170 protein-coding genes, 1 tRNA gene and 2 riboswitches are annotated in these 198,716 nt (G+C 74.0%); of the genes, 92 read left to right on the top strand and 79 right to left on the bottom strand.

Annotation, left to right across the window (positions count from 1 at the left end; all coding sequences use genetic code 11):
- Window positions 1–78 precede the first annotated feature (78 nt).
- Both ACGF07_RS15615 and ACGF07_RS15610 read right to left on the bottom strand, forming a co-directional pair.
- Window positions 79–1,896 (bottom strand): FtsX-like permease family protein, encoded by a 1,818-nt coding sequence (locus ACGF07_RS15615; protein WP_392898965.1) that lies wholly within the window; start codon window positions 1,894–1,896, stop codon window positions 79–81.
- On the bottom strand, window positions 1,893–2,663 hold the full coding sequence (locus tag ACGF07_RS15610; RefSeq protein ID WP_392898962.1) for an ABC transporter ATP-binding protein: 771 nt from the start codon (window positions 2,661–2,663) through the stop codon (window positions 1,893–1,895). Before ACGF07_RS15610 ends, ACGF07_RS15615 begins: the two co-directional genes overlap by 4 nt.
- Window positions 2,664–2,830: 167 nt before the next feature.
- A riboswitch (M-box (ykoK) riboswitch) is annotated at window positions 2,831–3,006 on the top strand.
- A 371-nt stretch (window positions 3,007–3,377) separates the two neighbouring features.
- On the opposite strand from ACGF07_RS15610, the gene ACGF07_RS15605 reads away from it, so the two are divergent.
- The 3 genes from ACGF07_RS15605 to ACGF07_RS15595 all read left to right on the top strand — a co-directional run bounded on the left by ACGF07_RS15605 (window position 3,378) and on the right by ACGF07_RS15595 (window position 6,746).
- Window positions 3,378–5,042 carry an NRAMP family divalent metal transporter gene (locus ACGF07_RS15605; RefSeq protein WP_392898977.1) on the top strand — a complete coding sequence of 555 codons (1,665 nt, stop codon included), beginning with the start codon at window positions 3,378–3,380 and terminating at the stop codon, window positions 5,040–5,042.
- 210 nt (window positions 5,043–5,252) lie between these two features.
- Window positions 5,253–5,987, top strand: a complete 735-nt coding sequence (locus tag ACGF07_RS15600) for an MgtC/SapB family protein (protein WP_350744981.1) — start codon at window positions 5,253–5,255, stop codon at window positions 5,985–5,987.
- An 81-nt stretch (window positions 5,988–6,068) separates the two neighbouring features.
- Window positions 6,069–6,746, top strand: coding sequence for a YoaK family protein (locus tag ACGF07_RS15595; RefSeq protein ID WP_350744979.1), 678 nt, complete (start codon window positions 6,069–6,071; stop codon window positions 6,744–6,746).
- A 213-nt stretch (window positions 6,747–6,959) separates the two neighbouring features.
- Here the strand turns inward: ACGF07_RS15595 and ACGF07_RS15590 are convergent, their stop codons facing one another.
- Together ACGF07_RS15590 and ACGF07_RS15585 are read right to left on the bottom strand one after the other, a co-directional pair.
- On the bottom strand, window positions 6,960–7,589 hold the full coding sequence (locus ACGF07_RS15590; protein ID WP_392898960.1) for a class I SAM-dependent methyltransferase: 630 nt from the start codon (window positions 7,587–7,589) through the stop codon (window positions 6,960–6,962).
- Between the two features lie 211 nt (window positions 7,590–7,800).
- Window positions 7,801–8,241 carry a hypothetical protein gene (locus ACGF07_RS15585; protein WP_392898957.1) on the bottom strand — a complete coding sequence of 147 codons (441 nt, stop codon included), beginning with the start codon at window positions 8,239–8,241 and terminating at the stop codon, window positions 7,801–7,803.
- Window positions 8,242–8,479: 238 nt separating this feature from the next.
- Between ACGF07_RS15585 and ACGF07_RS15580 the strand changes: the two genes are divergently transcribed.
- Window positions 8,480–8,986 carry a DinB family protein gene (locus ACGF07_RS15580; protein WP_392898954.1) on the top strand — a complete coding sequence of 169 codons (507 nt, stop codon included), beginning with the start codon at window positions 8,480–8,482 and terminating at the stop codon, window positions 8,984–8,986.
- 140 nt (window positions 8,987–9,126) lie between these two features.
- On the opposite strand, the gene ACGF07_RS15575 is transcribed toward ACGF07_RS15580, so the two are convergent.
- The 4 genes from ACGF07_RS15575 to ACGF07_RS15560 form a co-directional block, all read right to left on the bottom strand.
- Entirely contained in the window at window positions 9,127–9,864 is a 738-nt protein-coding gene (locus ACGF07_RS15575) for a VOC family protein (protein ID WP_392898951.1), read from the bottom strand.
- A gap of 166 nt (window positions 9,865–10,030) precedes the next feature.
- Window positions 10,031–10,687, bottom strand: a complete 657-nt coding sequence (locus tag ACGF07_RS15570; RefSeq protein ID WP_392898948.1) for a hypothetical protein — start codon at window positions 10,685–10,687, stop codon at window positions 10,031–10,033.
- 298 nt (window positions 10,688–10,985) lie between these two features.
- Window positions 10,986–11,450 (bottom strand): NUDIX hydrolase, encoded by a 465-nt coding sequence (locus ACGF07_RS15565; protein WP_392898946.1) that lies wholly within the window; start codon window positions 11,448–11,450, stop codon window positions 10,986–10,988.
- Window positions 11,451–11,471: 21 nt separating this feature from the next.
- Window positions 11,472–12,905: an SDR family NAD(P)-dependent oxidoreductase gene (locus tag ACGF07_RS15560; RefSeq protein WP_392898975.1), complete on the bottom strand. Its 1,434-nt coding sequence runs from the start codon at window positions 12,903–12,905 to the stop codon at window positions 11,472–11,474.
- A gap of 468 nt (window positions 12,906–13,373) precedes the next feature.
- On the opposite strand from ACGF07_RS15560, the gene ACGF07_RS15555 reads away from it, so the two are divergent.
- On the top strand, window positions 13,374–14,813 hold the full coding sequence (locus tag ACGF07_RS15555; RefSeq protein ID WP_350744967.1) for a GuaB1 family IMP dehydrogenase-related protein: 1,440 nt from the start codon (window positions 13,374–13,376) through the stop codon (window positions 14,811–14,813).
- A gap of 209 nt (window positions 14,814–15,022) precedes the next feature.
- On the opposite strand, the gene ACGF07_RS15550 is transcribed toward ACGF07_RS15555, so the two are convergent.
- A complete protein-coding gene (locus ACGF07_RS15550) occupies window positions 15,023–16,015 on the bottom strand; it encodes a DUF5995 family protein (protein ID WP_392898943.1) in 993 nt (330 codons plus the stop codon).
- Window positions 16,016–16,195: 180 nt separating this feature from the next.
- On the opposite strand from ACGF07_RS15550, the gene ACGF07_RS15545 reads away from it, so the two are divergent.
- Window positions 16,196–17,038 carry a poly-gamma-glutamate hydrolase family protein gene (locus ACGF07_RS15545; protein WP_392898941.1) on the top strand — a complete coding sequence of 281 codons (843 nt, stop codon included), beginning with the start codon at window positions 16,196–16,198 and terminating at the stop codon, window positions 17,036–17,038.
- Window positions 17,039–17,078: 40 nt separating this feature from the next.
- Here ACGF07_RS15545 and ACGF07_RS15540 read toward each other — a convergent pair whose 3' ends face one another.
- Together ACGF07_RS15540 and ACGF07_RS15535 are read right to left on the bottom strand one after the other, a co-directional pair.
- Window positions 17,079–17,468 carry a DUF3224 domain-containing protein gene (locus tag ACGF07_RS15540; RefSeq protein ID WP_392898938.1) on the bottom strand — a complete coding sequence of 130 codons (390 nt, stop codon included), beginning with the start codon at window positions 17,466–17,468 and terminating at the stop codon, window positions 17,079–17,081.
- A 220-nt stretch (window positions 17,469–17,688) separates the two neighbouring features.
- Window positions 17,689–18,777, bottom strand: a complete 1,089-nt coding sequence (locus tag ACGF07_RS15535) for a PP2C family protein-serine/threonine phosphatase (protein WP_392898936.1) — start codon at window positions 18,775–18,777, stop codon at window positions 17,689–17,691.
- A gap of 319 nt (window positions 18,778–19,096) precedes the next feature.
- Between ACGF07_RS15535 and ACGF07_RS15530 the strand changes: the two genes are divergently transcribed.
- From ACGF07_RS15530 to ACGF07_RS15520, 3 genes are all read left to right on the top strand, one after another.
- Complete coding sequence (locus tag ACGF07_RS15530; RefSeq protein ID WP_392898934.1) at window positions 19,097–20,068, top strand: RluA family pseudouridine synthase; 972 nt, start codon at window positions 19,097–19,099, stop codon at window positions 20,066–20,068.
- 89 nt (window positions 20,069–20,157) lie between these two features.
- On the top strand, window positions 20,158–20,940 hold the full coding sequence (locus ACGF07_RS15525; RefSeq protein ID WP_392898932.1) for an SDR family oxidoreductase: 783 nt from the start codon (window positions 20,158–20,160) through the stop codon (window positions 20,938–20,940).
- On the top strand, window positions 20,937–22,004 hold the full coding sequence (locus ACGF07_RS15520; protein ID WP_392898930.1) for an S-adenosylmethionine:tRNA ribosyltransferase-isomerase: 1,068 nt from the start codon (window positions 20,937–20,939) through the stop codon (window positions 22,002–22,004). Before ACGF07_RS15525 ends, ACGF07_RS15520 begins: the two co-directional genes overlap by 4 nt.
- A 33-nt stretch (window positions 22,005–22,037) precedes the next feature.
- Here ACGF07_RS15520 and ACGF07_RS15515 read toward each other — a convergent pair whose 3' ends face one another.
- From ACGF07_RS15515 to ACGF07_RS15505, 3 genes are all read right to left on the bottom strand, one after another.
- A complete protein-coding gene (locus ACGF07_RS15515; RefSeq protein ID WP_392898928.1) occupies window positions 22,038–22,442 on the bottom strand; it encodes a nuclear transport factor 2 family protein in 405 nt (134 codons plus the stop codon).
- Window positions 22,443–22,696: 254 nt separating this feature from the next.
- Complete coding sequence (locus tag ACGF07_RS15510; protein ID WP_392898925.1) at window positions 22,697–26,377, bottom strand: SpoIIE family protein phosphatase; 3,681 nt, start codon at window positions 26,375–26,377, stop codon at window positions 22,697–22,699.
- Between the two features lie 694 nt (window positions 26,378–27,071).
- On the bottom strand, window positions 27,072–28,601 hold the full coding sequence (locus tag ACGF07_RS15505) for an MFS transporter (protein ID WP_392898922.1): 1,530 nt from the start codon (window positions 28,599–28,601) through the stop codon (window positions 27,072–27,074).
- A gap of 135 nt (window positions 28,602–28,736) precedes the next feature.
- Here ACGF07_RS15505 and ACGF07_RS15500 point away from each other — a divergent pair, with 135 nt between their 5' ends.
- Entirely contained in the window at window positions 28,737–29,276 is a 540-nt protein-coding gene (locus ACGF07_RS15500) for a winged helix-turn-helix transcriptional regulator (RefSeq protein WP_392898920.1), read from the top strand.
- 8 nt (window positions 29,277–29,284) lie between these two features.
- On the opposite strand, the gene ACGF07_RS15495 is transcribed toward ACGF07_RS15500, so the two are convergent.
- The 3 genes from ACGF07_RS15495 to ACGF07_RS15485 form a co-directional block, all read right to left on the bottom strand.
- Complete coding sequence (locus ACGF07_RS15495) at window positions 29,285–30,337, bottom strand: serine hydrolase domain-containing protein (protein WP_392898917.1); 1,053 nt, start codon at window positions 30,335–30,337, stop codon at window positions 29,285–29,287.
- Between the two features lie 141 nt (window positions 30,338–30,478).
- The gene (locus ACGF07_RS15490; protein ID WP_350745144.1) at window positions 30,479–30,895 is read right to left on the bottom strand and encodes an HIT family protein; all 417 of its coding nucleotides are present in this window, start codon (window positions 30,893–30,895) and stop codon (window positions 30,479–30,481) included.
- 199 nt (window positions 30,896–31,094) lie between these two features.
- Window positions 31,095–31,790, bottom strand: coding sequence for an MSMEG_1061 family FMN-dependent PPOX-type flavoprotein (locus tag ACGF07_RS15485; protein ID WP_392898914.1), 696 nt, complete (start codon window positions 31,788–31,790; stop codon window positions 31,095–31,097).
- 153 nt (window positions 31,791–31,943) lie between these two features.
- Between ACGF07_RS15485 and ACGF07_RS15480 the strand changes: the two genes are divergently transcribed.
- Window positions 31,944–32,258 (top strand): antibiotic biosynthesis monooxygenase, encoded by a 315-nt coding sequence (locus ACGF07_RS15480; RefSeq protein WP_350746803.1) that lies wholly within the window; start codon window positions 31,944–31,946, stop codon window positions 32,256–32,258.
- A gap of 262 nt (window positions 32,259–32,520) precedes the next feature.
- Here ACGF07_RS15480 and ACGF07_RS15475 read toward each other — a convergent pair whose 3' ends face one another.
- Window positions 32,521–32,769 carry an SCO4226 family nickel-binding protein gene (locus ACGF07_RS15475; protein ID WP_350746800.1) on the bottom strand — a complete coding sequence of 83 codons (249 nt, stop codon included), beginning with the start codon at window positions 32,767–32,769 and terminating at the stop codon, window positions 32,521–32,523.
- Between the two features lie 288 nt (window positions 32,770–33,057).
- Window positions 33,058–33,185, top strand: a riboswitch (FMN riboswitch).
- A gap of 226 nt (window positions 33,186–33,411) precedes the next feature.
- Between ACGF07_RS15475 and ACGF07_RS15470 the strand changes: the two genes are divergently transcribed.
- The 10 genes from ACGF07_RS15470 (at window position 33,412) to ACGF07_RS15425 (ending at window position 42,615) form a co-directional block, all read left to right on the top strand.
- Window positions 33,412–34,170 (top strand): riboflavin synthase, encoded by a 759-nt coding sequence (locus tag ACGF07_RS15470; RefSeq protein WP_392898910.1) that lies wholly within the window; start codon window positions 33,412–33,414, stop codon window positions 34,168–34,170.
- Window positions 34,167–34,814: a nicotinamide mononucleotide transporter family protein gene (locus tag ACGF07_RS15465; RefSeq protein ID WP_350746794.1), complete on the top strand. Its 648-nt coding sequence runs from the start codon at window positions 34,167–34,169 to the stop codon at window positions 34,812–34,814. The genes ACGF07_RS15470 and ACGF07_RS15465 overlap by 4 nt, the downstream gene beginning before the upstream one ends.
- The gene (locus tag ACGF07_RS15460; protein ID WP_392898907.1) at window positions 34,811–36,097 is read left to right on the top strand and encodes a bifunctional 3,4-dihydroxy-2-butanone-4-phosphate synthase/GTP cyclohydrolase II; all 1,287 of its coding nucleotides are present in this window, start codon (window positions 34,811–34,813) and stop codon (window positions 36,095–36,097) included. Before ACGF07_RS15465 ends, ACGF07_RS15460 begins: the two co-directional genes overlap by 4 nt.
- A gap of 287 nt (window positions 36,098–36,384) precedes the next feature.
- Entirely contained in the window at window positions 36,385–36,858 is a 474-nt protein-coding gene (gene ribH, locus ACGF07_RS15455) for a 6,7-dimethyl-8-ribityllumazine synthase (RefSeq protein ID WP_350746791.1), read from the top strand.
- Window positions 36,859–36,959: 101 nt separating this feature from the next.
- Window positions 36,960–37,232, top strand: a complete 273-nt coding sequence (locus tag ACGF07_RS15450) for a phosphoribosyl-ATP diphosphatase (RefSeq protein ID WP_097238956.1) — start codon at window positions 36,960–36,962, stop codon at window positions 37,230–37,232.
- 96 nt (window positions 37,233–37,328) lie between these two features.
- Window positions 37,329–38,177, top strand: coding sequence for an ATP phosphoribosyltransferase (gene hisG / locus ACGF07_RS15445; protein ID WP_350746789.1), 849 nt, complete (start codon window positions 37,329–37,331; stop codon window positions 38,175–38,177).
- A 195-nt stretch (window positions 38,178–38,372) separates the two neighbouring features.
- On the top strand, window positions 38,373–38,813 hold the full coding sequence (locus ACGF07_RS15440; RefSeq protein ID WP_350746786.1) for a PH domain-containing protein: 441 nt from the start codon (window positions 38,373–38,375) through the stop codon (window positions 38,811–38,813).
- Between the two features lie 238 nt (window positions 38,814–39,051).
- Entirely contained in the window at window positions 39,052–40,395 is a 1,344-nt protein-coding gene (locus tag ACGF07_RS15435) for a hemolysin family protein (RefSeq protein WP_350746784.1), read from the top strand.
- Window positions 40,392–41,450, top strand: a complete 1,059-nt coding sequence (locus ACGF07_RS15430; protein WP_350746781.1) for a hemolysin family protein — start codon at window positions 40,392–40,394, stop codon at window positions 41,448–41,450. Before ACGF07_RS15435 ends, ACGF07_RS15430 begins: the two co-directional genes overlap by 4 nt.
- A gap of 166 nt (window positions 41,451–41,616) precedes the next feature.
- A complete protein-coding gene (locus ACGF07_RS15425; RefSeq protein ID WP_392898902.1) occupies window positions 41,617–42,615 on the top strand; it encodes an NAD-dependent epimerase/dehydratase family protein in 999 nt (332 codons plus the stop codon).
- Window positions 42,616–42,712: 97 nt separating this feature from the next.
- On the opposite strand, the gene ACGF07_RS15420 is transcribed toward ACGF07_RS15425, so the two are convergent.
- Window positions 42,713–44,626: an AAA family ATPase gene (locus ACGF07_RS15420; RefSeq protein ID WP_392898972.1), complete on the bottom strand. Its 1,914-nt coding sequence runs from the start codon at window positions 44,624–44,626 to the stop codon at window positions 42,713–42,715.
- A gap of 399 nt (window positions 44,627–45,025) precedes the next feature.
- A complete protein-coding gene (locus tag ACGF07_RS15415) occupies window positions 45,026–45,682 on the bottom strand; it encodes a uridine kinase (RefSeq protein ID WP_392898900.1) in 657 nt (218 codons plus the stop codon).
- Window positions 45,683–45,894: 212 nt separating this feature from the next.
- On the opposite strand from ACGF07_RS15415, the gene ACGF07_RS15410 reads away from it, so the two are divergent.
- Window positions 45,895–47,058 carry an acyl-CoA dehydrogenase family protein gene (locus ACGF07_RS15410; protein ID WP_392898897.1) on the top strand — a complete coding sequence of 388 codons (1,164 nt, stop codon included), beginning with the start codon at window positions 45,895–45,897 and terminating at the stop codon, window positions 47,056–47,058.
- Window positions 47,059–47,157: 99 nt separating this feature from the next.
- Here ACGF07_RS15410 and ACGF07_RS15405 read toward each other — a convergent pair whose 3' ends face one another.
- Window positions 47,158–47,640 (bottom strand): hypothetical protein, encoded by a 483-nt coding sequence (locus ACGF07_RS15405; protein ID WP_350738315.1) that lies wholly within the window; start codon window positions 47,638–47,640, stop codon window positions 47,158–47,160.
- A 229-nt stretch (window positions 47,641–47,869) separates the two neighbouring features.
- On the opposite strand from ACGF07_RS15405, the gene ACGF07_RS15400 reads away from it, so the two are divergent.
- The 5 genes from ACGF07_RS15400 (at window position 47,870) to fxsA (ending at window position 53,029) form a co-directional block, all read left to right on the top strand.
- Entirely contained in the window at window positions 47,870–48,310 is a 441-nt protein-coding gene (locus tag ACGF07_RS15400; protein WP_045694655.1) for an Lrp/AsnC family transcriptional regulator, read from the top strand.
- Between the two features lie 88 nt (window positions 48,311–48,398).
- The gene (locus tag ACGF07_RS15395) at window positions 48,399–50,009 is read left to right on the top strand and encodes an amidohydrolase (RefSeq protein WP_392898894.1); all 1,611 of its coding nucleotides are present in this window, start codon (window positions 48,399–48,401) and stop codon (window positions 50,007–50,009) included.
- Between the two features lie 76 nt (window positions 50,010–50,085).
- On the top strand, window positions 50,086–50,544 hold the full coding sequence (locus ACGF07_RS15390) for a GNAT family N-acetyltransferase (RefSeq protein ID WP_392898891.1): 459 nt from the start codon (window positions 50,086–50,088) through the stop codon (window positions 50,542–50,544).
- Between the two features lie 201 nt (window positions 50,545–50,745).
- Window positions 50,746–52,395, top strand: coding sequence for an apolipoprotein N-acyltransferase (gene lnt, locus ACGF07_RS15385; RefSeq protein WP_392898888.1), 1,650 nt, complete (start codon window positions 50,746–50,748; stop codon window positions 52,393–52,395).
- Window positions 52,396–52,450: 55 nt separating this feature from the next.
- Window positions 52,451–53,029, top strand: coding sequence for an FxsA family membrane protein (fxsA, locus tag ACGF07_RS15380; protein ID WP_392898886.1), 579 nt, complete (start codon window positions 52,451–52,453; stop codon window positions 53,027–53,029).
- Window positions 53,030–53,273: 244 nt separating this feature from the next.
- Here fxsA and ACGF07_RS15375 read toward each other — a convergent pair whose 3' ends face one another.
- From ACGF07_RS15375 to ACGF07_RS15365, 3 genes are all read right to left on the bottom strand, one after another.
- A complete protein-coding gene (locus tag ACGF07_RS15375) occupies window positions 53,274–53,648 on the bottom strand; it encodes an RNA polymerase-binding protein RbpA (protein WP_153459849.1) in 375 nt (124 codons plus the stop codon).
- Window positions 53,649–53,923: 275 nt separating this feature from the next.
- On the bottom strand, window positions 53,924–55,582 hold the full coding sequence (locus tag ACGF07_RS15370) for a hypothetical protein (protein WP_392898882.1): 1,659 nt from the start codon (window positions 55,580–55,582) through the stop codon (window positions 53,924–53,926).
- 100 nt (window positions 55,583–55,682) lie between these two features.
- Window positions 55,683–55,877: a hypothetical protein gene (locus tag ACGF07_RS15365; RefSeq protein ID WP_189917198.1), complete on the bottom strand. Its 195-nt coding sequence runs from the start codon at window positions 55,875–55,877 to the stop codon at window positions 55,683–55,685.
- A gap of 421 nt (window positions 55,878–56,298) precedes the next feature.
- Between ACGF07_RS15365 and ACGF07_RS15360 the strand changes: the two genes are divergently transcribed.
- The 4 genes from ACGF07_RS15360 (at window position 56,299) to ACGF07_RS15345 (ending at window position 58,961) form a co-directional block, all read left to right on the top strand.
- On the top strand, window positions 56,299–56,691 hold the full coding sequence (locus ACGF07_RS15360) for an ankyrin repeat domain-containing protein (protein WP_392898879.1): 393 nt from the start codon (window positions 56,299–56,301) through the stop codon (window positions 56,689–56,691).
- Between the two features lie 24 nt (window positions 56,692–56,715).
- Window positions 56,716–57,234 carry a GNAT family N-acetyltransferase gene (locus ACGF07_RS15355; RefSeq protein WP_350738299.1) on the top strand — a complete coding sequence of 173 codons (519 nt, stop codon included), beginning with the start codon at window positions 56,716–56,718 and terminating at the stop codon, window positions 57,232–57,234.
- Window positions 57,235–57,282: 48 nt separating this feature from the next.
- A complete protein-coding gene (locus tag ACGF07_RS15350; RefSeq protein WP_392898876.1) occupies window positions 57,283–58,356 on the top strand; it encodes a serine hydrolase domain-containing protein in 1,074 nt (357 codons plus the stop codon).
- A 104-nt stretch (window positions 58,357–58,460) separates the two neighbouring features.
- Window positions 58,461–58,961, top strand: coding sequence for an NUDIX hydrolase (locus tag ACGF07_RS15345; RefSeq protein ID WP_350738293.1), 501 nt, complete (start codon window positions 58,461–58,463; stop codon window positions 58,959–58,961).
- Between the two features lie 19 nt (window positions 58,962–58,980).
- On the opposite strand, the gene ACGF07_RS15340 is transcribed toward ACGF07_RS15345, so the two are convergent.
- From ACGF07_RS15340 to ACGF07_RS15325, 4 genes are all read right to left on the bottom strand, one after another.
- Window positions 58,981–59,631 (bottom strand): vitamin K epoxide reductase family protein, encoded by a 651-nt coding sequence (locus ACGF07_RS15340; protein ID WP_392898873.1) that lies wholly within the window; start codon window positions 59,629–59,631, stop codon window positions 58,981–58,983.
- A gap of 193 nt (window positions 59,632–59,824) precedes the next feature.
- Window positions 59,825–60,640 (bottom strand): DsbA family protein, encoded by an 816-nt coding sequence (locus tag ACGF07_RS15335; protein WP_392898870.1) that lies wholly within the window; start codon window positions 60,638–60,640, stop codon window positions 59,825–59,827.
- A gap of 203 nt (window positions 60,641–60,843) precedes the next feature.
- Complete coding sequence (locus ACGF07_RS15330; RefSeq protein WP_392898867.1) at window positions 60,844–61,521, bottom strand: hypothetical protein; 678 nt, start codon at window positions 61,519–61,521, stop codon at window positions 60,844–60,846.
- Window positions 61,522–61,718: 197 nt separating this feature from the next.
- The gene (locus ACGF07_RS15325; RefSeq protein WP_392898864.1) at window positions 61,719–62,492 is read right to left on the bottom strand and encodes a uracil-DNA glycosylase; all 774 of its coding nucleotides are present in this window, start codon (window positions 62,490–62,492) and stop codon (window positions 61,719–61,721) included.
- Between the two features lie 157 nt (window positions 62,493–62,649).
- Here ACGF07_RS15325 and ACGF07_RS15320 point away from each other — a divergent pair, with 157 nt between their 5' ends.
- Together ACGF07_RS15320 and ACGF07_RS15315 are read left to right on the top strand one after the other, a co-directional pair.
- On the top strand, window positions 62,650–63,657 hold the full coding sequence (locus ACGF07_RS15320; protein ID WP_350738279.1) for a slipin family protein: 1,008 nt from the start codon (window positions 62,650–62,652) through the stop codon (window positions 63,655–63,657).
- A gap of 75 nt (window positions 63,658–63,732) precedes the next feature.
- Window positions 63,733–64,185 carry a CBS domain-containing protein gene (locus tag ACGF07_RS15315; protein ID WP_350738276.1) on the top strand — a complete coding sequence of 151 codons (453 nt, stop codon included), beginning with the start codon at window positions 63,733–63,735 and terminating at the stop codon, window positions 64,183–64,185.
- 110 nt (window positions 64,186–64,295) lie between these two features.
- On the opposite strand, the gene ACGF07_RS15310 is transcribed toward ACGF07_RS15315, so the two are convergent.
- The 5 genes from ACGF07_RS15310 to ACGF07_RS15290 all read right to left on the bottom strand — a co-directional run bounded on the left by ACGF07_RS15310 (window position 64,296) and on the right by ACGF07_RS15290 (window position 72,100).
- Window positions 64,296–67,220, bottom strand: coding sequence for an FAD-binding and (Fe-S)-binding domain-containing protein (locus ACGF07_RS15310; RefSeq protein ID WP_392898860.1), 2,925 nt, complete (start codon window positions 67,218–67,220; stop codon window positions 64,296–64,298).
- A 191-nt stretch (window positions 67,221–67,411) separates the two neighbouring features.
- Window positions 67,412–68,416, bottom strand: coding sequence for a glycosyltransferase family 2 protein (locus tag ACGF07_RS15305; RefSeq protein ID WP_392898859.1), 1,005 nt, complete (start codon window positions 68,414–68,416; stop codon window positions 67,412–67,414).
- A 298-nt stretch (window positions 68,417–68,714) separates the two neighbouring features.
- Window positions 68,715–69,389 (bottom strand): transglycosylase SLT domain-containing protein, encoded by a 675-nt coding sequence (locus ACGF07_RS15300; RefSeq protein WP_392898856.1) that lies wholly within the window; start codon window positions 69,387–69,389, stop codon window positions 68,715–68,717.
- Between the two features lie 828 nt (window positions 69,390–70,217).
- Window positions 70,218–71,657, bottom strand: coding sequence for an amino acid permease (locus ACGF07_RS15295; protein WP_392898853.1), 1,440 nt, complete (start codon window positions 71,655–71,657; stop codon window positions 70,218–70,220).
- A gap of 206 nt (window positions 71,658–71,863) precedes the next feature.
- Window positions 71,864–72,100 (bottom strand): hypothetical protein, encoded by a 237-nt coding sequence (locus ACGF07_RS15290; protein ID WP_392898850.1) that lies wholly within the window; start codon window positions 72,098–72,100, stop codon window positions 71,864–71,866.
- A gap of 116 nt (window positions 72,101–72,216) precedes the next feature.
- Between ACGF07_RS15290 and ACGF07_RS15285 the strand changes: the two genes are divergently transcribed.
- Together ACGF07_RS15285 and ACGF07_RS15280 are read left to right on the top strand one after the other, a co-directional pair.
- The gene (locus tag ACGF07_RS15285) at window positions 72,217–73,266 is read left to right on the top strand and encodes a Ku protein (protein ID WP_392898848.1); all 1,050 of its coding nucleotides are present in this window, start codon (window positions 72,217–72,219) and stop codon (window positions 73,264–73,266) included.
- A 52-nt stretch (window positions 73,267–73,318) separates the two neighbouring features.
- Window positions 73,319–73,603 (top strand): hypothetical protein, encoded by a 285-nt coding sequence (locus ACGF07_RS15280; RefSeq protein ID WP_350738258.1) that lies wholly within the window; start codon window positions 73,319–73,321, stop codon window positions 73,601–73,603.
- A gap of 54 nt (window positions 73,604–73,657) precedes the next feature.
- Here ACGF07_RS15280 and ACGF07_RS15275 read toward each other — a convergent pair whose 3' ends face one another.
- Together ACGF07_RS15275 and ACGF07_RS15270 are read right to left on the bottom strand one after the other, a co-directional pair.
- A complete protein-coding gene (locus tag ACGF07_RS15275; RefSeq protein WP_350738255.1) occupies window positions 73,658–75,046 on the bottom strand; it encodes an NADP-dependent succinic semialdehyde dehydrogenase in 1,389 nt (462 codons plus the stop codon).
- A 116-nt stretch (window positions 75,047–75,162) separates the two neighbouring features.
- Window positions 75,163–75,444, bottom strand: a complete 282-nt coding sequence (locus ACGF07_RS15270) for a DUF6158 family protein (protein ID WP_350738253.1) — start codon at window positions 75,442–75,444, stop codon at window positions 75,163–75,165.
- A gap of 179 nt (window positions 75,445–75,623) precedes the next feature.
- Between ACGF07_RS15270 and ACGF07_RS15265 the strand changes: the two genes are divergently transcribed.
- The 3 genes from ACGF07_RS15265 (at window position 75,624) to ACGF07_RS15255 (ending at window position 78,559) form a co-directional block, all read left to right on the top strand.
- Window positions 75,624–76,217 carry an ArsR/SmtB family transcription factor gene (locus ACGF07_RS15265; protein ID WP_392898846.1) on the top strand — a complete coding sequence of 198 codons (594 nt, stop codon included), beginning with the start codon at window positions 75,624–75,626 and terminating at the stop codon, window positions 76,215–76,217.
- A 321-nt stretch (window positions 76,218–76,538) separates the two neighbouring features.
- Window positions 76,539–77,510, top strand: coding sequence for an MFS transporter (locus tag ACGF07_RS15260; RefSeq protein ID WP_392898844.1), 972 nt, complete (start codon window positions 76,539–76,541; stop codon window positions 77,508–77,510).
- 50 nt (window positions 77,511–77,560) lie between these two features.
- Window positions 77,561–78,559 (top strand): adenosine deaminase, encoded by a 999-nt coding sequence (locus ACGF07_RS15255; protein ID WP_392898842.1) that lies wholly within the window; start codon window positions 77,561–77,563, stop codon window positions 78,557–78,559.
- Between the two features lie 48 nt (window positions 78,560–78,607).
- Here the strand turns inward: ACGF07_RS15255 and ACGF07_RS15250 are convergent, their stop codons facing one another.
- The 5 genes from ACGF07_RS15250 to ACGF07_RS15230 all read right to left on the bottom strand — a co-directional run bounded on the left by ACGF07_RS15250 (window position 78,608) and on the right by ACGF07_RS15230 (window position 82,018).
- A complete protein-coding gene (locus ACGF07_RS15250; RefSeq protein WP_392898839.1) occupies window positions 78,608–79,165 on the bottom strand; it encodes a dihydrofolate reductase family protein in 558 nt (185 codons plus the stop codon).
- 83 nt (window positions 79,166–79,248) lie between these two features.
- Window positions 79,249–79,866: a vitamin K epoxide reductase family protein gene (locus ACGF07_RS15245; RefSeq protein WP_392898836.1), complete on the bottom strand. Its 618-nt coding sequence runs from the start codon at window positions 79,864–79,866 to the stop codon at window positions 79,249–79,251.
- On the bottom strand, window positions 79,863–80,696 hold the full coding sequence (locus ACGF07_RS15240) for a DsbA family protein (RefSeq protein ID WP_392898833.1): 834 nt from the start codon (window positions 80,694–80,696) through the stop codon (window positions 79,863–79,865). The genes ACGF07_RS15245 and ACGF07_RS15240 overlap by 4 nt, the downstream gene beginning before the upstream one ends.
- Before the next feature lie 99 nt (window positions 80,697–80,795).
- Window positions 80,796–81,455 carry a hypothetical protein gene (locus ACGF07_RS15235; protein WP_392898831.1) on the bottom strand — a complete coding sequence of 220 codons (660 nt, stop codon included), beginning with the start codon at window positions 81,453–81,455 and terminating at the stop codon, window positions 80,796–80,798.
- A gap of 98 nt (window positions 81,456–81,553) precedes the next feature.
- Complete coding sequence (locus ACGF07_RS15230; protein ID WP_350738231.1) at window positions 81,554–82,018, bottom strand: SRPBCC family protein; 465 nt, start codon at window positions 82,016–82,018, stop codon at window positions 81,554–81,556.
- 274 nt (window positions 82,019–82,292) lie between these two features.
- Between ACGF07_RS15230 and ACGF07_RS15225 the strand changes: the two genes are divergently transcribed.
- The gene (locus ACGF07_RS15225; protein WP_392898828.1) at window positions 82,293–83,162 is read left to right on the top strand and encodes an Fpg/Nei family DNA glycosylase; all 870 of its coding nucleotides are present in this window, start codon (window positions 82,293–82,295) and stop codon (window positions 83,160–83,162) included.
- An 89-nt stretch (window positions 83,163–83,251) separates the two neighbouring features.
- On the opposite strand, the gene ACGF07_RS15220 is transcribed toward ACGF07_RS15225, so the two are convergent.
- Window positions 83,252–84,112 (bottom strand): SAM-dependent methyltransferase, encoded by an 861-nt coding sequence (locus tag ACGF07_RS15220; RefSeq protein WP_350738226.1) that lies wholly within the window; start codon window positions 84,110–84,112, stop codon window positions 83,252–83,254.
- Between the two features lie 262 nt (window positions 84,113–84,374).
- Here ACGF07_RS15220 and ACGF07_RS15215 point away from each other — a divergent pair, with 262 nt between their 5' ends.
- From ACGF07_RS15215 to ACGF07_RS15195, 5 genes are all read left to right on the top strand, one after another.
- Window positions 84,375–85,274 carry a polysaccharide deacetylase family protein gene (locus ACGF07_RS15215; protein WP_392898826.1) on the top strand — a complete coding sequence of 300 codons (900 nt, stop codon included), beginning with the start codon at window positions 84,375–84,377 and terminating at the stop codon, window positions 85,272–85,274.
- Window positions 85,275–85,427: 153 nt separating this feature from the next.
- Window positions 85,428–85,754 (top strand): hypothetical protein, encoded by a 327-nt coding sequence (locus ACGF07_RS15210; protein WP_392898823.1) that lies wholly within the window; start codon window positions 85,428–85,430, stop codon window positions 85,752–85,754.
- Window positions 85,755–85,897: 143 nt separating this feature from the next.
- Complete coding sequence (locus ACGF07_RS15205; RefSeq protein ID WP_350738219.1) at window positions 85,898–86,974, top strand: methyltransferase domain-containing protein; 1,077 nt, start codon at window positions 85,898–85,900, stop codon at window positions 86,972–86,974.
- A 104-nt stretch (window positions 86,975–87,078) separates the two neighbouring features.
- The gene (locus ACGF07_RS15200) at window positions 87,079–87,951 is read left to right on the top strand and encodes a sulfurtransferase (protein ID WP_392898820.1); all 873 of its coding nucleotides are present in this window, start codon (window positions 87,079–87,081) and stop codon (window positions 87,949–87,951) included.
- A gap of 135 nt (window positions 87,952–88,086) precedes the next feature.
- Window positions 88,087–89,616, top strand: a complete 1,530-nt coding sequence (locus tag ACGF07_RS15195) for a M1 family metallopeptidase (protein ID WP_392898817.1) — start codon at window positions 88,087–88,089, stop codon at window positions 89,614–89,616.
- Between the two features lie 117 nt (window positions 89,617–89,733).
- Here ACGF07_RS15195 and ACGF07_RS15190 read toward each other — a convergent pair whose 3' ends face one another.
- Entirely contained in the window at window positions 89,734–90,528 is a 795-nt protein-coding gene (locus ACGF07_RS15190; RefSeq protein ID WP_392898815.1) for an aminoglycoside N(3)-acetyltransferase, read from the bottom strand.
- Between the two features lie 169 nt (window positions 90,529–90,697).
- Here ACGF07_RS15190 and ACGF07_RS15185 point away from each other — a divergent pair, with 169 nt between their 5' ends.
- Window positions 90,698–92,203, top strand: coding sequence for an MFS transporter (locus tag ACGF07_RS15185; protein ID WP_392898812.1), 1,506 nt, complete (start codon window positions 90,698–90,700; stop codon window positions 92,201–92,203).
- Here the strand turns inward: ACGF07_RS15185 and ACGF07_RS15180 are convergent.
- Genes ACGF07_RS15180 through ACGF07_RS15170 form a run of 3 tightly spaced genes read right to left on the bottom strand, consistent with a single transcriptional unit; the run spans window position 92,192 to window position 95,468 of the window.
- On the bottom strand, window positions 92,192–93,508 hold the full coding sequence (locus ACGF07_RS15180; protein ID WP_392898810.1) for an MFS transporter: 1,317 nt from the start codon (window positions 93,506–93,508) through the stop codon (window positions 92,192–92,194). The genes ACGF07_RS15185 and ACGF07_RS15180 overlap by 12 nt on opposite strands.
- Window positions 93,505–94,476 carry an LLM class flavin-dependent oxidoreductase gene (locus ACGF07_RS15175; RefSeq protein WP_392898807.1) on the bottom strand — a complete coding sequence of 324 codons (972 nt, stop codon included), beginning with the start codon at window positions 94,474–94,476 and terminating at the stop codon, window positions 93,505–93,507. The genes ACGF07_RS15180 and ACGF07_RS15175 overlap by 4 nt, the downstream gene beginning before the upstream one ends.
- The gene (locus tag ACGF07_RS15170) at window positions 94,473–95,468 is read right to left on the bottom strand and encodes an FkbO/Hyg5 family chorismatase (RefSeq protein WP_350743664.1); all 996 of its coding nucleotides are present in this window, start codon (window positions 95,466–95,468) and stop codon (window positions 94,473–94,475) included. Before ACGF07_RS15170 ends, ACGF07_RS15175 begins: the two co-directional genes overlap by 4 nt.
- Window positions 95,469–95,711: 243 nt before the next feature.
- On the opposite strand from ACGF07_RS15170, the gene ACGF07_RS15165 reads away from it, so the two are divergent.
- The 14 genes from ACGF07_RS15165 to ACGF07_RS15100 all read left to right on the top strand — a co-directional run bounded on the left by ACGF07_RS15165 (window position 95,712) and on the right by ACGF07_RS15100 (window position 107,229).
- On the top strand, window positions 95,712–96,161 hold the full coding sequence (locus ACGF07_RS15165) for a MarR family transcriptional regulator (protein ID WP_350743663.1): 450 nt from the start codon (window positions 95,712–95,714) through the stop codon (window positions 96,159–96,161).
- A gap of 231 nt (window positions 96,162–96,392) precedes the next feature.
- Window positions 96,393–97,862, top strand: coding sequence for an AMP-binding protein (locus ACGF07_RS15160; RefSeq protein WP_392898803.1), 1,470 nt, complete (start codon window positions 96,393–96,395; stop codon window positions 97,860–97,862).
- On the top strand, window positions 97,859–98,125 hold the full coding sequence (locus tag ACGF07_RS15155) for a phosphopantetheine-binding protein (protein ID WP_350743661.1): 267 nt from the start codon (window positions 97,859–97,861) through the stop codon (window positions 98,123–98,125). The genes ACGF07_RS15160 and ACGF07_RS15155 overlap by 4 nt, the downstream gene beginning before the upstream one ends.
- A gap of 177 nt (window positions 98,126–98,302) precedes the next feature.
- On the top strand, window positions 98,303–98,677 hold the full coding sequence (locus ACGF07_RS15150) for an ectoine synthase (RefSeq protein ID WP_350743660.1): 375 nt from the start codon (window positions 98,303–98,305) through the stop codon (window positions 98,675–98,677).
- Window positions 98,678–98,869: 192 nt separating this feature from the next.
- Window positions 98,870–99,988, top strand: coding sequence for an acyl-CoA dehydrogenase family protein (locus ACGF07_RS15145; RefSeq protein ID WP_350743659.1), 1,119 nt, complete (start codon window positions 98,870–98,872; stop codon window positions 99,986–99,988).
- Between the two features lie 17 nt (window positions 99,989–100,005).
- On the top strand, window positions 100,006–100,680 hold the full coding sequence (locus tag ACGF07_RS15140) for a transglutaminase-like domain-containing protein (RefSeq protein WP_350743658.1): 675 nt from the start codon (window positions 100,006–100,008) through the stop codon (window positions 100,678–100,680).
- Between the two features lie 12 nt (window positions 100,681–100,692).
- The gene (locus ACGF07_RS15135) at window positions 100,693–101,502 is read left to right on the top strand and encodes a maleate cis-trans isomerase (protein ID WP_392898798.1); all 810 of its coding nucleotides are present in this window, start codon (window positions 100,693–100,695) and stop codon (window positions 101,500–101,502) included.
- Window positions 101,499–101,771 carry a DUF6253 family protein gene (locus ACGF07_RS15130; protein ID WP_350743656.1) on the top strand — a complete coding sequence of 91 codons (273 nt, stop codon included), beginning with the start codon at window positions 101,499–101,501 and terminating at the stop codon, window positions 101,769–101,771. The genes ACGF07_RS15135 and ACGF07_RS15130 overlap by 4 nt, the downstream gene beginning before the upstream one ends.
- Window positions 101,772–102,336: 565 nt before the next feature.
- Window positions 102,337–102,918 (top strand): TetR family transcriptional regulator, encoded by a 582-nt coding sequence (locus ACGF07_RS15125; protein WP_350743655.1) that lies wholly within the window; start codon window positions 102,337–102,339, stop codon window positions 102,916–102,918.
- A 561-nt stretch (window positions 102,919–103,479) separates the two neighbouring features.
- The gene (locus tag ACGF07_RS15120) at window positions 103,480–104,682 is read left to right on the top strand and encodes an IS701 family transposase (protein WP_392898795.1); all 1,203 of its coding nucleotides are present in this window, start codon (window positions 103,480–103,482) and stop codon (window positions 104,680–104,682) included.
- A 297-nt stretch (window positions 104,683–104,979) separates the two neighbouring features.
- Window positions 104,980–105,465: a nucleoside deaminase gene (locus tag ACGF07_RS15115; RefSeq protein ID WP_392898792.1), complete on the top strand. Its 486-nt coding sequence runs from the start codon at window positions 104,980–104,982 to the stop codon at window positions 105,463–105,465.
- Window positions 105,465–106,124: a DsbA family protein gene (locus tag ACGF07_RS15110; RefSeq protein ID WP_392898790.1), complete on the top strand. Its 660-nt coding sequence runs from the start codon at window positions 105,465–105,467 to the stop codon at window positions 106,122–106,124. Before ACGF07_RS15115 ends, ACGF07_RS15110 begins: the two co-directional genes overlap by 1 nt.
- A gap of 325 nt (window positions 106,125–106,449) precedes the next feature.
- Complete coding sequence (locus tag ACGF07_RS15105) at window positions 106,450–106,770, top strand: SMR family transporter (RefSeq protein ID WP_350743651.1); 321 nt, start codon at window positions 106,450–106,452, stop codon at window positions 106,768–106,770.
- A 57-nt stretch (window positions 106,771–106,827) separates the two neighbouring features.
- Window positions 106,828–107,229: a multidrug efflux SMR transporter gene (locus ACGF07_RS15100; protein WP_350743650.1), complete on the top strand. Its 402-nt coding sequence runs from the start codon at window positions 106,828–106,830 to the stop codon at window positions 107,227–107,229.
- A 273-nt stretch (window positions 107,230–107,502) separates the two neighbouring features.
- Here the strand turns inward: ACGF07_RS15100 and ACGF07_RS15095 are convergent, their stop codons facing one another.
- Window positions 107,503–108,315: a class I SAM-dependent methyltransferase gene (locus tag ACGF07_RS15095; RefSeq protein ID WP_392898787.1), complete on the bottom strand. Its 813-nt coding sequence runs from the start codon at window positions 108,313–108,315 to the stop codon at window positions 107,503–107,505.
- A gap of 272 nt (window positions 108,316–108,587) precedes the next feature.
- On the opposite strand from ACGF07_RS15095, the gene ACGF07_RS15090 reads away from it, so the two are divergent.
- Window positions 108,588–109,097, top strand: a complete 510-nt coding sequence (locus ACGF07_RS15090) for a DinB family protein (RefSeq protein WP_392898785.1) — start codon at window positions 108,588–108,590, stop codon at window positions 109,095–109,097.
- 15 nt (window positions 109,098–109,112) lie between these two features.
- Here the strand turns inward: ACGF07_RS15090 and ACGF07_RS15085 are convergent, their stop codons facing one another.
- Both ACGF07_RS15085 and ACGF07_RS15080 read right to left on the bottom strand, forming a co-directional pair.
- The gene (locus ACGF07_RS15085; RefSeq protein ID WP_392898783.1) at window positions 109,113–109,685 is read right to left on the bottom strand and encodes an ATP-binding protein; all 573 of its coding nucleotides are present in this window, start codon (window positions 109,683–109,685) and stop codon (window positions 109,113–109,115) included.
- A gap of 197 nt (window positions 109,686–109,882) precedes the next feature.
- A complete protein-coding gene (locus ACGF07_RS15080; RefSeq protein WP_392898781.1) occupies window positions 109,883–111,571 on the bottom strand; it encodes a CehA/McbA family metallohydrolase in 1,689 nt (562 codons plus the stop codon).
- A 377-nt stretch (window positions 111,572–111,948) separates the two neighbouring features.
- On the opposite strand from ACGF07_RS15080, the gene ACGF07_RS15075 reads away from it, so the two are divergent.
- A complete protein-coding gene (locus ACGF07_RS15075; RefSeq protein ID WP_392898778.1) occupies window positions 111,949–112,755 on the top strand; it encodes a polysaccharide deacetylase family protein in 807 nt (268 codons plus the stop codon).
- Between the two features lie 107 nt (window positions 112,756–112,862).
- Here ACGF07_RS15075 and ACGF07_RS15070 read toward each other — a convergent pair whose 3' ends face one another.
- The 3 genes from ACGF07_RS15070 to ACGF07_RS15060 all read right to left on the bottom strand — a co-directional run bounded on the left by ACGF07_RS15070 (window position 112,863) and on the right by ACGF07_RS15060 (window position 114,276).
- A complete protein-coding gene (locus ACGF07_RS15070; RefSeq protein ID WP_350743644.1) occupies window positions 112,863–113,246 on the bottom strand; it encodes a barstar family protein in 384 nt (127 codons plus the stop codon).
- 46 nt (window positions 113,247–113,292) lie between these two features.
- Window positions 113,293–113,946 carry a 4'-phosphopantetheinyl transferase gene (locus tag ACGF07_RS15065; protein WP_392898776.1) on the bottom strand — a complete coding sequence of 218 codons (654 nt, stop codon included), beginning with the start codon at window positions 113,944–113,946 and terminating at the stop codon, window positions 113,293–113,295.
- Window positions 113,947–114,087: 141 nt separating this feature from the next.
- Window positions 114,088–114,276 (bottom strand): hypothetical protein, encoded by a 189-nt coding sequence (locus ACGF07_RS15060; RefSeq protein ID WP_392898773.1) that lies wholly within the window; start codon window positions 114,274–114,276, stop codon window positions 114,088–114,090.
- A 281-nt stretch (window positions 114,277–114,557) separates the two neighbouring features.
- Here ACGF07_RS15060 and ACGF07_RS15055 point away from each other — a divergent pair, with 281 nt between their 5' ends.
- The 7 genes from ACGF07_RS15055 to ACGF07_RS15025 all read left to right on the top strand — a co-directional run bounded on the left by ACGF07_RS15055 (window position 114,558) and on the right by ACGF07_RS15025 (window position 120,161).
- Window positions 114,558–115,043 carry a cysteine/serine endopeptidase inhibitor gene (locus tag ACGF07_RS15055; protein ID WP_392898771.1) on the top strand — a complete coding sequence of 162 codons (486 nt, stop codon included), beginning with the start codon at window positions 114,558–114,560 and terminating at the stop codon, window positions 115,041–115,043.
- A gap of 178 nt (window positions 115,044–115,221) precedes the next feature.
- Window positions 115,222–115,719: a flavoprotein gene (locus ACGF07_RS15050; protein WP_392898768.1), complete on the top strand. Its 498-nt coding sequence runs from the start codon at window positions 115,222–115,224 to the stop codon at window positions 115,717–115,719.
- A gap of 105 nt (window positions 115,720–115,824) precedes the next feature.
- Window positions 115,825–117,216, top strand: coding sequence for an NAD(P)/FAD-dependent oxidoreductase (locus tag ACGF07_RS15045; RefSeq protein ID WP_392898765.1), 1,392 nt, complete (start codon window positions 115,825–115,827; stop codon window positions 117,214–117,216).
- A gap of 69 nt (window positions 117,217–117,285) precedes the next feature.
- On the top strand, window positions 117,286–118,290 hold the full coding sequence (locus ACGF07_RS15040) for a DUF6528 family protein (RefSeq protein WP_392898762.1): 1,005 nt from the start codon (window positions 117,286–117,288) through the stop codon (window positions 118,288–118,290).
- Window positions 118,291–118,534: 244 nt separating this feature from the next.
- Complete coding sequence (locus ACGF07_RS15035; RefSeq protein ID WP_350748653.1) at window positions 118,535–118,843, top strand: hypothetical protein; 309 nt, start codon at window positions 118,535–118,537, stop codon at window positions 118,841–118,843.
- On the top strand, window positions 118,840–119,391 hold the full coding sequence (locus tag ACGF07_RS15030) for an acyl-CoA thioesterase (protein ID WP_392898759.1): 552 nt from the start codon (window positions 118,840–118,842) through the stop codon (window positions 119,389–119,391). The genes ACGF07_RS15035 and ACGF07_RS15030 overlap by 4 nt, the downstream gene beginning before the upstream one ends.
- 374 nt (window positions 119,392–119,765) lie before the next feature.
- Window positions 119,766–120,161: a DUF2267 domain-containing protein gene (locus ACGF07_RS15025; protein WP_392898757.1), complete on the top strand. Its 396-nt coding sequence runs from the start codon at window positions 119,766–119,768 to the stop codon at window positions 120,159–120,161.
- 114 nt (window positions 120,162–120,275) lie between these two features.
- Here the strand turns inward: ACGF07_RS15025 and manA are convergent, their stop codons facing one another.
- The 7 genes from manA to ACGF07_RS14990 form a co-directional block, all read right to left on the bottom strand.
- On the bottom strand, window positions 120,276–121,445 hold the full coding sequence (manA, locus tag ACGF07_RS15020) for a mannose-6-phosphate isomerase, class I (protein ID WP_392898754.1): 1,170 nt from the start codon (window positions 121,443–121,445) through the stop codon (window positions 120,276–120,278).
- Window positions 121,446–121,554: 109 nt separating this feature from the next.
- On the bottom strand, window positions 121,555–122,487 hold the full coding sequence (locus ACGF07_RS15015; protein ID WP_392898752.1) for an ROK family protein: 933 nt from the start codon (window positions 122,485–122,487) through the stop codon (window positions 121,555–121,557).
- Window positions 122,488–122,598: 111 nt separating this feature from the next.
- On the bottom strand, window positions 122,599–125,646 hold the full coding sequence (locus ACGF07_RS15010; RefSeq protein ID WP_392898749.1) for an alpha-mannosidase: 3,048 nt from the start codon (window positions 125,644–125,646) through the stop codon (window positions 122,599–122,601).
- A 38-nt stretch (window positions 125,647–125,684) separates the two neighbouring features.
- Window positions 125,685–126,941, bottom strand: coding sequence for a glycosyl hydrolase (locus ACGF07_RS15005; protein ID WP_392898747.1), 1,257 nt, complete (start codon window positions 126,939–126,941; stop codon window positions 125,685–125,687).
- 70 nt (window positions 126,942–127,011) lie between these two features.
- Window positions 127,012–127,917: a carbohydrate ABC transporter permease gene (locus tag ACGF07_RS15000; protein ID WP_392898744.1), complete on the bottom strand. Its 906-nt coding sequence runs from the start codon at window positions 127,915–127,917 to the stop codon at window positions 127,012–127,014.
- Window positions 127,918–127,921: 4 nt separating this feature from the next.
- Complete coding sequence (locus ACGF07_RS14995; protein ID WP_392898742.1) at window positions 127,922–128,794, bottom strand: carbohydrate ABC transporter permease; 873 nt, start codon at window positions 128,792–128,794, stop codon at window positions 127,922–127,924.
- A gap of 137 nt (window positions 128,795–128,931) precedes the next feature.
- Entirely contained in the window at window positions 128,932–130,221 is a 1,290-nt protein-coding gene (locus tag ACGF07_RS14990; RefSeq protein ID WP_392898739.1) for an ABC transporter substrate-binding protein, read from the bottom strand.
- A gap of 131 nt (window positions 130,222–130,352) precedes the next feature.
- On the opposite strand from ACGF07_RS14990, the gene ACGF07_RS14985 reads away from it, so the two are divergent.
- The 4 genes from ACGF07_RS14985 (at window position 130,353) to ACGF07_RS14970 (ending at window position 139,169) form a co-directional block, all read left to right on the top strand.
- A complete protein-coding gene (locus ACGF07_RS14985; protein WP_392898736.1) occupies window positions 130,353–131,399 on the top strand; it encodes a LacI family DNA-binding transcriptional regulator in 1,047 nt (348 codons plus the stop codon).
- A gap of 272 nt (window positions 131,400–131,671) precedes the next feature.
- Window positions 131,672–134,116: a discoidin domain-containing protein gene (locus tag ACGF07_RS14980; protein WP_392898734.1), complete on the top strand. Its 2,445-nt coding sequence runs from the start codon at window positions 131,672–131,674 to the stop codon at window positions 134,114–134,116.
- Window positions 134,117–134,166: 50 nt separating this feature from the next.
- Window positions 134,167–138,477: an NEW3 domain-containing protein gene (locus ACGF07_RS14975; protein ID WP_392898732.1), complete on the top strand. Its 4,311-nt coding sequence runs from the start codon at window positions 134,167–134,169 to the stop codon at window positions 138,475–138,477.
- Entirely contained in the window at window positions 138,474–139,169 is a 696-nt protein-coding gene (locus ACGF07_RS14970; RefSeq protein WP_392898729.1) for a hypothetical protein, read from the top strand. Before ACGF07_RS14975 ends, ACGF07_RS14970 begins: the two co-directional genes overlap by 4 nt.
- A gap of 141 nt (window positions 139,170–139,310) precedes the next feature.
- Here the strand turns inward: ACGF07_RS14970 and ACGF07_RS14965 are convergent, their stop codons facing one another.
- Window positions 139,311–140,231, bottom strand: a complete 921-nt coding sequence (locus ACGF07_RS14965) for a S41 family peptidase (RefSeq protein ID WP_392898726.1) — start codon at window positions 140,229–140,231, stop codon at window positions 139,311–139,313.
- Window positions 140,232–140,288: 57 nt separating this feature from the next.
- On the opposite strand from ACGF07_RS14965, the gene ACGF07_RS14960 reads away from it, so the two are divergent.
- Window positions 140,289–140,816, top strand: a complete 528-nt coding sequence (locus ACGF07_RS14960; RefSeq protein ID WP_392898723.1) for an ArsR/SmtB family transcription factor — start codon at window positions 140,289–140,291, stop codon at window positions 140,814–140,816.
- Between the two features lie 108 nt (window positions 140,817–140,924).
- Here the strand turns inward: ACGF07_RS14960 and ACGF07_RS14955 are convergent, their stop codons facing one another.
- The 4 genes from ACGF07_RS14955 to ACGF07_RS14940 all read right to left on the bottom strand — a co-directional run bounded on the left by ACGF07_RS14955 (window position 140,925) and on the right by ACGF07_RS14940 (window position 144,946).
- On the bottom strand, window positions 140,925–141,530 hold the full coding sequence (locus ACGF07_RS14955) for an SGNH/GDSL hydrolase family protein (RefSeq protein ID WP_392898721.1): 606 nt from the start codon (window positions 141,528–141,530) through the stop codon (window positions 140,925–140,927).
- A gap of 189 nt (window positions 141,531–141,719) precedes the next feature.
- Window positions 141,720–142,868, bottom strand: coding sequence for an alpha/beta hydrolase family protein (locus ACGF07_RS14950; protein WP_392898718.1), 1,149 nt, complete (start codon window positions 142,866–142,868; stop codon window positions 141,720–141,722).
- Between the two features lie 183 nt (window positions 142,869–143,051).
- Window positions 143,052–143,573 carry a carboxymuconolactone decarboxylase family protein gene (locus ACGF07_RS14945; protein ID WP_392898716.1) on the bottom strand — a complete coding sequence of 174 codons (522 nt, stop codon included), beginning with the start codon at window positions 143,571–143,573 and terminating at the stop codon, window positions 143,052–143,054.
- Between the two features lie 131 nt (window positions 143,574–143,704).
- Entirely contained in the window at window positions 143,705–144,946 is a 1,242-nt protein-coding gene (locus ACGF07_RS14940; RefSeq protein WP_392898713.1) for a cytochrome P450, read from the bottom strand.
- Window positions 144,947–145,138: 192 nt separating this feature from the next.
- Here ACGF07_RS14940 and ACGF07_RS14935 point away from each other — a divergent pair, with 192 nt between their 5' ends.
- Both ACGF07_RS14935 and ACGF07_RS14930 read left to right on the top strand, forming a co-directional pair.
- Complete coding sequence (locus ACGF07_RS14935) at window positions 145,139–145,780, top strand: hypothetical protein (RefSeq protein ID WP_392898711.1); 642 nt, start codon at window positions 145,139–145,141, stop codon at window positions 145,778–145,780.
- A 119-nt stretch (window positions 145,781–145,899) separates the two neighbouring features.
- On the top strand, window positions 145,900–146,670 hold the full coding sequence (locus ACGF07_RS14930) for a hypothetical protein (protein ID WP_350742779.1): 771 nt from the start codon (window positions 145,900–145,902) through the stop codon (window positions 146,668–146,670).
- Between the two features lie 163 nt (window positions 146,671–146,833).
- Here ACGF07_RS14930 and ACGF07_RS14925 read toward each other — a convergent pair whose 3' ends face one another.
- Complete coding sequence (locus tag ACGF07_RS14925) at window positions 146,834–150,046, bottom strand: M28 family peptidase (RefSeq protein ID WP_392898709.1); 3,213 nt, start codon at window positions 150,044–150,046, stop codon at window positions 146,834–146,836.
- A gap of 328 nt (window positions 150,047–150,374) precedes the next feature.
- Here ACGF07_RS14925 and ACGF07_RS14920 point away from each other — a divergent pair, with 328 nt between their 5' ends.
- The 5 genes from ACGF07_RS14920 (at window position 150,375) to ACGF07_RS14900 (ending at window position 166,283) form a co-directional block, all read left to right on the top strand.
- A complete protein-coding gene (locus tag ACGF07_RS14920; RefSeq protein ID WP_392898707.1) occupies window positions 150,375–151,829 on the top strand; it encodes a helix-turn-helix domain-containing protein in 1,455 nt (484 codons plus the stop codon).
- Window positions 151,830–152,613: 784 nt separating this feature from the next.
- The gene (locus ACGF07_RS14915; RefSeq protein WP_392898705.1) at window positions 152,614–161,859 is read left to right on the top strand and encodes an amino acid adenylation domain-containing protein; all 9,246 of its coding nucleotides are present in this window, start codon (window positions 152,614–152,616) and stop codon (window positions 161,857–161,859) included.
- Entirely contained in the window at window positions 161,846–163,540 is a 1,695-nt protein-coding gene (locus ACGF07_RS14910) for a phytoene desaturase family protein (RefSeq protein ID WP_392898702.1), read from the top strand. The genes ACGF07_RS14915 and ACGF07_RS14910 overlap by 14 nt, the downstream gene beginning before the upstream one ends.
- A 26-nt stretch (window positions 163,541–163,566) precedes the next feature.
- The gene (locus ACGF07_RS14905; RefSeq protein ID WP_392898970.1) at window positions 163,567–165,231 is read left to right on the top strand and encodes a phytoene desaturase family protein; all 1,665 of its coding nucleotides are present in this window, start codon (window positions 163,567–163,569) and stop codon (window positions 165,229–165,231) included.
- Window positions 165,228–166,283 (top strand): zinc-binding dehydrogenase, encoded by a 1,056-nt coding sequence (locus tag ACGF07_RS14900; RefSeq protein WP_392898699.1) that lies wholly within the window; start codon window positions 165,228–165,230, stop codon window positions 166,281–166,283. The genes ACGF07_RS14905 and ACGF07_RS14900 overlap by 4 nt, the downstream gene beginning before the upstream one ends.
- Before the next feature lie 120 nt (window positions 166,284–166,403).
- Here ACGF07_RS14900 and ACGF07_RS14895 read toward each other — a convergent pair whose 3' ends face one another.
- Together ACGF07_RS14895 and ACGF07_RS14890 are read right to left on the bottom strand one after the other, a co-directional pair.
- Window positions 166,404–167,786, bottom strand: a complete 1,383-nt coding sequence (locus ACGF07_RS14895) for a hypothetical protein (RefSeq protein ID WP_392898696.1) — start codon at window positions 167,784–167,786, stop codon at window positions 166,404–166,406.
- 194 nt (window positions 167,787–167,980) lie between these two features.
- Window positions 167,981–169,258 carry a pyridoxal-phosphate dependent enzyme gene (locus ACGF07_RS14890; RefSeq protein WP_392898694.1) on the bottom strand — a complete coding sequence of 426 codons (1,278 nt, stop codon included), beginning with the start codon at window positions 169,256–169,258 and terminating at the stop codon, window positions 167,981–167,983.
- 108 nt (window positions 169,259–169,366) lie between these two features.
- Here ACGF07_RS14890 and ACGF07_RS14885 point away from each other — a divergent pair, with 108 nt between their 5' ends.
- Window positions 169,367–169,666 (top strand): hypothetical protein, encoded by a 300-nt coding sequence (locus tag ACGF07_RS14885; protein ID WP_392898691.1) that lies wholly within the window; start codon window positions 169,367–169,369, stop codon window positions 169,664–169,666.
- A 47-nt stretch (window positions 169,667–169,713) separates the two neighbouring features.
- Here ACGF07_RS14885 and ACGF07_RS14880 read toward each other — a convergent pair whose 3' ends face one another.
- A complete protein-coding gene (locus ACGF07_RS14880) occupies window positions 169,714–172,551 on the bottom strand; it encodes a penicillin acylase family protein (RefSeq protein WP_392898688.1) in 2,838 nt (945 codons plus the stop codon).
- Between the two features lie 280 nt (window positions 172,552–172,831).
- Here ACGF07_RS14880 and ACGF07_RS14875 point away from each other — a divergent pair, with 280 nt between their 5' ends.
- On the top strand, window positions 172,832–173,218 hold the full coding sequence (locus ACGF07_RS14875; RefSeq protein WP_350744060.1) for a RidA family protein: 387 nt from the start codon (window positions 172,832–172,834) through the stop codon (window positions 173,216–173,218).
- A 55-nt stretch (window positions 173,219–173,273) separates the two neighbouring features.
- On the opposite strand, the gene ACGF07_RS14870 is transcribed toward ACGF07_RS14875, so the two are convergent.
- From ACGF07_RS14870 to ACGF07_RS14860, 3 genes are all read right to left on the bottom strand, one after another.
- Window positions 173,274–173,642 carry a DUF4180 domain-containing protein gene (locus ACGF07_RS14870; RefSeq protein WP_350744061.1) on the bottom strand — a complete coding sequence of 123 codons (369 nt, stop codon included), beginning with the start codon at window positions 173,640–173,642 and terminating at the stop codon, window positions 173,274–173,276.
- Between the two features lie 200 nt (window positions 173,643–173,842).
- Entirely contained in the window at window positions 173,843–175,237 is a 1,395-nt protein-coding gene (locus ACGF07_RS14865; RefSeq protein WP_392898684.1) for an MFS transporter, read from the bottom strand.
- Window positions 175,234–176,043, bottom strand: a complete 810-nt coding sequence (locus ACGF07_RS14860) for a glycerophosphodiester phosphodiesterase (RefSeq protein ID WP_392898681.1) — start codon at window positions 176,041–176,043, stop codon at window positions 175,234–175,236. The genes ACGF07_RS14865 and ACGF07_RS14860 overlap by 4 nt, the downstream gene beginning before the upstream one ends.
- A 332-nt stretch (window positions 176,044–176,375) precedes the next feature.
- Here ACGF07_RS14860 and ACGF07_RS14855 point away from each other — a divergent pair.
- Both ACGF07_RS14855 and ACGF07_RS14850 read left to right on the top strand, forming a co-directional pair.
- Window positions 176,376–176,452: transfer RNA gene (locus ACGF07_RS14855), tRNA-Met, on the top strand.
- Window positions 176,453–176,596: 144 nt separating this feature from the next.
- Window positions 176,597–178,096, top strand: a complete 1,500-nt coding sequence (locus tag ACGF07_RS14850; protein WP_392898678.1) for a bifunctional phosphatase PAP2/diacylglycerol kinase family protein — start codon at window positions 176,597–176,599, stop codon at window positions 178,094–178,096.
- Between the two features lie 66 nt (window positions 178,097–178,162).
- Here the strand turns inward: ACGF07_RS14850 and ACGF07_RS14845 are convergent, their stop codons facing one another.
- Both ACGF07_RS14845 and ACGF07_RS14840 read right to left on the bottom strand, forming a co-directional pair.
- Complete coding sequence (locus ACGF07_RS14845) at window positions 178,163–180,631, bottom strand: SpoIIE family protein phosphatase (protein ID WP_392898675.1); 2,469 nt, start codon at window positions 180,629–180,631, stop codon at window positions 178,163–178,165.
- Between the two features lie 41 nt (window positions 180,632–180,672).
- On the bottom strand, window positions 180,673–184,128 hold the full coding sequence (locus tag ACGF07_RS14840; RefSeq protein WP_392898672.1) for a HAMP domain-containing protein: 3,456 nt from the start codon (window positions 184,126–184,128) through the stop codon (window positions 180,673–180,675).
- A gap of 300 nt (window positions 184,129–184,428) precedes the next feature.
- On the opposite strand from ACGF07_RS14840, the gene ACGF07_RS14835 reads away from it, so the two are divergent.
- The 3 genes from ACGF07_RS14835 (at window position 184,429) to ACGF07_RS14825 (ending at window position 186,378) form a co-directional block, all read left to right on the top strand.
- Window positions 184,429–185,301 carry an RNA polymerase sigma factor SigF gene (locus tag ACGF07_RS14835; RefSeq protein ID WP_392898669.1) on the top strand — a complete coding sequence of 291 codons (873 nt, stop codon included), beginning with the start codon at window positions 184,429–184,431 and terminating at the stop codon, window positions 185,299–185,301.
- A gap of 82 nt (window positions 185,302–185,383) precedes the next feature.
- Entirely contained in the window at window positions 185,384–185,779 is a 396-nt protein-coding gene (locus ACGF07_RS14830) for an STAS domain-containing protein (protein WP_392898667.1), read from the top strand.
- 119 nt (window positions 185,780–185,898) lie between these two features.
- Window positions 185,899–186,378 carry an ATP-binding protein gene (locus ACGF07_RS14825; RefSeq protein WP_392898664.1) on the top strand — a complete coding sequence of 160 codons (480 nt, stop codon included), beginning with the start codon at window positions 185,899–185,901 and terminating at the stop codon, window positions 186,376–186,378.
- Between the two features lie 110 nt (window positions 186,379–186,488).
- On the opposite strand, the gene ACGF07_RS14820 is transcribed toward ACGF07_RS14825, so the two are convergent.
- The 4 genes from ACGF07_RS14820 to ACGF07_RS14805 form a co-directional block, all read right to left on the bottom strand.
- Entirely contained in the window at window positions 186,489–189,110 is a 2,622-nt protein-coding gene (locus ACGF07_RS14820; RefSeq protein WP_392898661.1) for a SpoIIE family protein phosphatase, read from the bottom strand.
- Window positions 189,111–189,166: 56 nt separating this feature from the next.
- Window positions 189,167–191,458 (bottom strand): catalase, encoded by a 2,292-nt coding sequence (locus tag ACGF07_RS14815; RefSeq protein ID WP_392898658.1) that lies wholly within the window; start codon window positions 191,456–191,458, stop codon window positions 189,167–189,169.
- A 211-nt stretch (window positions 191,459–191,669) separates the two neighbouring features.
- The gene (locus tag ACGF07_RS14810; RefSeq protein ID WP_350744073.1) at window positions 191,670–191,840 is read right to left on the bottom strand and encodes a hydrophobic protein; all 171 of its coding nucleotides are present in this window, start codon (window positions 191,838–191,840) and stop codon (window positions 191,670–191,672) included.
- A 111-nt stretch (window positions 191,841–191,951) separates the two neighbouring features.
- Complete coding sequence (locus ACGF07_RS14805; RefSeq protein WP_392898655.1) at window positions 191,952–192,920, bottom strand: LLM class F420-dependent oxidoreductase; 969 nt, start codon at window positions 192,918–192,920, stop codon at window positions 191,952–191,954.
- 360 nt (window positions 192,921–193,280) lie between these two features.
- Here ACGF07_RS14805 and ACGF07_RS14800 point away from each other — a divergent pair, with 360 nt between their 5' ends.
- Both ACGF07_RS14800 and ACGF07_RS14795 read left to right on the top strand, forming a co-directional pair.
- The gene (locus tag ACGF07_RS14800; protein WP_392898652.1) at window positions 193,281–194,669 is read left to right on the top strand and encodes a threonine/serine exporter ThrE family protein; all 1,389 of its coding nucleotides are present in this window, start codon (window positions 193,281–193,283) and stop codon (window positions 194,667–194,669) included.
- 102 nt (window positions 194,670–194,771) lie between these two features.
- Complete coding sequence (locus tag ACGF07_RS14795; RefSeq protein WP_392898649.1) at window positions 194,772–195,065, top strand: WhiB family transcriptional regulator; 294 nt, start codon at window positions 194,772–194,774, stop codon at window positions 195,063–195,065.
- A gap of 142 nt (window positions 195,066–195,207) precedes the next feature.
- On the opposite strand, the gene ACGF07_RS14790 is transcribed toward ACGF07_RS14795, so the two are convergent.
- Window positions 195,208–195,501, bottom strand: a complete 294-nt coding sequence (locus ACGF07_RS14790; RefSeq protein WP_392898646.1) for a helix-turn-helix transcriptional regulator — start codon at window positions 195,499–195,501, stop codon at window positions 195,208–195,210.
- Between the two features lie 209 nt (window positions 195,502–195,710).
- Between ACGF07_RS14790 and ACGF07_RS14785 the strand changes: the two genes are divergently transcribed.
- Complete coding sequence (locus ACGF07_RS14785) at window positions 195,711–196,226, top strand: STAS domain-containing protein (protein WP_350750388.1); 516 nt, start codon at window positions 195,711–195,713, stop codon at window positions 196,224–196,226.
- Window positions 196,227–196,257: 31 nt separating this feature from the next.
- On the opposite strand, the gene ACGF07_RS14780 is transcribed toward ACGF07_RS14785, so the two are convergent.
- Together ACGF07_RS14780 and ACGF07_RS14775 are read right to left on the bottom strand one after the other, a co-directional pair.
- The gene (locus ACGF07_RS14780; RefSeq protein ID WP_392898644.1) at window positions 196,258–196,542 is read right to left on the bottom strand and encodes a DUF6479 family protein; all 285 of its coding nucleotides are present in this window, start codon (window positions 196,540–196,542) and stop codon (window positions 196,258–196,260) included.
- Window positions 196,543–196,606: 64 nt separating this feature from the next.
- Window positions 196,607–197,014 carry an SsgA family sporulation/cell division regulator gene (locus ACGF07_RS14775; RefSeq protein WP_350750313.1) on the bottom strand — a complete coding sequence of 136 codons (408 nt, stop codon included), beginning with the start codon at window positions 197,012–197,014 and terminating at the stop codon, window positions 196,607–196,609.
- 455 nt (window positions 197,015–197,469) lie between these two features.
- Here ACGF07_RS14775 and ACGF07_RS14770 point away from each other — a divergent pair, with 455 nt between their 5' ends.
- Both ACGF07_RS14770 and ACGF07_RS14765 read left to right on the top strand, forming a co-directional pair.
- A complete protein-coding gene (locus ACGF07_RS14770; protein WP_350750311.1) occupies window positions 197,470–197,946 on the top strand; it encodes a DNA starvation/stationary phase protection protein in 477 nt (158 codons plus the stop codon).
- A gap of 129 nt (window positions 197,947–198,075) precedes the next feature.
- Complete coding sequence (locus ACGF07_RS14765; RefSeq protein WP_392898640.1) at window positions 198,076–198,489, top strand: hypothetical protein; 414 nt, start codon at window positions 198,076–198,078, stop codon at window positions 198,487–198,489.
- The last annotated feature ends 227 nt before the right edge of the window (window positions 198,490–198,716 follow it).

Raw genomic sequence — 198,716 nt, 5'->3', positions numbered from 1 at the left:
TCGGTCGTCACAACCCGAATGCTGGACACCCTCCCTGCATGCCCGGAGCAGAACCGGCAAACCCAGCCGACTTCGGAACTACTCGTCTAGCCCGGTCAGCTGCTTCTCCAGCTCGGCGCGCAGCAGCGCGGCGGACGGCCCGTCCCGGTGGCTGGTCAGCTGGACGGCGCCGTACGGGGCCTGCGGCCGGTAGTCGCGCCGGTTCCCGGCGTCGGTGCCGGCGCTGTACACGCCGACGGCGACCGCCCCGGCGACCGCGGCCATCACGGCGGCGACGGCCGGTGCGGTGCGCGAGCGGTGCCGCGCGGAGTCCCGCAGGGCGAGCCGGGGACCGAGCGGCAGCCGCCCGGCGGCCCGGCCGACCACCGCGATCAGGGCCGGGGTGCAGGCGAGCAGGCCGAGTTCGGCGGTGATCGAGCCGCCGAGCACGGTCAACGTGCGCTCGTCGTAGGTGCTCACCACGGGCATGCCGTGCTGCACCGCTCCCGCGCCGTACATCGCGAGGGCGCCGCCGCCGAGGACCAGGGCCGTGCCGAGCAGGGTGACCACCCGGCTGGGCGCCCGGACGGTGTCCCGCCCGGTGAGGCCGGCGGTGACGCTGCGGCGGGCGGCCTGCCAGGCGGGCAGTGCGGCCGCGAGCAGTGCGGTGAGCAGGCCGATCCCGGCGATCGCGAGGAGGTCCAGCGGGGGCAGGGCGAAGTGCCCGAAGCGGGCACCGCCGACCTGTTCGACGAGCGGGCGCAGTGCGGCGACCAGAGCGGTGCCGAGGGCCACGCCGAGCACTCCGCCGGCCGCGCCCAGGACCAGGCCGCCGCCGAGGACCACCGCACCGACGTGGCTGCGGCCGCCGCCGGCCGCGCCGAGCAGGGCGAGCTGCCGCCGCGAGCGGCGGGCGCCGACCGCGAAGGCGGGCCCGGCGAGCAGGGCGACCTCCAGCAGCGCCATCCCGGTGACGGTGGCGACCACGACCCTGGTGTCACCGCCCGTGGCCGGGCCGCTGGAGCGGGTGGAGTCGCGGTAGTACGGGACGGCCCGGTTCGGCGGCGGGTCGAGGGCGACGGAGCGCGCGGTGAGGGTGTAGCCGTGGGCGTTGAACCGCTGGACGGCGGTCCAGTCCAGGGCGGCGCCGCTCGGCACGCGGAGCAGCCAGGCGTCGTGCCGGTCCGGGGCGCGTTCGGCGGCGGGCTGTCCGGGCTCCGCGGCGGCCGTCAGCGGGTCGAGCAACTCGCCCGGCCGGGCCACGAGTTCGACCCGGCCGAGGTCGTCCGGGTGCTCCACGACGGCGGTGATGGTGAAGGTGGTCCGCTCCAGCCCCTGGACGGTGGTGGTGCCGCCGAGCCCGAGCCCGGCACGGTCCAGGAAGGCCCGGGTGGCGGCCGCCTCGTGCGGGGCGGCGGGTGTGCGTCCCCCGACCACGTTCAGCCGGCCGCGCCAGACCGGGTCGCCGAGGTCGGCCTCGGTGGTGAGGGTGCGGACCAGGCCCTCGGGCGAGTTCGCGCCGGTCTCCGGCCCGGTGCGGGCGGGCGTGAGCCGGCTGCCGGGTGGCAGCAGCGAGCCGACCAGTTCGGCCGGGTCGGTGCTCGCGGCCCGCTGCTGCTCGGCCGTCGGCGGCTGCCCCGGCTTGGGGTCGAGCGCGAAGGCGCCGTCCTCGGCGATCGGGGCCTGCTCGACGGTCCGGCCCGGGCTGAGTCCGGTGACCAGGGCGTCCGCTCCGCCGACCACCCGCTCGACCCGCTCGGCCGGGGTGAGCTGCCCGCTGCGGTGGACGACGTCGGCACCGGTGACCCCGAGCACGGGCAGCGCGATCATGGCCAGGACCAGCGCACTGCGGCCCTTGGCGCGCAGTGCGTCGCGGCGGGCGATCCGCAATGCGACCTTCCACGCTCCGAGCTTCAACGCGCCACCTCCCCCAGGGGGTTGGGCCGGTGGACGGCTGCCGGGCAGCCGCCGGAGCGGCGACCGGTGCTCTCCGAGGCGATCGCGCCGTCCCGGAGGTGGACCACCCGGTCCGCCCAACCGGCGTGCGAGGCCTCGTGGGTGACCATCATGGCGGCCGCCCCGGCGTCGCAGCGGGCGCGCAGGACGGCGAGCACCGCGTCACCGGTGGCCGAGTCGAGTGCTCCGGTCGGTTCGTCGGCGAGCACCAGTCGGCGTTCGCCGATCAGCGCCCGGGCGATGGCGACCCGTTGCTGCTGGCCGCCGGACATGTCGTCGGGGAAGCGGTCGGCGAGTTCCCCGATGCCCAACTCCTCCAGCGCGGCCAGGGCCTCCCGGCGCGCGGCGCGGCCCGGGACTCCGTCGAGTTCGCGGGGCAGGGCGATGTTCTCGGCGGCGGTGAGCGCCGGGATCAGGTTGTAGTCCTGGAAGACGTACCCGACGGAGCGCCGCCGCAGGTCGGCGAGCCGGCCGCGGCTGAGGCCGCCGAGCGTGACGCCCTCGACCAGCACCTCGCCGCGGGTGGGCAGGTCCAGTCCGCCGGCCAGGGTCAGCAGGGTCGACTTCCCGGAGCCGGACGGACCCATCACGGCGACGAACTCGCCGGCGTGGACGGTCAGGTCGATCCCGCGCAGGGCGTGCACCTCGGCGGCGCCGCGTCCGTGCACCCGGGACACCCCGGTCAGGCGCAGGACGGGCTCGGACCGGGTCGGATCGGTGTGGGACACACTTCCCCCTCGTGAGCTGTTCAGCTGCATATGTCGGTGAACTATATATGCCGGGATGGGGAAGGTGTAGCAGGCGCGGACCGGTCAAGGTTCTACAAAGGTGTCGAGGAGCGGGCGGAAGGCGGCGGGCCCGCTCTCCGGCCGGGCTATGCTGTGTGAGGTTTCACGAGGCACCTCGTTCGGTGAGGCGTCTTCACGGACACAGGCCACTGACCCGACGACGTCGAGAGACGCCCAGGTTCAGGACAGGTCTTCCCGACCTAAGGGTTGACCCCAAGTGGCTTCCGGCCGACCGGCCGGACACGCCGTGGAGTGCCAAAGCTCTGACGAGTTGGGGTGTACCGGTCCGCCGCGACCGGTGTGCTCCTTGCCGTGTCGCGATGCGGCGCACAGTCGGTGCGCCCCCGGCCGGGAGGAGGCGAGATCATGGACTGCAGTAGTCCGGGCCACAGTCGGCCCTACCCCCGCATGCTCTCGAACACCTCCGGCACGCGGTGACGACCTCCCTCGCACATCCCCACCAGGCGCCTCGTCCGCTGCTCGACCACGGGCGGACGCAAGGCGCCTGACGATCCGTCACGCCAGCACGGCCGCCGTCGCCCGGCGCCGCCGTGCGGGGACGGCGGCGTGCGCCCAGCGGGAGGCGCGCTGCCGCGTGTCCCCCGACGCCCCTCGCCGAGGGGCAGGGAGGCAGGCCCTGCCATGACCAATGCGATGCTGGACCCGACGTTCCCCGCGGTTCCCGGCGCTTCCCCCACCACCTCCGCCGCCGGCCAGGCCGTCCTGGACGACGCCCACGTCGGCGACATCAAGGGCGCGCTCGGCACCCTCCGGCTCGACGACACCGCCCCGCGCCACGGGCTCTCCGCCCGGTTCAGGACCCTGCTGGCCGTCATCGGCCCCGGCCTGATCGTGATGGTCGGCGACAACGACGCCGGCGCCTTCTCCACCTACGGCCAGGCCGGGCAGAACTACGGCACCCAGCTGCTGTGGACCCTGCTGCTGCTCGTCCCCGTGCTGTACGTCAACCAGGAGATGGTGCTGCGCCTCGGCGCCGTCACCGGGGTCGGCCACGCCCGGCTGATCCTGGAGCGCTTCGGCCGGTTCTGGGGCGCGTTCAGCGTGATCGACCTCTTCCTGCTGAACGCGCTGACCCTGGTCACCGAGTTCATCGGGGTCACGCTCGCCGCCGGCTACCTGGGCCTGCCCAAGGCGGCCTCGGTGGTCCTGGCCGCCGCGATCATCATCGCCTCGGCCTTCACCGGCTCCTTCCGGCGCTTCGAACGGGTCGCCATCACCCTCTGCGCGGGCTCCCTGCTGCTGGTGCCGGTCTACTTCCTCCTCCACCCGAAGACCTCGCAGATGGCCCACGACTTCGTGACGCCCGCCCTGCCCGGCGGCTCCGGCCAGCTCGCGGCGGTCATGATGGTCGTCATCTCGATCGTCGGCACCACCGTCGCCCCCTGGCAGCTGTTCTTCCAGCAGTCGTACGTCATCGACAAGCGGATCACCCCGCGTTTCATGACCTACGAGAAGGTCGACCTGTGGATCGGGATCGCCGTGGTCATCGTCGGCGCGGCCGCGCTGATCGGCCTCACGGCGGCGGCCTTCGCGGGCACCGACGGCTTCGGACGGTTCTCCGACGCCGCCGCCCTGGCCGAGGGCATCGAGGCCAGGGCCGGCCGACTGGCCGGCGTGCTGTTCGCGATCGCCCTGCTGGACGCCTCCGTCATCGGTGCCTTCGCCGTCTCGCTGTCCACTGCCTACGCGATCGGCGACGTCTTCGGCATCAAGCACTCGCTGCACCGCGGCGTCCGGGGCGCCAAGGGCTTCTACGGCGTCTACGCCGGCCTGGTCGTCGTGGCCGCCGCGATCACCCTGCTGTCCAACGGCTACACCCAGGGCCTGATCACCCAGTTCGTCCAGGTGCTCGCCGGGGTGCTGCTGCCCTCCGCCACCGTGTTCCTGCTGCTGCTCTGCAACGACCGCGCCGTGCTCGGTCCGTGGGTCAACGGACCCAGGACCAACGCCTTCACCGCGGTCGTGGTCGGCGTGCTGGTGACGCTCTCGCTCATCCTGACCGCTGCCGTGGTCCGGCCGGGCATCGGCTCCGGCGCGATCCTGGGGATCGCGGCAGCCTGCGGCGTCGCGGGCGTCCTCGTCGCCGGGTACTCCTTCACCTTCGGCCGCACCGCCACCAAGGAGGACCCGGTCGACCGCACCGGCCGCGAGAACTGGCGGATGCCCCCGCTGGACACCCTCGCCACGCCGGTGATGTCCACGGCCCGCAAGGCCGGCATGGGCGCCCTGCGCGCCTACCTGCTGATCGCGACGGCCATGGTCATCATCAAGGTCGTCGAGACCGCGCTCGACCACTGAGCGGCCGGCCACGGGCGGGACGCCCTGGGGCGGGTGGGGGGTGGTGGGTGGCGGGTGGCGCCCCGCCGCCCCGGGTCCCGGCACCCGTCGTCCGCGGTCCTGGCGGCCGCCGCCCTGCTCGTGTTGCCCGTCCGTGTTGCCCCGCCCGCGTTTCCTGCCTGTGTTTCCCCGTCCGCGTTTCCCGTCCGCGTTCCTGGAGGAGGTGCCGTCGTGCACACCCTGACCACCGTCGAGTTCCTGGTCCGGCTCGCCACCGGCGTGGCCTGCGGCGCACTGATCGGCGTCGAGCGCCAGTGGCGCGCCCGCATGGCCGGCCTGCGCACCAACGCCCTGGTCGCCGCCGGTGCCACCCTGTTCGTGCTCTACAGCGAGGCGGTCGGTGACGCCGGCAGCCCCACCCGGGTCGCCTCCTACGTGGTCTCCGGCATCGGCTTCCTCGGCGGTGGCGTCATCCTGCGCGACGGCGCCGGAGTGCGCGGCCTCAACACCGCCGCCACGCTCTGGTGTTCGGCCGCCGTCGGGGTCCTGGCCGCGTCCGGCGAACTGGAACTCGCCGTCCTCGGCACGATCGCCGTGCTCGCCGTCCACCTGGTGCTGCGCCCGGCCGGCCGGCTGCTCGACCGGGCCCCGCAGTCCGGCAGCGACCCGGACTCCACCGGCCGGGCCGTCGTCCACCTGGAGTGCGACCGCAAGTCCGAGACCCACATCCGGGCCCTGCTGCTCCAGGCCCTGGCCGCGTCCGGCCTCGCCCCGACCGGCCTGCGCGCCCGCCGCACCGAGCAGGGCGACGCCACCAGCCTGCGCGCCACCGTGTCGACCACCGGCCAGGTGACCCCGGCGCTGGAGCAGGTCGTCACCCGGCTGTCGCTGGAGCCCGGCGTGCGGGACCTGCACTGGCACCTGGACGACGACCCGGAGGACCCGGCCGGTCCGGCGCTGGCCTGAGGGGGAGCGGCCGCTAAGGCAGGTACCGGCCTGAGGGGGAGTAGAACGGAGAGGCCGTCACGTGAGCCACTGGGAGGCCCGATGCTGAAACCCGATCCCGAGCACGGCCCGCTGGTGCCGATGCTGCTGGTGCTGACCCTGGTCACCGGAGTGGTGGACGCCGTCAGCTACCTCGAACTCGGGCACGTGTTCGTCGCCAACATGACCGGCAACGTGGTCTTCCTCGGCTTCGCCCTGGCCGGCGCGGCGAACCTCTCCGCCACCGCCTCACTCGCCGCCCTCGCCGCCTTCCTGCTCGGGGCCCTGGCCGGCGGCCACCTCTCCCGGCGCCTGCCCGGGCACCGCGGCCGGCTGCTGACCGCCGCCCTCGCCGTCCAAGTGCTGCTGGTGGCGGTGAGCACCGTGCTGGCGGCCGTCGTCGGCCACGGATCCTCGTCCGCCCGCTACACCTTGATCGGCCTGCTCGCGCTCGCCATGGGCGGTCAGAACGCGGTGGTCCGCTCCCTGAAGGTCCCCGACCTCACCACCACGGTGCTGACCATGACCATCACCGCCCTCGCCGCCGACCTCACCGGGTCCCGCCGACTGGCGTCGGCCGCCTGGATGTTCACCGGAGCCCTGCTCGGCGCCCTCCTCGTGCTCCACGTCGACGTCACCGCCGCGCTCGCCCTGGCGCTCGTCCTGCTCGTCGCCGTCGCCGCCGTCATCCACCGCGCCGGCAGGCCCACCCCGGCACCGGCCTGGACGCAGCGCCGCTGAGGCCGAATGCTCCGGGAATCCGCAGGGGCGCACACCCCTGCGGATTCCACCGAGCAGCACTGACCATCCCCCGCCGCACCCCTCATCCGGGCCGGCGTGATCGACACGACCTCCCTGGAGCCTGTCCGACGATTCCCGTCGGATCAGCGAGTGCCGGCCGAGTCGGTGGTCCGGAGGTGCGCCGACAGGCTGGCGGGTATCGCCGGGCAAGACCTACGAACGGCGGGCCAGCAGGTGGGCGTCGAGGAAGCCTCGTTCGGAGGCCGGATCGTGGAGCAGCCGAGCGAAGGGGACGAGCCCGGCATCGGCCAGCAGCTCGGCGAGGCGGTCCACCGGCCAGCTGTAGGCGGGTGTCACCTTGTGGTCGAACCGGATCGGCTCCGGTCCGTCGGTCCCGAAGAAGGAGACCAGAAGCAGACCCCCTGGCGCCAGGACGCGTACCTGCTCGGCGAGCAGCTCCGGCAGTTCCCCCGGAGGGGTGTGGATCATCGAGTAGTGGGCCAGTACGCCACCGAGCGCGCCGTCCTCGATCGGCAGGGACTCCATCCGCGCCTCCTGGAAGCGCAGCGCCGGATGGGCCCGCCGGGCGTGGTCGACCATGCCGGGGGAAAGGTCGAGGCCGAAGGCGTCCAGACCCAGTTCGTGCAGCATGGCCGTCAGATGTCCGGGCCCGCACCCGACGTCCGCTGCCCGCAGGTTGCCCGTCGCGCGCACCAGCTCGGCGAAGGTGCCGATCATGGCCCGAGCGAACGGCTGGGTCTCCAGGCGATCCGCGAACAGCGAGGCGTACAGCTCGACGACTCCGTCGTAGGCCGCCCTGGTCTCGTCCTGATGATTCGCCACGGCCCAGGACTCTAGTAGTGCTTCGTGAGGCGGTGTCGTAGGGCTGCCATGGGTTGGGTTGTCGGCACCGAGCCGCTCGGCCATGGCTGCATCGACTTGCGTCGGCCCTCCGCCGCCGTTGTTGTCATCCGGCTTCGCACACGATGGGCGAGTACCGGCTCCAAGCTCTGCCGTCGATCACCTGCGCTCTCGCGACAACGGTCGCCCCGCACTATGCGGGGCGAAGAACGGGATCGATCTCAGCCAGGAGTTCGTGCAACTGACGAGCCCCGTGGGCCACACGGTCGTCAGCGTCCTGCGACAGCTCCTCGCACAGGCCGATCGCACTGTCCCGGTCGTGGGAGAAGACACTGAATACGTCGACGACCGCGGTGTGAATCCAATCCCGGTGATTCGGGTCGGCAACTGCCAGCGCGGACGCGACTGTTGCCAGGCCCACCCTGTCCTTTCGCCGAAGCAGTGCCTCCGCGGTCACCCTGGTCACGAAGGTGTCGCCCGGATCGAGCACGAGCTCCAGCAGCGGACCATGGGCCTCCTGCATCTCGGCAAACCCTGCCAGGCCGTGGCCGGCATCCGCGCGGTCACGGTAGTCGTGGCTTCGCCCGAGTTCGCCGAGCGCCACGACAACGGCTTGTCGCACCTCCCTGTCCACTTGCCCGCCCACCCCTCCCACGACTTCCCGGCAAAGTACCACCGGGGTGCCCTACGGATGATCGCCAGAACAGCTCCTGACAAAGCACTACCAGGGCCTGTCCGGCGGATGGTGCCGGGCGGCCCACCGGCAGGGGACCGCTGTGGCGGCCCGCCGGACAGGGAACCGGGTGGAGCGGCTTGCGTTCCGTCGATAAATGCCTCGACATCGGTGGTGGTGATCGGGGACGCTTCGCGGGATGACCAGAATCGACGACACACCGCCCGCGTGGGACGAGCGCACCCAGCTCACCACGTTTCTCGACTATGCACGTGACACCGCCCGCGCCAAGTGCGATGGCGTCTCTGCGGAGAACGCGCGCAAGGCGCTCCTGCCGGGCTCACCGCTGATGACCATGAGCGGAGTGATCAACCACCTCCGCTGGGTCGAGTACTACTGGTTCCAAGTGGTCTTCCTCGGCGAGGAGGACCGGGGCCCCTGGACCGAGGAGGACCCCGACCGCGAGATGCGCATCGCCGTTGACTTCCCGCTCACGCAGTTGCTCGACGAATACGCTGAACAGAGCGCGCGCTACCGTGAACTGGTCGCCGGGAACGGCCTGGACAAGCGGGCCCAGCGAGCCGTCCGCGACGGCCTCCACGTCGACCTGCGCTGGATCCTCCTCCACCTCACCGAGGAGACGGCTCGCCACAACGGCCACCTGGACATCCTGCGCGAGCTGCTCGACGGAACGACCGGAGACTAGGCAGTCTCGTCCCCGAGACCGCCCGGTCCAGATCCTCCTCAGCGTCGGCCCGGGCCATCAGCGCGACGAACACCCACCGGACGGCCCGGGCCCAGGCGTAGCGGTGGTCGAGCAGGCGATCAACCTGGGGTGGAGCGGGGCTAACGGGGGCTGAGCAGGCAGAACTCGTTGCCCTCCGGGTCGGTCAGGATCCGCCAGGAGATGGCGGACTGGTCGATGCCCGGGTCGGAGGCGCCCAGAGCGCGCAGCCTGGCCTCCTCGGCTGCCGGGTCGTCACCGCGGTAGGGGCTGATGTCCAGGTGGACGCGGTTCCACCCGCTCTTGGTGTCGGGGGTGCGGACGAACTCCAGGTAGGGGCCGACGCCGTGGGCGGAACGCATGGTCGCGTGGTCGTCGGCGACCTCGTGCACCGTCCAGTCCATAGCTTCGCCCCAGAACCGGGCCATCGCCCGCGGGTCGGTGCAGTCGACCACCACTGCGGCGATCGGCCCGGTGTCCCGGTAGATCTCCCGGGGCTCCAGGACGCAGAACTCGTTGCCCTCCGGGTCGGCCATGACCGTCCAGGGGACGTCGCCCTGTCCCACGTCGGCGATTGTCGCGCCGAGGTCCTTCAGGCGCGCGACCAGCTCCGCCTGATGGACCGTCGAAGTGGTGGCCAGGTCGAGGTGCACCCGGTTCTTCACCGTCTTGGGTTCTGGGCGGGCGATGAGGTCGATGCAGACGGCCGCGGGGTCGGGGTATGCGAAGCCGACCGGTTCGAGGTTGGTGACGCCGGGGCCCTCGCTGTCGACACCCCAACCGAGTGCCTCCGCCCAGAACCGGCCGAGCGCAGCGTCGTCCTGGGCCTTCATGTTGATCTGCACGAGTCGTGTTGCCATGCCGCAGATCCTAGATCCGGAGTCGGCCGGTTGCCGCGGAGCTCCAGGGCGTCGAGCCACCGCTCCGCGTCATGCCAGCTCCGGCGGCGTGCTGATTGGGCTCGGCAGCAGGTCGAAGGTGCGGTGTGCGGCTCCAGGGCCGGTGGTTGGTCGGCCCGGGGGCCCGTCACTCCTCGCGGCGGTGACCGGCCCGGCCGCTCCACAGCGGCTCCAGCCGGGCCCAGCCGGCGGCCCAGGCGGCGTCCGCCCGGCGGTCGAGGGCGTGCAGGCGCAGCCGCAGGGCCACGACGAGCAGCCCGAGCAGGACGAGGAGGGCGCCGGTGCCGGTGCAGGCTGCCGAGACGGCGAGCGCGGCTCGGTTGACCGGAGGGGTGGTCGCGTTGCCCCGGGGGTCGACCCAGATCGGGACGACGGCGCCGGGGACCGCCGTGCGCGGTGCCTCGACGGTGCCGGTGTGCGCGGTGCCCGGGGGGTAGCTCCAGGCGGCCTCGACGTTCACCAGGGTGTCGTAGCCGCCCGCGAAGCGGCTGCCGGCGGCGGCGCCGTGATCCGGGATGACGGCGACCACGGCGTCCACGCGGTGCAGCCGGATCCGGTCGGCGGCGGCCCGCGGCGCCGACGAGTGGTAGAGCAGCATGGCTCCCGTCACGGAGACGGCGAGCGCCAGCAGCCCCCCGAGGAGCGCGAGCAGCCAGGCGCGGGCACGGGCGCGATCGAGCGGGCGGGCCAGTGGTTCGTGCCGAGCGCCGAAGGCCCGCCGCAGCTGACGGCCGGTTCGCTGCGGGAGCGACGCGGGCCGGGCCGGCCGGGGTGCGCTGGGCACGGTGAGGACTCCTCAGGACGGCGGGCGCGTAAGGGCCTTGCCCACCCAATCTCCACCCCGCGGCCCCCCTCGCACAAGAGTGGTGCGCGTCCGGAGGACCGCCGGCCCTCTCGGTCGGGACGTTCGGCCCTCGGCAGGGGCCGCCCGACCGGGCAGGCTGGAGTCCGACCGCGCCCCCGTCCCTGGGCGTGGTGCCGGCCCGCTCGGACCGTGGGGGGTCCGGGCCGTGCTGGGGAGCGGGGGCGGTCGTGCGGCCGCCCCCGCTCCTCGTTCCGTCGGCGGTGGGTGCGTTCGTACGTCAGCGGCGGACGACGGGGTAGCCGTGCGTCCCGTCGCGCGGGACGTCGTCCAGTCCGGGCAGCCAGCTGCCGAGCACCAGTGCGGACGGGTAGAACATCGGCTCCGGCAGCTCGTCCACCGCGAAGCGCTCCCAACCGGCACAGGCGTGCGGCTCGGTGACCACCGCCTCGGCGACGCTCGGCGGGGCCAGCACGGCGGCGGTCAGCCGGGGCCGGCCGAGCTCGTGGTCCAGGTGGACGGCGAGCACCCGCATCCGCGCCGCGGGCAGCACGATGCCCGTCTCCTCGGCGAGTTCGCGGGCCGCGGTCTGCTCGAAGGACTCGCCGAGGTCGACCTTGCCGCCGGGCAGGCTCCAGGTGGGCGGCTCGCCGGCGGTGGTGCGGCGGCCGATCAGCACCCGGCCGTCCCCGGTGGGCACGATGATCCCGGCACCGAGCAGCGGTGCGGTCGGAACGGTGCTCAACTCGCCATCTCCTTCAGGTGGTCACCAGTTGGCGCGCTCGTAGTCCTTGAGGAAGCAGCCGTACAGGTCCTCACCCGCCTCGCCGCGCACGATCGGGTCGTACACCCGCGCCGCGCCGTCGACCAGGTCGAGCGGGGCGTGGAACCCGGCGTCGGCCAACCGCATCTTGTCCGGGTGCGGCCGCTCGTCGGTGATCCAGCCGGTGTCGACGGCGGTCATCAGGATGCCGTCGGTCTGGAACATCTCCAGCGCGCTGGTGCGGGTCAGCATGTTGAGCGCGGCCTTGGCCATGTTGGTGTGCGGGTGGCCGGCGCCCTTGTAGCCGCGGGAGAAGACGCCCTCCATCGCGGAGACGTTGACCACGTACTTGCGGCGGGACGCGGACGCGGCCATCGCCGGGCGCAGCCGGCTGATCAGGATGAACGGCGCGGTGGAGTTGCAGAGTTGGACCTCCAGCAACTCGACCGGGCCCACCTCCTCGACGGTCTGCACCCAGCTGTTGGTGTCCGCGAGGTCGGGCACCAGACCGCCCGCGTCGATCGCGGTGCCGGCCGCGATCCGGGCCGGGGTGGCGGAGCCGGTGACCAGCGCGAGCGAGGTGACGTCCTCGGCGGCCAGCCGCTGCTCGCTGCCGGTCGCCTGGCGGGGGAGGGCGGGCAGGTCGACGCTGCCGCTGCCGAAGCGGCCGATGGTGGTGGCCTGCGGCAGCTCGCCGGCCGGCAGCGGGGCGGACTCTGCGCTGATCAGCTCGCGGTAGGACTCCGGCGGGCGGCGGACGGTCTGCGCGGCGTTGTTGATCAGGATGTCCAGCGGGCCGTCGGCGGCGACCTCGTCGGCCAGCGCCATCACCTGGGCCGGGTCGCGCAGGTCGATGCCGATGATCTTGAGGCGGTGGATCCACTCGGCGCTGTCCGGCATGGCCTTGAAGCGGCGGATCGCGTCGTTGGGGAAGCGCGTGGTGATGGTGGTGTGGGCGCCGTCGCGCAGCAGCATCAGCGCGATGTATATCCCGATCTTGGCCCGGCCGCCGGTCAGCAGCGCGCGCTTGCCGGTGAGGTCGGTCCGGGCGTCCCGGCGGGACCGGTTCAGGGCCGCGCACCGCTGGCACAGGTTGTGGTAGAAGGCGTCGACCTCCACGTACCGGCCCTTGCAGATGTAGCAGCTGCGCGGCCGCTCCAGGATGCCGGCGATCTCGGTGGTGGTGACGGTGGTCAGGCCGAAGGCGCCGGCCGTCTCGTCGTCGATCCGGGTGGGCGCGCCGGTGGCGGTCCGGGCGGTGACCGCGCGGTCGTTGGCGGTCTTGCGGGCCCGGGTCTCCTGGCGGCGGCGCTGCTTGAGGGTCCGGAATATGCCGCCGACGGCCTTGCGGACGGTGATCGCGTCGGGGTGGTCGACGTGCAGCTCGTCGAGTTCGGCGAGCACCCCCAGGCAGAGCTTCAGCCGCTCCGGGTCCAGGCCGGGGCCGTAGTCGACCTCCTCCTCGGTAGCCGCGCCCTCGCCCCGGCCCGCGGCCGTGCCGTGCCCGGCGCTGTGCCCGGTGCCGTCCTCCGTGCCGTCGGTGGCGCTGCCTCCGACGTGGCGCCCGGTGTCCCGCCCGACGTCCTGCCGCTCCACGTCCTTCTGCTCGATCACGCCCGCTGTCGCTTTCCCGCTCGCCTCGCCGTTCACCGCGTGAATGCTACGGGAGCGGTCCCCGCCCGGGCGAAAAGCCGATGTCGGGGAGGTGGCTTGGAGGATCGTCCATGTCTACGCGCGGAGCATTGATCATGGTTTGTGCACAGCACCAGCGATGTCCCCCGAACTGGCTTTTGGTCGCGCCCTCACGGACAATCGAACGCTGGGTGCAGGGCGCCCGAGTGCGCCCCGGCGGCCTCGCCGCAACCGCACCCGAGGTGTAATTTCTCCCAGCCAGAGAGCCCATTCATGCGTTTCCTGAACGACCTCAAGCCCTCGTACGACCTGACGTACGACGACGTCTTCATGGTCCCCAGCCGTTCCGCCGTGGGCTCCCGGCAGGGTGTCGACCTCTCCTCGAACGACGGCACCGGCACCACCATCCCGCTGGTCGTCGCCAACATGACCGCCATCGCCGGCCGCCGGATGGCCGAGACCGTGGCCCGCCGCGGCGGCCTGGTCGCCATCCCGCAGGACATCCCGACCGAGGTGATCGCCGAGGTCATCTCCTGGGTCAAGCAGCGCCACCTGGTGTTCGACACCCCGATCACCCTCGCCCCCGGCGCCACCGTCGCCGAGGCGCTCTCCCTGCTGCCCAAGCGTGCGCACGGCGCCCTCGTGGTCGTCGAGGACGGCAAGCCGGTCGGCGTGGTCACCGACTCCGACTGCCAGGGCGTCGACCGCTTCACCAGCCTCGCCGACGTGATGTCCCGCGACCTGCTGGTGCTGGACGAGGACGTCGACGCGCGTACCGCCTTCGACCGGCTCGCCGAGGCGCACCGCAAGCTCGCCCCGGTGGTGGACGGCCAGGGCCGCCTGGTCGGCATCCTCACCCGCAAGGCCGCGCTGCGCGCCACCCTGTACACCCCGGCCGTGGACGCGAACGGCAAGCTGCGGATCGCCGCCACCGTCGGCATCAACGGCGACGTCGCCGGCAAGGCCAAGGCCCTGATCGAGGCCGGTGCCGACGTGCTGGTGGTCGACACCGCGCACGGCCACCAGGAGAGCATGATCAGCGCACTGCGCGCGGTGCGCGGCCTGGACCCGCAGATCCCGATCGTGGCCGGCAACGTGGTCTCCGCCGCCGGTGTCCGCGACCTGGTCGAGGCGGGCGCCGACATCCTCAAGGTCGGCGTCGGCCCGGGCGCCATGTGCACCACCCGGATGATGACCGGCGTCGGCCGCCCGCAGTTCTCCGCCGTCCTGGAGTGCGCCGCCGAGGCCCGCCGGCTCGGCAAGCACGTCTGGGCCGACGGCGGGGTGCGCCACCCGCGCGACGTCGCCATGGCGCTGGCCGCCGGTGCCTCCAACGTGATGATCGGCTCCTGGTTCGCCGGCACCTACGAGTCCCCGGGCGACCTGCAGACCGCCGCCGACGGCCGCCAGTACAAGGAGAGCTTCGGCATGGCCTCGGCCCGCGCCGTGAGCAACCGCACCGCCCAGGACTCCACGTACGACCGGGCCCGCAAGGCGCTGTTCGAGGAGGGCATCTCGCACTCCCGGATGTTCCTCGACCCGGCCCGCCCGGGCGTGGAGGACCTGATCGACTCGATCGTGGCCGGCGTGCGCAGCTCCTGCACCTACGCGGGCGCGAGCAGCCTGGAGGAGTTCCACGAGAAGGCGATCGTGGGCATCCAGAGCGCGGCCGGCTACGCCGAGGGCAAGCCGCTGCACTCCAGCTGGGCCTGATCCGGCTCGATCATCCGGCCTGACCAGGCCTGGTCAGGCCCGACTGGGCTGCGCTCGGCCGGGCCTGGTCGTTGCTGGGTCGGCTGCGCGGTGCCTGACCCCGCTGTGTTCGGTAGCGCCAGGCTCCGTGGGGCAGGCGCACGCTCGGTCGGGCCGCGCTTCATCGGGCTCGCCCCGGCCGGATCCGGTCCGGCCGGGCTCCGGGCGGGTCAGGCCCGCGTTCGCCGGGCCCGGTGCGGCTGGGTCCGGCTCGGCTGGGTCGGCCCGTCCGTGTTCGTCCCGCCGGCCGCCCGGCTCCTCGCCTCGGCGAGCCGGGCGGCCGCGATGCGTCGCCCTCCGGTCGGCCCGTCGATCGACCGGATCTCCTGGGCGGAGGCCCCGCGCGGCCCGTACGGGAGCAACAGGGCGCGGCCGAGCAGGCCGACCGAGTCGTCCAGCGCGGTGGCGAAGGCGCGGGCCGCGGCCGGGAGCCGGCGCAGCTCCCAGAGTGCCTGCACCGCCGACCACGCGCCCTCCCGGGCCGCCTCCACCGACCAGGTGCCGAGCAGGTGGGTGAGCGGCTCGGCGCACTCCAGCAGGTCGTGCCCGGGCATCAGCTGCTCCCGGGCGGCCGCCTCCACCCCGGCCAGCACCCGGTTGATCCGGTGGTAGTCCGCCTCGACGCCGGCCGGCGCGCAGCCGCGACGCCGGCAGACCTCGACCACGGCCAGCGGCAGGTCGTGCTGGATGTGGGCGTTCATCCCGGCCAGCGCGAACTGCAGGGGGTGCACGCCCGGGTGGCTCCGCAGGGCGAACAGCGGCCGCCAGCAGGCGGGCGGCTCCTGCCCCGCCGCCTCGGCGGCCACGGCCCGCAGGTACCGCCCGGCGAACACCACGTCCAGCTCGGCCACCGCCGACGGGTCGGCGAAGTAGCCGCCGGCCGCCAGCCGGTCGCGGACCGCCTCGGTGACGGTGAGGTAGAGCCGGTTGAAGACCGCCACCCCGTCCTCCGGGGGCAGGTGGGCCGCGATGGCCCGCAGCCGCCCCAGGACGCCCTCGACCGTGCCCGGTGTACGGACCCGCGCCGGACGCGACGTCGCCGCGTCGGTCGTCGGCGTTCCGACCACCGACGTCGGGCCGGCCACCGAGGTCGGGCCGGCCACTGACGTCCCGGCCGTCGCCGCGCTGGTCGTCGCCGCACGGGTCGTCGCTGTGCCGTCCATGCGCCACTCTCCGGGGCCGATCGTCCATTGATCGCATCATCGTGGCAGCGTGGATGGTGTCCGGTGGGCGCGCACACGCGTCCGTCGAGCCGGCGTCACACGATCAGTCGGACCCGCCAGGCCCGGGTGCGGCATTGACCGTGATTTTGCTGTGACTTTACCCGCTCCCCACCTCCTGCCATGATCGCGACCGTGATCAACCGTCGAACCCTGATAGCCGCGTTCGCCGCGGCCCCGGCCATCAGCACCATCGGCGCCGCACTGGCCGGCACCCCGGCGAACGCCGCCGACCTCTACTCCTCCAACACCGCCCTCTACGCCGATCCGTCCGTGGTCGAGGGCGTGGACTACGGCCGCCGCTACCGCCGCCACCTGGTCGACGACCAGAGCCTGCAGAGCACCTCGCGGCCCGTCCGGACCACCGTCATCGCCCCGCACGGCGGGGGCATCGAGGTCGGCACCTCCGAGCTGTGCCTGGCCATCGCCGGCTACCACCCGGCCGACCTCGCCCCGACCCCGGCGGCCGGGCCGGTCCACGACTTCTGGATGTTCGAGGGGCTGCGCTCCTCCAACAACGGCGCCCTGCACGTCACCTCGACCCACTGCGACGACGGCATGGCCCGCGCGATGTGCGCCGGCAGCCTGAACGTGGTGGCGCTGCACGGCTGCACCGCAAGCCAGGCCGGTCTGGAGACCGGTGCCCAGGCCGTCCTGGTCGGCGGCCTGAACGCCACCCTCCGCAAGTACCTCATGGAGGAGTTCGCCGCGGCCGGCGTCCGGGCCGTGACCGCCTCCGGGGAGGAGGAGATCGCGGGCATCGCGCCGGACAACATCTGCAACCGCAGCATGCTCGGGATGGGTGCCCAACTGGAGATGACCACCGAGCTGCGCACCGCGATGTTCGCCCCGGGCAAGAACACCCGCGCCGACCGCGCGACCAACACCCTGCCGCTGTTCTGGAGCTTCACGAACGCGGTCCGCACCGCGATCCAGCGGCTGGAGGCGACCCAGCCCGTCCAGTGAGGACGTGCCCGCCGGCTGCGCGAACGGGCCGCAGCCGGCGTCAGCCCAGCTCGTACGCCAGCACGTAGGTGTGGGCGCCGGACCCGTCGACGGACAGACTGAAGCTCCCGGTGATCCCGGCCAGCTCGCCCGTCCCGGTGCCCGGCACCACGCGTATCGTCACCCCGGTGGTGTCCCAGGCCGCGTGCTGGAGCACGAACGAACCCTTGCGCCCGTCCAGTTCACCCGTCACGTGCTCCACCGCGACGTACGAGGCCGGTCCACCCGAGGGGCCGGCCACGGACAGCATCCGCACCTCGCTGCGCCCGCTCAGCCCGCCCGTGAAGGTCTTGGCGATGCTGACCCGCCCGAAGGCGGCGCCCTCGTGCTCCTCCGTCTCCCCCGGTTCGAAAGCGGTCAGCTCGAACGACCCGCTCGCCTCGGCACCCACGGCCTGCTCCCCTCGTCGGTCGTCTCCCGACCGGCGGCCGCCGACCGAGCGGTCGAGCGCGCCCCGGACCGGGTGGCCGGTACGCCTTGACCGTGCGTGAAGCCTTGCACACAGCACTGACAACCGGCCCCGCGTCCCCGACGCCCGCTCACCGGCCACCGCTCACCGGCCACCGCTCACCGGCCCCCGGCGCCGGCGCCCGACCGGCCGTCCGGAACCCTCAGTGGTCCCAGCGCAGCGCCAGCAGCGCGGCGTCGTCGGCCAGCCCGGCGTCGCCGACCCAGCCCCGGACGTCCGCCAGCACCGCGTCCAGCAGGTCCGCCGGGTTGCCCCCGTGCAGACCGGGCAGCCGCTGCGCCAACGGGTAGAACCGGCCCTCGGCGTCCCGGGCCTCCGCGACCCCGTCGGTGTGGAGCAGCAGCAGGTCGCCCGGGCTCGGCTCGAAGGCGCTCGCCCGGTAGTCCTCCCCGGTCAGCTCGCGCAGGCCCAGCGGCGGAGCCGGGCGGGGCGGCGCCAGCTCGCTCACCGCGCCGGCCCGGCGCAGCAGCGGGGGAGGGTGCCCGCAGTTCCCCACCCGCACCGGCCCCCGGTCGGGCGCCACGTCCAGCAGCAGGGCGGTGGCGAACCGCCCGTCGCCCGGGCGCGCGGTGAGCGCCGCGTCCAGCCGCTGCGCGAGCAGCGCCGGGTCCGGTTCGGTGCGCGCCGCCTCCCGGAACACCCCCAGCACGTCCGCGGCCGTCTCCACCGCCGGGAGCCCGTGCCCCTGCACGTCCCCCAGCAGCACCCGGACCCCGAAGCGCGTCTCCACCACGGCGTACAGGTCCCCGCCGATCCGGGCCTCGGCCGCCGCCGCGACGTACCGCACCGCCAGGCGCAGCCCGCCGATCCGCTCGGCGGGCGGGCGCAGCAGGGCCCGCTGCGCCGCCTCGGCCACCGTCCGGACCTGGAACAGCTCCCGCTCGCGGGCCGCCACCAGCACCACGCTGGCGGCGCTGGCCAGGGTCGAGGCCAGAACGGTGACCGGCACGCTGATCCGGACGGAGGAGGGCAACTGGGCGTTGGCCGACTCCAGCAGGCAGACCGCCAGCAGCGCCGCCGCGCCGACCAGCAGCGGAACCCTCGCCTTCCGGGTGGTCGCCCCGGCGAGGACCGGCGCCACCGCGAGCAGCGGCGCCAGGGTCGTCCCGGGGCCGAGCGCCAGCGCGGTCACCACGGCGGCGACCAGCAGCACGAGGGCGCCGTACAGCAGGAGCCGGGTCCGCCGAGGCAGGTGCAGGGGTGGCAGCCCGTCCGGGCCGTCGGCGGTCACACGTTCTCCTTCACGGGTCTTCGGGTCCGCAGGTCCGCGGGTCCGCGGGCCGGCGAGGCCGCGGGCGCAGGGGCCCGGGGCCTCCGAACCACTTTCCCCGTCCCGCCCCGAGTCAGCACCTCGGGCAGGGAGCGGCCCCCGCCCGAGCCGGCCGCGGCCCCCGTTCCGGCCCGTCTGCGGCCCCGGCCGTAGCCCGCACTCCAGCCCGCTTGCCGGCCCGCTTGCCGACCCGCCGCCGGCCCGCCTGCGGCCCCGCCGCCGCCCGTCCTCCGACCCACGCCCCGGCCCGGCCGCGGCGCCCACTAGGCTGGGCCGGAAGATGAGACGCAAGAGCCGCCGCCCGACCTCCCCCCTCCCGCAACGCCACGGCGTGGACCCGGTCCACCTGCGGCTTCCGCTGGAGGGCGGCTGGCCGACCGTGCGCGACCACCTCGTCGAGCGGCTGCCCGCCGTGGGCGCGTCCCGGATCGACGCGGCCCTGCGCGGCGGCGAGATCTTCGGCGAGGACGGCCCGATCGCCGCCGACGAACCGTTCCGCCCGGGCGCGCACCTGTGGTTCTACCGGGACCTCCCGGAGGAGGTGCCGGTCCCCTTCGACCTGGTGGTGCTGCACCGCGACGAGCACCTGGTCGTGGTCGACAAACCGCACTTCCTGGCCACCACCCCGCGCGGCCGGCACGTCGCCGAGACGGCGCTGTCCCGGCTGCGGCACGGGCTCGGCCTGCCCGCGCTCAGCCCCGCGCACCGGCTGGACCGGCTCACCGCGGGGCTGGCGATGTTCGTGGTGCGGCCCGAGGACCGCGGGGCCTACCAGACGCTGTTCCGCGACCGCCGGGTGCACAAGGAGTACCAGGCGGTCGCCCCGTACGACCCGGCGTTGAGCCTGCCGCGCACCGTCCGCAGTCACATCGTCAAGGAGCGCGGGGTGATCGCCGCGCGCGAGACCGACGCGCCGCCGAACAGCGAGAGCCGGATCGAGCTGCTGGAACGGCGGGACGGCCTGGGCCGCTACCGGCTGCGGCCGCTCAGCGGGCGCACCCACCAGCTGCGGCTGCACATGAGCGGTCTGGGACTGCCGATCCTCGGGGATCCGGTCTACCCGGTGGTGCTGCCCGAGCCGGCCCCGGACGACTTCCGCCGCCCACTGCAACTGCTCGCCTCCGTCATCGCGTTCACCGACCCGCTGACCGGCCGGGAGCGCCACTTCGAGAGCCGTCGGACCCTCGCCGCCTGGTCCGACCCCCAGGGCTGGGAGAGCGGCGCCGAACGGGCCCCGGCGGACCGGTCGTAGGACCGCCCGTCGTCCTACGGCGAACGGCCGATCCGGTCCCGGTTCCGGCGGCCGATCCGCCGTCGGGGCGGCGGCGGGATGGTTGTCCCATGAACGCAGCAGAGCAGACCGCGAACGCCGTGCGGCGCACCGCGACCGCCGCAGTGGACACCGCCCCCGTCGCCCTGATCACCGGCGCCTCCCGAGGCCTCGGCCTGGCCCTCGCGCACGCCCTCGCCGCCGAGGGCTGGCAGCTGGTCATCACGGCCCGGGGCTCCTCCGAACTCGCCGCCGCCGAGGAGGCGTTGGCCGCCGTCACCAAGGTGGTCGCGCTGCCCGGCTCGGTCGTCGACGACGATCACCGGGCCCGCCTGGCCGAGGCCGCCGAATCGCTCGGCGGGGCGAGCCTCCTGGTCAACAACGCCGGCACGCTCAACGGCGCCGCGGCGCCGGACGCCGAGCCGCTGCCCCGGCTGGCCGACTACCCGCTGCCGGACCTCCTGGAGACCTTCGAGGTCAACGCTCTCGCCCCGATCGCTCTCACCCAGCTCGTCCTGCCCCAACTGCGCGCCCGCGCCGGCGCCGTCCTCAACATCAGCTCCGACGCGGCCGTGGAGGCCTATCCCGGCTGGGGCGGCTACGGTGCCAGCAAGGCCGCGCTCGACCACGCCACCGCCGTACTCGCCCGGGAGGAGCCGGAGTTGAAGGTCTGGGCGGTCGACCCGGGCAGCATGCGCACCCGGATGCTGCAGCAGGCCGGCCCGGGCGAGGACATCTCCGGCGAGCCGCTGCCCGAGGACGTCGCGCCCGTCCTGCTCGGACTGCTGCGCGAGGACGCGCCGTCCGGCCGCCACCGCGTCGAGGACCTCGCGGCCGACCGGGGTGGGCGATGACGGCCCTGACCGACCTCGGCCCGGAGCTCACCGTCCCGCCCGAACTCTCCGCGCGCGAGCCGGCCGAGGCCCGCGGCGGGGCCCGCGACGGGGTGCGGATGCTGGTCGGCCGGAAGGCCTCCGGCACCGTCGAGCACCGCCGCTTCACCGAGCTGCCCGAGGTGCTGCGCCCCGGCGACCTGCTGGTGGTCAACAACTCGGCGACCCTGCCGGCCGCCCTGCCCGGCCGACTCCCCGACGGCACGCCGGTCGCCCTGCACCTCTCCTCCGCCCAGCCGGACCGACGCGGCACCCACCTGGTGGAGTTGCGCAGGGCGGTGCCGGGTCGGGCGGCGGCCTACTACCCGCCGGAGGAGTCCCCGGCCCGTCCCGGTCTGCGGATCGGTCTGCCGGACGGCGCCGCCGCCGAGCTGACCGGATCGTTCACCGCCCGCCTCTGGTACGCCGAACTCTCCCTGCCGGTCCCGCTGTTGCGCTACCTGGAGCGGCACGGCCGGGCGATCCGGTACGGCTACACCGACCGCGACTGGCCGATCGAGGCGTACCAGACGGTCTTCGCGAGCGTCCCGGGCAGCAGCGAGATGCCCAGCGCCGCGCGGCCGTTCAGCCCCGAAGTGGTGGCCCGGCTGGCCGGCCGGGGCGTGCTGGTCGCGCCGGTCACCCTGCACACCGGCGTGGCCTCGCCGGAGGTGCACGAGGCCCCGTACGCCGAGCGCTTCCTCGTCCCGGCGGCCACCGCCCGGCTGGCCCGGCACGTCCGGGACGGCGGCGGCCGGGTGATCGCCGTCGGCACCACCGTGGTCCGTGCCCTCGAGTCGGCCGCAGGGCCGGACGGAACGCTCCAGGAGGCGGACGGCTGGACGGAGTTGGTGATCACCCCGGAGCGCGGGGTGCGCGCCGTGGACGGCCTGCTCACCGGTTGGCACGAGCCGCGGGCCTCGCACCTGCTGATGCTGGCCGCCGTCGCGGGCCGCCCGCTGCTGGCGGACTGCTACCGCGCCGCGGTCCGGAACCGGTACCTCTGGCACGAGTTCGGGGACGTCAACCTGCTGCTGCCGGACTGAGCGGCCCCGGCCGGCCGCGGTCGCGCCGGGCGTTCAGGCCAGCAGGGTCCGTGCCACGTGGTGGGTGTCCAGGTACTCGCGGACGGCGGTGATCAGCCCGTCCTCGACGGTGAACACCCCGAGGCAGTGGTTCTCGTAGGTGGTGCCGTTGGCGGCCTTGCCGACGGTGGTCCACTCGGCCACCGCCTGCGGGCCGTCGGCCAGGACGTTGGTCAGGGTGATGACCGGCAGGCCGTCGGCGGCGAACAGGGTGCCGACCTGGCCGAGGAAGTCGCCGAAGATCTCCTGCTTGCCCCGCCAGGTGCGGGACAGCGCGAGGCTGCCCGGGTAGGTCCAGGTGGCGTCCTCGGCGAACAGGGCGATCGCGGCGTCGCGTTCACCCGCGGCGATCAGGTTGACGTAGTCGGTGACGACGGTGCGGGCGTCGGGCTGCTGCATGATGGGCTCCTTCGGTGCCTCCGGTCGGGGCTCTCCCGCCGTGGCACCAGCAAAGCCCTGCGGCCGCCGGGGCGGCCAACAACCTCCGGCACGGGCCGACAACCTCCGGTTGTCCACCCAGGCCCCGCGCACCGGCGTGCCCCGCGGCGCCGGGCCACCCGGCTGCGGGTTCACCCGGGCCGCAGGTTCACGGGCCTGTGGGTTCGCAAGACTGCGGGTCGGGCGTGCGGGTTCACGGACCTGCGGCCCGGAGGTCAGGCGGTCGGGAAGCCCGGCGGCAGCTCCAGCTCGAACCAGACCACCTTGCCGTCCCGGGTCCGGCGGCTGCCCCAGCGGTGCGCCAGCTCGTTGACCAGGTGGATACCGCGGCCGCCCTCGTCCTCGGCCTGGGCGCGGCGGATCCGGGGCGTCCCGCTCTCCCGGTCGGCGACCTCCACGGTGAGCACGCGGTTGCAGTAGAGCCTCAGTTGGGTGGGCGAGCCGGCGTGCACCAGGGCGTTGGTGATCAGCTCGCTGGTGAGCAACTCGGCCCAGTCGACGAGTGCGGCCAGGCCCCAGGCGGTCAGCGTCTCGCGGGTGAAGCGGCGCGAGTGGGCCACCATCGCGCGGTCGCCGCTGAGCGGCAGGGTCGCGATCCGGTCCGCGCCGGGCGGGCGGACCTGCGCCATGATCAGGGCGATGTCGTCCTCGGGGGTGCGGCCGGTGAGCCTGGTCAGGACGGCGTCGCAGGTCTGCTCCAGGGTGGGACGCCGGTCCGCCACGGTGCGGCGCAGCAGGTCGAGGCCCTCGTCGAGGTCGCGGCCCCGGCGTTCGACCAGCCCGTCGGTGTAGAGCGTCAGGATGGCCTCCTCGGGGAGGGCGAACTCGACGCTCTCGAACGGCACTCCACCCACCCCGAGCGGTGCGCCGGGCGGCAGGTCGAGCAGCTGGGCGTTGCCCTCGGTGTCGGCGACCACGGGGGGCAGGTGGCCGGCGCAGGCGGCGGTGCAGCTGCGGTCGAGCGGGTCGTAGACCACGCACACGCAGGTCGCGAACTGCCCGTCGCCGAGTGCCGTGGTCGCCTCGTCCAGCCGGTACAGCACCCGCGCCGGTTCCAGGTCCAGGGTGACCAGGGTCCTGGCGACGGTGCGCAGTTGCCCCATGGTGGCGGCGGCGCGGATGCCGTGGCCCATCACGTCGCCGACGATCAGCGCGACCCGCCCGGCGGTGAGCGGCACCACGTCGAACCAGTCGCCGCCGACCTCGCTGACCACGCTGCTGGGCAGGTAGCGGTAGGCCAGTTCGAGGCCGATCGTGCGGTGGATCTCCTGCGGGAGCAGACTGCGTTGCAGGGTGAGCGCGGTGTCCCGCTCACGGCGGTAGAGCCGGCCGTTGTCGATCGCCAGCGCGGTGCGGGCGACCAGCTCCTCGGCCAGCGAGCGGTCCGCCGGGCCGAACGGCACCGGGTTGCGGGTGCGGACGAACTCCGCCCCGCCCAGCACCAGTCCGCGCGCCACCAGCGGCACCATCAGGTACGAGTGCACCCCGGCGTCCAGCCCCGGCTGCACCCGGTCGGGCGAGGCGACGATCCGGCGCAGCTCGTCCTCCGTCACGTCGGACACCAGGATGGAGCGCCGGGTGCGCAGGCTCTGCGCGTACACCTCGGCGGACTGCGAGGTCTCGCCGACCTGGTCGGCGGCCGCCGTCATGCTGCCGTCGTCGGCCGTCTCGCCGACCGCCACGGCCCGCATGAGCACCGAGCCGTCCCGCGGCACCGGCCCCGGCTCCTCGCCGCTGAGCACCGCGTCGCGCAGGTCGACGGTGACGAAGTCGGCGAAACGCGGTATCACCACCTCCACCAACTCCCGGGCGGTGCGGTGCAGATCGAGCGTGGTGCCGATCCGGTTGCTGGCCTCGTTCAGCAGGCCCAGCCGCTGCTGGGCGGCCCAGGCCTCGTCCAGCGCCCGCTGCCGGGCCGCGGCCGCGTCGCGCTCCCGGGTGAACAGCAGCGCGTTGTCGATCGACACCGCCGCCCGCACCGCCAGCTCCCCGGCCAGCGCGAGGTCCTCGTCCTGGTACGGGCGCTCCACCAGGGTGCGGTAGAAGCCCGCGACGCCGACCGCACTGCCGCGCGCGATCAGCGGCACGACCATGATGGAGCGCACGTTCTGCTCCCGCACGGCGGCGGTGCGCACCGGGTCGTCGGCGAACCAGGCCATGCCCTCCTCGTCCATCCGCGGCACCAGCACCGGCTTGCGGTGCGTGAGGCTCCACGCGTACGGCGAACCGGGCAGGAAGCGGTGCACCCCGCCGAGCCGGTCGATGGGCGCGAGGGTGGAGCCCTGGACGGAGTGGAAGGCGATCCGGCGCAGCAGCGCCGAACCGTCCGGTGCGGCGCGGGGCTCCCGCTCGCCCCGGACCAGCTCCTCCAACACCTCCACCACCACGGTGTCGGCCAGCCGGGGTGTCGCCACTTCGGCCAACTCCTGCGCGGTCCGGTCGATTTCGAGGGTGGTGCCGATCCGGGTGGAGGCCACGTTGACCAGCGCGAGCCGCTCCTGCGCGGCCTTCGCCTCGCGCAGCGCCTGCTGGCGGGCCAGGACCGTCTGGTGCTGGCGCAGGTACAGCCGGGCGTTGTCGATCGCGACGGCGGCGCGCGAGGCCAGCTCGTCCCCGAGCGTGATGTCGGCCTCGGCGAAGGACTCCCGCTCGCCGCGCCGCGAGTACACCACCATGCCGAGCGTCGTGCCCCGGGCCACCAGCGGGGTGATCCGCACCGAGCGCGGCCGGTCGCCCAGGAACGCCTGGCGGCGGCTCTCGGTGAGGCCCTCGCTCAGCGGAGCCAGCTCCCAGGACGGCACCACGGCCGTGCGCCCGGTGGTCAGCGCCCGGGCGTAGGGGGAGTCGGGCGGCAGCTCGTACACCGTGTCCACCGGCAGGGCCTCGGACGGGTACAGCGGGTCGGCGGTGGCCATCGCCAGCCGGCGCACCAGCTGGGGTGCGTGCGGGTCGAGCGGCTCGACGTTGCGGCCGGCCACCAGCGCCTCCAGGGCGAAGACCCCGCTGATGTCGGCGACCCTGGGCACCATCGCGTCGGCCAGCTCCCGGGCCGTCTGCCGCAGGTCCAGGGTGGTGCCGATCGAGGCGGTCGCGTCGACCAGCAGGGAGAGCCGCTCCTGCGCCCGGGCCGCCCGGGCGTCGGCCCGGTAGCGCTCCGTGATGTCGATGACGGTCGCGCTCACTCCGAGCACCCGCCCGGACCGGTCCACCAGCCGGAAGTAGGAGGCGGACCAGGCGTGGTCGTGGCCGCGGTTCCCCGGGATGCGGCCGTGCGAACGGAAGTCCACCACCGGCTCGCCGTGGGCCAGCACCTGGCGCATCACCGCTTCGGCCTCGGTGCCGTTGATCCCGGGCAACACCTCAGTCAGCCGGTGACCGAGGTGCTCCTCGGGCGACAGCCCGTTGGCCCTGGCCAGCGCCTCGTTCAGCCGGACGAAGCGCAGTTCCGGGTCGAAGACCGCCATCCCGACGGGGGACTGGGTGAAGAACCCGTCCAGCACCGCCAGATCCGCCTGGATCCGGTGCAGGGTGGTCACCTCGGAGGCCACGGCCAGTACCAGGGGCGCCCCGCCGGGCCCGCGGATCGGATGGGTCCGGAACTCCAGGTTCACCAGGTGCCCGTCCCGGTGCCGCACCGGGAACACCCCGGCCCAGCCGCGGCCCGCGAGGATCTGCCGGAACAGCTCCAGCACCTCGGGCCGCTCCTCGTCCGAGGTCAGCAGCTGCGCCGCCTTCCGGCCGACCGCCTCGTCCGCACGGTAACCGAGCAGTGCCTCGGCGTCGCTGCTCCAGTGCAGGATCCGCCCGTCGGCCTCGATCAGCGCCGTGGCGATCGGCACCATCAGCAGGGCGTCCTGCTGCGGCTCCCCCTGACGCTGCCCTTCGTCGTTCACCATGGCCAGAGATCCGCCCGGAGATCGTTCCCACCAGCCCTGCCATCGTCGCACGCGGCCCCCGGGCCCCGCTCCTCGTGGCGGCGGCGGCCGGTGCTGTCGTGCGTACCCCGGCGGGGCGGACGGCGCACGGCCGTCGGGCGCTCAGCGGCGGCTGGGGCCCTCGGAGCCAGGCCGGCGGCAGCGTCGGGCCGGCGCCAGCTCAAGGGGGCCGCGATGCCTGGGGGCCGAACCCGCCGCGCGCACCTGGCCACCTGCGGGCTCGCCGGGCCGCGCTCCTCGTGGCGGCGGCGGCCGGTGCTGTCGCGCGTACCCCGGCGGGGCGGACGGCGCACGGCCGGCGGGCGCTCAGCGGCGGCTGGGGCCCTCGGAGCAAGGCCGGCGGCAGCGTCAGGCCGCCGCCGGCTCAAGGGGGCCGCGATGCCTGGGATTCGGTGGAGGAGCCGCGGGCCCCGGCGAGCCCGCCGTCGACCGGCTCGCCGAACCCGCCGCGTGCACCTGGCCACCTGCGGGCTTGCCGGGCCCCACCGGGACCGCGGGCTCTGCGGAGGGCGCCCGGCCCAGGGGACCGTCGGCGAGTCGGCTCCGGACAGCGCCGACGCGGAAGCCGCCCTGCGGCGAGGGACCAAGGCGGACCCCGCCGTCCGCCCCACCGGACGGCGGGACCCGGCTGTGCCAGGCAGGGTGCCCCCGGAGGTCACCGAAGGTCAGCGGCGTCGCCGGGTGTCACCGCCTGGCTGTGTGGTCCAGGGCCGGGGCGGCGGGCTCCTGCCCGGCGCGGGCGTGCGTCACCTCGCGGGTGCGGGACTCCGCTCGGCGGGCCGCCAGGGCCAGCGCCGCGCCGAGGAGGCAGAGGGCGGCGGCGACCAGGACGGCGCGGTCGGTGCCCGTCGCCAGGGCGCGCGCGGCCGGCTCGGAGCCCGGGCCGGCCGCCCGGGCGGAGCCGGCGACGCCGATCGTGACGGCCACGCCCAGGGCCGAACCGAAGGTAGCGGGCGGTGCTGTTGGCGCCCGAGCCCATGGCCGCGCGACGGGCCGGGACGCTGCTGACCGCCAGGCGGGCGAGGGCGGCGTTGAGGACGCCGCTGCCGATCCCCGCCACCGCCAGGCCCGGCGCCAGCCGGAGCCAGGAGGAGCCGGGAGTGAGCCCGTACAGTCCGGCTTCACCCAGGCCGCAGACCAGCAGGCCGAGGGCGACCAGGGTGGCGGCCGACAGGTGCGTCGCCAGTCGGCGGGCCTGGAGGGCGGAGAGCACCGACAGGCCCGACCACAGCGCCAGGACGCCCGCCGCCGCCGGCCCGGATAGGCCGAGCACGCCCTGCAGCAGGGTGGGCAGGTAGCTCATGAAGCCGACCAGCGAGAGCCCCGTGAACAGGGCCCCGCCCGTCGCGGCGACGAAGCCGGGGCTGCGGAACAGCGCGAGGTCGAGCATCGGCTCGCGGCCCCTCGCCTCGACCGCGGCGAAGGCCGCGAGCAGCAGCACCCCGCCCGCGAGCAGTGCCACCACCACCGGCCGGCCCCAGCCGCCGCGGCCCTCGGCCAGTCCGGCGATCAGCAGGGACGTCCCGGCGGCCAGGGTCAGCACGCCGTACGGGTCGAGCGCGTGCGGCCGGTCGGCCTTCGACTCGGTGAGGTACCCGGCGGCGCAGACGGCCACGGCGGCGGAGACCAGCGCGAGTCCGCCGCCGACGGCGCGCCAGCCGGCCCACTGCTGGACGAGCGCGCCGTAGAGCGGTCCCACCGCGATGCCGAGGCCGACGGCCGCGCCCCAGATCCCGAGGGCGCGGACCCTGGCCGGGCCCGGCGGGTGGGCGTGGCTGATCAGGCCGAGGGCGGGGGCCAGGACGGCGGCGGAGGCGATGCCGAGCAGCACCCTGGCGGCCAGGTAGACGGCGCCGCCGGGGGCGAGCGCGGCCAGGGCTTCGGCGGCGGCGAACAGTGCCGTACCGAGGGTGAAGACCCGCTTGCGACCGTGGTCGTCGGCGGCGCTGCCGGCGGTGAGCAGCAGCGCCGAGACGCCGACCAGCGTGCCGGTGAGGATCCAGGGACGACCGGAAGCCCCCAGGTGAGCGGCCTGCGCGGTGGCGGCGAGCGAGGCGGTGGGGGCGGTGTAGGCGACGGTGACCAGTGCGGTCGCCGTCGCCGTGACGGCCAGGGTGGCCCCGGGCCGGACGGGAGCTGCGGCGGGGGCGGGTGCGACGGAGTCGCGGATCGGTGCGGGGGGCATGGGTGTTCCCTCCGGTGTGCGGACCCGTGGGTAGGGGCGCTTCGGTCTGGTGAATGAACCATTGCTCTCTCCGGCACGCTATCACTGGAAGTCTGTTCATTGAACCCACCGGGGGAGTGGACTAGGCTGGCCCGCATGGCGCTGGGAACGGACTACGAATCGCAGGACTGCGCACTGGCCCGCGCGCTCGAGGTGGTCGGCGAGCGCTGGAGCCTGCTGATCGTGCGCGACGCCTTCTACGGCGTGCAGCGGTTCAACGATTTCCTCCTCCACCTGGGCATCCCCCGCGCCGTCCTCACCGCCCGCCTGAACGCCCTGGTCGCCGCCGGGGTGCTGCGCAAGGAGCCGTACCAGCAGGCGCCGTTGCGCCACGGCTATCTGCTCACCGAGGTGGGCCTCGAACTCTGGGGCCCGCTCTACCAGTTGAGCCGCTGGGGCGGCCGACACGCCACGGAGGGCGGCCCGCACCACCTGTTCGCCCACACGCCCTGCGGCACCGACCTGGACTTCCTCGGCGCGTGCCCGCACTGCGGTGGCGGGCCCGTCCCGCCGGCCGAGGTCACGATGCGACCCAACCCCGTCCGCATCGCCGGCCGCCGCGACGACCCGGTCTCCCTCGCCCTGGCGCGCCCGCACCCGCTGCTCGAACCGATCGCCTCGGCGGCGGCGGCCTGACGCTTCGCTCAACCCGCCGTCGCGAAGTCCTGCTGCAGCCTGCGCAGCAGTGCCGTCCCCGCCGGGTCCACCGACCGGCAGCTGTTGGCCAGGATCGCCACCCCCACCTGCTTGTCCGGATCGAACGCGACGAAGGAAGCGAACCCGCCCGTACCTCCGTTGTGCCACAGCTGGAGGTGGCCGCCCTGCTGGGCGTGCAGCCGGTGCCCCAGCCAGCCGAGGTGTGCCCAGGCGAACGCGTTGACCCGGTGCCGAGTGGCGCGGGTGGTGATGATCGCGGGCGCCAGCGGGCCGTCCGGCTCGCGTTCGGCGGACAGCTGGGCCCGCAGGAGTATCGAGAGATCGGCGGCCGTGGACAGGAGCCCGCCCATGCCCGGTATCGCCGCCAGGTCCCAGTGCGGCACCGGCTCCCCGCTCGCCGAGTGCCCGACCGCCAGGCGCTCGGACTGCTCCGCAGCCGGCCGCAGGCAGGTGTCCACCAGGCCGAGCGGTCCGCAGACCTCGCGCGCCACCAGCTCCCCGTACTCGGCGCCGGCCCGCCGGGCCAGGGCCAGCCCGAGCAGCCCGACACCGAGGTTGGAGTACCGGAAGCCGCGGCCGGGCACGGCTCGCAGGCGCGTCCTGGCGAGCCCCGCCAACACCGCCTCGGCGGTGCAACCCGCATAGGGATCAGGCTTGTTGGGCCTGAGGAGCGCCCGTATCGCCATGCCCCTCGGCAGCCGGGGCAGCCCCGAGGTGTGGGTGGCGAGGTGCCGCAGGGTGATCGGCACGCCGCCCCGTGCCGGGACCACCGCGCCCTCGCCGAGTACGTCCGCGAGCGGCTCGTCGAGTCGCACCGAGTCGTCGAGTATCAGCCGCGCGAGCAGGAGCGAGGTGAACACCTTGGTGACGGAACCGATTTCGAACAGGGTGCGCGGCCCGGGCGCACCTCCGCCCGGGCCGGTCCGCCCGGCGCCGTGGAACTCCACGGCGCCGTCGGCCAGCCCGGCGACCACGGCGCCGACGGTCTGGCCCGCGAGCCGGTCTGCGGTCTGGTGTACGAGGCTGGCGAGATCTTCCATGGCTGTGAGCCTAGGCCCCCTCGACCTGCGAACTCGTCCACCCCGAAGTGGATTTCACGCCCCTTCCGCTGCTTCCGGGGGTGTACGCGGCGCTACTCTCCGCGTCGTACCGCACCCGCAGCGTGATGCCCTCACCGGTGGCTACGCCGCGGCGAGCGCCGCCCGCAGCCGGGCCGCTACCTCCGCCGCCCCGGCCTCGTCCGGGTACTTCCCCCGCGGCCAGAAGAACCCGCGCAGCCCGTCCTTCGGGTTGCGCGGCACCACGTGGACGTGCAGGTGGGGCACCGACTGGCTGATCCGGTTGTTCGCCGCCACGAAGCTGCCCGCCGCGCCCATGCCCCGCTCGACGGCAGCCGCCACCCGCTGCACCCGCAGGAAGAAGGGGCCGACCTCGGCGGGCGGCAGGTCCGCCAAGGTCCGGTGGTGGGCGCGCGGCACCACCAGCACGTGGCCGGGGAAGAGCGGGCGCCGGTCCAGGAAGGCCACCGCCGCCTCGTCGTCGAGCACCAGGTGCGCCGGCTCCTCGCCCGCCACCACCGCACAGAACACGCAGTCCATCCGTCCATTCAAACGAGCGCCGGCGGCCCCGGCACCCCCGCGGCCCCCCGCAGGCCGGACGTCACCCGTCCGGCCGCCGAGCAGCTGCGCCCGCCCCCGGGCCCCCCCGCAGCCGGCCCGCCCGGCCCCGCTCACACCGGTGCGCCCGGCCCCCGCCGCCGGGCGCACCCCCGTCCGCTCCTCGTACCGGGTGCACCCGCTACTCGTACCGGTACAGCAGCGCTTCCCGCTCGGTCTGCTCGATCGCCTCGATGGACAGCGACTCGTCCCGCAGGTGCGAAAGCGTGACCTGCGCCGAACTCGGCTGCGCGTCCGCGGCCAACCAGGCCTCCGGCTTCCACGCCGATCCGCGCATCAGCGCCTTCGGGCAGTGCGCGTACACCTCCTCCACCGCCACCACGATCGCGCTGCGCGGCGGCTTGCCGACCGCCGTCAGCCGGCCCAGCAGCTCCGGATCGGTGGAGACGCAGGCCCGCCCGTTGACCCGCAGCGTGGTGTCCCGGCCGGGCACGACGAAGAGCAACCCGACCCGGCCGGTCTCGAGGATGTTGTGCAGCGTGTCCAAACGCTTGTTGCCGGTGGCGTCCGGGATGGCCAGCGTGTACTCGTCGAGCACCGAGACCAGCCCGGCAGGCCCCCCGCGCGGCGAGACGTCGCAGCGGCCGGCGGCGTCGGAACTGGCGACGAACACCAGCGAGGAGCAGGCGATCAGTTGCTGCGCCACGTCGTGCAGGCGGTCCACCTGCTTGCGGAGCGCGTGCTCGCCCGGCTGCTCGTAGACCTCCCGCAGCTGGGCCGGGTCGGTGAGGGCTCCGGCGCTGAGGGCGGCGAAGAGCTCGCTCGGCCCGCGCGGGGCGGGGGTTGACGGTGCGGCAGCATCCGGTGTGATGGTCATGCCGGGAATCTACGGGAACCCGGGGCGGCCGAGCCGGGCGCTCCCCGCCGCGGCCGCGTCCGCTCGGTCGGGAAAGAGCCGCCGCCCCCTCCCCACCAGCGGTTTTCCGCTGATAATGGGGCCAGGGAGTCCAGCCAGCCGGAGGTGGTGGCCGTGATCGTCAGAATCTGGGCCGGGCAGGTCGTCGCCGATCGCTTCGAGGAGTTCTGCGCCCACCTGACCAGCCAGGTGATCCCGCAGCTGGGGCGTACGGACGGCTGCCTCGGCGGCGAGCTGCTGCACTCGGTGGCCGAGGACGGGCACCGGGTGCTCGTGGTGAGTCGTTGGCGCGACGAGGACGCCCTGCGCGGGTACGCCGGGCCGATGTGGCGGATCCGGCCGATCTGGTCGGAGGGTGAACTGCGCTACCTCGCGCACCCCCCGTCGGTGACCCACTTCACGCCGATCACCGCCCCCGCCCCCCTCTGAACCACCGGCCCGCTCCGGTGCCGCGTGCCGCCGCCCACCCCGGCCGAGCCGCCGGTCGCCGGGCCGCCGAGCCGCCCGGCCGCGGCGGCCGGCACCGGCGAAGGCCCACTGCAAAAGCCGGCATCAACGAAGGCGCCCACCAACCAAGGCCCCCACCAACGAAGGCCCCCACCGGCGAGGCCTCCGAGGAAGGCCCGCGGAAGGCCTCCGAGGGAGGCCCGCGCCGACGAAGGCCCGCGCCGGCCTGCACCGACACCAACCGCTACACCGACAGCGGCACCGGGTGGATCTCGTCCGCCGGGTGCCCGCTGCGGGTGTGGACCCGCTGCACCGCTTCCTTGCTCGGCGCCTCGGACAGGCAGTACACCGTCCCCGACTCCGGGTCGCCCCACGCCTGCTCGAAGTGGACGCCTTCCTCGCCCTCGATCGCCAGGTCGGCCGCGTGGGCCGCCCTGAGCTGCTCCGCCGTGATGCTGCCCATCCCGTGGTGGACGTCCATGAACTTGGCCATCGAGCTCGCCTCCGCACGTTCGGCCCCTCCACCAGCCTCACCCTCGGCCCTCGACGGCGCCACCAGGCGGCCCGCCCCGGTCCCCGCCGGAGGCGCCGGAAGCCGCCGCGCGGCACGACACGAAGCAGCACGGGCGGCACGACGACGCAGCACGGACCGGCGGGGCCGCGAGCAGCGCCCGCCGCCCCGCCGCGCATTCCCCGCCCCGCCGTGAAACAGGCCACAGTGGAAGGCTCTCCCTGGGCCCGCACCGCTCGTGGCAGAATGACGTCAACAGCAGTGACGTTCAGCGCACTCCGGGGTCGGTGAAAATCCGAACCGGCGGTTACAGTCCGCGACCCGTCCGCAGCCAGCGGCCGGTTGACCAGGTGAAATTCCTGGACCGACGGTTAAAGTCCGGATGGGAGGCGTGCGCGGGCGGACGAAGAGCAGTATCCGTGGTCCACCGGAGCCGGTCGAGAGCCGGACGGACCGCGGCCAGGTGAACGGCGGGAGCGGTGGCTCCCGGGTCGGGTGAGCGATCTCCCGGCGGCTCCGGCACCCCGGCGACGGGTCGTGCCTCCGGGTCCGCACACCGTTGCCCGTCCGTGTCATCTCCCCCTGCCGCCCCGGAGTCCGCGCCCCAAGCGCGAGGAGACCCGGGTGTTCACCGGCATCATCGAAGAGCTCGGCGAGGTCGTGTCGATCGAGGAGATCGGCGACTCCTCGCGAATCCGCCTGCGTGGCCCGGTGGTCCGGTCCGGTGCGCGGCACGGCGACTCCATCGCGGTCAACGGCGTCTGTCTGACCGTCGTCGACAGCCCGGAGCAACTGGCCGCCGAGACCGGTGAGTTCAGTGCCGACGTGATGGCCGAGACGCTGCACCGGTCCAGCCTGGGCGAGCTGAAGCCCGGTTCCCGGGTCAACCTGGAGCGCGCCATGGCGCTCGGTGCCCGCCTCGGCGGCCACCTGGTGCAGGGCCATGTCGACGCGACCGGGCGGCTGTTGGCGCGCGAGCCCGGCGAGCGGGACGCGAACGGTGACCTGCGCTGGGAGGTCCTGCGCTTCTCGCTGCCGGAGTCGATCTCCCGCTACCTGGTGGAGAAGGGCTCGATCACGGTCGACGGGGTCAGCCTCACCGTCGTGGAGGCCGCCCGCGACAGCTTCACCGTGAGCCTCATCCCGGCGACCCTCGCGCTGACCACGCTCGGTGCCAAGGCGATCGGCGAGAGCGTCAACCTGGAGGTGGACGTGCTCGCCAAGTACGTGGAGCGCCTGCTCGAGTCGCGCGCGCTGCCCAACCTCCCGGCCCTGCCCGCCCTCCCGGCGCTGCCCGACCAGCCGGGCATGGCCGACCTCCCGGCCACGCCCGGGGTTCCCACCCTGCCCGACCTCGCCGACGTCCCGGGGGAGTCCAAGTGAGCTGGCTCAGCGGAGAAGCGTTCACCGTCCTCGGTGAACACGTGAAGTGGGCCGACATGATCGGCAACCTGCTCGGCTTCGGCGGCCTGGCGCTCGGCTGGCGCCGCTCGGTGTGGAGCTGGCCGGTCCAACTCCTGTCCGGCGCCGTGCTGATCGCCGCCTACCTGGGGGGCCACGTCCCCGGCCTGATCGGCAAGCAGCTGATCGTCATCGCCACCGCCGCCTGGGGCTGGGCCCAGTGGCGGCGCGGCCGCCGGGACGGCGGCACCATCGCCGTACGGTTCGCCAGCTGGCCCGAGCGGGCCGCCCTGGTGGCCGGCACCGCGGCCGGCACCGTCGCCCTGGCGACGCTGTTCACCGCCTACCCCAGCCTGTCCTGGAGCCCCTGGTCGGACGCCTACATCTTCGTCGGCACGCTCGCCGCGATGGTCGCCCAGGCGCGCGGGTGGCTGGAGTTCTGGTTCGCCTGGATCGCCGTCGACGTGGTCGGCGTCCCGTTGGCCTTCAACAGCGGTTACTCCTTCTCCGGCCTCACCTACTCCGTCTACTTCGTCCTGGTGCTGCTCGGCCTGCGCTCCTGGTGGCTGAGCACCCGTGAGTCGCGAGCCACGTCCACCAACGTCCCGCAGGGAGTCACGGCATGACCGAGAACCGCATGACCGAGCACCGGACCCTCGAGAGCGGCGCCGACGACGAGTTGGTCCTCGACCCCGTCGAGCGGGCGATCGCCGACATCGCACTCGGTCGCGCGGTGATCGTCGTCGACGACGAGGACCGCGAGAACGAGGGCGACATCGTCTTCGCCGCCTCCGCCGCCACCCCCGAGCTGATGGCCTTCACCATCCGCTACAGCTCCGGCGTGATCTGCGCGCCGATGACCGGCGACGAGCTGGACCGCCTCAAGCTCCCGCCGATGACCCAGGTCAACGAGGACCGCAAGGGCACCGCCTACACCGTCTCGGTGGACGCCCACGAGGGCGTCGACACCGGCATCTCCGCCGCCGACCGGGCCCGTACGGTACGGCTGCTCTCCTCGCCCGGCACCGAGCCCGGTGACCTCACCCGCCCCGGGCACGTGTTCCCGCTGCGCGCCGTCGAGGGCGGCGTGCTGGTGCGTCCCGGCCACACCGAGGCCGCCGTCGACCTGGCCCGGCTGGCCGGGCTGGCGCCGGCCGGTGCGATCGCCGAGGTGGTCAACGACGACGGCACCATGGCCCGACTGCCCGAGCTGGTCGCCTTCGCCCGCGAGCACGGCCTCGCGATCATTTCCATCGAGGACCTGATCGCGTACCGCCGTCGCACCGAGCTGCACGTCGACCGGGCCGCCGTCACCGCGCTGCCCACCGCCCACGGCGCGTTCACCGCGGTCGGTTACAAGGGGACCATCGACGGCGTCGAGCACCTCGCCCTGGTGGCCGGCGGCCTCGACGCGGACGGGCAGCTGCCGGACGGCGAGGACGTCCTGGTGCGGATCCACTCCGAGTGCCTGACCGGGGACGTCTTCGGCTCGCTGCGCTGCGACTGCGGCCCGCAGCTGGAGGCCTCGCTCCGGCGGGTCGCCGAGGCCGGCCGCGGCGTGGTGCTCTACCTGCGCGGCCACGAGGGCCGGGGGATCGGCCTGGCCCACAAGCTGCGCGCGTACGAGCTCCAGGAGCAGGGCCGCGACACCGTCGACGCCAACCTGGACCTCGGGCTGCCCGCCGACGCCCGCGACTACAGCATCGCGGCGCAGATGCTGGTGGACCTCGGGGTCCGCTCGCTCAGCCTGCTGACCAACAACCCGCAGAAGCAGACCGCGCTCACCGAGCACGGCCTCAAGGTCAAGGGGCGCGAAGCCGTCGAGATCGCGCCGGGTGAGCACAACCTGCGCTACCTGCGCACCAAGCGCGACCGGATGGGCCACGACCTGCCCGGCCTGGGCTCCTGACCCGCGCGGCCCACGCCGCCCACCCCACCGCGACCCACCCCACCGCGACCCCTCAGGCCGCGGTCCACCCCACTGCGGCCCACCCGACTGCGGCCCACCCCACCGTGACCCACCCACCGCGACCCACCCCACCGCGACCCACCCCACCGCGACCCACCCCACCGCGACCCACCCCGCTCCACCCCACCGAGACCCACCCCGCTCCACCCCACCGAGACCCACCCCACCGCGACCCACCCCGCTCCACCCCACCGAGACCCAGCACACCGAGGAATGGAAGTAACGACATGAGCGGCCACGGAGCCCCCGAGCTGACCATCGACGGCGCCGCCGACCTCAAGGTCGCCGTCGTCGCGGCCCAGTGGCACGACAAGGTGATGAACGGCCTCCTCGACGGCGCCCACCGCGCCCTGAAGGAACTGGGCGTCTCCGAGCCGACCGTGCTGCGCGTCCCGGGCACCTTCGAGCTGCCGGTCGCCGCCAAGCGCCTCGCCGAGCGCGGCTACGACGCCGTGGTCGCCCTCGGCGTGGTGATCCGCGGCGGCACCCCGCACTTCGACTACGTCTGCCAGGCGGCCACCGTCGGCCTCACCCAGGTCAGCGTCGACACCGGCGTTCCGGTCGGCTTCGGCGTGCTGACCTGCGACAACGAGGAGCAGGCGGTGGACCGGGCCGGCCTGCCGGGCTCCGCCGAGGACAAGGGCCACGAGGCCGTCACCGCCGCCGTCGCCACCGCCGCGGTGCTGCGCGCCGCGCGCTGACCAGGCCAGGTACGGCCCCGGACCGCGGACGTCCACCCGACCGTCCACGGTCCGGGACCGTTTACCGTCCGTGCGCCCGCACGCCGTATGGTGGGCCCATCATGGCTTCGAAGACATTCGAGGAGCTCTTCGCCGAGCTCCAGCAGAAGGCCGCCACCGGCGACCCCTCGTCCTCCCGCACCGCACAGCTCGTCCAGCAGGGCGTCCATGCGATCGGCAAGAAGGTCGTCGAGGAGGCCGCCGAGGTCTGGATGGCCGCCGAGTTCCAGTCGGACGAGCAGACGGCGGAGGAGATCTCGCAGCTCCTCTACCACCTTCAGGTGATGATGATCGCCCGTGGGCTGACGCTCGACGACGTCTACAAGTACCTCTGACGCCCCCCGCATCCCCCTTCTGCTCCAGAGCACACCTCCGGCGCCGGCAGACGCCGCCCCGGCACCCCCTCCCGACAGGTAAGGAAGCAACCTCCCATGCTGCGCATCGCCGTCCCCAACAAGGGTTCTCTCTCGGGTCCCGCGGCGGAGATGCTGCATGAGGCCGGCTACCGCCAGCGGAAGGACCCCAAGGAGCTCGTGCTCGTCGACCCGAACAACGAGGTCGAGTTCTTCTTCCTGCGCCCCCGCGACATCGCCGTCTACGTCGGCTCCGGTCGCCTCGACGTCGGCATCACCGGCCGTGACCTGCTGCTGGACTCGCACTCCAACGCGGAGGAGGTGCTCGCCCTCGGCTTCGCCGGGTCGACCTTCCGCTTCGCCCGCCCCGAGGGCGTCGACGTCGAGGACGTGAAGGGCCTGGAGGGCCTGCGGATCGCGACCTCCTACACCGGCCTGGTCGAGCAGCACCTGGCCGACCACGGCGTGAAGGCGACGGTCACCAAGCTGGACGGCGCCGTCGAGACCGCGGTGCAGCTGGGTGTCGCCGACGTGATCGCCGACGTGGTGGAGACCGGAACCAGCTTGCGCAACGCGGGCCTGGAGGTCTTCGGCGAGCCGATCCTGGTCTCGGACGCCGTGGTGATCCGCCCCAAGGGCGCGGGCGAGGACCCGCGGGTGGAGCAGTTCCTGCGCCGCCTCCAGGGCGTCCTGGTGGCCCGGCGCTACGTGCTGATGGACTACGACATCCGCGCCGAGAAGGTCGGCGCCGCCGTGGCGCTCACCCCCGGCCTGGAGTCGCCGACGGTCTCCCCGCTGCACACCGAGGGCTGGGTGGCCGTCCGTTCGATGGTGCTCCGCAAGGAGGCCCAGCAGATCATGGACGACCTCTGGGGCATCGGCGCCCGCGCCATCCTGGTCACCAACATCCACGCCTGCCGCCTCTGACCACCTCGCCCGGGACGTCCGCGAGGACGACCCGGGCCACCGGTCCGTCGGTTCGCGGGTAAAGGACGGTTCAATGGGGCGGGACGCCGACCGGCGTCCCGCCCTCCGCCGTAGCCGGCCCGCCCCTTCGTCGTAGCAGCCCGCGCGCCGTCGGCCCCAGCAGCCGCGCCGCCGCCAGAACCACCGGAGATCCACGTGTCCACGCCGTCCGTCGAGTTCCCCGTCACCTGGGCGCCCCGCCGCACCCGCGCGGTCCTGCTGCCGGTCTGCGTCGCGCTGGTGGCGCTGTTCGCCGTGCTGGCCGTCCTGCTCCCGGCGAACTGGCAGCTCAACGACCGGATCATGATGGTCGCCAGCGGTGTGTTCTTCGCCTGTGCGGGCCTGATGCTGGCCCGCCCGCGGGTGCGCGCGGACGCCGAGGGCGTGACGGTGGTCAACTTCGTCCGCAGCCGCCGGCTCGCCTGGGCGGAGATCGTCCGGGTCAACTTCCGCCAGGGCGACCCGTGGGCCACCCTCGACCTTGCCGACGGCACCTCCCTCGCGGCGGTCGGCATCCAGTCCGGGGTCGGCAGGGCGCAGGCCATCGCGGACGCCCGCGCGCTGCGCGACCTGGTCGAGCGGCACGCCCAGGTCTGAGCGGCCGCCCGACCGCCCGGGCGGTGCGTGCCCGAACACGCTTCCTACCGCCGCCCCGCTATGGTCTACGCTGGTAAAAGCGGGGCAAAGACTCCCACCCCGCCTGAGAACGAGACCGACCTGACTCGAGCCGACCCGACTCGAGCCGACCTGAGGAGTGACTCTCCCCCTCGATGGACGATCCGTCCGGTAGTACCTGCGCCGCCTCGCTTCCGACCCCCGGAAGGCAGGCGGCACTGTGATCACCGCCTGGCTGCTGTTGGGCGCAGCCCTCCTCCTGATCCTCGCCAACGGCCTCTTCGTGGCCGCCGAGTTCGCCTTCGTGACCGCCGACCGCGGCGCGGTGGAACGGTCCGCCGAGGCCGGCGACGCCAAGTCCGGCCGGGTCTCCAGGGCCCTGCGGCACCTCTCCTTCGAGCTCTCCGGTGCCCAACTGGGCATCACCGTCACCTCGCTGGTGGTCGGCATGCTCGCCGAGCCGGCCCTTTCGACCCTGCTGCGGCCCGTGATGTCGGGCATCGGCGTGCCCGACTCGGCCGCGCGCGGCGCCGCCGTCGTGGTCGGCATGGTGCTGGCCACCGTCGTCCAGATGGTGATCGGCGAGCTGGTGCCGAAGAACTGGGCGATCTCCCGCCCGCTCCAGGTGGCCCGTGCGGTCGCCGCGCCGCACATGGCGTTCTCCTTCGCCTGCCGCCCGCTGATCCGCTTCCTGAACGGCGCCGCCGACCGGACCGTCCGGGCCTTCGGCGTCGAGCCGCAGGAGGAGCTGGAGCACGCCCGCACCCCGGCCGAACTGGTCTCGCTGGCCCGCCACTCGGCGAAGGCCGGCGCGATAGACGAGGAGTCGGCGACCCTGTTCGTCCGCACCCTGGGCCTCGGCGAGCTGACCGCGCAGTCGGTGATGACCCCGCGCGTGGACGTCTCCGCCCTGCAGCGCGACGCCACCGCCTCCGACGTCATCAACCTGACCCGGGCCACCGGCCTGTCCCGCTTCCCGGTGTACGCCGACAGCCTGGACGAGGTCACCGGCATCGTGACGCTCAAGGACGCGCTGGCCGTCCCGGCCGTCCGACGCGCCCAGGTGCCGGTCGGCGAGCTGGCCTCGGCGCCACTGCTGGTGCCCGAGACCCTGCCCGCCGAGCGGCTGCTCGACCGACTGCGCCGCCTCCAGCCGATGGCCATCGTGGTCGACGAGTACGGCGGCACCGCCGGCGTCGTCACCGTGGAGGACATCGTCGAGGAGATCGTCGGCGAGGTGCAGGACGAGCACGACCCGGCCGACCGCCCGGAGCTGGTCCCGCTGCCGTCCGCCGATGGCCTGCCCGCCTGGGAGGCGGACGGCCGCGCCCGGATCGACCAGCTGGAGGCCATCGGCCTGAGCGCGCCGGACGGTCCGTACGAGACCCTCGCCGGCCTGGTGGCCGACCTGCTCGGCAAGCTCCCCGAGGTGGGCGAGCAGGCCGAGCTGCCCGGCTGGCGGTTCACCGTGACCGGTGTCGACCGGCACCGCACCAGCCAGGTCCGGGTGGAGCGCACCTCCGCGCCCGCGCTGTTCGGCGAGGACGAGGAGGGCCTCCGATGACCGTGCTCCAACTGGCCCTCGCGCTCCTGCTGCTGCTCGGCAACGCGTTCTTCGTCGGTGCGGAGTTCGCCGTGGTGTCGGTGCGCCGCAGCCAGATCGAGCCGCTGGCCGAGGCCGGGCACAAGCGCGCCCGCACCGTGCTGCACGCGCTGTCCAACGTCTCCGCGATGCTGGCCGCGGCCCAGCTCGGCATCACCGTCTGCTCGCTGGGCCTCGGTGCGCTCGCCGAGCCGACGATCGCCGCGCTGCTGGAGGGCCCGTTCCACGCGATCGGCGTCCCGTCCGGCCTGATGCACCCGCTCTCGTACGGGATCTCGCTGGCGCTGGTGGTCTTCCTGCACATGGTGATGGGCGAGATGGTGCCCAAGAACATGGCCATGGCGGGCCCGGAGAAGGCCGCGCTGTGGCTGGGCCCGCCGCTGGACCGGCTGGCCCGCTGGCTCACCCCGGTGATCCGGCTGCTGAACGCCTTCGCCAACGGGGTGCTCAGGCTCTTCCGGGTCGAGCCGAAGGACGAGGTCGAGTCGGTCTTCACCACCGAGCAGCTGATGTACCTGCTGGTCGACTCCCGGGACGCCGGACTGCTCGACGAGGACCGCCAGGAGCGGCTGGAGGACGCCCTGGAGATGGGCCGGCGCCCGGTCACCGACGTGCTGCTGCGGCCCGAGGAACTGGTCACCGTGGACACCAAGGTGACCGCCGCCGAGATCGAGGAACTGGCCCTGCGCACCGGCTTCTCGCGCTTCCCGGTCACCGACGGCGACCCGGCCGGCCACGGCTACCTCGGCTACCTCCACCTGAAGGACATCCTCGACGTGGAGGACTCCTCGGCGCCCGTCCCGGCCCGCCTGTGGCGGCCGATCACGGTGCTGCGCGGCACCCTCCCGCTGGACGACGCCCTCGGCGCGATGCGCCGGGCGGCCTGCCACCTGGCCGCCGTGCTGGACCAGGACGGCCGGACGATCGGCGCGGTCATGCTGGAGGACGTGCTGGAGGAACTGGTCGGCGAGATGCACGACCCCGACCACCGCGCCGCCGGCCGGCCGTCCCCGTAGCGGTCACCGGCGTCCCCGGCAGTCCCCGCCCCGGGCGGCGGCCTCCGCGGTCGCAGCGCCGGGCGGCGGTCCCCGCGGGCTGCCGAGGGCGTGTCCGCTCGTGGCGATTCTGCCCACAGCATGCGGCGCTTCCCAAGCCGGCCACTCTCGGAGCAGGGTGGCCGGCATGAGACTCCTGCTGCTGGGTGGAACGAAGTTCGTCGGGCGCGCCGTCGCCGAGGAGGCCGTGGCCAGGGGCTGGGAGGTGACGGCCCTCAACCGCGGCACCCGGCCGGCGCCCGAGGGCGTGCGGCTGCTGGTGGGCGACCGTACGGCCGAGGACGGCCTCGCGGCGCTCGCGGCGGGGGAGTGGGACGCCGTGGTGGACACCTGGTCCTGGGCGCCGGCGGCGGTGCGCGACAGCGCCCGGGCGCTGAACGGCAGGGTCGGCCACTACGCGTACGTCTCCAGCCGGTCGGTGTACGACGCCCCGCTGCGCGCCGGAGCGGACGAGACGGCGCCGGTCGTCGCCTCCTCCCCGGACCTGACCGGCGAGGTGCCCTACGCCGAGGCCAAGCGCGGCGCCGAACTGGCGCTGGAAGCCGAGTACGGCGGCCGCGCGCTGCTGGTCAGGGCCGGGCTGATCCTCGGCCCGTACGAGGACATCGGCCGGCTGCCCTGGTGGCTGAACCGGATCGCCCGCGGCGGCCCGGTGCTCGCCCCCGGCCCGCGTGACACCGCGGTGCAGTACATCGACGTGCGCGACCTCGCGGTCTGGACCCTGGACGCGGTGGCGGCCGGGCTGGGGGGCCCGTACAACGTGGTCAGCCCGGCCGGCCACACCACCATGGGCGAGCTGCTGACGGCCTGCGTGCGGGCCACCGGTTCGGACGCCGAGCTGCGCTGGACCGACCCGGAGCGGATCCTCGCGGCGGGCATCGAGCCGTGGACCGAGCTGCCGATCTGGCTGGCGCCCGGCGAGCTGCGCGACTTCGTGCACGGCGCCTCGGTCGCCCGGGCGGTGGACGCCGGACTGCGCTGCCGCCCGGTCGCCGAGACGGTCGAGTCCACCTGGGCGTGGCTGCGGTCGATCGGGGGCGTCGCCCCGCAGCGCGCCGACCGGCCGGCCGTCGGGCTCGACCCGGCACGCGAGGCGGATCTGCTCCGGGAGCCGGACCCGCGGTAGCCCTCGGCGACACTCCGGCCCCGGCGACGCCTCAGCTCCCGCGACACTCCAGCCCCAAGAGCGCCCGCCCGGCCGCGACCCGGCCAGGGCCCGCGTCCTAGCCCCGGCCGTCGATCAACTCCCCGTACGCCTGCACCAGGTCCGGCAGCCGCAGCGTCGCCAGGTCCTCCCGGCCCGGTGGCTCGCGCAGCTGCGACAGCCGGAGGTCGCGGTAGGCGCAGGACTTCTCGTACAGGGTGCGGATGAACCGGCCGTTGCCCAGCTCGTCGATCCAGCCCTCGCGCACCACGTGGGTGCAGATGCTGGCCAGTTCCTCGGCCGCGTCCTCGTCCCAGCCGTCGCCGTCCCGGCCGGCCAGTGCCGCGCCGATGGCGGTCAGCTCGTTGGGACGGTAGCTGGGGAAGTCGACCCGGGTGGTGAAGCGGGAGTTGAGGCCGGGGTTGGTGGCGAGCAGCCGGTTCATCCCCTCCGGGTAGCCGGCCAGGATCACCACCAGCCGGTCCCGGTTGTCCTCGGCCCGCTTCAGCAGCACCTGCAGTGCCTCGTCGCCGTACGCGTCGCCCTTGGTGTAGCCCGAGTTGGAGAGGCTGTACGCCTCGTCGATGAACAGCACGCCGTCCAGGGCGGAGTCGATCAGGTCGTTCGCCTTGACGGCCGTCTGGCCGAGGAACTCGCCGACCAGGTCCGCTCTCTGGGCCTCCACCAGGTGGTCGCCGGAGAGCAGGCCGAGGGCGTGGAAGACCCGGCCGAGGATCCGGGCCACGGTGGTCTTTCCGGTGCCGGACGGGCCGGAGAAGACGAAGTGCCGCTTCGGCGGCTGGACCGGCAGGCCCTGCTCGGCCCGCAGCCGGCTCATCCGCAGTTGTGCCGACAGGGCGCGCACCTGGCGCTTGACCGGCTCCAGGCCCACCATCAGCGAGAGTTCGGCCAGGGCCGCGTCCAGCTCCCGGTCGTCGCCCCCCGCCCTGGCGGCGGGGGAGGGCGCGAGCCGGGGCTGCGCCTGGCCGCGGACCGGCGGCGGCGCGGGAGGGGTCGGGCAGCCCGGGGCTCCCGAGCCGGACCGCTCCCCGGCCGCCCGCGGCACGCCGTCCCCGGCCGGCCCGGCCGGGGCGAGGCCGGTGGCCTCGTCCGCCGGGCCCGCGTCCACCAGGCCGCCCCCCGGCTCGGTCGTACCGGGCCCGAACTCCTCGCCGTAGAGCGGTCCTTCCGCGTACCCGAGCTCGTCCTGGAAGCCCGCCTCGCCGCCCGGCCCGGCCGGTTCCGCCCTGCCCGGGCGCCCACCCGCCAGCAGCCCGTCGGCGAGCGCGTCCTCCGCCGAGATCGCCGCCAGCCGGGCGGCGGTGTCCATGAAGGCCGGATCCGCCCGGTGCACCGCCCGGTACAGCGGCAGGGCCGCCGCGCTGCGTCCGGCACCCTCGTACGCCCGGGCCAGCCAGTAGCGCAGTTCCTTGCGCTGCGGCTGCTCGGACCGGCAGCGCGCCAGCGAGGCGGCCAGCGGTGCCTGCGCCTGGGCGCACATGTCGAGCCGCACCCGCGCCATCCCGGCGAACAGCCCGGCCTCGATGCCCAGCAGCGGGTCGTCCAGCAGGCGGTCGGTGTCGCGGATCAACTGCTCCCAGTCCTTGAGCAGATAGGACCGGCAGGCGTACAGGAACTGGGCTGACGGGTCCTCGCTCGGCGCCGGGCACTGCTCCAACGCCCGGTCCAGTTCGGCGAGGTGGCGGCCGTCCAGCCAGTGCGAGGCGTGCGCCAGTGCGAGGTCGCGGGCGTCCTCCAGGACGGGCTGCACCCACCAGCCCAGCCAGTACCAGGAACTGAGCGGGCGCCGGTGCAGCCGCCGCTGCTCGCCGAAGCGCTTCTGGTGGCGGTACATGGCGAGCAGCGCGGCGGAGGTGTCGCTGCGCAGCGCGTGAAGGCCGAGCCAGGCGTCGGCCATGCCCGGGTCGAGCCGCACGGCGGCCCGGAACTCCTCCTCCGCGCGGGCGTAGGCGCCGGCCGCGTAGGCGTCCATGGCGCGCAGCCAGGCGCGGTCGGCGAGCCGGTCCGGGTCGCCCGCCGTGCTGTCGGAACTGTCCACCGTCGTCACTCACGCCCCCCGCGGTGTGGCCCGGGGCTCGGTCGTCGGTTCGCCTGAGCATCGCCGGGCCGTGGTCGGAAGCCCCCGGGGCGCCTATGCGCCTGCCAGGAATCGTACCGGCGCGGAGCTGATCCGGAAGGGTGCCGTACGGGCTCAAATGGGATCGCACGCGCGGTCGTTGGGCAGCGGAATGGCTGAAACGAGCGGGCGGCGCGGGCGCCGGGGCGCAGATGGGGGAGGGGACCGGACGACGCCCCCGGCTCACGGGGGAACAAGCCGGGGACGCCGGGTCCGAGGCGGCCGGAACGCTCGGTCCCGGCGGCTGAGGCAAACCTAAATCCCAGTGATGTCGCAGGTCAAGGACTTGGTTGAAGATTCACCGACGGTGCCCGGCAGGATCCGCCCGGTCACCCCGTCCACGCGTGTGGCGGCGTGGGGCCGGCTCGGGTCGGCGGCGAAGTGCGCCGCCTCCGCCCGGGCCCAGCCCGCCCAGAACCCGGCCAGTTCCGGACCGTCCCGTTCCTCGCCGCGCCGCCGGGCGGCCGCGGCGTCCAGCTCCATCCAGATCAGCCGGGCCAGGAACGGGCGCACCTCCCGGCGCCCCGCACCCACCCCCTCCACCAGCACCACCGGAGCGGTCGGCACCACGGCGGTGGTCGCGAAACGGCGCAGCGTCCAGTCGTACACCCGGTACTCGGCGTCCCGGCTGGCCGCCAGCGGCTCCAGCACCTGCTCGCGCAGTCGCCCGGTCCACGCGAAGAACTCGGTGTGGGTGGCCAGGTCGTCCAGGTGGACCACCGGCGCCCCGCCGAGCGCCGCCGCCAGCCGCCTGGCGAAGGTCGTCTTGCCGGAGCCCGCGTGGCCGTCCACCGCGACCAGCCGCACCGGCCCGCAGGACGGCGGCAGCGCCCGCAGCTCGGCGGCGAGCGTCGTCAGCGGGTCGCCGGTCGCGGGCGGGGAGAAGGCGGGGAGGGTTCCGGAAACAGCCACAACGGCAACCCTACGGTGCCGTAGCCCACCACTGCGGACAGTTGATCAGTGCAGGTCGTGACGGCGGCCCGGGTTTCCGGCATACTCGCCTTCGCCACGCCTGTGAACGGCCGTTCACCGCAACCCGGTGCCGGTCGGGCCGACCTGCCACACCCCGCGCCGGACCAGCCGACAGCTCGGTCCGTCGCCCGATCGAGGAGGCGACCGCCGCCATGACCCCCTCCCCCGTGAAAGCCGTGGAGCGCCAGCTGCCGAGCGAGGAGGCCCGGGAGCTGCTGAGCCTCACCCGCGACCTGGTCCAGCGCGAGCTGCAGCCGCGCGCGGCGGAGGACGAGGGCGCCGGGCGCTTCCCGCGGGAGGTCTTCCGCACCCTCGGCGAGGCCGGCCTGCTGTCCCTCCCGTACGACGAGAAGTACGGCGGTGGCGATCAGCCCTACGAGGTGTACCTCCAGGTGCTGGAGGAGCTCGCGGCGGGCTGGCTGGCCGTCGGCCTCGGCGTCAGCGTGCACACCCTGTCCTGCCACGCCCTGGCCACCTTCGGCACCGAGGAGCAGCGCACGGCCTGGCTGCCCGCCATGCTCTCCGGCGACCAGCTCGGTGCCTACTGCCTCTCCGAGCCGCAGTCCGGCTCGGACGCGGCCGCCCTGCGCACCCGCGCCGACCTGGACGGCGACGAGTACGTCGTCAACGGCACCAAGGCCTGGATCACCCACGGCGGGCGGGCCGACTTCTACAGCACGCTGGTGCGCACCGGCGCCGAGGGCCCGAAGGGCATCAGCTGCCTGCTCGTCCCCGGCACCCAGCCGGGCCTGTCGGCCGCGCCGCCGGAGCACAAGATGGGCATGCGCTCCTCGCCGACCGCCCAGCTGCACTTCGACGGCGCCCGGGTCTCCCGCGACCGGCTGATCGGCGAGGAGGGCCAGGGCTTCCAGATCGCGCTCGCCGCACTGGACTCCGGCCGCCTCGGCATCGCCGCCTGCGCGATCGGCGTCGCCCAGGCCGCCCTCGACCTCGCGGTGGACTACGCCCGCACCCGGCGCCAGTTCGGCCGCCCGATCGCCGACTTCCAGGGCCTGTCGTTCATGCTCGCCGACATGGCCACCCAGATCGAGGCCGGTCGCTCGCTCTACCTGGCCGCCGCGCGGCTGCGGGACGCGGGCCGGCCGTTCTCCAAGGAGGCGGCGATGGCCAAGCTGTTCTGCACGGACACGGCGATGCGGGTGACCACCGACGCCGTCCAGGTGCTCGGCGGCTACGGCTACACCCAGGACTTCCCGGCCGAGCGCTACATGCGCGAGGCCAAGGTGCTGCAGATCGTCGAGGGCACCAACCAGATCCAGCGGCTGGTGATCGGCCGCCACCTCACCAAGGCCTGACGGCCTTCCCCCTACGGCCTGCGGCCGTCACTCCAGGGTGCGGAGTGACGGCCGCAGGCGTTCTTGGCGGAGCGTCGGCTCAACGGCGGCGGGCGGCGGTCAGCGCCGCACCAGCCGCCGGCGCTGCTCCGGGATGACGGGCGTCACCGGGGCGGTCCTCCGCGCGGCCTGGGCCGGGGCCGTCGCGGCCCGCACCGGGCGGTGCACCAGCGCGTGCGAGAACGGCTGGGTGCGCCAGTCGAGACCGCTCGGCAGCTTGAACAGCGCGTCGAAGCCCGTCGGCTGCGCGTCCTCCGGGCTCTCGACCTCCGCCAGATCGTCGGTCGGGGCGCCCGAGCCGGGGCAGATCGCGGGGGCGAAGGGGTTCCAGGCGGTGGGCAGCAGGGCGTGCTGCGGAAGCCGTTCCTCGTCCGCCACGAGGGCGATCGGACGGCGGCACTCGGGGCAGTGGACCCGGAAGATGTCCCAGGTCTCGGCCTCACCGGGGTCGTTGCCCGGCGAGTGGTCGACCGCGAGGTCCTCGCGGCCGGTCATATCGTCGGTCTCGTCGGCGCCCAGCACACGCTGGTCAGTAGCAGGCATGAGGATCCCCCTAGGATCGGGCCCGGCATGGTCGTCCAGGGCCACAACCAGCATTTCCCTGGGACTCGGGCTCATAACCCTGCGGTGTTGCGCACCACGATGCACCGGGTGTGTCCTTGGCCACACCGCTTGCCACATTCACTCGGCAATTGCCTCCGTGTCACCTGCAATCCCGGTCCGTGCCACCGCGTGCGCCCCTCGTGCTCCGGAGCCGGTAGGTTGGCCCACTGTGGAGGATCTCGACCAACGCATCGTCCAGCTGCTCCTCGAGGACGGCCGGATGAGCTACACGGACCTGGGCAAGGCCACCGGCCTGTCCACCTCGGCGGTGCACCAGCGGGTGCGCCGCCTCGAACAGCGCGGGGTGATCCGCGGCTACACCGCGATCATCGACCCCGACGCCGTCGACCTGGCGCTGACCGCGTTCATCTCGGTCAAGCCCTTCGACCCCAGCGCCCCGGACGACACCCCGGAGCGGCTGGCCGGCCTGCCCGAGATCGAGGCCTGCCACAGCGTCGCCGGCGACGAGAACTACATCCTCAAGGTGCGGGTCGGAGCGCCCGGCGACCTGGAGGACCTGCTCGCCCGCATCCGCAGCGCCGCCGGGGTCTCCACCCGCACCACCGTCGTGCTCTCCACCCCCTACGAGGCCCGGCCCCCCAAACTCTGACCGGCGTACCGGTGTCCCGGCGGGGCGGCTCCGCGGAGCGGAAGGCCCGGGCTCCGCAGGGCGGGAGGCACGGTGCAGACTTAGCCGCATGACCGAAAGCACCACCCTCCGGACCGTCCTGCTGCGCGGCGGCGCCGTCTACAGCCCCGCCGACCCGTTCGCCACCGCGATGCTCGTCGAGGGCGAGCACATCGCCTGGGTCGGCAGCGACGGTGCCGCCGAGGCGTACGCGGCCACCGCCGACGAGATCGTCGAGCTGGACGGCGCCCTGGTCACCCCCGCCTTCGTGGACGCCCACGTCCACGCCACCGCCACCGGCCTGGCGCTCACCGGTCTGGACCTCACCGGCAGCCCCTCGCTGGCCGCCGCGCTGGCGGCCGTCACCGCCTTCGTCGAGGCCCGGCCCGACTCCGGCGGGGTGCTCATCGGCCACGGCTGGGACGAGAGCGGGTGGCCCGAGGGCCGCCCGCCCACGCTCGCCGAACTCGACGCCGCCGCCCGCGGCGCCGCGCTCTACCTCTCCCGCACCGACGTGCACTCCGCGCTCGCCACCACCGCGCTGCGCGCCCTCACCGAGGGTCTCGCCGAGCGGCCGGGCTTCGACGCCGACGGTCCGCTCACCAAGGACGCCCACCACGCCGTCCGGCGGACCGCGCTCGCCCGCCTCACCCCCGAGCAGCGCCGCCGCGCCCAGCGCGCCACCCTCGCCCGCGCCGCCGAGCTCGGCATCGGCGCCCTGCACGAGTGCGCCGGACCGGAGATCTCCTCCGAGGACGACCTGACCGCCCTCCTGGCCCTGGCCGCCGACCGCGAGGGCCCCGAAGTGTTCGGCTACTGGGGCGAGTTGGGTGGCGTCGAGACGGCCCGCAGGCTCGGCGCGGTGGGCGCCGGCGGCGACCTCTTCGTGGACGGCGCGCTCGGCTCGCGCACCGCCTGCCTGCACGGCCCGTACGCGGACGCCGGTCACACCGGCACCGCCTACCTGAGCGCCGAGCAGGTCGCCGACCACGTCGCCGCCTGCACCGCGGCCGGGCTGCAGGCCGGCTTCCACGCCATCGGCGACGCCGCCGTGACCGCCGTCGTGGACGGCGTCCGGGCGGCCGGCGAGCGGGTCGGGCTCGACCGCGTCAGGGCCATGCGCCACCGCGTGGAGCACGCCGAAGCCCTCGACGACAAGGCCGTCGCGGCCTTCGCCGAGCTCGGCCTCACCGCCTCCGTCCAGCCCGCCTTCGACGCCGCCTGGGGCGGTCCGGACGGCATGTACGTGCAGCGCCTGGGTGCCGAACGGGCCGCGGCCCTCAACCCGTTCGCCGCCCTGCTGCGGGCCGGCGTCCCGCTGGCCTTCGGCTCGGACGCCCCGGTCACCCCGCTCGATCCCTGGGGCACCGTCCGGGCGGCGGCCTTCCACCAGACCCTGGAACACCGGATCTCCGTCCGTGCCGCCTTCACCGCCCATACCCGCGGCGGCTGGCGCGCGATCGGCCGCGACCAGGACGGGGTGCTGGTGCCCGGAGCGGTCGCCAGCTACGCGATCTGGGCCGCCGAGGAACTCGTCGTCCAGGCCCCCGACGCCCGGGTGGCCGGCTGGTCCACGGACCCGCGCTCCGGCACCCCGGGCCTGCCCGACCTCACCCCGGGCCGCGAACTGCCCACCTGCCTGCGCACGGTGGTCCGCGGCCGCACCGTGCACCAGCGGTGAACCGGGTGCGGCGCCGGGCCCGGAGGCGTCGCCGGACCGGATGGGGCGCGGCGGCGGACCGTCTAGGTTGACCGCCATGACGACCGATCCGCTGGTGCCCGCCGACTTCACCGTCCCCCGCGAACTGCTCGCCCCGGGGTTCCGCCTGGAGCCCCTGGGCGAGCAGCACAACGCCTCCGACCACGCCGCCTGGACGAGCAGCGCCGACCACATCCGCGCCACCCCCGGCTGGGCCGGCCGCGGCTGGCCGCCGGCCGAGGGGATGTCCCTGGAGCAGAACCTCGCCGACCTGCGCCGCCACGCGGCCGACTTCGAGGCCCGCACCGGCTTCACCTACACCGTCCTGGAGCCGGACCGGGACGAGGTGATCGGCTGCGTCTACATCCACCCGGACCGCGAGGACCCGTCCGCGGTCTCGGTCAGCTCCTGGGTCCGCGCCGACCGCGCGGACCTGGACGCCCCGCTGTACCGGGCGGTCTCCGGCTGGCTCGCCGAGCACTGGCCGCTGGGCCGCCTCCGCTACGCCGAACGCTGACCGGCGGGCACCGTCCGCCGGAGCCGTCCGCCGGAGCCGTTCGCCGGAGCCGGTCGGTCCGGCCCAGACCAGGCCAGGCCAGGCCAGGCCAGGCCGGAGCGGGCCCTACCACCCTGACCTCACGCGACCCTGACGTTCCGGGGTACCTTCTTCGGACAGCGTCCGAACAGCAAGCCCCAGGAAGATGGTGCGCCGGTGGCCATGCCCGTCACCCAGGAGCGGTCCGGGACCTCTCCCGAGCCCCGGGACCCGGCCCCCACCCCCGGCGAGGCGGGGCGCGCCGTCCGCGCCCTCGCCAAGGTCCGCGCCGGCCTGCTCCGCACCGGCCTCGCCGCGGCGTCCGGCCTGCTGCTCGCGCTCGCCTTCCCGCCGTACGACCTCTGGCCGCTGTCCCTGTTCGGTGTCGCTGCGCTGTCGCTGCTCACCCGCGGCCGCACCTTCCGCCAGGGCCTGTGGACGGGCTTCGCCTTCGGCCTGCCGTTCTTCCTGATGCTGCTCAGCTGGCTGCGGGTGGTCGGCTGGGACGCCACCGTCGGCCTGTCCGTGGTCGAGGCGCTGTTCCTGGCCCTGCTCGGCGGGGCGCTGGCGCTCACCTCCCGGCTGCCCGGGTGGCCGCTCTGGGCGGCCTGCCTGTGGGTCACCCAGGAGTGGGCCCGGGACCGCCTGCCGCTGGGCGGCTTCCCCTGGGGCAGGCTCGCCTTCGCCAACACCGCCACCCCGTTCACCCCGCTCGCCGCGCTCGGCGGGGCGCCGCTGGTGACCTTCGCCGTCGCCCTCTGCGGTGCCCTGTCCGCCTGGGCCGTGCTGCGCCTGCGCGGGCCGGGCAGGGCGCCGCGGGCGGCCGCGCTGGCGGCCCTCGGCGCGGTCGCGGCGCTGCTGGCCGGTTACGTCGTCCCGGTGCCGACCGCCGCGGACGACACCGTCAAGGTCGCCATCGTCCAGGGCAACGTGCCCAACCCGGGCATGGACTTCCTGGGCCGCCCGATGATGGTCCTCAACAACCACGCCTCGGCCACCGAGCGCCTCGCCGCCGACGTCCGGGCCGGCCGGGTCCCGCGCCCCGACGTGGTGATCTGGCCGGAGAACTCCTCCGACCTGGACCCGTTCTCCGACCCGCTGGCCCGCCAGCGCATCGACGAGGCGGTCGAGGCCGTCGGCGTGCCCACCCTGGTCGGCACCCTGGTGGACGGCCCGGACGCCCAGCACGTCCAGAACGAGGGCATCGTCTGGGACCCGGTGACCGGCCCCGGAGCCTCCTACACCAAGCAGCACCCCGTCCCCTTCGGCGAGTACGTGCCCTTCCGCGCTCAGCTGATGAAGGTCGTCACCCGCCTCCAGCGGGTCGCCCGGGACTTCTACCCCGGCGACCACAACGGCGTCATGCAGCTCGGCCCGGCGCGGATCGGCGACGTCATCTGCTTCGAGGTGGCCTACGACGAGATCGTCCGGGACACCGTGGACAGCGGCGCCCGCGTGCTGGTGGTGCAGACCAACAACGCGACCTACGCCGAGACCGGCCAGCCCGAGCAGCAGCTGGCGATGAGCCGGCTGCGCGCGGTCGAACACGGCCGGGCCGTCCTGATCGCCGCCACCAGCGGGATCAGCGCGGTGATCGCCCCGGACGGCACGGTCGAGCAGCGCACCCGGGAGCTGACCCCGGCCGAGCTGTCCGCGACCGTCCCGCTGCGCGACGGCACCACGGTGGCCGACCGGGTGGGGGCCGCCCCGGAGTGGACGCTGGCGATCGGCGGCCTGCTGGCCTGCGGCGCCGCCGTGCTGATCGGCCGCCGCCGGAGGGCCGCCGCCGGAACACCGGCCGCCGGGGAATCGTTGGACCAGGTGGTGCCGTAGCCGGCCCGGACCTCCCGTGCGGCGCGCAGAGCACCGCTTGGAGTGGATTCGTACCGTGACCCAGCAAGCTACCCCCACCGGTCCGGCCCCGCGCGGAAGGCTCCGCCGGGCGCTGCCGCTGCTGATCACCGCCTGGCTGGTGCTGGAGATCTGGCTGCTGGTCCAGGTGGGCTCGTGGCTGGGCGGCTTCGCCGTCCTGCTGCTGCTCGTCGGCGGCGCGCTGGTCGGCGGCTCGCTGATCAAGCGGGCCGGGCTGAAGGCGCTGTCCGCGGCCGTGGAACAGAGCAGGAACCCGCAGTCCCAGCAGCCGCAGACCGGCACCAGCATGACGGTGCTCGCCGGCCTGCTGCTGATCGTCCCCGGCTTCCTGTCCGACCTGGTCGCCCTGACCCTGCTGTTCCCGCCCACCCGGGCGCTCTGGCGGGCCGTCGGCCGCCGCGTCGCGGACAAGGCCCTGCGCAGCGCCTCCGTCGCCGGCGCCGCCCCGTTCGCGGACGCGATGCGGTTGCAGGAGCAGCTGCGCATCCACCGCCCGGACGGCAAGGTGATCCAGGGCGAGGTGGTCGAGCCGGACGCCGGGCCGAGCGGTCCGAAGGGCCCGGACACCACCTACCGGCCGCCGATCGCCGGCTGACGGCGCCGAGCCGACTGACCGCGCCTGCGGCCCGCACGGGCGGTGGCCGCCCGGACCGCGGGCCCGCCGTCCGTGGCCGCCGGTGCCGAACCACCCGTGCCGGACGACGCCCGGACCACGCACAGACGCCGGGAGCACGGGAAGACGCCGGGACCACGGGAAAACGTCCGGACCACGCGAAAGGGACCCTGGTGACCAGGGTCCCTTTTCGCGTCCTCCCGCTCGGCGGCGGGAGCGAGGTGTGTCAGGCGCTCTTGCGGGTGTCCCGCGGGTGCACCGCGAGGTTCATCCCGCCGGAACGGAGCACGGCCAGCCGTTCGGCCAGCACCTCCTCCAGCTCCTCGCGCGTCCGGCGCTCCATCAGCATGTCCCAATGGGTGCGCGTGGGCTTGACCTTCTTCTCCTCCGGCTCGTCACCGTCGAGAAGGGCCGCCTCCTGGCCGCAGAAGCGGCATTCCCACGTCGGGGGGATCTCCGCCTCGACCGAGAAGGGGACCTCGAAACGGTGTCCGTTCTGACATGCGTACTCGACGGTCTGGCGGGGAGCCAGATCGATACCACGGTCGGTCTCGTAGCTAGTGGCCCCGAGTCGCGTGCCGCGGAGAGCTCGCTCGCTCATGAATCGTGCCTCCCGGGCTTATGGCCCACAGGACTAGTGGTCGCTGTTCTTCGTCGTTCGGTCAACGCTCGGCTTCCGACGAAGATTCCCGTCCCGGGACATGCGTCGTCTGTCGTGCCGCCCCTGTTTGTACCCACCGGCGCCCGATTTGTCACATCTGGCCGGTGATATCACCTCAGGTGTCGCCCATTTCACACGCGGTGATCGGTCGGCCCTTCGTGCCGAGCGTACCGGGGCGGACCGGGACCGGCGTCGCCGCCCCCGGTCCCGGGCGGTCAGGAGATCGGTCGGGAGCGGATCATCGGTTCCGTCTTGCCGAGGTCGACGGGGTGGACCGGGCTGACCGGGCTGGCCGGGTTGACGGCGCCGGCCGGGTGGGCGCCGGCCATGCCGTCGGCCGGGACGGTCGGCGGGCGCTCCGGGCGGGGCGGCGCGGCGGGGGCCGCCTCGGTGCGGCTGTCGCGGTGCGGCAGCAGGGCGATCACCGCGTCCCGCAGCTGCGGCGGGGCCTCGTCGTCCAGCGGGTCGACGGTGGCGGGCACCTGGAGCCGGACGGGCGTGCCGTTGCCGATCCGGGCGTAGCCCCGGCCGATCGGTGCGTGCGCGGCGGGCACGATGTCCAGCGGCGCGCCGAGCGCGGCGCGGCCCTCCTCCAGCCCGGCGGGGCCGAGCAGCACCCTGGCCCGGGTGGTCGTCCGGACGGTCGGGGTGAGCCGGTCCCGGGCGGCGAGGTCGTCGACGACGACCACGGTCACCCGGGCGGCCCGGCCGTGCCGCAGCGGCAGTTCCAGGAGGTCCTGCGGGTCCGGGCGGCCCTCGGCGTGGGCGAGCTCGCTCAGCTCGGTGGGGTGGTCCAGCAGCAGCCACAGCGGGCGGCTGATGTCCTCGGGCGGGGTGGTGCCGCTGTGCCGGGCGGCGTTCAGCGCGGCGAGCCGGCGCTCCGTCTCCTGGACGGCCCACTCCAGCGCGGCGAGCGCGCCGTGCAGGCTGGTCTCCACCGTATGCACGCCGGGCCGGTTCACCAGGCAGGCGTGCTCCCCGGTGCCCGCGCCGTCCACCACCACCAGGTCGGCGTACGGCAGGGCCTGGAGCGCGATCGAGCGCAGCAGGCTGGAGGTGCCGTAGCCGGCGACCCCGAGGGCGAGCAGGTGCGGCTCGGAGGAGCGCGGTCCGGTGCGCCAGACCACCGGCGGCTGCTGGACGACGGCGCCGCCCTGGCTGACCGGGATGGTGCGGGCGGTGCCGTCCTCGTCGGTGAAGCCGAGCACGATCTCGCCCGGCGCGGCGACGAAGCGCTGGGCGACGATGTCGGTGGGCAGCGGGGACATCGCGGCGATCCGCAGCCGGTTGGACTCCTCGTCCCAGTCGAAGCGGTACTCCCTGGCGCGTCCGGCCTTGCCCTGGACGACCTGCTCGATCCGGGCACGGGCGGCCGGTTCGGTGTCGGTGAAGTACGCGGGGTAGCTGAGCTCCAGCTTGGAGAGCCGGCCCTCGGCGTCGAACTCCCAGGCGCTGAACGCGCTCCTGTAGTTGCCCTCGAAGTGGTACAGCGGGTTGGCGTCCTCGGGCCCGCACAGGTACGGCGTGAGCGCCGCGTAGAGGGCGCCCAGCTTGACGTCCGCGACGTCGGGCGCGGGCGGTGCGGCCGCGTCCTTGGGGGCCCGGCCGGCCCAGGCGGCGCTGGCCATCAGGGCGATCAGCGCGAACAGCAGGCCGTGCGGCAGCAGGTAGATGCCGAGCAGCATCGCGGCGGTCAGGAACAGCGTCGGGCCGCGGCGTTCCTTCGGGGTGGCCTGCCAGCGGCCCCGGGCCCAGTCGGCGTGGCGGCGCAGGCCGCGGCCGATCACGGCGAGCGGGGCGAACATGTCCGAGGCGTGGTCCCCGGCGGTGCGGGCGATCTCGCGGCCCTTGCTGAGGTGGCGGTGGAGCGGCATGGCGTGACTCCCCGGGCGGGTGGGACGGGTGGGGTGAGGGGTACGACGGGGCCCGGGGCGGTGGGATCCGCGCCCGGGCCGTACGGGGGAGTGGTGGCGCCTAGAACCGGATGCCGCCGAGCAGGCTGGCCAGGCTGGCGCCGCCGGCGGTGATGCTCGGCGCGATCGAGGAGCCCGCGATGTAGAAGCCGAGGAGGGCGCAGACGATGGCGTGGGAGACCTTCAGTCCGTCCCTGCGGAAGAACAGGAAGGCGATGGTGCCGAACAGGACGATGCCGGAAATCGAGAGGATCACGTTCTGCTCCTCGGGGAGGGGGACGGGGACAGTGTTACGTAAAGTGCACTTATAGTGACAAAAAGTAATAGATGACGGAACGCGGCAAATGGGTGGATCTGTCGCGCGATTCCGCCGGTGGCATCGGACGGGGGTGTGCGAACCGGCCGGGCGGGGCCGGGCGGCGCGCGGATCCGGTGCGGCGAGGCATTCCCGGCGACCGGACGGGAGGCGTCCGGGTCGCGCGGCAAGTTCGCTCGAACGGCTGCGCGGGGCCGCGCGGCCGGATGCCGTAGCGGCCCGGCCGCCGTCCGGAATCCGGACGCCTGCTGGCCCGGCCGGGCGCCCGGCCGCTACGGTGCGGTACGGACCGTTCGACCGCCGGCGCCGACAGCTCCGACAACTCCAACCGCTCCGCCGGCTCCGAGAAAGGCAGCCCGCCATGACCGATGCCCCCGACGCCGAGGTGATCGCGCTCGCCGGGAAGCTCTTCGACGCAGCCCGGGCCGGTGACACCGCCGTGCTGACCGCCGCCGTCGACGCGGGCGTCTCCGCCGACCTCACCAACGGCAGCGGCGACACCCTGGTCATGCTCGCCGCCTACCACGGCCACGCCGGCACCGTCGAGGCGCTGCTCGGGCGCGGGGCCGACCCCGACCGCGCCAACGACAAGGGCCAGACCCCGCTGGCCGGCGCCGTCTTCAAGGGGGAGGCCGACGTCGTCCGCGCCCTGGTGGCCCACGGCGCCGACCCCCGCGCCGGCGTCCCGTCCGCCCTCGACGCCGCCCGGATGTTCGGCCGGGAGGACATGATCGCCCTGTTCGAAGGCTCCTGAGGCGAGGCCGTAGGCTTTTCGCCCATGGAGACCACCGCCACCCGGGACACCACCGGCACCGTCGAGTTCCGCGTCACCGGCTACGCCCACCCCGACGCCCAGGCCCTGTCGGCGGAGGTGCAGCAGGAGTACGTCCGCCGCTACGGCGACCCGGACGAGACCGTGATGCACCCGGAGGACTTCGAGGCGCCGGCCGGGTTGTTCCTGGTCGCCTACCTCGAGGGCCGGCCGGTCGCCTGCGGCGGCTGGCGGGCCAAGCGGCTCGGCCCCGACGGTCTGCGCGACGGCGACGCCGAGCTGAAGCGGATGTTCGTGATACCCGAGGCCCGCGGCCGCGGCCTGGCCCGCGCGGTGCTGCGCCACCTGGAGCGGACCGCCGTCGAGGCCGGACGCACCCGCTTCATCCTGGAGACCGGCACCAAGCAGCCCGAGGCCATCGCCCTGTACGAGTCCGAGGGCTACGCCGCGATCCGGAAGTTCGGCATCTACAAGGACCACCCGGAGAGCGTCTGCCTCGGCAAGGAACTCGCCGCGGCGGTCTGAGTCGCGGCCGCGCCGGGTAGGCTCCCGTCGGCCCGAAGGGGGACGCGGATGAGCCGTCGAGCGCCGGGAGCCGACCGGCTCCCCGCCCTGGCCGCGCCCGGCGGCGCTGTGGACCGGCTGGTCCGGGACGGCGCGCGTGCCGCCGGCGTGGGAGCCGTCTGGGCCCTCGGCGACGCCGGCGGCACGCTCGGCGGAGCGGCCCACGGCGTGCTCGGGCAGGGCCGGTACGCGCACCTGTCCCCCGGGCTCGACACCCTGTACGACCTGGCCAGCCTCACCAAGATCGTGGCCCTCTGGCCCTGCGCGGGCGTGCTGTGGCAGTCCGGCCGGCTGCCGCTGGACGAACCGATCGGCCGCTGGTGGCGGCCCGCCGCCGGGCACCCGGCGGAAGTGGTGACGGCGCGTCAACTCCTCTCCCACACCGCCGGAATGCTTCCGTACACCCGCTTCGAGCAGCTCTACGGGCGGGCGGCGGCGGCGATCCGGGCCGGGGTGGTCGCCGCTCCGCTGCACCGCGCACCGGGCACCGCCGTCGAGTACACCGACCGCGCCGCCGTACTGCTGACCTACCTCGTCGAGGACCTCGGCGGCGCGCCGCTGGACGAACTCGCCACCCGGTGGGCCTGGCGGCCGCTGGGCATGACCGACACCCGCTACGGGCCGCTCCCCGCCGAGGAGGCAGGCCGCACCGCACCCACCGAGTACGACGAGTCGACCGGCGCCCACCTGTGCGGAGTCGTGCACGACCCCTCGGCCCGGCTGCTCGGCGGCGTCTCCGGCAACGCCGGGGCCTTCTCCACCGCCCGCGACCTCGCCCGCTTCCTCACCGCCCTGCTCGCCCCGCCGCCCCGACTGCCCTGGGGCGACCGGTGGATCGCCGAGTCCCTGCGCGAGCAGACCGGCGGCCTCGCCCCGGCCCGCGGCCTGTCCTGGCTGTGCGCCCCCGGCACCGCACCGGCCGAAGGGACCTTCGTCCACTACGGCTTCACCGGCACCGGCCTCTGGATCTCCCGGCGCCTCGGCCGCTGGGCCCTGCTGCTCACCAACAAGGTGCACCACGACCGGACCACCCAGCCGCTCACCGACCTGCGCAACGCCTTCCGGCAGGCCGTCTTCGGCTAGCCGCGCCGTGCACCCGATCGAGTGGATTAGGTGCGAACCACCCCTGGTAGGAAGGCCATTGCGGCGCGGAGGCCGCGACGTGGGCAGCCGGCGGAGGAGGCGCGATGACGGATACCTGGGCCCTCACGGAGGAGGAGTGGCTCGCCGGGATGGTGCGCGCCTACACCGGGTGCAGTGTGCTGCTCACCGACGAGGACGGCAAGGTCCTGCTGCTGAAGGCCAGTTACCGCGACCAGTGGCAGTTCCCCGGTGGCGGGATGGACCCGGGCGAGGCGCCCGCGCAGTGCGCCGCGCGGGAACTGCTGGAGGAGACGGGCCTGGTGGCGGCCGAACTGCGGCTGCTGGTCGTCGAATGGCGCGAGGCGATCCCGGACCAGGGTGAACACGCCCACCCGGCGGTGCACTTCATGTTCGACGGCGGCACGGTCGAGGCGGGGGCGGTCGTCCGCCTCCAGGCCGAGGAGATCGCCGACCACGGGTACTTCACCCCGGCCCGGGCCGCCGCGCTGCTGCACCCGTGCGCGGCGCGCCGGCTCACCGCGGCCCTGGAGGCCCGGCGGACCGGCGCGGCCGCCCTGTTGCACTCGGCCGGGTACCTGGGGTGACCGGAGGGAGGCCAGGGGATCAGAGCAGGGTGCTCCAGTAGTACCAGAACCGGTTCAGCACCAGCAGCGCGATCACAGCCGCCCACAGCACCGGCAGCGCCCAGTGGTAGCGGGCCGCCTCCCGGACGACGACCCGCATCCTCGGCCCGGCCGGGATCACGCCCGTCCGCAGGTTGTGCAGGGTGGTGTACCAGAACAGCGCCACCACCGTCGCCCACACCACGATGCAGTACGGGCACAGCGCGCCGATCTCGTACAGCGCCTGGTCGACCAGCCAGTGCACGAACACGAGGCCCAGCACCGTCCCGCCCTGGAGGCCCAGCCAGAACCAGCGCCGGTAGGCCGCACCGGCCAGCAGCCCCGCCCCGATCGCCGTCAGCGCGCCGAAGGCGACCAGGCCGAGCAGCGGGTTCGGGAAGCCGAACACCGAGGCCTGCTCGGTGCGCATCACCGAACCGCAGCTGATCACCGGGTTGATGTTGCAGCTGGGGACGTAGGAGGGGTTCTCCAGGAGGCGGAGCTTGTCGAAGGTCAGGACGGCCGACGCGGCGAGGCCGATCAACCCGCCGAGGAACAGCAGGATCGCGTAGGCCCGGCTCGCGCCGATCGGCTCCCGGCGGGCGCCGCCGGGAGCGGGGTGGGACAGGCGGACGGTGGTCGCGGCGGTCATGGCAGCACACTCCGGTGGCTGGCTGAGGAGGGGACCGGCCCGGCCGGGAAGTCGGCCGGGCCGGCGGTGCCGTGCGGTGCGGTGCACTCGATGCGCTGCAGTGCGGTGCAGTGCGCTGCCGTGCAACGCGCTGCGTGCGGCGCCGTGCGGTGTGATGCGGTGCGGTGCCCGATGCGGGTGGTGCGGGCCGGTCCTACTGGAGGCCGGCGGCCTGCTTGACCTGGGCGGTGAACTGCTCCGGCGTCGCCGCGGAGTTGCCGGCGAACAGGTTGACCGGCTTGCCGTCCACCTTGACCGTCGGGGTGCCCGTCACCCCGCTGTTGTTGAACGCGTCGGCGACCTTGGCCGCCCACGGCGCGTAGGTGCGGTCGGTGACGGCCTTCACGAAGGCGTCCGTCTTCAGCCCGGGCACCTGGCCGGCCAGGTCCAGCAGGTGGTTGACGTCGCCGAAGCCGTCCTCGCGCTCGTCGGGCTGGTTGGCGTACAGCACGTCGTGGAACGCCTTGAACTTGTCCACGCCCTCGTTCAGTGCGGCGCCGGCCGCGGCCAACGCCGTGCGCGAGCCCTTGCCGCCGAGGTTCTTGTCCAGGAAGGCCGCCAGGTGGTACTCCACCTTGATCTGCCCGTCCTCGGTCAGCTGCTTGACGCTCTGGCCGTTCGCCGCCTCGAAGTGCTTGCAGACCGGGCAGCGGAAGTCCTCGTACACCTCCATGGTGTGCGGGGCGTCGGCCTTGCCGTAGGTGATCACGGTGCCGTCCGGACCGGTGGCGTTCGCCGGGACGACCAGCGGGGCCGAGGACGAGGCCGCGGAGGCCTTGTCGTCCTTGCCCGAAGCCGAGCTGACCGCGAGCGCGACGCCGCCCGCGAGGGCGAGGACGACGACGGCGGAGACGCTCACCACGATCCGCTGACGGCGCTTGGCCGCCAGCTGCTCACGGCGCTGCGCCTCCTGGATCCGTTCGCGGGCGCTGATGCGCTTGGCCTGCTGCTTGCTCGGGGACTGAGCCATGGGGAAGTCAACTCCTGTACGCGGCGCGCGGGTGCGCGCGGAGGCCGCTCGGGTGCGGCGGGGTCGGTGAACGCGGGAGTCGTGCGCACTGCCTGCGGGCGTGCGGGGCCGGACGGCCCGGAACGCAGGTCACCGCGGGGCGGGCCAGCGTGAGGTCGGGCCACCGTGAGGCGGACCACCGGAAGGCCGGTTGCCGGAAGCGGTCAGCAGGCAGGCGCGAAGGACGGCGGACCGCGCCGGGGTGCCGGGCTCAGCACCACGTCCTCGCGGCGCGGCCGCTCACGGTCCGAAGCCGGCAGCGGTACCCGCAGCACCGGACGCGCCGGGGCGGGGAGCAGCAGGAGGACCAGCGCCCGCAGGGGGCGGGTCAGCGACTGGCGCAGCGCGTGCAGCGCCCGGGCCAGGCCCGACAACGCGGCGTCACCCAGCCGCAGCCAGACGGAGGCGGCCAGCGCGATCGCCAGGTGCACCGCCAGGAGCAGCAGTTGGGTGGCGGCGGGTGCCGACTGCCCGGCATGCCCCAGCGGGCCGCCCAGCAGCGAGCCGTCCACCGAACCGCCGCCGCACACCAGCAGGTTGACCCCGCGGGCGGAGACGTGCTCGGACAGCACCGGCCCACAGCCGGTCTGGCCCAGGTTGAAGGTGGTGTTGAGCAGCAGCTCCACCGGCACCATCACACCGGAGATGTGCAGCAACCGCCGCTCCCCGCCGGCCAGTGCGGCAGAGACCAGGAAGACGACGGCGCTCACCGCGGCCACCAGCGACAGCGGCAGCGGGCGACCGGTGATGACCACCTGACCCAGCGCGGCCATCGGCACGGCGAGCGCGGTGAACACCGCGGCCCGCAGGGCCCTGGTCGCATGGGTGGAGGAGGTCGTCACGTTCGGGAGTATGCCATGGCACTCGCTCCCGGCACGAGGGCGCGTGCCGGTCCGGCGTCGGGTGACGTCCCCTCAGCGGCACGCACGAGGTCGACGGCGGCCCACCGGTACCGCCCGGAGCGCCTCCGGACGCCACCGGTACGGCGGCGAGCGGACCGGGTGGACGGGCGGACGGGCGGACGGTCCGCCCCGGCCCGCTACCGGGTGGTGAGCCCTGCCGAGTGGGCGGCGTCACGGAGCAGGTCGCTGAGCATCGCCGTGGTGAGGCGGCCGGTGTTGGTGTTGCGGGGGCTCACGTGGTAGCAGCCGTAGAGCCGCAGGTCGGGGCCGCCGTCGCGGGCGGGCAGGGTGACCCGGGCGGCGTGGCCGAAGACGGGGCGGGGGCGGGGGACCACCCAGCCGGCGTCGGCGATCACCGGGAGCATGGCCTGCCAGGCGAAGCCGCCGAGCGCGACGACGGTCCGCACGGTGGGGCGCATCATCTCCAGCTCGCGGGTGATCCAGGGGCGGCAGGTGTCGCGCTCGGCGGTGCTGGGCTTGTTGTCGGGCGGGGCGCAGCGGACCGGGTCGGTGATCCGCACCCCGTGCAGTTCCAGGCCGTCGCCGTGTCGGACGGACTCGGGGCGGTTGGCCAGTCCGAGCTGGTAGAGAGCGGCGTAGAGGAGGTCGCCGGAGGGGTCGCCGGTGAAGATCCGGCCGGTGCGGTTGGCGCCGTGGGCGGCGGGGGCGAGGCCGACCAGGACGAGCGGGGCGTCGGGCGGGCCGAAGCCGGGGATCGGGCGGGCCCAGTAGTCCCAGTCCTGGTAGGCGCGGCGCTTGGTGAGGGCGGTCGCCTCGCGCCATTCGACCAGGCGGGGGCAGGCCCGGCAGCCGGTGACCACGCGGTCCAGCGCGGCGAGTCCGGGGGCCCGGGCGGCGGCCTCGGCGGGGTGGCGGGGGTGGTCGGGGTCGTCGGCGGGGGACTGCGACATGCATCGATCCTAGGTGTTCCTCCGCGCTGCCCCGGCAGTCGTCCGGCCGGGCCGGGCAGGCGTAGCGTGGAAGCAGTTGCTCCGGATGCCCCGGCCCGGCCCGCCCGGATCGGTGGCCGGAGCCGCCGGTGTGCGCGGAGGCCGCGAGGAGGCCGCGATGATCGTCGATGCGGTGCTGGGGGCTCTCGGGGGGCTGGTCGGGCTGGGGGCGGTGTGGGCGGCCATGAGCATCCGGGTGGTGCAGCAGTTCCAGCAGGGGGTGGTGTTCCGCTTCGGGCGGGTCCGCAAGGAGATCCGCCAGCCGGGGCTGGTCGCGCTGATGCCGATCGCGGACCGGCTGCGCCGGGTGAACGTGCAGATCGTGACGATGCCGATCCCGGCGCAGGAGGGCATCACCCGGGACAACGTGACCGTCCGGGTGGACGCGGTGGTCTACTACCGGGTGCTGGACCCGGTGAAGGCGACGGTCAACGTGCAGGACTACAACTTCGCGATCTCCCAGGTCGCGCAGACGTCCCTGCGCTCGATCATCGGCAAGAGCGAGCTGGACGACCTGCTGGCCAACCGCGAACCGATCAACCAGGGGCTGGAGTTGATGATCGACAGCCCGGCGCTGGGCTGGGGCATCCAGATCGACCGGGTGGAGATCAAGGACGTCGCCCTGCCGGAGTCGATGAAGCGCTCGATCGCGCGCCAGGCGGAGGCGGAGCGTGAGCGGCGGGCCCGGATCATCACCGCGGACGGCGAGTACCAGGCCTCGTCGCGGTTGTCGGAGGCCGCTTCCGTGATGAGCCAGACCCCGGCGGCGCTGCAACTGCGCCTGCTGCAGACCGTGGTGGAGGTTGCGGCGGAGAAGAACTCGACGCTGGTGCTGCCCTTCCCGGTGGAGCTGCTGCGGTTCCTGGACAGCGCGACGGAGTCCCAGCAGCGCGACCTGCTGGCGGCCGCTTCGGCCGCCGCCGCCGCGAAGTCCGTGGAGCAGGCGGTGGAGAGCGGCGACGTCCCGGCGGCCGGGCCGGACCGGGAGTCGGCCAAGCGGGAACTGCCGCCGCTGGAGGAGGTGTTGTCCCGCTCGCCGCTGGACGACCCGGAGCTGGAGGGCGGTCCCGCGGAGGCGGACCGGCAGGCCGGGGCGGCGGACGCGGAGCCGCGGGCGACTCCGTGACGGTGCCCGGTGGCGGGTGGTGCAGGCCCGGACCACGATGGACGGGGGAGAAGGAGCCAGGTCAGGAGGCGGACCATGACCAGAGCCGGCGACATCATGCACCAGGGCGCGGAGTGCATCCGCGAGCACGAGACGCTCGCCGCCGCAGCCCGGATCATGCGGGAGCGGCATGTGGGCGCCCTGCCCATCTGCGGCGAGAACGACAGACTGCTGGGCATCGTGACCGACCGCGACATCGTGCTGCGCTGCGTCGCGGAGGGGCGCGACCCGGCACAGGTGACGGCGGGCGATCTCGCGCTCGGACGGCCGATGACGGTGGAGGCGGACGAGGACTGCGAGCAGGTGCTGCGGGTGATGGAGCAGTACCAGGTCCGCCGGCTGCCGGTGATCAACCACCCGGAGCACAAGCTGGTCGGCATGATCAGCGAGGCGGACATCGCGCGCGGGATGCCCCAGGCGCGGGTCGCCGAGTTCGTGGCGGCGGTGTGCGCGGAGGAGCCGCCCAAGAAGGAGGCACTGCAGGGCTGACCGGGCGCCGGACCGGGAGGAGGCCGCCGCGCACGCGGGGCCGACCTCCCGGTCGCGCGTCGTGGCGCGCGTCGTCGAGGCTCGCGGGGCGCGGCGGCCCGCGCCCGGCGTCAGGCGTCGGCGCGCAGCGCGCGGGCGATCAGCTCCGCCAGGTGCAGGGCCCGTCGGCCGTCGGCGAGTTGGGCGATCTGGGTGCGGCAGCTGAAGCCGTCGGCCAGCACCACCGTTTCCGGTGCGGCGGCCCGGACCTCGGGCAGCAGGACGCGCTCGGCGATCGCCTCGGAGACCTCGAAGTGCCCGTCCTCGAAGCCGAAGTTCCCCGCCAGTCCGCAGCAGCCGGAGTTCAGCACCCGGTTGTGCAGGCCGAGGCGGGCCTCGACCCGGCGGTCCGCGGCGCTGCCGAGTACCGCGTGCTGGTGGCAGTGGGTCTGGGTGACGGCGTCCAGCGGGATGCGGGGCAGTGGCGCGTCCGGGGCGAACTCGTCGACGAACTCGGCGAAGGTGCGGGTGCGGGCGGCGAGCGGGCGGCCGTCCGCGCCGAGCAGCCGGGGGAGGTCCTCGCGCAGGGTGGCGGTGCAGCTGGGGTCGAGGCCCACCACGGGGGTGTCGGCCGGCAGCCCGGAGGCCGCCAGCGTCCGCAGGCTGCGGCGCAACACCCGGCGGGCGGTGCCGAGTTGGCCGGTGGAGTACCAGGTGAGGCCGCAGCACACCGGCCCGGCCGGAAGCCGGACGTCGAAGCCCAGGTGCTCCAGCACCTCGACCGCCGAGCGCAGCACGTTCGGCTGGAGGTGGTCGGAGAAGGTGTCCGGCCACAACACCACCGGCCGGGCGCCGGCCGCAGGCGGCTGCTGGGCCCGGTGCCGCCGGTACCAGCGGGTGAAGGTCTCGGGCGGGAAGACCGGCAGCACCCGGCGCCGGTCGATCCCGCCGAGCCGCTTGAGCAGGGTGCCGGCCGGTGAGCGGACCAGCGAGTTCGCGGCCGCCGGCGCGCGTGAGACCGCCCGCAGCCACAACGGCAGCCAGCCCATCGAGTAGTGCGCGAGCGGGCGTGGCCGGTGCCGGTAGTGCTGGTACAGGAACTCGGCCTTGTAGGTGGCCATGTCGACGTGGACCGGGCAGTCGCTCGCGCAGCCCTTGCAGCTCAGGCAGAGGTCCAGGGCCTCCCGCACCTCCTCCGAGCGCCAGCCGTCCGGGATCGGTCCCCGGGCCCGTTGGGCGTCGGGTACCGCCATGCCGCGCAGCATCTCGGCGAGCAGCCGGGCCCGGCCCCGGGTGGAGTGCCGTTCCTCGCCGGTGGCCATGTAGCTGGGGCACATCACCCCGGTGGTCGGGTCCACGCACTTGGCGACGCCCACGCAGCGGTGGACCGCCTTGGCGAGGCTGCCGCCGTCCTGCTCGTACGGCAGGGCCAGCGGCAGCGGTCGGCCCGCGGTGGCGGGGACGAAGCGCAGGTCGGCGTCGAGCGGGCGCGGGTCGACCAGCGCGCCCGGGTTGAGCAGGATCTCCGGGTCCCAGATCCGCTTGAACTCGCCGAACAGGTCGATCACGTCCGGCGGGTACATGCGCGGCAGCAACTCCGCCCGGGCCTGGCCGTCGCCGTGCTCGCCGGACAGCGAACCGCCGTAGGAGACCGCCAAGTCGGCCGCCTGCTCGAGGAACTCGCGGAAGACCAGCACCCCCTGGGGCTCGTCCAGCGGGAAGTCGATCCGCAGGTGCACGCAGCCGTCGCCGAAGTGCCCGTACGGGACGCCGCGCAGGCCGTGCCGCCGCAGCAGGGCGCGCAGGTCCCGCAGGTAGTCGCCGAGCCGCTCGGGCGGGACGGCGGAGTCCTCCCAGCCGGGCCACGCCTCGCCGCCTCCCGGCAGCCGGGTGACGATCCCGGCGCCCGCCTCCCGGACGGCCCACAGCTGCCGCTGCTCCACCGGGTCGGTGACCAGCGCGACGGTGGCGGTGGGCTCGCGGCGCACCTGGTCGGCGAGCCGGCGGGCGGCCTGGTAGGCCTCCAGGGCCGTCGCGCCGCCGGTCTCCAGGAACAGCCAGCACGCCCCGGCGGGCAGCCGGTCCAGCGCGGGCGGGCGCGGGCCCGCGGCGAGCAGCGCGGCGATCAGGTCGGCGGCCATGCCCTCGGCGGTCAGCGGGCCGAGCGGTAGCAGCGCCGGGACGGCGTCGGCGGCGGCGCCCTCGTCGGGGTAGCCGGCCACCACCAGGGCGCGCGCGGGCGGGGCCTCGACGAGCCGGACGGTGGCGCCGAGCAGCAGCGCGCAGGTGCCCTCGGTACCGGTCAGCGCCCGGGCCAGGTCGTGGCCGTGCTCGGGCAGCAGGGCGTCCAGCGGGTAGCCGGAGGTGCGGCGCGGCAGTTGCGGCATGCCCTGCCGGATGGTGCCGAGGTTGCGGTCGGTGAACTCCTGGAGGTCGCGGTGGAGGCGGCCCGTGCGGCCGGGCAGGGCGCGCAGCGCCGCCCGCTCCCGCGCGTCGAGCCGGCCGCCGACGGTCAGCTCGGTGCCGTCGGCGAGCAGCAGTTCCAGGCTTTCCACGTTGTCGGCGGTGCGGCCCCAGGCGAGCGAGTGGGAGCCGCAGGAGTCGTTGCCGATCATGCCGCCGATCGTGCAGCGGCTGTGGGTGGACGGGTCGGGGCCGAAGCGCAGCCCGTACGCCCCGGCGGCGCGCTGGAGGTCGTCCAGGACGGTGCCGGGCTGGACGCGCGCGGTGCGGGCCTGCGGGTCGATCTCCAGGACGGAGCCCAGGTGGCGGCGGAAGTCCAGCACCACCGCGCCGGGGCCGATCGCCTGCCCGCCGATGCTGGTCCCCGCCCCGCGCGGCACCACGGGCACCCGGTGCTCGCGGCACAGCGCCAGCGCGGTGCGCACGTCGTCCAGGTCTGCGGGTTTCACGACGCCGAGCGGCACCTGCCGGTAGTTGGAGGCGTCGTGGCCGTAGACGGTCCGCTCGGCGGCCCCGAAGCGGACCTCCCCGCGCAGCACGGCGCTCAGCTCGCGGGCCAGTTCGGCACCGGGACGGGCGGACGGACGGCTCACCAGGGACCTCCCGGGCGGTGGGGCGGCAGACGGCTCCGCCGATGATCGCAGCCGCGGCGCCGCCCGGGTACCGGACGCGGCGGGGGTACCGCCGATGGAGTGCCGGGTGACGGCCTCCGTCCGACGCGGTCGCCGACTCGCCGCGGTCGCCGACTCGCCGTCCGCGGTCGGCCGGCGTCTCGCGCGGGGGGCTATTTCCGGCCGGTGAGGCTGCCGCGTGCGATGTGCGAGAGCTTGGCGACCTCGAAGGCCGGATAGGCGCCGCCGGCCAGCAGGGAGAACTTGATCCCCTCGCGTCCGCCCGGCTTGCGGTGGCCCGGCGGCTGGAAGCGGCGGTGGTGCTCGGCGGCCCGGTGGAAGAACTGCGGCCGCTCGGCCCGGGCGACGCAGCCGGCGAGGTCGAAGACGAACAGGTAGTGCCGGATCATCCGGATGAACAGCGCGTCGCGCACCGCGTACAGGTGCGGCTGGTCCTCCAGCAGCGCGAAGCTGCGCTCGTACTGCTCGAACAGGTCGAACACGCTGCTGCCCGGGCCGCCGGAGGGGTGGACGGTCTCCCGGCGGCGGAGCTGGACGCACTCGCGCGGCAGCACGGCGGCCTTGCGGGCGGCGAGCAGCGCGGCGTGGACGACCGGGATCTCCTCGTACCTGCCGTCCGGGAAGGCGAGCCCGAGCTCCTCCCAGTGGCCGCGGCGGATCAGCCGGTCCCAGATCAGCGGCGGCGCGCCGAACAGCGCGGGCCGGTCGAAGGGGGCGAACACCTCGGGCCCGGCCTCGGCGAGCAGCGCCTCGGCCCCGCCTGGCCAGTCGCGGTCGTTGTGGCGCCGGGAGTGGCCGAACAGCAGCACGTCCACCGGGCCGGTCTGCTTCAGCCGGTCGGCGAGCGTCTGGAGGGCGTCCCGGGGCAGCAGGTGGTCGGCGTCCAGGAACAGCAGGTACTCGCCGGTGGCCCGCGCCGCGCCCGCGTTCCGGCTCACTCCGACCCCGACCGCGGCGTTCAGGTGCAGCGCGGACACCCGCGGGTGCTTCGCCGCGTACGCGTCGGCGAGCCCGCCCGGGGTCTCGGGGGAGCGGTCCGCGACCACGATGACCTCGACGTCCGCCAGGGTCTGGGCGAGCAGCGAGTCCAGGCAGTCGGCGAGCTGTCCGTGTCGGTCGTAGGCGGAGAGCACGACGCTGATCAGGGGTGAGGGCATGACGCCGGAGCGTAAGAGGGCGCGCGAACCGTGGCAAAGCCCTGACGGCCTGTAATTCCGAGCAATTGGCCGCAAATCGTACGACCGTACGCCAGATCTTCACGCCGCCTTCCGGACGCGTCCACGCCAGGACGGGACGCGGCACGGCCTCGGGCGCGGGACGGCCCGGGACGCCGTACGGCCCGGGACACCGCATGGCCCGGGACGCCGCATGGCCCGGGACGCCGCATGGCCCGGGACGCGGCGCGGCCCGCGACGCGGAGTGCGCGTCGCGGGCCGGGGCCGAGCGGGGGTCGGCTCAGTACCAGTGGTGGGCCTGCCAGAACGACCAGGCACCGCAGGGGCTGCCGTAGCGGCTGTTCATGTAGTTCAGGCCCCACTTGATCTGGGTGGCCGGGTTGGTGCGCCAGTCGGCGCCGGCCGAGGCCATCTTGGAGCCGGGCAGGGCCTGGACCAGGCCGTAGGCGCCGGAGGAGGCGTTGACGGCCTGGGGGTTCCAGCTGCTCTCGTGGAACACGATGTTGCTGAAGCACTGGAGCTGGCCGGCCGGCACGATCTGCGCGGCGATCTGCTGCGGGGTGCCGGAGAAGCTGTTCAGGTCCTGGCGCTGCTGCGAGCGGGAGGCGGCGGCGTCGGCCTGGGCCTTGGCGTCCGCCTGGGCCTTCGCCTCGGCCTCGGCCTTGGCCTTGGCGTCCGCCTTGGCCTGGGCGTCGGCCTGGGCCTGCGCCTGGGCGGCGGCGTCCGCCTCGGCCTTGGCCCGGGCGTCCTGGGCCTGCTGGGCAGCTGCAGCGGTGTCTGCCTGGGCCTGGTCGGCGACCGGCTTGCCGTCCACGCTGACGGCGGCCACGGGGGCGGCCGCTTCGGCGGAGTTCCCGGCCTGCGGGATGGCGAGGGCGGCCGTGGCGGCGCCGGCGACCACGATGGTCGCGACGCCGGTGATCAGGGAGTTGCGGCGGGCATGGCTGAGCTGCATGAAGCGGACAATCCTTTTCCGTCGGGGGCCGTGCGGTGCGGTGGCACCGGTGCGGGGCATCGCGTGGGCTCCGGGTGAGCGGGGCCCGCGCGGCCGTCCGGAACGGCCGTGGCGCCCCGGCGGTGACGGCGGGGCGGGCGGGCTGCGCGGCGGACTGGGCCGGGTCGGCGCTGCCTGGCGACGGACCATTCTTGGCAGGGCCGAGGACGGGTGGCAAAGGAGCTCGCTACTACAGCGCATAGTAGCTGCGGCGGGTCTTCGGCCGGGTTCGGCGGGGTGATAGGTGGGGATTGTCCGGATTGTCCACGTCGGGCTCGCGGGTGGGCGCCGACCGGGGATCGCGAGGGCCGGGTGGCCGGTGGCCTGGCTTCTTCAGGCCGGACGCGGCAGCGGCGCCCGCGGCCCGGGCACGGCCGGCCCGGCCTGGCGGTGCGGCCGCCGGGGCCCTCCACTATCCACGGTCGTAGACGCGAAAACCCCTGTGGGCGGGCTCACAGGCCCGCCGTGCCGATCTCGACGCAGCGTGACGGAGCGGTGGCGGCTCGGCGCCCGGGCAGCGGGTCGCGAGGGCTGCGGCGGAGGGCTTGCGAGGGCCTGTGCCGGCCCGCGAGGGCCCGGGCGGCGGGTGCGAGGGCCTGTGTCGGCCCGCGAGGGCCCGGGCGGCGGGTGCGAGGGCTGCGGCGGCGGATTACGAGGCTGCGGCGCCGGCCCGCGAGGGCCGGGGCGGCTGCGGTGCCGTCGGGGCGGTGGCCCGTGTGGAACGGCACCGGGCCCGGGAGCCTCCGCAACGGCTCCCGGGCCCGGCGTCTCCGGCGCGGTGGGGACGGGTCAGGAGTCCGCCGCCACCGCGGCCCGCCGCCGTCGGCCCACCACGGCCGAGGCGCCGAGCACGATCGCGGCCGCGACCAGCGACAGGTACATCTGCTTGCGGCCGTCGGCGTCGGTGAACATGTAGGCCACCACGAACCCGATCATGCCGATGGCGACCCAGGTGAGGTACGGGTACAGCCACATCCGGACGGTGTGCCGCTCGGGCATCTCGCGCTCGATGATCTTGCGCATCCGCAGCTGGGTGGCGCAGATCACCAGCCAGACGAAGAGCGCGACCGCGCCGGAGGAGTTGAGCAGGAAGGCGAACACCGTGTCCGGCGAGGTGTAGTTGAAGAAGACGGCGACGAAGCCGAACACCACCGAGGCGAGGATGGCCGTGCGCGGCACGCCGCGGTCGGTCACCTTCGCGAAGGCCTTGGGCGCGTCGCCGCGCTGGCCGAGCGAGAAGGCCATCCGGGAGGCCGTGTACATCCCGGAGTTGAGGCAGGAGAGCACGGCGGTCAGCACGATGACGTCCATCACCTGGCCGGCGCCCGGGATGCCGATGTGGTCGAGCACCGCCACGTACGGGCTGCTCTTGACGGCCGTGGAGTCCCAGGGCAGCAGGGTGACCACGAGCAGGATCGAGCCCAGGTAGAAGATCCCGATGCGCCAGATCACGCTGTTGGTGGCCTTGCTGACCGCCTTCTCCGGGTCCTCCGACTCGCCGGCGGCCAGGGTGACGATCTCGCTGCCCATGAAGGCGAAGACGACGGTGAGCATGCCGGTGAACACCGCGCCCACCCCGTGCGGCAGGAAGCCGCCGTGGCCGGTCAGGTTGCTGGCGCCCACCGCGTGGGTGCCGGGCAGCAGGCCGAACGCGGCGAGCGTGCCGATCACCAGGAACGCGGCGATCGCGACGACCTTGATCCCGGCGAACCAGAACTCGAACTCGCCGTAGGAGGAGACCGAGAACAGGTTGGTGGCGGTCAGCACCGCCATCACGATCAGTGCCCAGCCCCACTGCGGCACGCCGGGCACCCAGTTGTTGAGGATCTTGGCGCCGGCGGTCGCCTCGACGGCGAGCACGACGACCCAGAAGAACCAGTACAGCCAGCCGATGGTGAAGCCGGCCCAGCGGCCCAGCGCGCGGTCCGCGTACGCCGAGAAGGAGCCGCTCTGCGGGTCGGCCGCCGCCATCTCGCCGAGCATCCGCATCACCAGCACGACCAGCGCGCCGGCCAGTGCGTAGGAGAGCAGGATGCCCGGACCGGTCGAGGCGATGCCCGCGCCGGAGCCGACGAACAGACCGGCGCCGATCACGCCGCCGATCGCGATCATCGACAGGTGGCGGTTCTTGAGCCCGGCCTTCAGGTGGCCGTCGCCGCCGTGTCCTATCGGGCCCTGGGGGTGGGGGGCCGAGTCGGCCGTGGCCGGCTTGGTGGTGTTCGCACTCATTCAGGGGTGCCCTGTGCCTTTCCAGCGCGGCGACCCTCGGCTCGTCGCGCAGAGGGTGGGGGGACAGACCCGCGCAATGCGGTGAAACGTAACTTCTACGCCCGGGTATCGGAACAATTCTTTGATAACTGTTCGCTTACCGAACCCAAAAGGCCAGGTCACGGCCGGTGAACTGGGTGCAGGGGAAGCTCAGATCTGACGCAATGTCACCGCTCGGGAGGCCGGATCTCGCGCAGGTCGAGCACGACGACCGCCGGTTGGCCCCGTGGTTGACCGGCGAGACGGGCGGCCAGGATGCGCGGGATGTCGCTCTCCTGCGAGTACCCGGGCGTCACGGTGACCACGTCCTCGCGCACCCGGTCGTCCCCGGGTGCGGTGTACGTCACCCGGTACGTCGTGCGTTCGGGCGGCGGGGTGGGGCTGGTCCGGCGCGTGGCGGTCATCCGCATCCACCTCCTGGCCCCATTGTGAGCGCGGTGTGGCCGATCTGCGCAAACCCGGGCAGAGTGGGACTCTCGGGGCAATCCCGACGCCGCCCGGCCGTTCCAGGAGCGACCCCATGCAGACCACCTGGAAGGGGACGATCAGCTTCGGGCTGGTCAGCATCCCCGTCCACCTCTACTCCGCGACCCAGGAGCACGACGTCCCGCTGCACCAGGTGCACGCCAAGGACGGCGCACGGGTGCGGATGAAGCGGTACTGCGAACGGGAGGAGAAGGAGGTCCCGTACGCCGAGATCGCCAAGGGCTACGAGTCGCCCGACGGCCGCACCGTCACGCTCAGCGACGCGGACCTCGCCGACCTGCCGCTGCCCAGCAAGAAGGTCATCGACGTCCTGGCCTTCGTGGACGAGGGCGAGATCGACCCGCTGATGTTCTCCAAGGCCTACTACGTGGGCGTCGCCGACAAGGCGGCCGCCAAGCCGTACGCCCTGCTGCGCGACGCGCTGGTGGAGTCCGGGCAGATCGCGGTCACCAAGATCGCGCTGCGCACCCGGGAGTCGCCGGCCGTGCTGCGGGTGCACGACGGGACGCTGGTGCTGCAGACCTGCATCTGGCCCGACGAGGTCCGCCCGGCCACCGGGATCGCGCCCGAGGAGAACGTCACCGTCCGGCCGCAGGAGCTCAAGATGGCGCGGTCGCTGATGGACACCCTCTCCGAGGACTTCGACCTGTCCCAGCTGCACGACGACTACCAGCAGGCGCTCCAGCAGGTGATCACCGCGCGGCTGGAGGGCGTCGAGGTCCCGCACGAGGAGGAGCCCGGCGCGGCGCCGGACAACGTGATCGACCTGATGGAGGCGCTGCGCAGCAGCCTCCGGCAGGCCAAGGGCGGCCGGGCGCCGGCGGAGGAGGAACCGGCGTCCGAGGAAGGCCGGGCGTCCGAGGAGGCCCCGGCGCGGAAACCGGCGCCCCGCAAGCGCGCCGCGGCGAAGAAGACCGCCGAGGCGGCCGAGCGGACCGGCGCGGCGAAGAAGACCACCACCCGCAAGGCCGCGGCATCGGCCAAGTCCGCGAATTCCGTGCGGTCCACGAAGTCCACCAAGTCCGCGGAGCCGCCCAAGTCCGGCAGGGCCGCGAAGTCGGCGGTACCGCGCAAGGTCTCCTGACCCCTCCCGGGGGCCAGGCTCTCCCTCCCCTCCCGCACTGGAGGCGATCCTGATGGACCTGCTCACCTACAAGGAACTCGACACCGGCCCCGACGCGCCGCAGAACCCGAGCTGGGGGCACCGGGCGTGGCACTGGCTGCTCAGCCTCAGTCCGACCGTGGTGACCTTCATGATCGCGCTCTCGATCGGCCTGTGCATGGTCGCGGTCCAGGTGGACCTGCTGGCGCTCCTGGTGCTGATGGCGATCTTCTGGGCCCTGACGTTCATCGCGATGGTCGGCGTCGTGGCCCGCTGGGTGACGCCCGGCCGGGGCAGGCACCGGATGGCCTCCTCCTGACCCGGCCGTACGGTGCGCCCCGGGAGCCGGGGCGCACCGGTGTCCGGGTGGGGCTCAGCCGATCCACACGGTGGTGACGTTGCAGAACTCCCGGATGCCGTGCCCGGACAGCTCCCGGCCGAAGCCCGAGCGCTTCACGCCGCCGAAGGGCAGCGCCGGGTGCGAGGCGGTCATGCCGTTGAAGAACACCCCGCCGGCCTGGATGTCGCGCACGAAGCGCTCCTGCTCCGCCGGATCGGTCGTCCAGACGTTGGAGCTGAGGCCGAACGGGGTGTCGTTGGCGACGGCCACCGCCTCGTCCAGGTCGGCGACCCGGTACACGGTGGCGACCGGGCCGAAGGTCTCCTCCTGGTGGATCCGCATCGCCGGGGTGATGCCGGTCAGCACGGTCGGTTCGTAGAAGTAGCCGGTGTCCCAGCCCATCGGGCGGCCGCCGCCGCACTCGACCCGGGCGCCGTGGGTGCGGGCGTCCTCGACCAGTTCCTCCAGGTCGTCGCGGCCCTGGCGGCTGGCCAGCGGGCCCACGTCGGTGTCCTCGTCCATCGGGTCGCCGACCCGCAGCGAGCGCATCGCCTCGGTGAAGGCCGAGGTGAAGCGGTCGTAGACGTCGGCGTGCACGATGAAGCGCTTGGCGGCGATGCAGGACTGGCCGTTGTTCTGCACCCGGGCCTTGACGGCGGTGGCCACCGCCGCGTCCAGGTCGGCGCTCGGCATCACCACGTACGGGTCGCTGCCGCCGAGCTCCAGCACCGCCTTCTTCACCTCGTCCGCCGCGGTGGCGGCGACCGACCGTCCGGCCGGCTCGCTGCCGGTGAGGGTGACGGCCGCGACCCGGCGGTCCCGGATCACGTCCTCGACGGCGCCCGAGCCGATCAGCAGCGTCTGGAAGCAGCCCTCGGGGAATCCGGCCCGCCGGAACAGCTCCTCCAGCGCGAGCGCGGTGCGCGGCACGTTGGAGGCGTGCTTGAGCAGCCCGACGTTGCCCGCCATCAGGGCCGGCGCGGCGAAGCGGATGACCTGCCAGAACGGGAAGTTCCACGGCATCACCGCGAGGACCGGCCCCATAGGGCGGTAGCGGACGTACGCGCGGGCGGCTCCGGAGTCGGTCACGTCGGCCGGGTCGGGGTGCTCGTCGGCGAGCAGCGCCTCGGCGTTGTCGGCGTACCAGCGCATCGCCTTGGCGCACTTGGCGGCCTCGGCCCGGGCGGCGGTGAGCGGTTTGCCCATCTCCTCCGTCATCGTCCGGGCGACGGCCTCCTGGTCCTGGTCCAGCAGGTCGGCCGCCCGGCGCAGCAGCGCGGCGCGGTCGGCGAAGGAGGTGTCGCGGTAGCGCTGGAAGGCGGCCTCGGCGAGGGCCAGTCGGCGTTCGATCCCGGCGGCGTCCAGCGGTTCGAAGGTCTGGAGGGTCTCGCCGGTCGCGGGGTTGACGCTGGCGATGGGCATGCGGGGCTCCCTGGGTGGTCCGGGTCCGGTGCGTCTGTGCTCACACCCTCCCCGACTGCCCCGCCCCGGGCACGCCTACGCGCCCGGCGTGTCCCGCCGGGCGCGGTCGCGCGGCCTCACTCGGGCAGCGACTCCACCCGGGCCGCCGCCTCCCGGGCCCTGGCCCCGGCCCTGGTCCGCCCGGCGGTGACCTGCCGGTCGGGGAAGCGGTGCAGGTACTCGGCCTCCAGCTGGCCGGTGCGCAGGGTGTGGCGCTTCAGCGCCTCCTCGGAGCCGTACAGGAACGTCTCGTGGCGCGTGCGGTGCAGCTGTTCCAGCTCGTGCAGCAGGGTGTCGTTGCCCAGGGCGTGCGGGGAGACGCCCTCGGGCCGGATGTGCGGGTCGTCGGCGTGCCGCATCTCGTACCTCCTCGGCGGAAGCCCTCTTCTACCGGTTGCCCGCTGTCGGCGCCGGTACACCCCCGTGATCCGCGGGCGGCTCGGCCTCCAGCTGGCCGGTGCGATGGACGGGAGAAATTGCACAAGCGAAATCGTACAAAGTCTGTCGTACAAGAGCTCTTGTTGGTACTGTCCCGGGCATGGACGACAGGACCGACGAACCGCACGGCACCCGGAGGATCTCCGACTCCCGGGTGCTCGCCGCCCTCACCCACCCGCTGCGCCGCCGTCTGCTCGACCTGCTGAAGGTCGACGGCCCCGGCACCGTGGGCCGGCTCGCCGATCGCACCGGGCAGGCGGTCGGCAACGTCAGCCACCACCTCAAGGTGCTCGCCGAGAGCGGGCTGATCGAGGAGGCGCCCGAACTCGCCCGGGACCGGCGCGAGCGGTGGTGGCGGCTGGCCGACCGTGAACTCAGCTGGACCAGGGCCGACTTCGACGGCGATCCGGTCGCCGAGGCGGTCGCGGACGCGGCCGGGTCGATCCTGCTGGAACGCCAGGTCGAGCTGGTCCGCGAGTGGCACGCCCGGCGCGGCGGCTACGGGCCGGACTGGCAGGACGGCTGTTCGGTGGCCACCCAGTCCTGGCTGCGGCTCACCCCGGAGGAGGCCAGGGACCTGGCCGCGGACCTGCACGCGGTGATCCGGAAGTGGGCGGACCGGCCGGTGCCCGAGGACGGACGCGAGCGCGAGACCGTCCTCGCCTTCGCCCACAGCGTCCCGGCGCGGCCATGACCGCCACCCTCGCCGCGCCGCCCGGCGGCCCTGGACTGCGCTCGCGCTGGGGCCTGTTCGCCCACCGCGACTTCCGACTGCTGTGGGCGGGCCAGACCGTCAGCCGGCTCGGCAGCAGCGTCACGACCGTCGCGCTGCCCCTGGTCGCGGTGCTCACCCTGGACGCCGGTCCGCTCGCGACCGGCCTGCTGACCAGCGCCGTCTGGCTGCCGTGGGTACTGTTCGGCCTGCCCGCCGGCGTGTGGGTCGGCCGGGCACCCCGGCGGGCCGTGATGACCGTCTGCAACCTCGGCTCCGGCCGCGCTGTTCGCGAGCGTGCCGGTGGCGGGCTGGTTCGGCGTGCTCACCCTGGCCCAGCTGCTGGCCGTGGCCTTCCTCGGCGGGGTGGCGGCGGTGTTCTTCGACGCGGCCGACCAGGCGTACCTGCCCGAGCTGGTGGCACCCGAGGACCTGATCGAGGGCAACGCCAAGCTGGCGGGCAGCAACTCGGCGGCCGAGGTCGCCGGGCGCGGGCTGGCCGGCCTCGTCGTGCAACTCCTGGGCGCGACAACGGGGTTGCTCATCGACGCGGTGAGCTTCCTGATCGCGGCCGGCACGTTGCTGCGGATCCGCGCCCGGCCGGAGCCGGTGGTCCGCGAGCGGGCCGCGATGCTCGGTCAGGTCCGCGAGGGGCTGGCCTTCCTGCTGCGCGACCCGTACCTGCGCGCCTTCCTGTGCTTCGGCGCGGCCGCCAACTTCGCGCTCATGGGATACCAGGCGGTGCTGGTGCCGTTCCTGGTCCGGGAGGCCGGGATCGCCCCGGGCTGGGTCGGCGTCCTCGCCTCCGCCGCCGCGGTCGGCGGCGTGCTCGGGGCGCTGGCGGCCCGCCCCCTGTGCCGCCGGCTGGGGACGGCGTGCGGGCTGCGGATCGTGCTGCTCACCGCGCTGCCGCTCGGACTGCTGATGCCGCTGGCCGGGCCGGGCCTGCGGACGGCGCTGTACCTGGTCTGCTCGCTCGCCGTCGTGGCGGCGGTGGTGCTGTGCAACGTCGTGCTCGGCAGCTTCCGGCAGTCCTACGCCCCGCCCGAACTGCTCACCCGGGTGGCAACCGGCTCGATGTTCGTCCTGCACGCCACCATCCCGCTCGCTGCGCTCGTCGGCGGCGCACTGGGGGCGACGATCGGTCTGCGGGCGACGATGTGGGTGATGACCGGCCTGCTCGTACCGGCCGGCGCGCTCCCCCTGTTCTCGCCGCTGAGGACGCTCCGGGACCTGCCGACGGAGCCTCCCCGGAGCGCCAAGATCGTAGGATGAATCCCTCCCGTTCCTTCAGGGTCGCCCCTCTACCTCCGGACAGATCGCCGATGCCGCTTCCCAAGGCCGAACTCCACCTCCACATCGAAGGCACCCTCGAGCCCGAACTCGCCTTCGCCCTCGCCGAGCGCAACGCCGTGAAGCTCCCCTACGCCGACAGCGAGGAACTGCGGCAGGCGTACTCCTTCAGCGACCTGCAGTCCTTCCTGGACCTGTACTACGCACTGATGGCGGTGCTGCGCACCGAGCAGGACTTCGCCGACCTCGCCGACGCCTACCTGGCCCGCGCGGCCGAGCAGGGCGTGCGGCACGCCGAGATCTTCTTCGACCCGCAGGCCCACACCGCGCGCGGGGTACCGCTCGGCGTGGTGGTGGACGGGCTGACGGACGCGCTCTCGCGCAGCGAGCAGCGGTACGGCATCAGTACCCGGCTGATCATGTGCTTCCTGCGCGACGAGTCCGCCGAGTCCGCGCTGGAGACCTTCGAGGCCGCCCGCCCGTACTTCGACCGGATCTCGGGCATCGGCCTGGACTCCGCGGAGGTCGGCAACCCGCCGGCGAAGTTCCGCGAGGTCTACCGCCGCGCCGCCGAGGTCGGTCTGCGGCGCGTGGCCCACGCGGGCGAGGAGGGCCCGGCCTCGTACATCACCGAGGCGCTGGACGTCCTGGGCGTGGAGCGGATCGACCACGGCCTGCGCTGCCTGGAGGACGGCGAACTCGTCGCCCGCCTGGTCCGCGAGCAGGTCCCGCTCACCGTCTGCCCGCTCTCCAACGTCCGCCTGCGCTGCGTCGACACCCTCGCGGACCACCCGCTGCGCGAGATGCTCGACGCCGGACTGCTGGTCACCGTCAACTCCGACGACCCGGCCTACTTCGGCGGTTACGTGGACGACAACTTCCGCGCCGTCCACCAGGCCCTCGCCCTCGACCAGGAGACGCTCCGCCGCCTGGCGGCCAACTCCTTCCGGGCCTCCTTCATCGACGAGCGCCGCCGGGCCGAACTCCTCGCCGAGGTCGAACGGTTCACCTTCGCCCCGGCCGCGGACTGACGGACGCCCGGCCCGGTCGCGGCGGGCCCCCCGCCGCGACCGCCCTCGCTAGTCCAGCGGCGAGGGGCCGCTCCGGGCGTACTCGAGCAGGGTCACGCCGTTGGTGAAGCGCCGGGTGTCGGTCAGGGTGACCGGGAGGGGGCGGTCGGTCGGGCTGAAGAGGTGCCTGCCGCGGCCGAGGACGACGGGGTGGACGAGCAGGTGGTAGCCGTCGACCAGGTCCTGGGCCAGGAAGGACGCGACCAGCTCGGCGCCGCTGAGGGCGAGGTCGCCGCCGGGGCCGGCGGTGAGCGCGGCGATCGACGCGGGGGTGACCTCGCGGACGACGGTGGTGTTCCAGTCGGCGTGGTCGAGGGTGCGGGAGAACACGGTCTTCGGCATGGTGCGCCAGAGGGCGGCGAACTCCGCGACCGGCCGGGAGGTGCCCGGGTCCTGGTCGGCGCTGGGCCAGTAGTCGGCCATCAGTTCGTGGGTGCGCCGGCCGGAGACGAAACCGCTCATCCGGGCGAGCCTGCGGTTGACGTAGCTGTGCACCTCGTCGTCGACGAAGTGCCAGCTGATGTCGTGCTCCGGGCCCTCGAAGTAGCCGTCCAGGGACATGGACATGAAGAGGACGATCCTGCGTCGCATCGGCGACCTCACCGGGGAGGGGGCCGCCGCCCCCGTACCGGCGGGGGCGGCGGCCGGGATCAGATCAGGGTGCTCCAGTAGTACCAGAACCGGTTGAGGACCAGCAGCGCGATCACCGCGTACCACAGCGCCGGGACCACCCAGTGGTAGCGCGCGGCCTCCCGCACCACCACCCGGGCCCGCGGGCCCACGGGGATCACGCCGCTGCGCAGGTTGTGCAGGGTGGTGTACCAGAACAGCGGGATCACCGCCGCCCACACCACCATGCAGTACGGGCAGAGCGCGCCGATCCGGTACAGCGCCTGGTACATCAGCCAGGTGACGAAGCCGATCCCGAAGACCGTCCCCGCCTGCAGCCCGAGCCAGAACCAGCGCCGGTACGACGCCCCGGCGAGCAGCCCGGCGCCCACCGCCACGACCACCCCGAACGCGACCAGGCCGATCAGCGAGTTGGGGAAGCCGAAGGCCTCGGCCTGGTCGCTGCGCATGATCGAGCCGCAGCTGATGATCGGATTGATGTTGCAGTTGGGGACGTACGACGGATCCCGCAGCAGCCGGATCTTGTCCAGGGTGAGGACCGCCGAGGCGAACAGCCCCACGGCGCCGGCGATCACCAGCAGCCAGGCGAACGGCCGGCTCGCGCCGCCGGTCCGCCCGGCCGCGACGGCGGCCGTCACCCGGTCACCTGCTTGACCATCGCGGTGAACTGGTCGGGCGAGACGGCCTTGCCGTTGGTGAGCACGTCCAGCTTCCGGCCGTCCAGCTCGACGGTCGGGGTGCCCGTCACCCCGCTCTTGTCGAACGCGTCGGCGACCTTGGCCGCCCACGGCGCGTAGGTGCCGTCCTGGACGGCCTTGACGAAGGCGTCCGTCTTCAGCCCGCGCACCTGGCCGGCCAGGTCCAGCAGGTGGTTGACGTCGCCGAAGGCGTCGCTGCGCTCGTCCGGCTGGTTGGCGTACAGCACGTCGTGGAACTGCTTGAACTTGTCCACGCCCTCGTTGAGCGCGGCGCCGGCCGCGGCCAGCGCGGTGCGCGAGCCCTTCCCGCCGAGGTTGTCGTCCAGGAACGTTGCCAGGTGGTACTCGATCTTGTAGGTGCCGTCGTCGGCCAGCTGCTGCACGGCCTTGCCGGTGGTGGTCTCCAACTGCTCGCAGAACGGGCAGCGGAAGTCCTCGTAGATCTCCAGGGTGTGCGGGGCGTCGGCCTTGCCGTAGGTGACCACGGTGCCGTCGGCCCCGCTCGCGTGGGCCGGGACGACCAGCGGGCCGCGCGCGGCGGCGTCCGAGGAGGAGTTGGAGGAGCCGCCGACGGCGAAGGCCACGCCCGCGGCCAGGGCGAGCACCGCGGCGGAGGCGGCGCCGACCACCACGCGGCGGCGGATCCGGCCGGAGCGCTCGGCCTGGGCGCGGGCGCTGCGCATGCGCTCGGTGGCGGTGTTCCCGGGATCGGTGTTCCGGGCGGTCTGCCGGCGGCCGGTCTGCGGGCCGGTCCTGCGGGTGTTGCTCATGGGGTGTCGTCCTGTGCTCTCTGCATGCGGAAGGCGGGCGCGACCGGGGTCGGGGTCGGCGCGCGGGGGCAGCGGCGGCGGCAGGCTGAGCGAGGAGGCTCAGGCGGCCGGGACGAACACCGGCGGACCGCGCCGGACGGCCGGGCGGACGACCACGTCCTGGGCCGGAACCAGCGCCCGGCTGGCCCGGGGGAACGGCACCCGCGCCACCGGACGGGCCGGGACGGGCGCGGAGAGCAGCCGCAGCCAGCGGGCGGCGGCCGGGAGGTGGCGGTGCAGGAACTCGCCCAGCATCCGGACGGCACGGGCCAGACCGGCCAGTGCGGCGTCCGCACGGCGCAGCCAGAAGGCGCCGGCCAGCGCGATCACCGTGTGCAGCAGCAGGAGCAGCAGGACGCCGGTCTGCTGGGAGACCCCGTGGCCGAGCAGGAACCCGCCGAGCGAGCCGCCGCCGCACAGCAGCGGCTGGAAGCCGTGGGCCGCGTCGGGCGGCAGGGACGGACAGGTGCTCTGCGCGACGTCGAACAGCGCGCTGACACCCAGCTCCAGCGGCACGAACACCGCCGCGATCGCCGGGTAGCCGCGCTCGCGGCCGGCCGCCGCGAAGGCGACGGCGAAGACCGCGACGGCCGCCAGGCCCATCGTGGCGGCCGGCAGCGCACGGCCGGTGACCACGACCTGGCCGAGCCCGGCCAGCAGAACGACCAGCGCGGCGAGAACCGCCGCGCGGAGCGTCCTGGTGACCGGGCCGATGTCCATGGCATCCGAGTCTGCCACAGGCGGAGTGCGGGACGACCGGCCGGACGGCGGGCTGTGAAGAGCCTCACCACCCGTGCTGAGCTGGGCTTATGTGCTTCTTACGGCCCGTCGTGCGGGTCGCCCCCGGCGGCGCTCACCCGGGCCTCCACCAGCTGCCGGAAGTGCTCCAGGTCCTCGCGCACGGCCCGTTCGATCGCCCCGGCCTGGGCGAAGCCGCGCGGCCCGCCGAACTCGCGGTGCACCGCGTCCGGGTCGTACTCCACCCGGATCTGCAGCCGGGTGTGCCGGGCGTCGAGCGGCAGCAGGGCGAAGGCGCCGCGCAGGTGGGCGGAGTCCAGCGTCCGCCAGGCCATCACCCGGCCGCGGCCGCGATCGGTGATCTCGGTGTCGATCGAACGCTCGGTGCCGCCGACCCGCACCCCGAGGTGCGCCAGGTTCCGGCCGTGCGGATGGGCGCTGCGGACACCCTCGACGAACTGCGGGTACTCGTGCACCCGGTGCAACTGCTCCCAGGCGGCGAGGGCGGGGGCGTCGATGTCGATCTGTTCCTCAAGGGTGCTCATGCGCCACCCCGCCGAGCCCGCCGCTCGCCTCGCGGGGCGCACACCCCGCGGTGAACCACTCGCTGCGCTCGCTCATGTCAGCGCCTCCTCGCGTCCCAGCCTGCTCTTCGGGCCGGGCGGAGGCAAAGGAGAACCGGAGGCAGAGGAGAACCGGGGGAGACGGAGCTCGGAGGAAAGGGTTGGGGGAGCGGGGCGGGCAGGGCGGCCCTGGGGTCGGAACGGGCCGGCGCGCTGAGAGCGCGCGGGTGGGGCGGGTCTGGGGGAGACTGGGCGCATGCCGGAACTGCCCGAGGTGGAGGCGTTGAGCGCCTTCCTGTCCGAGCGGTTGACCGGGCGGGTGATCGCCCGGGTGCAGCCGGTGGCGATCAGTGCCCTGAAGACCTACGACCCGCCGGTGACGGCCTTGGAGGGGCGCACGGTCGGGCCGGTCGCGCGGCGCGGCAAGTTCCTGGACATCGAGGCCGACGGGCTGCACCTGGTGATCCACCTCGCCCGGGCGGGCTGGCTGCGCTGGAAGGACGGCCTGCCCGCCGTGCCGCCGAGGCCGAGTCCGAAGAGCCCGCTCGCCCTGCGGGTGCGGTTGGAGGGTGAGGCCGCGGACGGCTTCGACCTCACCGAGGCGGGGACGAAGAAGGGCCTCGCCGTCTACGTGGTGGCGGACCCCGCCGAGGTGCCCGGGGTGGCCAGGCTCGGCCCCGACCCGCTTGACCCGGGCTTCACGCTGGACGCGTTCGGTGCCCTGATGCGCGGCGATCGGCGCCGGCTCAAGGGGGTGCTGCGGGACCAGAGCGTGCTGGCGGGCGTGGGCAACGCCTATTCGGACGAGGTGCTGCACGCGGCCCGGATGTCGCCGTACAAGCTGGCGGCGAGCCTCACGGAGGAGGAGACGGTCCGGCTGTACGAGGCGCTCGGCAGCACGCTGCGCGACGCGGTGGAGCGCTCGCGCGGGCTGGCGGCGGGGGAGCTGAAGGCGGAGAAGAAGCTCGGGCTGCGGGTGCACGGCCGGACCGGCCAGCCCTGCCCGGTCTGCGGGGACACCGTGCGCGAGGTGTCGTTCGCGGACTCCTCGCTGCAGTACTGCCCGACCTGCCAGACCGGCGGCAAGCCGCTGGCGGACCGGCGGCTGTCGCGGCTGCTGAAGTGACGCCTCCGGCGGGACGTCGCACGGCCCCGGGCGGGGCCGGCGGCGGTGCGCCGGACCGGCCCCGGAGCGCGGCCCGCCGGAGGCCGGGGTCACCGCTTGACCGCGACACCGCCCCAGTAGTAGGCGGCCTTCGGGTCGGCCGGCGGCTCGCCGTCCGGGCGCCAGGCCAGGACCGGGGCGACGCCCGGCTCGACCAGGTCCCAGCCGTCGAAGAAGCGGAGCACGTCGTCGTAGCTGCGCGGCACCAGCGTCATCCCGCCGGCCCGGGCGGCCTCGGCGACCTTGCCGACCGCCTCCGGGTCGAAGTCCTGGGTCGGGGTGGTGAGGGCGAGGCAGCTCCCGGCGGGGAGGGCGTCGCGCAGCGCGGCGACCCGGCCCCACGGGTCGTCCTCGTCGGCGATCAGCATCAGCACGGCGATCATCAGCAGGCCGACCGGCTGGGTGAGGTCCAGGGTGGAGGTGAGCGCCGGGTCGGCGAACAGTTCCTCGGGCTTGCGCAGGTCGGCGTGGATGTAGGTGGTGCGGCTGGCCGGGCTGGAGACCATCAGGGCGCGCGCGTGGGCGAGGACGATGGGGTCGTTGTCGACGTAGACCACCCGGGTGCCCGGGCTGACCGCCTCGGCGATCTCGTGGGTGTTCGGCGAGGTGGGGATGCCGGTGCCGAGGTCGAGGAACTGGCGGATGCCGTGCTCCCGGGCCAGGTGGCGGACGGCCCGTCCCTGGAAGGCGCGGTTGGCCTTGGCCATCTCCTTGACGCTCGGGACGGCTTCCTCGATGGCCTGCCCCATGGCGCGGTCCGGCGGGAAGTTGGTCTTGCCGCCCAGCCAGTAGTCGTACACGCGCGCCGAGTGCGGAGTGGTGGTGTCGACGCCGAAACGTTCCCACTGGCTCAGCTCGACGGCGTCCTCGCCCTGGGGGCCCTGCTGGGGGAAGTCCTGACTTGTCGTCATGGCCACGTCCTCTGATGGCAGATCATCACACTGGGGAAGGCACAGCGTAGCGGTGCCGGCGGGCGGTCCGGCCGCCCGGTCGGGCGTGGAGCGCGCAGGCGCCGGGTCCGGGGGTGCGCAGGCGCCGGGTCCGGAGTGCGGGCCGGGCCGCGCTTGGGCCGTCGGAGTGGTGATCGGGGCCGTCGGAGTTGCCGGGGGAGAGCGGCGGCGACCGGCGGGGGAAGCATCCAGAATGCTGTCAGATCGTCAGATTACTTCGCCGTTGACCTCCCGAATCACCTCGCGCAGACTGCTGCTGGTCGCCGCCGGAATGTCCCTGCTGGGCGCGGCCACCGGCTGCCGGAGTCCTTGGAGCGACGGGGACGCCGAGTCCTCGGCGGCCGGAGCGGAGGCCGGTGCGGCGACGGGCCAGGCCGGAGCCCCGGTGCCCTCCGCCGCTCCGGCCGGATCGCCGTCACCCTCCGCCGCCGGTTCCGCCGCGCCGCCCTCCGCCTCCGGCTCGGCTCCCGCTTCCGCCTCGGCGGCCACGCCGAGCGTGCAGCCCGTCCGCCGGGTGCTCACCGACGCGGAGAGCAAGCCGGTGTACGAGCTGGACGCGGCCCGGCGGGTGGTGGCCCTCACCATCGACGACGGCCCGGACCCCCGGCACACCCCGACGGTGCTGGCGCTGCTCCAGCAGTACGGGATCCGGGCGACCTTCTTCCTGATCGGCGAGAACGCCGTCGACCACCCGGCCCTGGTGCGGGAGATCGCCGACCACGGCCACCACATCGCCAACCACACCTGGACCCATCCGGACCTGCGGAGCCTGTCCGACGGCAGGATCCGGGACGAGCTGGAGCGCACCTCCGACCTCCTCCAGCGGACCACCGGGCGCCAGCCCACCTGGTTCCGCGCGCCGGGCGGGGACTGGTCGCCGGCGTCGCTCAAGGTGGCCGCCGACCTCGGGATGCGGAACATGGGCTGGTCGGTCGACCCGCGGGACTGGGCCCGCCCGGGCACCTCGGTGATCACCGACCGGATCCTCAAGGACGTCCGCCCCGGGGCGATCGTGCTCAACCACGACGGCGGCGGGGACCGCTCGCAGACGGTGGCGGCGTTGAAGGCGTACCTCCCGGTCCTGATCGACTCGGGCTACTACTTCACGGCGCCGCCGAACTGAGTTCATTTCCGGGTTTGCGGGGTAGCGGCTTCGCCGTTTAAACCACTCGAATGGATGGATTTGAAGAACCGTTTCCTCATAATTCGGGCCCTTAGGGTGATCTCGCACCAGTTCGCCAGGTACCGATGGGTACCACCTGAAAGGCCCTCACCCATGCGTCTCCGCAACGCTGCGCTCGCCGTCGCCAGCGCCGTCGCCCTCGTCTGCGCCGTCCCCACGTCCGCCAACGCGGCCACCGGTGATTTCCTCTACAGGGTCGGCCCCGGTATCCCGGCCGGGATGGCCGACCCGGCGAGCGGCCACTGCATCAACGTGTTCGGGGCCACGGAGTCCGACCCGGCCTTCGCGCCGGAGAACTTCACCAACTCGACGGCCACGGTCTTCCTCGACTTCGACTGCAGCGGTGACGTCTTCTACGTCATGAACCCCGGCAAGGTGCTCGGCAACCGCCTGAAGCTCCGCTCGGTGATCTTCTCCTGAGCCCGCCGTCACCACGGACCGGGGCGGTCCGGCGGCCCTTCGTGCCGTCGGCCGCCCCGTCGCCTTTCCTGTGGGGCCGTTCGGGTGAACGGCGTAGCGTGAAGGAGGAGGGGGGCGCCGTCCCGGCCGCGCAGGAGGTAGTCATGGCCGTACGGGAACTGGACGAGGCGAAGCAGCAGGCGTTCGCCGGGCGGATGGTGCAGGTGCTGAACGACGCCTGCCTCGGGTTCATGACCAGCCTCGGCCACCAGACCGGGCTCTTCGACCTGATGGCCGGGCTCGCGCCGTCGACGAGCGAGGAGATCGCCGACGCGGCCGGGCTGAACGAGCGCTACGTGCGCGAGTGGCTCGGCGGCATGGTCGTCGCCGGGTTCGTCGAGTACGACCCGCAGAACCGGACCTATCGGCTGCCGCCCGAGCACGCGGCGTCGCTGACCCGGGCGGCAGGGCCGGACAACCTGGCCGCCATGACGCAGCTCCTGTCGATGATGGGCGAGGTCGAGCAGGACCTGCTGGGCCACTTCCGCACCGGTGGCGGGATGCCGTACTCGGCCTACCCGCGCTTCCAGCAGCTGCAGTCCGAGGAGACCGCCCGGGTGTACGACCTGGCACTGGTGGACACCATCGTGCCGCTGGTGGACGGGCTGACCGAGCGGCTGCGGAGCGGGATCGACGCGGTGGACGTGGGCTGCGGGCAGGGACACGCCGTCCTGGTGCTCGCCAAGGCCTTCCCCGCCAGCCGGTTCACCGGTATCGACATCTCCGAGAAGGGCATCGCCGCGGCCCGTGCCTCGGCGGCGGCGGAGGGGCTGGACAACGTGCGCTTCGAGGTCGCCGACTCGGCCGAACTGACCGGGCCGTACGACCTGGTCACCGCCTTCGACGTGATCCACGACCTGGCCCGCCCGACCCGCACGCTGGCCGCGATCGCGCGGGCGCTGCGCCCCGACGGGGTCTTCCTGATGGGGGACGTGGCCGCCAGCAGCAAGCTCGAGGAGAACCTCGAGCACCCGCTGGGGCCCGCGCTGTACGCCTTCTCGACCTTCTACTGCATGACGGTCTCGCTCGGTGAGGGCGGCGAGGGGCTCGGGACGGTCTGGGGCGAGCAGACGGCCCTGCGGATGCTGGCGGACGCGGGGTTCGGTCCGGTGGAGGCCAGGCGCGTCGAGGGCGACATCCTCAACCTGTACTACGTGGCGCGGCTGCGGGACGCGGCGTAGCTTCGGAACTGTCCGGCCCCGGCCGCCGGTGCCCCGCCGCGCCCTGCGGCTCGACTGCCCCGCGGTCGGGCGCCGCGGCCCGGCAGAGCGAAGGAGGGCCTGGGATGACCGGCAACGGTTACGCACACCCCGAGGCGCTGGTCAGCACCGAGTGGCTGGCGCACCACCTGGACGACGGGACGGTCCGGGTCGTCGAGGTGGACGAGGACACCGCCGCCTACGACCGGGACCACGTCCCCGGCGCGGTCGGCTGGAACTGGACCACCGACCTGCACAGCCGGGTCGGCCGCGACTACGCCGACCGCGAGGGCGTCCAGCGCCTGCTGCGGGCCGCCGGCGTGGAGGACGACACCACCGTGGTGCTGTACGGCGGCAACAACAACTGGTTCGCCGCGTACGCCTACTGGCTGCTGCGGCTGCGCGGCTTCGGGCCGGTGAAGCTGCTCGACGGCGGGCGCAAGAAGTGGGAGCTGGAGGGGCGGGAGCTCACCCGCGAGGTGATGGACTACCAGCACACCGCCTACCGGCTGACCGGCCCGGAGCGGCCCGAGCTGCGGGCGCTGCGGGACGAGGTGCTGGCCAAGGCCGAGGTGTTCGCCAAGCCCGGCGCGGACGCGGTGCTGGTGGACGTCCGCTCGCCGGCGGAGTTCCGGGGCGAGCTGATCGCGCCGCCGCACCTGCCGCAGGAGCAGGCCCAGGTGCCGGGGCACATCCCGGGCGCCGTCAACGTGCCCTGGTCGCAGGCGGCCAACGACGACGGTTCGTTCCGCTCGGCGGAGGAACTGCGGGAGCTCTACGGGGCCAAGGGCGTGGAGGCGGAGCGCGAGGTGATCGCCTACTGCCGGATCGGCGAGCGGTCCGCCCACACGTGGTTCGCGCTCACCGAGTTGCTGGGCTACCCGCACGTCAAGAACTACGACGGCTCGTGGACGGAGTACGGCTCGCTGGTCCGGGCGCCGGTGGCGCTGGGCGGCTGACGGCGGGCGGATCGTTCGGGCGGATCATTTCGGCCGGTTTCTTTTCATGAACATCTCATGATCGGGGAGTGGGCCGGGGGTCACCGGGACAAGGATCGATCCAACCCATCGTTCCGGTGATCCTGGAGGACCACGTTGCGCAAGAGGCTGATCGTCTCTGCTGCCGGTGCCCTGAGCCTGTTCCTGGCCGTCCCCGCCTCGGCATCCGACTTCCAACCCGGCGCGGCCGGGGTCGGCGACTCCTACTACCCGACCTACGGCAACGGCGGATACCGCGTCTCGCACTACGACATCCGGTTGAAGTACCAGCCCGCCACCGACGAACTGGAGGGGACCACCACCCTCCTCGCCACCGCGACCCAGGACCTCTCCCGGTTCAACCTCGACTTCGCGCTGAACGTGTCCGAGGTGCGGGTCAACGGGCGCCCCGCGACCTTCGCCACCAGCGGCGAGCAGGAGCTGCAGATCACCCCGGCCCGGCCGCTGGCCAAGGGCAGCCAGGCCACCGTGGTGGTGCGCTACAAGGGCGTGCCGTCCACCGTGAAGAAGTACGGCTTCACCGCCTGGCTGCGCACCCCGGACGGCGCGGTCGCGGCGGGCGAGCCCGAGTCGGCCTGGTGGTGGTTCCCCAGCAACGACCACCCGAGCGACAAGGCCACCTTCGACGTCTCGGTGCAGGTGCCGGACGGCAACCAGGTGATCAGCAACGGCATCCTGACCGGCACCAGCTCGCAGGCCGGCTGGACCCGCTACAGCTGGCGCGAGAACAAGCCCCAGGCGACCTATCTGGCCACCCTCGCGGTCGGCAAGTTCGACATCAGCACGGACACCACGCCGAGCGGGCTGCCGGTCTACAACGCGTACAGCAAGGACCTCGGCGACAACGCCGACGCGGCCCGGGCCAGCGTGGAGCGCACCGGCGAGCTGGTGGACTGGCTGAGCGGCATCTTCGGCGACTACCCGTTCAGCTCGGTCGGCGGCTACGTCCCGAACGTCCCGACCGGCTTCGCCCTGGAGACCCAGACCCGGGTCTTCTACAGCCCCCGGCAGTTCGCCAAGGGCGCCAACACCTCGGTGGTCGTCCACGAGTTGGCCCACCAGTGGTACGGGGACAGCGTCTCGCTCTCGCGCTGGAGCGACATCTGGCTGAACGAGGGCTTCGCCCGTTACGCGCAGTTCCTCTGGTCCGAGCACGAGAACGAGGGCACCGCCCAGGAGCTGGCCGACTACGTCTACGCCTCGCACCCGGCCGACGATCCGTTCTGGAGCGTCAAGCCGGGCGACCCGGGCCCGGACGACCAGTTCGCCGGTGCCGTGTACGACCGCGGGGCGGTGGCCATCCAGGCGCTGCGCAACGCCGTCGGGGACGAGAAGTTCTTCCGGATCCTCAAGGGCTGGCCCTCCGAGCGCCGCTACGGCAACGCGACCATTCCGGAGTTCCAGGCGTACGCCGAGAAGGTCTCCGGGCAGAAGCTCGGCGGCCTGTTCGACACCTGGCTGTTCACCGCCGCCAAGCCGGCCGTCGGGCCCGTGCCGGCGGGCGCCCCGGCCGCGGCCTCGCTGGCACCGGCCGCGGCGGACCGGCGTGACGAGCAGCCGCCGGCCGAGCCGAAGTCGTGGAAGAAGATCCAGGAGGCCAACCCGCCGCAGGGCGTGCGGCACTGACACCTCGTCGTGCCCTGAGGTGACGGGCGGGCCCGGCGGCCCGTTCGCGCTCCCGGACCGGAGCGTGAACGGGCCGCCGGGCACCGCCGCTCCGTCGGCCGTCCGCCGTCGTCCCGTTCAGGCCTGCCCGAGCAGCTCGGTGAGGCGGCGGACGGCGAAGGGTATGAGGTCGCGGACCGGCAGCAGCCGGCACGGCGCGTCGCCGACCGCCACCTCGCGGATGCCGGCCAGTTCCTCGAACTCCCGCCCCACCACGGGGAAGTGGGTGTCGTTGTCGTCGCCGACGTCGGGCGCCTCGATCCAGACCCGCTCGCCCTGGATCGCCATCGGGAAGCGCCGCAGCTTGAGCCGGCGGTTGGGGGCGAAGGTCTCGGCGTAGTGCAGGAAGGTGTTGCGGTTGTGCCCGACGCCGACCAGCAGCACGTACCCGCCGAGGTCGTGCAGCGCGCCGAAGGGCGACTCCCGGCCGACGGCGAAGCCGAGCGAGCGGCGGGCGGTGACCTCCCGGGCGTGCGCGCCGACGGCGGCGACCGAGGCCTGCGGGTGGGTGCTGCGGTGGCTCTCCGGCAGGGCGCGCAGCGCCTCGGCCACCGCGCCCATGCGGGACGGCAGCCCGGAGTGGAACAGCGGCACGGCGGCCCGGAGTTCGGCCACCTCGGGGGTGGGCGGCCCGGTGTGGCCGGGTACCGGGTCACGGACCGTGTCGGTGGTGAAGGCGGGCACCGCGACGGTGCCGCCCGGGCCGACCGCCTCGCGCAGACTGGCCACCACGGCCGGGGCGCCGCCGTCGACCCGGCCGAGGCTGGAGAGCGAGGAGTGCACGATCAGCGACATGCCCTCGCGGACGCCGACCCGGCGCCAGCCGGCCACGAGTTCGGCGGTGGTGAGCGGGCTGCTGCCCGGTGCGGTCATGGTGTGCCCCCGTGAGAATCCGATCGTTCGGAGCGACCGTAGCGGGCGGCACTGACAGTCGGTGCCTCGGTCCCGGTGCATGAGGAGCGGGGGGTGCCGCCGGGACGCGCGGCGGCCGCCGTCCGGCCCGCGCCTTCCCCGGAACCAGGGGTTCCATAGGTCTCTCGACATGAAGTATCTTGACGTCGAGATTGGATCGACCGTGGAACGGGGGCCTCACATGCGGGGGAACGGGCTGCTGGCACAGCTGCGGCGGCCGCCGGGAGGGCGGGACGCGCGGACCATGCTGCTGGCCCAAGGCGTGGACCGGACCGGCACCGGGGTCTGGGCGGCCGCGTCGGTGCTGTACTTCACCTACGTGTGCCGGATGGACGCGGGCAGCCTCGGCCTGCTGCTCGGCGTGGGCGCGGTGGCGGGGATCGCCGGGTCGCCGCTGGCCGGCCGGGCCGCCGAACGGCTGCCGGTGCGGGGGTTGCTGATCGCGTGCCACCTGCTCCGGGTGGGCACGATGGGCCTCCTGCTGGTGGTCGACCGCTTCGCCGCGCTGCTGGCGGCCGTCGCCCTGACCTGTCTGGCCGAGCGCGGCGCGAAGACGCTGGAGATGCTGTTCGCCACCAGGGTCGCGGGCGAGCGGCGCAGCACGTACCAGGCGCTGTTCCGCAGCGTGGCCAACGCCGGGTACGCGGTCGGGGCGGGCATCGCGGCGATCGGCCTCGCGGTGGGGACGACGACCGCCTACCGCGCGCTGATCGTGGCCAACGCGCTCTCGTTCGTCCTGGCCGCCGTGCTGATCCGGCGCACCGAGGAGCCGGCGGGCCAGGGGCTGGTGGTGGCCGCCCGGCCCGGGGAGCCGACCGGCGCGTCCTCGGCGGGCGGGCCGTCCGGGGGTTCGCGTCCGGCCGGTGCGCCGTCGCCGGGTGAGCCGTCGCAGGGTGCGCCGTTGCAGGCCGAGCCGTCGCCGGGCGGGACCCCGGTCGTGGGCCCGTCGGTCCACGGGGCACCGGACGGGGGGCCGTCCGGCCTGCCGAGCCCCTGGCGTGACCGCGGCTACCTGCTGTTCGTCCTGCTCGACCTGCCGATGTGCCTGGACGACTCGGTCCTCAACGTCGGCCTTCCGCTCTGGCTCGTCCACCACACCGACGCGCCGCACGCCGTCGTCCCGGTCTTCCTGACGGTCAACACCGTGCTGGTGGTGCTGCTGCAACTGCGCGTCTCCGCCTGGGCCGAGGGCCCGCGCGGGGCGACGACGGCGGTGCGCTGGTACGGGGTGCTGATGCTCGGTGCCTGTGTGCTGGTCGCCCTCTCCACCGGCGGCGGGGCCTGGACCGCCTCGATCGCCCTGCTGGCCGCCGCGGCCGTGGTCACCCTGGCGGAGCTGATGCGGTCGGTGAGCTCCTGGGAGCTGGCGGTCAGGCTGGCGCCGCCGCGCGCCCGGGCCTCGTACCTGGGGGTGGCGGGGATGTCCCAGTCGGTGCAGAAGTCGGTGGGGCCGATGCTGCTGACCGGCGTGGTGATGGCGGCCGGACCGGTCGGCTGGCTGGCGCTCGGCGCGGCGTCCACCGGCCTCAGCGCCCTCCAGCACCGGGCGAGTTCGCGACGGCTGGCCGCATCGGCGCCGCCGCCGGCCCCGGCGGCACCGGAGCCGGCCGCCGCGGTCGTGCGGTCAGCTCCGTGAGGGGGACGGCTGCTCCGGCGAGCGCCGGAGTGGGGCGTCGCCCGCGGCGGGTCCCGCGACGGGACCGGTGGCGGAACCCGTGACGGGACCGGCGGCGGAGGCGGTGGGCGCGGGGGTCCGCATCCGGGCCGAGGTGACCAGGAGCGATCCCGCGAACGCCGCCGCGCCGGTGAGGGACGCGAACACCGTGGAGGAGGTGGCGAGGCCGGCGGCGTCGCTCAGGTATCCGGTGACGATGGGGAGGATGCCGGCGAACAGGTAGCCGCCCGCGCTGAGCGCCGCGTTGGCCTCGGCGAGGCGGCCGGGGACGACCTCGCTCCCCAGGCGGGAGAAGCCGCCGTACTGGCCCATGCCCTGGCCGGTGCCGGCGAGGACCGCCGCCAGGGCCAGCAGTGCGAGGGAGTGGGTGCGCACGGCGGCGGCGGTCGTGAGCATGGCGATCCCGGTGACGACGCCGGCGGCACCGAGGATCCGCCCGAGCGGCAGCTTCTTGATCAGGAACTGCACGCCGGTGGACGCCCCGAACATCATGAAGCCGATCCCGCCGGTGACCAGCCGGTTGCCGGTGTGCAGGAGCGGACCGAGCAGGATCGGCCCCAGGGCGAGCAGGAGTGACGTCCCCGTCATGCCGGGGATGTACACCATGAGGCTGGTGGCCAGGCCCCGCCGGTTGGCGCGGGGGACCGACGGCAACCGCAGCCGGCCCCCGGCGGCCGCCTCCCGGGGGCCCGGCGGGGGCGGCAGGTGGACGGTGTGGACGACCGCCAGGGCGGTCAGCAGCAGGACGGCTTCGAGGACGAACACCGTCACGGTGGGGGCCGCCCAGTACTCGGAGACGCTGCCGCCGAGCAGGGGCCCGGTCGCCAGGCCGGTGCCGATGGCCACCGACCCGGCGAGGACCGCCTGCGGGCGCCGTCCCGGCCCTCCGACGTGGGCGACCGCCGCCGTGCCGGCCGACAGCGCCGCACCGACCGCCACCCCGGTGAGCAGCCGCGCGACGATCAGGCTCAGGACGTGGCCGGCCGTCATGAAGAGTGCGCAGGAGACGAGTCCGGCGGCCAGGGCCGGGACCAGCACCCGGCGGGTGCCGTACCGGTCGGCCAGGGCTCCGGTGAACGGCAGCGCCAGGAGCAGGCCCCCGATGTAGGCGGCGAAGACCACCGTCGCGGTGCCGGTGGAGAAGCCGATGCGTTCCTGCCAGACGCCGAGCAACGGGGTGGGGATGTTGGACAGCATGAACACGGCGGTGATCGGCCAGGCCGCCGCCCAGACCGCCCAGGCCGGCGCCTGCGGTTCGCGGTTCACAGGCCGCGGAGGATCGGGAGCAGTTCCTGCGCGGTCCGCTGCACGGCGGCGCGGTAGCCGGCCTCCGTGAGGTCGTCGGTGGGCAGGCGCAGGATCAGGTGGCGGGCGCCGTTCTCGACGTAGCGGTTGAGCCAGTCGGCGACCTCCTGCGGGGTGCCGCCGAAGATCCCCTGGGTGGTGCGCATGGTGGTGAGCGGGAGGCCGTAGTAGGCGCGGAAGTAGGACCACAGGGTGTCCTCGGCCTGCCGGCGGTCCCGGTCGACCGCGACGGAGAGGTAGACGGCGCCGGTGACGGCGTCGGCGGGACGGCCCGCCTCCCGGCGCGCGGCGTCGACCTGCTCCCAGCCCTCGCCGTACTTCTCCGGAGTGGTGGAGGTGGGCATCCAGCCGTCGAAGCGCTCTCCCGCGCGCTGGAGCATCTTGGGCCCGGAGTGGGCGATCCACAGCGGGGGGCCCTGCGGCTGCTGCGGTAGGGGCAGCAGGGCGGCGTCCTGGAGGCGGTAGTGCCGCCCTTCGTAGGAGACGGGCTCGCCGCGGGCGGCCCACAGGGCCTGGCAGATCTCGACGGTCTCCCGCATCCGGCCGAAGCGGGTGGTGAAGTCCAGCCCGTAATTGGCGAATTCGCGTTCCGTCGCGGGGGAGGCGAAGCCGGATCCGATGCCGGCGACGAGCCGGCCGCCGGAGATCCGGTCGAGGCAGGCGAGCTCGTGCGCCAGGTGGACGGGCGGGCGCAGCGGCATGAGGACGGCGGTGCCCAGCTGGACCCGTTCGGTGGCCGTGGCGGCCGCGGCGAGGGCGAGCAGCGGGTTCATCCGGGAGCGGGCGAGCGGCGACTCCCCGGCCCAGACGGAGTCGAAGCCCGACTCCTCGGCCAGGGCGGCGACGGAGGCGAGGTGCGCGGGGTAGGGGCCCTCGTCGATGACGCTCTCCCGGCCGGGGAGGACGATGCCCACCTTGAGGTCGGTCACAGGTCCCACCCCCGCGCGGGGACGAGGCCCTCGATCTCGACGAGGAGGTCGTCGCGGCAGACGGCGACGTTGAGGTACTTCACCTCGACGCCGAGGCCGAGTTTCTCCTCGCAGACCGCGCGCACCGCCGGGATGTCGGCCTCGTGCCGCACGTACGCCTTGATCATCCTCAGGTCCTTCAGTTCGTGGCCCGCGTCGACGCCCTGGGGGGCGAGGTTCTCGCGGGAGACGAGGTGGGCGATGTTGTCGAGGGTCTCCCGGGTCTGCGCCCGGACGTCCCCGCGGTGGGCGGTCTCGTGGCCGAGGATGGACGCGGTGCCGGAGACGTAGAGCGTGTCCTCCAGCAGGGTGGCCCGGGCGAAGCTCGGCGGCTTGGGGCCGTACTGGTCGGGGTAGTGGTAGGCGGACGTCTGCCGGCTGTTCTCCAGGTGGCGGGGCACTCCCCTCCTGGTCGCCAGGAGGAAGAAGGCGATGCCGCGCCCCTGGGTGCCGATCCCGGTCGCGGCGGGGAGCTGGGCGGTGGTGTCCCCCAGGTAGGTGTGGAACGCCTGGGCGCGGCCCTGGACGAAGTCCTGGTAGACCTCCATGCCCTCGGCGTTGGTGCCGATGATGTCGCCGACGAAGTTCCACATCCGGAAGACGTGGTTGTAGTCGAGGTGGTTGACGAGCGCGAAGGCCTTCTCGTACAGGTTGCGCACCGGGGCCGTGTAGACGTCCTGTTCCGGCAGGAGCCCGGCGACGAACAGGTGGCGGCCGTCGTGGGCGTAGGCGTTGTCGCCGCGCAGGACCCAGCGCGGGCGGTCGGCCACCGTCCAGACCTCGCGGAAGGCGTCGCCGCCGGTGACGGCCATCGGGACGGCGAGGTCGGGGTGGCCGTGCTGGACGCGGGCGAGGCCGGCGGTGGCCCCGTAGGTGACGGTGGCCAGGACGTGGCGGTCCCGCCCCGGGTCGGGTGACCGGTCGAGCGGGGCGAAGTGGGCGCGGATGCTCATGTCAGCGGCGTCCTCGGGTGCGGTGGGCGGTGCCGTGGTCGGCGGGAGGATGGAGCACGGGCCGGCGCGGTCGGCGCCGGGGGCCGCCCGAGGTCTTGCGGGCGGCGTTTGTGTCAAAGAGATTGCTTGTACGTGCAAGCAGAGTGAGCCCGTAAATCTTCGAAAAAGGAAACTCCGGGGCGCCAGGATCTTGCATGCGCATGTACTCTTCTGTCAAGCAACACCCTTGCAACGGAGGCCCTTATGGCAACTTCATCCCACGCGCCCCTGCGTACCTCCGACCAGGCCGCATGGAACCGGGTGCTCTCGCTCCACTCGTACGTGGAGCGGGAGCTGGCCCTGGCGCTACAGCGGCGGCACGGGATCGGGCTGTCGGAGTACCGCTCGCTGGAGCACCTGCACCACTCCAAGACGAGCGAGCTGCGGATGCAGGACCTGGCCGACAAGGTCGGGCTGGGGCAGTCGTCGGTGACACGCCTGGTGGGCCGCCTGGAGACGGCCGGCTTCGCGTTCAAGGACCTCTGTCCCTCGGACAAGCGGGGCGTGTACGCCGTCATCACGGACGAGGGGCGCCAGCGCTACCAGGCCGCTCGCGCCACCTATGCGGAGGTCCTGTCCTCCGCGCTGAACACCTTCACCGCCGACCCCGAACTGGGCCCCACGGTCCAGGCCCTGCGCGCCATCCAGGTCTGACCCGCGCCGGCCCGGCGGGCCGGCCGCCCCGACCCCACCCCGAACGCGTTCCGCGTTCGGGGTTTTTGCTTGGACATGCAACTCTGGTGGCCTGCGTCACACTCACTTCGCCAAGTACATGCTTGACCAAGCATCCACTTGGCCCGGTAACTTCAACGTCGACACCGCACGAATTCGAACGGCCGATCGGCACTCGTCCCGACGGCTGAGCCGACCGCGAGGAATCCCGCCGTGCCATCGTCCCTCCTGGCCGCGACCGTCGCCGCTCACGGCGAGAACCGGCCCCACCGCATCGCGCTCCACTTCAACGACCAGGCCGTCACCTACGGCCGGCTGAACGAACTGACCGGGAGTCTGCGCGCCCACCTGGCGCGGCTGAAGCTCCCGGCGGGCAGCACCGTGTGCGTCCCGGCGCACAAGAACCCGCAGACCATCGCCCTGCTGCTGGCCGTCTTCCACGAGGGCCACATCGCCCTCGCACCCTCACCGGACCTGGGCAGCGCGGCACTCGAACGCCTGGCGCACCAGGCACGCGTCTCCCACCTCCTCACCGCAGCCGACGACGGCGCGCTCACCGCGCTGCCGGTGCGGGCGGAGGAGAGCGAGGCCGAGGGGTTCGCGGCGCCGAACGCGGAGCGGACCCGGCTGCTGCTGACCACCTCCGGCTCGACCGGCACGCCGAAGATCGTACCGATCGAGGCCGCCGGGTTCGAGGCCTTCGCCGACTGGGCCGTCGACGAGTTCGCGCTCACCTCCGACGAGACCGCCCTGTCCTACGCACCCCTCAACTTCGACCTAGCCCTGCTCGACGTCTGGACCTTCCTCCGGCTCGGGTCGAGCGTCGTCCTGGTGGAGCAGCAGCGGGCGACCGATGCGGCACACCTCGCCGCGCTGGTCAGCCGGCACGACGTCACCTTCGTCCAGGGCGTGCCGATGATGTACCGGCTGCTCCTGGAGGGCGGCGGCACCTTCGCGGCCGTGCGCCATGCGATCTTCACCGGTGACCGCATGCCGGCCGACCTCCTGCGCCGCGTCCCGCCGGCCTTCCCCCGGGCCGCCTTCCACAACGTGTTCGGCTGCACGGAGACCAACGACTCCTTCATCCACCGCGTCGACCCCACCGCCGTGGACGGCCCGATGCCCATCGGCCGTCCCATCCGCGGCACCGACGCCCTGGTCGTCGACGGCGAGGGCGCACGCCTCGCCGCGGCGGGCACCGGTGAACTCCTGGTGTCCACGCCGTTCCAGACCAGCGGCTACCTGCGGCAGGACCTGAACGACGCGGTGTTCACCCACCTCGACGGCCGGGTCTTCTACCGCACCGGCGACATCGTCACCCGCACCGCCGAGGGCCTCTACTTCCTGGAGGGGCGCGCTGACTGGCACGTCAAGGTCAGGGGCGTCCGCACCAACCTGCAGGAGGTCGAGAACGTCATCGCCGCCCACCCGGACGTCGCGGAGGCGGTGGTCGTGCCGCTGCCGGACCCGCAGGCCGGCGTCCGGTTGCACGCCCACGTCACCCAGCGCCCCGGTACCGACCTCACCAGCCTCCGGCTGCGCACCCACCTGGGCCGCCAGCTTCCGCGCCACGCCATCCCGGCCTCGGTGTACCTCACCGCCGCCCCGCTGCCCCGCACCTCGACGGGCAAGCCCGACCGGAACCTGATCAAGCAGAACCTCATCAAGGGAAGTGACGCATGAGCACCACCACCATCGCCGCCGAGGTCCGCGCCTACATCGTGGACCAGTTCCTGGCCGGGGAGGACGTCTCGGACCTCACCGGTGACTACGACCTGCTCGACTCCGGAGTCATCGACAGCCTCGGCCTGGTGAAGATGCTCGGGCACCTCACCTCCGTCTACCGGATTCCGGTCGACGACATCGACTTCGGCCCGGACGACTTCCGCACCATCGACTCCATCGTCGCGATGATCGCGGACCACCGCCCGGCCGCGGCCGCCTGAGCGACCGCTCCGACGGTCCGGCCCTCCGCGCCGCCCCGACCAGCCGCTCCAGCTGCTCAAGCTGCTCCGGCACCGCACCAACCGGTCCGGCCGCTGCACCGTCCCGCCTGACCGGCCGTACCGCACCGCACCGCACCGTACCGACGCACCATCCGAATCCGAAGGAGAACCAGAGAGATGTTCACCCGCAGCCTCGATGACGTCGCCGCAGTCGAGTGGGGCAACGGTCTGAGCTACCGGCTCCTGACCAAGCGCGACGGCATGGGCTTCGCCGTCGCCGACACCCTCGTGCGCAAGGGGACCTCGAGCGCCCTGCAGTACCGCAACCACCTGGAGGCCTGCTACTGCATCGGTGGCTCGGGCGAGGTCGTGGAGAAGGACGGCACCCGTCACAAGATCGTGCCGGGCACGATCTACGTCCTGGACAAGCACGACCCGCACTACCTGGTGGCCTCCGCCGACGAGGACCTCCACCTGGTGTCGATCTTCAACCCGCCTATCAACGGGGACGAGAAGCACACCCTGTCCGAGGACGGGTTCTCCCAGTACTGAGCCGCCGCCACCCCTCCGGCGGCCAGTGCACCGCCCGGTCCGGATCCCGCTCGCCGTCGGGGTCCGGGCCGGGCGCCCGGCCGCGCGCGTCCGAGTCCGCGGCCGTCCGTGCGAGCCGTCCACCCGTCGTCCTGGCACGACCTCGATCCACTGTTGCCCGATCCACTGCCGAAACGGACCCCAGGATCTCCCGTGACCGATGACCTCTTTCACCTCACCGCCCCGTGGGCCGAGCAGCTCAACGCCGACACCCGCGAGCTGGACGCGGCGGGCGCCTTCCCGCACGACAAGTGGAAGGCGATCCAGGAGAGCGGCCTGCTGCGCGTCCCCTTCGACCCGGAGTTCGGCGGCGCCGGCCGCAGCCTCACCGAGACGATGCGCGCCCTGGAGGGCCTGGGTTACACCTCCCGGGACGCGGGCCTCTCGTTCTCGACCTCGACGCAGATCGTGTCGGTGGGCACGCCCCTGCAGCGGTTCGCCAGCCGCGAACTGAAGGAGGAGTACCTGCCGAGGATCATGTCCGGCGAGGCGATCACCGCCCACGCGATCACCGAGGAGTCCGGCGGGTCGGACGCGATGAACCTGGCCACGGTCGCCCGCCGGGACGGGGACCACTACGTCGTCACCGGCGACAAGATGTTCATCACCAACGCCCCGGTCGCCGACCTCTTCCTGCTCTACGTCCGCACCGGGAAGCCCGGCCCCTTCGGCCTCACCACGCTGCTCGTCGACGCCGACACCCCCGGCCTGACCGTGGGCCCCGCGATGGACAAGATCGGCCTGCGCACCAGCCCGATCGGCACGCTCGCCTTCGACGGCATGCGCGTTCCGGTCAGCCGGCGGGTCGGACAGGAGGGCGCCGGATTCCGGGTCCTGGACTACGTGATGAAGCGCGAGGTCCTCTTCGGCTTCTCCATCACCCTCGGCGAGATGACCCGGCGCCTGGAGGAGACCATCGCCTTCGCCAAGGAGCGCCACCAGTTCGGTCGGGCCATCAGCTCCTACCAGGCCGTCTCCCACAAGATCGCGGACATGAAGATCCGGGTGGAGACCGCCCGGAAGTGGCTCACCGACACCGGCGCCAAGGTCGAGCGCAACGAGGACGCCTCGCTCGACCTCGCGGCCACCAAGACCGTGGTGTCGGAGGCCAACGTGCAGACCGCGCTGGACGCGGTGCAGATCCACGGCGGGCGCGGCGTGCTCACCGAGCACGGGATCGAGCGCGACCTGCGCAACTCGATCGCCGGAACGATCTACTCCGGCACCTCCGAGATCCAGCGCAACCGCATCGCCATGCTCCTCGGACTCTGAGCGACAGGAATCCCGACATGACCGACCAGCTGGACCACCTCACCCGCCCGACCGAGTTCCTCGACCACGAGACCGAGGCGGTGCAGGCCTTCGTCGACCACGCCGTCAAGGACCGCTCCGCCGACCGGCGGACCAACGCGGTCGAGCTCTACTACGCGGTGCGCGACGGCGTCGACTACGAGGTCTACGGCGCCCCGCTGACCCGGGAGGGCCTCAAGGCCTCCCACACCGCCACCACCAAGTCCGGTTTCTGCCTGCACAAGTCCGCGCTGTATGCGGCCGCCGTGCGCGCCCTGGGCATTCCGTCCCGCCTGGTGTACGGCGACGTGCGCAACCACCTCGCCTCGCCCCGGCTCCTGGAGCACATCGGGGGCGACGTGTTCTTCCACGGCCTCACCCAGGTCCACCTCGACGGCAAGTGGGTCAAGGCCACCCCGGTGTTCAACAAGCTGCTCTGCAAGCTGTACGGGATGCGGCCGCTGGAGTTCGACGGGCTCAGCGACAGCCTGTACCACCCCCACGAGGGCGGCGGCGCCATGGAGTTCCTCACCGACCACGGTGCCTTCGACGACGTCCCGTACGACTTCGTCCTGGAGGCCATGCGCCGCAAGCACCCCAAGTTCCTCGACGCGGGCGGCACCGGCACCGTCAGCGGTGGCCGCCTGGCCGACGAGTCCGTGCTCACCCGGTAAGGAGAGAAGCCCATGACCAGCACCCCCTCGCCCGTCGACGGATGGGACGCCTCGACCCGCATCGGCGTCGTCGTGCCGCACGCGGACGTCGGCCCCGAGGCGGAACTGCAGGCCATCGCCCCGGCCACGGTGTCCATCCACGGCTCGCGCATCCACTTCGCCGCGATGCGCGCGGGCGGCGAGATGGACGAGAAGATCCCGCACGACCCGATCCTGGCCTTCGTCCAGGCCCCGTACCTGGACAACGCCGTGGAGCTGCTGGCGGCCTCCCCGCTGCACGCGCTCACCCTCGGCTTCACCTCCTCCAGCTACGCGTTGAAGGCCCAGGGCGAGCGGGAGCTGTACGAGCGGCTGCTGCCCGTCACCCGGGGCCTGCCGATCACCGGGACCACCAAGGCCGCCCGGGCCGCCTTCGACGCGCTCGGCGCCCGCCGCATCGCGGTGGTCAATCCGCCGTGGTTCGACGACACCCTGTCGGGCCAAGGTGCCGACTACTTCCGCGAGTTCGGCTACGAGGTCGTCTACCACGGCCCCTGCGGTCTGCCCTCGAACCAGAAGGCCATCACCCCCGAGAACCTCTCGGAGTGGATCCGCACCACGGTGGCCGCCCACCGGCCGGAGGCCGTTCTCGTGGCCGGCAACGGCATCCGGGCGGTCGGCACCATCAAGGCCCTGGAGGACGAGCTCGGCTTCAACGTCGTCACCGCGAACCAGGTGATCCTCTGGCACGCCCTGCACCTCGCCGGTGCCGCCGCCACCGCCCACGGCATCACCGACTACGGCCACCTGTTCACCACGACACCGAAGGACGACCACTCGTGACGCTGCTCGACGCCCACGGCTACGAGGCCGTCTTCGGCACCCCGGAGGGCGACACCTACCGCCTCCCGCTGGTCTGCTGGCGGGAGACCGGCGACCACATGTACGGCATGGTCCTGATCAAGGGGCACCTGCGGCGCACGGACCACCTGCAGGACTTCCTGCAGTACGACCGCCGGAGCGGCGCCCAGGGGCAGGACGCGTCGGCCGCCTTCGACGCTCCCGCGGTGGACGCCCGGTCGGAGGGCGCACAGCTGCCTGCTCTCCGGTGACACCCGTGCGCCGGTCCATGGGTGCGTAAAGTCGCGGTCAACCGCGGGCCACGCCGGTGGTGAAGTCCCATGCCCCTCCGGCGGGAATCCGGTGGTCCGGCCTTTCCCGAGGCCCCCCGGTCCGTCAACCCGCGCCGCCCGCGGAGAATCCGTTCCGACGGCAGTTCGCCGTGGAACCGAAATGCCGGCCCCCCGGCGCGCGTCGGCCGCCGCGCGCCGGGCCCGTCGGCACGCTTTCCGATCAACCGCGCCCCCGGGGCGGGGGAGTGCTGACGTCGCGTCCGGTCGGTCTGGACGCGAACCACCCCCGCCCCGGCCGGTGCGAGGACCCGCGCCCCGGTGCGTGCGGCCGTGCCCGTCTCCGTTCCGCTCCGTTCCCCTCCGGACCGGGCGGACCGGGCTTCCCGACCACACCTCAGGCCGTCGGTGGGCCGGGGTATGCTTGCCGCGTCGTCGCGGGGCAGGTACACGAACCAGTCGGAGGGGCTATGCAACTCACACGATGTCCCCAGGGCGCCCAGCGGGCCGCGACCGCACCCGTCACGCAGTCCCGGAGCGCGCCGCTGTGCTGAGGCAGGCGCGCGCGGAACAGACCCGGTCCGCCCTGATCGACGCCGCCGCCGAGCAGTTCGCCACCCACGGTTACACCGGTGCCACTCTCGCGCGCATCAGCCAGTCCGCCGGTGTGACCTCGGGGGCGTTGACGTTCCACTTCCTGACCAAGGAGGAGCTGGCGCTCGCGGTCGTCGAGGCGGGGGCGGCCGCGGTCAGTTCGGCGCTCCACGAGGTGCAGCAGCTCACCACGCCGGGGCTGGTCGCCGTCAGCCGGCTGACCCAGCTGCTGGCCGCCTTCCTCCAGCAGGACGTCCGGGCCCATGCGGCCATGCGGCTCGCGTACGAGTGCCCCGGGTCCCAGCCCACCTGGGAGGAGGCCTGGCGCCCCACCCTGCTGCACGCCCTCGATCTGGCCCGGGCGGGCGGCACCACCGACACGGAACTGGCCGACATCGAGCTGCTGGTCGGCTACCTGCTGGCCGGTGCCGAGGCGCAGTTGCGCGCGGGCCGCCCGGTCCGGGCCGTGGAGCACGAGCTCGGCCAGCTGTGGCGGCGGGCGGCGGCGGGCTTGAGCGCGCGGTCGGACCACTGACCTGACGGTGCCGAGGCCGGCCGGCCCGTCGGGTCGGGCGACCTGCCGTCCGGCCGGTCGTCCCGCCGTACGGCGAGCTCGTCCGCGCCGGTCGGCGTCCGTGGCGTGAGGTCCGTGGTGCGCGTGGCGCCGGCGGGTGGCGTGCGCGGCGTGGCGTCCAATGGTGGCGGCGGTCAGGCGTCCGTGGCGGGTGCGATACGGCGTGGTGGCGCCCGGGCGCGCGGCCCTCCGGCGACCGGCACCCGCCCGGCGGGCCGGGCCCGCGCCTCCTGTCCGCACCCCTGACCCTGCGCACCGTCCGAACCGGCGGCCCCCATCGCCCGGCGGTGCGCCGACCGGCCGCGCCCATCACGAAGATCTTGTTTCGTCGACCGGACCGGTTCGCACCCGTCTCGTGGCCCGACCTGCCGGGATCGCGCCATGACGCGCGGGAAGTTGGCGAAGTGGCGGCTGGAATCCCTTTCCCCCAGAAAAAAATACTGGTCATTCTTTAATGTGGGTGGCTGTGCGAATGTTCGCAGCCGCGACACCGGAGGGGAAACTATGAGGGGATGGGACTCCGTGGCCCTGTTCACGGATCAGCTCTTCGGCCACTTGCGCAGGGCCGACCAGCGCAGGTGGGCCCACGCATACGTCAACGGCCTCCTCAGCACACCCGGCAAGAAGTCCATCCGCCGGCTCGCGGCCGTGGCGTGTGACTCCCCGACGGCATCGCAGGCCCTGCACCAGTTCGTCAACGAGAGCCCCTGGGAGTGGGAGCCGGTCTGCGACCAGTTGCGCCGGTGGGCCGAAGCCCGGGTCCGCCCCAGGGCCTGGACGGCCGCCCCCGTGATCCTGCCCAAGCGCGGCGAGAAGTCGTGCGGAGTGCACCGCCGATTCATCCCACAGACCGGCCGGACCGTCAACTGCCAAGTCAGCGCTGCCGTTTTCATGTCGACCGACGCGGGCGAGCTTCCGGTCGGCTGGTGCCTCGTGCTGCCCGAGCCGTGGGCCCGCGGACCGCTGCGCGAACGCGCCCGCATCCCGCGGACCGCCACGACCTCGTCCGAGGGCCAACTCCTCGACGTGCTCGACGTGGTGGTGCGGCGCTCGCAGCACGAGAGCGTACCGGTCGTCCTCGACCTCGACGGTTTCCTGGACTCCCGCCGGCTGCTCGACGGACTGATCAAGCGCCGACTGGACTTCGTCGTCGCGATCCCCGACGGCTTCCTGCTGGCCCCGCTGGAGCCGCAGTTCTCCGGTGCGCGCCGTCCGGTGATCGCGGCGGCCCGGGTGTTGAGCGACCGGGGCGCGGAGGCCCGTCCCGCTGCCCTGAGACCCGGCCGGGCGCCGGTCCAGGACGGCCTGGTCCAGGTGCCCGGTGTCGTCGCGGCCGACCAACGGCCCCAGCCGTTCCGCCTGTTCACCCAGCCCGATGGCCATCCGGCCGGGCCGGGCCGGCTGTGGATCACCAACATGGCGCACCGTCCGGTGGAGGAGCTCCTGGAGTACGCGGAGCGGCAGCCGGCGACCGGCGAGACCGTCGACCTGCTCCAACGGCGCTTCGGGCTACGGGACTTCGAGGGCCGCTCGTTCCCCGGCTGGCACCACCACATGGCGCTGGTGTCGGCCGCCTTCATCTACAGCCGCCTGGCGGCCGAACCGGACCGGCAGGGCGCCCGGCCCGGTCCCGGCGAGGGGAGTGACGACGGGCCGAGGCCACCGCTCGGGCCCGGTGCGCGGTGGGCGCAGGAGAAGGCTTCGAGCTACCCCGTCGCGGTCTGAACCAGCCATGCGGGGCCGGGGAGGCGGGCAGGTGGCCGGCCTCCCCTTTCGGACGGTCCGGCGGCTTCCGCCGGGCCGTCGCCGGGCCCTGACGACCGGGCATCGGTAATCTTCCGGGCCAGTTCCGGTGGTTGCGATTGACAGCAAGATGTATGTTCATGCAAGCTCTATCTGCTCGCTCGAGTTTTCTGCGGGCTCAGAGAATATGTACATACAAGCAACTACTGGGGACTCCATGCCTGACGTCACGGCGCCCATCTCCCCCGCCCCGGCCGCGGTCTGAGCGGGGGAGCAGCGGTGCGCACTTACGAGCTTTCACAGAGCGAGCTGACCGAGTACGCCCGTGAGGCGGTACGGATCAGCCGCGAGCACGTCGCCAAGGGCGGCATCCCGTTCTCCGGCGTGGTGGTCAACCGCGGCCGGATCCTCGGCACCGGCGTCAACCGGGTGCGCGAGGACAACGACCCCACCGCGCACGCCGAGGTGACGGCGCTGCGCGAGGCCGCCGCCGCGTACGGGCTGCACGCCACCGCCGGGGCCACCCTGTTCGCCTCCGGCGAGCCGTGTGCCCTGTGCTACATGGCCTCGCTGTACTTCAACGTCAGCCACATCGTGAACGTGGTCGACCGCAAGACGGCCGCCCGGTACGGCTTCGACTACACGAGCTCGTACTCGATCTTCGCCGAGGACCCGGAGAACTGGCCGGTCAAGGTCACCTGGCTGGAACTCCCGGAGGGGACGAAGCCGTTCGAGGAGTTCCTCGCGATGGAACGGGGGCGGTGATGACCGGTACGACGACCGGCAAGGTCGGCATCAAGGTCTGGTCGGACTACGTCTGTCCGTTCTGCATGCTCGCCGAGGGGCCCCTGCACGAGGCCACCCGCGACCTCGACGTCGAGATCGAGTGGATGCCGTTCGAACTGCGGCCTCACCCGACCCCGACCCTGCGTCCGGAGGACCCGTACCTGCCGGCGATCTGGGAGCGTTCGGTCTATCCGATGGCCCGGCGGATGGGTGTGGACATCACCCTGCCGACGATCTCCCCGCAGCCCTACACCCGGCTCGCCTTCGAGGGCTACCAGTACGCGGCGGAGCACGGCAGGGCCGCGGAGTACACCCCGCGCGTCCTGCGGGCGTTCTTCCAGGAGAACCGGGACATCGGCCGGATCGAGGTCCTCGCCGACATCGCCGCCGAACTCGGTCTCGACGCCGAGGAGTTCAGCCAGGCGCTGGTCACCGGCAGCTACACCGAGACCCACCGGGCGGCGCTGCGGACCGCCGAGGCCTACCGCATCTCCGTCGCTCCCACGATCATCATCGACGGGCGCCACCGCATCGAAGGCGTCCCCGCCGTGGCCCAGATCCGCAAGGCCGTGCTCGACGCCCAGGCCGAACAGGCCGCCGCCGGCGACGCCCCTGCCTGCCGGATCGACGGGTGCTGACCTGACCCGTTCGCCGGGCCGGCGCACCGGCCGGCCGACGGAACGTCACTGACGTCGTCCGACCGGCCGGACCACCCGGCTGCGGGGCGACGCCCGGCCCACCGGGCCACCGGCTCGTCGCGCCGCCCGACCGACCCCCCGCGTCGGCCCGTCCCACCATCCGCTCGCGCCCGTCGGCGCGCAGCGGAGCACCGCCTCGCCGTCGCGGCCCCGCCCCGACCTCCCGCGTCGCGGGCCCCACGGCGGACCGTTCCCCCGTTCCCCCGTTCCTCCATCCCCCGTCCCCCGGCGCAACGCCGACCTCCAAAGAATGAAAGGACCAGCCATGCAGTGGTTCTACCTCGCGATCGCGGACATCTTCGAGATCGCCGTCGCCATTGCGGCCGGTAAGGCCGAAGGCTTCAAGAACCGTACGTGGACCGCCGTGACCCTGATCACCGGTGCCCTCGGGACCTTCTTCCTCAGCAAGGCCCTGCTCACCTTCGACGTCGGCGTCGGCTACGCGATCTGGACCTCCGTCGCCGGCATCGGCATCACCCTCCTCGGCGCCCTGCTCTTCGGGCAGCGCCTGAACTGGCGCAAGGCCGTGGGCATCGCCGTCATCATCGCCGGGGTCGTCGGCCTCCAGCTCAGCGGCGCCGCCTGAGAATCCCGTCCCCGTACTCGTCCCCGTCCGACCCACCCTTCGAAAGGACTTCCGCACATGTCCGACACCGGGCGCAACTCGGCCAATTCCTGGATCATGCTCCTGCTCGCCGGCGGGTTCGAAGTCGGCTACGCGCTCTCCGTCGGCGGAAGCCACGGCTTCACCCGCCTGACGTGGTCCCTGGTCGCCGTCGTCTTCTTCCTGCTGACGCTCTGGGCGCTGAGCGCCGCACTTCGCACCATCGACGTCAGCATCGGCTACGCCGTGTGGGCCGGCATCGGTTCCGTCGGCGCGGCGCTGCTGGGCCCCGTCATCTTCGACGAGACCCTCACCCTGGTCCAGGCCGTGTGGCTGGCCGTGATCATCGCCGGAGTGGTCTGGCTCAAGCTCGCCGACCGGCCGGCGAAGACCTCGGAGGACGCGGCCGTGCCGCTGGAGGCCCAGACCGTGGACGCCTGACGCGTGCCGCTGCCGGAAGCGCCGCCGTGCCGCTCCCGGGCACGCCGATCGAGACGGGTCTCGGTCGGGTGGCCGAGGAGCGGCCGGGGCGCAAGGAAAGGGCCTCGTGGTGGCCCGGCGGGTCTTCGGACCACGCCCGGGGAACCACGAGGCCCTGCCTTCGTGCTCCGCGCCGGTGCGAGCGGAAGCTCCGGAGCCGCCCGGTTCGGGTTGCGAGGGGCCGGAGCTGGAGCCGGTGCCGCAGGGCCTCGGTCGGGCCCGGACGGGTGCGGGTCAGGCCCGGTCGGCGGTGACGACCTGGTAGTCCAGCAGGCCGTCGCGCCAGGCGGTGAGGAAGTGGTGGGTCCAGTGACCGGGCGGCACGGCGTCGGCGAGGTAGCGGTCGAGGCCGGGCCAGACGTGCGAACCGATGGACTCGGTGGCCACGGTGGCGAAACCGGCCGCGGTGAGGCTCGCGACGAAGCCGTCCAGCGGATGGGCGACGTCCAGGCCGTCGGCGAAGCTGGCGAGCAGGATCTTGAGGCGCTCGGCGGCCTCCGGCCCCGGGGCCGTGAAGAAGGTGGTGACCACCAGGCGGCCGCCGGGGCGCAGCACCCGCGCGGCCTCGGCGGCGAAACCCGCCAGCTCGCGGAAGTGCTGGGCGGCCTCGACGGAGTACACGCCGTCCAGGGACCGGTCGGCGAAGGGCAGTTCGTCGGCCGCGCCGATCGTGTAGCCGAGCCGGTCGGGGTAGCTGGCCAGCGCCCGCGCGTTGACGGCGCGGGCGCGCTCGATCTGGTCCGGGTGGATGTCCACGCCCGTCACCGCCGCGAAGCGGAACTCCCGTAGCGCCAGCGCCGCCCCCAGCCCGCGTCCGCAGCCGACCTCCGCCAGCCGCAGCGACTCGCGCGGCTCGGGGAAGGCCCGCAGGACCCGCCGGTACAACTGCTCCTGGCTGCGCACCCGGTCCTCGGTGGTCGGGGCGGTGAGGTCGATGCCCTGCCAGTCGCCGAAGTTGATGAAGCCGCCGGCGAACCCGGGCGTCTGCGACAGGTCGTCCGTGCCGTACGTCCGGCGCACCGTCGGTGGGATGTGGTTGTGGTCCATGGGCCGCTGGGTCTCCTGCTCGATGGGCGCCCGGCCGTCGGGCGCGCGAGGTACGTACCCAAACCTGTGGTGCTGCGAACACGGTACGTGACGATGCCGGCGCGGTGCTCACCCGGTGATCCGCCCACGTGGCACCCCGCCGGGCAGGCCGCCGTGCCTTCGGCGGGCGGGCCCGCGCGGGCGGTGGTGAAAACCCGGTGTCCACGGGCGGACGGTTCGCTACAGTCCGCCGGGAGTTCCAGGCGATCACCGACGAACAGGAGTGACCACGGATGAGCACCGACGAACGCCCCGTACCCGGGCTGACGGACGGCGAGCGCGAGATGCTGCGCGGGTTCCTCGACCACCACCGCGCGACCCTGGCCATGAAGTGCGAGGGCCTCACCGACGAGCAGCTGCGGCAGCGCTCCAGCCCGCCGTCCACGCTCAGCCTCCTCGGGCTGGTCCGCCACATGGCCGAGGTCGAGCGCACCTGGTTCCGCAAGGTGATCAACGGCGAGGACGTCCCGCTGGTGTGGTCCGCGGACGGCGACTACCAGGTGGCCTACGACGCCACCGGCGCCACCCGCGCCGAGGCCTTCGCCGCCTGGCAGGCCGAGGTCGAGCACTCCCGCCGGATCGAACGCGCCGCTCCCAGCCTCGACGTCACCGGCTACCAGCCCCGCTGGGAGGCCGACGTGTCGCTGCGCCTGGTGATGCTGCACCTGATCCATGAGTACGCCCGCCACAACGGGCACGCCGACTTCCTGCGCGAGGCCATCGACGGCGTGGTCGGGGTGTAGCGGCCGCCCGGGGGCCTACCAGCCGAGGAGGTGGGTGCGGGCGGTGAGGGCGCTGAGGACGGCCTTCGCCGTGGTCTCGGGGGTGAGGGCGGACGTGTCGAGGGTGTGGCGGGCGCCCTCCAGGGCCTCGTTCCGGGCTTCCGGGGCGATCCGGGCTTCCGGGGCGTTCCGGGCTTCCGGGGCGTTCCGGGCTTCCGCGGCCGACGGGCCGGCGTCCAGGACGACGTAGTGGAGGGCGGCGCCCGTGGTGCGGCTCTCCCGGCGGAAGGTGGCGAGGGTGGGCGGCGGCTCCGGGCACTCGACGACGACCTGGTAGCCGCCGGTGGCGTAGGCGAAGGCGGCCTGGGCGGCCGCCGCGAGGGCGGTGGCGTTCTGGCGCCCGGCCTCGGGGAGCTCGACCGGCAGCCGGCCGTTGCGGATGACCCGCAGGAAGTCGTCCGTCCGCAGGTGGACGCTCGGGTGCAGCTCCTCGGCGAGCAGCCCCGCGACCGGACTGTGCCCGCCCCCGGTCGGGTCGACGAGGACCAGGACGCCCCCGGCGCCCCGGCCGCCCCCGAGCTCCGGCCCACCTACGGTCGTACGGTTCACAGCTGCTGATCCCTTCGCGGGCCGGGGACGGGCGGATAGCCGGGGCGAGGCGGTCGGAGTGCGAAGGAGCCGGTCGGCCCGGATGCGGACAGCAGACCGCCTCATCCCTACGACTGATGCGTTTCGGGGATCAACCTAGTCCAAACGGGTGCCCCGAGTCGTCCCCCTCCCGGTCCGCGGGCGGTCGCCGCCGGCCGTCAGCGCTCCTCGGCGCGCAGCACGATCGGGTTGGTCAGGGCCGCCATCGGGCCCCAGGGCAGCTCCCCGCCCATCGTGTTGCCCTTCCCCGGGCTGCCGTCCGCCCTCGGGTGGCGGACCTCGGCGCGGACGTAGGCGGCGAGCGCGGCGGTGGTGCGCCAGACCACGGTGCCGGAGCCGTCGGCCGGCAGTGACTCCTGGTGCATCTGGCCCTCGTCGGTGAGCAGCCGGACCGTGCCGCCGGGCACCCCGGAGACGCTGAGCCGGACGTCCAGCGGGGCGTCGGCCGGAACGGTCAGCTCCTCGCCGATGCCGGCCCGGCGCCCGTGGCCGGTGACGCTGAGGTCCAGGTGCACGGCGGCGGACTCGGCGAGCCAGCTGCGCCCGGCGCGCAGCCCGTCGAGGACCGCGTCCCGGGTGAGGTCCTCGGCGAGGACGACGGTATGCGGGGAGCCGATCACCTGGGGCGCGCTGTGGGCGTCGCTGTTGCCCATCGCGGGCAGCCAGGAGCGGCCGCCGCGCAGGGCGACGGCGAGCCCGGAGTCCCAGGTGTCGACGGCGGACTCGTCGTCGTACGTCCAGGGGCCGTTCCACACCTCGACGGCGTCGGCCTGCTCGTAGCCGAACTTCCACTGGCAGGCGACGTACGGGCAGTAGGGGTGCGCGGGCACCACCAGTCCGCCGGAGCGGTGGACCTGGCGGACGAAGCGCGGGTACTCCTCGTCCCGGGAGCGGTAGCGCCAGTCCACGAACTGGCCGGCCTCCAGGCCGAGGGCCAACCAGTGGCCGTTGCGGGTGGTGATCTCCTCGCCCGGCAGGATCAGCAGGTCCGGGCCTGCCAGCAGGCCCCAGACGGCGTGCGAGGAACTGGTGTTGTGGTCGGTGGAGACGATGAAGTCCAGACCTGCCGCCCGGGCGCCGGCCGCGACCTCCTCGGGCAGGCGGCGCCCGTCGGAGTGGACGGTGTGCAGGTGGCAGTCGCCCCGGTACCAGGCGCGGCCTCGGCCGCGGGCCCGCTCCGGCGGGTAGTGCGGGGTGAACTCCGGCCCCGGGGTGCCGAAGCGCAGGGTGACCTGGACGTGGTAGTCCAGGCCCTGGGGGGCCACCTGGTAGGGGCCGAGGGCGATGTGCCAGGTGCCCGGGTTGATCGGGCCGGGGAGGTAGCCGGGGGTGGCGGTGTCCCGGGCGAGCGTGAACCCGGTGCGGAATCCGCCGGACCAGCCGCGGAAGCCGGGTCCGCCGAGGTCGGTGCCGCGTTCGTCGAAGATGCCGATGTCGCAGGAGTTGCCGGGGGTGCCGGGCGGGACCTGCGGCCTGTCGTAGCCGTAGGAGACGGCGATCTCCCGGACGCCGTCGGGGACTTCGAATGGGAGGTAGACGAAGTCGGGGGCGCCGGTGGGCAGATGGCCGGTGAGGGTGAGGGTCCGCTCGGTCTGCTGTGCGGCTTGTTCCGAGGCCGGTCGCACGGGTTGCCGGGAGGGCTTGGGCGGGGCCGCGGCGGCCGGCCCGGTGGCGGCGGCGAGACCGAGGGCGGTGGCGGCACCGGTGGCCAGACCGGTGCGGAGCAGGGCGCGGCGGGGCGGGTGCGGGGGGTCGGGCTGAGCGGCGGTCGGGGTGGTCGCTCCGGCGGGGGTGGTCGCTCCGGCCGGTGCGGTCGCTCCGGTCGGTTCGGGTGGGTCGGCGGGCATCGGGGCCTCCTGCTGGGACGGGGGTGCGCCGGCTGTCTGCCCACGGGGGGGTGAACCGGGGGTGAGGCGGGGCGCACCGGGGTGGGGCGGGTCGGTGAAGGGGGTGCGGGCGGGGACGGGGGGCGAGTTGCGGGGAGTGACGAATGGTCGGTTCATAGTCATGTAGTCAGTTGATATGACCAGTGGCGATGGATCGGGAGGCCGGTGTGGCACTGAGTCGGCGGGCGCTGTTGACGGCGGCGGTGGCCGGTGGCGCGCTGGCGGGGTGCCGGACGAAGCGGGCCGTCGAGGCCGGGCCGGCTGCTCCGGCTGCGGCCGGGGCGTCGGCCTCCGCTCCGGGTGCTCCGTCTGCTCCGGCCGCGCCGTCGCCGTCGCCGATGTCAGCGACGACGGCCGCGGTGACGCCGACGGCCGCGCCCGCCGCCACCTCGTCAGCGGTCCCGGCAGCGGCCCCGTCGGCCGCGCCCGCGGCCCGCCGGGAGCCGACCCGCGAGGAGGTGGTCCAGCGCTACGGCGGCACGGCCCCCGGGGACTGGGGGCTGGAGGTCGCCGGGGTGATCACCGAGTTGCCCGAGGGGGAGCGGGCCATGGCGCTGACCTTCGACGCCTGCGGCGGACCCGGCGGGAACGGCTACGACGCCGACCTGATCGACTTCCTGCGCGGGAGCCGCGTCCCGGCGACGCTCTTCCTGAACGCCCGCTGGATCGACGCCAACCCCGACGTGTTCGAGCAGCTCGCCGCCGATCAGCTGTTCGAGATCGGCAACCACGGCACCGTCCACCGGCCGCTCTCGGTGACCGGCAGGTCCGCCTACGGCATCGCCGGGACGGGCGACGTCGGCGAGGTGTACGACGAGGTCGCGGGCAACGCCCGGAAGCTGGCGGAACTGCTCGGGCGCCCGCCCCGGTTCTTCCGCTCCGGCACCGCCCACTACGACGACGTGGCCACCAGGGTGGTCGCCGACCTGGGCGAACACATCGCCGGATTCACCGTGAACGGGGACGACGGCGCCACGCTCAGGGCCGCCGAGGTGCGCGCCGAGGTGGCGTCGGCCCCGCCCGGGGCGATCGTCATCGGCCACATGAACCACCCGGGCGGCGGCACCGCCCCCGGGTTCGCGGCGGCGGTGTCGGGCCTGCTGGGGGCGGGGCGGCGGTTCGTCCGGCTGTCCGACGTGATGTGAGGCCGGGTCGGGGCTTTCCGAACCGGGTCGGAACGCCCCGACGGTCGGCAGGGTTCGGAGGCGGTCGGCGGTCGGCGGTCGGCAGGGTTCGGAGGCGGTCGGCGACGCTACGCCAGACGGAGGCCGCCCGGGTGCTCCTCCTCGATGACCTGGACCAGCCAGTCGAAGACCGTCGGCCCCTCGCCCGCCCGGGCGGCGGCCAGCGCGGCGGCGACGTGCTCCCGGTTGGCGGGGTGGCAGCGCGTCAGCCGCAGCTCCAGCTGCCGGACCGTCTCCGGGTACCCGAGGTTGCGGCGGGAGACCGCGTGGTCGCGCCACTCGATGACGTAGTCGCCGTCCTCCGGCGTGCCGTAACCGCCGCGCAGGCAGTCGGCGAAGGCGTCGAGGTTGCGGCCGAAGTAGCCGTCCGCGCCCATCTCCCGTCCGACCGCGTCCCAGAAGTCGTCCAGGTCGCCGATCGTGCTGCCGTCGATCACGTAGGTCACCGTCACGCCGTCGAGGATATGCCCGGCCGGCGAACGGGCCGACGACGGGCGGTTACGGCTCGACGGCGATCGCCGTGGCGACCAGCCCGCCGCGCACCGCCCAGCGGCCGTCGAAGCCCTCCAGGCGGCGGCCGCCGACCACCGGGCCGGGCACCAGCAGCCGGGCGGAGAAGGTGCCGTCGGGGGAGAGGTCGAGCTCGGCCTCGTGGAAGTCCAGCCAGAGGGCGGTCAGCGGGAACCAGGTCTTGTAGACGGACTCCTTGGCGCTGAACAGGATGCGGTCCCACGGCGTGTCCGGGTGCTCGGCGGCCAGCTTGGCCAGCCGCTGCTGCTCGACGGGCAGGGCGACGGAGTCCAGGACGCCCTCCGGCAGCGGCAGCGCGGGCTCGGCGTCGATGCCGAGGGAGGCCAGGGTGCCGGTCCGGGCGACGGCGGCCGCGCGGAAGCCGTCGCAGTGGGTGAGGCTGCCGATCACGCCGTTCGGCCAGCTCGGGGCGCCGCGCAACCCGGGGACGAGCGGGCGGTACGGGACGCCCAGACGGCCCAGGGCTGCGCGCGCGCAGTGGCGCACGGTGGTGAACTCGCGGCGGCGCTTGTCGACGGCCCTGGCGACGACCGCTTCCTCGGCCGGCTCCAGCCGGGCCTGGGGCGGGTCGTCGTAGGCCACCTCGGTCACGACGACGGCCGGCAGCAGGTCCCCGATCACGTGTTCCCCCCTCGCTCGTCCCGCGCGAACGGGCGTCGCGCGGGACGAGCGTAACCCGGGCGGGCGACGCCGGTCGGTGGTCTTCGAGGATCTCCCCGGCTCCTCGCCAGGGAGGGGCGGCCTACCGCCGCCCGGCCTTCGTCACTGCCCGAGGAGTCGGGCGAAGTCCAGCCCGAGGCTGCCGAGCACGGGCAGCGCGCCGAGGTCGGTCACGCCGGCGACCGGGATGCTGTAGCCCTGGTTCACCTCGCGGGGTGCGGCCGCCGAGGGCGCGGCGAGCGCCGGGGTCAGGACGGCGCCGAGGAGCAGGGCGGCGAGTGCGGTGCGCATGGGACGGTCCTCCGGAGCGGGCGGGCTGACAGGGGTGACGGTCTGTCAACACCCGCCGGGGAGGGGCGGTCACGCATCTTCGCTCCTTCGGATGCATTGGTAAAGCTCCCTGACTTGTGTTCATGACAACAGCGGAGAGGTCTGGACCAGATGGAGGGGGAGCGCATAAATTCCCCTCATCCGGGCGGTCGCGGGCGAGAAGTTCCGTCGAACTGTGCTGCAGACGCGGCGACTGTCTGTCATGTCCATGACCGGCTCCATCGAACCGGAGGGAACGAACCATGCGCGCCATCGGCAAGAACCTCAGGATCCTCGCGGGCGCCCCGCTCGCCGCAGCCGCTCTGCTCGCCCTCACGGCCGGCTCCGCCAGCGCCGCGATACCGATCAACAAGCCCATGACCGGCAAGGCCACCTACTACAACGACGCCGGCTACGGCGCCTGCGGCACGCAGATCAACGCGGCCACCCAGATGTTGGTCGCCGTCCCGCGCAGCTGGTGGACCTCCGCCAACCCCAACAACGACCCGCTCTGCAAGGGCATCTCGGTCAAGGTGACGTACCAGGGCAAGACCATCACCGTCCCGGTGAAGGACCAGTGCCCTTCCTGCGACGCCACCCACATCGATCTCAGCCAGCCGGCTTTCGCCAGGCTGGCCCCGCTCGACAAGGGCGTCATCAACGGCCTCACCTGGCAGTTCGTCAAGGCCGGTCTGAACGGCAAGGCGGTCGAACTCTCCGAACCGGTCACCGCCTCCACCGTCGGCTGAGGTCGCCCGCTACCGCGCTGCCCGCCCCCGCCTCCGCCCCCGCCCCCGCGCCCGGGGGCGGGGGCGCTGCCGGCCCGGGCACTGGCTAGCCTGGGCCGGGGCCCGCGGGCCGGCGCCGCGGTGGCGGCCGCGCTCCGCGGCCCGGTGGTCCGCCGGTGGTGAGAGGGGAGTGGGCGGGATGGCAGGGGCGAGGACACCCGTGCTCTACGTCGTGGTGTGCGCGGCGGGAGTCGCGGGCGGCGTCGGGGAGCTGATCTCCGCGGCGCAGGACCGGGGCTGGGACGTCGGCGTGGTGGCGACCCCGCTCGCCACGGGTTTCATCGACGTCGCCGCCATCGAGGCGCAGACCGGGCACCCCGTCCGCTCCGCCTGGCGCAAGCCGGGCGATCCCCGGCCGCTGCCCGACCCGGATGCCCTCGTCGTCGCACCGGCGACCTTCAACACGATCAACAAGTGGGCCGCCGGCATCTCGGACACCCTCGCGCTGGGGATCCTCTGCGAGTCCTACGGGTGGGGGATCCCCGTCGCCGTGCAGCCCTGCCTCAGCGCCGCCCAGGTGGCGCACCCGGCGTACGGGGAGAGCCTGGCGAAGCTGCGGCGGATGGGCGTGCGGATCGCCGACTTCACGCCCGGGGCCTATCGCTGGACGCCGGTGCTCGCGCTGCTGGAGAGCTGACAGGGTGGCCGGCCCGGCCCGGGGATCCTGGCACTGTGCGGGGTGGTCCCGGTGATTTCCCGGCGGTAGCGTCCGGGCAGGTCAGCAGCGGTGCGGGAGGTCCCGGTGGGAGCGGTCAACGGCGAGGTGTCGTTCTGGTACGCGGCGAGCGGCCTCCCGGAGGCCGGGGCCGGCCTGCCGGGGGACCGGGACGTCGACGTGTGCGTCGTCGGCGGCGGGTACACCGGGCTCTGGACGGCCTACTACCTCAAGAAGGCGGACCCCTCCCTGCGGATCGCCCTGCTGGAGCGCCGCTTCTGCGGGTACGGCGCCTCGGGGCGCAACGGCGGCTGGCTGTACAACGGCTTCGCGGGGCGCGCAGCCTTCGCCGAGCGCTACGGGCGGCCCGGCGCGGCGGCGATGCAACGGGTGATGGACGAAGCGGTGGGCGAGGTCGCGGACGTGGCCCGCGCGGAGCGGTTCGACGCCGACATCGTCCATGGCGGAGTGCTGCGAGTCGCCTGGAGCGAGCCGCAGTTGGGGAGGCTGAGGACGCACGTGGCGGCGGAGCGCGCGTACGGCGAGGGGCGGGTCGAGGAGCTCACCGCCGAGCAGGCCGCCGACCGGATCGGCGTCGCGGGCGTGCTGGGCGGGGTGTGGTCCCCGTACGGTGCCCGCATCCAGCCCGCCCAGCTGGTCCGCGGGCTGGCCCGGGTGGTGCGAGAGCTCGGCGTGGAGATCCACGAGAACACGGCCGTGACCGCCGTCCGGCCCGGCTCCGGCCGGAGCAGGCCCCGCGCCGTCACCCCGTACGGCACGGTGACCGCGGACCGGGTGCTGCGCGCCACCGAGGGTTTCACCGCCGGACTGCGCGGGGAGCGGCGCACCTGGCTGCCGATGAACTCCGCGATGATCGCCACCGAGCCGCTCCCCGCCGAGTTCTGGGCGCGGACCGGATGGCACGGCCGGGAAGTCCTCGGAGACTTCGCGCACGCCCACACGTACGCCCAGCGCACCGCCGACGACCGGATCGCGCTCGGCGGCCGGGGCGTCCCCTACCGGTTCGGCTCCCGGACGGACGCGGACGGCGGCACCCAGCCGGAGACCGTCCGCCAACTGTGCGCGATCCTGGACCGGTTCTTCCCCGCCGCCGCGCACGCCCGGATCGACCACGCCTGGGCGGGCGTGCTGGGTGTGCCCCGGGACTGGTGCGCCACCGTCGAGCTGGACCGGGGAAGCGGGCTCGGCTGGGCGGGCGGGTACGTCGGAAGCGGCGTCGCCACCGCCAACCTGGCCGGGCGCACCCTGCGCGACCTGGTGCTCGGGCGGGACACCGAGCTGACCGGGCTGCCCTGGGTGGGCCACACCGTGCGGCGCTGGGAGCCGGAACCGCTGCGCTGGCTCGGCGTGCACGCGCTGTACGCCGCGTACCACGCGGCGGATCGGCAGGAGGCGGCCGGACGTTCCACCACCTCGCCGATCGCCCGGGCCGCGGACCGGATCTCCGGGCGAATCTGACGACCCGTTCGAGCGGTCTGCGCGGTCGGGCGGCATGCGGTCCACGGTGGAGCGCGCACGGTTGGAGGCGTGCCGAGTCGAGCCCTCCCCGCCCTGTGCGCCGCCCTGCTGCTCTGCGCGCCCGCGGGCCGCGCGTACGCCTTCTCCGCCTCACCCTCCTCCGTCGCGCAGGTGGTCGTCGCCGACCAGGCGTCCCGCCGCGTCCTCGTCCTGGAGTGGAGCGAGGAGCTGACGCATCGTCAGCAAACGCAGGAGCCGGCGCTGGTGTGGTCCTGGACCGCGGACCGGGCGCCCGACCTCGCCGACCTCCACCCGGAGTGGAGCTGGACCGGTCCGGACGAGGCCAAGAGCCGGACGCTGGACGGCCGCCGCTATCTGCTGACCACCGCCTCCGGCGGACTCGCCGCCGTCGTCGACACCGCCACCGGCCGCAGCCGGTGGGCGGCGGACCTCGGCCGGGACGTCAACCCGCACAGCATCGAGCTGCTCCCGGACGGCAATGTCGCGGTCGCCGCGAGCGCCGGGGGCTGGGTGCGGTTGTACGCCGCCTCGCAGGGCTCGCGGGCGACCGCTCACGCGACCTTCCGCCTCGCCGGAGCGCACGGGGTCTCCTGGGACGAACGCACCGGCCTGCTCTGGGCGCTGGGCGACGACGAGCTGACCGGGCTGCGGGTCGGCGGCACCCCGGACGAGCCCACCCTGAGTGCCGTCCGGAGCGCTCCGCTGCCGGACCGGGGAGGCCATGACCTCGCGCCGGTGCTGGGCGCGCCGGGCCGGTTCTGGGTGAGCTCGCTGACCGGCCTCTGGCGGTACGACCCCGCCGCCGACGGGTTCACCGCCGTTCGGCTGGCCGAGCCGGCCGACGAGCGGGACGTCAAGAGCATCGGCGACGCCCCGGGCACCGGGCGGCTGCTGACGGTGCGCCCCGATCACCGCTCCCCGTGCGACTGGTGCACCTCGGTGATCCGGCTGCACCGTCCGGAGGGCGTGCGGACGCTGCGCGGGGCGCAGCTGTACAAGGCGCGCTGGTGGCCGGCGGCGGCCGCCCCCTACCAGATGAGTGACGGACGGTAGTCGATCTTGCTCGGCGGGTCGCCGATACCACTCGTTCTGCTTACCGCGATCGGCTGATGGGGCATATTGTGTACCCCGGCAAACTACTCCAATGGAAGTCAGTTTCCCGTCACCGTCCTAAAACCATCTGCGGACCCGCGTCGACTGGGATAGCGTCGAAGCCGTCGGGGGGTTGGCACCGATCCGGTGTATTCGAACGTCAGTTACCGGGCCGTAATGGCCCGAATTGGTCATGGAGAAAATCATGCGGAATTCCCCTGCGGAAAAGCGGTCGGACGCCATCGACGATCTGCAGCTCGCCGTGGACTCGCTGGCCGCCTTCCCGTCCGGGAAGGCCGGCGCGGCCGACGTCACCGAACGGCTCGCGGCCGTCGCCGAACTCTGCCGCTCGGTCGACGCGGTGCTGGACAGCCTGGTCGTCCGGGCCGCGGCCGAGGCCGCCGAGGAGGGCTGGACAGCGGCCCGGATGGCGGCCGAACACTCCGGCTACTACGCCAGGTTGCAGCGTGCGCTGCTCCCTGCCGGGGCCGCGGCCGGGCTGACGCAGCAGTGAGCGCGGTGTTCCCCCGCGCGCACGTGCTGTCCTGCCCCACCCGCTGGAGCGACGTCGACGAGAACGGGCACATCAACAACGCCCGGCTGGTCGGCTACATCCAGGAGGGGATTTACGACCTGTTCTGTCACCACGCGACGGCCGTACGGGAATCGCTGTTCCCGTCCGGATTCATTATCGCGCGGCACGAGATCGATTACCTGGAGCAGCTGCACCACCGGCCCGAGCCATTGTCGGTGCGGCTGACCGTGGAGCGGATCGGGCGGAGTTCCGCGCAGGTCGAGGTGAATGTCTGCCGGGATCCCCTCACCTTTATGCGGGCGCGGACCGTGGTGGTCGCGCGGGACCGGGAATCCGGTCGCTCCCGCAAACTGAGCGAGAAAGAGCGGCGCTTTCTCTCGGCATTTATGTCGGACACGGCGCGTGGCGAGGCCCTGACCCCGACCACGCAGACGGTCGCGCCGGCCCAGCGGGTCGCGGCCCGCTCCGGCCCCGTCGTGGGCACGCAGCGCGGCACGCGCAGGCGGTGCCGGGCCTCGGCGGGCTGACCCCGCCGCCCGAACCGTGGACTCCCGTGCCGCTGACGGCGCGGGCCGGCGGCGTGATCGACAACGGCGTCGATCCGTTCGCCCGGCGGCGGCAGTGGCGGCAGCGCTGCGACGGGCTCCGGCACGGGCGGCACCGGCGGCGGCAGCACCGGCTCGGCGCCCAGGGGGACCGGACCGCGGCGCACGCCCGGCGACCTCCTCCGCGGCTGCGGATCCCGGCCCGAATCCGCGGGATCAGGTCGCTCCGAGCGCAGTACGCTGAGCAGCACGGGAACCGGTACGTCCCCCGGCGGTCACGGCCTGCGATGCGCGGCCCCGGACCCTCGGCCGCCGGTCCGGCCGGGATCCCGCGAACCGACCGGATGGAGGAAGCGATGACCATCTCCTGGCAGGAATTCCTCGCCCGCGTCGTGGAACGCGGAGAGTACCGTGGTGAGGCGGAGGCGGACCACGCCGTCCGGGTGGTGCTCGCCCTGCTCGGTGAGCACCTGGTGGGTGCCGAACGGAGCGAACTCGCCGACGCGCTGCCCGCGACGTACGCCTCGCTGCTGCGCGACGCCCAGCCCGCCGCCGAGCCACTGACCGCCGAGCGCTTCGTGTCGGCGGTGGTCGGCTGGATCGACGGGGCGACGCCGGCCACCGCGCAGTGGGACATCGGGGCGGTGCTCAGCACCGTGGCGGATCTGGTCCCGGAGGAACTGGTCGAGCGGGTGATCGAGCAGCTCCCGGACGGGTACGACCTGCTCTTCGGCCATCCCCTGCCGGCCTGAGGGCCCGCCGTCACGCGGGCGGATCGCCGGCCCGGTCGGGTTGGGCGGACCGCCGGGCGGATCGCCGGCCCGGTCGGGTGGGGCGGACCGCCGACCCTCGTCCCGCCGGGCGGGCTACCGTCCCGTGGTGGCCCGGAACAGCTCCGCCCCCGGGCCGGTCAGCTCGACCGGCCCGGCGCCCGGGCGCAGGTAGGCGGACGCGCCCGGGGGCAGCGCGAGGTCCGGGTGGCCGGGGGCGCACAGCAGGGCGCGGCCCGCGACGCAGAGCAGGATCTGTGGAGCGGGCCGCTCGACGCGCACCGGGTGGTCGCCCGGCCGCACCAGGGAGAGTCGGAACTCCGCGGCCGGGGAGGGGAATTCCAGGGTGCCGGGCTCGGGGGTGAGGATCCGGGGCGGGCCCGTGCGGAAGGACGTCACCGCCGTCAGGCCGTCGATGTCGACATGCTTGGCCGTGAGCCCGCAGCGCAGCACGTTGTCCGAGTTGGCCATCAACTCCACGCCCGTGCCGCGCAGGTAGGCGTGCGGCACCCCGGAGTCCAGGTACAGTGCCTGCCCGGCGGTGAGCCGGACGTGGTTGAGCAGCAGCGCGGCCGCCAGTCCGGGATCGCCGGGGTACTGTCCGGCGACGCGGGCGTAGGCGGCACACGCCTCGGTGTACGGTCCGCCGGACGCCGCCGCCCGGGTCACGGCCTCGGTGGCGGCGGCGAGTTCGGCCGGGCCGCAGGCCAGGGCCCGGCGCAGCAGCACGGGGAGCGCCTCGGCGGCCGGCCGGTCGCGCAGCAGGGCCGCCCAGGGGGCGAGCACACCGAGGGCGTCCAGCAGCCGGGCGGTCCCGGCGGCCGGGCGGAACCCGCAGAGGGCTTCGAACTCACCCAGAGCGCAGAGCAGTTCCGGTTTGTGCGAGCGGTCCTGGTACACCCGTCGCGGGGAGTCCCGGGGGATGCCCCGGGCCTCCTCGTCCGCGTACCCGGCCTCGGCCTGCGCGCGGGAGGGGTGGACCTGGAGCGACAGCGCCCGGTCGGCGGCCAGCACCTTGAACAGGAAGGGCAGCGCCGGGCCGAACCGCCGTACGGTGTCCGGCCCGAGCAGGCCGTCCGGGTCGGCGGCGATCAGCTCGTCGAGGGGCCGGCCGCCGACCCGGGACGGCGCCGAGGGGTGCGCGCCCATCCACAGTTCGGCCTGCGGGGTGCCGTCGGGCACGGTGCCGGTGAGCGCGGGGATGGCGGTGGGGGAGCCCCAGGCGTAGCGGCGGACCGGGTTGTCGAGCAGGGCGTACGGCGGCATGGCGCGGGTCTCCGATCGGCGGCGGGGCCCGGCGCGGCCGCTGCGGGCGGGCTCCGAGTAGCAGCGGGCAGCCAGCGGCGGGCGGGCGGTCGCGCGGCTGGGCGGGCGGTCAGCGGCAGAGTGCCGCCGCCCCGATCAGCCCGGCATCGGTGCCGAGTTCGGCGCGGCGCACGTCCAGCCCGCGGACGTAGGAGAGGGCGGCGTAGCGGTCCAGGTGGCGGGCGAGCGGCGCGAACAGCACGTCCCCGGCGGTGGCGACGCCGCCGCCGACCACCACCCGGTCGAGGTCGACCAGGGCGGCCGTGGCGGCGATCCCGGCGGCCAGGGCCTGGGCGGCGCGGTCGAAGGAGGCGAGGGCGATCGGGTCGCCCGCCGCGGCGCACGCGGCGACGGCCCGGGCGGTGCGGTCCTCGCCGGGGGGCCGCCAGCCGTCGGCGAGTGCCCGGCGGGCGATCGCGGTGCCGCTGGCGAGGCCCTCCAGGCAGCCGCGCGAGCCGCACGGGCAGGGCTCGCCGTCGAGCTCGACGGTGATGTGGCCGAGGTGCCCGGCGTTGCCGCTGGGGCCCGGCCGGACGGTGCCGTCGAGCACCAGTCCGGCGCCGACGCCCGTCGAGACCACCAGGCAGAGCGCGTTGGCGGCCCCCCGGGCGGCGCCCTGCCAGTGTTCGGCGGCGGCCATCGCGACGCCGTCCCCGGCCAGCCGGACGGGCAGCGCGCGGGCGGCCACCGCGGGGTGCGCGGCGATCTCGGCGACCAGAGGGAAGCCCCGCCAGCCGGGGATGTTGACCGGGCTGACGCTGCCGTCGGCGAGGTCGACCGGGCCGGCGCTGCCGATCCCGACGGCCGTCACGCCGGCCCAGTCGGCCGCTGCGGCGAGTCGCTCCAGCACCTGGTGCACGACGGCGAGCACGGCAGGGCCGGGCTCCCGGGCGGGCGTGGGCAGCTGGAGCCGGTGCCGCAGCCGTCCGGCGCCGTCGACCAGCGCGCCGGCGATCTTGGTGCCGCCGATGTCGACGGCGGCGAACAGGGGGGTCAGCGGCACGGTGGGCTCCAGGCGGGGCGGGGTCGGCGGTGCCCCGGCCACGAGGGCCGGGGCACCGCACAGCGTAGGCGGACGGGTGGTGCGCCGACTCGGCGGGACCGGACCGGCCGGTCAGGCGGCCGCGCGGAGCCGGAGCGTGACCAGTTCGAACGGCCGCAGCGCGAGCCGCACCCCGCCGTCCTCCAGCGCGACCTCGCCGCGGGTGCCGTCCCAGGGCCGCTCCAGCAGGTCGCAGGGGACGGCGCCGGCCAGCGGGAAGGAGGTGGTGAGCCGGCCCCGGGCACGGCCGCCGCCCGCCTCGTAGACCCGGACGATCAGATCTCCGCTGCGGTCGTCGGCGAGCTTGACCGCGCTCACCACCAGGGCGTCGTTGTCCAGCTCGACCAGCGGCGCGACCCGCTCCGCGCTGCCGGTGACCCGCCGCTCGGGCAGGCCGATCCGGTAGCCCTCGCGGACGGCGTCGGCGATCGCCGCGCCCGGGACGAGGGCGTGCCGGAAGCGGTGCAGTCCCTGGTCGGTCTTCGGGTCGGGGAAGCGCGGGGCGCGCAGCAGCGAGAAGCGGACCGTGGTGGTGGTGCCGCCGTCGGTGTCGCGCACGGTCCGGGTGACGTCGTGGCCGTACGTGGAGGCGGTCACCAGGGCGACGCCCCAGCCGGGCTCGTCCAGGTGGACGAAGCGGTGGTTGCAGGCCTCGAACTTGGCGGCGTCCCAGCTGGTGTTGGTGTGGGTGGGCCGGTAGAGGTGGCCGAACTGGGTCTCGGCGGCGTAGCGCTCGGTGTGGACGTCCAGCGGGAACGCGGCCTTGAGGAACTTCTCGGTCTCGTGCCAGTCCACTTCCGTGTCGATGTCCAGCCGCTGCTCGCCGGCCCGCAGGGTGAGCGTCTGGACGACGGTGGACGACCCGAAGGAACGCGCGATCCGGACGTGGGCGCGGTCGGCCTCGACCGCGGCGGTGAGCTCGTCCACGGCGGTGAGGTCGGTGACGGTGTTGCGGTAGAACTGGTCGACGTCCCAGGCGTCCCACATGTTGGGGAAGTCCGGGTGCAGCTGGAGCAGGTTGGCGCGGCTGCCGGGGGCGACGGTCTCCCGGCCGCTCGCCGTCTCCACCACCGAGCTGATCAGGCCGTCCGCGTCGACCACGACCTCCAGCAGGCCGTTGCCCAGCGTGAAGCCGCCACCGGGCCGCTCGGCCGCCGTACACACCGGGCCGGCCCCGGCGTCACCGACGACGGCCGCCCCGCCCGCCGGGACGGCCGAGCGCGCGTGCGGCGCCGCGTTGAACACCAGCTCGCGGCCGCCCGAGGCCTCCCCGGCCAGCGCCTGCTGGGCCGCGCCGATCAGCTCCTCCAGCTCGCCGGCCAGCGCCGCGTACGTCGCCTCGGCCTCCCGGTGCACCCAGGCGATCGAGGAGCCGGGCAGGATGTCGTGGAACTGGTGCAGCAGGACGGTCTTCCAGATCCGGTCCAGCTGCTCGTACGGGTACTCCGCGCCGGTGCGCAACGCGGCGGTCGCACACCAGAGTTCGGCCTCGCGCAGCAGGTTCTCGCTGCGCCGGTTGCCCTGCTTGGTGCGCGCCTGGCTGGTCAGGGTGGCCCGGTGCAGCTCCAGGTAGAGCTCGCCGACCCACACCGGCGGGTTCGGGTACTCGGCCTCGGCCTTGGCGAAGAACTCGGCGGGCTTCTCCCAGCGGACGGTGGCCGAACCCTCCAGGTTCCGCAGCCGGGCGGCCTTGGCGACCATCTCGCGGGTCGTCCCGCCGCCCCCGTCGCCCCAGCCGGTCGGGGCGAGCGAGTGCCGGGCCACCCCCTTGTCCCTGAAGTTCCGTGCCGCGTGGGCGATCTCGCTGCCCTTCATCGAGCAGTTGTAGGTGTCCACGGGCGGGAAGTGGGTGAAGATGCGGGTCCCGTCGATGCCCTCCCAGAGGAAGGTGTGGTGCGGGAACCTGTTGACCTGGCTCCACGAGATCTTCTGGGTCAGCAGCCACCTGGAGCCCGCATTGCGGATGATCTGCGGCAGGCCGCCGGTGAAGCCGAAGGTGTCCGGCAGCCAGGCCTCCTGGTTCTCGACCCCGAACTCCTCCAGGAAGAACCGTTTGCCATGGACGAACTGACGGGCCATCGCCTCCGAGCTCGGCATGTTGGTGTCGGACTCCACCCACATGCCGCCGGCCGGGACGAACCGCCCCTCGGCCACCGCCTTGCGGACCCGTGCGTACACCTCGGGGCGGTGCTCCTTGATCCAGGCGTACTGCTGCGCCTGCGACATGGTGTAGAGGAAGTCCGGCTCCTCCTCCAGCAGGGCGGTCATGTTGGCGGTGGTGCGGGCCACCTTGCGGACGGTCTCGCGCAGCGGCCACAGCCAGGCGGAGTCGATGTGGGCGTGGCCGATCGCGCTGATCCGGTGCGCGGACGGCACCGCGGGCGCGGCCAGCACGCCGGCCAGCTCCGCACGGGCCGCGGCGGCCGTCCCGTTGACGTCCTGCAGGTCGATCGCGTCGAGGCAGCGCTCGACGGCGCGCAGGACCTCCCAGCGCCGGGCCCCTTCCACGGGCAGCTCGGCCATCAGCTCGCCGAGCACCTCGAGGTCCATGGACAGCTGCCAGACGGTGTCGTCGAAGACCGCCAGGTCCAGCCGGGCCAGCCGGTACTGCGGCCGGTCGCCGGCCGTCTCCCGGTCCCCCAGGTCCGTGGGGAGGAAGGGGTGGTAGTCCAGGATCACCGGGTTGGCGGCGGCCTCGACGTGCAGCAGCACCTGCTCGCCGCCGGCCGCCGGGGCGGCGATCCGCACCCACTGGTTGCGCGGGTTGAGGCCCTTCACCGGGCTGCCGTCCGGCCGGTAGACCAGGCCCTCGCACTGGAAGCCCGGCATGTTGGCGTCGAAGCCGAGGTCGATCAGCGCCTCGACCGTGCGCCCGGCCCAGGCCTCGGGGACGGTGCCGCGCACCGTCAGCCAACTGGTGCTCCACGGTGCGCCCCAGGCATCCCCGACGGCGACCGGGGTGCGCGGCGCGGCCAGGCCCTCGGCGACCGGGACGGGCTCGCCGGGGGCGGTCCAGATGCCGGCCTCCAGCGGGACGGACTCGGGGTGGACCGCCGGGAGGATGCGCTCCTCCAGGACGCGCTTGAGGCGGGACTCGACCAGGGTGCGGTCATCGTGCATGTCGGCAGGCTCCGTTGCGTGTCGAGGGTCGGCGGTGTCTAGCGGGAACGTACGTCGTCGGGGTGGACCACCTCGGTGATTCCGCGCGCGGCCAGGTGCGCCCGGTCACCGGCGCGCTCGGCGAGCACGGCGGTCGGGCGGGCGCCCTCCTCGGCGAGGCGCATGAACGCCTCGTACACCGGGCCGCCGGGGCCGCAGACCGAGCGCCGGGGCGAGGTGACCTCGTCGCCGGTGGCCACCACCACGGCGGTGCCGCGGGGCTTCGGCGGCCGCCAGGAGCGGCGGACCTCGGCGGCCGCCTCGGCGAGCCGGGCACCGGCCGGTTTGACCTGCCGGTCGGTGGTCAACAGGCCGAGGCCGTACTCCAGCTCGGGGAAGTCGGCGAGCGAGCGGTGCACGTCGTGCGAGCACCACCAGGTGACGCCCCACAGGTCCGGGCAGTCCAGCACGGCCGCGACGGTGGCGCCGGTGAACCGGGCCGCGTCCTCGGGGGCGATGTGCGGCGCGGGCGCGCCGACCTCCTGCAGCCAGACCGGGCGGGCCGGGTCCTCCGCCCAGGCCTTGGACAGCTCGACCAGGTAGGCGGCGTGCTGGGCGGTGGCGGTGGAGCGGGCCCCGTAGCGCTGGGCGGTGCCGTTGAAGACCCAGGAGTGCACGGCCGTGGCGGCGCCGATCCGGGCCGAGTGCCAGGGGGTGAACGGGTGCTCGTCCAGGTACCAGGCCGCGTCGTAGGAGGCGTGCAGGTGCAGCCGCCCCGGCGCGCCCTGCTCGCAGGCGGCGAGCATCCGGTGCAGCCAGGCCTGCGCCTCGGCGGGCGTGACGCGGTCCGGGTCGGGGTGCGGGGCGCCGGAGAACTGGTTGATCTCGTTGCCCAGCGTCATCCCGAGGAAGTTGGGCCGCTCGCGCAGCGCTCCGGCCAGGGTGCGCAGGTAGGCCGCCTGCCCGTCCAGGACCTCGGGGTCGGTGAAGATGTTGCGCCGGTGCCAGGTCCTGGTCCAGGAGGGCAGGAAGTCGAAGCTCGACAGATGGCCCTGCAGCCCGTCCACGGCGACGTCCAGGCCGCGCTCGCCGGCCGCGTCCACCAGGGCGGTGAGCTGCTCGACGGCACGCGGGCGGATCAGGGTGCGGTTGGGCTGGAACAGCGGCCACAGCGGGAAGACCCGGACGTGGTCCAGCCCGAGTGCGGCGACGGAGTCGAGGTCGGCGCGCACCGAGTCGAGGTCGAAGTCCAGCCAGTGGTGGAACCAGCCGTTGCTGGGGGTGTAGTTGACGCCGAAGCGCGGGGCGGTGGTCACGGAGGGCTTCTCCCACGGGATTCGGGACGTACGGACGGCGAGCGGTCCTGCGGAGCGGGCTCCGGGCGCCTCAGCCCTTCACGGCCCCCTCCTCGACGCCCTTGAAGAAGAACCGCTGGCAGACGGCGAACACCACGACGATCGGCAGGAAGGCGATCATGGTGCCGGCCGCGATCAGCCGGGGGTTGGCGGAGAAGGTGCCGTTGAGGTACTGGAGGCCGACGGTGAGGGTGTACTTCTGCGGGTCGTTGAGCACGATCAGCGGCCAGAGGAAGTCGTCCCACGCACCGATGAAGGTGAAGATCACGATCACGCTGAGCATGCCGCGCACGTTCGGCAGGCCGATGTGCCACAGCCGCTGCCAGACGCCGGCGCCGTCGACCAGGGCCGCCTGGTCCAGCTCGACCGGTACGGCGGCGAACGCGGTGCGCATCAGCAGCACGTTGAGCATCGAGATCGCCCCCGGGAGGGCCACGCCGGCCAGGCTGTCGGCCAGGCCGAGGCCGCGCACCAGCACGTACTGGGAGACGATGGTGACCTCGCCGGGCAGCACCAGGGTGGCCAGGAAGAGGCCGAGGACCAGCCTGGCACCGCGGAACCGCAGCCGGGCCAGCGCGTAGCCGGCCAGGGTGCAGCCGACCACGTTGCCGGTGATGCAGACGGCCGCCACGACCACCGAGTTGAGGGCGTAGGTCCACACCGGGACGGTGTCGGCGACCTTGCCGTAGTTGCCCAGGGAGGGCTGGGCGGGCAGGAAGCTCGGGGTGCTGGTGTAGACGTCCTCGGCGGGGCCCTTGAGGGAGGTGGACAGTTGCCACAGGAACGGGCCGATGACGAGGAGCAGGACGAGCACCAGCAGCAGGTAGCGGGCGGCGGTCTGCGCGGGGGAGGGGGAGTTGAAGCCGCGCGCGGTCCTCGGGCGGAGGGTGGTCGTCTTCGGGCGGAGGGTTGTCGTCTTCGGGCGGAGCGTGGTCACGGGGTCAGGCCGCCTTCCGGTTCAGCCGCATCAGGAACAGCATCGGCCCGAGGGTGATGACGAACAGCAGCAGGCTGAGCGCGGAGGCGTAGCCAAGGTGGCCGTTGAAGCCGCGGCTGTACATCTGGATCAGCATCACCACCGACATGTCCCGGCCGCCGGGGCCGCCCTGGCCGTTGGAGAGCACGTACAGCTCCGAGAAGACGCGCAGCGAGCTGACCGAGATCAGGGCCGAGACCAGCACCATGGTCGGGCGCACCCCGGGCAGGGTGACGTGCCAGAACCGGCGCAGCGAGGTCGCGCCGTCCACGGCCGCCGCCTCGTGCAGCTCGCGCGGGACGTTGGCGAGGGCGGACAGGTAGATGACCATGTAGTAGCCGAGGCCCTTCCAGACGGTCAGGGCGATCGCACTGAACAGCAGCAGCCAGCGGTCCGTGAGGAAGGAGACCGGGGAGTCGGCCAGTCCGGACTGCCGGAGCAGCCCGTTGACCAGGCCGCGGTCGTCCAGCACCCAGCCCCAGATCAGCGCCACCACGACGGCGGAGGCGATCACCGGGGTGTAGAAGGCGGTGCGGAAGAAGGTGATGCCGGGGACGCGCCGCTGGACGAGCAGCGCCAGCAGCAGGGGCAGGACGGTCAGCAGCGGCAGGCAGACCAGCATGAAGACGATGCTGTTGAGCAGGGCGGCGGCCAGCTGGTCGTCGTCGAGCAGGCGGCCGTAGTTCTCCAGGCCGGTGAACCGCCCGCCGCCCAGGGGCCTGGCGTTGGTGAAGGACAGGATCACCGTGTTGACGGCCGGCCAGAGGTTGAAGACGGCCAGCCAGAGTATCGCGGGCCCGGCGAGCAGCCAGGGGGTGAACCAGCGCCGGTGGGTCATGCGGTTGCCTTCCTGGGGGCTCGGCCCCGCCGGGGCCCGGGTGGCGGGGCGGTGCGGGACTGGGAGTGCGGGTCGTGCCCGGGACGGCGGGCCCGGGGGCGCCCGCCGCCGCTGCGGTACGGACCTCGGGCCGGCGGTCAGCCCTTGAGCAGCTTGTCGCACTGCGCGACGGCGGTGTCCAGCGCCTGCCGGGAGCTAATCTCGCCGCTGATGGCCAGGGCGAACTGCTGCTTGATGACGGTGCTCATCGCGTCGTCCACCTCGACCGGCTGGATCAGCTTGGCCTTGGCGAGCGAGGTGAAGGCGATCACCTTGGCGTCGCCCGCGTTGGTGCCGTCGCTCCGGCTGAAGAACGGGTCGTTCGCGGAGGCCTTGGTGGAGGGGAACACGCTGGTCAGGTGCGCGAAGGCGGCCTGGTTCTCGGGGCTGGTGACCCAGCGGGCGAGGGCCACTGCGGCGGCCGGGTTCTTGGTGCTCTTGGGGATGGACAGGCCCTGGACGTACAGCGGCGGGGTGTCCATCGCGGGGGAGGGGACGACCTTCGGCGCGAGCGTCGGGTTGTCCGTGGCGAGGCTGGTGATGAAGTTGCCGCCGCCGGTGGTCCAGGCGGCCGTGCCGGAGCTGAACAGCTTGGAGTTGCCGGCGTAGGTGTCGGTCAGCACGCCGTTGGGCATCAGGCCTTCCTTGAAGGCGTCCCGGTACTTGTCCAGCAGGGCGGCGGCCTCGGGGGTGTTGAAGGTGAAGGACCTGCCGTCGTCGGCCATGATCTTCACACCGATGTTGTAGAGGTCGCCGAGACCGGGCTTGCGGCTCATCAGGTAGGTCTGGCCGCCGGACTTCTCCTTCATCACCCGGGCCTGGGCGATCAGTTCGTCCAGGGTGGTCGGGGGCTTCTTCGGGTCCAGGCCGTTCTTCGTGAGGAGGTCCGAACTCCAGTAGTTGACGTCGGTGTTGAGGTACCACGGGTAGCCGAAGGTGCCCTGGTAGCCGTTGTAGCGGTAGGCCTCGACGCCGCCGGCGACGTACTCCTCGGCGAGCTTGGGGTCGGCCTTGGCGACGTCCAGCAGGACGTCCTTCCTGGCGAGCGGGTAGGCGAAGTCCGGGGGGAGGTTGACCACGTCGGGCAGGGTGCCGGAGGCGGCCTGGCTGAGCACCTTGTCGGAGTACCCCTCACCGGGCTGGTCCAGCCAGTCGACCTCGACGCCGGGGCACTTCTTCTTGAAGCCGTCGATGACGCCCTGCATGTAGTCGGTGAACTTGGGCTTGAGCGCCCAGGTCTGGAGCGAGACCTTGCCCTTGACCTCCCCGGTGGCGGCCGCACTCGCCACGCTGTCGCCGTCCGTGCTGCCGCCGGAGCCGAGCCCGCAGCCGGTGAGGGCCGCCGCGGTGAGGGCCGTGGTCGTCAGTGCCGCCCAGATTCTTCGCATGAGGGTCTCCCGGTCCTGGGGATGGGTGGGGGATGGTGCGGATATCAGAACCTGACCAACTAAACCGGTCTAGCTATGGCAGGGACTATGCTCCCGCCTAAACTTGGCTGTCAAGAGAGGAGTCGGGTTCTGTGGGCAGACCGACGATCGCCGACATCGCGCGCCAGGCGGGTGTCTCCAAGGGCGCGGTGTCCTTCGCGCTGAACGGCCGCCCCGGCGTCAGCGAGGCGACCAGGGCCCGCATCCTGCGGGTCGCCGAGGACATGAACTGGCGGCCGCACAGCGCCGCGCGCGCCCTCGGCGGGGCCAGGGCCGACGCCGTCGGCCTGGTGATCGCCCGCCCGGCCCGCACCATCGGGGTCGAGCCGTTCTTCGGCCAACTGCTCTCCGGCCTCCAGGCGGTGCTCTCCGCCAGCTCCGTCGCGCTCCACCTGATGGTGGTCGAGGACACCGCCGCCGAGATCGAGGTCTACCGCCGCTGGGCCTCCGAACACCGGGTGGACGGCTTCATCGTGGTGGACCTCCAGGTCAAGGACCCGCGACTGCCGGTGCTGGACGAACTCGGGCTGCCCGCCGTCGTCCTGGGCGGTCCCGGCAAGGGCGGCGGCCGGCTGCGGATCTGGGCCGACGACCGGGCGGCGATGCTCTCCATCGTCGACTACCTCGCCGCCCTCGGGCACCGCCGGATCGCCCACCTCGCCGGGCTCCCGCACTTCCAGCACACCCAGCGGCGGATCCGCGCGCTGCGCGACGCCTCCCGCCGGCTCGGCCTCGAGGAGGCCGTGTCCCTGCCCACCGACTTCAGCGACGCCGAGGGCGCGGCGGCCACCCGCACCCTGCTCTCCCGGCCCAGGCGGCCCACCGCGATCGTCTACGACAGCGACGTGATGGCCGTCGCCGGGCTCGGCGTCGCGGGGGAGATGGGTGTCGCGGTGCCCGGCGAGCTGTCCATCGTGTCCTTCGACGACTCGGTGCTCGCCCGGATCGTCCACCCGCCGCTGACGGCGCTCAGCCGGGACACCTTCGCGCTCGGCGAGCAGGTCGCGCGCAGCCTGCTGGAGGCGGTGGAGGAGACCGGGCCCGGGCGGGACCTCCAGATGCCCACCCCCCGGCTGACCGTACGGGAGTCCACCTCGCCGCCGGGCGCCGCCGCCCCCGCCGGGCCGACCGGCGGCTGAGGCTCCGCCTCACCCGACGGGGTGAATGCTGCGCGAGTCGTTGACAGCGGTTCTGAACCGGTTTAGCCTCGCTGCGCCGAGCGGGCAACGCTCGACGCGCCGCCCCTCGCTCTGCGCCCGCTCTCGCTCCGCGCCCGCTCTCGCTCCGCGCCCGCTCTCGCTCCTGCACCGCCTGCACCGTCTGATCCAGCACCGGCACGCCCGCATGCGGCCGGGCCCCCGTCCACGACGGCGGGCCCGCCCCCACCCCTCCGCTCGATCGGAGCCAGCGCATGTCACGACGCCTCCCCCTGCTGCTCAGTGCCGCCCTCGCGACGGCCGCGTTGACCGCCACCCCCTCCGCCTCGGCGGAACCGAGACCCGCCCCGGCGCCCGCCGTCACCACCGGCGCGGGCAGCCAGCCGTACGCCTCCTACTGGTACCCCAGCACCCTCCTGGGCTGGGACCCGGCCACCGACCCGGACGCCCGGTTCAACCGCTCCCGCGTCCCGCTCCAGCCCCGGACCAGCGACCCGGCCCTCGCCGCGAACCGCAACGCCCGTGCGGGGGAGGGGAGGGTCGCCTCGCTGGTCTCCTTCGCCCCCACCTCCAACAACCCCTCCCAGGGCTCCGCCGACCCCAACTACTACGCCTTCGGCTACTGGCAGTACGTCGACAAACTGGTGTTCTGGGGCGGCTCGGCCGGTGAGGGCCTGATCCTCGCCCCCAACCCGACCGTCATCGACGCCGCCCACCGCAACGGCGTCAAGGTCTACGGCACCGTCTTCTTCCCGCCCGCCGCGTACGGCGGCCAGATCCAGTGGGTGCGCGACTTCGTCCAGAAGTCGGGCACCCGCTACCCCGTCGCCGACAAGCTGGTCCAGGCGGCCCAGTACTACGGCTTCGACGGCTGGTTCATCAACCAGGAGACCGGCGGGGGTGACTCGGGCCTCGCGACCGAGCTGCGCAACCTGATGCAGTACACCAAGGCACAGAGCGGCACCGAGTTCATGTGGTACGACGCGATGACCACCTCCGGCGCGGTGGACTGGCAGAACGCCCTCACCACCGCCAACTCGCCCTTCCTCCAAGACGGTTCGAAGCGCACCGCGGACTCGATGTTCCTCAACTTCGGCTGGACGGCCGACGGCCTGGACTCCTCCCGCGCGCTCGCCCGGCAACTCGGCCGCAACGAGTACGAGCTGTACTCCGGCATCGACACCGAAGCCAACGGCTACAACACCTCCGTGGACTGGAGCACCCTCTTCCCGGCCGGGCAGCCGCACACCACCTCAGTCGGCCTCTACCGGCCCGAGTGGACCTGGAAGTCCGCCACCGACCGCGCCGACTTCTACGCCAAGGACGCCCGCTACTGGGTCGGCGGCTCCAACGACCCGTCGAACGTCGACCTCTCGTCCAACTGGCCGGGTCTGGCCGGTTACATCGCCGAGTCCTCGCCGATCACCGCCAAGCCCTTCGTCACCAACTTCAACACCGGCCAGGGCGACTTCTACGACGCGGCCGGCGTCCGGGTCGCCACCGGCGGCTGGAACAACCTCTCGCTCCAGGACGTCCCGCCGACCTACCGCTGGGTGGTCGACTCCAGCGGGAGCAAGCTCACTCCGACCGTCGACTTCACCGACGCCTACCAGGGCGGCTCCTCGCTGCGCCTGACCGGCACCCTCGACGCGACCAACACCGTCCGGCTGTACCAGACCAGCCTGCCGGTCGCGGCGAACACCAAGCTCGACCTGGTGGTCAGGACCCCGGCCGCCGGGCCGACCAGGCTCAAGGCCGCGGTCTCCTTCACCGACTCCCCGGGCAGGTTCACCACGGTGGACGTCGGCTCCAACTCCGGCACCGGCTGGGAGCGCCACACCCTCGACCTCTCGCCGTACGCGGGCCGCACCATCTCCCAGCTCGCCCTCCAGGTGGCCGGATCCGACCCGGCCTACGACCTCAAGGTCGGCCAGGTCGCCGTCTACGACGGAGCGGTGCAGACACCGGCGGCTCCCAGCGGGTTCACCGTCCTCGGCGCGAGCGACGTGACCCCCGGCACCAGCCAGTCGCTGCGCCTCTCCTGGACGGCCGCACCCGGCGGCAACGTCCACCACTACGAGGTCTACCGGCGCAACGCGGACGGCAGCCGGACGTTCCTCGGTGCGACGCCCAACGACGCCTACTTCGTCGGCCGGCTCGACCGGGCCGGGACCGAGCCGACCACCACCCTGGACGTCGAGGCCGTCTCCACCACCTACGGGCGCTCCGACGCCGCCTCCACCACGGTGAGCTGGACCGCCACTCCGCCGACCTCGACCAACCTGGCGCTGAACCGCCCGGCCACCGCCTCCGGTCAGTGCAACGCCAACGAGGGGCCGGCCAAGGCCGTCAACGGCAGCGTCAACGGCGGCACCGGCGACAAGTGGTGCACGCTGACCTCCGCCAAGTGGCTCCAGGTGGACCTCGGTTCGGTGAAGAAGCTGAACAGGTTCGTGGTCAAGCACGCCCAGGCGGGCGGCGAGAGCGCCTCGTACAACACCCGGGACTTCTCGATCCAGGTCCGCTCCGCCACCACCGACCCCTGGACGACCGTCACCACCGTGACCGGCAACACCGCGGGCACCACCACCCACCAGGTCGACACCACCGCCCGGTACGTCCGCCTGGTCGTCACCAAGCCCACCCAGACGACCGATCCGGCCGCCCGCGTCTACGAGTTCGAGGCCTGGGGGGCGTAACCCCGCCGTCTGCTCCGGACCTCCGGTCCGGCGAGGAAAGGAAGCCCCCCGTGCCGGTCACCACCATCACCGCCGTCGAGAGCACCGACCTGTTCGTCGGCCCCGAGGACGCACCCCGCCAGATCCTGCGGGTGACGACCGAGGGTCCGGCCGCCCGGATCACCGTCAGCGGGCCGGGCGTCCACGGCGAGGCGACCGGCACGGGGGCGGTCGAGGTCCCGCTGGAGATCACCGGCGCGGCCGTCGGCGCGCGCCTGCCCGTCACCGTGCGTGCGGGTGCGGCCGCCGACACGGCTGCGGGTCCGGCCGCGGGTCCGGCCGCCGACACGGCGGAGGCCTCGGCCGAGGCGTTCGTGGAGGTCGCCGAACCCGGCTGGACGGTGTTCCTGGTCTCCCACTTCCACTACGACCCGGTCTGGTGGAACACCCAGGCCGCCTACACCTCCCCCTGGGAGCTGCTCTCCGCGGACGCCACCACCCGGCCGCTGTGGGAGCGCAACGGCTTCGCCCTGGTCGACGCGCACCTGGACCTCGCGCTGCGGGACCCGGTCTACAAGTTCGTCCTCGCCGAGGTCGACTACCTGAAGCCGTACTTCGACCAGCACCCGGAGCGCCGCGCAACCCTGCGCCTGCTGCTGGAACGCGGGCAGGTCGAACTGGTCGGCGGCAGCTACAACGAGCCCAACACCAACCTCACCGGCGCCGAGACGACCATCCGCAACATCGTCCACGGCATCGGCTACCAGCGCGACATCCTCGGCGGAGACCCGCGCACCGCCTGGCAGCTCGACGTGTTCGGGCACGATCCGCAGTTCCCCGGCCACCTCGCCGCGGCCGGCCTCACCGGCAGCGCCTGGGCGCGCGGGCCGTTCCACCAGTGGGGCCCGATCCAGAAGAACTTCCGCACGGCCAAGGACGACGCCCGGGTGATGCAGTTCCCGAGCGAGTTCGAGTGGATCGCGCCGGGCGGCGACGGCGTGCTCACCCACTACATGCCGCACCACTACTCGGCCGGCTGGTGGATGGACTCCTCGCCGGACCTCGCGACCGCCGAGCAGGCCGTCTACGAGCTGTACCGGAAGCTCAAGCCGGTCGGCGCGACGAGGAACCTGCTGCTGCCCGTCGGCACCGACTACACCCCGCCGAGCAAGTGGGTCACCGAGATCCACCGCTCCTGGGCGGCCAAGTACCTCTGGCCCCGGTTCGTCTGCGCCACCCCGCGCGACTTCCTCGACGCCGTCCGGGCCGAACTCGCGGCCACCGGCCGCCGGCCCAGCCCGCAGACCCGCGACATGAACCCGGTGTACACCGGCAAGGACGTCTCGTACATCGACACCAAACAGGCCCAACGGGCGGGCGAGGTCGCGGCGGTGGACGCCGAGAAGCTCGCCACGCTGGCCGTGGTGAACGGACTCGGGCGCTACCCCGGGGCCGCGCTCGACAAGGTGTGGCGCCACCTCGCCTACGGCGCGCACCACGACGCGATCACCGGTTCGGAGTCGGACCAGGTCTACCTGGACCTGCTCGGCGGCTGGCGGGAGGCGTACGACCTGGCGAGCGCCGTCCGGGACGCGGCGCTGGACGCGCTGACGGCACGGATCTCGACGGCGGGTGCCGGCTCGGCGGCGGCCCTCGGCACGACGGCGGATGCCGGCACGGCCGCGGGCGCCGGGTCGACGGCGGACCTCGGCTCGGCGGTGGTGGTCACCAACACGCTGTCCTTCGACCGGACGGACCTGGTGTCGGTGCAACTGCCGCCCGGCGAACGCTCCGTACGGGTGCTGGACGAGGCCGGCCGGCCCGTGCCGAGCGCCGTCGACCGGGGCGTGCTGCGCTTCCTGGCGGAGGACGTTCCGGCACTCGGCTGGCGCACCTGGCGGTTGGCGCAGGGCGCGGCCCACCCGGCGTGGACGGCCGCCGAGGGAACCGTGATCACCGGCGCCCGCTACCGCGTGACGGCCGACCCGGCGCGCGGCGGCGGGCTCTCCTCGGTCCACGACCTCCGGCACGGGCGGGAGTTGATCCAGGGCGGCCGGATCGGCAACGAACTGCGGGTGTACCAGGAGTACCCGCAGCACCCCGACTTCGGCGAGGGTCCGTGGCACCTGGTGCCGAGCGGACCGGTGGTCGGGTCAGGCGCCGCCCCCGCCTCGGTCCGCCGGGAGACCGGGCCGCTCGGCGAGCGGCTGGTGATCGAGGGGACGGTCGACGGCATCCGGTACGAACAGACCGTGACCCTGTGGCGCGGGCTGGACCGGGTCGACTGCCGGACCCGGATCGTGGACCACTCCGGCGCCGACCGGCTGCTGCGGCTGCGCTTCCCGGTGGACGTGCCCGGCGGGCTGCCGGTCAGCGAGGTGGCGGGCGCCGTCATCGGGCGCGGCTTCGCCATGCCGGACGTCGATGCGGCGCAGGCGCCGTGGACCCTGGACAACCCGGCCAACACCTGGTTCGGGCTGGGCGCCACCGCGCGGGTGAGCCTGACCGACCCGACGGGCACGGTGACCGGCTCGCGGGCCCTCGGCGTGGCGGAGGTCGTCGTGCCGGCACTGGACGCGGCCGCCGACGCCCGGCCGCTGGTGGTCGCGCTCGCCCGGATCGGGGTCACCGCCACCACCTCGGCGGCGGACTGGGCGCGGTACGGCTGGCTGGACGTGGACTCCAACCTGCCGGACTTCCGGATCGTCGTCGGCGGACCGGACGTGAACGAGGCCGCACGGGAGTTGGTCGACCGGGCGGGCGAGGACTACGCGGCCGCGCTGAAGGCGCACGGCGCGGTGTGGGTCCCGGCGCTGACGCCGCTCGCCGACGTCTGGCGCCCGGACGCGGACCTGCGCGACCTGCGGGCGCTGCCCGCGCTGATCGTGACCGATCCCGCCGCGCTGGTCGCCGACCTCGCCGACGCCCGGATCACCGCCGTCTGCCCCGGCCGGGTCTTCGACCGACTCGCGGACCACAGCGTCGCGTTGCTCACCTTCGGCCTGCCCGGCTTCGCGGTGGACGCCACCGGCGCGCTGCACCTGTCGTTGCTGCGCTCGTGCACCGGCTGGCCGTCCGGGGTCTGGATCGATCCGCCCCGGCGCACCCTGCCGGACGGTGCGTCCTTCCAACTCCAGCACTGGACGCACGAGTTCACCTACGCACTGGTCAGCGGGAACGGCGACTGGCGGGAGCAGGCGCTGCCCGCGCGCGGCCAGGAGTTCAACCACCCGCTGTACGCGCGGATCGTGCCGGCCCAGGAGGGACCGCTACCCGCCACCCTGTCCTGGCTGCGGATCGAACCGCAGCGGGAGGTGCTGCTCGGCGCGCTCAAGCCGGCCGGGAACCCGATCGCCCACGGCGCGACGGCGTCCGACCGGCGCGACCTCACCGTCCGACTGGTCGAGTCCACCGGTCTCGGACGGACGGCGCGGCTCAGCGGTGCGCTCGGGTTGGGCGGCGTCCGGGCGGCCGATCTGCTGGAACGCCCGCTCGGTGCGGCGGCCGGCGGCCTGGACCTCCCCGGCTCGCGGATCGCCACCGTGCTCGCCGCCCCCGCGATCGCGGCTGCCGGCGACGGGCCCGCCCTCGGCCCGACCGCGGAGCCGGCCCAGCCCGTCCACGCCCGTTACTGGCTGCACAACCGGGGCCCGGCCCCGCTCGGCTACCTCCCGGTCTCGGTCGGCGCCTCGCCGGGGCTGCTGCGGACGGCGGGCGAGGCGGTGACGCTCTCCGTCGCCCTCTCCTCCCAGCTCCGGGACACCACCGTCGAGGGCACGGCCGTCGTGCTGCCCCCGGCGGGGTGGACGGCGAGCCCCGGCAGCCGCCCGTACCGGTTGACGGCGGGCGGGTACGTGCGTTTCCCGGTCACCCTGGCGCCCCCGTCGGACGTCGAGCCGGGCCTCCACTTCGCCGCCGTCCGGGTCGACCACGACGGCCAGCAGATCGAGGACGTGGTGACCATCGCCGTCGGTGACCTGCCCGAGCTGCTTCCCGTCCCCGGGGACACCCCCGAGGACTGGACGGCGGCGCAGGGCACCGCGGCCGTCGGCGGCCGCGACACCGGCCTGTCCGTCGGTGTCTCCTCCGAGTCCCTCCGGATCGCGGCCGGCGGCGGGGCCACCCTGGGCCTCACCCTCACCAACCGCACCCGTGGCGAGATCCGGGGCGAGCTGCAACTCGTCTCCCCGTGGGGCACCTGGGACGCCATCGCCGACCCCGTCCGAGGCTTCACCGTCCCGGCGGGCCGGTCGGTGACCGCCGACTTCGCCGTCGCGGTGCCCGAGTCCGCCGACCCCGGCGCGTACTGGGCGCTGGCCAAGGTCATGTGGTTCGGCCGCTGCCAGTACGCGCCGACCGTCGCCCTGGTGGTGGAGGCGTGACTCTCGGCCTGCTCGACGGGCGCCCCCTCCCGCGCACCGCTCTCGACCGGCGCCTCGCCGCCCTGCGGACCGGTCCGCGCGCCACCGCCCTGCCCCGGCCGGGCAGCTCGGAGGACCGCCAGCTCACCCGCTGGGTCGCCCAGGTGCTGCTGACGGAAGCCCTCTGCGAGGCAGTCGCCCGCGAGCGGGACCTGCCCGTCGCCGAGGAGCGTCCTGTCCGACTCGACCACCGAGCCGCCGTCGAACTCGGCTCGATCACGGCGGCCGCGTACGAGGGCAGCGCCGCCGTCCGGGCGGTCTACCGGGCGGTCACCGCTGATGTCGAGCCGTCACCCGCCGGCATCGCCCGCTACCGCACCCTGACCGCCCGCCCACCGCTCACCCGCTGGTACCTCGCCGGGCCCGACGGCACGTTCGAAGCCGACCCCGAGACCCTTCCCGCCGCCCTCGTCGAGGCCCTGCGCGCCGCTCCGCCCGGCGCGTGGGTCACCGTGGGCGCGTGGAAGGCCGCCCTCCTCGCCACCCTCACCGCCCCGCAGGATGACGACCCCGCCCCCGCCCTGCGCGAAGCCGCCCGCCGCGCCGCCTTCGTCCGCTGGCTCGACCGGGAACGGGCGCGACGCATCACCCTGGTGGAGGGGCTGGAACACCCCGGCGACCCGGCCCAACCCGACAACCACCACCGCCACTGAGCAGCGGCCGGCCGGCCGGCTGGTCGGCCGGCCCGCTTGCCCGCTCGTGCCGCCGTGGCCGGCCGACGGCGCTCCGGCCGGTGAGCCCGACCGCCGCGCCCCGGACGGCCGTTGCGGTCCGCTGCGGAACCGCCCGAGGGCTCAGGTCAGGCGCGCCACCGCCAGGGACAGCGCGCGGTCGAGCGCCGCCCCGGCGTCGCACGGCACATCGGGCCGGACCCCGGTGCCCTCCCAGTTGGTGCCCGAGACCGGGTTGACCGAGCGGGCGACGGGCACGCTGAGCTCCAGGTGCGGGTGCACCGTCCAGCCCTCGCGCGGGTGCGCGCCGCCCCGGGTGGCCTCCCCGACGACCTCGGCGCGCCCGAGCTGCTGGAGGTCGTAGGCGAGCTCCTCGCCCGCGGAGAAGGTGTTTCCGCTCGTCAGCACGTAGAGCGGCTTGTCGGCGCCGAAGCGCGCGCCCGGTACGAAGGGGGGCGTCCAGGACTGCTCGGCCACCTCGCCCTGCCGCGAGAGCATGGTGTTGAGATGGGTGCGGCCGTCGAGCAGGTAGCCGCAGACGAAGGCGACGGTGTCCGGGTCGCCGCCGACGTTGCGGCGCAGGTCGAGGATCAGGGCGCGGGCGGGGGCCACCAGCGAGAGCGCCGCGGTCAGCGGCTGCGCCGCCCAGTCCAGCGGGAACAGGTTGGGGGCGATCTCCAGGACCGCGACGCCGCCGTCGAGCAGTTCCACGCGTGGTATGCCGCCGAGTGAGGCGTCGAACTCCCTCCGCATCGCGGCGAGTGCCGCCGCACCCTGCTCCTGCGGCACCGGTACGGCGTGGTACTTGAGGGCCAGGTGCAGGTCGCCGTTGACGGACCGCAGGTCCGCGGTGACCGCCTCGGCCAACTCCTCGACGGAGGAGGCCCGGTAGGCACCCTCGGCACTGCGGCGCCGCAGCAGGGCCGCCAGTTGCCCGGCGGCCTCGGGGAACACGTAGTTCTCGCGGACCAGCTCGGCGATCGACTCGACGACGGCGACGGCGGCGGTGGCGTCCAGGGCGGACGGCGATGTGGTGGAGGTCATGGGACGGAGTAGACCAGCGCCTTGCCAAAGCGTCAAACGTACTTAACGCTTGATCGGGTGAGCCACCGACCAGACGACGGCGTCCAGCGGATCAGCACGCCCCTTCAGCACACCGCACTCGCCCACCCCGTGCGCCAGCGCCTGCTGTTCGCCCTGAGCGGCCGGCCCTCGACGATTAGCCGGCTCGCCGCGCAGCTGGGAGTGAACAAGGGCAGCGTCTCCCACCACCTGAGGGTGCTGACCGAGGCGGGGCTGGTCCAGGACGCGGGAACGCGACGGGTGCGCGGCGGAACCGAGAAGTACTACCGGCGCACCGCCGAGCGGCTCCTCGTCGACGAACCCCAGCCCGAGGGCACGGCCGCGCTGCTCGGAGCCGTCGCCCAGGAGCTGGACCGCTCGCCCGCCGACCACCTCCTGACGCTGCGCCACCTCCGACTCGGCCCGGCCAAGGCGGCCCGGCTCGCCGAGGCGCTGGCCGCTCTGGTCGACGACACCGAGGAGGACCCGGAGGGCGAGCCGGTGCACGGCCTCCTGGTGACGCTCTACCAGCAGGCCGGGCCGCAGGGGCACCGGCCCGGTGCGTAGGGCGTGGGCCGGTCCAGCGGCGCCCGTGCCGGCGCGGATCACGACCTCGCCGCCGGGCCGCCCGCCGAGCCGGGTGCGCGGACCCGACTCGACGGGGCAGCCGCCTCGTCACAGCTCGGTGAGTTCGCCCAGGCCGAGGGTGCGCAGCGTGTGGTTGGCCAGGTGGAGGTGGCCGGCGGCGTTGGGGTGGGCGGGGTCGTCCAGCCAGGCGAGGGCCTCGCGATCGGGGAAGTGGGCGAGCCAGTCGGCCTCGTGGTCGACGAGCAGGGCGCCGGTCTCCTCGGCGAGGTCGCGGACGGCCTGGCAGTAGGCGGGCAGTCCGGCGCGGGCGGCGCGTTCGCCGTGGCTGACGACGAGGGGCGTGTGCAGCACGATCTGCGCGCCCGCCGACCGGGCGATGATCTCGCGCATCGCGCCGCGGAACCTCTCGAGGCCGTCCGACCCGGCGAGCGCGTCGTTGGTGCCGAGGGACAGCGACAGGACGTCCGGGGTGAACCGTCCGATGCGGAACTCGTACGCGCCGAGCATGTCCGTGGCCGTCCAGCCCGAGACGCCCGAGTTGACCACGACGTCCGTCAGCCGGCCGAGCTGCCAGCACAGGCGTTCCTGCACGTGCTCCACCCAGCCGCGGGCGCCGTGGGTGTGGTGGACGGCCTGGGTGATGCTGTCCCCGGCCATGACCCAGGTCATCGGCTCGTCCGAGAGTGCGACCATGCGCGCGTATCCCCCTTGATCGTTCGTCCTGCGATGCGGCGGCGGTCTGTCCGCATCAGGGAGGTTGATCATATTCGGGCGCGGTCGCGCACCCGGCCGGGGCCGCCGGTCGTCGGCCGCCGAGGCCCCGGCCCGTCGGGGCGGAGCCGGAACGTCAGGCGGGGCAGCCCGGAAAAACCGGCCGCCGTTTCAGTGCCAGAGCTGGTCGAAGGCGTGGACGGCCTGTAGGGCGGCGGGGGCGAGGGTGTCCGTGCCGGGTGGCGACCCTGCGGGCTGGAGGAGGTGATCGACGTCGGGGAGGGTGACCAGGCCGGGACCGCCGGTGCCGGCGGCCTTGAGGGCGTCGGCCAGCGGGCCGGTGCTGGAGCAGGGCACCTGGGTGTCCGCGGTGCCGCAGGTCACCATGACCTTGGTGGCCGGCGGGACCTTGGCCGCGAGGTCGGCCGGGTCGACCGCGTCGTCGGTCCGGGCGAACGCGAGGTTGCCGTTGAGGCTCTGGAACACCGCGGCGATCGGCCCGGGCAGGCCGGCGGTGTCGGCGGGCCTTCCGGAGCGGATCTCGGACACGCCGTTGGTGACGGCGGTCCTGAGGGCCGCCGCCCGGGCGGAGTCGAGTTGCCCGGCGGAGACGGCGGCGTCCACCTGCTGGTCCACCTGGAGGGTCACCAGGTCCAGCAGGCGCATGTCCTGGGGTTCCAGCAGCGCCAGGCCGGCGGGGGCCGGAGCCGGTGCGGCGTCCCGGTCGACCTCCAGGGCGATCAGGGCGCCCTCACTGTGGCCGGTGATGAGGAGCTTCTGCGGGTCGGCGCCCGGCTGGGCGGCGAGGAACCGGTAGCCGGCGGCGGCCTGTTGGACGAAGGCGTCGAGGTCGAGGGCACCCGGGTGGTCGGCGTAGGCACCGAGTCCGGTCTGCCCGGTGGAGTACTTGTCGTACCGCAGGGTCATGATCCCGTCGTCGCCCATGAGCCTGGCGAGGTCGGCGAGGGTGTCGGGCATGAGCTGCGGGGGTTGGTTGCCGTTGCGGTCGGTCGGGCCGCTGCCGGGCAGCAGGAGCGCGGCCGGCAGCTTCGCGTCGGTGGGGCCCTGCGGGATGTGCAGGGTGCCGTAGGTCGTGGTGCCGTTGACGACGAACGACACCTCGTGGTCGCCCGGGGCGGTGGCCGAAGGGCCGGTGCCCGTCGGAGCGGCGGCGTTGACGGACGGGACGGCGGACCGGGGCGCCGGGGCACGGACGGCGGCGCCGCTGCCGCAGCCCGCCGTCCACCCCAGTGCGGCGATCAGGGCGAGCGCCCGGCCGGCGGTCGCGATCCGGCGGGACGGGGACCTGCGCAGGGGCATCCGGGGACTCCGAGAGGTCGAGGGCCGGACCGGCGCAGCCGGAGGCCGGATCCGCCGCACCAGTAGAGCCGAGACGGCCGCGCCGGAGGCCGCGACAGGCCGGAGGGCAACGGCGAACCGGCCGTTCGGGGCGGCCCGCGGAGCGGTGCGGCGCTCGGCGGGCCGGGGTGGAGGGGCGGCGGGTCAGGCCCAGGGGTCGCTGAACGAACGGCCGGGGACGGGCTTGGCGATGAGCGCGATGGCGGTGAAGAAGTTCACCTGGCCGATGGCGATGGCGAGGGTCGCGAGCGCCTTCTCGTCGTAGTGCTCGGCGACCTCGGCGTACAGCTCGTCCGGGACGCGCTCGCCGTGCGGGTTGGGCTGGAGCACGGCCTCGACGAGAGCGAGCGCGGCGCGCTCGGGTGCGGTGAAGTACGGGGAGTCCTGCCAGCCGGCGACCGAGGCGATGCGCTCCTCGGACTCGCCGGCCTTGCGCAGGAAGCCGGTGTGCAGGACGGTCAGGTAGGTGCTGCCGGCGATCTGGCCGGCCCGCAGCTGGATCAGGCTGATGGTGCTGCGGGACACCGAGCGATTGCCGACGGCCTTGAACAGCGCGGCCGACACCTCGGCGAGCTCGGGGACGAGCTCCCCGGGGTCGGTGGCGAGGCGGGGGCGTAGCGGGATCTCGGCGGTGATCGAACGGCCGGTGGTCGCGCGGGTGGTCATGGTCGGTTCCTCTCCGGTGATCGGCACCGGTGATCGGCGCCTTCACCGACCCGACGGATCCCGCCGCGCATGTGTGACGACCTCCGCGGATCTTTTTCCCACCGAATCCGCCCCGCCCCCCGGGGCCGCGCTCAGCGCAGCACGGCCGGTGTCGGCCCGTCCGGGCGTACCGTGATGCTGTAGGCGGCCCCGGTCGGCCGGGAGCGGAACTCCAACCGCCCGAGCGGGAGCAGCAGTTCGAGCAGCGCCGTGGTCTCCCGCAGGGCGAACTGGGTGCCGAGGCAGGCGCGGGCGCCCAGGCCGAAGGGCAGGTAGGCGCCCAGCCGGCGGCCGTGCTCCGCGCCGGGGGCGAAGCGCGTCGGGTCGAAGCGCTCCGGGTCGGGCCACAGCTCCGGGTCGCGGTGGGTGAGGTACGGGCAGACCAGCACGTCCGTTCCCGCGGCGATCCGGTGTCCGGCGATCACGTCGTCCTCCACGGCGTGCCGGGGGAGCAGCCAGGCGGAGGGGTAGAGCCTGAGGGTCTCGCTCACCAGTGCCTGCGGGTCGGCGCCGCGGGCGTCCGGGCTGTCGTCGAGCAGCAGGAACAGCCAGGTGAGCGTGGTGGCGGTGGTCTCGTGGCCGGCGACCAGCAGGGTGACCAGCTCGTCGCGGATCAACCGGTCGGTGTACTCGGGGTGCCGGGCGGCCGCGCCGACCAGCGTCCGCAGGACGCCGTCCGCCTCCCCGGAGCCGTCGGCCGAGCGCGCGGCCTCGATCGCCGCCTGGGCGACGGCGTCGATCCGGGCGAGGTCCGCGGCGACCGCGTCCCGGGCGTCCGCCGCATCGGTCGGCAGGGTCGGCATGGCGGCCACCACCCGTTCCACCGCCCGCAGCTCGCCGTCCGTGCGGTCGTCCAACGGCCTACCGGTGAGCGCCCGCCAGACGGTGTCCAGGGCGAAGCCGCGCATCTCCTCGGCCACGTCGAAGGTCTCCCCGCTGCGCCGGTACCCCTCCCAGCGCTCCGCGGTCCGGCGCGCGGCGGCGGCGATCCGCTGCTCGTAGCGGCGCATTCCCGGGCCGGTGAACTGAGCCTGCAGCAGCCGCCGTTGACGCTTCCAGGCGTCGCCGGTCGCGGAGAGCACGCCGTCGCCGACGAGCATCCGGGCCCGGTGCGAGCGCTTGACGTAGCGGTCGGGGTGGCGGCCGAGCACGTGCTGCACCGCGGCCGGGTCGGTCACCAGCACCGTGGGGGTGGGGCCGAGCCGGAAGGCGGCGACGCCGCCGACCCGGCGCCGGGCGCGGGCCAGCAGGTCGACCAACTGGGCCTCCTCGGCCCGCCACTGCTCGACGACGTCCGCCGCCAGCTCGGGGACGGGCTGCGCTTGCGTGCTCACGGGTCCTCTTCTCCTGCGCTCTGCTGATGGGGCGTCGGCTCGACCCTATGCCAGTCCCGCGCCCGCGGGGGTTGCGTCGAACGGGTGGTTGCCCGGCCGGAGGCCTGCGCGGTGCCCCGCCGCACCGTGTGCGAACGGCTACCGTGCCACCGGGCCGACCGGCCCCGGTTCGCCGCGCGAATGGGAGAACACATGCCCGGTACACGGCACTTCGGACGCGGAACGGCCCGAGCGGGCCGCTGGCTGGCGACCGCGTTGCTCCTCTCCGGACTCGCGGGCTGTTCCGGCGGGGGAGGCGCCTCCGGCCCCACCGGTGTCCCGACCGTCCCGCAGGGCGGCACCGCCGAGGGCACGAGCGGTGGTGGTGGCGGCGGTGGTGGCGGCCAGGGCGGAGGCGAGACCCAGGACGTCCGGACCAGGGAGCACGGAGGAGGCGGGGGGTTCGCGGACGCGGGCAACGTGTCGGCGTCCGCCGCCGGCAGCGGCGACTTCGCCCAGGTCACCCTGTCGACCACGTCCACCCGGACCTTCACGGCGACCCTCAGCGACGTCACCGACTGCACGCAGGGGGCGAAGCCCGCGACCCCGCGCAGCGCGACGGTCACCGTCACCAACGGCACCAGTCCGCCGCAGCAGTTCACCCTGGCCACCAGCACCGCCGGCTCCCGGCCGCTCTGCCTGAACGTGACCATCGACGGCGAGACCAGGTCGTTCAGGGCGGACGGAACGATTCAGGGCACCGGGGCGCCGACGGACGGCGGCACCCAGGTCCCGACGGGCGGTACGGGGGTTCCCACGGGCGGCACCGGCGCCCCGAGCGGGAGCCCCTCCTGAGCGGGACGGGGACTCCGGCCGGTGACGAGGCGGGGTGGCGCGCCGACGCGCCGCGCCCGGCGGAGCCCCGGTTCAACTGGGCCGGCTTCCTGACCTCGGTCATCGGCCCGACCACCTTCGTGACCGCGCTGGTCTTCTTCCTGGGCTTCGCCTACACCGACTCCTTCTACCACTACTTCGGCCTGGACGTCGCCACGCTCGGTTTCGGGACGCCGGACCTGCTGCTCCGCGGCTCCCCGGCGCTGTACCTGCCGGTCGGGTGCCTGCTGTTCGGGATGCTGCTGATGGCGCTGGCCTTCCACCTCGCGAGCAGGCGGGGCGCCACCCGGTGGGTCCGCACGGTCTGTCCGGTGCTCGCCGCGACGGCCCTCCCGTTGCTGCTCCTCGGCTTCCTCGCCGGGTTCGAGGTGGTCGATCTGGGCCAGGGAGCGGCGCCGCTGCTGATCGGCGGCGCCCTGCTGCTGGCCGTCCTGGCCAGGGCGCTGTTCGTGCACGTCACGCGCAGCCGCTACCCGCTGCCCGGCGAGCGCGCCGCCGTCGCGGTGGTCGTGGCGATCGTCGTCCTCTGCTCGTTCTGGGCGGCGACCGCGTACGCCCACGTGAAGGGAACCGGCGACGCACGCCGACTGAGCACGCGGCTGTACCAGCGCCCGGCGATGGTCGTCGACACCACGGAGCGCCTCTACCTGGCCTGGCCGGCGGTGCGCGAGTCGCGGCTGGACGACGCCGGGCCGGGACAGCGCTTCCACTACCGCTACCACGGGTTCCGGCTGCTGGCGCAGTACGGTCCGCGGATGATCCTCATTCCCCGCGAATGGACCTGGGACTCCGGCAGCGTCCTCGTCCTGCCGCTGGACGCCGATGTCCGGGTGAGCTTCCACCCCGGGTGAGCGCCTGCCCGCAGTGCCCGAGGCTGCACCGCGCCCGCCCGCACGCGGCTGCGCCGCCCACGCCCCCACCGCACGCGGCTGCGCCGCGGTCCGTCCCCTCGACGGACCGCGGCGCAGCCGGTTCACCGGGTGCCGGTCGGGGCCGGCGGTCGGCACCCGCCGGTCACACCGGCTGCCACAGTGCCGGGACGATCGGCGGTTCCCAGCCGACCTGGGCGGTGTGGCCCTGGATGCAGCGGTAGGTGACGCCGTCGTAGGTCACCTGGTCGCCCGCCCGGTACGTGGTGCCGGGCGTCCAGGTGCCGCCGGGGTCCGGGTTCCCGTTGCCCACGATCAGCGTGAAGGCGGTGGTGTGGGTGGCCGAGCCGGTGCCCGTGACGGTGATGCCGTAGGTGCCGGCCGCGGTGTTCGCCGCGGTGGTGACGGTCATCGTGGCCGAGCCGCCGGACTGCACCGAGGAGGGGTTGAAGGCGACCGTGACCCCGGCCGGGGTGCCGGTGGCGGTCAGGTTGACCGTCTGGGCCGAGCCGGAGGTGGTCGCCGTGGCGACGGTGGCGGTGGCGGAGCCGCCGGGCTTGACGGTGGCGGTGGCCGGGTTCACCGAGAGGGAGAAGTCGTTGGCGGGCGTGGCGCCGCCGACCGAGGTCTTCCAGAGGGTGTAGGCCACGCCGTCGGCGGCGCGGTTCAGCGCGGTCGGGTCGATGTTGGCGGTGGTGTCGCAGGACTGGTGGTAGCAGGAGTCGTACGAACGCCCCGCGGTGCCGCCCCACTTGGCGGCCTGGGCGGAGGTCTTCACGGCGTCCGCGCCGGCGGCGTAGCCGGAGGTCGGGATGCCGGCCTGCTGGAAGGAGTAGTCGTCCGAGCGGCCCTGGCCCTCGACGTTCTCCTCCGGTTGGAGGTTGAGCGAGTCCCAGTAGGCCTTCATCGGGGCGGAGGCCGCGGAGGAGAGGTTGTTGATGAAGTAGCCGGCGTTGGGGGAGCCGACCATGTCGAAGTTGTAGTAGGCCTTGATCGCCGAGCGCTGGGTGGAGCTCAGCCGGCCGACGTAGGACTGGGAGCCCTGGAGGCCCTGCTCCTCGCCGGTCCACCAGGCGAACCGGACGTGCCGGGTGAGGCTCGGGTTCTGCTGGGCGAGCACGAGCGCGTTCTCCAGCAGGACGGCCGAGCCGGAGCCGTTGTCGTTGATGCCGGGGCCGGCCGGGACGCTGTCCAGGTGGGCGCCGAACATCGTGACCTGGTCGGACGGGCCGCCGGGCCAGTCGGCGATCAGGTTGTCGGACTGGTAGGTGCAGGAGGTGCAGGTCTGCTGGCTGACGGTGTAGCCCGCGGCCTGCAGCTTGGCCTTGAGGTACGCCACCGACTGGCTGTGCCCGGCGCTGCCGGCCCGGCGGTTGCCGCCGTTCTGGTCGGCGATGGTGTTCAACTGGGCCAGGTGGGCCTGGACCTTGGCCACGTCGATGTCGGGTGCCGGACCGCCCGGGTTGCCCCCGCCGCCGACGGTGAGGGTGTACTGGGCGGTGTGGGTGGCCGCGCCGGCGGTCCCGGTGACGGTGATCACGTACGTTCCGGCCGGAGCGCCGGAGGAGGCCGAGAGGGTCAGCGTGGCGGACGAACCCGCCTGCACGGAGGCGGGGGTGATCGTCGCGGTGACTCCGGTCGGGGCCCCCGAGGCGCTCAGGGTGACGGTCTGCGCGGTGCCCGAGGTGACGGAGGTGGAGACCGTCGCGGTGGTCGAGGCGCCGGGCTGGACGGAGCCGGAGGCGGGGCCGAGCGCGAGCGAGAAGTCGTTGGTGCCGGAGGGCGTGCAGGTCGGGTCGCCGGCCTGGGCGGGCAGGTTGACCGCGTCCCAGGCGGCCTTGGTCCGGTTGTAGAAGGTACAGGTCGGGTCGAGGTTCTTGGCCGCGGTGAGGGTGGTGGTGCGGTAGCGCTTGTAGGTCATGCCGCTGGTCTTGAGCAGCATGCCGCCGTAGAAGACCTGGCCGGCCTGCTTGACGCCGATGCCGGTGACGGAGGAGCCGTTGCAGGTCGGGCTGGTGGGCTTGCCGCCGCCCGGGTTGGAGCCCATCGCCAGCAGGTAGAACCAGTGGTTCAGCGGGCCGGCCGCCGCGTGGACCTCGGTGCTGGGGATGGCGGAGGAGTAGCAGTCCGGGTCGTTGTTGACCCGGGACGGCTGGTAGAGGCTGCGGATCGGGCCCTGCCCGACCAGGTTCACCTCGCGGCCGACCTGGTAGTCGGGGTAGTCGTACGGCGCGGGCTGGTTGACGTACTCCTTGGTGAGCGCGCCGAAGATGTCGCCGGTGCCCTCGCCGAGGCCGTTCTCGTTGTCGGCGCCGCCGGGGGTGTACTGGTCGATGCCGTGGCCGAACTCGTGGCCGACGACGTCCTGGGCGGCGATCCACTCGCCGCTCTGGTTGTGGCCGATGGAGACGGAGCTGCCGTCCCAGTAGGCGTTGACGTCGTTGAGGCCGACCTTGACCGGCCAGCTGCCGCCGTTGCCGTCGTGCCCGTTGCGGCCGAGCCAGTCGCGGAGCATGTTCCACTCCTGCTGGGCCGCCCACATGGCGTCGCCGCAGCCGGTCTCCTTGCTGGACGGGTTTCCGGTGCCCCAGGAGTCGGAGGACTTGCTGAACACCTGCCCGGTGCCGTAGTCGGAGCAGCTCAGCCCGGGGCGGCCGGGATCGCGCAGCGTGTACGTGCCACCGGAGCCGGTGGTGTTGATGGTGAGCGGGCCGGGGCCGTTCCACTTGCTGTTGAGGCTGCCGGCCCGGACGTCGTCGTAGCTGTCGACCACCTCGCCGGTGGCGGCGTCGACGAAGACGTGCAGCCGGCTCGGCGCGCGGTCGGTGCGTCCGGTCAGCACCGTTTCCCAGGCGAGCCGGCTCGTACCGGTCTTGACCCGGACGACGAGGCGGCGGGATTCCACGGTGTCCACCACGGGCAGCCTGGTCCGCGCGGTCCGCTCCGCGTCGGCGGCGCTGACCTGCGGGGTCGTCGAGCCGCCGACCGGGCCGGGGGCGGCGGACTGCAGGGCGCGGACCTTGCCCTGTCCGTCGGCGAGGACGACCGCGTCGCCGCCGACCACCGGGAGGCCGCGGTAGCTGCGCTCGTAGGAGACGGAGTAGAGGCCGCCGAGCCAGGGGGTGACGGAGCGGCGCTCGTAGGTCTCGTCGGGGCCCTTGGCGAGCGCGTCGAGTCCGGCCGCGGTCGCGGCGTCGGCGGCGCCAACGGCGGCGGCCAGGGCGTTCGGCGGCGCGGGGGTGGGGGAGGGCGCGGGAGCGGCGCCGGCCGGTCCCGCGGTCGTGACGACCAAACCGGCCAGTACGGTCAGGGTGGTCGCCGCGGTGAGCAACCGTCGTGGGGAAACTCTGCGTTGCATCGAGGCTCCTCGGGTGTGGGGGTCCTCGACCGCGGACGGCTCGGCTGGTGGCGCACCGCAGGCCGCGTCCGGGGGGCGGCCGGGCGGGCCGTCCGCGCTCGGGTGCCCGAACCCTCACATGGCGTCATGCCCGGGTCAATGGCTGGTGCAGGGCGGGCAAGGCCTTGGCAAATTCCGTCAAGCCGCAGGTGCCGGTCACCGGCGAGCTGGGCGTTTCTCCCAGTGGTTGAGACCACGTCATGTACGGGACGAGCGCCATCGAGTACCGTCCTCAACGTCGGACTCGTCGCAGGGCCCCGCGCCAGGGCCTGTCTCCCGGGAGGCAGCCGTGCACCGGAACCGTTCGGACTCGGCCGCGCAGGTGTCGGCGGAGAGCGGTGCGCCGGAACCGTTCGGCGCCCACGACCCGGACCCCTGGCGGGAGTTCGGCGCTCGGCTGCGGCACTGGCGGCGCCGGGCCGGGCTCACCCAGGCGCAACTCGGTGCGGGGATCGGCTACGACCACACCGCGGTCAGCAAGATCGAGCACGGTGCCCGGCGGGTCACCCCCAGGACCGCCGACCGGATGGACGAACTGCTCGGTGCCGGCGGGGATCTGCGGTCCGCCTGCGTGCGCGCCGAGGCCGCCGACCAGCCGCTGCGCGCGCCCTTCCCGCCCGGCCTCGTCCGGCCGCCGCTGCCGGGCGGGGCGCCGACCGAGCCGCTCCACGCTCCGGTCGCCGTCCCCGCACCGGCCCGGCTGCCCGACTACGGACTGCTCTGCCCGCTGCACGGAGCCGACGGCTGCCGGGTCCCGGAGAGCGACGAACTCGCGGCTCTCCATGCGGAGTTCTGCGACGCCGCCGCCAGTGCCGAGCCGGCCGGCCCGCCACCGCTGGACGCCGCCACCGCCCACGCCCTGACCGGCCTGCTCGCCGCCCAGCTGCGCTCCGGCGAGACCGGGGGGCTGCCGGGCCTGACCGCCGCCGTCGAGCGCACCCTGCACGCGGTGCTCGCCCGGCTGGCCACCGCGTCCGACGCCCAGCGCCGGCCGCTCGCCCGGCTGGCCGCGGAACACGCCCACGCCGCCGGGGCGTTGCGGATGCAGGGCGGCCGCAACGCCACCGCGATGGCCTGCTTCGACCGCGCGCTCAGCTGGGCCGAACTGGCCGCCGACCAGCCGACCCTGGTCGGCACGCTCAGCGACCTGAGCATCCTGGCCCGGTTGGACGGCGATCCGGCCGCCGCGCTCGGATACGCCCGGGCGATCGACCGGGCCGCCCCCGGGCGGCACTGGGCCGGGGCGATGGGTCGGATCAGCCGGGCCCGCGCCCACGCCCTGACCGGGGACATCCGGACCACCCTCCGGCAGATCGACCTGGCCCGGGCGCACCTGGACCGGATGGACGAGCGGGACGAGGCGGACGTGCCCTGGCTGTCCATCGCCTCGATGCGGCTGCGGGTCGAGTCCGCCGCGGCCGCCGCCCTGCGCGACCTCTCCGCCGCCGTGGACGACCCGGGGCTGGCCCGCCGGGCGCTGGCCGCCACCGAGACGGCGCTCGGACTGCTCGGCCCGGGCCAGCTGCCGTCCAGCCGGCTGCTGTTCACCGTGCGCGCGGCCGACTGCCACGCCTGCGCCCACGATCCGGGCGCGGCCGTCGAACTCCTCGGGCCCGCCCTGGAGTCCGCCGCGGCCACCGCCCTGCCCGCGCTGGTCGGGTACGAGCTGCGCGCCCTGCGCGCCCGGCTGGCGGTGCACGACCCGCAGGCCGCCCACCGGCTGGCGGAGCTGGTCGGGCGCTGACCCCGTTCGGTCGGGCGCGTGACGGCGTCCGGTCCCCGGCTGGGTGCGCCTCGCGCCGGCTTCCGATGGTTCGCCCTCGAATGCGCCCCCGTCGCGCCGATGCGGCGTCAACTTCGTGCGCGGACCGTCCGCCGATCGAGTCATTTATGGCGTTAACACGTCGAATGACTGCCCCGGGCTTCGGCTCCCGCTAGAGTCTCTGGCGTTTCCAGTCGTTTGTCAGCGAAGAACAAGGGGGCGCGTGCTGTCCGTCATCGCACGCCGGCTCACCCGTCCGCTTCCGCCCCGGGGGGTGCGGCGTGCGGTCGTCACCTCGCCGCGCTTGCACCGGGCGCCCGGCCCGGTCCGCTCCCCGGCGCCGCACGTCGACCCCCTCGGGGTGGTCCGCCCGGTGCCGCCGCCGGCGGCGGAGGCCCGGTCGGCCGGGCCGTTCGGTGACCGCCCCGGGAATTGCGGGGACAAGGGTGTGAATGATTTCTCCGGCACCCCCGCCGCGCGCTCACGGCTCCAACTCCGGGCGTCTCCGATCGGCTTCTCGGCGTATTCAGTGTTCGTGGCCGGATTACTCATTCCGGCACATGGGTATTCGGTCCCCACCGACATCGTCGTCCACCCCGGTCGGCTCGGCCGCGCCCCGGCCGTGCTCCCGACCAGCGGTCAGCTCCCCGCCACCCCGCCGCATCCAAGGCGCCCGACCAGGGCTGCCGAGCGGCCCGCCTGACCCCCGGCCCGAGAAGCCGCCCCAGCCACCCGCGCCGTCCCGCCACCGACCCCGGATTGGACCATGACCACCTCGCCCTTCGCCGTGCCCAGCGACCGGATCGCGATCACCGGGATCGGCTGCCGCCTGCCGGGCCACGCCAACGACCACCGGACCTACTGGCGGAACCTGATCGAGGGTCGGGACTGCCTCACCGACACCCCCGCCGACCGGTACGACACCCGCACCCTGGGCAGCCGGGACCGCGCCAAGCCGGGGCGGCTGATCGGCGGCCGGGGCGGCTACATCGACGGCTTCGACACCTTCGACCCGGCCTTCTTCGGCATCAGCCCGCGCGAGGCCGAGCACATGGACCCGCAGCAGCGCAAGCTCCTGGAGGTCAGCTGGGAGGCGCTGGAGGACGGCGGACTGCGCCCCGGCGAGTTGGCCGGGCGCGACGTCGGCGTCTACATGGGCGCCTTCACCCTGGACTGGAAGATCCTGCAGTTCGCCGACCTCGACTTCGCCACCATCGCCGCGCACACCGCCACCGGCACCATGATGACCATGGTGTCGAACCGGATCTCGCACTGCTTCGACTTCCGCGGCCCCAGCGTCTCGATCGACACCGCCTGCAGCTCCTCGCTGGTCGCCGTCCACCTGGCCTGCCAGAGCCTGCTCCGCGGCGAGACCGAACTCGCCCTGGCGGGCGGCGCGTTGCTGCACATGGCCCCGCAGTACACGATCGCCGAGACCAAGGGCGGCTTCCTCTCCGCGGACGGCCGCTCCCGCGCCTTCGACGCCTCCGCCGACGGCTACGTCCGCGCCGAGGGCGTCGGCGTGGTGGTGCTCAAGCGGCTCTCCGACGCCCTGCGCGACGGCGACCCGGTGCACGCCGTGATCCTCGGCAGCGGCGTCAACCAGGACGGCCGCACCAACGGCATCACCGTCCCCAGCGCGGACGCCCAGGTCGCCCTGATCGAGCGGGTCTGCGCCGAGGCCGGGGTGCTGCCCGGCAGCCTGCAGTACGTCGAGGCGCACGGCACCTCCACCCCGGTCGGCGACCCGATCGAGGCCGCCGCGCTCGGCCGGGTGCTGGGCCTCGGCCGCCGTTCCGGCGACCGCTGCTACGTCGGCTCGGTCAAGACCAACATCGGGCACACCGAGGCCGCCGCCGGCGTCGCCGGGCTGATCAAGACCGCGCTGGCCCTCGAGCACCGCCGCATCCCGCCGCACCTCAACCTGGAGCAGCCCAATCCCGGCATCGACCTGGCCGCGCTGCCCTTCGAGATCCCGACCGCAGCCGTCGACTGGCCCGAGCACGAGGGCCCGGCCCGCGCGGGCGTCAACTCCTTCGGTTTCGGCGGCACCAACGCCCACGTGCTGCTGGAGGAGCCGCCGCCGCCCGCCCCGGCCGCCGCCGGGGCGCCGCGGCCGGCCGTCACGGTGCTGCCGCTGAGCACCCGGGACGCCGCCGGCCTGCCCGAACTGGCCGGAGCCCTCCGCGCGGAACTCGCCGCCGGAACGGCGCTCACCGACCTCGGCCACACCCTGGCCCACCGCCGCCAGCACCTGTCCGAGCGGCTCGCCGTGGTCCACTCCGGGCCGCAGGACCTCGACGAGGCGCTGGCCGCCTGCGAGCGCGGCGAGGCCCACCCCCGGGTCGTCCGGGGCAGCGCCCTGGAACGCCGGCAGCGGCGGCTGGCCTGGGTGTTCACCGGCATGGGCCCGCAGTGGTGGGGGATGGGCCGCGGGCTCTACGAGAGCGAGCCGGTCTACCGCGAGGCCGTCCGGGCGGTCGACCGGGAGATCCGCGAGCAGGCCGGCTGGTCACTGCTGGAGGAACTGGGCCGCGACGAGGCCGACTCCCGGATGGCCGAGACCTGGCTCGCCCAGCCCGCCAACTTCGCGCTCCAGGTGGGAATCTCGGCACTCTGGCGCAGCCACGGCCTGGTACCGGACGCGGTGGTCGGGCACAGCACCGGCGAGGTCGCCGCCTTCCACGAGGCCGGGGTGTACGACCTGCCCGACGCCGTCCGGGTGGTGCTCGCCCGCAGCGGGCTCCAGCAGCGCCTGGCCGGCACGGGCTCGATGCTCGCGGTCGGCCTGCCGGAGGCCGAGGCCGAGCGGCGGATCCGCCCGTACGCCGACCGGATCTCGCTCGGCGCCGTCAACAGCCCCTCCGCCGTGACCCTCGCGGGGGACACCGAGGCCCTGCGCGAACTCGCCGGGGAGCTCGACCAGCAGGGCGTCTTCGCCCGCCTGCTGGACGTCGAAGTCCCCTACCACAGCGTGCGGATGGACCCGATCCGGGACGAGCTGGTCGCCGCGCTCGCCGGGATCAAGCCGCGCGAGGCGCAGCTGCCGCTCTACCTGACCGCCGCCGAAGGGCTCGCCCGGGGCCCGGAGCTGGACGGCGAGTACTGGTGGCGCAACGTCCGCAACCCGGTCCGGTTCCGGTCCGCCGTCGAGCGGATGGCCGAGGACGGCCACCGGCTCTTCCTGGAGATCGGCCCGCACCCGGTGCTCGGGCACGCGATCCGCGAGTGCGCCGAGCAGGCGCACACCCTGCCCTCGATCCGCCGCCAGCAGGACGAGCCCGAGCGCCTCGCCCGCACCCTGGCCGAACTGCACACCCTGGGAGTCGAGTTCAGCTGGGACGCGCTGCACCCGGCGGGGCGCCCGGTGCCGCTGCCCGGCTATCCGTGGCGGCGCGACCGGTACTGGGTCGAGCCCCGGCCGGTGGAGCAGGTCCGGCTCGGGCGGGTCGACCACCCGCTGCTCGGCCGCCGCACCGCGAGCGCCCAGCCCAACTGGACCACCGCGCTGGACCCGGAGCGGCTGCCCTACCTGGACGACCACCGGATCGACGGGCAGGTCGTCTTCCCGGCCGCCGGGTACCTGGAGATGGCCGCCCAGGCCGTCCGGGCGCTCACCGGCGGCACCGAGGTGGTGCTGGCCGAGGTCGAGCTGAGCCGGGCGCTGTTCCTCTCCGAGTCCGAGCCGGTGCCCGTCCAGTTCGGCTACGCGCCCGAGGACGCCCGCTTCACCATCGCCTCCACCCCGCCCGGCGGCGAGCCCGCCGTGCACGCGAGCGGCCGGGTCCGCACCGGCCAGCGCCGCGCCCACCGGCCGGCACCGGACCTCGACGCGCTCCGCGCCCGGGGGCAGCGGCTCGACGGCCCGGACTGCTACCGGCGCCTCGCCGAGCGCGGCTACCACTACGGGCCCGCCTTCCAGGCCATCGCCGAGGTCTGGGCCGGCCCCGGAGAGGCGCTCGCCCTGATCCGCCCCACGCCGCAGCTCGGGCCCGGTGCGGCCGACCACCACCTGCACCCGGTCCTCCTGGACGCCTGCTTCCAGACCCTGCTGACCACCCGGCTGCACGCCCCCGAGGACGGCAGCGTCCGCCTGCCCGTCTCGATCGAGGAGGTCCGGCTCGACGAGGCCGGTGCCCGGCCGCTGTGGGCGCACGCCACCGTCGTCCGGGAGGACGCCGAGGAACTCGTCGGCGACCTCGCCCTCTACGCCGAGGACGGCACCCCGCTCGGCCGGATCACCGGCTTCCGGGTCGCCGACGTCGCCCGGGCCTCGGGCTCGGTGGGCCTGGCCACCATCGACGGCTGGCTCACCGAACTCGCCTGGACCGAGGCCCCCGCGGCCGCGGCCGACCACCCCACCGGCGACCTGCTGCTGTTCGCGGACGACGGCGGCCTCGCCGAACGGCTGGCGGCCCTCGCCGCCGAACGCGGCACCCGCAGCCACCTCGTCCGCCCCGGCGCCTCCTACCGGCTGGGCGACGGCGAGGCGACGGTACGGCCCGACTCCGCCGAGGACCTCCAGCGGCTGTTCGCCGAACTGGACCCGGCGTACCGGACGGTCGTCCACCTGTGGAACCTCGACCTGCCCGCCCTGGACGCCGTCGAAGCCGGGCAGCTGGACCGGCTCGCCACCCTCGGCGCCTACTCGCTGATCACCCTCGCCCAGGCCCTGCCCGCCGCCCGCCCGGACGGCCGGCTGCACATCGTCACCCGGGGCACCCAGGCCGCCGCGCCGCACGACCGGGTCGAACCGCTCGGCGCCCCCGCCTGGGGCATCGGCCGGGTGCTGTGGCAGCAGGAACTCGTCGCCCAGCGCGGCAGCCTGATCGACCTCGACCCGGCCGCCCCGGCCACCGACCAGGCCGAGGCGCTGCTCGCCGAACTCACCGCCGGCGGCGAGCAGGAGATCGCCCTGCGCGGCGGCGGCCGGCTCACCAGCCGGCTGCGCCGCGCCGAGGGCCTCACCCGTCCGCTGCCGCCGGTCCTGCGCCCCGACGGCAGCTACCTGGTCACCGGGGCCTTCGGGGCCCTCGGCCGGCTGCTCTGCCGCACCCTGGTCAAGCGCGGCGCCCGGCGGCTGGTCCTGGTCGGCCGCACCGCCCTGCCCGACCGGACCGAGTGGCAGGCCGTCGACCCGGCGAGCCCCGCCGGCGAGCGGATCGCCTTCCTGCGCGAACTCGAGGCGCTCGGCGCCGAACCGCTGCTCGCCCCGGTGGACGTCACCGACGAAGCCGCCCTCGCCGCCTGGCTCGCCGACTACCGCAGGCGCGAACTCCCACCGATCCGCGGGGTGTTCCACCTCGCCGGGCAGGTCCGGGACACCCTGCTCGCCCAGATGGACCGCCCGGCCTTCGACGCCGGCTACAGCCCCAAGGTCGTCGGCGGCCACCTGCTGCACCGGCTGCTGGCCGCCGAACCGCTCGACCACTTCGTGCTGTTCGCCTCCGTCGCCTCGCTGCTCACCACCGCCGGACAGACCAACTACGCAGCCGGGAACGCCTTCCTGGACGCGCTGGCCCACCACCGCCGGGCCGACGGCCTGCCCGCGCTCAGCCTCGACTGGGGCCCCTGGGCCACCGGCATGATCGAGGAGCTCGGCCTGGTCGCCCACTACCGCGACGCCCGCGGCATGAGCTCGCTGCCCCCGGAGGCCGGAACGGCCGTGCTGGAGCGCGTCCTCGGGCAGGACCGGGCCCAGCTGCTGGTCGCCACCGTCGTCGACTGGCCGACCTTCCTCGCCTGGTACCCCGCCCCACCGCCGCTGGTCGCCGACCTCGCGGCGAGCGCCGCCGAGCAGGCGCCGGCCGAGACCGGCGGCTTCCTGGACGCGTACCGCGCGGCCGACCCCCAGGCCCGCCGGCAGCTGGTCGCCGAGCGGTTCACCGCGGCCGCCGCGGCCGTGCTGCGCACCGGCACCGAACGGATCGCCGAGGACACCGGACTCGGCGCCCACGGCCTCGACTCGCTGCTCGCGATGGAGCTGCGGGCCCGGGTGCACGGCGAACTCGGCGTCGCGCTCCCGGTGGTGGCGCTGCTCAGCAACGGCACCGTCGCCGACCTGGTGGACCTGCTCACCGAGGGCCTCGCCGAACGGCTGGCCGCCGAGGGCGGCCCGGAGCAGGCGGAGATCGAGGCCCACACCGACGAGACCCGGTACCCGCTCACCCACAACCAGCAGGCGCTGTGGTTCCTGCGCCAGCTGCACCCGGACGGCTTCGCGTACAACATCGGCGGCGCCGTCGAGGTGCGGGCCGAACTCGACCCCGACCTGGTGTTCGCGGCCTTCGCCCTCCTGGTCGACCGGCACCCCGGGCTGCGCGCCGCCTTCACCGCCGAGGAGGGGCGGCCCGTCCAGCGGATCCGCGCCGAAGTGGTCCCCGACACCGGCCTGTTCGACGTCGAGGGACGCCCCTGGGAGGAGATCCACGAGCTGATCGTCCAGGAGTACCGGCGCCCGTACGACCTCGCCGAGGACCAGCTGGTGCGACTGCGGCTGTTCCGGCGCGGGCCGGACCGCTGGGTGCTGATGAAGGCCGTCCACCACATCGTCTCCGACGCGATCTCCACCTTCACCTTCATCGAGGAGCTGTTCGAGGTCTACGAGGCGCTGCGCCGGGGCCTCACCCCCGAACTGCCCCCGGTGGCCGCGCGCTACCTGGACTTCCTCAACCACCAGAACCGCTTCCTGGCCGGGCCGCAGGCGCAGCGGATGCTCGACTACTGGCGCGGGCACCTGCCGGCCGAGATCCCGGTGCTGGCGCTGCCCACCGACAAGCCGCGCCCGCCGGTGCAGACCCACAACGGCGCCTCCGAGTTCTTCCAGCTGGACGCCGAGCTGACCGCCCGGGTCCACGAGCTGGCCCGCGCCCACGGCGCCACCCCGTTCATGGTGCTGCTCAGCGCCTACTACCTGCTGCTGCACCGGTGGTCCGGGCAGCCGGACATCGTGGTCGGCAGCCCCGTCACCGGCCGCACCCGGGAGGAGTTCGCCTCCGTCTACGGCTACTTCGTCAACCCGCTGCCGCTGCACGTGAGCCTGGCCGGCGAGCCCACGGTGGCCGAGCTGCTGGCCCGGGTGCGGGAGAGCGTGCTCGGCGGCCTCGACAACCAGGAGTACCCGTTCCCGCTGCTGGTCGAGCAGCTGGGGCTGCAGCACGACCCGAGCCGCTCCGCGGTGTTCCAGGCGATGTTCATCCTGCTCACCCACAAGGTCGCCGTGGAGCGCTTCGGGTACCGCCTGGAGTACATCGAGCTCCCGGAGGAGGAGGGTCAGTTCGACCTCACCCTGTCCGCCTACGAGGACCGCGCGGACGGCTGCTTCCACTGCGTCTTCAAGTACAACTCCGACCTCTTCGAGCCCGCGACCGTCCAGCGGCTGGCCGCCCACTACCGCAACCTGCTGGACGCCATGACGCGGACCGCCGAGAGCGAGCCGGTCGGCCGGCTGCGGATGCTGGACGACGCCGAACGCCGCCGGATCCTCACCGAGTTCAGCGGCGCCGACCGGCGCATCGACCACCCCGTGCCGGTGCCCGAGCTGATCGCCAAGGCCGCCGCCGAGCACCCCGAGGCCGTCGCGGTGGCAGCCCCCGGCCGGGGCGGCGTCCGGCGGCTGACCTACGGCGAACTCGACCGGAACTCCCAGCGGACCGCCGCCCGGCTGGGCGAACTGGGTGTCGGCGAGGGATCGGTGGTCGCGGTCTGCCTGGACAAGTCGCCCGAGCTGATCACCACCCTGCTGGCGATCTGGCGGGCCGGCGCCGCCTACCTGCCGCTCGACCCCGGGCACCCGGCCGACCGGCTCGCCTACCAGGTGGCCGACGCCGGGGCGGCCCTGGTCGTGGTGGACGAGCACCGGCCGCCGGCCGCCGAACTGCCCGCCCCGCTGGTCACCCTGGAGGAGCTGGACCGGCCCGCCACCGCCACCGGGCCGCTGCCCGCCGCGGACCCGGACCGGGCGGCGTACGTGATCCACACCTCGGGCTCCACCGGGCGCCCGAAGGCCGTCCGGGTCGACCACCGCAACCTGGCCGCCGTCACGGCCGGCTGGCGGCAGGAGTACCGGCTGGACACCGAGGTGCGGGTGCACCTGCAGATGGCCGGCACCGCCTTCGACGTGTTCTCCGGCGACCTCGCCCGGGCGCTCGGCACCGGCGGCACCCTCGTCCTGGTCGACCGCGACCTGCTCTTCGACACCGCCCGGCTGTACCGGGTGATGCGCGACGAGGCGGTGGACTGCGGCGAGTTCGTGCCCGCGGTGGCCCGCGCCCTGCTGGCCCACTGCGAGCGCGAGGACCTGCGGCTGGACTTCCTGCGGCTGCTGGTCGTCGGATCCGACTCCTGGAAGGCCGCCGAGCACCGGCGGCTGCACGCCCTGTGCGGGCCCCGGACCAGGCTGGTCAACTCCTACGGCCTGACCGAGGCCACCGTCGACAGCAGCTACTACGAGGGCACCGCCGAGGAACTGGAACCGGGCCGGATGGTCCCGATCGGCCGGCCCTTCCCGAACAGCGCGCTGTACGTCCTCGACCGGTACGGCGAGCCCGTCCCGGCCGGAGTCCCCGGCGAACTGTGGATCGGCGGCGCCGGCGTGGCCGCCGGCTACCCGAACGACCCGGAGCAGACCGAACGGCGCTTCGTCACCCTCGACTTCGACGGCACCCCGCTGCGGCTCTACCGCACCGGCGACCTCGGCCACTGGGACACCGCCGGCACCGCGCACCTGCTCGGCCGGATCGACAACCAGGTCAAGGTGCGCGGCCACCGGATCGAGCCCGGGGAGATCGAGGCCCACCTGACGGCGCTGCCCGAACTCGCCCAGGCCTGCGTGGCGGTCCGGCCGGACGCCTCGGGCGAGTCCGTGCTGGTCGCCTACCTGGTGGCCGCCGAGGGCGTCCGACTGGACCGCCGCGAACTGCGCCGCCACCTCGCCGAGCACCTGCCCACCGTGATGATCCCCTCCTACCTCGCCGAACTGCCGGCCCTGCCGCTCACCCCGAACGGCAAGGTCGACCTCGCCGCCCTGCCCGAGCCCGAGGCCGACACCGGCGGCGAGCGGCACGAACCGCCCGTCACCCTCTACGAGCTCAGCGTCGCCGAGCACTGGAAGAACCTGCTCGGCCTGGAGGACGTCGGACTCCAGCACGACTTCTTCGAGCTCGGCGGCAGCTCGATCCGGCTGATCGAGCTGATCCACCACCTGCAGACCGAGTTCAACATCAGCATCCCGGTCAGCCTGCTGTTCAAGGTCACCACCCTGCACGGCATGGCCCGCACCGTCGAGCAGATCATCACCGGAGAGGTGGCCGGCGGCGAGCCCTACCTGTGGTTCAACCCCGGGGCGCCCGAGACGCGCGCGGTCTTCTGCTTCCCGCCGGCGGGCGGCCACGGCCTGGTCTACCGGCAGCTGGCCGCGCACCTCCCCGAACACCGGTTCGCGGCGTTCAACTACCTCACCGGCGACGACAAGACCGCCCGCTACGCGGACCTGGTCGAGGCGCTGCACGCCCCGGGACCGTACGTCCTGCTCGGCTACTCGCTCGGCGGCAACCTCGCCTTCGAGGTGGCCAAGGAACTGGAGCGGCGCGGCCGCACCGTCGCCTCGGTCCTGCTGGTGGACGCCTACCGGACCGTGGAGGCCTTCGACCTCGGCGAGGAGCACGTGGCCGTCTTCGAACGGGAACTGCGCGAGCACCTGCACCGGCACACCGGCTCGCGGATCGTCGCCCAGGAGACCCTGGAACAGGCCCGGGACTACCTGGAGTTCTGCAGCCGGACCCCCAACACGGGTACGGTGAGGGCCCAGCTCGACGTGGTCTGCGAGCGCGACCGCCTCGGCGTCCACGCCGGCGGCGAGAGCGGGTCCTGGCACGGGGCCTCCACCACCGGCACCGCCGTGTACGCCGGGCACGGCAGCCACGCCGAGATGCTCGACGGCGGGTTCGCCGCCCGAAACGCCGAACTCGCGGGCGCCATCCTGGCCGGAGGCACCGCCGATGGCCGCGGCTGACCGCGGGCCGGACTGGTCCGCCAGGGAGCGGGCCGACGGCGGCCCGCCCCGGGTGATCGTGATCGGGGCCGGCCTGGCCGGCCTCGCCACCGGCTGCTACGCCCAGATGAGCGGGCTGGAGACGCGGATCTTCGAGAAGCACGTCCTCCCCGGCGGCTGCTGCACCGCGTGGTCCCGGCACGGCTACCTCTTCGACTACTGCATCGACTGGCTGATCGGCACCGCGGAGGGCACCGGCGCCCACCAGGTCTGGCGGGAGCTCGGCGCGCTGGACGGCAAGTCGGTGGCGCACTTCGACACCTTCAACCGCGTCGTCGACGAGCACGGCCGGTCCGTCACCTTCCACACCGACCCGGACCGGCTCGAGGCCCACCTCCTGGCCCTCGCCCCCGGCGACGCCGCGCCGATCCGGGCCTTCTGCAAGGACCTGCGCCGCTTCGCCGCGATCGACCTGCCCTGGGACCTCACCCCGCCGCCGCTGCGCACGACGGCCGAACGGCTGCGCACCCTGCGCGCCGTCCTGCCCGCCTTCCGGCTGTTCTGGCGCACCGCGACCACCCCGATGAGCGGCTTCGCGGAGCGCTTCCAGGATCCGCTGCTGCGCCGGGCCTTCCCGAACATGTTCCTCCAGGAGCCGGCCGGGTTCCCGCTGCTGCCGTACCTGTACACCCTGGCCGCCGCGCACACCGGCAACGCGGGCTTCCCCCAGGGCGGCTCGCTGGGGCTGGCCCGCTCGGTGGAGGAGCGGTACACCGCGCTCGGCGGGGTGATCGGCTACCGCTGCCGGGTGGACCGGATCCTGGTCGAGGACGGCCGCGCCGTGGGCGTCGAACTGCGCGACGGATCACGGCACTTCGCCGATCACGTGGTGGCCGCCTGCGACGGCCCGACGGTCCTCGACCGGCTGCTCGGCGGCCGCTACTCCAGCCCCGCCACCGACCGGCTGTACGGCGAGCTCCTCGACAAGCCCGGCAACCTCTACCCGGCCGTGGTGTCCGCCTTCGTCGGCGTCGACGGCCCGCTGCCGGCCGGTGAACCGCACAGCACCACCTACCTGCTCCCGCCCGAGCAGGGCGCCCGGCTCCCCGGCTCGCTCCAGCACAGCCTGGTGGTGCAACTGCGCTCCCAGTACGCGGAGGGCTTCGCCCCACCGGGCAAGTCGGTGCTGCACTGCACCTACTTCAGCGACTACCGCTCCTGGAAGGAGCTGCGCGTGCGCGACCGCCGGGCCTACCGGGCCCGCAAGCAGGAAGTCGCCTCGTTCGTCCGGGAGTTCCTGGCGCGGACCCACCCGGGGCTCGCCGGGCGGATCGAACTGGTCGACGTCGCCTCGCCGGTGACCACCGAGCGGTTCACCGGCAACACCTACGGCAGCATCCTCGCCTGGCAGGCCTTCTCGGAGGCCGAGGACGCCGCCAACCGCCTGGTCAACCGGGACCGGATGCGACTGCCGGGCCTCAGCGGCTTCTCCATGGCCGGGCAGTGGACCTCGCTCGGCGGCCTCATCCGGGCCGCCACCAGCGGCCGGTACGCCGCCCAGTACCTCTGCCGGGAACTCGGCCGGCCCTTCCGGGCCCGGCCCAGCGACAACCAGGAACCCTGGCACGCGGGCAAGTGGGGCCGCCTGCCGCAACTCGACCGGGCCACCACGGGCCGGCTGGCCGTCGGAGGGCCGGAATGACGGGGACGAGCGGCAGCCGGGAGAGCATGGTCATCATCGGCGGGGGGCTCGGCGGCCTGTCCACCGGCTGCTACGCGCAGATGAACGGTTACCGCACCCGGATCCTGGAGATGCACGAACTGCCCGGCGGCTGCTGCACGGCTTGGGAGCGGGGCGAGTTCACCTTCGACTGCTGCGTCAGCTGGCTGCTCGGCAGCGGGCCGGGCAACGAGATGCACCAGATCTGGCTGGAGCTCGGCGCCCTGCAGGGCAAGCGGATGCGCAACTTCGACGTCTTCAACGTGGTGCGCACCCGGGACGGCCAGGCGGTCTACTTCTACTCCGACCCGGACCGGCTGGAGGCCCACCTGCTGGACCTCTCGCCCCAGGACGCCCGGCAGATCCGGCAGTTCTGCGACGGTCTGCGCACGTTCCGCCTCGCACTGACCCGCTACCCCTTCCTCAAGCCGGTCGGACTGATGGGCCGGTGGGAGCGCTGGCGGATGCTGGCCTCCTTCCTGCCGTACTTCAACGTGATCCGGCGCTCCATCTCGGTGCTGATGAGCGACTACTCGGCGCGGTTCCGCAGCCCGCTGCTGCGCGAGGCGTTCAACTTCGTGCTCTACGAGAAGCACCCCAACTTCCCGGTGCTGCCGACCTACTTCCAGCTCGCCTCGCACGCGGGCCGGTCGGCGGGCGTGCCGGAGGGCGGCTCGCTCGGCCTGGCCCGCTCGATCGAGCAGCGCTACCGCCGCCTGGGCGGTGAGATCACCTACAACGCCAAGGTGACCGAGATCCTGGTCGAGCGGGACACCGCGGTCGGGGTGCGGCTGAGCGACGGCCGGGAGGTGCGGGCGGACATCGTGGTGGCGGCCTGCGACGGGCGCACCACGATGATGGACCTGCTCAAGGGCCGCTACCTGAACGACACCTACCGCCGGCTGTACACCGAGACCCTCACCCAACCGGGCATGGTGTTCCCCGGCTACCTGACCGTCTTCCTCGGCCTGCGCCGGCCCTTCCCGGCGGGCGACCCGTGCACCACGTACCTGCTCGACGAGGAGTTCGCGGCCCGGCTCACCGGCATCCGGCACCCGAGCATCAACATCCAGTTCCGCAGCCGCCACTACCCGGAGCTGTCGCCCGAGTCGACCACCGTCGTCTACGCCAGCTACTTCTGCGACATCGCCCCCTGGCGGCAGTTGAGCACCGGCCCCGAGCAGGCACCGCGGCTGCGGCGCGGCGAGGAACTGCACACCCTCCCGGTCGGCCGGGGCCGGGAGTACCAGCGGGAGAAGCGCCGGGTGCGGGACGCCGTCATCGAGTTCCTGGACGGGCACCACCCCGGGCTGCGGGAGGCGGTGTCCGTCAAGGACGTCTCGACCCCGCTCACCCAGGTCCGCTACACCGGCAACTACGACGGCACCGTGCTGGGTTGGCAGCCCTTCGTGGAGAGCGGGGAGACCCTGGAGGAGGAGATCAAGCGCAACGGGCCGGGGCTGCCGGGGCTGGCCAACTTCTACCTCTCCGGGGTCTGGGCGACGACCGGGGGGCTGATCCGCGCGGCCGCCGCCGGCCGGCACGTCGTCCAGTTCGTCTGCCGGGACGACCGCAAGCCGTTCACCGCGTCGGTCGACGACAGCGCGCCGCCGCCGATCCTGATCACCGAAGCCGTCGGGCCGGGCGCCCGGGAGTTTGGAGTCACCTCGTGAGGATCGAGAAATGGGTCGTCCAGGAGCACGTGGACGGCGTGCCGGAGGTCGACCGGGTGTACCGGAAGGTCGTGGAGGAGGTGGACGTCCGGCTCGCCGCGGACGAGATGCTGCTGCGCACCCGCTACGTGTCCGTGGACCCGTACCTGCACGGGATCGCCCTGGACACGCCGATCGGCGACCACATGGGCGCCGACGCGATCATGGAGGTGGTGGAGGCCGGACCGGCCGCGCGCTTCGCGGTGGGCGACCTGGTCCAGGGCTTCGGCGGCTGGTGCAGCCACGTGATCAGCGACGGCGAGCCCCGGCTCTGGCAGACCGGCACCTTCCCGATGGTCTTCCCGGCCTACCGGCGGCTCGACCCCGCGCACTACGACGAGCAGCTGCCGATCAGCACGGCGCTCGGTGTGCTGGGCGGCCCGGGGATGACGGCCTGGGGGACGGTGGAGAAGTTCCTCGACGTCCGGCCCGGCTCGACGGTGCTGGTCAGCGGGGCGAGCGGCGCCGTCGGCTCGGTGGTCGGACAGCTCGCCAAGCACCGCGGGGCGCGGGTGATCGGCACCACGGCGACGCCCGCGAAGGCGGACTGGCTGCGCGAGCTGGGCTTCGACGAGGTGCTGCACTACCGCGACGGCGACGATCCCGAGCAGGTGGCCAAGGAGCTGGCCGTGCTCGCCCCGGACGGCGTCGACCGCTACTTCGACAGCCTGGGCGGCACGCTCACCGACGTGGTGTTCGAGGTGCTCGCGGTGGACAGCCGGGTGGCGGTGTGCTGGCAGTGGGGGAGCCAGGTCGGCGGCGCGTGGACGGGGCCCCGGCTGCTACCGATGATCATGTTCCCGCGCACCCTGATCCGCGGGATCTTCTCGCTGGAGTGGTTCACCGAGGAGAACTGGGCCGCGCTGCGCCGGGACCTCGGCGCCCTGGTCCGCGGCGGGCGGCTGCACTACCGGCAGACCGTCCACCACGGGTTCGACAGCATCCCGGCGGCGTACCGCAGCCTCTACGTGGACCGCTCGGCGAGCCGGGGCAAGGTCCTGGTCGAGCTGTGAGCACCCGGGCGGCCTGACGGGGCCCGGCGCGGGCCGGGCGGGGAGCACCTGCGGCGCCCGTGGGGACGGGAGTGGGACAGGGCCCCTCGGCCTGGCGGAGTCGAGGGGCCCCGGTTCGGGTCAGCCCAGGGTGAACCAGGTGCTGCGGGACTTCTTCCACTCGGGGTGGGTGAGGTCCTTGGCGGCGGTGCCGTCGCCGTAGAGGTCGGCGGAGCCGTTGTCGGTGATCAGCTGGGCGCGGGCGCCCGGCGCGTCCAGGTCCGGCACGTCCGGAACGGCCTCCCAGGCGCCGGCGTCGCTGGTCGGCAGGTCGATCAGCTTGACCGGCGCGGAGCCCGGTCGGCCGTCCCAGCGGTACAGCGCGTACGGGGCGGAGTTGTCCTCGGCCGCCCAGGAGCCTGCCACGATGAGGTACTGGCCGAGGTCGTTGCGGCGCAGGTCGCGGATCGACAGGCCGCCGAGGTCCAGCTCGACCGGGTCGCCGAAGGTCGCGTGCGCGGCCGAACCGTCCAGCAGGGCCGGGAAGTCGGTGACGGGCACGAGCAGTGCCCGGCCGCCGGTCACCGCCGGGGTGAGCGGAGCGCGGAAGCCCACGTAGGCGGTGGTGGTGCTGCCGGGGGCGAACTCCAGGCCCTCGACGTTGAACCCGTCGATCTGCTTGGGCGCCTGTCCGTCGGCGGCGCCGGCCGCGAAGCCGTAGCGGTCGCCGTGGGCGCTGTCCCAGGCGATCAGGTCGTCGCGCAGGCCGTGGAACGAGCCCGCCAGGGACAGCTGGGTGTCGGCGCCGGAGCCGGTCACCTTGGTGGCGAACACGGTCTGCCGGTCCGGCTTGACCACGCCGTCCTTGTTGTTGCCCAGCGAGCCCGTCCAGTAGACCGTGTCGCCGACCCGGGTGGCGGCCTCGATGTCGATCTCCTTGGAGACGCCGAGCGCCGAGCTGAAGTCCCAGGTGCGGATCGGCGCCCCGGACCTGTCGCGGTCGTAGAGCCGCAGGGTGTTGGACTCGTCGTCACCGACCAGGATGTATCCGCCGCCGGCGTCCACGGCGGCGGAGGCGTCGCTGGAGCCGGTGAGGTAGCGGGCGGCGGCGGAGTTCCGGACGGCGGCCGAGGCCGCGTAGTGCAGGGTGCGGGTGGCCGTCTTGCCGCCGAGGCCGGTGACCTTGACGGTCAGGTCGGTGTAGCCGACGCCCTGGGCCGCGACCGCCAGGGTCCGGGTGCCGCCGGTGCCGGCCACCGTCACGTCGGAGGTCCGGGCGACCGAGCTGCGGGTGCTGGCCGAGGCGGCGACCGTCAGGGCGGAGGCGGCGGCGCCACTCTGCGCCACCGTCACGATGACCGTCGGGTCCCCGGTGGCCCCGACCGCGCCGGACAGGTAGCCGGCGGAGAGGGTGATCGTCGGGGTGCCGTACGAGGCCGCGGCCGCCGGGACGGCCGGCAGGGCGAGCACGGGCAGGGCGGCGACGGCGACGGCCAGCGGGAGCAGGCGGCGGGAACGTGGCACGGGGACAGCCTCTCGACGCGGGGGAGTCGGGCGGGACCCAAGCCTGCCGGCCGTCGGCCAACGCCGCCCTTACACCGGCGGACGAGCGGACGAACAGCAGGCTTCCGCGCCGGTGGTGGCGGCGGACCCCGGACGACCGGCAGGTTCCGCGGTCGCGGCGGACCCGTGCGGAAGGCGTGCCGGGCGGTCCGCGGTCAGCCGGTGAGGCCCGCGGCGCGCAGGCGGCGCTCGACCTGCGCCCACTCCGGGGCGACCGGGGCGGTCCGGTGGGTGCCCGTGCCCCTGTCCTTGAAGCCGCTGGAGGTGGACACGCAGACCACCGGGCCATCGTCCGGAGCCTGCGCGCCGAGGCTGCGCAGGCCGGCCAGGCCGGCGGCCGCGGAGAGTTCCGTCCACAGGCCGGCCCGGGCCAGTTCGGCCTGGGCGTCGGCGAGTTCCGCGTCGCTCACGGTCAGCGCCCGGCCGCCGCTCCCGCGCACCGCGACCACGCCCCGGTAGCCGCTGACCGGGGAGGCGATCGAGTACGCGTCGCTCGGTGCGACCGTCACCCGGGCGGCCGGGAGGCCCTGGGCGAGGGCCCGGTGCAGCGGGCCGGAGGCCGCCGACTCGCAGGAGAAGATCCGCGGCACACGTTGCGCCAGGCCGAGGCGGCGCAGCTCCGCGAAGCCCTTCCAGACGCCGAACAGAAGTTCGCCGTAGCCGGTCGGTACGAACACCGCGCTCGGCACGCCCACGTCCTGGAAGATCTCGTAGGCCACCGTCTTGTAGCCCTCGGGGCCGTACGGGTGGCCCGTGTGGGTGGTCGTCAGGTTGCTGACGGGGTGCAGGCCCAACCGCTCGACCACCTGCCGCAGCAGCGGCCAGCGGGCCTCCCACGGCACCGGCAGCACCACCGCGCCGTAGGCGTTGAGGAAGGCGTCCACGGCGGGCGGCGTGTCCGGGCCGGTGAGGACGACGCAGGGCAGCCCGGCGCGGGCGGCGTAGGCGGCGGCCGAGGCGCCGTGGTTGCCGGAGGACGCGACGGCGATGCCGGGCGCGCCGACGCCCACGGCGGCGCTGGTGGTGCAGCGGTTCAGGCGGTCCTTGTGGCTCCAGGTGGGGTTGCGGGACTCGTCCTTGACGTGGACGCCCGGTCGGATCTCCACCATCGGGGTGGCTCCCTCGCCCAGGCCCGGGGCGAGTAGCGGGGGCAGCAGCGGCGCCCAGCGCTCCAGGCCGCCGCGGGCTCCGGCGGGGGCTCCGGCGGGGGCTCCGTCGGTGGCTCCGGCGGGGGCGAACAGGCGGGCCGGGTCGGCCTGGTCGTAGGCGTAGTCGAGCTCGACGGGGTAGGAGACGTCCGCCGTGCTCGTCCGCGGGCAGCCTGCGGTGAGCGGGGGCCAGAGCGGGAAGTCGAGGTCCGGATCGCCGAGGGAGCGCTGGCCGGTGGCGAGGGAGGCGCCCGCTCCCGTGCCGGGGGTGGTTTCCCATGTCATGTAAGCACCATAGCCGCGTTGGAGGTGCTACAGGTGGGGGTTTGTGATTCTCCTGGGAACGGGCACACTCAGCGGGACGTCCGGTGGCCGGACAGGAACGGGGTCGCGATGGACAGCGGAATCCGGGAGATGGTCGACGCGCTGGAGGAGGCGCGGCGGCAGCTGCGGGAGAACGCCCTGCCGAAGGTGCGGGAGCTCAGGGAACCGGTCGCCGTGGGCGGTGAGCACCACCTGCTCGGTCCGGCGGCCGACCTGCTGGCCGCGCTGGCGGAGCTGCTGGGCGGCGTCGAGCCGCGGGTCACCTCGTCGCAGGCGCACCACGCGCATTTCGAGGCGGCGAAGCGGCTGCAGGAGCAGGCGGGCTACCTGCGCGGCAGGCAGCAGGAGATCAGGGGGCTGACCGGGTGAGAGCCGCCGACGCCCCGTCGTGGGGCGCCGGCGGCCGTCCCCGCCGCTCAGCGGTGGTTCGCGAACTGCACCACCTGCTGGTACGTCGGACGGTTCTGCCAGGTGGTCTTGTCGTCCGTCACCCCGCCCAGCGGCCGCTGGATGATGGTGTCGGCGCACCACTGGTCACCGGCCGAGCAGTCGCCGTCGCCCGGGTAGACCTGGGAGGCCGGCTGTGCGGCGGCCTGCTTGAGGGTGTTCAGCAGCACGTTCCGGCAGGCCGTCAGGTCGCCTCCGCCGCAGTACGGGCGGGCCAGCGGGCCGGCGACCTGGTCGCCCAGGACGGACCGCAGGTCCTTGTCCAGGTAGCTCCACCAGCCGTATTGGAAGGCCGAGCCCTTGTGGGGGATGGACTCGTTGGCGCTCACCGGGCCGCCGGCGGCGGCGCCGGTCTGGCCGCCGGAGGGCGACTCGTTGATCTGGAGGGCGCCGGTCAGGGCGGTGAAGAGCTGGTCGCCGAGTCCGGGGCGCATGACGCCGTCGGCGACCAGCGGCCACCAGGCGTCCATCACCCGGATCGCGGCGGCGTCCGCGTAGCCGTGACTGCCCGGTGAGGTCTCCTTGCGCTGACCTCCGTCGGCGAGCCAGGCCTCCAGCTGCTGCAGCGCCGTCAGGGTGGCGGGGTCGGTGACCGGGCCGCTGCGCAGGACCCGGATGAGGTCCGGCAGGACGTCCTCGGCCCGCAGGTCGGCGAGGGCGGCGCCCTCCATCGCCTGGGTGAGCGAGACCCGGCTGACCTTGCCGCCGTGGTCGAGCAGCGCCTTGACCCGGTCGTCGAGCAGGTTGGCCCGGTGCACCGAGCCGTTGCCGAAGCCGGCCGCGGTGTAGCCGGCGGCCTGCTTGTTGTTCCAGGAGACGTAGTAGTCCTGGTTCACGGACTGCGGGTGCTCGGCCGCCGGGGTGTACCGGGCCGTGTTGGTGGCCGGGTCGAAGTCCGCCCACTCGTAGGAGGGCTGGGCGAGGACGGGCAGGCCGGCGTCGACCCCGGCGGCGCGCACCGGGTTGCTGCCGGAGTTGTAGTACGCGATGTCGCGGGAGTCCGCGTAGAACCAGTTGAAGGTGTAGTTGATGTCCTGGGTGGCGCGCTGGAAGCTCGGGGCGTCGTGCACGGCGCCGGGGTCGTTCAGCTCCTGGAAGCCGATGATGGAGTCGGCCTCGTGCCGGTAGGTGGAGCGCAGCGAGGTGAACGCGACGGGCTTGCCGCCGACGGTGCCCCGGGCGCTCACCAGGCCGTAGTTCGAGCGGCGCATCACCAGGGTGTACGAGCCGGCGGCGGTGGAGTCGGCGGTGGTCGGGCTCCACGCGTTCCTGCGTTCCAGCCGGTCGAAGGGCAGGCACTGGCCGTGCCAGAGGTAGGAGTCGGCGGCGGTGGTGACCGGTGAGCCGTCGGTGGTGCAGAGCGGGACGGCGTAGGTGTCGGTGATGTCCTGCCCGGCCGAGGTCGCGCTCCAGGCGTAGTCCTGGCCGCGGCCGAGCTGGACGTAGAAGCTCAGCCCGGCGAACGCCGCGCCGCGGGCGCTCATCCCGGGGCCCTGGAGCTCCTCGAGCATCAGCAGCTGCGGGGCGAAGTAGCCGGTCTGCGGGCCGAACACGGCCACCGGGTGGCCGTCGTCGGTGTGCGCGCCGGAGACCAGCAGGGCGTTGGACATGCCGTGCTTGGCGGTGAGCAGGTTGCCCGGCAGCACGCCGCCGGCCTTGGTCGTCGCGGTGTTCGCGGAGCCGGTGGCGTCGTAGATCATCCGCTCGGGCACCACGGAGCCGGGGTCGGGCACGGCCTCGCCCTGCGGATGGTCGGGCACGGTGGCGTACGGGAAGCTCTGGCCGTCGTGCAGGGTCCGCACCGCCTCGGGGTCGTCGGCCTCGCGCAGCGACTTCCAGACCGCGTCCCCGGCGTCCTTGCCGTAGCGGGCCTCGGCCGCCGACTTGACCTGGGCCGAGGCGAGTTCGTTGCCGCCGCCGGCGCCGAACAGCGCACCGACCACCGAGGCCAGGGCGACCAGGTCGGTCAGTTTGAACGGCTCGATCGAACCCGCGTTGGTGATCGGGTCGATGTGACCGGTGAGGTCGTACTCGCCGGGGAAGGTGCGGCCGTTGTACGCCTCCCTGGCGTACTGGTTGATGCCGTCGAGGTAGGCGTTCGCGTCGGCGAGGGCCTGGGTCGCCCGGCCGCCGCGGGCGGCGAGCCCGTCGATCTGCTGCTGCAACTCGGCCTCGGTGTACGGCGCGGCCTGCCAGAAGCTCTGCTCCAGCTGGCGGTTGGCGGCGGCGCCGCCCGCGAAGCCGGACAGCTGGCCGCGGCCGACGTGCCGGAACAGGTCCATCACCCAGAGCCGGTCCTGCGCGGCGGCGTAGCCGGCGCCGAACTCGGTGCCGTAGCGGGTGGTGCCGGTGATGTGCGGGATGCCGGCGGCCTTGTCGCGGACGATGGTGACGTCCGGGCGGGGGCTGGTGGTACTGGCGACCTGGTCGGCGGGGACGCCGAAGGAGGCGTCGTTGAAGAAGCCGCGCAGCCCGGCCTCGGTGAGCCCGGGGTAGCCGGAGGCGAGGGCCGCGTACGGGCCGAGTTGGTCGTCGGTGTGCGCGGGGCGGCTGCCGAACATCCGGTTGAGCAGGATCTCGGCGAGCGTCGCGTTGCCGTTCTCGCCGGGCGGCAGGATGTCGGCGCAGCGCCCGCCGCAGTAGTCGGCGGCGGCCGCGGTCCCGGCCGCGGTGGTCGGGACGGCGGTGGCGCCGGTGGGGGTGGTGAGGGTCGCGGTGACCACCAGGGCGGACGCGAGGGCGGCGGCCGCCGCGAAGCGGAGGGGGTGTCGGAGAGGGTGTCGGAGGGTGTGGGGGCGTGGGCGCAAGGCGAGCTCCTCCGTCGAAGCCACGGGGAGTCGACGGTAGGGGTGCTACTGGCCGGTTGGCTAGTGGCGTGCATGCCATTTCCTGTACGGGACACCGGAGTTGTCGGCCGCGTCGGCGGCCCGGTCCCGCGCGCGGTCGGCCCGGGCGGGGTACCGCGCCGGCGGGGCCGGCGGCGTCCGACAGGTCGGCCGCCGGCGCGCTCCGCATGCGCCCAGGGGCATCACGCCGTGCCATGAGGCCTGTTGGACGGATCGGTGCAGGCCCCCTAGCGTTCGGCGCATGACAGAGCGACGCGCGATCCTCAGCGGTTCGACCTTCGAGGAGCAGATCGGTTACGCCCGGGCCGTGGTGGACGGCGAGTGGGTGCACGTGTCCGGGACGACCGGGTTCGACTACGCCCGGATGACGATCTCCGAGGACGTGGTGGAGCAGGCCGAGCAGTGCCTGCGCAACATCGGGGCCGCGCTGGCCGAGGCGGGGTGCGGCTTCGCCGACGTGGTGCGGGTGCGCTACCTGCTGCCCGAGCGTGCGGACTTCGAACCCTGCTGGCCGGTGCTGCGGCGCTGCTTCGGTGACGTCCGGCCGGCCGCCACCATGATGGTCTGCGGACTGGCCGACCCCCGGATGAGGATCGAGATCGAGGTGGACGCGCGGCGGCCCTCCTGACGGAGCCCCGGGCCCGCCGGGTCCGGGCGCGCGATCGGCCCGGACCCGGGTGCGCTCAGCGGCGGGACGCCAGCCGGGCGCCGAGGGCCTCCGGGTCGGGCAGGAACCAGATGTGGCCGCCCGCGTTGGACTCGTGGACCAGTGAGCGCAGGGCCGAACTGGCCTCCAGGTGGCGGGAGATGTCACCGAGGACGGCCAGCGGCACCTGGTAGTTGACGAACTTCTGCATGACCTCCCCGGCGAACCCGGTGCTCAGGACGAAGAACTCGTCGCTCAGCCGGTCGGCCGGGACGGCGACGACCTCGGCGCCCTGGTACGTCGCGCCGATGAGGTCCAGTGCGTCCTGCACGGTGCTGATCACGGGCCCGGCCGGGTCGCACACCAGCACCTTCACGCCGCTCAGTTCCTGCACCGTGTCAGCCATGGCGTTCTCCTGCCGGTCGGTCGGGATGACCCGGGCGGAGCACCCGCCCCGGGCGTGATCATCGGTGATCCGGCCTCAATCTAGGCCAGGCGGAGCGGCGCCCGGAACCGATTTTGGGGCCACCGACCGGGCCGTCCGGGCGCGGAACCCGACGCGTGGCGGAGAGTGCCGGGCCCGGCGCCCGGAGAGCGGCGGCGGTGTCAGAGCCGCTCGGGGACGGGGTTGCCGACCGCCTCGATGGCCCGGCGCAGCGGCACCTTCAGCAGGACGGCGAAGCCGATCACGAAGAACACCAGCAGCGAGATGATCGCCGAGCGGTAGCTGCCGGTGACCTGGTAGGCGACGCCGAAGACCAGCGGGCCCATCCAACTGGTGCCGCGGTCGCTGACCTTGTACAGGCTGAAGTACTCCGCCTCCCGGCCGGCCGGGATCAGGTGGGAGAACAGCGAGCGGGAGAGCGCCTGGCTGCCGCCGAGCACCAGGCCGATCATGCACGCCAGGACATAGAACCAGATGGGCTGGTGGGCGGGCATGACGTACCCGAGGGCGAGGGTGACCACCCAGCCGACCAGGGAGCCGAGGATGGTCCGCTTGGCGCCGTACCGCTGGGCGATCCGGCCGAGCAGCAGCGCCCCGCCGATCGCCACCACCTGGACCATCAGCACGGCGGTGACCAGCGAGGTCTGGTCCATGCCCAGCTCCTCGCTGCCGTACAGCGAGGCCTGCGAGACGACGGTCTGGATGCCGTCGTTGTAGCAGAGGAAGGCGGCGAGGTAGAGCAGCGTCAGCGGGTGCCGGCGCATGTTCTTCAGGGTCCGGCCGAGTTCCCGCAGGCTGCCGGCGGTGGGCCGGTCGGCGGCGGCCGCCGGGCGGTCGGGCGCGACGCCCGCCCGGGAGGGCAGCCGCAGCAGCGGGACGAGGGTGAACAGCGCCCACCAGAGTCCGGCCGAGGCCAGGCAGATCCGCACCGCGGTGCCGGAGGCGAGGCCGAGCGCGTCATGGCCCTGGAACAGCGCCAGGTTGGCGATCAGCAGCAGGCCGCCGCCCGCGTAGCCGTAGGCCCAGCCCTTGGAGGAGACCTTGTCGCGCTCGTCGGGGGAGGCCAGGCCCGGCAGGTAGGCGTACGACAGCGCGACCGACACGGCGTACGAGATGTTGGCGACCACCAGCAGGGCGCCGCCCAGCAGGTAGCGGTCGCCCTGGAGGAAGAACATCCCCGTCGTGGCGATCGCACCGACGTACGCGAAGCCGCACATCAGCTCCTTGTGCCGCCCGGTGCGGTCGGCGACGGTGCCGGTCAGCAGCATCACCGCGACCGAGATCAGCACCGAGAAGGAGACGGTGTACGGGAAGAACGACCCCGCGCGGATCGACAGGCCCAGCGGGTGCACGTCGCCGGACGCGTCGGCGGCGTTCCTGGCCACCTCGGTCAGGTAGGGGCCGAGGAACACCGTCAGGACGGTGGCCGAGAAGGCGGCGTTGGCCCAGTCGTTGACGTACCAGCCGAACTGCATCCGGCGCAGCGCGCGGCCGTCGCCGGTGGTCGGCGGCGGCTCGTCCGCCACGTGGTCCCGCAAGTGGTCCGTGGTGCTCATACGGCTCCCTGTTCCGTGCTGGAGCCGGTGCTGCCGTGCGTCCAGCAGCCGCGCTCGCTGAGGACGTCCCGGAGGACGTCGATGCGATCGGCCATGATGCCATCCACACCCAGGTCGAGGAGAGCCCTGATCCGTGTGGGATCGTCCACAGTCCAGACGTGGACCTGCAGGCCCAGCCGGTGCGCGGCGCGTACGAAGGCCCGGTCGACCACCCGGACGCCCAGGTGCCGCTCCGGCACCTGCGCACACAGCCCGGCGTACGGCGCCCGGCGCCCCGGCCGGGGCGGCAGCGGGCCGCCCAGCGAGCGCAGCCGCAGCCGGGCGACCTCGCGGGGGCCGAGCGAGGTGGCCAGCCGGGGCCCGGCGGCGGCCCGGACGGCGGCCAGGCGGCTGTCGGAGAAGCCGCCGACGCAGACCCGGTCCCAGGCGTCGGTCCGGCGGATCGCCTCGACCAGCGGGGCGACGGCCGGTGCCGCCTTGACGTCGATGTTGAACCGGGCCTCGGGGAACGCCCCGAGCAGGTCCTCCAGCAGCGGGACCGGCTCCCGGCCGCCGATCCGGGCCCGCCGGACGGTCTCCCAGGGCAGTTCGGCGACGGCTCCGCTCCGGTCGGTGACCCGGTCGAGCCGGGAGTCGTGGAAGGCCACCAGTACGCCGTCGGCGGTGGCGTGCGCGTCCGTTTCGAGGTAGCGGTAGCCGAGCGCCACGGCGGCGTCGAACGCGGCGAGCGAGTTCTCGGGGTGCCCGAGCTCACCGCCCCGGTGCGCGAAGGCGAGCGGCCCCGGGTGGTCGAGGAAGGGGTGCATGTGGTGCTCCGAGCTGCGGGGACAGGGGGCGGTGCTGCCGGTTCGCGGCCGTCCCGGATCGCTCCGCGTTACAGTATTACGCACTCTGTCAAGCAGTAATGATCATCGTCCCGCCTCCCCCGGAAGGAGAACGGGGCGCCGATCGCCGGACCCCCGGCGGTGGGGCCGGTGCGGGCCTTCCCCGGTCAAGGATGCTGCCTGGAAGAGCTCTTGACGCCGGATCGGCTCGTGTCGGCCTTCGGAGGCGGGCGGTGGCGCTGTCCCGTCGGACGGTCGGTCCGGAAACCCGATTTCGTGTTCGCCCGGTTGTCGCCTATGGTTGGTCTCACCGACGCGGGGTGGAGCAGCTCGGTAGCTCGCTGGGCTCATAACCCAGAGGTCGCAGGTTCAAATCCTGTCCCCGCTACCAATCCGAAGCCGGGGCCGACGCGAGATCGCGTCGGCCCCGGCTTCGTCGTCGCTCGGCCGCCGCTCCGAGGTCGACGTCCCCGGCCGCGACACACCGATCGCCGTCCTCCCCGGCGCCGCCGTCCGATCGGCCTAGGCTCGTCGGATGAAACGATTGGGGACCTCACGACTCGACGCCATCGACCGGGCCCTGTTCGACCGCATCGCCGCCGCCCCGCTGCACGGCACCCGCCCCTGGTTGCGGGCCCTGAGCCGGGCCGCCGACCACGGACTGCTGTGGACGGGCACCGCCGCCGTCCTCGGCGCGTTCGGCGGGCGCACCGGGCGGCGGGCGGCCCTTCGCGGACTCGGCTCGCTCGCCATCGCCTCGGCCACCGCCAACACCGTCGCCAAACACGCCACCCGCCGGCCCCGCCCCGCGCTGGACGGCGTACCGTCCCTGCGCCGGCTGCTGCGCCAGCCCGTCACCACGTCGTTCCCCTCCGGCCACTCCGCCTCCGCGGCCGCCTTCGCCACCGGCGTGGCCATCGAGTCCCCGCTGCTGGGGGCGGCCGTCGCGCCGATCGCCGCAGCGGTGGCGTTCTCGCGGGTCTACACCGGGGTGCACTACCCGGGCGACGTCCTCGCCGGTGCGGCGCTGGGTGCGGCCGCGGCCGGCACCACCCTGCGGTGGTGGCCGCGCGCGTCCGACGCCCCGCCGTCGGCCGCCCCCGCCGCTCGCCCGGCGCCCGCGCTGAAGCGGGGGAGGGGCCTGTCGGTGGTGGTCAACTCGGGCTCCGGCAACGGCTCCCCGATAGCCGCCGGCCCCGAGGACACGGCGGAGGAGCTGCGCGCCCTGCTGCCCGAGGCGGACGTCCGGGTGTGCGGACCGCAGGGCGACCTGGCCAAGATGCTGGGCGAGGCCGCCGACCGGGCCGCCGCCGTCGACGGCGCGCTCGGCGTGTGCGGGGGCGACGGCAGCGTCAACCTGGCCGCCGCCCTGGCCGTCGAGCGCGCACTGCCGCTGGCCGTCTTCCCCGGCGGCACCCTCAACCACTTCGCCCTGGACCTCGGCGCCACCACCCACGGGGCCACCGCCGAGGCCGTGGAGGCCGGCAGCGCGGTCGGCGTGGACCTGGGACTGGCCGCCGACGCCGACGGCACCCGGACCTTCGTCAACACCTTCAGCCTCGGTATCTACCCCGAACTCGTACACCAACGCGAGAAGTTGGAGGGACGCATCGGCAAGTGGCCGGCCCTCGCGGTAGCCGTGGCCAAGCTGTTGCCGAGCGCCGAACCGGTCACCGTCCACGCCGCCGGCCGCCCGCGCCGACTGTGGCTGCTGTTCGCCGGCAACGGGGCGTACGAACCGGCGGGCCTCGCCCCCACCCGGCGCGCCGCGCTGGCCGACGGACTCCTCGACGTCCGGGTCGTCGACGGCGGCAGGCCCTTCGCCCGCACCCGGCTGGCCGCCGCCTTCCTGTCCGGGACCCTGGACCGCTCCCGGGTCTACCGGACGGTTCGCCTGCGCGCCCTGGACGTGGACTCCCTCGGCGACGCCGACCGCATCGCGGTCGACGGCGAGAGCGTCCCGGCGCACGGTGCGCTCCGGCTGTCCAAGTCGCCCGCCGCGCTCACCGTCTACCGCCCGGCGGTCGCCGACTGAGCCTCCGGGCCGGGCCCGTCGTCCGGAGCCCCGCTCGGCGGGGTCGGGGGCGGGCCCGGCCGGCGGTCAGCGGACCGCCACCCCGACCAGGCAGGTGTCGTCGTCCGTGTCGGCGCTGCTGTACTGCAGCAGGTGGTCCAGGTGCCCCTCCAGGCCGTCCGCGCTGGTGGCCGACTGGTGGTGGGCCCGCTCCGCGAGCGTCATCAGGTTGGTCAGGGACGCCTGGAGCGACTCGTCCCGGCGCTCGATCAGCCCGTCGGTGTACATCACCAGGGTGTCGCCGGCCTGGAGGACGAAGTCGTGCTCCTCGTACTCCGCCTGGTCCAGGGCGCCGAGCAGGATGCCGCCCACCTGCGGGAGGGTCATCGCCCTGCCCTCCCGCACCAGGACCGGCGGCGGGTGGCCCGCGCGGGCCCAGCGCAGCCGGCGGGTGGCCGGCTCGTAGAGCCCGCAGACCGCGGTGGCCGTGACGTTGTCGGTCAGGTGGTGGGTGACGCTGTTGAGCCAGCTCAGCAACTGGGCCGGCCCGGCGCCGGTGGCGGCCAGACCGCGCAGGGCGTTGCGCAGCGCGACCATGCCGGTGGCGGCCTCGATGCCGTGCCCGGCGACGTCGCCGACGCACAGCAGCACGTCGCCCGTCGGCAGGGCGAGCGCGTCGTACCAGTCGCCCCCGACCAGGTGGTCCTTCTCGGCCGGGCGGTAGCGGACCGCGACGCGCAGGTCGTGCAGGTCCAGCGGCCCCCGGGCGGGCGGCATGATGGCGTGCTGGAGCTGGAGGGCGAGGCGGCTGCGCTCGGCGGCCTGCTGCTCGCTCTGCGCCAGCTGGTCGCGGGTGGCGGCCAGCGCCACCTCCGTCCAGTGCTGGGCCGAGATGTCCTGGTAGGCGCCGCGGACGATGCGCAGCCCGCTGTCCGGATCGCGCACCGGCTCGGCCACCACGCGGATGTGCCGGGTGACGCCGTCGGGGCGTTGCAGCCGGAAGGCGGTGGAGGCCGGGCGCCGGTGGTACAGGAGGGTGCGCAGGAACCGGCCGATGGTGTGCCGGTCGTCCGGGTGGGCGTGCTCGGCCAGCTGGTCGAGGGCGATCGGCTGTGCGGTGGGCGGCAGCCCGTGAAGCTCGAACAGCGTGTCGTTCCAGACAATCTGACGGGTCTTCAGGTTCTCCTCGAAGCCGCCGATCCGGCCCAGACGCTGCGCGTGCTGGAGCAGCCGGGCGACCCTCGGGGTGCCGTCGTCGAGCCGCCAGACGACCACCAGGTGGATGCCGTGGCGGCTGATGCTCACCTGTGCCCGGGCGCTCAGCGGTACCCCGTCGACCAGGGCGGCGAGCCGCATGCCCTGGGCGCGGAAGGGCTCCCCGGTGGCGAAGACGTGCTCGACCTTCTCGGCCAGGCCCCCCGGCTCGGCCGCCAGCGGGTACGCCTCCAGCAGGCGGGTGCCCACGATGGCGGCGGTGGGCCGGCCGGCGAAGTCGACGAAGGACGGGTTGACGTGCCGGATCACGAACTTCAGCGGGAGCTCGGTGTCCTCAGGGGCCACCCGCAGGACCAGGCAGGGATCGAGGAGACCGTCCGTCAGCTGCCGCAACTCGTCGAACTGGGCGTCCGCCGGGTCCGCGACGGCGTACTGCCGGCTGTCCCAGGACTCCAGGGTGGCGGCCGCCACCTCGGCCAGCGCCTCGAACTGCCGTTGCAGGGGCTGCGACTGCTCGGGCAGCGCCTCGCGCCAGCAGATCTCCAGCACGCCGATCAGCCGGCCGCCGACCCCGGCCGGGACGGCGAGGCGCCCGCCGCGGATCTCGTGCTGGCCGATCGAGGGCAGCGACGCCTCGGCGAGCGTGTGGTAGCCGACCGCGGCGCGTTCGTCCAGGGCCCGGCGGGCCGGGGTCGGCACGCCCGGCGGGACGTGCCGCCAGCGGCGCGCCTCCTCCGGCTGGAAGCCGGCGCTGCCCGCCAGGGACAGCGAGAGGTCGGGGTGGGCCGCCCAGACCGCCACCGCGGCCACTCCGAGCGGCCGCAGGGCGTGCTCCAGCATGGAGCGCGCGGCCGTCGCGGCGTCACCGCCCGCGATGGTGTCGGCCTCGGTGCTGCGCAGCCGCAGCGCCACCGGGTCCTCCGGCCGGACGGCCGCACCGGCGACGAATTCCCGGGCGAGCGCCGAGATCTGGTCCGCCGCCACCTGGTTGACCAGGTCGACGGCCAGCGCCAGCGTGGTGACGCCCGCCTGCTCGGCCAGGCTCTCCAGCTGCCGGGCCGCCTCGGTGGGGCCGCAGCGCAGCCGCTCCACCAGGACGCCGACGGCCATCTCGACGACGGCACGGCCGGCCGCGTCGGCCTGCGCCTGGTCCAGCTCCTGGCGCAGCCGCTCGACCGTGGTGGCGAGCCGGCCGACGGCCGCCGCGTCGCCTCCCGGCTCCTGGGTGGCCGGCGTATCCGGGTCCGCCGGGGTCCGCTGCGCGCCGACCCTGGGGGCCTCGACGCCCGGCTCGATCGCGGCGGGGCGGCCGGTGGCGAGTCGCTCCTGGGGGTCCTGCACGGTGGTGGCTCCTGGGGTCTCGGCTGCTGCTCCGGCGGTGGTCACCGCGTGAGGTGGTGCGTGATCCGGCTGACCACCTCGTTCGCGTCGACCGGCTTGGTGATGTAGTCGCTCGCTCCGGCCGCCAGGCTCTTCTCCCGGTCGCCGATCATGGCCTTGGCGGTGACGGCGATGATCGGCAGGCCCTCGTGCTCGGGCATCGCGCGGATCGCCGCGGTGGCCGTGTACCCGTCCATCTCGGGCATCATCACGTCCATCAGGATGACGTCGATCCCGGGGTGGGTGGTGAGCGACTCCAGGGCGGCCCGGCCGTTCTCGGCCTGGAGGACGCGCATGCCGTGGAGCTCCAGGATGCTGGTGATCGCGTACAGGTTGCGGTCGTCGTCGTCGACGACCAGCGCCGTGCGGCCGGCGAGGGCCGGTTCGGCGTCGGGGCTCCAGGACCCGACCCGCTCCGGCCCGCGCGCCGGGGGCAGGGCGCCGCCGGGGCGGTCGGCGCTCATGTGCAGGGCGATCCGCTCGCGCAGCTCGTCCAGGCTGGCGATCAGCTCCAGCGGCCGCTCGTCCTGCCGCAGGAACGCGTCCGCCTGCTCGCCGGCGGCGCCCCGGTTGTGGTGCGCCAGCACCGGGACGGTGTGCAGGGCCGGGTCGCCCTCCATCTCGGCGAGGAGCGTGGCGGCCGTGCCGTCCGGCAGGTCCAGTTCCAGGACGACGCAGTGGCAGGGGGCGGTGGCGAGCGCGGTGGCGGCCTCGTGGGCTCCGACGGCGGTGACGATCTCGACCTGCCGGTGCCCGGCGGAGTAGCGGGCGAGGTCGGCGACGGCGTTCTCCGCCACCAGGCTCAGCAGCCCGTTCGGCCGGCTCTCCACCACCAGGAGGCGCCGCGGGCGCCCGGGGAAGGCGTGGTCGCCCGGGTCGTGCACCGGATCCTCGGACGGCCGCGCGGCGGCGCCGTCCAGCGCCCTGGAGACGGCCGGCGGTTCGCCGGTGGGCACCTCGGAGTGCGCGACGGGGAGGTAGAGGGTGAAGACGCTGCCCCGGCCCAGGGTGCTCTCCACGGTGATCGCACCGCCGAGCAGGTAGGCGATCTCGCGGCTGATGGACAGCCCGAGGCCGGTGCCGCCGTACTTGCGGCTGGTGGTGCCGTCGGCCTGCTGGAAGGCGCCGAACACCGTCTCCAGGTTCTGGGGCGCGATGCCGATGCCGGTGTCGGTGACGCGGAAGGCGAGCACCGGGCCGCCGCGCCGCACGCCGTCGGGCAGTTCGGCCTCGACCGCGGGCTCGATGCGCAGCTCGACCCGCCCGTGCTCGGTGAACTTGACGGCGTTGGACAGCAGGTTGCGCAGCACCTGGCGCAGCCGGTAGTCGTCGGTGCGCAGTTCGCCGGGCACCCCGGGGGCCGTCCGGACGGCGAAGGCGAGGTTCTTCTGCCCGGTCATCGGGCGGAAGGTGGCTTCGACGTACTCGAGCAGCGCGGGCAGCGGCACCGCGTCGACGCTCAGGTCCATCTTGCCGGCCTCGACCTTGGAGAGGTCGAGGATGTCGTTGATGAGCTGGAGCAGGTCGGAGCCGGCGGAGTGGATGATGCCGGCGTACTCGACCTGCTTGGCGGTCAGGTTCCGGGTGGGGTTCTGGGCGAGCAGCTGGGCGAGGATCAGCAGGCTGTTGAGCGGGGTGCGCAGCTCGTGGCTCATGTTGGCCAGGAACTCCGACTTGTACTTCGAGGCGAGGGCCAGCTGGTGGGCGCGTTCCTCCAGTTCCTGGCGGGCCTGCTCGATCTCCAGGTTCTTGGTCTCGATGTCGCGGTTCTGCGCCGCCAGCAGCTCCGCCTTGTCCTCCAACTCGGCGTTGGAGAACTGGAGCTCCTCCTGCCGGGCCTGCAACTCCTCGGACCTCGCCTGGAGTTCGGCGGTCAGGCGCTGGGACTCGCCGAGCAGCTCGTCGGTCCTGGCGTTGGCGATGATGGTGTTGAGGTTGACCCCTATGGTCTCCAGCAGCTGGTCCAGGAAGTCCCGGTGGACCTGGGTGAACGGCTTCACGGAGGCCAGTTCGATGACGCCGAGGACCTGGTCCTCGACGACGATCGGCAGCACGACCAGTGCCAGCGAGTCGATGCGGCCGAGGCCGGAGGCGGCGGCCAGGTAGCCGGGCGGGAGGGCGTCGACGGCGATGGTCCGCCGGCTGCGCGCGGCCTGGCCGACGAAGGACTCGCCGAGGCGGAAGCGGGTGGGGCGGTCGCCGTCGGGGAAGGCGTAGGAGCCGACGAGTTGGAGCGTCGTGCCGTCCGGGCCGTCCTCGGCGAGGTAGAAGGCGCCGCACTGGGCGCCGACCAGCGGGGCGAGTTCGTCCATCACGGACGCGGCGACGACGCCGAGGTCGCGCCTGCCCTGCATCAGGGCGGAGAAGCGGGCGAGGTTGGTCTTCAGCCAGTCCTGTTCCTCGTTGGCCCGGGTGGTCTCGCGCAGCGACTCCACCATGAAGTTGATGTTGTCCTTGAGGTCGGCGACCTCGCCGGAGGCGTCCACGGTGATCGAGCGGGTCAGGTCGCCGGCCGCCACCGCGCTGGTGACCTCGGCGATCGCCCGGACCTGCCGGGTGAGGTTGCCGGCCAGCTCGTTCACGTTCTCGGTGAGCCGCTTCCAGGTGCCGGACACCCCCTGGACCTTGGCCTGGCCGCCCAGGCGCCCCTCGGTGCCGACCTCCCGGGCGACCCTGGTCACCTCGTCGGCGAAGGAGGAGAGTTGGTCGACCATCGTGTTGATGGTCTCCTTCAGCTCCAGGATCTCGCCCCGGGCCGTGACGGTGATCTTCTGCGAGAGGTCGCCCTCGGCCACCGCGGTGGCCACCTGGGCGATCGCCCGGACCTGGCCGGTGAGGTTGCCGGCCATGGAGTTCACCGAGTCGGTGAGGTCGCGCCAGGTCCCGGACACGCCGACGACCCGGGCCTGGCCGCCGAGGATGCCCTCGGTGCCGACCTCCCGGGCGACCCTGGTCACCTCCCCGGCGAAGGAGGAGAGTTGGTCGACCATCGTGTTGACGGTGTTCTTCAGCTCCAGGATCTCGCCCCGGGCGTCCACCTCGATCTTCTGGGTGAGGTCGCCGCGCGCCACCGCCGTGGTCACCTGGGCGATGCCGCGCACCTGCCAGGTGAGGTTGCCGGCCATCGCGTTGACCGAGTCGGTGAGGTCCGCCCAGGTGCCCGACACCCCCGGCACCTGCGCCTGGCCGCCGAGGCGGCCGTCGGTGCCGACCTCGCGGGCGACCCGGGTCACCTCCGAGGTGAAGTGGGACAGTTGGTCGACCATCCCGTTGAACACCGAGGCGATCTCGCCGAGCAGCCCGGGAGCGTCGTCGGGCAGCTTGGTGCTGAAGTCGCCGTCCCGGACGGCCGTGAGGCCCGCCAGCAACTGCCGCAGTTCCGGCTCGTTCCCCGGAGCGGCGTCCGGCCCGCCCTCCGGGCGGTGCTGCGAACCGTTGGACGTCAGCGGACCAGCCATCGAACGTCGCCTCCGTAGAATGCCGGGCCGGAGCCCGCATCCGGTCGTGCGCACCACGGCCGACCGGGTGCCGGGTGGCTCCGGGTCGCCACTCCGGAGTGCGGTGGGTACCGTCAACGGAGGCTACCCCAGGGCCCGCGGCGCGGGAAAACGCCTGCCACCGGGGTGGAAGCGGGCCGCACCGCGGGTGCGACCCCCGACGACGCGGCCTTCACAAAACGTTTACGGTGGATGACTGCATCGATCGGCGGACCCGGGGTAGCAGGGCCTCCGTCGTGCCGTTCTCGGGAAAGGACCTGCATGCCCACGCCCACTGGCGAACTGCTCGTCTCCGCAGCCGCACCCGGCGGAAAGCTCCGGGAGTCGCTCACGGTGGAGCTGCCCGAAGAAGTGGACCCGAAGGAGATCGCCCCCGCCGACGCGCGGGAGCTCACCCGGGTTCTGCTGCGACGCCTCGCCACCCTGGAGGAGGGGACGAGGGAGTACTCGTACGTCCGCAACACCCTGGTGGAGATGAACCTCTCCCTGGTGCGGTTCGCGATCCGCCGCTTCACCTCGCACCGCGAGCCGCAGGAGGACCTGCTCCAGGTCGGGGCGGTCGGCCTGATCAAGGCCATCGACCGGTTCGACCCGGAACTCGGTGTGGAATTCACCACATTCGCCATGCCGACCGTCCTCGGTGAGATCCGGCGCCACTTCCGCGACACCACCTGGGCCGTGCACGTGCCCCGCCGACTCCAGGAACTGCGCATCCTGCTGGCCAAGGCCCAGGACAAGCTGTTCCAGGAGCTGGACCGCGCCCCCACGCCGAACGAACTCGCCGAGCACCTCTCGCTGCCCGTCGAGGAGGTCATCCAGGGTCTGGCCGCCGCCAACGGGCACACCGCCGGCTCCCTGGACCTCGGGAGCTCGGAGGACGAGGACGGCCCCGGCGCCCTCGCCGACCGGCTCGGTCACGAGGACCGCGACCTCGCCCGCGTCGAGGACCTGGTGGCGCTCAAGCCGCTGGTGGCCAAGCTGCCGGAGCGGGAGCGGCTGATCCTCTCGATGCGGTTCTGCGAGGACATGACGCAGTCCCAGATCGGGGAGCGCCTCGGCCTCTCCCAGATGCACGTCTCGCGGCTGCTCACCCGCACGCTGCGGCAGCTGCGAGAAGGCCTCGAGCGCGACTGAGGCATCTCATGGGGCCCGCTGTTTGGCTGATGGGCCCGAGCCTACGTATGGTCGGAGGGCACGGACGATGGAGGGGACGACGATGATGCCATCCGACAACGGCAGGGGCGACACGGCCCTGGCGCCCGCCGCACCCAGGCCGGGCCTGGTGGTGCGCAGTCGTGCCACCGAGGGTGGCGCGGTGGTCTGCACGCTCGCGGGGGACCTCGACGTGGAGACGCTGGACTCGGCCGCCGAGACGCTCGCCGAGCTGGTCGCCCAGCGGCCGGCCGCTGTGGTCATCGACCTGCGGGAGGTCGCCTTCTGCGACTCCTCGGGGTTGAACCTGCTGCTCAGGACCCGCATCGCGGCGGAGCGGGAAGGGCTGGAGCTGAGCCTCGCGGCGGTGGCTCCGACCGTGATGCGGGTCCTGGAACTGACCGGTGCGCGAACGGTGTTCACCATTCACGAATCGGTCGAGGCGGCCCTGCCGCACTGAGTGGCGGGCGGTCGGACCGCCTCCTTCCGGGTGCCCGGTCGGCCCCGGGCAGGCATAATCCCGGAACTGCCGGGAAACCGAGCTGCGAAAGCGACGTCGATCCGAAGGGGTGCCCTCACATGACGATGAGCCGGGGAGCCCTGGACGGCGACCCGCACGGGGCCGAGCTCGTCCTGCCCGTCGGCGGTCAGCGAAGGCGATTGCCCCTTGCGGGGCTCCCCAAGCCGGTCGCCCGTGCCAGGGCCCACGCCGTCCAGGTGCTGGGCGACTGGTTCCCGCAGTCCCGCGCCCCGGGCGCGGGCGAGGGGATCGCCGAGGACGTCGTGCTGGTGGTCGCCGAACTCGTCGGCAACGCCATGCTGCACGGCGACGGCCCGCTGGAGCTGGTCCTCGACGTCAACCCGGAGCGGCTGCGGATCGAGGTCAGCGACCGGAGTTCGGAGCTGCCGGCCCCGCGCGAGCCGCACCACCCGGCCCTGCCCGGTGGCCACGGCCTGTTCATCGTGCAGCGGCTGGCCGACCGCTGGGGTGCCGAGCCGCACGCCCTGGGGAAGACGATCTGGGTCGAGTTCGAGATCGCGCGCCTGCGGGGCGCGTAGGCGCGCCCGGGGCTTCCCGGGCGCCGTCGTCTTCGGGCGCCACCGCCCACGGGCCCGTTTCGGCCCGTCGTCCGAGGACCGCCCAAGGCCGGTGGTCGTGCGAGGACCGCTCAGACCGGTGGCGCGACGCGCAGCGCGAGCAGCGCCGTGTCGTCGTCGCTCTCGGCGCCGAGCGCGATGACCAGCTCGTCGCAGAAGACGGTGAGGGGCGCCCGAGCGAGGGCGGCGGTGTGCCGCCGCAACCGGGCCATGGCGTCGTCGAGGGACTGCCCCCGGCGCTCGATCAGGCCGTCCGTGTACAGCAGCAGCGTGGAGCCGGGCGGCAGCCGGTCACTGGCCGTGACGCGGGGCAGGTCGGGCTCCATGCCGATCAGCAGGCCCGCACCCCTCTCCAGGTAGCGGGTCTCGCCGTCCCCGGTGGTGAGCAGCGGCGGCAGGTGCCCGGCGGAGGAGTAGTCCAGCTCCCGGTGCCCGTCGACGTCCCCCTTGACCAGGCCGTAGACGCAGGTGGCGGTCGAGTGGGGGTTCAGGGTGTGGTTCGCCCGGTCCAGCTGGCGCAGCACCTCGCCCGGCGGCTCCCCGCGGTCGACGGCGATGCCGCGCAGCATGTTCCGCAGCGCGCTCATGGCGACGGCGGCCCGCAGGTCGTGGCCCGCGACGTCGCCGATGACCAGCACGGTCTCCCCCGAGGGCAGCGCGAAGGCGTCGTACCAGTCCCCGCCGACCTCGGCGGTGCTGCTGGACGGGACGTAGCGGGCGACCAGCTCCAGGCGGTCGACCAGGGGCAGCTCGGGCAGCAGCGCGCGCTGGAGGCGTTCGGCGGTCTGCTGGGTGCGCAGGTGCAGGCGCGCGTTGTCCACCCCGAGGGAGATCCCGCGGACCAGCTCGGAGACCAGCACGACGTCCTCGGCGGTGAACGGGTGCTCGTCCCGGGTGCGCACCAGGGTGAGCGCCCCGAGGACCTCCCGCCGGGCCCGCAGCGGCGCCATCACCGCGCTGCTCGCCCCCAGCTCGGCGAACAGCTCCGCCTGCCGGGCGTCCAGCGGGCTCGGGGCGTCCTCGACCCGGGGGAAGTCGGTGACCAGCAGCGGGCCGGCGCCGCGCACCACCCGGGCCAGCGACCCCTGGGCGTCCTCCGACAGCGGGGGGAGCCGGCCCAGCAGCTCCTCCGGGACGCGCACCCGGGGATCGCGGTGCACGAGGCACATCCGCTCCACCCGGCCGTGCTCGTCCACCAGGTCCACCGCGCACCAGTCGGCCAGCTGGTGGGCCAGGACCTGGCACACCCGGCGCATCCGCTCGCCCAGGTCCAGGGTGCTGGACAGCGCGCTGCCGGTGTCGGCCAGCAGGGCCAGCCGTTCCAGCGCCGCCCGGTCGACACTGGCCCGGCGCGACTTCGTGGTGGTGCTCGGGAAGCGCACCGGGCCGGGCTCCGGCCGCGTCGCGTGCCCGCCGTCCGGCCCCGGGGACGGCGGGGCGGGCGGGGCCGTCCTCGGCATCAGGTGGGCGACGAACACGGTGCGGCCGTCGATCGCCTCCTGGGTCTGCACGTGCAGCCGGATCGGGATCAGCCGGCCGTCCCGGTGCAGGGCCGGGACGGGGACGGGGCGGCCCAGGATGCGCGGCTGGCCGGTGAGCAGCAGCGAGGTGAAGGCGGCCCGGTGGCGCTTGCGCAGGTGGTCGGGGATCAGCGTGGTCAGCGGTTGTCCGATGAGGTCGCGCGCCGACCAGCCCAGCAGGTTCGCCGCCGACGGGCTCACCGCGATGATCCGGTTGAGGTCGTCGGCCGCGACCGTGGGCACGGTGGCGGCCTCCACCTCGCCGGCGTCCCAGGGGGCCAGCTCGCTGGGGGTGCTGCTCGGGACGCCGGGGGTCAGCGTCCAGGCGGTGGGCTCCTCGCCGGAGAGCTGGCCGACGACCTGGTCGAACAGCCAGTCGCGGAACGCGCGGATCTGCGGCAGGGCGGGAAGGGTGAGCAGGGTGCCCTGCTGCGCGGCGTCCTCGGCTTCGTCGAGCACCCGGCGCAGGGCCGTCACGACCCCGCTGGCGTCCGCCGGGACGGCCACCAGGACGGAGAGCGTCGAGCTGTCGGGGGTCTCCTGCTGCACCGAGGCCGTCATGCACGCGCAGATCACGTTGCTGCCGTCCTGGGCGACGGCCACCTCGTCCGGTCGCACGCCCGCGCGGTCCTCGACCCCCTCGGTCAGCTGGAGCTCCCGCAGCATCCCCTCCCAGTGCTGCTGGGCCGCCCAGTACAGGGCGTACGGCATGTCGGTCAGCGCCACGTTCACGGTCGGGCCGCAGGAGGCCACGGTCTCCCACGCGGAGGCCGGCGGCGCCGGCCGGCCGGGCCACAGCTCGAACCAGACCGTCTTGCGGTCGGCGTCGCCGTGGACACCGTGGCTGGGCGCCAGGTCCGCCACCAGGGCCAGGCCCCGGCCGGTTCCCGCGTACGGGTGCTGGTCGTGCGGCACCAGCCCGCGTTCCGGGCGCAGGTCGCTGACCCGCACCCCGATGCGTCCGTCCTCGACCCACGCCTGCACCTCGAACTCGGTGCCCGCGTGGAGGACCGCGTTGGCCGCCAGCTCGCCGGTCAGCAGCTCGGCGGTCTCCGCCGCCTCGGGGGGAGCGCCGTCCAGCACCGACCGCACGAAGCGGCGGGCCGACGCGGCGCTCCTCGGTTCCGGCGCGAGCCGCAGCGACGCCGCCCCGGCTGGAAGGGGGATTCCCATGTCTGGCCACTGCCCAGAAACCCGGGCGCCAAAAGGACGCCCGGGTTCCGGTCGGGCTATCGGCCACCGGCCGCCGCGGGCGGCGGGAAGCGGTCCCACACCCGGTGCGCGGCGAGCAGCTGGATCAGGCGTTCCACCGCCTCGTCGGGCCGGACGTCGGCGAGGACGCCCGGGCCGTCGGCGATGCCGGCGGCCCGCAGGGCGTCCTGGCCCCCGGCCACGGCGAGCAGGGGCTTGGCGTGGCGGTAGGCCTCGGTCAGCATCAGCACGAGCCGCGGGTCGACGGTGGGCGCGGCCGGCACCGGGTTGCCCGCCCTGGCGTCGCGGGCGGCCTGCGCGTCGGGAGCCGGGCCGGTCGCGCCGACCAGCACCAGCGCGTCGTACTCCACGGACCGGGCGGTGGCGTACGTCCGCTGCGCGGCGACGGGCTCGCCGTCGCCGTCCGCCGGCAGGCCGGCGCCGGTCGCGGCGATCACCAGCGGGACGAGACCGGCGTCCAGCACGGCCCGGCGCACCGTGGTCAGCGCGCCGTGGTCGGTGCCCGCGACGAGGCCGACGACCCGGCCGTCCGCCGGCCAGGTCCGCCCCAGCTGGGACAGCGCGGGGCTCGGCCGGACCTCCCCGAACGGCTCGGTCGGCTCGGGGGCGGGCAGGCCCAGGCCGGCGGCCACCTGCGCGCACAGGTAGCCGTCGATGTTGGCCAGCACCTGCAGCCCGCGCTCCTTGATCGCCTGTTCGTGGCACTTGCCGAGCTCGAAGGTGTACGCGGCGATGATGTGCTCGCGCTCGACCGGGCTCATGCTCGCCCAGAACAGGCGCGGCTGGCTGAAGTGGTCCGCGAACGAGGCGGGCGCCTCGCGCACCTTGGTCGCGGCGGCCACCGGGGTCGGGTACTCGATGTAGGCGTGCTCCGCGGCTCCGGCGAAGAACGGGCAGCCGCCGTCGAGCGAGTTCGGCTTGTAGGGCGCCACGCCGGAGTGGACGGCGTGCTGGTGGAACCCGTCCCGCAGCATGTCGTTGACGGGGGCGTGGGTGCGGTTGACCGGGATCTGCGCGAAGTTCGGGCCGCCCAGCCGGGTGATCTGGGTGTCGAGGTAGGAGAACAGCCGCCCGGACAGCAGCGGGTCGTCGGTGATGTCGATCCCCGGCACCAGGTGGCCGGGATGGAAGGCGACCTGCTCGGTCTCGGCGAAGAAGTTGGTCGGGTTGGCGTTCAGCGTGAGCAGCCCCACCGGTCGCACCGGGGCCAGCTCCTCCGGGACGATCTTGGTCGGGTCGAGCAGGTCGATCCCCTCGAAGGTCTGCTCGGGCGTGTCGGGGAAGGTCTGGATGCCCAGCTCCCACTGCGGGAACGCACCGGCCTCGATCGCGTCCGCGAGGTCCCGGCGGTGGAAGTCCGGGTCCGTCCCGGCGACCAGCTGCGCCTCCTCCCAGACCATGGAGTGCACGCCCAGCTTGGGCTTCCAGTGCCACTTGACCAGGGTGCTCGCGCCCTCGGCGTTGACCAGCCGGAAGGTGTGGACGCCGAAGCCCTCCATGGTGCGGAAGGACCGCGGGATGCCGCGGTCGGACATGTTCCACAGGGTGTGGTGGGTGGCCTCGGTGTGCAGGGTGACGAAGTCCCAGAACGTGTCGTGGGCGGACTGGGCCTGGGGGATCTCCCGGTCGGGGTGGGGCTTGCCGGCGTGGATGACGTCGGGGAACTTGATCGCGTCCTGGATGAAGAAGACCGGGATGTTGTTGCCGACGAGGTCGAACACCCCCTCGGAGGTGTAGAACTTCGTGGCGAAGCCGCGGGTGTCGCGGACGGTGTCCGCCGAGCCGCGGGAGCCGAGGACGGTGGAGAAGCGCACGAACACCGGCGTCTCGACGTCCTCGGCGAGGAACGCGGCCTTGCAGACCGCCTGGGCGGTGCCGTACCCGCGGAAGACGCCGTGCGCGGCGGCGCCGCGGGCGTGGACGACGCGCTCGGGGATCCGCTCGTGGTCGAAGTGGGTGATCTTCTCGCGCAGGTGGTGGTCCTGGAGCAGGACGGGCCCCCGCGGGCCGGCCTTGAGCGAGTGGTCGCTGTCGGGCAGCCGGGCGCCCTGAGCGGTGGTCAGGAACGCGCCGTCCTGCGACCTGACCCGGGCGCCGGCGCCCGTGTCGCGGCCGGTGGCGGTCACCGGGCTCGGCGCCGCCTGGTCGGGCTTGGGCGGCAGCGGGTCGCGGACCTCCGTGGGCTCCCGTACGGTCGGCGGCTGCGGGCCGGGCGCGCCGGGGAGTTCGGGGCGCTCGGTCGGGACGACGTTCTGGACGACGTCGGCGACCTTGTCGACGATCTTCTTCACCGGTTCGGACGCTTCCATGGATCGACTCCTCGTTGAGGGGACTGCCCTTCCCGGGTAACCCCGGTCGTGCGTCCGGAAACGGATTCCGGCGGCCGGGAACCCGGCTGCGCGGCTCCTTCCCGCGACCGAAGGCGACCGTTCGGATGACGCCGCGCACGCGCGCGCACGGCCGCGGGGCCGCCCGATCGGCGACCCCGCGGCCGTGCGCACCGGCGCGCCCCGAGCGGGGCTACCAGCGGTACCAGCGGCCCCGTCCGCCGGCCGCCGTCGTACCCCGGGCGATGAAGCCGAGCAGCCAGACGACCAGCACGATGACGGCTGCCCACCAGAGCACCTTCAACGCGAATCCGGCGCCGAACAGGATCAGAGCGAGCAGAAGGACCAGCAGGAGCGGGACCATGGTTCGACCTCCTCGGTTGGCGTTGTGGTCGCCCTTCTGCCCCGGGTCCGCGAAGTCATGCCGGGGGCCCGCGCCTTCCGCACAGGGACGGGACGCGCGGGCCCGGTGGGGTCAGAACGCCTTCCGCAGGGCCGGCAGCAGCGTCCGCTCGGCCCACTCCAGGAAGGCGGGCTGGCTGTCCCCGCCCACCTGCACCAGGGCGACCTCGTCGAACCCGGCGTCGACGAAGGGCCGCACCGCCTCGACGAAGTCCTCGACGCGGTCGCCGCAGGGGATGGCCTCGGCGACGTCCTCGGGCCGCACGAACCCGCCGGCGGCGGCGAAGCCCGCGGTGCCCGGCAGTTCGGCGTTGACCTTCCAGCCTCCGCCGAACCAGCGGAACTGCTCGTGCGCCCGGCGTACGGCGGCCTCCCGGTCCGGGTCCCAGCACACCGGCAGCTGGCCGACGGCGGGCTTGCCGGCGCCGCCGTGCTCGGCGAAGCCCGCGAGCAGCTCCGCGTCGGGCTCCACGGCGATCGCCAGGTCGGCGAGCCGCCCGGCCAGCGCGCACGACGCCGGGCCGGACACCGCCGTCCCGATCGGCGGCGGCTGGTCCGGGAGGTCCCACAGCCGGGCGCCGTCCACGTCGAAGTGCTTGCCGTGCCGCGTCACGTAGCCGCCCTCGAACAGGGCCCGGATGATCTCGACGGCCTCGGCGAACATCTCCAGCCGCACCGACGCGGCCGGCCAACCCCGGCCCACCACGTGCTCGTTGAGGTTCTCCCCGCTGCCGAGCCCCAGCCGGAACCGGCCCTCGGACAGCAGTTGCAGCGTCGCCGCCTTCTGGGCCACCACCACGGGGTGGTAGCGGAAGGTCGGGCAGGTCACGTACGTCATCAGCGGGATCCGGGAGGTGGCCTGCGCCGCCGCTCCCAGCACCGCCCACGCGTACGGGGCGTGGCCCTGCTCGTCCAGCCACGGGAAGTAGTGGTCCGAGGTGACCGAGAAGTCGAAGCCCGCGCGTTCGGCGAGCACCAGGTCGGAGACGAGTTCCCGGGGGCCCCGTTGCTCCGTCATCATCGTGTATCCGATCTGCACCATGCTCCGCGCCTGCCCATTCGGCGGCGGCGCGAACGGACCGGCCGCACTCCTGACGTGACGTTCACGAATCGATGGCCCAGGGTAGTCGAGTGGATGCGAACAGTAGCCACGAGGGGGGTGATGCAGGGAGCGAAGATGCCGGAACACGAGCCGTTCGGCGCGGGGGCCGAAGCGGAGGGTGCGCAGCGATCGGTCGGACCGGCCGAGGCGCGGCGCAGACGCGTGCCGCCGCAGGGGCGGCCGGAGGGCGGCCGCGCGGCCGCTCCGCCCGTCCGACGGCCGGCCTCGAGACCGGCGCCGCCCCGGGAGGGCGCCCGCGGCGCCGCGGCGCCGGGGGAGGGCGCCGACGTCGACGGAACGGTGCCCTGGGCGGACCGGATGCTGCCGCTGCTGCGCACTCCGTCCATCACCCGGCCGCTGGTCGGCGAGGCCCACGATGTCGGCGCGGACGAGCCCGGGGCCGCCGAGGTGGCCGCCGTCCTGGACCTGGCGCTGCTGGTGGGCGAGCTGATGCTGGCCTGCGGGGAGGCCGCGGAGGACGTCGAGGCGGCCATGCTCGCCGTCGCCCGGACCTACCGGGCCCAGCCCTGCGATCCCCGGGTCACCTTCACCCGGGTGGCGATCTCTTACCGGCCGCGCCCCGGCGAGCCGCCGGTGACGGTCGAGCGGTCCGTGCGCCACCCGGACGGCGACTACGCGGGGCTGGAGGCGCTCTTCCGGCTGGTCACCGAGATCACCGTGGGCGGACTGGGGGTGGGCGACGCCCACCGGCGGCTGAGGGCGGTGCGTCCGCACTGCCGCCGCTACCCGGCCTGGGCCCTGGCGGTGTCCCCCGGTCTGCTGGCCGGGGCCGCGACGCTGCTGGTCGGCGGCCGGGCCGACGCCCGGGCCTGGCTGGTGTTCGTCCTCGCCGTCGTCGCGGCCATGGCGGGCGACCGGCTCTCGGTGCTGGTGGGACGCCACGACCTGCCGGAGTTCTACCGGATCGCGACGGCCGCGACGCCGGCCGCGGTGGTGGGCATCCTGATGTCCTTCAACCAGCTCCACCTGCGCGGGTCCGTGGTGATCACCGGGGGGCTGTACGCGCTGCTGCCCGGGTGGCCCATGGTGGCGGCCGTCCAGGACGGCCTCGCCGGCTTCTACCTCACCGCCGCCGCGCGGCTGCTGAAGGTCCTGTACCTGATGGCGGGTGTGGTCGTCGGTGTGATGAGCGTGCTCTACGTCGGCGTCAACAACGGCGCCGACCTGGCGGCCCAGCGCGGACCGGGATCGACCACGAACCCGCCCCTCCAGCTGGCAGCGGCGATTCTGCTCGCCCTGGCCTTCGCGGTGCTGCTGAACACCGAGCCGAGTACGCTGCCGGCCGTACTGCTCAACAGCGGGGCGGGCTGGACGACGTACGGCGTGCTGGTCAACGCCGGCGGGGAGCCCGTGATGGCCACCGGCCTCGCCGCCGTGCTGGTGGGCCTGTCCGGCCAGCTGATGGCCCGGTACCGGGGCAGTTCGGCGCTGCCGTTCGTCACCGCGGCCCTGGGGCCGCTGCTGCCCGGATCCCTGATGTACTTCGGGCTGCTGGCGTTCGTCCGGGGCGAACCCGAGGCGGGGCTCAACGGTGTGGGGCGTGCCGCGGCTACGGCGATGGCCCTCGCCATCGGCGTGAACCTCGGCCGCGAGGTGGCCCGGCTGTTCCTCCCGGCGCCCGGTGCGGCCCTGGCCGCCCGCCGGCGCGGCGGGCGCCACCGCCGATGAGAGGGGCGCGGCGGGCATGAACACGCGGGACGGGGTTAGACGAGCGGGGCGAACGACCGCCGAACGACCGTCGAACGACCGCCTTGATCGGAAGGATCCGCCGTGGCCGACCTCTCCCTCCTGCCCGAAGCGTCCGAGCGCCGCTGGACCCGCGCGTCGGACGGAGCCTGTCGCACCGTCGACAGCCGTGTCTTCCTCGGCCCGACCCACGAGGTCGGCGCCGCCGCGAGGGAGCGGGCCGAGGCGGCGAAGGCCGTCTGCGCCGGCTGCCGGGTCCGGGTGGAGTGCCGGCGCCACGCGCTCGCCGCGCGGGAGCCGCACGGGGTCTGGGGCGGGCTGACCGAGGAGGAGCGCCGCGCACTGTTCACCGGGGATCCCGTTCGCTCGGTCGCGTGACGTCGTACCGGACGCCGGTGACGGGCCCCCGTCACCGGCGTCGGTCGTGTCGGCGTCCTGGTCCGCGGCCGGAGCGGCGGCGCGGCCGGCGGCGGGACCGCCTCGGGCCGCTTGCGGGGTGCCCTCGGAACCGGTGGCGCGGTCAGCGCAGCAGGACGGAGAGGAGCTCGGCGATGGTGGGGCCGGCGTCGGCGGGATGGCGCAGCTGCTTGCCGTCGATGACGCTGTAGTGGTTGGTGCGGCCGCGGCGTTCGTGGCTGAGGTACCCGGCGGTCTCGAGGTCGGAGATGATGCGCTGGACGGCCCGTTCGGTGAGCAGGCAGCGGGCGGCGATGTCACGGACGCGGATGCCGGGGTCCCGGGCGATCTGGACGAGCACGCGAGCGTGGTTCGTCAGGAAGGTCCACTGCCGGGTGATGTCTCCGCCGTTGTCCACGGATCAAGGATAAGACCGGGACTCGCGACAGTAGAAACACGACATCATATTCGTGTAACCCTTGACAGGCGCGGAGGCGCGGCGAACAGTGGAGAGGCACTCGCCCGTGTGCTGCCACGGGGCGACACCGTGATCGGCCGGGGTTCGACGGACCCGGAGGAGCGGGTGCCCGGGCCGCTCGGCCTCCCGCGCAGATCGGAGGCAGGCTGATGGCGATCTACGGCGGACGCGTCCCCTTCACCCTCGCGGGGACGCCCGCGCCCGACGGATCGGACCAGCCCTCCGCGCCGGAGCCCGGGGACCGCCCCGGGCTGCGGATCACCACGCTGGACCTCCCGGGCCGGGCCCGCGTGGTGCGCCTGGACGGCGAGGCCGACATGGAGCAGCGCGGCGCGCTCGACGCCGCCCTCGCCGCGGCGGTCGAGGACGCCCCGCCGCGCCTGGTCGTCGACCTCGCCCGCCTGGACTTCTGCGACTCGGCCGGCCTCAACGCCCTGCTCAAGGTCCGGCGCGAGGCGGCGGGGATCCCGGTCGCGCTGGCGGCCCCCGGGCCCCAGATGAGGCGGCTGCTCGAGATCACCGGGGCGGAGCAGGTCTTCACCGTGTGCGACAGCGTCCGCAGGGCCCTCGCGGCGGACGGCGGCGGGGGCACCGCGAACGGCTGGGTGGACGGCTCCGCAGGCGGCTCGGCCGCCGGCTGCGCGAGCGGCGGCCCCGGCGGCTGAGCAGGCTCCCGCCGGGCCGCGCCCTCCCTGGTCAGCGGCGGGGCGGGCGCCCCGGCTCCTCGTCGGCGGGCACCCCGTCCTGCGCGCCCGGGCCCTCGCCGCCCGGGGTGCGCCAGGAGTCGGCGCGCTGCGCGGCGGCGCCCTTCGGCGCCCGCGGCGGCCGGCGGCGCACCAGTCGGCGGCTGCCCCAGGCGAAGGCGCCGATGAGCAGCACCGCGATGACGAGCGCGGGCACCAGGACGCCGAACGCGGACGGGCCGGAAGCGGCGTCGGTCGCGAGCTGGTGCGTGGTCATGGACAGCGTCGTGGACAGCATCGGGGGAGTCCGTTCCGTTCGGGGATCGCCGTTGGAAGGCGCGGGCGGGGTGGGGATCCGGCGGTCAGGCGAGGATCCGGCCGAGGGCGTCGTCGATGTCGAGGTGGTCCGTCTCGCTCCCGGCCGGGACCAGGGCGAAGGAGTCCAGCAGGAACGCCGTCACCGCGTCCGAGGGAATGCTGATCACGGCCCGCCCGTCGCGGCTGCGCAAGGTCACCAGGACCTGCCCCTCCGGCCCCGGGCGGACGGTCACGTCCCCGCAGCCGCTCGGCGCGTGGCGTCCCTCGTTCAGCAGGTCACGCGCGAAGAACCACTGGATCTCGTCGCCGCCCTGCTCCCCGACCGGAGGGAAGGCCAGGCAGACCGCGTACGGCAGCGAGGTGTCGAAGCGCAGGTGGGCCTCTACGGCGATGTCGGGGAACGGACCCTCGGGCAGGGTGACGGCGGTGGACCGGCAGGTGGCGACGGTCATGCGGTGGGTCTCCATTCTCTGAACATCATCGAATCGAAGCGGTGACCGAACAGCGGGCGGGCCGGGGCCGGGCTCCGGTGCCGGGTCGCCGACAGCGGCACCGGACGTCGGCCGTGGCAGCCCTCGGCTACCCGCCCTGCGCCGATCCATGGCCGTGATGTGGAAACGATCGCGAGCGGACCCGCCCGGGGGCCGACGGGGCCGCACGGTCCGTCCCTGGGGTCGTCGCACACCCGTTCGCGCTGTCCTTCGGTCGGGTGGTTTCCGTCCGGCCGAAGGGGGAAGCCGCCGGACGATCCGCTGCCCGCGCCGGTCGTTCGTCCTCGTGCCGGACAGCCCGGGGCACCGCTCTCCGGGCCGGGACGCGGCACGTCGAGGCCGGATCGCCGGGCGGAGGGCCGCCCACACCGTACGGGGCCGGACGACGGCTCCCCCGATCCGGAAGGAGTCCAGCGATGGGCATCGTCATCAGCAGCCCGCTGCCGGAGAGCGAACGCAAGACGACCGGGAACGCCCTGCAGGGAACTCTGGTGGACCTGCTGGACCTGTCCCTGGTGGCCAAGCAGGCGCACTGGAACCTCTACGGCCCCCGCTTCCGCTCCGTCCACCTGCAACTCGACGAAGTGGTCACCACCGCACGCGACTTCGCCGACGCGGTGGCCGAGCGCGCCGCCGCGATCGGGGTCAGCCCGGACGGGCGGGCCGCCACCGTGGCCGCCTCCAGCAGCCTGCCCGGCTTCCCGGAGGGCTGGACGGCCGACACCGCGACCGTCGAGTACCTGGTGAAGGCCTTCGCCGCCGTGATCGAGCGGATGAGGGTGCGGATCGAGGAGACGGCCTCGACCGATCCGGTCACCCAGGACCTCCTGATCGGGCTCACGGCCGAACTCGAGAAGCACAGCTGGATGTTCCAGGCGGAGAACCGGAACTGACGGCACCGCGCCGACCCGGCACGGGTCGAGGCCGGGCTCGGACCCGGCCTCGACCCGTGCCGGGCTCGGACGCCCACGCCCACGCAGGGACCCGCCACCGGGTCCACCGGTAGAGGAGGCGATCCGCACATGACGTTGCTGCTGTGCCTGGGAGTGCTCGGTGCCTACGGGCTCGGCGCGCTGCTGACCACCCGCACCGTCTTCCGGCGCGGCAGGGAAGGCTACCTGGCGGGCACCCTCGGCACCGCCACCGAGCGGACCGCGGGGGCCTTCGAACGGCAGGAGCGGCAGCAACTGGAGGCGCTCGCGCTGTGTGCGGGCGTGCTGTGGGTGGTGGCCGTACCCGTCCTGCTGGCACGGCGGCTGGTCACGACCGTCGCCCTGGCCCGCCCGCACGGCCCGGTCGGGCCCGCGCCGCAGGAGGTCTCGACGCGGATCGACGAGCTGGAACGGGCGCTGGAACTGGGCCCCTACGCACCGGTCCGCGCCGCCGAATCCCGGCGCGCCGCAGCGCCGTTCCGCTCGCCCCGTCGGGCGGCCTGAGCCGGACGGGCCGGCACCCGGCCGCGCGGCGGAAGCCGCGGTCGTCCGCGGAGCTCACGGTCGTTCAGGGAGCTCACCGTCGCTCAGAAAGCTCACGGTCGTTTCGTTCGGAGCCGCGCGGTCGCGGCTCCGCTGCCGCCCTGGCGAGTACCGTACGGCGGCGCGCCGCGCCCCCCCCCCCGCGGGGGGCCGGGGGGGGGGGGGGGGGGCGGGGGGGGGGGCCCCCG

Origin of the sequence: Kitasatospora sp. NPDC048194 (assembly GCF_043202455.1) — a bacterium.
Taxonomy (GTDB): Bacteria; Actinomycetota; Actinomycetes; order Streptomycetales; family Streptomycetaceae; genus Kitasatospora.
Note: the sequence above shows the minus strand (reverse complement) of the source record. Positions and strands in the feature narration are given on the sequence as shown.

What these genes read in the sequence shown, in the direction of transcription:
- ACGF07_RS15050 (WP_392898768.1), top strand. Translation starts at nt 115,222, where the DNA reads ATGGCAGGGGCGAGGACACCCGTGCTCTACGTCGTGGTGTGCGCGGCG.
- ACGF07_RS15355 (WP_350738299.1), top strand. Translation starts at nt 56,716, where the DNA reads ATGGAGACCACCGCCACCCGGGACACCACCGGCACCGTCGAGTTCCGC.
- ACGF07_RS14950 (WP_392898718.1), bottom strand. Translation starts at nt 142,868, where the DNA reads ATGCCCCTGCGCAGGTCCCCGTCCCGCCGGATCGCGACCGCCGGCCGG.
- ACGF07_RS15255 (WP_392898842.1), top strand. Translation starts at nt 77,561, where the DNA reads ATGCCGCTTCCCAAGGCCGAACTCCACCTCCACATCGAAGGCACCCTC.
- ACGF07_RS15510 (WP_392898925.1), bottom strand. Translation starts at nt 26,377, where the DNA reads ATGGTGAACGACGAAGGGCAGCGTCAGGGGGAGCCGCAGCAGGACGCC.
- ACGF07_RS15325 (WP_392898864.1), bottom strand. Translation starts at nt 62,492, where the DNA reads ATGTCGCAGTCCCCCGCCGACGACCCCGACCACCCCCGCCACCCCGCC.
- ACGF07_RS15225 (WP_392898828.1), top strand. Translation starts at nt 82,293, where the DNA reads ATGCCGGAACTGCCCGAGGTGGAGGCGTTGAGCGCCTTCCTGTCCGAG.
- ACGF07_RS15080 (WP_392898781.1), bottom strand. Translation starts at nt 111,571, where the DNA reads ATGCCCGCCGACCCACCCGAACCGACCGGAGCGACCGCACCGGCCGGA.
- lnt (WP_392898888.1), top strand. Translation starts at nt 50,746, where the DNA reads ATGCCCGTCACCCAGGAGCGGTCCGGGACCTCTCCCGAGCCCCGGGAC.
- ACGF07_RS14925 (WP_392898709.1), bottom strand. Translation starts at nt 150,046, where the DNA reads ATGCAACGCAGAGTTTCCCCACGACGGTTGCTCACCGCGGCGACCACC.
- ACGF07_RS14990 (WP_392898739.1), bottom strand. Translation starts at nt 130,221, where the DNA reads ATGCGAAGAATCTGGGCGGCACTGACGACCACGGCCCTCACCGCGGCG.
- ACGF07_RS14825 (WP_392898664.1), top strand. Translation starts at nt 185,899, where the DNA reads ATGACGATGAGCCGGGGAGCCCTGGACGGCGACCCGCACGGGGCCGAG.
- ACGF07_RS14805 (WP_392898655.1), bottom strand. Translation starts at nt 192,920, where the DNA reads ATGGTGCAGATCGGATACACGATGATGACGGAGCAACGGGGCCCCCGG.
- ACGF07_RS15580 (WP_392898954.1), top strand. Translation starts at nt 8,480, where the DNA reads ATGACCAGAATCGACGACACACCGCCCGCGTGGGACGAGCGCACCCAG.
- ACGF07_RS15100 (WP_350743650.1), top strand. Translation starts at nt 106,828, where the DNA reads ATGTCCGACACCGGGCGCAACTCGGCCAATTCCTGGATCATGCTCCTG.
- ACGF07_RS14965 (WP_392898726.1), bottom strand. Translation starts at nt 140,231, where the DNA reads ATGACCTCCACCACATCGCCGTCCGCCCTGGACGCCACCGCCGCCGTC.
- ACGF07_RS14810 (WP_350744073.1), bottom strand. Translation starts at nt 191,840, where the DNA reads ATGGTCCCGCTCCTGCTGGTCCTTCTGCTCGCTCTGATCCTGTTCGGC.
- hisG (WP_350746789.1), top strand. Translation starts at nt 37,329, where the DNA reads ATGCTGCGCATCGCCGTCCCCAACAAGGGTTCTCTCTCGGGTCCCGCG.
- ACGF07_RS15500 (WP_392898920.1), top strand. Translation starts at nt 28,737, where the DNA reads ATGGCGCTGGGAACGGACTACGAATCGCAGGACTGCGCACTGGCCCGC.
- ACGF07_RS14980 (WP_392898734.1), top strand. Translation starts at nt 131,672, where the DNA reads ATGTCACGACGCCTCCCCCTGCTGCTCAGTGCCGCCCTCGCGACGGCC.
- ACGF07_RS15390 (WP_392898891.1), top strand. Translation starts at nt 50,086, where the DNA reads ATGACGACCGATCCGCTGGTGCCCGCCGACTTCACCGTCCCCCGCGAA.
- ACGF07_RS15595 (WP_350744979.1), top strand. Translation starts at nt 6,069, where the DNA reads ATGCTGAAACCCGATCCCGAGCACGGCCCGCTGGTGCCGATGCTGCTG.
- ACGF07_RS15345 (WP_350738293.1), top strand. Translation starts at nt 58,461, where the DNA reads ATGACGGATACCTGGGCCCTCACGGAGGAGGAGTGGCTCGCCGGGATG.
- ACGF07_RS14945 (WP_392898716.1), bottom strand. Translation starts at nt 143,573, where the DNA reads ATGACCACCCGCGCGACCACCGGCCGTTCGATCACCGCCGAGATCCCG.
- ACGF07_RS15430 (WP_350746781.1), top strand. Translation starts at nt 40,392, where the DNA reads ATGACCGTGCTCCAACTGGCCCTCGCGCTCCTGCTGCTGCTCGGCAAC.
- ACGF07_RS14890 (WP_392898694.1), bottom strand. Translation starts at nt 169,258, where the DNA reads ATGACATGGGAAACCACCCCCGGCACGGGAGCGGGCGCCTCCCTCGCC.
- ACGF07_RS14875 (WP_350744060.1), top strand. Translation starts at nt 172,832, where the DNA reads ATGACAGAGCGACGCGCGATCCTCAGCGGTTCGACCTTCGAGGAGCAG.
- ACGF07_RS15240 (WP_392898833.1), bottom strand. Translation starts at nt 80,696, where the DNA reads ATGAGCAACACCCGCAGGACCGGCCCGCAGACCGGCCGCCGGCAGACC.
- ACGF07_RS15250 (WP_392898839.1), bottom strand. Translation starts at nt 79,165, where the DNA reads ATGTCCATGTCCCTGGACGGCTACTTCGAGGGCCCGGAGCACGACATC.
- ACGF07_RS15490 (WP_350745144.1), bottom strand. Translation starts at nt 30,895, where the DNA reads ATGGACTGCGTGTTCTGTGCGGTGGTGGCGGGCGAGGAGCCGGCGCAC.
- ACGF07_RS15210 (WP_392898823.1), top strand. Translation starts at nt 85,428, where the DNA reads ATGCGTCTCCGCAACGCTGCGCTCGCCGTCGCCAGCGCCGTCGCCCTC.
- ACGF07_RS15575 (WP_392898951.1), bottom strand. Translation starts at nt 9,864, where the DNA reads ATGGCAACACGACTCGTGCAGATCAACATGAAGGCCCAGGACGACGCT.
- ACGF07_RS15350 (WP_392898876.1), top strand. Translation starts at nt 57,283, where the DNA reads ATGAGCCGTCGAGCGCCGGGAGCCGACCGGCTCCCCGCCCTGGCCGCG.
- ACGF07_RS14815 (WP_392898658.1), bottom strand. Translation starts at nt 191,458, where the DNA reads ATGGAAGCGTCCGAACCGGTGAAGAAGATCGTCGACAAGGTCGCCGAC.
- ACGF07_RS15395 (WP_392898894.1), top strand. Translation starts at nt 48,399, where the DNA reads ATGACCGAAAGCACCACCCTCCGGACCGTCCTGCTGCGCGGCGGCGCC.
- ACGF07_RS15525 (WP_392898932.1), top strand. Translation starts at nt 20,158, where the DNA reads ATGAACGCAGCAGAGCAGACCGCGAACGCCGTGCGGCGCACCGCGACC.
- ACGF07_RS14865 (WP_392898684.1), bottom strand. Translation starts at nt 175,237, where the DNA reads ATGAGCACCACGGACCACTTGCGGGACCACGTGGCGGACGAGCCGCCG.
- ACGF07_RS14905 (WP_392898970.1), top strand. Translation starts at nt 163,567, where the DNA reads ATGGTCATCATCGGCGGGGGGCTCGGCGGCCTGTCCACCGGCTGCTAC.
- ACGF07_RS14850 (WP_392898678.1), top strand. Translation starts at nt 176,597, where the DNA reads ATGAAACGATTGGGGACCTCACGACTCGACGCCATCGACCGGGCCCTG.
- ACGF07_RS15420 (WP_392898972.1), bottom strand. Translation starts at nt 44,626, where the DNA reads ATGGACGCCTACGCGGCCGGCGCCTACGCCCGCGCGGAGGAGGAGTTC.
- ACGF07_RS14995 (WP_392898742.1), bottom strand. Translation starts at nt 128,794, where the DNA reads ATGACCCACCGGCGCTGGTTCACCCCCTGGCTGCTCGCCGGGCCCGCG.
- ACGF07_RS15290 (WP_392898850.1), bottom strand. Translation starts at nt 72,100, where the DNA reads ATGACCGCCACGCGCCGGACCAGCCCCACCCCGCCGCCCGAACGCACG.
- ACGF07_RS15300 (WP_392898856.1), bottom strand. Translation starts at nt 69,389, where the DNA reads ATGCAGCTCAGCCATGCCCGCCGCAACTCCCTGATCACCGGCGTCGCG.
- ACGF07_RS15405 (WP_350738315.1), bottom strand. Translation starts at nt 47,640, where the DNA reads ATGCCTGCTACTGACCAGCGTGTGCTGGGCGCCGACGAGACCGACGAT.
- ACGF07_RS15235 (WP_392898831.1), bottom strand. Translation starts at nt 81,455, where the DNA reads ATGGACATCGGCCCGGTCACCAGGACGCTCCGCGCGGCGGTTCTCGCC.
- ACGF07_RS15485 (WP_392898914.1), bottom strand. Translation starts at nt 31,790, where the DNA reads ATGACCATCACACCGGATGCTGCCGCACCGTCAACCCCCGCCCCGCGC.
- ACGF07_RS15055 (WP_392898771.1), top strand. Translation starts at nt 114,558, where the DNA reads ATGCGCGCCATCGGCAAGAACCTCAGGATCCTCGCGGGCGCCCCGCTC.
- ACGF07_RS15555 (WP_350744967.1), top strand. Translation starts at nt 13,374, where the DNA reads ATGCGTTTCCTGAACGACCTCAAGCCCTCGTACGACCTGACGTACGAC.
- ACGF07_RS14870 (WP_350744061.1), bottom strand. Translation starts at nt 173,642, where the DNA reads ATGGCTGACACGGTGCAGGAACTGAGCGGCGTGAAGGTGCTGGTGTGC.
- ACGF07_RS14835 (WP_392898669.1), top strand. Translation starts at nt 184,429, where the DNA reads ATGCCCACGCCCACTGGCGAACTGCTCGTCTCCGCAGCCGCACCCGGC.
- ACGF07_RS15340 (WP_392898873.1), bottom strand. Translation starts at nt 59,631, where the DNA reads ATGACCGCCGCGACCACCGTCCGCCTGTCCCACCCCGCTCCCGGCGGC.
- ACGF07_RS15010 (WP_392898749.1), bottom strand. Translation starts at nt 125,646, where the DNA reads ATGCACGATGACCGCACCCTGGTCGAGTCCCGCCTCAAGCGCGTCCTG.
- ACGF07_RS15315 (WP_350738276.1), top strand. Translation starts at nt 63,733, where the DNA reads ATGACCAGAGCCGGCGACATCATGCACCAGGGCGCGGAGTGCATCCGC.
- ACGF07_RS14860 (WP_392898681.1), bottom strand. Translation starts at nt 176,043, where the DNA reads ATGCACCCCTTCCTCGACCACCCGGGGCCGCTCGCCTTCGCGCACCGG.
- ACGF07_RS14770 (WP_350750311.1), top strand. Translation starts at nt 197,470, where the DNA reads ATGGGCATCGTCATCAGCAGCCCGCTGCCGGAGAGCGAACGCAAGACG.
- ACGF07_RS15165 (WP_350743663.1), top strand. Translation starts at nt 95,712, where the DNA reads ATGGCAACTTCATCCCACGCGCCCCTGCGTACCTCCGACCAGGCCGCA.
- ACGF07_RS15140 (WP_350743658.1), top strand. Translation starts at nt 100,006, where the DNA reads ATGACCGACCAGCTGGACCACCTCACCCGCCCGACCGAGTTCCTCGAC.
- ACGF07_RS15135 (WP_392898798.1), top strand. Translation starts at nt 100,693, where the DNA reads ATGACCAGCACCCCCTCGCCCGTCGACGGATGGGACGCCTCGACCCGC.
- ACGF07_RS15170 (WP_350743664.1), bottom strand. Translation starts at nt 95,468, where the DNA reads ATGAGCATCCGCGCCCACTTCGCCCCGCTCGACCGGTCACCCGACCCG.
- ACGF07_RS14780 (WP_392898644.1), bottom strand. Translation starts at nt 196,542, where the DNA reads ATGCTGTCCACGACGCTGTCCATGACCACGCACCAGCTCGCGACCGAC.
- ACGF07_RS14955 (WP_392898721.1), bottom strand. Translation starts at nt 141,530, where the DNA reads ATGGTCGCACTCTCGGACGAGCCGATGACCTGGGTCATGGCCGGGGAC.
- ACGF07_RS15520 (WP_392898930.1), top strand. Translation starts at nt 20,937, where the DNA reads ATGACGGCCCTGACCGACCTCGGCCCGGAGCTCACCGTCCCGCCCGAA.
- ACGF07_RS15155 (WP_350743661.1), top strand. Translation starts at nt 97,859, where the DNA reads ATGAGCACCACCACCATCGCCGCCGAGGTCCGCGCCTACATCGTGGAC.
- ACGF07_RS14785 (WP_350750388.1), top strand. Translation starts at nt 195,711, where the DNA reads ATGGCGATCTACGGCGGACGCGTCCCCTTCACCCTCGCGGGGACGCCC.
- ACGF07_RS14915 (WP_392898705.1), top strand. Translation starts at nt 152,614, where the DNA reads ATGACCACCTCGCCCTTCGCCGTGCCCAGCGACCGGATCGCGATCACC.
- ACGF07_RS15515 (WP_392898928.1), bottom strand. Translation starts at nt 22,442, where the DNA reads ATGCAGCAGCCCGACGCCCGCACCGTCGTCACCGACTACGTCAACCTG.
- ACGF07_RS15150 (WP_350743660.1), top strand. Translation starts at nt 98,303, where the DNA reads ATGTTCACCCGCAGCCTCGATGACGTCGCCGCAGTCGAGTGGGGCAAC.
- ACGF07_RS15185 (WP_392898812.1), top strand. Translation starts at nt 90,698, where the DNA reads ATGAAGTATCTTGACGTCGAGATTGGATCGACCGTGGAACGGGGGCCT.
- ribH (WP_350746791.1), top strand. Translation starts at nt 36,385, where the DNA reads ATGAGCGGCCACGGAGCCCCCGAGCTGACCATCGACGGCGCCGCCGAC.
- ACGF07_RS15110 (WP_392898790.1), top strand. Translation starts at nt 105,465, where the DNA reads ATGACCGGTACGACGACCGGCAAGGTCGGCATCAAGGTCTGGTCGGAC.
- ACGF07_RS15060 (WP_392898773.1), bottom strand. Translation starts at nt 114,276, where the DNA reads ATGCGCACCGCACTCGCCGCCCTGCTCCTCGGCGCCGTCCTGACCCCG.
- ACGF07_RS15220 (WP_350738226.1), bottom strand. Translation starts at nt 84,112, where the DNA reads ATGACGACAAGTCAGGACTTCCCCCAGCAGGGCCCCCAGGGCGAGGAC.
- ACGF07_RS15335 (WP_392898870.1), bottom strand. Translation starts at nt 60,640, where the DNA reads ATGGCTCAGTCCCCGAGCAAGCAGCAGGCCAAGCGCATCAGCGCCCGC.
- ACGF07_RS15370 (WP_392898882.1), bottom strand. Translation starts at nt 55,582, where the DNA reads ATGCCGCTCCACCGCCACCTCAGCAAGGGCCGCGAGATCGCCCGCACC.
- ACGF07_RS15035 (WP_350748653.1), top strand. Translation starts at nt 118,535, where the DNA reads ATGCGGAATTCCCCTGCGGAAAAGCGGTCGGACGCCATCGACGATCTG.
- ACGF07_RS15270 (WP_350738253.1), bottom strand. Translation starts at nt 75,444, where the DNA reads ATGCGGCACGCCGACGACCCGCACATCCGGCCCGAGGGCGTCTCCCCG.
- ACGF07_RS15295 (WP_392898853.1), bottom strand. Translation starts at nt 71,657, where the DNA reads ATGAGTGCGAACACCACCAAGCCGGCCACGGCCGACTCGGCCCCCCAC.
- ACGF07_RS14765 (WP_392898640.1), top strand. Translation starts at nt 198,076, where the DNA reads ATGACGTTGCTGCTGTGCCTGGGAGTGCTCGGTGCCTACGGGCTCGGC.
- ACGF07_RS15450 (WP_097238956.1), top strand. Translation starts at nt 36,960, where the DNA reads ATGGCTTCGAAGACATTCGAGGAGCTCTTCGCCGAGCTCCAGCAGAAG.
- ACGF07_RS15305 (WP_392898859.1), bottom strand. Translation starts at nt 68,416, where the DNA reads ATGCCCTCACCCCTGATCAGCGTCGTGCTCTCCGCCTACGACCGACAC.
- ACGF07_RS15425 (WP_392898902.1), top strand. Translation starts at nt 41,617, where the DNA reads ATGAGACTCCTGCTGCTGGGTGGAACGAAGTTCGTCGGGCGCGCCGTC.
- ACGF07_RS15475 (WP_350746800.1), bottom strand. Translation starts at nt 32,769, where the DNA reads ATGGCCAAGTTCATGGACGTCCACCACGGGATGGGCAGCATCACGGCG.
- ACGF07_RS15205 (WP_350738219.1), top strand. Translation starts at nt 85,898, where the DNA reads ATGGCCGTACGGGAACTGGACGAGGCGAAGCAGCAGGCGTTCGCCGGG.
- ACGF07_RS15505 (WP_392898922.1), bottom strand. Translation starts at nt 28,601, where the DNA reads ATGCCCCCCGCACCGATCCGCGACTCCGTCGCACCCGCCCCCGCCGCA.
- ACGF07_RS15200 (WP_392898820.1), top strand. Translation starts at nt 87,079, where the DNA reads ATGACCGGCAACGGTTACGCACACCCCGAGGCGCTGGTCAGCACCGAG.
- ACGF07_RS15090 (WP_392898785.1), top strand. Translation starts at nt 108,588, where the DNA reads ATGAGCACCGACGAACGCCCCGTACCCGGGCTGACGGACGGCGAGCGC.
- ACGF07_RS15105 (WP_350743651.1), top strand. Translation starts at nt 106,450, where the DNA reads ATGCAGTGGTTCTACCTCGCGATCGCGGACATCTTCGAGATCGCCGTC.
- ACGF07_RS14885 (WP_392898691.1), top strand. Translation starts at nt 169,367, where the DNA reads ATGGACAGCGGAATCCGGGAGATGGTCGACGCGCTGGAGGAGGCGCGG.
- ACGF07_RS15230 (WP_350738231.1), bottom strand. Translation starts at nt 82,018, where the DNA reads ATGAGCACCCTTGAGGAACAGATCGACATCGACGCCCCCGCCCTCGCC.
- ACGF07_RS15550 (WP_392898943.1), bottom strand. Translation starts at nt 16,015, where the DNA reads ATGGACGGCACAGCGACGACCCGTGCGGCGACGACCAGCGCGGCGACG.
- ACGF07_RS15265 (WP_392898846.1), top strand. Translation starts at nt 75,624, where the DNA reads ATGGACGACAGGACCGACGAACCGCACGGCACCCGGAGGATCTCCGAC.
- ACGF07_RS15410 (WP_392898897.1), top strand. Translation starts at nt 45,895, where the DNA reads ATGACCCCCTCCCCCGTGAAAGCCGTGGAGCGCCAGCTGCCGAGCGAG.
- ACGF07_RS15275 (WP_350738255.1), bottom strand. Translation starts at nt 75,046, where the DNA reads ATGCCCATCGCCAGCGTCAACCCCGCGACCGGCGAGACCCTCCAGACC.
- ACGF07_RS15375 (WP_153459849.1), bottom strand. Translation starts at nt 53,648, where the DNA reads ATGAGCGAGCGAGCTCTCCGCGGCACGCGACTCGGGGCCACTAGCTAC.
- ACGF07_RS15280 (WP_350738258.1), top strand. Translation starts at nt 73,319, where the DNA reads ATGGACCTGCTCACCTACAAGGAACTCGACACCGGCCCCGACGCGCCG.
- ACGF07_RS15360 (WP_392898879.1), top strand. Translation starts at nt 56,299, where the DNA reads ATGACCGATGCCCCCGACGCCGAGGTGATCGCGCTCGCCGGGAAGCTC.
- ACGF07_RS15190 (WP_392898815.1), bottom strand. Translation starts at nt 90,528, where the DNA reads ATGACCGCACCGGGCAGCAGCCCGCTCACCACCGCCGAACTCGTGGCC.
- ACGF07_RS15025 (WP_392898757.1), top strand. Translation starts at nt 119,766, where the DNA reads ATGACCATCTCCTGGCAGGAATTCCTCGCCCGCGTCGTGGAACGCGGA.
- ACGF07_RS15605 (WP_392898977.1), top strand. Translation starts at nt 3,378, where the DNA reads ATGCTGGACCCGACGTTCCCCGCGGTTCCCGGCGCTTCCCCCACCACC.
- ACGF07_RS14840 (WP_392898672.1), bottom strand. Translation starts at nt 184,128, where the DNA reads ATGGCTGGTCCGCTGACGTCCAACGGTTCGCAGCACCGCCCGGAGGGC.
- ACGF07_RS15320 (WP_350738279.1), top strand. Translation starts at nt 62,650, where the DNA reads ATGATCGTCGATGCGGTGCTGGGGGCTCTCGGGGGGCTGGTCGGGCTG.
- ACGF07_RS15495 (WP_392898917.1), bottom strand. Translation starts at nt 30,337, where the DNA reads ATGGAAGATCTCGCCAGCCTCGTACACCAGACCGCAGACCGGCTCGCG.
- ACGF07_RS14910 (WP_392898702.1), top strand. Translation starts at nt 161,846, where the DNA reads ATGGCCGCGGCTGACCGCGGGCCGGACTGGTCCGCCAGGGAGCGGGCC.
- ACGF07_RS15530 (WP_392898934.1), top strand. Translation starts at nt 19,097, where the DNA reads ATGAGACGCAAGAGCCGCCGCCCGACCTCCCCCCTCCCGCAACGCCAC.
- ACGF07_RS14935 (WP_392898711.1), top strand. Translation starts at nt 145,139, where the DNA reads ATGCCCGGTACACGGCACTTCGGACGCGGAACGGCCCGAGCGGGCCGC.
- ACGF07_RS15285 (WP_392898848.1), top strand. Translation starts at nt 72,217, where the DNA reads ATGCAGACCACCTGGAAGGGGACGATCAGCTTCGGGCTGGTCAGCATC.
- ACGF07_RS15460 (WP_392898907.1), top strand. Translation starts at nt 34,811, where the DNA reads ATGACCGAGAACCGCATGACCGAGCACCGGACCCTCGAGAGCGGCGCC.
- ACGF07_RS14775 (WP_350750313.1), bottom strand. Translation starts at nt 197,014, where the DNA reads ATGACCGTCGCCACCTGCCGGTCCACCGCCGTCACCCTGCCCGAGGGT.
- ACGF07_RS14820 (WP_392898661.1), bottom strand. Translation starts at nt 189,110, where the DNA reads ATGGGAATCCCCCTTCCAGCCGGGGCGGCGTCGCTGCGGCTCGCGCCG.
- manA (WP_392898754.1), bottom strand. Translation starts at nt 121,445, where the DNA reads ATGCCGCCGTACGCCCTGCTCGACAACCCGGTCCGCCGCTACGCCTGG.
- ACGF07_RS15545 (WP_392898941.1), top strand. Translation starts at nt 16,196, where the DNA reads ATGATCGCGACCGTGATCAACCGTCGAACCCTGATAGCCGCGTTCGCC.
- ACGF07_RS15075 (WP_392898778.1), top strand. Translation starts at nt 111,949, where the DNA reads ATGTCAGCGACGACGGCCGCGGTGACGCCGACGGCCGCGCCCGCCGCC.
- ACGF07_RS14830 (WP_392898667.1), top strand. Translation starts at nt 185,384, where the DNA reads ATGATGCCATCCGACAACGGCAGGGGCGACACGGCCCTGGCGCCCGCC.
- ACGF07_RS15095 (WP_392898787.1), bottom strand. Translation starts at nt 108,315, where the DNA reads ATGGACCACAACCACATCCCACCGACGGTGCGCCGGACGTACGGCACG.